The sequence below is a fragment of the Nocardia sp. NPDC023733 genome (assembly GCF_040639775.1).
GTDB lineage: Bacteria > Actinomycetota > Actinomycetes > Mycobacteriales > Mycobacteriaceae > Nocardia > Nocardia rosealba.
The window spans coordinates 57229-283223 of sequence record NZ_JBFAAN010000006.1 but is presented as its reverse complement, the minus strand read 5'-3'; the positions used below and the strand labels follow the sequence as shown (position 1 = coordinate 283223).

Here is a 225995-nt window from a genome sequence, read left to right as displayed (position 1 = left end):
GTGCCGCTGCCCGAGGCCGTCGTCAAGGCCGAGGTCGACGCGGTGCTGCACGACGCCGTGCACGGCTTCGACCACGACGAGGCCAAGCTGGCCGAGGCGCTCGAGGCGCAGGGCTCCTCCCGCGAGGAGTTCGACAAGGACACCAAGGAAGCCGCCGAGAAGTCGGTGAAGACCCAGCTGCTGCTGGATGCCATCGCCGAGGCCGAGGGCACCCAGGTGGGCCAGCAGGAGCTCACCGAGCGCATCCTGTTCCAGGCCCAGCGCTACGGCATGTCGCCGGAGCAGTTCATCCAGCAGGTGCAGCAGGCCGGTCAGCTGGGCGCGGTGTTCGCCGACGTGCGCCGCGGCAAGGCGCTGGCCGGAGTTGTCGGTCAGGTGAAGGTCACCGACACCGACGGCAACGAGGTCGACACCACCGAAATGTTCGGTGACCCTGCGGAATCCGCCGAGACCGAGCAGGGCGAAGCCGCTGCTGAGTAAGTTCGCGCCGCGTGATTTGATTGCGCTGTGAGCGAAGAAGGGCGGTACCGGGAGTTCGGTGCCGCCCTGTTTCGTTAGTGTTTGAGACGACGACGAACCGTAGGCCGTTTGCAATCGGTGAGAAGAGAAGGCAGGTATCCGTGACAATCAACCAGGCAGGGGTCATGACAGCCGCTACTGCTGGTCTCAACCTCAGTGATTCCGTGTACGAACGGCTGCTGCGCGAGCGCATCATCTTCCTGGGCACCCAGGTCGACGACGAGATCGCCAACAAGATCTGCGCGCAGATCCTGCTGCTCTCGGCCGAGGACGCGACCAAGGACATCTCCCTCTACATCAACTCCCCGGGTGGTTCGGTCACCGCGGGCATGGCGATCTACGACACCATGCAGTTCGCCGAGTGCGACATCAGGACCGTCGCGATGGGTCTGGCCGCGTCGATGGGTCAGTTCCTGCTCACCGCAGGAACCAAGGGCAAGCGTTTCGCGCTGCCGCACACCCGGATCATGATGCACCAGCCGTCGGCGGGCATCGGTGGTTCGGCCGCCGACATCGCGATCATGGCCGAGCAGTTCGCGCACACCAAGCGCGAGCTCAACGAGCTGCAGGCGCTGCACACCGGCAAATCGGTCGAGCAGGTGACCGAGGACGCGGACCGCGACCGCTGGTTCACGGCGAAGGAAGCCCTCGAATACGGCTTCATCGACCACGTGGTCAGCCACGCGAACCAGACGAAGTAACCGCCGCCGCGCCCCGACACACTCGACTCGAGCTTGGAGACAACCATGGCCAATCTGATCGACCCGCGCGCAGGCTTGGGTGGCGCTGCCGCCGCCAACCCGCAGTCGCGCTACATCCTGCCGCAGTTCACCGAGCAGACTTCGTTCGGCGTCAAGACCTCCGACCCGTACAACAAGCTGTTCGAGGAGCGCATCATCTTCCTGGGCAACCAGGTCGACGATGTCTCGGCCAACGACATCATGGCGCAGCTGCTCGTGCTGGAGTCGCAGGATCCCGATCGCGACATCACCATGTACATCAACTCGCCCGGTGGCTCGTTCACCGCGCTGATGGCGATCTACGACACCATGCAGTACGTGCGCCCCGACGTGGTGACGGTGTGCCTCGGCCAGGCGGCCTCGGCCGCCGCCGTGCTGCTGGCCGCCGGTGCCCCCGGCAAGCGGGCCGCGCTGCCCAACGCGCGCATCCTGATCCACCAGCCGTCCTCGGGCGGCGTGCAGGGCCAGGTGTCCGACCTCGAGATCGCCGCCGCCGAGATCGAGCGGATGCGGCGTCTCATGGAGGTCACGATTTCGCGGCACACCGGCAAGTCCGAGGAGCAGGTCCGCAAGGACACCGACCGTGACAAGATCCTGACCGCCGAGGAAGCCAAGGAATACGGCATCGTCGACCAGGTCTTCGACTACCGCAAGCTCAGCGGACAGAAGTGACACGCCCGGGTCCGTCGCCTGCTACCCGGCGGCGGACCCGGTTTTCTGCTACAACCCAACACATCGAACATGCGCGAGTTGTCGACCTGGCTCGCGCACAGCAGGTACGGTCGACTCAGGGACCATTGCTCTGATTGTCGGCACCGAAACGTATTCCGGCCCAATCGGAGGACGAGGGTCGCACTCGGACATAGGAAGTAGGGACCTACGAGATGGCGCGCATCGGAGACGGCGGCGATCTGCTCAAGTGCTCGTTCTGCGGAAAGAGCCAGAAGCAGGTCAAGAAGCTCATTGCGGGCCCTGGGGTCTATATCTGCGACGAGTGCATCGATCTCTGCAACGAGATCATCGAGGAAGAGCTGGCCGAGTCGAGCGAGGTCAAGCTCGACGAGCTGCCCAAGCCCTCGGAGATCCGTGATTTCCTCGAGAACTACGTGATCGGCCAGGACACCGCCAAGCGGACCCTCGCCGTCGCGGTCTACAACCATTACAAGCGCATCCAGGCGGGCGACAAGGGTCGCGACAGCCGGGGTGAGGCCGTCGAGCTGATGAAGTCGAACATCCTGATGCTCGGCCCCACCGGTTGCGGCAAGACCTACCTCGCGCAGACGCTGGCCAAGATGCTGAACGTGCCGTTCGCCATCGCCGACGCCACCGCGCTCACCGAAGCCGGTTATGTCGGTGAGGACGTCGAGAACATCCTGCTCAAGCTCATCCAGGCCGCCGACTACGACGTGAAGCGCGCCGAGACCGGCATCATCTACATCGACGAGGTCGACAAGATCGCCCGTAAGAGCGAGAACCCGTCGATCACCCGCGATGTCTCCGGTGAGGGTGTGCAGCAGGCGCTGCTGAAGATCCTGGAAGGCACGCAGGCGAGTGTGCCGCCCCAGGGCGGACGCAAGCACCCGCACCAGGAGTTCATCCAGATCGACACCACCAACGTGCTGTTCATCGTGGCGGGCGCGTTCGCGGGCCTGGAGAAGATCATCTCCGACCGCACCGGTCACCGGGGTATCGGTTTCGGCGCCGAGGTGCGCTCCAAGGCCGAGGTCGACACCGACGACCACTTCGCCGACGTGATGCCCGAGGACCTGATCAAGTTCGGTCTGATCCCCGAGTTCATCGGCCGTCTGCCGATCGTCGCCTCGGTGACGAACTTGGACAAGGAATCGCTGGTCAAGATCCTCTCGGAGCCGAAGAACGCGCTGGTCAAGCAGTACGTTCGCCTGTTCGAGATGGACGGTGTGGACCTCGAGTTCACCCCCGACGCCCTCGAAGCGGTCGCCGATCAGGCAATCCTGCGCGGCACCGGTGCGCGTGGTCTGCGGGCGATCATGGAGGAAGTCCTGCTGCCGGTGATGTACGACATCCCGGGCCGCGACGACGTCGCCAAGGTGGTCGTGAACGCCGACACCGTCACCGAGAACGTCCTGCCGACCATCGTGCCGCGCAAGGCCCAGCGCACGGAGCGTCGCGACAAGTCGGCCTAGGCCGTCCCCGAACACCACAGCGCCCGCCGGATCCGATCCGGCGGGCGCTGTGCTGTTGGGGAGTTGTCGCGGTCGCTCAGTTGTCGCGGAAGGAAGGCGCCGCCGACACGATGTCCTCGTCGTCCTCGGCGGGGATCTCGGCCGAGGCACGGGCGATGGCGGTGCTGTAGCGCGCGCTGGCGGCATTGTGGATGAGCAGGGCCACACCGATCATCACGGGTGCCACCGCGTGCACGGCGGCGTCGTACCAGTTGCCCGCGCTCAGATGCGGGTAGGTGTTGAGGGCGATGGTGAGTGCGAGCAGGAAACCCTCGGCGACGAACACCTGGGTGCGGTTGCCCATCACGCCCCACTCCGAGACCCGGGTGGTGCCGATCATGATGATGACCAGGCAGACGCTGATCATCGCCTCCAGGCCGAAACTCGCCCAGAACAGCGGGTCGCTCGGGCCGCCGGGGGCGATGTTGTGCTGCACGTTCACCGCCGACCACAGCATGCCCGCGATCACCACGCCCGCCAGCGCGCGCAACGACCAGGTCCGGTGCTGGTAGAGGGAGGCCAGCCGGGCGCGCGGGTTGGATTCGCGGCGCTGCGCGGCGATGGCCTTGCGGGCGAGCATGAGGTCGGCCATCTCGGCTCGTTCGAGCTCGGCGGTCGTCTCGCGCAGGCGGTCGGCGTGCGTCGAAGCGGCTTTGATCTGCTTCCAGCGCTGATCGCGCTCGTAGGTGCGGATCTTCTCGGCCAGCTCGCGTTCGGCGCGCAGTTCGTCTTCCGAGAGCGCGTCGGTCAGCGCCGGGTCGGATTGATACGTGATGCGTTGCCGGGCACGTTCCACCCGGACGGGCAACGCGAGGACTTCGTCATCGAGCGGGTGTTCCTCGCGCATCGCAACTCCAGTGTGCAAAAGGGTTCGCCTGGTCGCGTCATTGTTGCGCATCGAGGCGCCCGAGGCACATCCGAGGTCCGGGTCGATCGAACATGCGGATGCCGGAAACTTCTGGCGCACAACTGTGTAGGTGTTTTCAGAGGCCTTCGTGGACACGGTGACGAACGATTCGCATCGTTCGCGCCCGGTTGCCGAGGAGCTTCTTTGATCCTCCGTGGTTCGCCGTTGAACCTTTGTCCCGTTCAGTGCTTCTGTTGATGATGTCGCTACCGGTCACCAGCGTGTTACCTGGTGTTCGGAAACCTTCATTTCGTCCGTTTCGTCCGCCTTGCAGGGCGTTCACCCATTAAGACGGGCTCACCTCGCAAAACTCATCGGCGTATCCTCGCGGTGTGTCGGACTGATGCTGCTGATTTCGTGCTGTTTACTCGGTCCGTCAATCAGATGTTCGAGTGACGAGTGGAAGCGGAGGAGACATGGCACTGCCTACGATGACCGCCGAACAGCGCACCGAGGCGTTGGCCAAAGCGGCTGCCGTGCGCAAGGCGCGCTCGGAACTGATCGGCAAGGTGAAGGAGGGCAAGGTCACCGTCGCCGATCTGCTCAAGAAGGCCGACAGCGACGACCTGGTCAAGAAGACCAAGGTCGCGGCCGTGATCAAGGCGCTGCCGGGCGTTGGCCCGGTGAAGGCGGCCAAGCTGATGGATCAGGCCGAGATCCCCGAGGATCGTCGTATCGGTGGTCTCGGTGCACGCCAGCGCGCGGCACTGCTCGACGCCCTCGAGGCCTGAGCCGGATCGTGATCCGGCGCCCGTGGTGCACCACGCACGGGCGTCGGGATGGTCTCGGGCTCGCCGGAGCTCAGACGCAGTAGGTCAGCAGGAAATCATTGATACGCAGGCGCCAGCCCGGCTGCAGCTCGATCGGGAGGGTGCCCACCCGCGACCACCGGTCGCTGTCGGGGGCGGCGAAATAGGTGCCGGAGGTGGCGGGCGCTTCGCGGACGAACACCTTGCCCCGGTCGGGATCGACGAAGGCATGAACCCGCGAGACCAGCCGATCGCGTTCGATCAGGATCGGCGTGGCCGCGGACTGGCGAACGGAATTGTCGCCAGAGGGGTTGCGGCCAAGCACATATGGTCGGTCGAGGGGATAGCTCATTCCGTCCTCGGTGACCAAGGCGCCCCGCGGACTGGTCGAATTGCCCAGGTGCTCTTGGCTTTTGCGCAGCCCCACCGGCTCGGCGCGCTTGGCGGCATCGATCGCCTGTGACCACGCCAGCGGTGCGTGCGCGGCGGGGGAATTGCGCGGACCGGTGCTCACGGTGGCGCCCTCACCGGAATCGGGCCGACCACCCACGCTCACGGTCTCACCCTCCGGAATGCTCGTCACCGGCTCGTCGGCCACGGCGAAACCACTGGTCGACGGCTGTGCCGCGACGGGTTCGGCCTCGCTGCGCGGGCGCACCGCCTGGAAACCGGTGGCCTCGGTGGGTGGCGGTTCGTCGATCGCCTCCACCCGGCGCGGTGCGGGCCCGCGACGACGGCCCAGGTTGAGCACGAAACCGTTGCCGTTCACGATGCCCGCGCGCAGATCCGTTCGCGGGTTGGCGCTGGTCGGGTCGGCCATCTCGGCGCCGATGGCGATGCGGCGCACCGGTTCGCGAATGATCTCGTCGACCCAGGTGAAGGCGCGATCCCCGGCCAGGCGGCGGTTGCCCTCGGCGCCGGAGACCTCCGCGATCACGGTGCCGCGCAACAAGATCAGGATCCCGTCGGCGGTGGGGGCGAGAACACCGAACGGTGGTGGCGCCGACGCGCCACCGAACACCACCCCGGCCAGCCGCTGGGCGAGTGCCGCACCGGGTGCCGAGGCCGTGGTGTTGAGCGCGACGGTCTCGACCGCACCGAGTAACCGGTCGGTCGACGGTGTCTCGCCGGCCAGATAGACCACGACATCGCCGAACCGAGCGACGATTCCGGTACCGGGCACGATTGCCACGGTGGACGAATGCGCGCGCATCAACGCCTCCTTGTCGGACGGGGTCACTGCCAGCATAGAGGGACACGGCGGGCTCGGAAGCGGGTTGTCGCAGGCTTCGCAAACTGACCGGACGGTCTCGCGAACATTGTTCGTCGCAAACGACGTTCGGGTGGCGAGTAGGATTACCTGCCATGAATGCCGCACCCGTCAGTCGCCGGGCCAGACCGGCGAAAGCTCCACTGAGTCGTGACCTCGTCATCGAGACCGGATTGCGCATCCTCGACTCCGAGGGATCGGCCGCGCTCACCATGCGCCGGGTGGCGCAGGAACTCGATACCGGTGCCGCCTCGCTCTACGTCTACGTCGCCAATCGCGACGACCTGATGACGGGCATGCTCGACCACGTCCTCGCCGCCGTACCGACACCAACCCACGGCGACTGGCGCGAGCGCCTGGAAACCCTCGTCACCTCGGCCGTCGACGCGCTCGGCCGCCACGAAGGTCTCGCGCTCGTCGCGTTCGCCCGGTCCACCGGTCGCGCGCTCGGACTGATCGAGCAGTTGCTCGGCCTGCTGCGCGAGGGCGGGCTCGACCCGGCCAGGGCCGCCTGGGCCGTCGACCTGCTGTACCCGCACATCACCGCCGCGGCCGCCGAGCGGGCCGTCTACGACGACACGACAGTCTCGCGCCGCCTCGCCGACCTGCCCGCCCGGCGCTACCCGAACATCACCGCCGTCCGCGAGCATCTGGCGGGCGACGCCGCCGCGCGCACCCGGTGGGCACTGAACGCGTTGCTCAACGGCATCCTCACCACCCCCGTGGAGGTGCGATGACCGGCCTGGAGCACGTACCCGCGCTGGTTACCCGGACCGGCTACGCCATCGAACCGGGCGACCCCGTTCGGCGCCGCGAACCGATCCGGGTCGGTGAACTCGTCCGGCCGGGTGGGCCGATCCGGCTAGCTCGCGAGCGCGATATCGCCGCGCTGCAGGAGATCGAACGTCGCGCCGGTGCGCCGTTCGCCGAGATCGGCATGGTCGCCGTCGCCGAGGACGAGCCGCCGTCGGCGGAACTACTGCGCGAATTCCTCGTCGGCGAACGCGCCTGGGTGTGGCCGGATGCGCAGGACGAACCGATCGGCTACCTGCTGCTCGGCATCGTCGACGGGCAACCGCACATCGACCAGGTGTCGGTCGACCCCGCCTACGCCGGTCTGCGGATCGGCAAGAGCCTGATCGACCACGTCGTCAGCTGGGCGAAATCCCGCGGCCTGCGCGAACTCACCCTCACCACCTTCACCGAGGTCCCCTGGAACGGGCCCTACTACGAGCGGCTCGGCTTCACCTACATCCCCGTCGACGACGAACCACCTGGCCTGCGCGCTGTGCGCGCCGAGGAATCCGCCAACGGCCTCGACGAATGGCCGCGCGCGTGCATGCGCGTCGATCTGACGAGCTGGGTGTACGACTGAACCGACGTTGAGGGTCCGAGTCGGTGGTGCCCGCCCGGATCACCAGTCGCCACCCGTCCGCCGCCGCTGCGTCTAGGCGGCGGGTGTGCGACTGTCCTGCGCCCTATTCGCAATGCGTGGCCTTGCGCCGGCCCTGGCTCCTCGAGTCGGTGTAGCGGTCGCTTCCGGAGTCGGGCGGCTTACGAGCGACGTCCGATGATCGCGGCGTTGCGGGCGAGGGCGGCTTCGGCGGCCGGGGTCGCGGCGGCGCGGTCGGTGGGGACCAGGCCGATGCGGGTGCGGCGGTCGAGGAGATCGTCGACGGTTTCGGCGCCCTCGTGGGTGATGGCGAAGTCGAATTCGGCGGCGGTGACGTCGATTCCGGGGGCGACGGGTTCGGCGAGGGTCGGGTCGGCCAGCCAGGCCGAGACGATGGCACCCGCTTCATGCCCGTAACGCTCGATCAGCACCGGTGGGGCGTCGATGCGGTCGCGGGCGGCGCCGGACACCGCGCCGACCAGCGGGAGCCGGGTGGTACGGCACGGTGCGGCCGACAGGCCCGCCTGCGCGATCGCGGCATCGACCGCGTCCTGCGCCATGCGCCGGTAGGTGGTGAGCTTGCCGCCGACGACGGTGATGAGCCCGTCGGGTGCGGTGAGCACGGCGTGCTCGCGGGAGATGTCGGCGGTGCTGTCGTCGGCGGTCTTCAGCAGGGGCCGTAGTCCGGCGAAGCGGCCACGGATGTCCTTGCGCGTCAGCGGTTCCCGCAGGGCGGTGTTGATGGTGTCGAGCAGGAAGTCGACCTCGGCTTCGGTGGGCTGGGGCTCGTCGGGGATCGGGCCGGGGGCGTCCTCGTCGGTGAGGCCGAGGTAGACGCGGCCGTGCGCGGCGGGCAGGGCGAACACGAAGCGGCTGATGCTGCCGGGCACGGGCACCGTGAGCGCCGCGCTGAGCCCACCGAAGGCGGCGGCGTCGAACACCAGGTGGGTGCCGCGGCTCGGGCGCAGTTCGATGCTGCTGTCGACCTCGCCCGCCCACACACCGGTCGCGTTGACGACGGCGCGGGCGCGCACGTCGAGCGTCTCACCGGTGCGCGTATCGCGCAGCCGCACCGAATTGCCGTCGGCAGCAAGGGCTTCCATGCGGGTGAGCACGGTCGCGCCCTGTCCGGCCGCCGTGCGCGCCAGGGCGACGACGAGGCGGGCGTCGTCGACGAGCTGCCCGTCCCACGCCTGCAATCCGCCGCGCAGGCCGTCACGGCGCACGGTAGGCGCCAGCCGCAATGCCTCCGCGGCGGCGACCTTTCGCGATCGCGGCAGGATCGCCGCCCGGGTGCGTGCGGCCATCCGCAGCGCATCACCGGCGGCGAAACCCGCACGGATCAGCGAACTCTGAGCCGCACCCATACCGGGCAGCAGCGGAACGAGCTGGGGGAGGGGGCGAACCAGATGAGGTGCCGTGGTGCGCAACAGGATGCCGCGTTCGACCGCGCTCTCGTGGGCGATGCCGACACGCCCGCTCGCCAGGTAGCGCAACCCGCCGTGCACCAGCTTGGAACTCCAGCGGCTCGTGCCGAACGCGAAGTCGTTGCGTTCCACCAGCAGGGTGCGCAGGCCGCGCGCGGCGGCGTCGAGCGCGGCACCGGCACCGGTGACGCCCGCGCCGATCACCACCACATCCACCTCCGGGTGGTCGCCGAGCGCGGCGAGGTCGGCGGTGCGGCGAGCCGCGTCGAGCGCGGTGGGTGAATCAGCAGTCATCACAATCCTTGTCGAGGTTCAGGGAAGCAGGTAACCCTCGATCGCCCTCGCCAGCTCGGTGTCGAACTGCGCGCCCTCGAGCAGCGGCGCCATCGTGCCCGCCGACTGCACCGCCGACTGGGCGATGAGCAGCAGCATGGCGGCCAGCTGCTCGGGCTCGCCCGCCCGGATCGACCCGTCTTCCTGGCCGATCCGGATCGCGGTGGCGAACAGTTCGATGAGCGTGCGCTGATTGCGCCCGAGCCTGCCGAACACGTAGGTGAGCATGAGGTCGGTGTCGGTGCGGAAGATCTTGGCGAACACCGCGTTCGCCCGCACTGCCGCCGCGCCCGCCACGATGCCGCGCACCAGCCGGTCGAGGCCGAGGCCCGTGTCGGGCATGGTCTCGGCGACGATGGTGCGCAACTCGCGCACCAGCAGTTCCGCGATCAGCGAGCCGGTGTCCGGCCACCGCCGGTACACCGTCGGCCTGCTGACACCGGCGCGGCGTGCCACTTCGGTGAGCGTGGTGCGGCGCACCCCGAAATCGACGACGCAGGCCCGCGCGGCATCGAGAATCGCCATATCGGTAGGCGAAAGCCGCTGGTCAGCTCGAGCCGCGAGGTCGATCATGCTGTACACCCCCATGGTGTTCGACGGCGCCGTGGTGGGGCGCCGTGGTCTGGCCGGAACGCCCAAGGGTATCGAGCGCGCCGGTGGGTTCGTCGCCACGAATTCGCGGCAGTGACATCCGACAACTGGGTAGAGGTCGACTCGAGGAGAACTCGTGTAGTTACTGCTTGACACTATATGTCAGGATGTAACGCATGGTCGAGTTGAACAGCGAAATGTCCGGATCGACGGCCGAACGGCCGAGTATGGTGTGGGACGCCTGGGGTGTGCCCGCCGGACATCAACCCCTGTCGGCGCAGATCCGCGGCCTGCTCACCCAGGTCTTCGGGATCTCGGGTGAGCCGGCGGCACGACGCGACGAGGGCGACGTGCCGCTGGTCGAGAGCACGCTCACCGCCGCCACCCGCGCGGACCTCGCCGCCCTGGTCGGCGCCGAGCACGTCAGCACCGACGACATCGACCGGCTGCGGCACGCGGGCGGCAAGAGCACCCTCGACCTGCTGCGCCGCCGTGACACCCGCCCTCAGGACGCGCCCGACGCGATCGTCGCGCCCGCCGACCACGACGCGGTGCTTGCGGTGCTGCGGTACTGCTCCTCGCGCGGCGTCGCCGTGGTGCCCTTCGGTGGCGGCACCAGTGTGGTCGGTGGCGTCGACCCGGTGCGCGGTCGGTTCCCCACCGTGATCGCGCTCGACCTGCGCAGGCTCGACACCCTCACCGATGTGGACGCGGTGAGTGGCACCGCCACCCTCGGTGCCGGGCTCACCGGTCCGCAGGCGGAGAAACTGCTTGCCGCACACGGTCTTTCGCTCGGGCATTTCCCGCAGAGTTTCGAATTCGCCACCATCGGCGGGTTCGCCGCGACCAGGTCGTCGGGACAGGCCTCGGCGGGCTACGGCCGCTTCGACGACATGGTCCAGCGCCTGGTGGTCGCCACCCCGCAGGGCACTCTCGATCTCGGCCGCGCGCCCGCCTCGGCGGCCGGGCCCGACCTGCGCGAACTGTTCGTCGGGTCCGAGGGGACGCTCGGCGTGATCACCTCGGTCACCGTGCGGGTGCACCCGATCCCCGAAACCACCGCGTACCAGGCCTGGTCCTTCCCCGACTTCGCCACCGGCGCGGCCGCCCTGTGCACCGTCGTGCAAACCAGTGCGGCGCCGACGGTGCTTCGCCTGTCCGACGAGGCCGAGACCGGTCTGAACCTGGCCCGCTCGAGCGATATCGGCGGCGCCCCCGTGTCGGGCTGCCTCGCGGTGACGACCTTCGAGGGCACCGCCGCCCACGTCGCGGCCCGCAGCGCCGAAGCGAGCGAATTGCTCGCCGCCGCAGGCGGAACCGCGCTCGGGACGGCCCCGGCCGAACAGTGGGAACACGGCCGTTTCGCCGCGCCCTACCTGCGTGACGCCCTGCTCGATGTCGGGGTGCTGTGCGAGACGCTGGAAACCGCGACCAGCTGGTCGAACCTGACGAACCTGAAGGCGAAAGTGACTGCCGCGCTGTCGGATTCGCTCACCGCGCAGGGCACGCCCGCACTGGTGATGTGTCACATCTCGCACACCTACCCGACCGGTGCGTCGCTGTACTTCACCGTCGTCGCCAAGCAGCTCGAGGATCCGATCGCGCAGTGGCGCGTCGCCAAGACCGCCGCGGGCGATGCCATCATGGCGGCCGGTGCCACCATCACCCACCATCACGCCGTCGGCGCCGACCACCGTCCGTGGATGGGCGCCGAGGTCGGTGACCTGGGCGTACAGGTGCTGCGGGCGGTGAAACACGAACTCGATCCCGCAGGCGTGCTGAATCCTGGAAAGCTGGTGCCGTGAAACAGCATTCGGTACAGCGATTATTGCTCGTCACCAACCCGCACTCCGGTGCCGGTCGCGGCGACGGTGTCGCCGAGGCGGTCCTGGCGGTAGCCCTGGCCGGTGGCGTCGAGGTCGCACAGGTGCGGGCGCCGAGCGCGGCGGAATCGGTGGAGCAGGTGGCCGCCGCGATCGCCGACCCGGCCAGGCGGCCCGACGCGGTCGTCTGCGTGGGTGGTGACGGTCTGATGAACGTGCTGCTCGCCGCCGTCGCCCACACCGGCGTGCCGCTCGGGCTGGTCCCCGCGGGCACGGGCAACGACCTCGCCCGCGAACTCGGCATCCCCACCGGCGACCCGCGCGCCGCCGCCGAGATCGTGCTGCGCGGCCGCACGAGGACCATCGACCTGGGCCGTATCGAATCCGTCGGCGCCACGCCCACCTGGTTCGCCACCATCGTCGGCGCGGGGTTCGACGCGCGAGTCACCTTGCGCGCCAACGCGATGCGCCGCCCGCGCGGCCCGCTGCGCTACACCTTCGCCGCCGCCGCCGAACTCATGCGCGGTTACACGCTGCCGTTCCAGATCGAGATGTCGGGTCTGGCGCCCGGCGCGCTCGACAACCCCGACGACGCGCACGCGGTGATCTACACCGACGCCGTGATGACGCCCATCGGCAACACCCGCACCTACGGCGGCGGCATGCTGGTGTGCCCCGAAGCCCTGCCCGACGACGGATACCTCGACATCACCGTGGTCGGCGCGGTCTCGCGATTGGAGATGGCGCGCCTGCTGCCCGCCCTGTCGGCGGGCAAGCGCATCGATCACCCCTCGACCAAGCGATACCGCGCCCGCCGCATCACCGTAACGGCGTCGGGTGGGTATGCCACCGCCGACGGTGAACCGGCGGGCACCCTTCCCGTCACCGTCCAGGCGATGCCGGGTGCGTTGACGGTGCTGGTGCCCTGACCTGCAGCTATGAGTGCGGGCGTTCTCCGAAGCTCGCGACCCGGCGATCAGGCGGCAGGGGTGAAGGCGATTCCCGAGATCGCGGTGAGGGTCGGGCGGTCGACGATCACCACCGATGTGGCGGGCAGTGGAGTGCGTGGTTCGGTGCCGCGGGCGCCGAGGTCGCGCATCAGGCTCTCCCAGCGGCGGCAGTGCGCGCCGAAGGCGACCGTGTTCACCCGCCTGCCGCGGGTGACCTGACCACGCCTTGCCTGGGTGGCGGGCACATCGATCAACACCATGTGCACCTCGCGCTCACCCGAGCGCGCCCACCGCGCGATCAGGCGACGGCTCCAGGCGAAAGTCGCGCAGTCGTGGATGGCGACCGGCCCGTCGGCGACCAGCAGCGCCGCGCGGATCGCCCGGTAGTGCGCCAGGTGCACCAGCGGACGCCACAGGGGATAGGGGACCCGGCCGAGCCGGTGCCGCAATCGGTTGCGGGCGTGGTTCGAATCGAGCACCAGCGCACCCGCTGCCGTCCGCACCGGCAGCTCCGCGTTCGGGTCGGCGCCGAAAAGGCGGTGCAGCGCAGTGGATTTCCCCGCACCGGGCACGCCGGCGAAAATCAGCACCGCCGTGGCGGGGTAGCGCAATTCGTCGACGTGGTCCGCGCGTAAGTCCAGCAGTGAGACGGGAATGACGGTCCGGGAAGGCACGGATCGATCGGTGGAAGGGGAGCTGGCATCGAGCGGGGGCGTCACCCTCTCCAGAATCCGGGAAAACAGACAATTCGGCAATCGGTGAACACCCTGAGTTCGCGTCGACCGGCCTGTCGGACAACAGTTTCCGCGTGTCGATGGAGACACTCACAAACCTCGCCGACCACCGCTTGGAAGAATCTGAGAATTGGCTATGTATTCGAGGGGCGGCCGAAAAACGCCGGTAGAGTCGACTGCGAGAGGCGAAGTCTTCGGTGTCCCTCATCCACCGAAGACCTCGCCTCTGTTTAGTTGGAGCGCTGGCGCGCTCGAGGTTCGCGGCGGACCCTCCTCGAGGTCGGGTCGTACGTGGCTGGGACTGCGGGGTGAGGCGGGGGAAACCCGGTTGTCCGTTCCCCTTAGGATTGGGGCGTGACCAGCGCAGCCCCAGACAACTCGCGTAATCGTGCCGATGCCCTGCCCAAGAGCTGGAATCCCAGCGAGGTAGAGGCCGACCTGTACGAGGGCTGGGTAAACGCCGGGTACTTCACCGCCGACGCCACCTCGGCCAAGCCGGCGTACTCCATCGTGCTGCCGCCGCCGAACGTCACCGGCACCCTGCACATGGGTCATGCGCTCGACCACACCCTCATGGACCTGCTCACCCGCCGCAAGCGGATGCAGGGGTACGAGGTGCTGTGGCTGCCGGGTATGGATCACGCGGGCATCGCGACCCAGACCGTGGTGGAGAAGCAGCTCGCCGTGGACGGCAAGAACAAAGAGGACTTCGGTCGCGAGCTGTTCATCGACAAGGTGTGGGACTGGAAGCGTGAGTCCGGCGGTCAGATCCAGGGGCAGATGCGTCGCCTCGGTGACGGTGTCGACTGGAGCCGCGACCGGTTCACCATGGACGACGGGCTCTCGCGCGCCGTGCAGACCATCTTCAAGCGGCTCTACGACGCGGGGCTGATCTACCGCGCCGAGCGCCTGGTGAACTGGTCGCCGGTGCTGCAGACCGGCATCTCCGACCTCGAGGTCGACCACAAGGAGGTCGACGGCGAGCTCGTGAGCATGCGCTTCGGCTCCCTGAACGACGACGAACCGCACGTCATCGTGGCCACCACCCGGGTGGAGACGATGCTCGGCGACACCGCCGTGGCCGTCCACCCGGACGACGAGCGCTACAAGGCGCTCATCGGCACCACGCTGTACCACCCGATCACCGGCCGCCAGATCCCGATCGTCGCCGACGACTACGTCGACCCGGAGTTCGGTTCCGGCGCGGTGAAGATCACCCCCGCCCACGACCCCAACGACTTCGAACTCGGTCTGCGCCACGGCCTGCCGATGCCGACGATCATGGACAAGGCGGGCCGGATCGCCGACACCGGAACCGAATTCGACGGCATGGACCGTTTCGAGGCGCGGGTGAAGATCCGCGAACGCCTCGAGGCCGAGGGCCGCATCGTCGGGCGCAAGTACCCCTACAAACATCAGGTGGGTCACTCGGAGCGCTCCGGCGAGCCGATCGAGCCGCGCCTGTCGATGCAGTGGTGGGTCAAGGTCGACACCCTCGCCAAGGCCGCGGGCGATGCGGTGCGCGACGGTGACGTGAAGATCCATCCGGCCAGCCAGGAACCGCGCTGGTTCGACTGGGTCGACAACATGCACGACTGGTGCATCTCGCGTCAGTTGTGGTGGGGCCACCGCATCCCGATCTGGTACGGGCCCGAAGGCGAGATCGTCTGCCTCGGCCCGGACGAGCAGGCCCCCGAAGGCTGGGTGCAGGACCCCGACGTGCTCGACACCTGGTTCTCCTCGGGTCTGTGGCCGTTCTCCACGATGGGCTGGCCCGACGCGACCCCCGAGCTGGCGAAGTTCTATCCGACCAGCGTGCTCGTCACCGGTTACGACATCCTGTTCTTCTGGGTGGCCCGGATGATGATGTTCGGCATGTACGTCAGCGACGATCCGGTGCTGACGGCAGGCAAGGGCGGACAGAAGCAGGTCCCGTTCGAAGACGTGTTCCTGCACGGCCTCATCCGCGACCAGCACGGCAAGAAGATGTCGAAGTCGCGGGGCAACGGCATCGACCCGCTGGACTGGATCAACTCCTACGGCGCCGACGCGCTGCGCTTCACCCTGGCCCGCGGCGCCCAGCCCGGCGGCGACCTCTCGGTCGGTGACGCGCACGCGCTCGCCTCGCGCAGCTTCGTCACCAAGCTGTTCAACGCCACCAAGTTCGCGCTGATGAACGGTGCCCGCACCGGCGACCTGCCCGCGCGCGAGACCCTCACCGACGCCGACCGGTGGATCGTCGACCGGCTCGACCAGGTCCGCGCCGATGTCGACGCCGCGTTCGATTCCTACGAATTCGGCAAGGCCTGCGAGGCGCTGTACCACTTCGCCTGGGATGAACTGTGCGACTGGTACCTGGAACTGTCGAAGGTGCAGTTCGCCGAGTCCGACGCGCGCGCCGAGAGCACCTCGGTGGTCCTCGGCAACGTGCTCGACGCGGTGCTGCGCCTGCTGCATCCGGTGATCCCGTTCGTCACCGAGACCCTCTGGAAGGCGCTCACCGGCGGTGAGTCGGTGGTCGTCGCGCCGTGGCCGCAGGCCAGTGGCGTCGCCGCCGACGAGCGGGCCGCCCAGCGGGTCGCCGACGCACAGCGGCTCATCACCGAGATCCGCCGCTTCCGTGGCGATCAGGGCTTGGCCGACAAGCAGAAGGTGAAGGCCACGCTGGTCGGCATCGAGGAAGCCGGACTCGCCGGCTTCGCGGCGTCGGTGGCGAACCTGGCCCGCCTCACCGAACCCGGTGACGACTTCGCGACCACCGCCGAGGTGGAGGTCCGCCTGTCCGCGGGCACGGTGACCGTCCAGCTCGACACCTCCGGCGCCATCGACCTCGACGCCGAACGGCGCAGGCTGGAAAAGGATCTCGCGGTCGCGCAGAAGGACCTCGACCAGACCACCGCCAAACTGGCCAACGAGGCGTTCCTGGCCAAGGCGCCGCAGCAGGTGGTCGACAAGATCACCGCCCGCCGCGAGGTGGCCACCGCCGAGGTCGCCCGGATCAGTGCGCGCCTGGCGGAGCTGAGCGCCAAGTGAGCGACATCGGCCCCGACGACGGCGATCTCGGCCCCGAGAACGCGGGCTTCGGCGGCGACGACTACCGCCCGGCCCAGCTCGGCACCGGTCCGTCGCCGGTCGAGCTGGCCGAAATGGCGCTCGTCGAAGCCGAACTCGACAAACGCTGGCCCGAAACCAAGATCGAGCCGTCGCTCACGCGCATCAGCACGCTGATGGATCTGCTCGGCAACCCGCAGCACAACTACCCGGCCATCCACATCGCTGGCACCAACGGCAAGACCTCGGTGACCAGGATGATCGACGCGCTGCTCACCGCCCTGCACCGGCGCACCGGCCGGATCACCAGCCCACACCTGCAGCTGGCGACCGAGCGGATCAGTATCGACAACGCACCGATCAGCCCCGCCAGGTACGTGGAGACCTACCACGAGCTCGCGCCCTACATCGACATGATCGACCGGCGTTCGGCCGAGTCGGGCGGGCCCGCGATGAGCAAGTTCGAGGTGCTCACCGGCATGGCCTACGCCGCGTTCGCCGAGGCACCCGTCGACGTGGCCGTCGTCGAGACCGGCATGGGCGGTACCTGGGACGCCACCAACGTGATCGACGGCCAGGTCGCCGTCATCACCCCCATCGGCCTCGACCACACCGAGTACCTCGGCCCCGACCTCGAGTCGATCGCCAAGGAAAAAGCGGGAATCATCAAGCGCGCCAAGGAAGCACTTGTTCCGGTCGACACCGTCGCGGTGATCGCCGAACAGGCCCCCGAGGTGATGGACGTGCTGCTGCGCCGGGCCGTGGAGGCCGACGCGGCGGTCGCGCGCGAAGGCGCGGAATTCCGGCTGCTGGAACGGGCCGTCGCCATCGGCGGCCAGCTGCTGACCCTGCAGGGGCTCGGCGGCGTCTACGACGAGATCTTCCTGCCGCTGCACGGCGAGCACCAGGCCCGCAACGCCGCGCTCGCGCTGGCCGCCGTCGAGGCGTTCTTCGGGGCGGGCGCCGAGCGTCAGCTCGACATCGAGGCCGTGCGCGCCGGATTCGCGGCCGTCACCAGCCCCGGCCGGATGGAACGGATGCGCAACGCGCCGACCATCTTCGTCGACGCCGCCCACAACCCGGCGGGCGCGCAGGCGCTGGCCAACACCCTCACCGGCGAATTCGACTTCCGCAAGCTGGTCGGTGTGGTCGCCGTACTCGGCGACAAGGACGCGGCGGGCATCCTCGACGCCCTGGAACCGGTGTTCGACGAGATCGTCGTCACCAGCAACGGGTCGCCGCGCGCCATGGACGTCGACACCCTCGCCGACCTGGCCGTCCAGCGTTTCGGCGACGAGCGCGTGATCACCGCCGACACCCTGCCCGACGCCCTGGAATCGGCGATCGCCCTGGCCGAACAGGCCGGCGACGACGGCGACGTGATCTCCGGAGCGGGCGTGGTCGTCACCGGTTCGGTGGTCACCGCCGGCGCCGCACGCGCCCTGTTCGGAAAGGGGCCCTCATGAGTGCGGTTCCACCCCCCGCCACCGACCCCTGGAAGGGGTTTCGCGGGGTGATGGCCGGAACGCTGATCCTCGAGGCGATCGTGGTGTTGCTGGCGCTGCCGGTCGTCGGTTCGGTCGGCGGCGGGGTGACCTGGTTCTCGGGCACCTACCTGGTGGTCCTCGCACTGCTGATGATCCTCGGCGCCGGATTGCAGCGGAAGCCGTGGGCCATCCCGTTCAACCTCGGGCTGCAGGTCCTGGTGCTGGCGGGGACGTTCATCCACCTGTCGATCGGGATCATCGGGCTGGTGTTCGCGGCCGTGTGGGCATTCATCCTGATGCTGCGCTACGACGTGCAGCGACGCATGGACGCCGGGCTGTTGCCGAGCCAGCGGATGCGGCGGACCCAGTCCTGAACGGGGTCGTTCGGCGTAGACGCCGACCCGACGCTAGGGTTAGCGCGTGACTGAGCAGACGTTGGTACTCATCAAGCCGGACGGTGTCTCCCGTGGCCTCGTCGGCGAGGTCCTGGCGCGCATCGAGCGCAAGGGCCTCACCATCAAGGCGCTGGAGCTGAAGAACGTGTCCGCCGAACTGGCGGGCGAGCACTACGCCGAACACGCCGAGCGGCCGTTCTTCGGTTCGCTGATCGAATTCATCACCTCCGGCCCGGTCGTCGCGGCCGTGCTCGAGGGCCCGCGCGCGATCGCGGCGTTCCGTCAGCTCGCCGGTGGCACCGACCCGGTCGAGAAGGCCGTCCCCGGAACCATCCGCGGCGACTTCGGTCTCGAGACCCAGTACAACCTCGTTCACGGCTCCGACTCGCCCGAGTCCGCCAAGCGCGAGATCGCGCTCTGGTTCCCCGAATTCCCCGCCTGACGGTGCTGTTCTCGCTCGTCGCGTCCGGTGCGGACGCGACGGGCTCGAGTGACGGTTCCGCGCGCGAGTTGCGCCGATGGCGATCACCGCGCGAACCATATGGGATACTGAAGACGGATGTGTTCGATACCGATGTCATCGCAGCCCCACCAGGGCGGTCGGTGACAGCCTGACGCGCAGGTACGCGGCAGCGGCGACGGACATGACCGGATGACACCGCAGTTGGATGCCGATCATCGCTGCCATGGACAACCCTGTTGCTGGGGTTGCCGGGCACGCTGGATGAGCGCCTCAGCGCGCGGCGTCACGCCGTACAGCCAGGCGCCGCGTGACCGGTTGGCCCGCCAGATGATCGATTCCAGGCGCGACCGGATACGCGGGGCGAGACCAGATGACCCTCGTACCATCGGGTACGAGGTGCACGGACGATGCCCCCGCGCCGGCCGCGTCACTCCCGTACCGGGGATGGACGCGCCCGGGGGCCCGAGGAGACTTCGTGGCCGAACAAGAGCCGCTGGACACAACACAACAGGATGCCGATCAATTGCCGGAGCGAATTCGAGTTCATGCACTGGCCAAACGACTGGGAGTGACCAGCAAGCGCATCCTGGCCAAATTGGCGGAGCTGGGCGCCGAGGCGCGCAGCGTGCAATCCAATGTCGACCGAGCGGTCGCCGAGACCGTACGCGACGCGATCGCCGCCGCCGACGCCGAAACCGGCGAACCCCCGGCACCCGCCCCGACCACCAGGGGTAGGAAGAAAGCCACCGCACCCGTCGCCGAGCAGCCGGCCGACCCGACCACCACCTTGTTCTCCGCGCCCGAGGTCGCACGCCCCGACGAGGTGTTCGCCCCGATGGCCGACGACGCCCACACCGGGCTGTTCACGCACCGGGCGACCGAGGAACCGGCCCCCGAACCGGTGGCCTTCGAGGCGCCCTCCGTCGGTATGCCGCTGTTCCTGCCGCCCGACGCGAGCGCCGCCGAAGAGGCGCGCAAGCGCCGTCGCGCCGAACGCGCGCCCAAGAAGCTGGAAGAGCCCGTCGAGGAGCCCGAGGCGCTCGACGAGACCGAGGCCACCGACCAGTCCGGTGACACCGACACCGATACCGACTCCGACAGTGACAACGACGCCGACGGGCAGCCGCGCCGCCGTCGTCGTGGGCGCCGTGGTCGCGGTCGCGGCCGTGGCGAGCAGTCCGCCGACGGCGAGGACAACGACAGCGACGAGCACGACACCGAGGACGAGCCCGCCGCCGAGCAGCCCGCACCGGCCGAGGCCGAGCAGTCCGACGACTCCGACGAAGACGACGACAACCAGCCCGAGGGCGCGAGCCGTCGCCGTCGGCGCCGTCGTCGTCGCAAGGTCGGCGGGGACTCCGCCGACACCGACGCCGCCGCCGAGGACGACCCGCCGAACACGGTCGTGCACGAGCGCGAGCCGCGCAACAAGAGCCGCAGCCGGGCCGGTGCCTCCGACGAGGTGCAGGGCATCTCCGGTTCCACCCGCCTGGAAGCCAAGCGTCAGCGCCGCCGCGACGGCCGCGACGCGGGCCGCCGTCGTCCGCCGATCCTCACCGAGTCGGAGTTCCTCGCCCGTCGCGAGGCCGTCGACCGGGTGATGGTCGTGCGCGAGAAGGCGTTCGATCCGGCCGAACACGCACCGGGTCACCAGACCACCACGCAGGTCGCGGTGCTCGAGGACAACATCCTCGTCGAGCACTTCGTGACCAGCTCCGGTCAGGCGTCGATGGTCGGCAACGTGTACCTGGGCAAGGTGCAGAACGTGCTGCCGAGCATGGAGGCCGCGTTCATCGACATCGGCCGCGGCCGCAACGGTGTGCTCTACGCCGGAGAGGTGAACTGGGAGGCCGCCGGTCTCGGCGGCAAGGAACGCAAGATCGAGCAGGCGCTCAAGCCGGGCGACACCGTGCTGGTCCAGGTCTCCAAGGACCCGGTCGGCCACAAAGGTGCGCGTCTGACCACCCAGATCTCCCTCGCCGGTCGCTTCCTGGTGTACGTGCCGGGTGGCACCTCCACCGGGATCAGCCGCAAGCTGCCCGACACCGAGCGCAAGCGGCTCAAGGAGATCCTGCGCGAGATCGTGCCCGCCGACGCGGGCGTCATCATCCGCACCGCCTCCGAAGGTGTGAGCGAGCCCGAGCTGGCGCGCGACGTGGAACGGCTGCAGGCCACCTGGCGCACCATCGAAGAGGCCTCGAAGAACGCGGCCAAGGACGCGCCCAAGGCTCTCTACGAAGAGCCGGACATGCTGGTGAAGGTCATCCGCGACCTGTTCAACGAGGACTTCGCCAAGCTGGTCATCGAGGGTGAGCGCGCGTGGAGCACCGTCGAGAACTATGTGCGAACCGTCGCCCCCGACCTGTTGCCGCGGGTGAACCGGCACGAGAACAACGGTGTCGACGTGTTCGACGCCTACCGCATCGACGAGCAGCTGGCCAAGGCGCTCGACCGCAAGGTGTGGCTGCCCTCGGGCGGCACCCTGGTGATCGACCGCACCGAGGCGATGACCGTCGTCGACGTCAATACCGGCAAGTTCACCGGTTCCGGCTCTTCGAACCTCGAGGAGACCGTCACCAAGAACAACCTGGAGGCGGCCGAGGAGATCGTGCGCCAGATGCGGCTGCGCGACATCGGCGGCATGATCGTCGTCGACTTCATCGACATGGTGCTCGAGTCCAACCGCGATTTGGTGCTGCGCCGCCTCACCGAGGCCCTCGGCCGCGACCGCACCCGCCACCAGGTGTCGGAAGTCACCTCGCTGGGTCTGGTCCAGATGACGCGCAAGAAGCTGGGCACCGGCCTGGTCGAGGCGTTCTCCACCACCTGTGAGCACTGCCACGGTCGCGGCATCCTCGTGCACTCCTACCCGGTCGATTCCGGGTCGGGCATCGAGGAACCGCGCGGCAAGGAGAGCGGTTCGCGGCGTCGTCGCGGCAAGGACAAGGACCGCGACGCCAAGCCCGCCCAGACGGCCGCACCGGCCACCAACGGCACCGCGCCGGTCGCCGAGGCCGACGAGGAGGACATCGCCGTCAAGCGCGCCCACCCGGTCGCGCTGGCGATGGCCGCCCACCACGGCGACGAGGACGGCGAGACAGTGTCGGCCGAGGTCGAGACCGAGCAGCCGGCTCCCGAGCCGACCCGCTCGCGCTCCAGGTCTCGGTCGCGGCGGTCCAACCGCGCCGCGCAGGCCGAGACCGCGATCGACAGCCCCGCGCTGACCGGGGTCGTCCCGGCCGAGGACGAGGTGGTCGAGGAAGTCGTCGTCACGCCTGCCCCGGCCGACGAGGCGCCGACGGTCGAGCCCGTCGAATCGTCCTCGCTCGCCCGGGAACCCGTCGAGGAGCCCGCCGCTCCCGTCGCCGAGGAACCCGCACCGGTGGCCGAGGAACCGGCCGCCCGGGCGCCGCGCAGGCGTCGTGTAGCCCGTTCGACGGCGGCTCCGGCCGCCGACAGCGCGGGCGCGGTGTTCGTCGTCTCGGCGAACGAGCAGCCGCCCGCGGCAGCCGTCGTGGACTTCGACGCCGAACCCGTCGTCGTCCCGCAGCGCAAGCCGCGCAGGCGTGCGGTGGCACGTCCGGCGGGCGCGCCTGCGCCGGAATCGAACTGAGGTGACGTCCCCTGATTCGGCCCTGACCGGCCGAATTGGGGGACGGCATACCGTTCTGGTAACCTAGGTCGGTCGCTGCCCAGCGATTGGGCATCTGGCCGGACGGCCGGGTGATACCGCAGGCAGGCAGCTAACGTTCTTCCCCCGCACGTGCGGGGATGAGCCCAGGAATACGCGTCGCAGCTGCGGCGTGGACATGTGCAGGACCAACGTGAGTGGAGGAAGCCGACCGATGGCAGCGTACGCAATCGTCAAGACCGGCGGAAAGCAGTACAAGGTCGCGGTCGGTGACCTGGTGAAGGTCGAGAAGATCGAGGGCAAGCCCGGCGACGCCGTGGCCCTGACCCCGGTTCTCGTCGTCGACGGCGCCGATCTGACCACCGATGCCGACAAGCTGGCCAAGATCTCCGTGGCCGCCGAGGTCGTCGATCAGACCAAGGGTCCGAAGATCCGGATTCACAAGTTCAAGAACAAGACCGGCTACCACAAGCGCCAGGGTCACCGTCAGCCGCTGACGGTCATCAAGGTCACCGGCATCAAGTAAGAATTCCCGAGGAGACGAAGCAATGGCACATAAGAAGGGTGCATCCAGCTCCCGGAACGGTCGTGATTCGAACGCCCAGCGCCTCGGCGTGAAGCGCTTCGGCGGCCAGAAGGTCAGCGCGGGCGAGATCCTCGTCCGTCAGCGCGGAACCCACTTCCACCCCGGCGTCAACGTCGGCCGTGGTGGCGACGACACCCTGTTCGCCCTCGCGGCGGGCGCGGTCGAGTTCGGCACCAAGCGTGGCCGCAAGACCGTCAACATCGTTGTCCCGGAGCCGGTCCAGGCCTGACCGCCTGGAGCGTCAGCTCCCCACGGACACCAGAGCGGGTCAGGGTTTCCCTGACCCGCTCTGTCGTGTTCTTCCACCCTTACCGCAAACGACAAGTCAGAAGGAGGAGGATCAACCCATGTCCAAATTCATCGACCGCGTCGTGCTGCATGTTCGTGCCGGTAGAGGTGGACACGGTTGTGCCTCGGTGCACCGTGAGAAGTTCAAGCCGCTCGGCGGTCCCGACGGGGGCAACGGCGGCAACGGTGGCGATGTGATCCTCGAGGTCGACGCCAACGTGCACACCCTGCTCGATTTCCACTTCCATCCCCACGCCAAGGCGGGCAACGGCAAGCCGGGCGAGGGTGGCAACCGCGACGGCAAGCAGGGCACCGACCTGGTGCTGCAGGTGCCCGACGGCACCGTCGTCGTGGACAGCGACGGCAAGGTCGTGGTCGACCTCGTCGGCGTCGGCAACCGGTTCATCATCGCCCGTGGTGGTCGTGGTGGGCTCGGCAACGCCTCGCTGGCGTCCAAGGCGCGCAAGGCGCCCGGTTTCGCGCTGCTCGGTGAGGAGGGCGAGGAGATCGATCTCGTCCTCGAGCTGAAGTCGGTTGCCGACGTCGGTCTGGTCGGGTTCCCGTCGGCCGGTAAGTCGTCGCTGGTCTCGGTGCTCTCGGCCGCGAAGCCGAAGATCGCCGACTACCCGTTCACGACGCTCGTGCCGAACCTCGGCGTGGTGCAGTCCGGTGACACCACCTTCACCGTCGCCGACGTACCCGGCCTGATCCCCGGCGCGAGCCAGGGTCGCGGCCTCGGGCTCGACTTCCTGCGCCACCTGGAACGGTGCGCGGTACTCGCCCACGTCGTGGACTGCGCGACCCTCGAACCCGGCCGCGACCCCGTCTCCGATGTCGACGCGCTCGAGGCCGAGCTCGCCGCGTACAAGCCCGCGCTCTCCGGTGACGAGAGCCTGGGTGACCTGGCCGATCGCCCGCGCGTGGTCATCCTGAACAAGACCGACGTCCCCGACGGCAAAGAGCTCGCCGAGATGGTGACGCCCGAGTTCACCGCCCGCGGCTGGCCGGTCTTCGAGATCTCGGCCGTGAGCCGCGCCGGTCTGCGCCCGCTGACCTTCGCACTGGCCGACATGGTCCGCCAGTACCGCGAAGACCACCCCAAGGCGGCACCCAAGCGTCCGATCATCCGCCCGATCGCGACCGACGAGTCCGGTTTCAGCGTGATCGCCGATCCGCAGGAACCCGGCGGTTTCATCGTGCGCGGTACCCGGCCGGAACGCTGGATCCGCCAGACCGATTTCAACAACGACGAGGCCGTCGGCTACCTGGCCGACCGGTTGGCTCGTCTCGGTGTCGAAGCGGAGCTGGTCAAGCAGGGTGCCGAACCCGGCTGCCCGGTGACCATCGGCGAGGTGACCTTCGAGTGGGAGCCGCAGATCTCGGCTGGTGTCGACATGCAGCCGACCGGGCGTGGCACCGACCTGCGCCTCGAGAACAACGATCGCATCGGCGCGGCCGAGCGCAAGCTCGCCTCGCAGGCGCGGCGTGGTCTGCTCGACGAGAACGGTGAACGGAAGAGTTGACGGTGGTGTCGCGCCCGGCGAAATTCGCTGTCGGGCGCGACGAGTCGGTCGGCATACTGCGGTTGGGCTCCTGCGAGCCCGTCGACGACGATTCGTGCAGGGAGTTGGGCGATGCAGGTGGGTTCGGAGCTGAGTCAGGGGCGGGCCGCGATCGTGTCGGCGCGCACCGTGGTGGTCAAGATCGGGTCTTCGGCTCTGACCAGCCTCGAAGGCGGTCTCGACACCGGTCGGCTCGATCTGCTCGCCGATGCCGTCGAAGCGCGGATGCGCGCCGGATCCGATGTGGTCGTCGTGTCCTCCGGTGCCATCGGCGCCGGGCTCGCACCGCTCGGCCTGTCGAAGCGGCCCAAGGATCTGGCCACCAAACAGGCCGCGGCCAGTGTCGGCCAGCTGGCCCTGGCGCACGCCTGGGGAACCTCGTTCGCCCGCTACGGCCGTACCGTCGGCCAGATACTGCTCTCCGCCGACGATTTCGCCCGCCGGGAGCACCATCGCAACGCGCAGCGCACCCTCGACCGGTTGCGCTCGCTCGGGGCGGTCGCGGTGGTCAACGAGAACGACACCGTCGCCACCGAGGAGATCCGTTTCGGTGACAACGACCGCCTCGCCGCCCTCGTCGCCCACCTCGTCGGCGCCGACGCCCTGATCCTGCTCTCCGATGTGGCCGGGCTCTACGACGGCGACCCGCGCAAGGGGCCAGCCAATTTCATTCCCGAGGTGCGCGGCAGCGCCGACCTCGACGGTGTCATCGCGGGCAGCGGTGGTGCGCTCGGTACCGGCGGCATGGCCTCCAAACTGTCGGCCGCCCGCCTCGCCGCCGACGCGGGCATCCCCGTCCTGCTCGCCTCGGCCGCCGAAGCCGCGACCGCCCTCTCCGCGGGCACGGTCGGCACCGCCTTCGCCGCCCGCCCCGTGCGCCTGTCGGGCCGCAAGTTCTGGGTCCGCCACGCCGCCGACACCCGCGGCGCCGTCCTGCTCGACGACGGCGCCGTCGCCGCCGTCGCCGAACGCCGCTCCCTGCTCGCCGCCGGCATCACCGGCCTGCGCGGCCGCTTCTTCGGCGGCGACGTGGTCGACCTCGTCAGCCCCACCGACGAGGTCGTCGCCCGAGGCGTCGTCGAATACGACAGCACCGAACTGTCCACCATGCTCGGCCGCTCCACCACCGACCTCCCCGAAACCATGCAGCGCCCGGTCATCCACGCCGACGACCTCGTCAAGGTGTGAGCGTCCCGTCCTCGACCGACAAGCAGCCGGAGCCGAGCCGCGACGTTGTGGTCCTCTCGGTGAATCGCGCTTTGTGGCAAGAGGTTTCGGCCGCTGTCAGGGCGGTGTTCTGCAAGGTGGAAGACGGGGTGATCTCCATCAGGATCGTCGTCGAGGGAGCGATCACCGACGACGATCGCGATTCGACCAGCTGTGTAGCCGCCGAAGTGATCGCGGACTTTCCGGATCACCGGGTGGACGAGCGCATCGAACGCTTGGATCCGCCGACGAGGGTCACCATGCCTCCCGGATGGCATCTCGTTTTTCATCGGCGTGAAGGCTGATCGACTGCAGCATGCACACCGACGGCCCGGCGCCCGAGGAGAACGTGCCGTCGACGACGGTCGGAAATCGGACCTGACGGTGGGCGGCAAGTTCCGGAGCGGCATCGGACGGCTCGCGCTGACCGGCGTCACCTCGCTGACCGCGCCGCGTAGACCAGTCTGGCTGCGCCGCGTAGACCAGTCTGGCTGCGCCGCGTAGACCAGTCTGGCTGCGCCGACCGTGACGCCTAGAGTGCAGCGCCGGTACCAGCCCCGGCAGCTCGTCCCGCTGAGTTCGGTCCGCCCGTGATCGTCTTGGGCCTGTCCCGAGCTGTACGGGCTGTCCTGCAGCCGTCGACCTATCGAGTCGATGCCTGAAGTTGCCGGCGGGATGACATCCGGTTGGTCCACGTCGGCCGCGGGACGCGACCGGGGCGAGCGTTCCCGGCGCCGAATGCGTCGGCTTTTATCGCTGCGGCGGGATGACGCCCGGCTGGTCCAGGCCGCCTGGGGGTTGGGGTGGTGTGGGTCGGGGCGGTTCGGCGCCGGGGACGGGGCCGGTGACGCCGGGTTGGCCGCCGGGGTCGGACATGTCGGGGGCATTCTGGGGTGCGGGTGGTACGACCGGCGGAGTATTGGTGTCCGGGGCGGTCGGGTTGGAGTCCTGCTGGGTGGGCGGCGCCGGGGGCTGGCTCGGCGGTGCAGGGTTCTGGCTCGGTGGCGCGGGAGGGTCGCTCGGCGGTGCCGGGCTTTCCGCCGGTGGCGGAGCAGGATTCGCAGTCGGCGGTGCCGGTGGCTCGCTGGGCGGGACGGGATTCTCGCTGGGCGGCGCCGGGAGCTCGGTTGTCGGGCTGGGGGTTTCGCTGGGCGGTGCCGGGAGCTCGCTCGTCGGGGCGGGGCTCTGGCTGGGCGGTGCCGGGAGCTCGCTCGTCGGGGCGGGGCTCTGGCTGGGCGGTGCCGGGAGCTCGTTGGTGGGGGAGGGGCTTTCGCTCGGCGGGGCTGGTGGCTCGCTGGACGGGGCCGGAATCTCGCTCGACGGGGCCGGGAGTTCGGTGGTGGGGGCGGGGGTTTCGCTCGGCGGGGCAGGTGGCTCGCTCGTCGGCGAGGGGCTTTCGCTGGGGGGTGCCGGAAGTTCAGTGGTCGGGGCCGGGCTTTCGCTGGGGGTAGCGGGGTTGGGGCTCGGCTGTCCGGGTGGCGCCGGGTTTTCGGTCGGCGCAGGTGCTTCGGTCGACGGTGCTGGGGGCGCGGGGGTTTCGGTGGTGGGGGCGGAGTTGTTCGGGTTGGCGGGTGCCGGGGTTTCGGGGGTGACCTCGGCAGGGGGAGCGCCGTTGGTTCGGGGCGGGTTGTCCAGTGGGACAGGGGAATCCGCAGCCGGCACGGGAAGGGCGGGGACGCCGGTTCCGGCCAGGGTGTAGGCGGGCTTGTAGATCATGTTCATGGCCAGGAGTGCTTCCTGGCGCAACGCTTCGGCCGCCATCTGCGCGTCGATGACATCCGCGGCTGCCAGCAGACGGGCGATGGTGCCGATCGGGCCGGAGTCGCCGGGGGCGACCACCGCCAGTTTCACCGCTTCGGCGGCGGCCGCCACCCCACCGAGGCGGGTGCCGACTTCCGCCATCACCGCGGCCAATTCGTCGATGGCGGCGGCGAAGCTGCGGGTGCTCGCGGCGGCGGCTTCGGCGGCCTCACCTTCCCATCCCGCCTCCTCCATCACCTGATCGGCGTTGGACTTGGCGACAGGGAGGGTGACGAGGGCAGCGGCGGTTTCCAGCCAGGCCATCGAGGCGCCGAGGATCTCACCCGCGTCGATCTGCTGGGTGCGGGCATAGATCTGCTCGTGCGGCATGGATTCGAAATGCTCCATCGCACTGATGTAGGTGGGATCAGTACTCATCAGTGCACCCGCGTATCGATGGCCCGCAGCGCGGCGGAGGCGGCGGCGTCGGCTTCCTCGTAGAGGCCCGCGCTGAGCAGGAACGCCTCACGCATCCGGTAGGCCGCTTCGATGTAGCGGTCGAGCAGATCGGCGGCATCGCGCGCCTTGTGGGCGAAGCCGGCCTGTAATTGCTGTGCGGAGACGAAACCACCGAATCCGCCTGCCTCGGCGGCATTTTCGAGATCGTGGCGTAACTCGGCGAGCCGGTCGGCCTGCTGTGCGTAGAGATCGGCACACCGGCGCGCGGCCTCGGGATCGAATTTCACCGTCCCCGCCGCGGCGGCGCTGCGGAACCGGGAGATCTCGGCTCGGCTGCTCTCGATCGTCATCGCGTCTCCCCTCCAGATCAAGCGTCGGTGTCCAGGCTAGCCGGACCTACGATTGTGCGAACTGTGCGCCGGTGCCACCCGGCGCTGCAGTTGCGCGGCGAGCTGACCGGTCGAAGCGGGAACCACGTGCACCGTTTCCCCCACGCGCAGCAGGTAGCGCCCGTCGTTCGCGACGTCGATCCAGCTGTAATGCAGCGGTGGGGAAGGGGTTTCGCGGTCGAGTCCGGTTTCGATGCGGATATGCCCCTCGGCGGTGTGCGGGCGGCGCAGCAAACGCTGGATCCGGGGAACCGCGGGATGGGCCGCGATCACGGTCTCCTCGTCGCGCACCGCGTCGGCCGCCGCCTCACGAGCGGGTTCACGTCCGGGTGGTGTGTCGGGCAGGCAGGCGGTGACGCGCGCGCCGATTCCGGCGCTGTGCCCGATCGAAACCCGCACCTGCCCACCGTAATCGGGACGGGTGCCGGGTTCCTGCACCAGGAGAACCGCGTGATCGTAGACAGCGCAGGCCAGTAACCGGATCTCGCTGCCCGGCGTGTGCCCGCCGCCGACGAGCACGATCCTGGCGTGCGGTTCGGCGACGATCCGCAGGCACGCGGTGAGGTCGGGATCGGTGCCGGGCGTCAGACGCTGATCGAGCGTCGAACGTAATCGGCGCGCTTCGTCCTCGGTGCGCGGCGTTTCGAGCAACCGCAGCGGAAACGGCACCCGGTCGCGACCGGTCTCCCGCCAGACGTGCGCGAACTCGTCCGCGGTGAAGGTCCATCCCATTGCCGATCCCATCCTTACCGAACCAGGACGAGCTCAGCCTAACCGCAGTGTCCGAATCCGGCGCACCGTTCATCCGCCCGAATGGAAACTCCGGCGCAATGAGTACCCGGATGAGTATTTCGGCGGACGTCTGTTGCCGCTGTGACTCCTACCGTCAGGACAGATCCGTTGACTGGAGGAGCTATGACCTACGTTCGAGGCGGCCGTCCGACTCGCGGAACCAGGGTGAGGACCACGCGTACTCGCGGCATCACCACGGCACTGGCCGCCGTTCTCGTGCTCGCCTTCGGTGCGGCCTGCGGTGACGACAGCGACGCGACGACTTACTACGGCGACGAACTCGCCCTCGGCAACGGGCAGATCCGCACCTACGTGACCACCGATGACTCGGGCAAGCCGACCGAGGTCGGCCTGCGAATCCAGGAGGCGGCACTGGAGGGGCTGCCCATGCCCGCCGGTGCGCCGGAGGGCCCACCGCCCGCCGGTAGACCGTTGGCGCTGCCGAAGGAAGCCGCGGGCGCGGTGGTCGACCACCTCACCTTCGATTGGGTGCCGCACGGCCATCCACCGGCAGGCATGTTCGACAAGCCGCACTTCGACGCCCACTTCTATTTCATCGACGCCGCGGCGGTGACGGCGATCAGCCCGCAGGATCCGCAGTTCCTGGCGAAGGCGGCCGTGAACCCGGACGCGAAATACATGCCGGCCGGCTACGTGACGGCGCCCGAGCCGATCGAGATGCAGGCGGTCCCCGCGATGGGCGTGCACTGGCTCGACATGAGCAATCCGGTCGCACCGGGCCAATTCACGCAAACCCTGATCAACGGCTCCTGGGACGGCCAGTACATCTTCACCGAGCCGATGTTCACCCTGGAATGGCTGCTCACCAAGCCGTCGTTCACCGGTGACATCCCGCAGCCGCAGGCCTACCAGCACACCGCGCGGTACCCGACCACCTATTCGATCAGCTTCGACGATGCGTCCGACGAGTATGTGGTGAAGGTCGGTGGGCTCACCGATCGCACCGCTTCCTGACCCTTCTGCAAGCCCCTCACCTGCGAGTAGGCTCGTCTACTCGGAGGTGAGGTGTGATCACCGAGCTGATCGGGCGCGAGTGGGAGCTGGCGGACCTGCTGGCCCGGCTCGACGATGCGGTCCACGCGGTTCCACAGCAGGTGATCTGTACCGGCGAGGCCGGGGTCGGCAAGACCAGGCTGGTCGCCGAGCTGGCGGCGCGCGCACGTGAGCGAGGGGTGCGCACGCTCTGGGCGCGGGCGCTCGAGCTGCCCGATCCGCCGCCGTTCTGGTTGTGGCGCCAGGCGCTTGGCCCGGGGATCGCCGCGCCCGACGGCGACCGGGTCGCGCTGTTCGAAACGTTCGCGGCCAGCTTGGACGACGGCGCGGCGACCGGCACGCTGCTGGTGATCGACGATATCCACTGGGCCGACGAGCCCTCGCTGCAGGCCCTGCTCTATGTCGTGCGCGGGCTGCGGGATCGCCGGGTCATGGTGTGCGCCACCGAGCGCACCGGTGCCGAGGACGGTGGCTGGACCGCGATCAAGCCCGAACTCCTTCGTGAACCGGTGACCGCCTCGCTGCCCGTGCGTGGGCTCTCGCCTGCGGACTCGGCGCGCTGCCTGCAGCTCGAAGCGGGCCGCGCGCTACCCGCCGAACTGGCGGACCGTGCCTTCGACATGACTGGTGGAAACCCCTTCTACCTGCGTGAACTCGGTCGGTCGATGCGCGGTAGCACCGACGACGCGCTGCACCTGCCGACCAGTCTGCGCGAGGTGGTGCGCGCGCGGATGGTGCCGCGGTCGGCCCGGGCCGTGGAACTGTTGCGGGCGGCCTCGATTCTGGGTGAGCGGTTCTCGATCGCGGTCGCCGCACGGCTGGTCGAGCGCTCGGCGGCGGACTGTCTGGCTGCGGTGGACGAAGCGGTCGACGCGGGTCTGCTGGCGACCGACGACGATCCGGGCACCGTGCGGTTCGCGCACGCGCTGGTGCGGGCCGCCCTGCTCGACGATCTGTCGCTGCACCAGCGCGTGGTGCTGCATCAGCGGGCGGCCCTGGCCATCGAAGCGTTGTATCCCGATGCGGTGGAGGCGAATTCGGCCGCCTTGGCCTGGCACTGGGCGAATGCCGCGGTGACCGGAGCGCACGAGCCCGCCGTGCGCTGGGCGCGCCGCGCCGCGCAGGTGGCGTTGCGGGAGCTGGCTTTCGAGGACGCCGTGCGGTTCTACGGGCTGGCGGTGACCCATGCCGCCGAGCTGGAACCGCTCGAGCGGGGCAGGTTGCTGCTGGAGCGGGCCGCCGCACAGGTCAGGGCGGGTCACCTTGTCGCCGCCCGCGCCGATTGCGCCGCTGCCGAGGCACTGGCCCGCAAGGCAGGGGAACCGGTCCTGCAGGCCGAAGCGGCCTTGGTACTCGAACCGATCGGGGAGCGCGGCTGGGACCGCGATATCGCCGACGCGTGCGCCGAAGCGCTCGCCGCCGACGGCCTGCCTATTGCACTGCGAGCCCGGTTGCTGGCCCGGTCCACCGAAACCGCGATCTACCTGGGCCGCTCACAGGGTGTCGACGCGTCGAGCCGGGTCGCGCTCGCGGTGGCCGAGCGCAGTGCCGACCCGGCCGTCCTCGCCGCCGCGTTACGGGCCCGTCAGCTCGCCTGCAGCGGGCCCGACCATCGCGAGGAACATCGCGAACTCGCCACGAGAATGATCGCCGCGGGCGAGCACGCGCGCGACCCGGCCATGGAGATGTGGGGCAGGTTGTGGCGCATCGATGCGCTGTGGGAGCAGGGTGATCTGGGCGCGATCACCGGCGAGTTGTCGTGCCTGTCCTGGTGTACCGAACACACCGGCGGCCCGATGGCGCGGTGGCACCGGCTGGTCGCGGAAGCCGCGCTGGCGCAGGCGCGCGCCGAGTTCGACGACGCTCTCGACCGGGCCCGGCGGGCGCACGAGCTGGCTACCGCGCTCGGCCATCCCGCCGCGTTCGGCGCCTACCGGTCATTGCTGGTCGTGGTCGGGCACCATCGCGGCCATCCGCCGGAGACACTGACATTGCCGCAGGCACCGTTGCGCGGCGAGGTGCGCAATCTGCTGTTCGCCGCGCTCGGCACCGCGTTCCCGATGGTGGACAGCGGCATGACCGCAGCGGCCGAGTCCCTCTACCGTGGCCTCGGCCGCCCCGGAACCTGGGTGTTCCCACCGTATTTCGCGCTCAATGTGCTCACCGTCGGTGGTGCGGTCGCGGCTGGACTCGGCATCATCGAGGACGTGGCCTACTTCCGTGAGCGGCTGACCCGTTACCGCCACGGCCACGTCACCGGTGGCGGTGGCACCGCGCACTATCTGGGGCCGGTCAGGTTGTGGCTCGGGAAATTCGCTGCCGTACTGGACGATCCGGATACCGCCGAAAAGGATCTGCGCGCGGCGGCGCGGACCGCCCGCACGATCGGTGCCCCCGGGTTCGCCGTCGAGGCCGACTGCGAACTGGCCGAACTCCTGCTCGCCCGGGGCGCCACCGCCGATGCCGTCGCTGTAGCCGGGGGTGCGTTGCCGGTGGCCGAATCGGCCGGGATGACCCCGTGGATCGAGCGGTTACGGATGGTCGCGGTGCACCGAAACGGCGACACGACACTGACTCCGCGGGAACGCGAGGTCGCCCGCCTCGTGGCACGTGGCCTCACCAACCGGGAGATCGCTGCCGCGCTCGTCCTGTCCGAACGCACCGCGCAGAACCATGTGCAGCACATTCTCACCAAACTCGGCTTCACCAGCCGCAGCCGGATCGCATCCTGGGTGGGCAGCGGCCGGATCGGTCAGTAACCGCGCTGCGGATCCACGATCGCCCGCAAGGGTTCGCCCGCCACGAACCGGGCGACGTTGGCGCCCACATGATCGGCGAAGGCGGCCAGGCGCAGTTGCGGCGGATTGGAGTCGTGCGGGGTGATGATCGCGTTCGGCAGGTCCCACAGCGGATGCCCGTCGGGCAGCGGTTCCGGGTCGGTGACATCGAGTCCGGCACCGCCGATGATCCCGCGCCTCAGTGCGTCGACCAGCGCGTCGGTGTCGATCAGGCTGCCACGCGCCACATTCACCACCCACGACGACGGCTTGAGCCTGGCCAGCTCGTCGGCACCGATCAGATGACGGGTCTGCGCGGTCGCCGGGGCCGCGACGACCACATGGTCGGTGTGCGACCAGACCCGTCCGAGCTGATCGGCGGGCACCGTCTCCACGTCGGCGCCGATTCCGGGTCCGGTGACGCGGTTGCCCGACCGGTTCACCGCGATCACGTGCGCACCGAGCGGGGCGAGCATCGGAATCAGCGCGCGGCCGATACCGCCCGCGCCGACGATCGTCACGGTCTTGCCGCGCAACGACCCCACGTGGGGGAAGAATTCGCGCTGCCGCCACGAGGTCGCGCGCAACTGCTCGGGCAGATACCGCACGCCGGCCAGCAACAGCATCAGCGCGTGCTCGGCGACGCTGTGCGCGAAGGCGCCCGCCGCGGAGGTGAACGTCGGGCCCGGGTGGGCGGCGAACACGCCTGCGTCGAAGAAGTCCTCGATCCCCGCGGCGGGCAACTGCACCCAGCGCACCGACGCAGGCAGTTCGGCCGGGAAATCAGCGGGCATCCCCGTCCAGATCAGGGCGTCGGCGTCGGCGAGCGGACCGACCCGGGCGCCCGCGCCGACAACCGCCTTCTCGAGCAGTCGCGGAGCGTTCGGGTCCGGACCGATCGCGACGGTGATCGCGGATTCCTGCACAAAGTCCTCCTGATTGGTGCCGGGGCGGGCAGAGTTCCGATTCTCCCGGACCGCCGGGACCGCGTCGAGCCAGGACCTCACGATTCGTCGAGATCGACGGGTTCGTCCACGCCGTGGCGGTCGGCGAGTTCCAGCAGTGGGGTGATGTCGAAGACGGCGTCGTCCATGTCGGCCTGGATGTCACCGAGTTCGGCGTAGCGGGCGGGGACGGTCCGGATCGTGAAATCACGAGGATGGATGGAGTCGATCTCGTCCCAGCGCACCGGTGTCGACACGGTGGCCTCGGGGACACCACGCACCGAATAGGCGGCGGCGATGGTGTGGTCGCGCGCGTTCTGGTTGTAGTCGACGAACAGGGCACCGGGGTCGCGATCGCGGCGCCACCAGGCGGTCGTCACGTCGTCGGGCGCGCGTCGCTCGACTTCCTGTGCGAAGGCCAGCGCCGCTCGGCGCACCTGCTGGAAGCCGTGCTCGGGCGCGATCCGCACGTAGACGTGCAGACCGTGACCGCCGGAGGTCTTCGGCCAGCCGACGGCACCGAACTCGTCGAGGACCTCGTGCACCACCCCGGCGACGCGCTGCACGCGCGACCACGGGCAATCCGGCATGGGGTCCAGATCGATGCGCCACTCGTCGGGCGACTCGGTGTCGGTCGAGCGGGAATTCCAGGGATGGAACTCCACGGTGGACATCTGCACCGCCCACGCGACGTCGGCGAGCTTCTCCACACAGAGTTCGTCGGCGTGCCTGCCGTACCGGGGGAAGTACACCCGCACGGTCGGAATCCAGTCGGGCGCACCGGCGGGCAACCGCTTCTGATGGACCTTGTCACCGGCCAGCCCCTTGGGGAAGCGGTGCAGCATGCACGGCCGGTCGCGCAGCGCGTTGACGATGCCGTCCCCGACGCCGAGGTAGTAGTTCACCAGGTCGAGCTTGGTCACGCCGAGCTCGGGAAAGTACACCCGGTCGGGATTGCTGACCCGTACCGTGTGCTCACCCACCGGCAGTTCGACCGCCGGAGCCGCAGACTTGGCCACACGCGCAACGATAGACGAGCGGGCCCGCCCCGTGTCCGGGTAGCGGACCCGCGTGGCGCCGCGACTACAGCTCGTACACCCCGAAGGCACGGTGCTGGATGCACATCGGCATCACATGTACCTGCTCGGTCCATTCGAATTTGGCTGCCGCCTCGACGGTTTCACGTTCGGCGACACACACGGTGTTGGTGCCGGGCATCGTCAACGGGTTGAGCACCGCCAGCGGGATGCCCGCGTGGATGCCGCTGTAGAGACCGCCGCTGAAGCACAGCGGGGTGATGGCGATGCCGCGCCGTGCGCTTTCGCGGTCGGCGGCGGCCTGGGCGCCCGGCACGCCGGAGCAGTCGAGGGGGTTCTCGTTCGTCGCCTGGGCAGGGGCGGTGAAAAGGGTGAAGCCGGCCGCACAGCCCGTGGCGACGGCCATCAGGGTTCGAGCAAATGTGGTCCTGGTCATAGCCGCATTGAAACACTGCTCACCGGCGGTACACACAATCGGCGACGGCGTGTCGGGCCCGATCAGCGCGCGACGGCCTCGAGTACGCAGACCGGCGCGACGGTTTCCACCGTGCGCGTCAGGGTGAAACCGCCGCGGTCGAGCAGGGCACGGAACTGGGCTTCGGTGCGTTCGTGGCCGCCCTCGGTATTGACGAGCATCTCCAGATCGACGAATTTGCCCGGGTGCGGCCGATGATGCTCGGGCAACACCAGCTCGATCACCAGCAGCGTCGCGGTCGGGCCCATGGCGGCGCGGACGGTGCGCAGGATGCGTTCGGCGTGCTCGTCGGACCAGTCGTGGACGATGTTCTTGAGCAGATAGGCGTCGGCGCCCGTGGGCACGGCCTCGAAGAACGAGCCCGCTTGCACCGTGCAGCGCCGCCCGAGTCCGGCAGCCGCGAGATCGGTGCTCAGATCCTCGACCACGCCGGGCAGATCGAACACCACCCCGCTGGTCGAGGGATGCCGGCGGAGAATCTCGACGAGCAGGCTGCCACGTCCGCCGCCGACGTCGACGACGGTGTGGAACCGGCCGAAGTCGTAGGCGGCGAGCAGCGGTTCGATCGACAGCGTGCCGATGCTGGTCATCGCACGGTCGAACAGGTCGCCCACCGCACGATTGCGCGCGGCGTACTCGAAGAAGCTCGCACCCTCCAGCGCCTGGCCCACCGCCTCGCCGGTGCGGACGGCATCGCCCAGATGGGTCCAGTGGTTGCGGTGGTAGGACGAACCGAAGAACCTGGCCACCTCACGCATGGTCACCGCCGCGTCGCCCCGCAACGCCTCGCCGATGCGGGTCAGGGCGTACCTGCCGTCGCGGCGCTGGGCGAACACCTCGTAGCTCACGAGCAGCCGCAGGAGCCTGCGCAGTCCGTCCTCGTCCACCTCGAGCGCGCCAGCCAGTTGCGCCGAGGTGCGCGGGCCGTCGGCGAGCTGGTCGGCGATGCCGAGCTCGGCGGCGGTGCTGATGGCCTGGGAGAGGAACCCCGCGAACTGCAGTTCCAGCAGCGCGATATGGCCGGGGACGAGCCGCCGATGGAGCCTGGCCAGCGCGTCGCGCACCCGGTCGAACGCGTGGACCACGGGAATCGGGGGCAGCTTCTTCGTCGTCATCGCGACTCCATCGTCGGCCGTTCGACCTGCGCGTACGTGCTGAGGGTACGGGATTCGCGACGCGCCGGGCCGGAGTGGATCAGGTCGGCGTGGCCAGCGCGAACGGCAGCACCGCGTCCGCGCCGCTCGCCCGGAGGGCATGGGCGGCGACGGTCATGGTCCAGCCGGTGTCGGTGAGGGTGTCGACCAGCAGGATCGGTCCGTCCACCTGCGACAGGTCGGGTACCTCCCAGTAGTCGAACAATCCCGCGACGCGGTGGGCCGAGTTCGCCGCCGAGACCGGGGGGCGGTCGGGGCGCGCGTGCAGCGTGCCCAGATCGGTGAGGCGGCCGATCTGGGCGAGTCGCTGCGCGAGGCTGGTGGTGAGCTGGGGATAGCGCGGCGATTCCAAGGCGAGGACCGAGGTGGGGCGGGCCGCCCAGTCCCAGTCGCGCAGTACGGCGATGCAGGCGTCGAACACCGCGTCGGGTACCGGGGCGTCGGGCCCGTCGAGTAGGGCGCGCAGGCGCTGGCCCCAGCCCAGATCGGTGAGCCGGCCGAGCACACGGCCGGTCTCGGCGCCGCCGGTGATCTTGCCCGACAACGGAATTCCGAGTTTTGCCATGCCGGTCGGCCACTGTTTGCGCGGGGCGAGGTCGAGGCCCGGGCGGTCGAGCCGGGCCCGGGTGGCGGCGATCGCGGCGTCGTCGATGCTGGTGTCGGGGCGGGTACCGGTGCAGTTGTCGCAGCGGCCGCAGTCGAGCTCGGCGGTGGCCAGGCCGTCGAGGCCTGGGTCGTCGAGCTGGCGACGCAGGAACGTCATCCGGCAGGTCGTGGTCGACTGGTAGTCGATCATCGCCTGCTGCTCGGCGTCGCGGGCGGCGGCGAGACGTTCGTAGCGCTCGGTGTCGTAGGTCCAGTTCTGTCCGGTGGACAGCCAGCCGCCGCGCACCCGGCGAACCGCGCCGTCGACGTCGAGCACTTTCAGCACCATCTCGAGCCGCGAACGGTTCAGCTCCACGAGCGGTTCGAGCGCCGCCGTCGACATCGCCCGGTCCGTGTCCAGGGCGGCGAGCACCGAGCGCACGATGTGTTCGCGAGGAAACGCCACGGAGGCGAAATAGCTCCAGATGCGCGCGTCCTCCGGGCCGGGCAGCAGCACCACCTCGGCGCGGTCGGTGCCGCGCCCGGCGCGGCCGACCTGCTGGTAGTAGGCGATCGGCGAGGACGGCGCGCCGACGTGCACCACGAACCCGAGATCGGGCTTGTCGAAACCCATCCCGAGTGCCGAGGTCGCGATCAAGGCCTTGACCTCGTTGTTCAGCAGGGCCGCCTCGAGCGCTTCGCGTTCGGCCGGATCCGTTTGGCCGGTGTAGGCGGCGACGGTGTGGCCGTGGGTGGCGAGCACGTCGGCCAGGTCGTTCGCCGCGGCGACGGTGAGGCAGTAGATGATGCCGGAACCGGGCATCCGATCGAGGTGGGCGCCGAGCCACGCCGTGCGCTGCACCGCGTCGTCGAACCGGACCACCGACAAGTGCAGCGACTCACGATCCAGGGTGCCGCGCAACACCAGTGTGTCGGTGCCGATCTGTCCGGCCACATCGGTGACGACCCGGTCGTTGGCGGTCGCGGTGGTGGCCAGCACCGGCACGTCGGTGCCGAGGTCGGCGATGAGGGTGCGGATGCGGCGGTAGTCGGGACGGAAATCGTGACCCCAGTCCGACACACAGTGCGCCTCATCGATCACGACCAGCCCCGCATCGGCCGCGAGTTTCGGCAGTACCTGGTCGCGGAAGTCGGGGTTGTTCAGGCGTTCCGGACTCACCAACAGCACATCGACCGCACCGTCGGCGACCCGCTGATGGATCTCGTCCCACTCGGTGACATTGCCCGAGTTGATGGTGGCCGCCACCACCCCCGCCCGTTCGGCGGCGGCCACCTGGTTGCGCATGAGGGCGAGCAGCGGCGACACGATCACCGTCGGCCCCCGACCCGCCCAGCGCAGCAGTTTGGCCGCGATGAAATACACCGCGGACTTACCCCAGCCGGTGCGCTGGACGACCAGTGCCCGGCTGCGCCGCACGACGAGCGCCTCGATCGCCGTCCACTGGTCCTCGCGTAGCCGGGCCTGCGGCCCGGCAAGGTCGCGGAGCAGCTCCTCGGCGCGTTCGCGCAGGTCGGGAGCCATCAGGTCGAGCACGTCGTTACCTGCCGCTGTGGTCATGGGCCCTATGCTGCCCCACCCCACCGACAGGTTTGATCGGCGATACAGACCTTCCGCCGGGTCACCCCTTCACGCACAGGACCTGACGCAAGGTCGCGACCACGTCGACCAGATCGGCCTGGGCCGCGATCACCTCGTCGATGTCCTTGTACGCGGCCGGGATCTCGTCGACCACGCCCGCGTCCTTACGCGACTCCACGCCCTCGGTCTGGGCGATCAGGTCCGCGACGGTGTACTGCCGCTTGGCCGCGCTGCGACTCATCCGTCGTCCGGCGCCGTGCGAGGCCGACTGGAACGACAGCGGGTTTCCCTTGCCGCGCACCACATAGGACCGCGTGCCCATCGAGCCCGGGATAAGCGCCAGTTCACCGGCACCCGCCCGCACCGCACCCTTACGGGTCACCAGCATCGGCACGTCGTCGATGATCTCCTCGGCCACATAGTTGTGATGGCAGCTGATCGGCTCCTCGAAACGTACCGGCCGCTCGCCGAATTCGTCCTGCACCGCCCGGCACACCAGCGACAACATCACCGCGCGATTGCGCGCCGCGTACTCCTGGGCCCAGGTGAGGTCCCGGCGGTAGGCGTCCATCTCCGGTGTCCCGGAAAGGAAAACGGCCAGGTCGCGATCGGGCAGCGACTGGTTGTGCGACAGCGTCCGTGCGATCGCCATGTGCCGCTCCGCCAGCTCCTTGCCGATATTGCGCGAGCCGGAGTGCAGCAGGATCCACACGGCGTCGTCCTGGTCGAGACAGATCTCGATGAAGTGATTGCCGCCGCCGAGCGATCCGATCTGCTTGTGCGCCTTGGACTCCAACGACGACACACCCGGGTGCAGCTGCCCGAACGCGCGCCAGAACCGGTCCCAGCTGTTGGCACGCAATGCCGCCTGGCCGTGCGAGTTCGCGAATCCGGCATCGAGTTTCGTGACGTTCACGGCTTCCTTGTGCGCCTGGAACCGGACCGGCACCGCCTGCTCGATCCGCGCACGCAACGAACGCAAGTCGTCTGGCAGATCGGAGGCCGTGAGCCCGGTCTTCACGCTTTCCATCCCGCACCCGATGTCGACTCCCACCGCCGCGGGCGCCACCGCGTCCCGCATGGCGATGACCGAACCGACTGTCGCGCCTTTGCCCAGGTGCACATCCGGCATCACGCGCAGTCCGTGCACCCAGGGCAGTTCGGCGATATTGCGGAGCTGCTTCAGTGCGGCCTGCTCGATCTGGTGCTCGTCTGCCCACATGAGCGTCTGCGCTCGGGTACCGCGCAGCTCGACGGGAAACATGGTCGGTCCTTTCCTTGGTGTATCACCAACGGTAGGGGCCTTGTCGTGGGCGGCGCACCCCATTTACCACGCGGTCGCGGGTGGGTGGAACGTTGCCTGTGTCCCATTCGCTCCTAGCGCTCTGGCGCGGTCGGTGCCGAACTCGCCACCGCGGATCAGCGATTCTCGGCGAGCGCGGCCGCGATCTGTTCCCGTCCGGGGATGGACGCGCTGGCGCCGAGCTGGGTAGTCGCCAGGGCGCCGGCTGTGTTTGCCCAGTTCAGAGCGGCGGCTGCGCCCTGCGACCACGTCGCGACGAGGGCGCCGGTGAAGGCATCGCCCGCGCCGGTCGTGTCGACCACGTCTACACGGCGCCCATCGGCGGTCAGTTCCGTGCCGTCGCCACGGTAGATCGCACCGTCGGCGCCCAGGGTTCGCACCACGTGCGCAACCGACTCCAACGTCGACGAGAAGTGTTCGTACTCCAGCGAATTCACAATCGCCAGGTCCACATCGGCCCACAGTCGGGCGGGCATCGGCTGGACGGGGGAGGGGTTCAGGGCTACGAGTGTGCCTGCGGAGCCGGCGTGGTGTGCGGCCGCTGTGACTGTTTCGAGGGGGATCTCGAGCTGGCACAGCAGGATGTCGGCGGCCTCGATCGCCGCGAGCTCCGCTTCGGTCAAGTGGGTCATCCTGCCGTTCGCCCCGGCCACGACGATGATGCTGTTCTCGCCCGCACCGTCGACCACGATCGTCGCTACCCCGCTCGGGCCGGGGACCGTGCGCAGCAGGCTGGTGTCGATGCCCGCGTCGTCGAGGGTCGCGCGCAGGGTGGCGCCGAAGGCGTCGTCGCCGACCGCGCCGAGGAAACGCACGTCGGCACCGGAGCGGGCGGCCGCAATCGCCTGGTTGGCGCCCTTACCGCCCGGAACCGTGGCGAAGCCGGAGCCGAGCACTGTTTCTCCGGGGGCCGGCCGATGCGCGGTGGTGGTGACCAGGTCCATATTGACGCTGCCCAACACCACAACGGTCGGTGCGGCGGAGTGGTTCATAAACGTCGAATTTAGCGGCGACGGCGTTGCGCGGTGCCCGCTTGCGACGCGATGTCAGTGGTCGAGTCGCGGGGCGCCTGCCCGCGAGACCCTGTGGATAACTCGGTCCCGCTGCCGGTCGGAGCCACATTCCGGGTCCCGGGTGGCGTCGAGCGGGACGGGCACAATGCGTAGGCTGATACCCATGACGGTAGAAGTGACCCCCGAGCTCGACATCCGCGCAGCGGTGCACGACGCCGCCCGCAGGGCTCGCGTCGCGTCCCGTGCGCTCGCTCAGCTCACCACGGCGCAGAAGAACGACGCACTGCACGCCGCGGCCGACGCGCTGCTCGCGGCGGCCGACCGCGTGCTCGCGGCCAACGACGCCGATATCGAGACCGCCCGCGCGGCAGGCACCGAGGAGAACCTGCTCGACCGGCTGCGGCTCACCAAGGCCCGCATCGACGGCATCGCCTCGGGCCTGCGTCAGGTCGCCGGCCTGCCCGATCCGGTCGGTGTCGTCGTACGCGGCAGCACCCTGCCCAACGGGCTCGAGATCCGGCAGACCAGGGTGCCCCTCGGCGTGGTCGGCATGGTGTACGAGGCCCGGCCCAATGTCACCGTCGACGCCTTCGGCCTGGCGCTGAAGTCGGGCAATGCGGCGCTGCTGCGCGGCTCGTCCTCGGCGGCGAACTCCAATGCCGCGCTCGTAGAGATCCTGCGCGAAGCGCTCACCGCCCAGGGCATTCCGGCCGACTCGGTGCAGCTGCTGCCGAGCAACGACCGGTCCAGCGTCACCCACCTGATCCAGGCGCGCGGCCTGGTCGATGTGGTCATCCCGCGCGGCGGCGCGGGCCTCATCAACGCCGTCGTCCGCGACGCCCAGGTGCCGACCATCGAGACCGGCACCGGCAACTGCCACGTCTACGTGCACAGCGCCGCCGATCTCGACATGGCCGAGGCGATCGTACTCAATGCCAAGACCCGCCGTCCCAGCGTGTGCAACGCCGCCGAGACGGTCCTCATCGATGCCGCCGTCGCCGAGACCGCGCTGCCGCGGCTGAGCAAGGCACTCGAGGACGCGGGCGTCACCATTCACGGTGACCTGCCCGGTCAGGTGCCCGCCACCGATGCCGACTGGGGCGAGGAGTACCTGACCATGGATATCGCCGTGAAGGTCGTCGACGACCTCGACGCCGCGGTCGAGCACATCAACACCTGGGGCACCGGCCACACTGAGGCCATCGTCACCGCCGACCTGGCCGCCGCACGCGAGTTCACCGCCCGCGTCGACGCCGCCGCCGTGATGGTCAACGCCTCCACCGCGTTCACCGACGGCGAGCAGTTCGGCTTCGGCGCCGAGATCGGCATCTCCACCCAGAAGCTGCACGCCCGCGGCCCGATGGCACTGCCCGAACTCACCTCCACCAAGTGGATCGTGTGGGGCGACGGCCAGACTCGGCCGGTGTGACCGTGACTCTGGTACAGGAACCGATCTTCACCTCGGTCGACGACGTCATCACCCGGCTGGCCACCACCGGATACCTGGCCGACAAGGCCACGGCCACTTCGGTGTTCCTCGCCGACCGGCTGGGCAAACCGCTGCTCATCGAGGGCCCGGCGGGCGTCGGCAAGACCGAACTCTCGCGCGCGGTCGCCCAGGTCGCCGACGCCGAACTGGTGCGTTTGCAGTGTTACGAGGGTGTCGACGAGGCCCGCGCCCTCTACGAGTGGAACCACGCCAAGCAGATCCTGCGGATCCAGGCGTCGAGCGAAAACGATTGGGCCGAAACCAAAGCCGACGTCTTCACCGAGGAGTTCCTGCTCTCGCGTCCGCTGCTCACCGCGATCCGGCGCACCGATCCCACGGTGCTGCTGATCGACGAGACCGACAAGGCCGACGTCGAGATCGAGGGCCTGCTGCTCGAGGTGCTCAGCGATTTCGCGGTCACCGTTCCGGAGCTCGGCACGATCACCGCCACCCGTAAGCCGTTCGTGGTGCTCACCTCCAACGCCACCCGCGAACTGTCCGAGGCGCTCAAGCGTCGCTGCCTGTACCTGCACCTGGACTTCCCCGACGAAGACCTCGAGCGCCGCATCCTGGCCAGCCGGGTACCCGAGCTGTCAGCGGTGGTGTCCGAGCAGTTGGTGCGCATCGTGCATGTGCTGCGCGGAATGCAACTCAAGAAGCTGCCGTCGGTGGCCGAAACCATCGACTGGGGCAACACCCTGCTCGCACTGGGTTCCCAGGACCTCGACGACGCCACGGTGCGGGCCACGCTCGGCGTGGTGCTCAAGCACCGCAGCGACCACCAGCGCGCCCTGTCCGAGCTGAAACTGGGCTGAGGAATGACCGCGCCCGCGCCCCACGGCATCAGTAGTCACGTCGCGGGTTTCGTCGCGGCGTTGCGCTCGCGCGGGGTGCCGGTCGGTCCGTCGGAAACCGTCGACGCGGGCCAGGTACTCACGGTGCTCGACCTGCTCGACCGGGAAGCGGTGCGGGAGGGCCTGGCCTGTGCGCTGCTGCGCCGGCCCACCCACCGTGCCACCTTCGACAGCCTCTTCGATCTGTGGTTCCCGGTCGCCGTCGGGCAGCGCAGTGCCGAGGCACCCGAACTGCCCCGCACACCCGACGGACGCGTCAATTTGCCCGCCCTGCGCGAACAACTCGCCGAATTGCTCGCCACGCCCGACAGCGGCAACCAGCTCGAGTTGCTCGCCGCCCAGGTGGTGGAGCAGCTCGGGCGGTACCAATCGGCACGTGGGCCGTCGTTCTCCGCGTATCAGGCGCTCAAAGACCTTGCGCCGCAGACCTTGCTGGCGCGTGCGCTGGCCGGTCTCGCCCTCCCGCCCGACGCGAGCGAACGCGACGCCGAGATCGCGCAGCGCCTGCTGCGGATGCGCATCGCCGGGTTCCGGGCCACCGTGGAGGAGGAGACGAACCGCCGCGTCGCCGAGCAGATCGGGCGGGAACGGGTCGCCACCTACGGGGTCGCCCGGCAGGCCGAGGACGCCGATTTCCTGCGCGCCTCCGAACGTGAACTGGCCGATCTGCGGCGGGGAACCCACCGGTTGGCGCGGATCCTCGCCTCACGGTTGGCGGTGCGGCGCAAGCGTTCCCGTCGCGGCGAGATCGACCTACGCAAAACCCTGCGGGCATCGATGTCCACCGGGGGCGTGCCGATCGACCTGGTGCAGCGCAAACCGCGCCCCGGGCGCCCTGATCTGGTTCTGCTGTGCGATATCTCGGGCTCGGTGGCCGGCTTCAGCGGCTTCACCCTGCTGCTGGTGAGCGCCCTGCGCGAACAGTTCTCCCGGGTGCGGATCTTCGCGTTCGTCGACCGCACCGACGAGGTCACCGACTACTTCGGCCCGCAAACCGGTCTCGACGACGTGCTCACCAGAATCTTCACCGAGTCCACCGTCATCGACTCCGACGGCCACTCCGACTACGGCCAGGCCTTCACCAGTTTCGCCGACAATTTCGGTGACGCCGTCACCAGCCGTACCTCGCTGCTCGTCCTCGGCGACGGTCGAACCAACTACCGCAACCCGAAGGTGGACACGCTGCGCGGGCTGGTCGAGACCGCCAAACACGCGCACTGGCTCAACCCCGAGCCGCACAACCTCTGGGGCACAGGCGATTCGGCAGCACCCGACTACGGCGCGGTGATCGAGATGCACGAATGCCGGTCGGCCCGCCAGCTCACCGACGTCGTGTCGAAACTGCTGCCGGTCTGAGGAGCCGCGAGATGGATGTACTGGCGTACTGCCTGGCCAAACCCGGTGCGTGGGAAGACGAACCGTGGGAGGGCGACACCGTGGCCAAGGTGAGCGACAAGGTGTTCGCGTTTCTTGGCGCAGGCACATCGATCGGTCTCAAATGCGGGCGCGACCGCGCCGAAGCCGACGAACTCGTCACCATCTACCCCGACGATGTCACCGCCTCGGCCTACATCGGCCGCTACGGCTGGAACAGCATTCGCGTCGGCGGCGCCGTTCCCGACGACGAATTACGCGAACTCATCGACGCGTCCTACGACGCCGTCGTCGCCAAACTCCCGAAGTCGAAAAGGCCGCTGCGCTGAGACGTTGAGCGGACGTTAAGCCACTCGTAGGGGCGAACCACCACGATCACCGCCATGCTGGCAGGGGCGTCGCGCGACGACGGGCGAACTGAACATCGGGGGACAGATCGAAGAATCGGGACCGTCGCCCGCTTCTGTGTCGTGCGGATGTGGTTCGCCCGGTGAGCGATCGGTTCGCCGCCGAGAACGATGACGCTCGAGCCGAATTCGCCGCCCCAGCCGAACCCGCTGCCCAAGCCGCTCTCGTGGGGCCGGCCGACCACGCCGCGCGAGTCGCAGGGGCGATCGACGAGGGCGCTGTCCACGATGCGCAGCTCCGGGTCGGTGCTCCCGCAGGCCAGGTAGATGACTCCGGTTCGGCTGCCGCCGAGGCAGCCCGCCTGCTCGAGCCCGGCTCGCTGGCCCGCGCCGCGCGAAAGCTCGCGACGATCGCGGCGGCGCGCCTGCTCGACGCACCGGGCGCGGCGGAGGAGCAGTTGCGGCGCGCCCTCGTCGTCGGCGCGGCGGAGCTGGGGGGACGGGAGCGGGCGGAGCTGCGGACCCGGCTGGTCACCGCGATCGCCGCCCAACCCGGTCGCGCTCGCGATGTCGCCCGCGCGGCTGCCGCGGCCGCCGCCGATTGGGCGCCGATCTCGGCGGCCGACTCGGCACATCTGTGGATCGTCGCGGGCCGCTCGTGGCATCGAGCACGAGCACATGCCGAGGCGGCGCGGGCGTTCGACCACGCGCTGCTCGACGGGGCAGCAGTCGGCTACCCACCCGGCGAGCTCGCGCGGGTCCGTGCGGTCTTCGCCGAATCGCTCAATCACCTCGGCCGATACCGCGAGGCGGCCTGGCAGTTCACCGAGGCCGCCCGCCTGATCGCCGGCTCGCCCACCGAGCGGCACCGCCACGCCGATCTGCTGTGGTCGGCTGCGGTGGCCAGGGAATGTTGTGGGCAGGAATCGGAGGCGCTCGGCGGCTATCTGCGCGCGGCCGGGCTCTGGGGCGAACAGGACAAGATCGTGCCCCGCGCGCGCTGCCTGCGCGCGGCGGCTTGGCTGCAACTGCGCGGCCCCGGCGGGACGCTGCGCGGCCCGTGGTGGGTGACCCTGGACGTGCTGCTCACCGAACTGAACCGCCTCGTCGCCACCGACCCGGCCGCCCACCACGTCGAGGAGTTGCGTCGCACCCGCAGTCAGTTCGCTCAGATGTGCGCCCAGGCCTCGGGCACGGTCGAGCACCGACCGGCCGAAGCGGGCCCGCGAGCACCGCGAGCCGATCGGCCCCGATTCCCGGAGCCCTCCGATCCGTACGAATGGTGGCGGTCCTATTAAGCTCGGACCTCATGCACGAGACAGCCCGGCCGCGCCGCAAGCTCGGTGTGATGGGTGGCACGTTCGATCCCGTTCACCACGGTCACCTCGTCGCCGCCAGCGAGGTCGCGCACCTGTTCGACCTGGACGAGGTGATCTTCGTCCCCACCGGTCAGCCCTGGCAGAAGGCGGGCAAACAGGTCAGTCCCGCCGAGGACCGCTACCTGATGACGGTGATCGCCACCGCGTCCAATCCGAGGTTCTCGGTGAGCCGGGCCGACATCGAACGCAACAAAGTCACCTACACCGTCGACACCCTGCGCGAGATGCAGAGCGCCCATCCCGACGCCGAGCTGTACTTCATCACCGGTGCGGACGCGCTGGCCAACATCCTGACATGGCAGGATTGGGCCGAACTGTTCGAACTGGCGAAGTTCGTCGGGGTGAGCCGTCCGGGGTACGAGCTGAACACCGACCATCTCGAGGAACATCTGCGGGACCTTCCCGCCGATGCCGTGACGATGATCGAGATCCCCGCGCTGGCCATCTCGTCGAGCGAATGCCGGCGCCGCGCCGCCCAGGGTCGGCCGGTCTGGTACCTCGTCCCCGATGGCGTGGTGCAGTACATATCGAAGCGGCACCTCTATGTGCCCGCAGGAACGGAAGGTAAGGCATGAGCGCCACCGCCGAAGCGGTCGAGATGGCCAGAGTCGCCGCACTCGCGGCCGACGACAAGCTCGCCACCGATGTCGTTGTCCTCGACGTCTCCGAACAGCTGGTGATCACCGACTGCTTCGTGATCGCGTCGGCGCCCAACGAGCGTCAGGTCAACGCGATCGTCGACAACGTCGAGGAGAAGCTGCGCGAGGCCGGGCACAAGCCCGTTCGTCGCGAAGGCACCCGCGAGGGACGCTGGGCGCTGCTCGACTACGTCGACGTGGTCGTGCACATCCAGCACAACGACGAGCGCAACTTCTACGCCCTCGAACGCCTGTGGCGTGACTGCCCGACGGTTCCCGTCGACGGTATCGCCGCACCCAAGGCCCCGGCCGCCGACGACGACGCGCAGGCAGAGGCAGACAGCGAGTGAGCAAGTACGCCCATGTGCGCACGTTGATCCTGCTGCGGCACGGGCAGACCGAATGGAACGCCGCCGACCGGATGCAGGGCCAGATCGACACCGATCTCACCGAGCTCGGTCGTCAGCAGGCCAAAGAGGCTGCCCGAGAACTGGTTTCACGCAACGCCATCGCCATCCACGCCTCCGATCTGCGTCGGGCCAAGGAAACCGCCCAGGCTCTCGGTGACCTCAGCGATCTGCCGGTGATCACCGATACCCGCTTGCGCGAGACCAACCTGGGTGACTGGGAAGGCCTGACCCACCTCGAGGTGGACGCCGACTACCCCGGTGCGCGGGTGCAGTGGCGGCTCGACGCCACCTACCGTCCGCCCGGCGGCGAGAGCAAACTCGAGGTCGGCGCCCGGTCGCTGCCCGTGGTGCGCGAACTGTACAACGAGCGGCAGGATTGGCCCGGTCGGACTATCATCCTGGTTGCGCACGGCGGGCTGATCGCTGCCCTGACGGCCGCGTTGCTGGATCTGCCACCGGAGAACTGGCCTGCCCTCGGTGGGCTGGCCAATACGAGCTGGGTGCAGCTGTCCAGTCACGGCCCGGATGTCGACCGACCCGGCTGGCGCCTCGATGTTTGGAACGCAGCGGCGAAGGTAGCTCCCGATGTCCTCTGAAGAGCCCGTCCGATCGGTACCGGACGAATTGTTCCAGCAGGTGACGGCCAAGCCCGGACGGCAATTGCCGGACGCGCTGTTCGGCCCGCCACCGGCGCGGCCCGCACGCCCCGAGCGTGAGGAGCCGATCCGTTCGGTACCCGACGAACTCTTCAAGCAGGTCACCGCTCGCAGTACCCGGTCGCTGCCCGACGCGCTTTTCGGGCCGCCGCCTTCCCCGGTCGCCGAACCCGAGACCGATTCGTCGGCCGAGGGCGAGTCCGGTTCGGGTGCACACGATTCCGGTGAGGAGTCGTCCGACGACGAGGGTTCCGTAGCGGCGAAGGTTGTCGACGATGTCGGTAATGCTGTCGGCGCGGGTTCGGCGGATGGCACCGACGCGCTGACAGAGGGCTCGGATTCCTCTGCGGCCCAGGTTGATACCGGCACTCCGGTGGCTTCGGCCTCGGGCGCCGACTCCGTGTCGCACGCGCAGAACGACTCGAACACCACGGTCGACACGCAGACTGTGGACCAGGCCGACTCGACTCTGCCTCGGGCAGGTGAATCGGTTGCTGCCGAAGCGGAATCCCGTCCTGCGCAGACGGAAACGGCTCAGCCGCAGGCGGGTCCTTCGACTGTTGCTCAGGTCGAAGCTACTCCCGCGCAGGACGGCGCTTCCGGTATCGCTCACGCGGAATCGGTTTCGGCGCGCGCTGATGCGGCCGCCGAAGCGCTGCTCGGAGCTGAGACGGCAGCATCCGGCTCCACGGCCGAAGGGGAGCCCGGTGTGCAGTCGCAGGCCTTGCTCGCGCCTTCCCCGGTCCAGCCTGCCGACGGTGTGAGCGCGATGCCGAGTGTTCTCGCGGAACCTTCTGTCCCGCAGAATCAGTCGATCAGCACCGTCGATGCGGAGGCGCCCGCGGTTCGGCAGGAGGTATCGACCGAGGTGGTCGAGCAGGCCTCGCCTCGGCCGGTGCTGTTGGTGATCGCCGATTCGCTCGCCTATTTCGGGCCCAAGGGTGGGTTGCCGGCCGATGATCCGAGGATCTGGCCGAATCTCGTGGCGGCCGAACTGGATTGGGATGTCGAGCTGGTCGCCCGGATCGGGTGGACCTGTCGTGACGCCTACTGGGCACTGATCGGTGATCCCCGGGTGTGGGCCGCCGTGCCGCGCGCGGGGGCTGTCGTGTTCGCTGTCGGCGGCATGGACACCCTGCCGTCTCCGCTGCCCACCGCCCTGCGGGAGACGATCCGCTACATCCGTCCGCCCCGGCTGCGTCGCGGGGTGCGGGCCACCTACAACTGGCTGCAGCCGAAGCTGTCGAAACTCGGTCGCCCCGTTGCTCTTCCACCGAGGGTGAGCGTGGACTATCTGGAGCAGTCGCGTGAGGCGCTGACCCAGTTGCGTCCGGAGCTGCCGGTGGTCGCGGTGTTGCCGTCGGTGCATCGCTGCGATGCCTACGGTCGCGTGCACCGTGGTCGGCCGCGCGCGGTGAAGGCGTTGCGGGCGTGGTCGGCGCGCACCTCGGTGCCGCTGGTCGACCTCGGCGAAGCCGTGCGCGACGACATCGAATCGGGATCGGCCAACCCCGACGGTATCCACTGGGGCTGGGCCGGGCATCAGGCTGTTGCCACCGCCATGACCAAGGCGCTGCAGGAGGTTCGGTAGTCCGTGGCCGTTGTGGTGGTCACCGATTCGGCGGCCGGGTTGTCCGCCGACCTCGTCGCCGATCTCGGTATCGAAGTGGTGCCTCTGCACGTGCTGGTCGGTGATCGGCAGCTGCGCGAGGGCGTCGAGCCGGTCGAGATCGACTACAGCGCCGACTCGGTCACCACGTCGGCGGCCTCGCCGGGTGAACTGCGCGAGGCCTACGAACGCGCCATGGACCACAGCGGCGGCGACGGAGTGGTCGCCGTGCATCTGTCGCGCATGCTGTCGGCGACCTGGGAGGCCGGGCGACAAGCAGTGCGCGAGATGGGCGCCGACGGCCGTGTGCGCCTGGTGGATTCGCTCGGCGCTGGCTTGGCCACGGGGTTGCCTGTACTCGGCGCCGCCCGCCGCGCCCGGGCCGGTGACACCCTCGACGCGGTCTACGAGTGTGCGGCGGCCGCCGCCACCCGTGCCCGCACCTTCATCCTGGTGAACCGCACCGAACAGTTGCGCAAGGGCGGCAGGCTCAGCAGCGCGGCTGCCTTCTTCGGCAGCGAGCTCGTCACCAAACCACTGTTGCAGTTGGTCGAGGGCAAACTGGAGCTGCGGGAAAAAGTGCGTACACGGTCGCGCGCCGTCACCAAGCTCGTCGCCGCCGCGACGTCCGCCGCGGGCACCGACGGCGTAGCCCTCGGTATCCAGCACCTGGGTGCCGCCGAGGCTGCCGAGTCCCTGGCCGGCCAATTGCGCGAACAGAATCCCACCCTCACCGAACTCCACATCGCGGAATTCGGCCCCACTCTCGGTGTTCACCTGGGTGTGGGCGCCCTCGGTGTCGCGGTGCTGCCCGGCGGATGCACCTAGGTAGAGAATCTCGGTGACGACAACCGGCGCGCCCGGATCGGTCGCCTGCTTACGGTAGAGAACATGACCGCCTCCACCACGCGACCGACCCCGCCTGCCGTCGAAGTGCTGACCGTCGACTGGGAGCATCCGGACGCGGACGTGCTGCGCGCGGAGATGTCGGCAGAGGTCGGCCCGCGCTACGCCTATATCGAATTCGTCGGGCCGCCGCCGACACTCGTCGACCCGCGCACCGTCCACAAGACCTTCGTGGCCTACGCGGGCCGGACGCCCGCGGGTCATGCCGCAGTGCGCTGGAACGCCGGGGATCTGGAGCTCAAGCGGATGTTCGTCCGACCGGCCTTTCGTGGCACGGGCACGGCGACGGCTTTGCTCGCGGCCGCCGAAGCGGCGGCGCGGGAGGCGGGACAACCGCGGCTCATCCTGCAGACCGGGCATCTGCAACCCGATGCGGTGCGGTTCTACGAACGCAGCGGATATCACCGGATCCCGCTGTTCGCGCCGTATCACGAGCTGCCGCTGTCGAACTGCTTCGCCAAGAACCTGGCCTGAAAGGGTGCGGTGGCCGGGCTCTACGATGCCAGCGTGACCGCATTCGACGAGTTCGACTTTCCCGATACCTCGAACATGCCGCCGCGCAGGCAACACATCCTCGCGGTGATCCGGGATTCGGTGCTCGCGCACGGTTATCCGCCGAGTGCGCGTGAGATCGCCGACGCGGTGGGGCTGCGATCCACCTCGACGGTCTCCAAACATCTGAAGGCGCTGGAGGAGGACGGTTTTCTGCGCCGCAGTGCGGCGATGACCCGGCCCATCGACGTGCGCCTGTTCCTGCGTGGCGCACCCGGCGCGGGCTCCGATTCCGCCGTCAGCGTGCCGGTTGTCGGTGACATCGCGGCGGGCACGCCGATCACCGCCGAACAGCACGCCGACGATGTCTTGACGCTGCCACGTGAGCTGGTCGGACGCGGTGAGGTCTTCGGCCTGCGCGTGCGCGGCGACTCGATGATCGGCGCCGCCATCTGCGACGGCGATCTCGTCGTCGTCCGCAGCCAGCGTGAGGCCAACTCCGGCGACATCGTGGCGGCCATGATCGGTGAGGAGGCGACCGTGAAGGTGTATCGCCGCCGTAACGGCCACATCCACCTCGAACCGTGCAACCCCGCCTATTCGACGATCGACGGCGACGACGCCGTCATCCTCGGCAAAGTCGTCTCGGTGATGCGCCGCCTCTGATCCCGCTACGCCGGACCGAACCAGTCCAGCGACCGGCCGTGCGGGTCGGCGAAGGCCGACGCGACCTCGTCCAGCGCGAGCACCATGCGTGCCTTGTCGGACGCTCGTGGGGGGAGCTGGCCGGAAAGCCAGGGAAGCACGCCTGTGCCTTCCTGGGAAATCCAGTGGCAGGGCAGTGATCGCACTGCCGTGCGGAACTGTTCCCTGGCTTCCGGCGGCAGGTAGGTGAGGACGGCGCTGTCGAAGACCACCACGGTGCTGTCGGGCGGTGCGGCGCGCACGAGTTCGGCGATCTGCTCGTTCAGGTCGCCCGTGACGAGGATCGGTGGGTCGGCCGCGACGATCTCGCAGGCCGCGCGCAATCGGGTCTTCCGGTCCTCCTGGCCGGGCCAGACGAGTGCCTCCAACCATTCGCGACTGTGCCGGTCGGTGACGTCGAGAGGGTTCAGATCGACGCCCGCCCGGTAGACGACCTCCGGCAGGTCGGTCGGCACGGGGACCGGGCCGGTCACGGTGCAGGGCAACACCACCGGTGACTCGCCGTCCGGCGGGTTCAGCACTGTTGTGCCGTATCGGTAGCTGAAACGGTCCGGGTAGAGACACAAACCCGCGGAGGCACCGACATCGACGAGTGCGAGTGGGCCCGGCAGCCCGGCCAGCATCGGAAGCAGTGTCGCCGACCGGCCGACCTCGTTGGTCTGTGTGCGGCGGGACAACGTCGTTGTCTGGATCGCGTCCCACCGTTCGATCAGCTGCGTGCGGAATTCGCTGTAGGCCACCGCGTTCACACCGTTCACCGTCGCGGCGGCGAGCACGAGGTTGGGTTGCTGTTTCTCGACGGGCAGCCGCGCGAGCAAGGCCAGGACCGCCGGGTCCTCGGCGATGTCGAGGGCACGGCGGTAGTACAGCGGGGAGTTGGTGTGGACTTCCCGCACCGCGAAGTCGCGGAAGCGTTGTGCCAGGTCCATGTGTACCTGCGTACTGCGAATCGGCCATGAGCGCACGGTATTCGGTGAGCACCGCCGGGGACCGGCGGAAAAGCGCCGTTGACCGAGAGTTGTCCACAGGGTGCGAGTTATCCACAGGCCCGTCGAAAGCGCAGGTGGGCAGCGGGTTTCGAGGAGAGCCGATGGCTAGCGTCGCCGCCATGCCACGACACGAAGAGCACGAGCGAGTTCGGCAGCGGTTGGGCGGGCTCGCGGTGCAAGACAAACCACGACCGCACACGACGGCTCGGTGGGAGGCGGACGACGAGCCGCTCGATTACCGGCGAGGCGGGGCCGCCGACCCGCCACGGGCCGGCCACTGGGACGACGACGAACTGACTCCTGCGGACGGTCCGCCGGGCGAGGTGGGGACGCCCGGCTGGCTGGACGAGGAAGGTCGGCGCGGACGGAACAAACTGGTGCCGGAACGTTTTCGTCAGGCTCGTATGGATCCGGGACGGCGCGGTGCGCTGGCCCTCGGGATCATCGGCCTGGTCGCGGTGGTGCTGACCGGAGTGATGGTGATGCGCGATCGCCCGGTATCGCAGGCGGTGCCACCGGTACCGGCACTGCGCGCCGAGCACATCACTCCACGCGCTGAACAGACCGCTGTGGTCGCGGCCGCGAGCGCTGCCGCGACCGCTGATCCTGGAGCCGGAATCGCGGGCGGGAGTGGGGAACTCGTTGTCAGCGTCGTTGGGTTGGTGCACCGTGCCGGATTGCATCGTCTGCCCGGCGGGGCACGGGTCGCCGACGCGATCGAGATGGCAGGTGGCGCCCGCGAGGGTGCCGACCTCGCGGGGCTGAACCTTGCCCAGCGGCTGACCGATGGCGATCAGGTGGTTGTCGGTGCCGCAGGGCCGCTGGCGGGCCAACCCGTGCAGGGCAGCGCGATGATCAGTGCCGCCGGTGGGCCACCGGGTTCGAGCTCGGCGGGGGCCGTCGCGGGCCCCGGTCCCGGTGCGGCCGGGAGCAATTCGCGAGTCGACCTCAACTCGGCGACCGAGGCCGAACTCGATGCGCTGCCCGGCGTCGGACCGGTCACCGCGAAGGCGATCATCACGTGGCGGACGACCAATGGCCCGTTCACCGATGTGGCGCAACTCGGTGAGGTGAACGGTATCGGTCCGGCCCGACTGGCTCGCCTGCGCGATCTGGTCACGACATGACCCGTGTGCGGGGCGCGGTCGGCACCGGCCGGCGTGATCAGGCTGTGCAGACCGCCGGTGCGGCGGGATGAGGGTCGGGGCGGATAGGGCGAGAGCGAAAACGCTGAGTGGGGCTGTCGATCGGCCGTTGGCGACCGGTTCCGCGTCGGTCGGCAGGTTGTTCACATCGCCGGGGTCGAGCCGTCGTCCATCGGTGAGGCCGGAGAACACGGCGGCCGACGAGGATCAGGAGGAGCCCGAGGTCCTCGATATGCGGCTGGTACCCGCGGCGCTCGGGTGCTGGGCGGCAACGCTCATCGCCCTGACCCTCGGGTGGCGAGCGGGCGTGGTGCTGGCCGTCTTGGCGGTACTGGGAGCGATCGGCGCGTGGGTCGGGTTGTTGTGGGCGATAGCGCATCGGCGGGAACGGTGGCGGGTCGTCGCTGTGGCGGCGACAGCGACGATGCTGCTCGGCGCCGGGTTCGGGGCGGCGGCCGCGTGGCGCGAACATCACGTGCAGGCGCATCCGTTGCGGGAATCGGTCGGGCGAACCGTGACCGTGGTAGCGGAGATCTCCGACGACGCCAAACAGATTCGGGCAGGCTCGTTCGGCGGTGAACGGCGATGGATCATCCGGGCAGGCCTGCGCGAGTTCGGCAATGGTGCGCACCGCACACATGCCGGTGGCGCGCTGGTGGTTCTCGCTGCCGGGGAGGAGTGGGCGAAACTCGCGCCGGGACAGGTGGTTCGGTTCCGGGGAACGGTGAGCGAACCGTTGCGGACCGACCTCACCGTTGCCACGTTGCGGGCGACCGCCGAACCGGAGCGCATCGGTGTTCCGCCCTGGTGGCAACGACTCGCGACAGGTGTACGCGCCGACCTGGCCGACGCGGCCGCGCGGGCCCTCCCGCCCGACGCGGCGGGTCTGCTACCCGCACTGGTCGTCGGCGACACCGCCGCGCTGTCGAACGAGGTCAGGGATGCCTTCGAAATCGCCGGCTTGCAACACCTGTGCGTCGTCAGCGGCGCCAATTTCACAATCTTGTTGACCGCGCTGCTCGGCTTGACCCGTAGCCTCACCGCCGGACCACGAATCAGGGCAGCGACCGCCGCGGGGGCGGTGGTGGTGTTCGTGATCCTCGCCCGGCCGGACCCCAGTGTGTTGCGCGCCGCCGCAATGGGTTCGGTGACGGTGCTTGCCCTGCTGACAGGCCGACGCAAACAGGCACTACCCGCACTGTGTGGTGCGGTGATCGGATTGCTCGCCGTCGCACCGGAGTTGGCGGTGAGTGCCGGATTCGCGCTGTCGGTGCTCGCCACGGCCGGGCTGATCCTGCTCGCACCGAGCTGGGCGGACTGGTTGCGCGAGCGCGGGTGGTGGCGTGTACCCGCCGAGATTCTCGCGGTGTCGGCGGCGGCCTTCGTCGTGACACTGCCACTGATGGTCGCCCTGTCCGGGCGGGTGAGCCTGGTAGCCGTCGCCGCCAATGCCCTCGTCGCACCCGTGGTCGGAGTGATCACGGTGATCGGAGCGGTCGGTGCCGTAGTCGCGTGCCTGTGGGTGGACGCGGCCGTGTGGGTGCTGTGGTGTGCGCGCCCGCCACTGTGGTGGTTGCTCGGCGTCGCCGAACACGCCGCCGCCCTCCCCGGTGCCGCCGTCACGGTGCAGTCGGGCACTGCTGCGGGCCTTGTGGCGGCCGCTCTGATGATCGTCCTGGTAGCGGCCCTGCGCTGGTCGCGGGCGCGTCGGCTCCTTGCCGTCGTCTGCCTAGGTATCGCCGTCGTCCTGGTCCCTGTCCGGCTCTGGCACCCCGGGTGGCCACCCGCGGGCTGGGTCCTGGCCATGTGTGATGTCGGCCAGGGAGACGCCCTCGCCGTCGCTGTCGCCCCCGGTGCCGCCATAGTCGTCGACGTCGGCCCCGACCCCCGCCCCATCCGCCGCTGCCTCGACCGCCTCCGGGTCACCCGGGTCCCCCTCCTCATCCTCACCCACCCGCACGCCGACCACATCGACGGTCTCGCGGGCGCCCTTCACGGCCGCGCAGTAGACGCCATCGCCACCGCTCCCGGCGAAACCCGCCCACCCACCTGCCCCACGCCAACCCTTGGATCACAGTCGGGGCCTGCGGCGGCGCTGCTGAGAGTTACCTCGGGACTGCCGACAGCCTGTGCTCGGTCTGCGTCGAGTGAGACGACCGCAACGGAGAGCGTTGGCGCTCATGACCATTCAGGCGACGGAGTGCGCAGGGTCGTGGAGCTTGCGGAGGGCGCGGGGATCCCGCTGATCGAGCTGCATCAGGGACATGTGTTGCGGTTCGGGGCGACAGAGCTCGACGTTCTCGCGCCGGGGGAGCGGGCGCCCGGTTCGCTGGAACTCGATGAGGCCAATGATCGGTCGCTGGTGGTGCGGGCGCGCACGGCACTCGGGACGGTTCTGCTGACGGGGGACATCGAGAGCGAGGCTCAGCGGAAGATGATGCGCGACAACGACATCAGGGCCGACGTGCTCAAAGTTCCGCACCACGGTTCGCGGACGACGACAGCGGAATTCCTGCGCGCGGTCCGGCCGCGCCTGGCATTGATCAGCTCCGGCACCGACAACACCTTCGGTCATCCACATCCGGATGTGATCGGGGTGCTCACCGCCCTGGGCGCGACAATCGCCCGAACCGACCTCGACGGCGATGTCATCGTGCTCGGGACGGCGACAGAACAACGGATGGTCAAGTCTCCCCGACTACCGCCGCGGACACCTCGTTCACGTCGAGCACTTCGGTGCCGAGGACGGAGCGATCCCATCCGTGAGGCGCTACAGGGAGGAGCCGGCACAACGCGATCGCTCGCGCGACAGGACCCGTGCGCGGCGGACGAGCAGCGGTATCGCGACCCTCGCCGATCCCGTCGGTCCCCCTACGTAGGATCGCCTCGTGAGCGAACTCCCTGCGGTGCATCTGGTTCTCGGTGACGAGGAACTGCTGGTCGAGCGCGCTGTCGCGCGGGTGATGAGCGAGGTACGGGCGGGGGCACCCGACCCGGACTCGGTGCCGGTGGACCGGATGCGCGCCGGTGACGCCAGCACCGCCGAACTGGCCGAACTTCTCAGCCCCTCACTGTTCGCCGAAGACCGCGTGATCGTGCTCGAATCGGCGGCCGAGGCGGGCAAGGACGCGGTGGCGGTGATCACCGACGCGGCCGCCGACCCGCCGCCCGGCGTTGTCCTGATGGTGCTGCACTCCGGTGGCGGCCGCGCCAAGGCGCTGGTCCCGGCGCTGCAGAAGCAGGGCGCCGTGGTGCACGAGTGCGCCAAGCTCACCAAACCGGCGGAGCGGGTGGAATTCGTGCGCGGCGAGTTCCGGGCCGCGGGCGTGAAGGTCGGTGCCGAAGCGGTGCAGGTGCTGATCGAATGCGTCGGGTTCGAGCTGCGTGAACTGGCCGCGGCCTGTTCGCAGCTGGTGTCCGACACCGGCGGCAAGATCGATGTGAACGCCGTGCGCCGGTACTACTCGGGCCGCGCCGAGGTGACCGGTTTCGATGTCGCCGAACTCGCTGTGGCAGGCGACCGGTCGGCCGCGATGGAGGCGCTGCGCTGGGCGACCGACCGGGGCGTCCCACACGTGCTGCTGGCCGACGCGCTGGCCGACTCGGTCCACACCATCGCCAAGGTGGGATCGGCCGGTCGCGGCGACCCGTTCAAGCTGGCTCAGCAGCTCGGTATGCCGCCGTGGAAGGTGAAGAAGGCCCAAGCGCAGGCGCGTGGCTGGAACCCGGCCTCGATCGGCACCGCCCTGCAGGTGGTGGCCGTCCTCAACGCCGACGTCAAGGGCGGCGCCGCCGATGCCACCTTCGCCGTGGAGCAGGCGCTCGCGCGCATCCTCGACCTGCGTGCCACCGGCTGAGAGTCAGTCGCCGATGACGGCGAGGGCCTCCTCGTCTTCCTCGAGGTCCTCGTACCGGCCCTCCCACTCCTCGTAGAGCGGGATCTCGTCCTCACGGGTGACGACCCAGGCGACGCTGTAGCCGCCGTCCTCGTCGGGCACCATCACGTTCTCGATCTTGAGACCGAGCCCGAGGATCTCCGCCGCGCGGATCACCTCGGCCAGGTCGTCGCCTCGTACCACCGTCTGATTCGCGTACACCGTCAACATGCGCGGAATGGTAGCCGACGACAAAAGCCGCCGTGGTCATCGAGGCCACGGCGGCTGCGTCTTGCGAACCGGGTACAGCGACCCGGGCAGATCAGATCTTGTTCAGAGCCAGCGCGAGCGCGGACTTCTTGTTGGCGGCCTGGTTGGCGTGGATGACGCCCTTGGAGGCAGCCTTGTCGAGCTTGCGGCTCGCGAACTGCAGCTGCTCGGCAGCCTTTTCCTTGTCACCGCTGGCAGCAGCTTCGCGGAAGTTGCGGATCGCGGTGCGCAGCGCGGACTTGACCGACTGGTTGCGCTTGCGCGCTTCCTCGTTGGTACGGATCCGCTTCATCTGGGACTTGATGTTGGCCACGCCTGTATCCTCTGGTTTCCTGTCGCTGGGTGGTATGTCTTGAAAGCTCGTCGGGCGCGCGCCCACGATGCAGCAGATGGTGCTGAACTACGGGTAACACCGCGCCGAAGATCGAGGTTACCAGCTCCGCACCGCCCGGCGAAATCGGCCCTGCCCGTCCGCGCCGGTGTGGGCGGCGAGTTCACCCGTTTCAGGTGATGCGAGAAATTTACGTGTGGCTCACACGACGTTGTCGCCGGGTAGTGGACAGTTTTCTCCCATGACCTCCACCACAACGCCGGGTACGGCACGATCCGCCTCACCGGCGTTGGTGAGCACGAACGGTCATCCGGCGGTCGCACATACCGGTTTGTTCCACGGCTACGGGCCCGGCCGCTTCGCCGACGCCTTCGACGAGATGTTCGACGAGAACAGCAAGGTTCGCGCGCCCTACCGGGGCATTCACGCGGCGATGGCCGCCAACGACCTCCACGATCTGGCCAAACGCTCCGCTGCCCTGGATCGCGCGTTCATCGATCAGGGCATCACCTTCTCCCTGTCGGGCCAAGAGCGGCCGTTCCCCCTCGATCTGGTGCCGAGAGTGATCGCGGCCGCCGAGTGGGCGCATCTCGAGCGTGGCATCACCCAGCGGGTCCGCGCGCTCGAGCTGTTCCTGGCCGACGTGTACGGCGAGCAGAACATCCTGCGCGACGGGGTGATCCCGAAGCGCCTGGTCACCTCCTGCGCGCACTTCCACCGCGAGGCCGCGGGCATCGTCCCGCCCAACGGTGTGCGGATCCATGTGTCGGGCATCGACCTGGTGCGTGACGAGCACGGCGATTTCCGGGTGCTCGAGGACAACCTGCGCTCGCCGTCGGGGGTCTCCTATGTGATGGAGAACCGGCGGACGATGGCGCGCGTCTTCCCCGACCTGTTCTCCTCGCACCTGGTCCGCGCGGTCGGCGACTATCCGGCGCACCTGTTGCGGGCATTGCGTGCCTCGGCGGCACCCAACGAGGCCGATCCGACGGTGGTCGTCCTCACGCCCGGCGTGCACAACGCGGCGTATTTCGAGCATTCGCTGCTGGCCAGGCAGATGGGGGTGGAGCTGGTCGAGGGTCGTGACCTGTTCTGCCGCGACAATGTCGTCTACCTGCGGACCACCGAGGGGGAACGGCAGGTCGACGTGATCTACCGCCGCATCGACGACATCTACCTCGACCCGATGCACTTCCGCCCGGACTCGGTGCTCGGCGTCGCCGGTGTGCTCAACGCCGCCCGCGCGGGCAATGTAGTGATCTCCAGCGCCGTCGGCAACGGCGTGGGCGACGACAAACTGATCTACACCTATGTGCCGGCGATCATCGAGTACTACCTGGGCGAGAAACCGATCCTGCCCAACGTCGACACCTTCCGGTGCTGGCTCGACGACGAACGCGCGGAGGTGCTCGACCGGATCGACGAGCTGGTGGTCAAACCGGTGGAGGGGTCGGGCGGCTACGGCATCGTGATCGGCCCCGACGCCGACCGTGCCGAACTCGATGCCGTCCGCCGCAAGGTGTGCGCCGATCCGAGAGGCTGGATCGCGCAACCGGTGGTGCAGCTCTCGACGGTGCCGACCAAGATCGGTGACGACCTGGTCCCGCGGCACGTGGATCTGCGCCCGTTCGCGGTGAACGACGGCGACAGCATCTGGGTGCTGCCCGGCGGCCTCACCCGCGTCGCGCTGCCCGAAGGGTCGCTGGTGGTGAACTCGAGCCAGGGCGGTGGCAGCAAGGACACCTGGGTGCTGGCCGGCCGCTCCGACGACAGCGAGCTGGCCGGCCCGCAGCTGGTGAGTGATCCACTCCGCGCCGATCCGTTCGAGCAGGGCCGCGACCTCACCACCTCCCAGGCTCATCAGCAACAGCAGCAGCAACAACAGACCCAGCGGCTGATCGGGGATTGACCACATGCTCGCCCGCAATGCCGAATCCCTGTACTGGATCGGCCGCTACGTCGAGCGCGCCGACGACACCGCCCGCATCCTCGATGTGGCCGTCCACCAGCTGCTCGAGGACGCCACCGTCGATGCCGACCGCACCTCACGGGTCCTGCTGGAGGTGCTCGGCATCGAACCGCCCGACGGGTTGCGCCTGGACGTCTGGTCGGTCACCGATCTGGTCGCGTTCAGCCACGAGCACGGTGTGTCCATCAGCGAGTCCATCGCGAAGGCGCGTGAAAATGCCCGTGGTGCACGGGAAGTCACCTCCAGCGAGATGTGGGAGTGCCTCAACACCACCTACAACGGGCTGGCGGCCGCCGAGCAGGCCGCACGTGGGCTCGGTCCGCACGAATTCTTCGCCTACGTCAAGGATCGCGCGGCGATGTTCACGGGCCTGACCGACTCGACGCTGAGCCGCGACGACGGGTACCGCTTCCTGCTCCTCGGCCGTTCCATCGAACGCATCGACATGATGGTCCGCTTGCTGCTGTCGCGCGCCGGTGACCGCACCTCCTCACCCGCCTGGGTGACGGTGCTGCGCTCGGCGGGCGCCCACGACACCTACCTGCGCACCCACCGTGGCGCGCTCGACGCGGCACGGGTCGCCGAATTCATCCTGCTCGACCGCCTTTTCCCGCGTTCGGTGTTCCACGCGTTGCTGGTCGCCGAGGCCTGCCTGACCGAGCTGGATCAGCGGCCGGGCAGCCGCGTCGGTGCCCGCCACGAAGCGCAACGGGTGCTCGGCCGGGCCCGCAGCGAACTGGAATTCCTGCCGCCCGGCGTGCTGCTGGAAAACCTGCAGACCCGGTTGCTCGCCTTGCAGAAGGCGTGCCGCGATGTCGGGGAAGCGGTGTCGCGGCAGTACTTCCACGCCGCACCGTGGGTGGCCTGGACCGATGTGCGGCGCGGCACCGACGCCACCGTGACCGTGGAGGGGGAGCTGTGAGCTGGCGAATGCGGGTGGTGCACACCACCGGATACATCTACGACGCGCCGGTGACGCGCTCGTTCAACGAGGCAAGGCTCACCCCGAGGGCCGACAGCAGGCAGAACGTGATCCTCAACCGCGTCGAAACCGTGCCCGCCACCCGGTCCTACCGCTACACCGACTACTGGGGAACGGCGGTCACCGCGTTCGATCTGCACGCCCCACACACCGAACTGGAGGTGAGCGGGTCCTCGGTGGTGGAAACCGAACCCTTCACCGAACCGGCGACGGAACTGACCTGGGACGAGTTGCGTGGCGAACGCACCGTCGACCGGTTCGACGAAATGCTCGGTCCCACCTCCTACGTTCCCCGCGACGAGTCCCTGGACGCCGTGGCCGGGCAGTTGGCGCACGGCGTCTCGCCCGCCCGAGCGGTGGTCCGGGCGGCCGAATGGGTGCACCGGGAAATGGACTACAGCGCGGGCACCACCTCGGTGCACACCTCGGCCACGCAGGCCTTCGCCGAACGGCGTGGTGTCTGCCAGGACTACGCGCACCTGACCCTGGTGTTGTTGCGCGCCATGGGAATTCCCAGTCGTTATGTGTCGGGATATCTGCATCCGAACCCGGCCGCGCCGATCGGGGAGGCGGTCGCGGGGGAGTCGCACGCCTGGGTCGAGGCGTGGACGGGACAGTGGTGGGGTTACGACCCGACCAACAATCTGGCGGTCAACGAGCAGCACGTGTCGGTGGGTGTCGGGCGGGACTACGCGGACGTACCGCCGTTGAAAGGGGTGTTCTCCGGCGGCGGCTCGACGGACCTCGCGGTCGTTGTAGAGGTCACTCGCCTGGCGTAATGTCCGAAACGCTCGTGCGGACCCCGCTCGTCGCGGGGATCATTCTCCCGGAGAGGTGGTCGCGATGTCGCTCACAGCACAAGAACTCAGTGAACCCGAAGTCATCCCCGAGCCCAAGAAATGGGCCGCGGAAGCGCTCGGCACCTTCCTTCTCGTCATGGGCGGTGTCGGCACCGCGGTCATCGCCGGTGATCGGGTGGGTGCGCTCGGTGTGGCGCTGGCCTTCGGTCTCACACTGCTGTTCCTCGTGTACTCCATCGGGCCGATCTCGGGCTGCCATGTGAACCCCGCGGTCACCCTCGGCCAGTTGTTGCTCGGGCGGGTCACGGTCGTCTCGGCGGTCGGGTACTGGGTCGCCCAGCTCATCGGTGGCCTCCTGGCCGGGCTGGTGCTGTTCGCGGTGGCCAAGAACCTGCCGAGCTACGACCGGCCGGTCGACGGTCTCGGTGCCAACGGCTGGGGCAAGCACAGCCCGTCGGCGGCCACCGGCCCGCTCGGCGAGGTCGTGGTGCAGAACGGGTACGGCATGGCGGCCATGATCATCATCGAGGTGATGCTCACCGCGGTGCTGGTCTTCGTCGTGCTCGCTTCGACCGACCGCCTCTCGGATGTGCCGCTGGCCGGTATGTCGATCGGATTCACGCTCGCCGTGATCCACCTGATCTCGATCCCGGTCGACAACACCTCGGTCAATCCGGCGCGCAGCCTCGCGGTCGCCCCGTACCAGGACGGCGCGATGGGTCAGGTGTGGGCGTTCTTCGTGTTCCCGCTGATCGGCGGCGTGCTCGGGGCATTGGTGTACGGCATGATCTTCGGCCGTTCCCGGGATGTACTGAGCTGAACCGGGCTGTCACGACCCCCGATCCGGTGCGTCCGGGTCGGGGGTCGTCGCGTCAGCTCCAGCTGTATTCGGCCACCAGCCGATGCGCGACCAGGTCGAAGGTCTTGCGTTCGACGATCGCGCCTTCGCGCCGGATGCCGTCCTCGGGCACATCGAGCACCCGGTCCAGCCGCACCCAGCTCGCCCGGCCCGCGTGGTCCCAGGGGCCCGAGCCGATGCCCACCCAGTTGCGGTCGTGCGCGCGTTCGGGTTTCGACGACAGCATCAGCCCGAGCAGCGTTTTACGGTCGCGGCCGACCACCAGCACCGGCCGGTCCTTGCCGTTGGTCGGATCCTCCTCGAACGGCACCCAGGTCCACACGACCTCACCCGGGTCGGCGCGCCCGTCCAATTGCGGGCAGTACACGATCTGGCGGGCCCGATGCGCGGTCGGCACCGGTGTCGAGGCGGTCGGGCGCACCGGCACGACGGGGCCGGGCTTGGCGCCGCCCAAGGCACCCGCCAGCTTCTCGAGCAGCCGAGGTCCCTGCTTGCGCACGATCTTCGGCCCCTGCTCCTTGGCGATCACGCCGAGCTGCTTGCCGAGAGTGTTCCAACTGCTGGCCATGCTTGGAAATATAACGACTGACCCGGCTCCGGTGCACCGGTGACAGAGCCGCGCGTGTGGTCATGGGACGATGGACCCAGTTCGCCGATACCCCTCGAGGAGTGGAGTGGCTTCCAGCTTTGCCGATACGACGTTCACCGATCCGTCGCGGATCAGGAACTTCTGCATCATCGCCCACATCGACCACGGCAAGTCGACCCTGGCCGATCGGATGTTGCAGCTGACCGGTGTGGTCGAGGAGCGGGCGATGCGCGCCCAGTACCTGGACCGGATGGACATCGAGCGCGAGCGCGGGATCACCATCAAGGCGCAGAACGTCCGGCTGCCGTGGCAGGTCGACGGCACCGACTACGTGCTGCACCTGATCGACACCCCGGGCCACGTCGACTTCACCTACGAGGTGTCGCGCGCGCTGGAGGCGTGTGAGGGTGCGATCCTGCTGGTCGACGCCGCGCAGGGGATCGAGGCACAGACCCTCGCCAATCTCTACCTGGCGATGGACAAGGACCTCACGATCATCCCGGTCCTGAACAAGATCGACCTGCCCGCCGCCGACCCGGACCGCTACGCCGCCGAGATCGCCCACATCGTCGGGTGTGAACCCGACGACGTGCTCCGGGTCTCCGGCAAGACCGGCGTCGGTGTGCCCGCGCTGCTCGACGAGGCGGTCCGGTTGGTCCCGCCGCCGGTCGGCGACGCCGACGCGCCCGCCCGCGCCATGATCTTCGACTCCGTCTACGACACCTACCGCGGTGTGGTCACCTACATCCGCGTGGTCGACGGCAAGCTGACCCCGCGCCAGAAGATCAAGATGATGTCGACCGGCGCGACCCACGAACTGCTCGAGATCGGCATCGTCTCGCCCGAACCCAAGCCCACCCAGGGTCTGGGCGTCGGCGAGGTGGGCTACCTCATCACCGGCGTGAAGGACGTTCGCCAGTCCAAGGTCGGTGACACCATCACCAGCGCCCGCGACGGCGCGACGCAGGCCCTCACCGGGTACCGCGAACCCCAGCCGATGGTCTACTCCGGCCTCTACCCGGTGGACGGTTCGGACTACCCGAACCTGCGCGACGCCCTGGACAAGCTCCAGCTCAACGACGCCGCGCTCACCTACGTGCCGGAAACCTCGGTCGCGCTCGGTTTCGGCTTCCGCTGCGGCTTCCTCGGTCTGCTGCACATGGAGATCACCCGCGAACGCCTCGAGCGCGAGTTCGGTCTCGACCTCATCTCCACCGCGCCCAACGTGATCTACCGCGTGGTCATGGAAGACGGTAAAGAACACATCGTCACCAACCCCTCGTTCTGGCCGGAGGGCAAGGTGCGCCAGGCTTTCGAGCCGGTCACCAAGTGCACCGTGATCGCACCGAGCGAGTTCATCGGTTCCATCATGGAGCTGTGCCAGTCCCGGCGCGGCGAGCTGCTCGGCATGGACTACCTGTCCGAGACCCGCGTCGAGATGCGGTACACGCTGCCGATGGCCGAGATCATCTTCGACTTCTTCGATTCGCTGAAGTCGCGCACGCGCGGCTACGCCAGCCTCGATTACGAAGAGGCGGGCGAGCAGGAAGCCGCGCTGGTGAAGGTCGACATCCTGTTGCAGGGTGAGGCCGTCGACGCGTTCAGCGCCATCGTGCACAAGGACGCGGCCCAGCCCTACGGCAACAAGATGACGACCAAGCTGCGCGAACTCATCCCGCGTCAGCAGTTCGAGGTGCCCATCCAGGCGGCGATCGGCTCGAAGATCATCGCGCGCGAGAACATCCGCGCCATCCGCAAGGATGTGCTCGCCAAGTGCTACGGCGGTGACATCAGCCGTAAGCGCAAGCTGCTCGAGAAGCAGAAGGAAGGCAAGAAGCGCATGAAGACCATCGGCCGGGTCGACGTGCCGCAGGAGGCCTTCGTGGCCGCGCTGTCCTCGGACGCGTCCTCGGACAAGCCGAAGGGCAAGTAGCTCAGCCGGGTTCGGTGGGCACACGCACGGTGAGGCGTGTGCCGCCGAGCGGGCCGCGGCTCAATTCGGCTGTACCGCCGTGTAATTCGGCCTGTTGACGAACCAGCGCCAGACCGAGTCCCGATCCGGGTGAACCGGGACGTTTGACGAAGCGGTCGAAAGCGTTGGCGCCCAGGTGCTCCGGGATGCCGGTGCCGTTGTCGTCGATGGTGATCGAGCCCGGCTCCGCCCGGACCTGCACCACGCTCGCCCGGCCGTGGTGTACCGCGTTGGCGACGGCGTTCGTCACGATCAGCATGATGCCGCCGGGCAGCCCTGTCATCGGGACCGGATCGCAGGCGGTGAGTGTGATCTCGGTGCCGGGGTGGGTGCGGCGCGCGTTCTGTACGGCGCGGTCGAGGGTTTCGCACAGTTCGAACGGTTCGAATGCGGCGCGGTCGGTGAGTTCGCCGACGGCCAGGCGCTCGAGATCGGTGAGGGTGTGCTCGATCTGGCGTTCGGCCTCCAGCACGTCGGCCAGGACAATGCCGCGCTGCTCGGCGGGCAGTTCGGTACCGGCGAGCACCTGCAGATCGGTGCGCATGGCGGTGAGCGGGGTGCGCAGTTCGTGCGCGCAGACGGCGGCGAAATCGCGGGCGCTCGCCAGGGCCTGATTGGTCTGTCCGTGCGCGGTTTCCAGGCGTTCGAGCATGCGGTTGATGGCGTCGGACAGTTCCTCGGCCTCCCTGACTCCGCGTCCCGGCAACGGCGGCAGGCGGTCGAGGGTATCGATCTCGTGTGTGGCCGAGGCGAGCCTGCGCAGCGGCCGGGCCGCGAAACCGGCGAGCACCCAACCCAATCCGGCCGCGACGAGCACTCCGCCCACGCCGATGCCGAGCCCGATCAGCTGGCTGCGGGTGATGGCGGCATCGATCAGATCGCGGTCGGGGTTCAGCCGCACGACCATGCCCGGCGCGCCCTGCACGAGCGCCAGCCCGACATCCGGCGGCGCGGGGCGAGTGAGCGGTCGACCGTCGGGTAGCGGACCGGCCGAGCCGTCCGGTGCGACCTCGTCCGGTGCGGGCGCAGTTGACGTTTCGAAGGGAGTCGCAGGCTCGGGCGGAACCGGTGGTGCGGAAGGGATTCGATGGGCGGGATGGGCGACGATCACCCGCATCGTCGACACGGTCTCGTCGAGCTGACGATCACCCGCCGCTTTCAACAGTGCCGCGTAGGTGAGCCCGAGTGTCACCGCGACGACCGCAGCGACCACCGCCGACACCACCGCCACCCGGGTACGCAACGACCAGGAGCGCGTTCTCACGGCTGCTCCCGCATGACGAACCCGACCCCGCGCACGGTGTGCACCACTCGCTCCACCCCGTCGGCCTCCAGTTTCCGGCGCAGATACGACACGAACACATCCACCACATTCGTGTCGGTGCTGAAGTCGTAGCCCCACACGGTGGACAGGATCTGTTCGCGACCCAGCACGATGCCCTCGTTGCGGGCCAGCATCGCCAGCAGTTCGAACTCGCGTTTGGTCAGGTCGACGGGGCGCCCGGCCGCGCGCACCCGGTGCCCGGCCAGATCGATCGCCACCTCACCGACTCGGATCGTCTCGCCATTGGACGCGCCGGTGACTGGTCTGCGCCGCAGCAACGCACGCAAGCGGGCCACGAGTTCGCCGAGGTCGAAGGGCTTGGTGAGATAGTCGTCGGCACCCTTTTCCAGGGCGGCGATCCGGTCGGTCACCGCACTGCGGGCGCTGAGCACGCAGATGGGAATGTCGTTGCCCAACGCCCGCAACGCCGTGACCACGCCCACGCCGTCGAGCTCGGGCATGTTCACATCGAGCACCATGGCGTCTGGGGTGGCCGAGCGCACCAGGGTGAGGGCAGCGGCGCCGTCGCTCGCGGTGAGCACCTCGAACCCCGACAGTTCCAGCCCGCGCCGCAGCGACGCGAGCACGCGGACCTCGTCGTCGACGACCAAGATCTGCTGTCCGGTCATCTGCTCACCCTAGTGCGATCGATCGTCACAGCAGGTCAGCGCGGGAGAGCCGGACGCGCGGGGCGCGCGCCGTCGGGCAGCTCGATGACGGTCCGCTCCCCGCCCGGCGCGATCCGCACACACTCGACGCCCTCGGGCAGCTCGCCGGGCGCGCCCGGGCCGATGTGGATCGTGTGGTCGTGGCCGGGATGTGCGGGGAAACGCTCGAGGTCGATGCGCGGTTCGTGCGGGGGTTCGGGCGGTACGGGCAGGTCGCCACCGGGAGCGGTGCAGACGATCCGGACGTGTTCGCCGTGGTCGGGTGCGCCGGGCTGGGCGAGCGCGGCGCCGCTGAGGGTGGCGGTGAGCAGCGCCACGCCGCCGACGGTCGCGGTGACGACGCCGATGCGGCGGCGCAGGGGGGAAGTGGTCATGATCGGTCTCCTGGCTGTGCGGTCGCCGACTCGTCTCGGTCGGCGAAACCGACGCTAGGCAGGCGATCTTCACGCTTCGTTGAGCGATCGTTAGAGTTCTCTTGGGATCTGCGCCCCCCTGGTTCCGACGGCTCGCCGAAAGGCGTTGCTCGCCATAAGGTGGGACCGGCCGTCCTGGTGGAAATGACAGTACGAATCCGGGCAATTAGTGTTGGATGATCTTCACTTCGCCTCGTTCGTGGGTGGGGAGAGTCAGCGATGCGAGTGGTGGAGCAAGAATGACGCGGGAACTGCCTTTCGACGACGATGACGCGCGCGCCGACGGCACCGACACGGCCTATCTGGTGGCCAACGGTGTGGCTCGGGTGGCGCGGGCCGGCGCGTACGTCACCGGTGGCGCGCTGGTCGCCGCCAACGGGACGAGCCCGGAACAGGGCAGCAGCAACGCCGACAGCCGCTACGCCGGCTGGTCGTCGCAGGTGCCGACCGATCCGGAACCCGACGCGCCGAGCCCGGTCCTCACGTTCCCCGACCTGCCCGCGGAACCGGCTCCGAACCCGTTGCCCTACAGCCCCTTCGGCACGCAGCGTCCCATGGACGGCGATGTCACGCTGACCTCGCAGCCACGCGAAAGCGGTTGGCGCCCCGAGATTCCGGGTTCCGACGGCGACCAGGGCATGCGGATTCCCGGCACCGACGACGACGATTCGTCGAACGGCATCGGCATCCCGTCCTACGGGCCGAAACCGGGCTACGGCGACAGCGGTTTCGGCATCCCGGGCACCGACAAGCCGAGTGCCGGCCAGCCCGGCACCGGCCAGCCGGGCGCCGGATTCCCTGAACTCGACGGCATTCCCGGCATCGGGATCCCGGGATACGACGGACTCCCGGGCGGTATTCCCGGTTACGACGGCATCCCCGGCGGCGGCATCGGCATCCCCGGCTACGACGGTCTGCCCGGTGCGGGGATCCCCGGCTACGACGGTGGCGCCCCCGGTTTCGGCGGCGGCATCCCCGGCTACGACCACGGCCTGCCCGGTTTCGGTGGGCTGCCCGGCTCCGACGGGGCACACCAGGTTGCGAACCCCGGCGGCGCCTTCGACGGGATCGGTGACCTGTTCGACGGCTTCGGTGCGATGGTGACCTCCGACTGGCAGGTCGACATGCACGCCGGGCTCGACGGTGTGTGGTTCACCTCCCAGATGAAGGTCGACGTGCAGGTCGGCAATGTCGGCGACGCACTCGACGACTACAGCCAGTGGCTCGGCGACGGAATTCGCATCCCCGGCGAGCCGGCACCGCTCGACGGTGCGGGGAGTGGGGTACCCGGTGCCTCGACCGGCCCGGCGCTGCCCGGTTCGGCACTGCCTGGCTCGGACGTACCCGGTGGATCGACGGGTCTGGCGCTGCCCGGCTCCGAGGCCCCTGCGGCGAGCCCTGGTCTCCCAGGATCCGCGGCCGGCGCCGACCTGCCCGCAGCGACTGTTCCCGGCTCGACCGGTGGGCCCCTCGCACCCGGACAGAGCGCACCCGGTCAGCCTGCGCCCGGCGCGCCCGGTCAGACCGATTCCGTCACACCTGGCCCCGGCGGATCGGCCGTGCCCGGCGCCACCGCGCCCGGTCACACCGGACCGGGTCAGACCGCACCGACTCAAGGCACGGTCGTGCCGGGTCAGTCCGCGCCGACCCCCGGCCATGCGGCCCCGGGCGGCGTAGCACCGGTGACCGGTGTGCCCGCGCCCACCGCCATGGCGCCCGTCGCCCCCGCACCGGTGGCCCCGGCGCCGATCGCTCCGGCCCCCGCCGCCATCGCACCCGCACCGATCGCCGCGGCGCCCGCTCCAGCACCCGTCGCCCCGGTCCCGGCTCCGGTTCCGGTCGTCGCCGCGCCGATCGCACCGAGCCCGGTCGTCAGCACGCCCCTGCAGACCACCATCCAGCCCGACGCGGCGACCACCCCCATCGCCAATGTGCTCGGCGGCCCGGCGGGCGCGTCCCCGCTCACCGCGCCCGCCGCGGCTGTGCCGGGCCTGCTCGCTCCGGCGCCGGTCACCAAACCCGTTGTGGTTCCCGAGCCTTCGACCAGCACACCGACGACCCTGCCGACGGTCACCCCGCCCTCGTCGCCGACCACCGTCGACCTCAGCACGCCCTCGACGGTGAAGCTGCCCGACGTGCCGACCGTGACCGTCCCCACCACGCGCCCCGACGTGACGGTGCCGACGGTCACCGTGCCGACCACCGGTGTCACCGTCCCGGTGACGCCCACCTACCCCGACGACGACCTCACCACCGGCCCCGGCACCGGCGCGACCACACCGAGCACCCCCAGCGTCGATACGCCCGCCGACCCCACCGACCCCACCGGCCCGACCGCATCGGTGCCGACGGCGACCGTACCCACGCAGCAGCCGACCGCGCCGACCAAGCAGCCGACCGTCGACGTCGACCCGCCCGCGGTGGTCACCCCGCCTGCCACGGTGGCGCCGACCGTCGCACCGGTGAAACCGCCGGTCATCGAGACCAAGCCCATCGCCGCCGAGTTCGATCAGCACGACGGCGGCTACTATGGCGCCTCGGCCGGTCTGTTCGAGCCGGGCGTCGGTGCCGCCGACTTGTCGTCGGCGTTTCCCACCGCGCACGCTGGGTACGACTTCGTCTAGTCCCAGAACGAGGACCGGGCCCATGCAACGAGAGTGAGGAACAGGTTGTCTGCCGCGACCGGACTGCAGACCGCGACGGTGAAGCACCCGGACGCGATGGCACCGGTGGTCTCGCTCGTCGACGAACTGCGGGACCTGGTCCGCTCCGGCGGGCGCGACGACCTCGATGCCCGCCTCGGCATGGTGCGGGCAAGGCTCACCGATCCCCGGGTGCGCATGGTCGTCGTCGGCGAACCGGGTGCCGGGATGAGCACCCTGGTCAACAGCATGGTCGGCACCCCGGTCAGCGCCACCGACGGCAAGCCGAGCGTGCCGGTGATCGTCGAATACGGCCGGACACCGACCGCGACGCTGGTGAAGTCGGACCCGCGCGGCCGGATGGAGCGCGTGCCGGTGGACCCGCTCGACCCCGGCCCGGCGCTGATCTCGCTCGGCGTCGTGCGCGCCGAATTCGCCGAACCGAGCCCCCTGCTCGCCGACGGTCTCGTGGTGATGGACGCACCGGGCTCGACCACCCACGACAAGGCGGCCTGGTCGATGATCGCCGCCGCCGACGTGGTCCTCTACGCCACCGATTCGGCCGCCGAACTCACCCCGGCCCAGCTGGACTATCTACGTCGCGTCGAACGGGTCTGCCCGTCGGTGGTGTGTGTGCTCACCAAGATCGATCGCAACCCGCACTGGTCGCTCACCCAGCGCCGCAACCGGGCCCTGCTCGACGAGGCGGGCCTGAACTTCGCCGTCGCCCCCGTGTCGGCGGTGCTGCACCGCCAAGCGGGCGAGACCCGTGACCAGCAGCGCGATATCGAATCCGGCGTGCCCCAGCTCATCGATCACCTGCGCGAATTCGTGGTCGCCCGCGCCGATTCGGTCGCGGTGACGGCGGCGGTGCGCGATATCGCGCTGGTCACCGATCAGCTCACCGTCACCCTGCGCGCCGAGGCCGACACCCTGCGCGACCCGCGCCGCCGCGCCGAGATCACGCAGCGCTTGGCCGCCGCCCGCACCGAAGCCGATCAGCTGCGGCAGCGCACCGCCACCTGGCAGGTCACCCTGGTCGACGGCAGCGCCGAACTCGGCGCCGATATCGAACACGACCTGCGTCATCGCCTGCGCAGCCTGGTCCGGGAGGCCGAGGCCGAGATCTCGCGGATCGACCCGGCTCGCAAGTGGGCCGATTTCGCCACCGAGCTCGACGCGCGGATCTGTGAGGCGGTCGAGGAGAACTTCGTGATGGCGCACTACCGTGCCGTCGAGCTGTCCGAGCAGGTGGCCGCGAAATTCCCGCCCGACAACCGCACCCCGCCGCTGCCGGAACTGCGGCTCACCAATCCGGGCGAGGTGCTCGAACCGGTGCAACCGCTGGAACCGTTGGAGAGCGCCAAAGCCGGTGTGGGACAGCAGTTCCTGTCCGCCCTGCGTGGCTCCTACGGCGGCATCCTGATGGTGGGTCTCGCCACCAGCCTGCTCGGTATGTCGCTGGTGAACTGGTACTCGGCGGGCGCGGGTGTACTGCTCGGTGTGAACGCGCTGTGGGACGACCGGCGAAACCGCAAGCAGCGCAGGCAGGCCGAGGCCAAGGTGGCCGTCGCCCGGCTCGCCGACGACGTGATCTTCCAGGTGGGCAAGGAGTCCCGCAACCGGCTGCGCACGCTGCAGCGGGTGCTGCGCGACCACTACACCGAGATCGCCGCCGAGGTGTCGCGCACCGCCGAGGAGGCATTGCGCGCCGCCGAGGAGACCGGGCTGCGCTACGGCGACCACCGCGAGCTGCGCCTCACCGAGATCGACGCGGGACTGCGCACGGTGGCCGCCCTGCGGGCACGCGCCGAGAAACTCGCCTACTGACTCGCCTGGTGATGCGCCGGGCTGTGCGCGGGCTGGAACTGTCCGGCCTGGCGTGAGTCCTCGGCCCGGATCACGTGGGTCACCGCGTTGATGAGCGCCAGGTGGGTGAACGCCTGTGGGTAGTTGCCCAGGTGCCTGCCCGTGCGCGGGTCGATCTCCTCGGCGTAGAGCCGGAGCGGACTGGCCAAGCCGAGCAGCCGTTCGCACAGGTGAGTGGCGCGTTCGAGCTCACCGATCTCCACCAGCGCCGACACCAGCCAGAACGAGCAGATCGTGAAGGTGCCCTCCTCGCCGGACAAGCCGTCGTCGGTGGTGTCGGTGTCATAGCGCAGGACCAGCCCGGACACGGTGAGCCGGTCGGCGATGGCAAGCACCGTTGCCCGCACGCGCGGGTCCTCGGCGGGCAGGAACCGGGTGAGCACGATCAGCAGCAGGGAGGCGTCGAGGGTGGTGCCGCCGTAGGTCTGCGTGAACACCCCGTCGGCATCGACGCCGTGGGCCAGGACGTCCTCGCGGATCTCCTCGGCGATCTCGAACCAGCGCGTCGCATGGGTGTGCTTGCCGTGCAGCTGCGCCAGCCGGGCGCCACGGTCGAGCGCCACCCAGCACATCACTTTCGACGCGGTGAAATGCTGCGGTTCGCCGCGCACCTCCCAGATGCCGCGATCGGGTTCACGCCAGTGGTTGATCGCCGCGTTCACCGTGCGTTCGAGCATGGGCCACAACGAGTCCGGCACCTGCTGGCGCGATTTCATGTGCAGGTACACCGCGTCGAGCATGGTGCCCCAGATGTCGTGCTGGTCCTGGTCGTAGGCGGCGTTGCCGATACGGACCGGCTGGGAGTAGTCGTAACCCGACAGCTCGGGCAACGTTTCCTCGGTGAGGTGGCGTTCGCCGCCGATACCGTAGAGCACCTGCAGCGGGACGGCGTCGCCGTTGTCGCCGGTGGTCACGTCGTTGAGGAAGTTGAAGAAGTCGTCGGCCTCGTGGTCGAGACCGAGGGTGTACAAGCCCCACAGCGCGAAACTCGAGTCACGCACCCAGGTGTAGCGGTAGTCCCAATTGCGTTCGCCACCAGGTGTTTCCGGCAGCGACGTGGTCGGCGCGGCGAGCAGGGCGCCGGTGGGGGCGTAGGTGAGGCCCTTGAGGGTCAGTGCGCTGCGCTGCAGATAGTTGCGCCACGGGTGGTCGGGGAAATCGCCGAGGGTGATCCAGCGGCGCCAGCATTCGGCCGTGGTCCACATCTTGTCGGCCGCCTCGTCGAAGGTGGCGGGCGCGGGCAGTTCCGACCAGGTGAGCGCGACGAATCTGTTGTCGCCCTCGCTGAGCCTGGTCCGCGCCCGCGCCTCGCGACCCTCCAACCCGAGCCGCAGATCGGTGGTGAGTGTCAGACTCGGGCAGGTGTCGTCGGCGGCGCACGACGCGGTGGCCTGCTCGTACACCTTGCCGGTGTACTCCCAGCGCGCACCGTCGCGGTGGTAGTCGAACGACGGCTCGCAGCTCATCTCCAGTTCCACCGTGCCGCTCACACACTTCACCGTCCGCAGCAGGATGTGCTCGGCGTCCCAGTCCATCGGGGTGCGGCGGAAGCTGCGCGAACGCGAGGTGGTGTTGTGCCAGGGGCCGAGGACCAGCGCGTCGCGCACGATCATCCAGCCGGTCTCGGTCTGCCAGGTCGTCTCCAGGATCATCCCGCCCGGCAGATAACGCCGCGCGGCGGGCACGTGCACGCCGTACGGACCGATCCGGAAATGGCCGGCGGCACGATCGAGAACCGCGCCGAACACGCTCGGCGAGTCCGGCCGCGGCACACACATCCACTCCACCGAGCCGCTGCTGGCGATCAGGCAGTTGGTCTCACAGTCGGACAGAAAGGCGTAGTCGTCGATCGGTGGGAAGGCGCCTCGTCGACCACTCGAGAGCACCGGCGTCAGAATCGGCAGGCTGTCTTCGTGAGAAGAGGGCATACCCCATGATCTGTGCGATGTCGGCCCGCGTCCACCGCACCGGATAAACCGCCCGGTCGTGAGGGGTGTTCACGACGACCGACTAGGGTGGTCGTCGTGCAACGGATCGCAGGATGGTGGGACGGCTTCGAACTGTGGGTGGCCGGGCTGCCGTTCATTCCCCAATTCCTCGTCGTGCTGGTCGGCATGGTCCCGATCAGCTTCGCCATCGCCTACGGCCTCGACCGCGCCCTGCGTGCGATCTTCCGTGCGCTCGGCCGCGACGACCGTCCCGAGCTCGCGCCTGTCCCGGCGCCCGCTCCGGCGCGCCCGACGGTCGGCAGCGGGGCCCGCTGATGCCACGTTCGCGCGTTCAGCTCGCCCTCGTCGCCCTGCTCGTCCTGGTCGTCATCGCCTGGTTCTTCACCAGGTGACCGGCGCGCGCGAATAGCGCACACCGGTCGTCCGGATCAGTTCTTTCGCCAGTCGTCGAAACGTTTGCCCAGGTCGGCGACGGTGCGGCCGACTTCCTGGCCGACGGTGTTCACCGCCGATCCCACATCGCGCCCCAGATCGCGCACGGTGCGCACCAGCATGTCCTCGGACTGGTCGAACGACTCGCGATAGTGGCGGGCCGCCTCCTTCACCTCGTCGCTGATGCGCGCGTTGCGATCCTGCTCGCGTCGGGGATAAGTGCCCGAGAGCACCCGGTCGTATTCGCCGGACTGGATCCAGCGGCGCAGTTCGGCCGCGCGCAGCACCGAGAACGGATGCGACTGCAACTCCAGGTTGAGCAGCTTGAGCACCCCGTCGCGCAGGTCACCCGAACGCAGGTAGTCGTCGGCCTGGTCGAGGAAGGCGCCGTGGTTCATCTCCTTCAGCCAGGCGCCGCCCGCCGTCTTCATGTGCACACGCACCGAGGCGTCCACGTCCTGACAGCACAGCAGCCCCGCGCGGTCGCCGGACAGTTCGGACTTGCGGCTCCACTCCATCAGCGCCGCGACGATCGCGCGCAGCGCCCAGCCACCCACCGGCATCCAGCCCACCGAGGCCGACAACCGCATCAAATGCATCAGCATCGTGCGGTACACGGCGTGCCCGGACAGCGCGTGCCCGAGTTCGTGCCCGATGACGAACCGCAGCTCCTCGGTGTCCATCAGCTCGAGCAGGCCGGTGGTGAGCACGATGAAGGGCTTGTCCATCCCGATGGTGAAGGCGTTCACCGACGGGTCCTGCAGCACGAACATCTCCGGGGTGACCTGCGCGTCGAGCACGCCCACGCAGTCGGCGCGCAACTGGTGCAGGGTGCGGAACTGGCGATCGTCGACCCGTACCGCGGTGGCCAGGTAGAGCAACCGGTGCTGACGTTCCCGCAGCAGACTCGACAGCGCGCGCAGCACGGTGTCGAACCCGCTCAGCGACCGCAGGGTCACCAGTGCGGTGCGGTCGGCCGGGTGCTCCCAGGTGCGCGTGCTGATCTCCGGAAAACTGGTCCGTACCCGGTCAGGAGCCATGGTCATGGCTGAAATCCCCCCTCGTTGTTGAACTCTCGTCGATTCGAACCATCATGCACAAATCTGCTACAGTTCGCCTGTGTCATCGAGTGTCGCTCCGCAGATCCGCCATGAACTGGCGTTGATCGCTGTCGGCAACCTCGCTGTCGCCGATATCCTCTGTCGTTGATCGGCCACCGGACACTCCTGCGCGTTTCCTCCCAGTAGACTGGCGCGCGCTTTCCTTTCGCAGGTGTCGTCCGTCACCCCGGGGGCCTGGAGCCCGAGTCGCGCCAACTGCCCGGCACTGTTCGCCCGGTAGGTCTACCGATCGACAAGCATCAACCCGCGCCAACGAAAACCGTTGTCCGGCCGGCTTTTTCCGAAAGGTTCACCCCGATGTCTCGCATCACCCGATTCGGCTCGCGCCGTCGCGTCGCCGCTGTCGCCCTCACCGCTGTGGCTGCCCTCACCCTGTCGGCCTGCGGCGGTGGCGCCAGCGACTCCACCGGCGGCGACTCGGCCGCCGACGGCAGCGCGGGCACCATCAACCTCTACGCCTACGCCGTGCCCAAGCCGGGCTTCGACAAGGTCGTGCCCGAGTTCAACAAGACCGAGGCGGGCAAGGGCGTCCAGGTCCAGGCCTCCTACGGCGCCTCGGGTGACCAGTCGCGCAAGGTCAAAGACGGCGCCGAGGCCGACATCGTGAACTTCTCGGTCGAGCCCGACATCACCCGCCTGGTCGACGCGGGTCTGGTCGAATCGAACTGGAACGCCGACGCGAGCAAGGGCATCCCGTTCGGCTCGGTGGTGACCCTGGTGGTGCGCAAGGGCAACCCCAAGGGCATCAAGGACTGGGACGACCTGGTGAAGCCGGGCGTCGAGGTGGTCACCCCCAACCCGTTCAGCTCCGGTTCGGCCAAGTGGAACCTGCTCGCGCCCTACGCGGCCAAGAGCGACGGCGGCAAGAACCCGCAGGCGGGCCTGGACTACCTGACGCAGCTGATCTCGCCCGAACACGTGAAGGTGCAGCCCAAGTCGGGCCGCGAAGCCACCGAGACCTTCCTGCAGGGCACCGGTGACGTGCTGCTGAGCTACGAGAACGAGGCCATCTTCTCCGAGCGCAACGGCGACCCGGTGGAGCACGTCAACCCGCCGGCCACCTTCAAGATCGAGAACCCGGTCGCGGTGCTCAAGAACGCCAAGAACCAGGCCAAGGCGCTGGCTTTCCGTGACTTCCTGTTCACCCCGGCCGGTCAGAAGGCCTGGGCCGAGGCAGGCTTCCGCCCGGTCGACCCGAAGGTCGCCGCCGAGTTCGCCGACGACTTCCCGCAGCCGACCAAGCTCTGGACCATCGACGACCTCGGCGGCTGGAAGACGGTCGACAAGGAGCTGTTCGCCCAGGGCACCGGCAAGGTCGCGGTCATCTACGACCAGGCCACCAAGTAGGCCGTGACCCAGCGCACACGCGATACTGGACAACTGTGACTGACAGCAGTGGGCACGCCGGGACCGGGGCAACCCCCGATCCTGGCGGTGCCACGAAACCCGAAATACGCCCGGCAGGCCGTCGCTTGCCGTGGCTGCGCGTGACCGGCTCGGTCGGCCCGGTCGGCATCGGTGTGGCTGTGCTGTGGCTCAGCGTCATCGTGCTGCTGCCGCTCGCGGCGCTCACGGTCAGCTCGTTCGAGGACGGCTGGGGCGGATTCTGGGACGCGGTCACCGCGCCCGCCGCGCTCGACTCGCTGAAGGTGACCATCGGCGTCTCGGTGATCGTCGCCGTCATCAACGTGCTGATGGGCACCCTCATCGCCTGGGTGCTCGTACGCGACGAATTCCCCGGCAAGGGGATCGTCAACGCGCTGATCGATCTGCCGTTCGCGCTGCCCACGATCGTCGCCTCGATCGTGCTGCTCTCGCTCTACGGCCCGAACAGCCCGATCGACATCCATCTCAACGCCTCCCAGCCGGGCCTCGTGGTCGCGCTCGCCTTCGTGACGCTGCCGTTCGTGGTGCGTTCGGTGCAGCCGGTGCTCATCGAGGTCGACAAGGAGGTCGAGCAGGCGGCGCTGTCGCTCGGCGCGAGCAACTGGATCACCTTCCGGCGGATCGTGCTGCCCACCCTCGCACCCGCGATCATCTCCGGTGGCGGCCTCGCCTTCGCCAGGGCGATCGGCGAGTACGGGTCGGTGGTGCTGATCGGTGGCAACATCCCGCGCGAGACCCAGATGACCTCGCAGTACATCCAGCAGCAGATCGAAGTCGACCGGCCGATCAACGCGGCCGCGGTGTCGGTGGCGCTGCTGGTGATCTCGTTCGTCAGCCTGCTCGTGCTGCGGCTGCTGGCCGAACGGTCCGCGCGCAAGGAAGAGGCGGCCCGATGAGACTGTCCGCGTTCACCCGGCTGTCGTTGCGTACCGTCGCGCTCGGCTACCTGGCCGTGCTGCTGGTGCTGCCGCTGGTCATCATCCTGTGGCGCACGTTCGAGCGGGGGATCGGGGCGTTCCTCGAGTCGATCACCACGCCCGCCGCGCAGTCGGCGTTCCAGCTGTCGATGGTCATCGTCGCCATCGTCGTTCCGCTGAACGTGGTGTTCGGTGTGGTCACCGCGCTGGCGCTGGTGCGCAGCAAGTTCCCCGGGCGCAGCCTGGTGCAGGGCATCGTCGACCTGCCGTTCGCGGTGTCGCCGGTGGTCGTCGGTGTTTCGCTGATCCTGCTCTGGGGTGCCGGTGGCTGGTTCGGCGGGCTGGAGACGCTCGGTTTCAAGGTCATCTTCAGCCTGCCCGGCATGGTCATCGCCACCATCTTCGTGACGCTGCCGTTCGTGGTGCGTGAGGTGGAGCCGGTGCTGCACGAGATCGGCGACGATCAAGAACAGGCGGCCGCCACGCTCGGCGCGTCGCGCTGGCAGACGTTCTGGCGCATCACACTGCCCGCCATCCGCTGGGGCCTGACCTACGGTGTCGTGCTCACCGTCGCCCGCGCGCTCGGTGAGTTCGGTGCGGTCATCATGGTCTCCACCGCGCTGCCCGGCGAATCCCAGACGCTGACCCTGCTGGTGCACGGCCGCTACATCAACGACCACAACACCTTCGGCGCCTACAGCGCGGCCACCCTCCTGATGGGCATGGCGCTGGTCGTACTCCTCCTGATGACTCTTCTCGAACGCAAGCGGGGCACCGAATGATCACCGTGACCAACGCGCGCAAGAACTACGGTTCCTTCGCCGCTCTCGACGACGTCAGCATCGACATCCCCTCCGGCGAGCTGACCGCCCTGCTCGGCCCGTCCGGTTCGGGCAAGTCCACCCTGCTGCGTTCGATCGCCGGCCTGGAGAATCTGGATTCGGGCGTCGTGGTGATCGCGGGCAACGACGTCACCCACGTGCCGCCGCAGAAGCGCGACATCGGCTTCGTGTTCCAGCACTACGCCGCGTTCAAGCACATGACCGTGCGCGACAACGTCGCCTTCGGGCTGACCATCCGCAAGCGGCCCAAGAAGGAGATCGACAAGCGCGTCGACGAGCTGCTCGGCATCGTCGGCCTCGACGGTTTCCAGCACCGGTATCCGGCGCAGCTCTCGGGTGGTCAGCGTCAGCGCATGGCACTGGCCCGCGCGCTGGCCGTCGACCCGCAGGTGCTGTTGCTCGACGAGCCGTTCGGCGCGCTCGATGCCAAGGTGCGCACCGATCTGCGTCAGTGGCTGCGCAGGCTGCACGACGAGGTCCACGTGACCACCGTGCTGGTCACCCACGACCAGGAGGAAGCCCTGGACGTGGCCGACCGGATCGCGGTGATGAACAAGGGCCGCATCGAGCAGGTCGGTTCGCCCGAGGAGGTCTACGACCGGCCGGCCAACGAGTTCGTGATGTCGTTCCTCGGCGCGGTCGCCCGGCTCAACGGTCACCTGGTCCGCCCGCACGACATCCGCATCGGGCGCGATCCGAGCATGGCGCTGGCCGAGCACGAGGGCACCGCCGAGTCGGCCGGGGTCACCCGGGCCACCGTGGAACGCATCGTCCGGCTGGGTTTCGAGGTTCGTCTCGAATTGCGCAATGCCGCGACCGGCGATCAGTTCGCCGCGCAGGTGACGCGCGGTGACGCGGCCGCCCTCCGGCTCAACGAGGGCGAGACCGTCTACGCCCGCGCCACCCGGATTCCGGACCTGCCGCACTCCTGAATCACCGAGGCGAAGGCCCCGCGACAGTTGTCGCGGGGCCTTTGTTCTTGCGTGGATCGCCGCAGGTAGTCGGTACCGCCGGTCCCGCGACACGCCCCTCCGCGAAGAATTTTCCCGATCTCACCGTGTGGGCTCACGGACTGTGCATGACACGGTGTCACAGGTAGGGGCGTTTTTACTGGTGAGTAGCTTGTCCAGCCGCCGCGTCGACGCGCGCGCCGGCCGGATTCCAGGGGTTCGCGGAGTTGACGTGACCACTCGTAGGTGTAACTATTGGAAACAGTAAACGTCCCTTGAGGAGAGGCAGTGACGACGATGTCTGCGCCCACCAACCCTGACGTCGATCCTGTAGTCGCGGAGGCTCAGGCGTACGCCGAGAAGTTGCTGATGCTGTCCGAGGCTTCGGTGAATCGCCACTTCGACCCGTTCGAGGACATCGACTGGGACAACCCCGAATTCGATCCGGACTACAAGCCGGAGCGCTGGGTGCTTGTCACCTCCGCCGACCCGATCGGTCGCCACCCCTGGTACCAGGCTCTGCCGCTGGACGAGAAGATCGCCATCGGCAAGGTTCGCCAGGCCAATGTCGCCAAGGTCGGCCTGCAGTTCGAGGCCATCCTGATCATCGGCATGATGCAGCACATCTTCAATCTGAAGAACAACGATCCGGAATTCCGGTACTGCTCGCACGAGATGATCGAAGAGCACAACCACACCCTGATGTTCCAGGAGATGGTGAACCGCGTCGCCGACGTGCCGGGCATGAACCCGCTCGTGCGTCAGCTGCGCCACCTGGCCGCCCCGGCCGGTGCGCTGTTCCCGAACTTCTTCTTCATGGCCGTGCTCGCCGGCGAAGAGCCGATCGACCACATCCAGAAGGACATCCTGCGCTCGGGTGACGACATCCACCCGATCATGCGCGGCGTGATGGCGATCCACGTGGCCGAGGAAGCTCGCCACATCTCCTTCGCCCACGAGTTCCTGAAGAAGAACGTGCCCGCGCAGCCCGCGGTCAACAAGTTCGTGCTGTCGATCGCCATGCCGATCGTCATGTTCGTGCTGGGCCGTGCCATCGCGACCCCGCCGAAGACCTTCTTCAAGCAGTTCGAGATGCCCAAGGCGGTCCGCAAGGAACTGTTCTACGGCTCCAAGGAGGCCAAGCAGGTCTTCGCGGACTACTTCATCGACGTGCGCGCCCTGGCCGAGGAGATCGGTCTGATGAACCCGGTCGCCAAGAAGGTCTGGAAGCTGCTCGGCATCGATGGTCCGTCGAGCCGCTACCGTTCCGAGCCCAAGCGCTCCGCGAAGCACGCCGCCTGAGACGATAAATAGATGCCCTACGTTGTAACCCAGTCGTGCTGTAGCGACGCCTCGTGCGTCTACGCATGCCCGGTGAACTGCATTCATCCGACTCCGGATGAGCCGGACTTCCGTACGGCGGAGATGCTCTACGTCGACCCGGCCGCGTGTGTGGACTGCGGCGCCTGTGCCACCGCGTGCCCGGTCGACGCGATCACCTCCTCGAAGAAACTCACCGAAGAGCAGAAGCCCTTCATCGAGATCAACGCCGACTTCTACCGGGTACAGCGCTCGCGTCCCACGCTGGCCGCCCCGGTGATGCCGCCCGCCATCGACACCGAGCGCTCGCCGCTGCGGGTGGCCATCGTCGGGTCGGGACCGTCGGCGATGTACGCCGCCGACGAGCTGCTGACCCAGCCCCGGGTGGCGGTGACCATGTTCGACCGGTTGCCGCAGGCCTACGGCTTGGCCCGCCTCGGCGTCGCGCCCGACCACAAGCGCACCCGCAAGGTGGCCGACCTGTTCGACGTGATGTCGAAGCAGGACGATTTCGGCACCTACCTCGATGTCGAGATCGGCACGCACATCAGCCACGCCGAACTGCTCGAGCACTTCCACGCGGTGATCTACGCGGTCGGCGCGTCGGCGGATCGCAAGCTGAACATCCCCGGTGAGGGGCTGCCCGGCAACGTGTCGGCCACCGACTTCGTCGCCTGGTACAACGGTCACCCCGACCATGCCGAGGATCAGTTCGATCTGAACCAGAAGCGCGTCGTGATCGTGGGCAACGGCAACGTCGCCCTCGACGTGGCCCGCATCCTGACCGTCGACCCGGCCACCCTCGCCGATACCGACATCGCGCCCTACGCCTTGAAGGCGTTGCGCGAGAGCAAGATCGAAGAGGTGGTCGTGCTCGGCCGCCGTGGTCCGGCCGAGTCGGCGTTCACGGTGCCCGAGTTCGTGGGCCTGCTGGCCGCCGACATCGACATCGCGATCGAGGGCGAGCTGCCCCCGGTGACCCCGGATCTGCCCTACAAGGTGGAGCAGAAACTGCGTCTGCTGCACAGCGTGGCGCAGCGCCCGTTCGGTGACCGCAAGCGCATCGTGTTCCGGTACCTGTCCTCGCCCGTGGAGATCCTCGGCGCCGAGACGGTGACCGGCGTGCGGGTCGAGCGCAACGAGCTGGTCACCGATGCCGAAGGTCGCACCAGCGCGGTGCCGACCGGCGACACCGAACTCCTGGAAGCCGGCGTCGTGCTCACCTCGGTGGGTTATCGAGGCGTGCCGACCAAGGACCTGCCGTTCGACGACGCGCGCGGCGTGATCCCGAACGAGGCGGGCCGGGTGCTCGACGCTCCCGGTGGCGATGTCTTGCCGGGGACGTATGTGACCGGCTGGATCAAGCGTGGTCCCACCGGGTTCATCGGCACCAACAAGTCCTGTGCACAGGAAACCGTGCAGCAGCTCGCCGACGACTTCAACCGGGGCGCGCTGCGTGACCCGGCACGTGATGCGGGCGAGTTCGACAAGCTGGTGCGTTCGCGTCGTCCGCAGGCGGTGGCCGGTGGGGCCGCCGCACCGCGCGCGGCGAGTGGCGGCATCAAGCGCCTGCTCGCTCGCGGCTGAGCGAACAGCCGAAGGCCCGCTACACCGACTGCGCGGTGTAGCGGGCCTTCGTCGTTCTCACCGAGTGGTGCTCACTGCGCGGTGAAGCCACCGTCGACGGTCACCGCGGCGCCCGTGACGAACGATGCCTCGGCGCTGAGCAGGAACGCGCACAGCGCCGCGATCTCGGCGGGCTGCGCGATCCGCCCGATCGGGTGCAGCGCCGCGATCGCCGCCTCTCCCTCGGGAGTGGCGCCCATCGACGCGCGGAACGCCGGGGTGTCGACCGCGCCGGAGACCAGCGCGTTCACCCGCACACCGGCAGCCGCGGTTTCCAGCGCCACCGACTTGGTCAGCCCGACCACGCCGTGCTTGGCCGCCACATAGGGCGCCACCGAGGCCATCCCCACCACGCCGAGGTTGGAGGCGTTGTTCAGGATGGCGCCTCCGCCGGAGGCGATGATCGCGGGGACCTGATGCCGCAGCCCGTAGAACACGCCGGTGAGGTTCAGCTCCAGGTCGGCGCGCCAGGCGTCGTCGCCGATCTCGGCGACCGGCCCGAAGGCGTTCACCGCGCCCGCGTTGTTGAAGGCGGCGTCGAGCCTGCCGTACTCGGTGAGCGCGGCCTGGGTGAGCCGCTCGACATCGGCGTCGACGGTGACGTCGGTCGGCACGAACAGTGCGCGCCCGCCCTCGGCCCGGATCTGCTCGGCGACCTGCTCGCCCTGGTCCTTGCCGCGGGCGCCGAGTACGACGGCCGCACCCTCGGCCGCGACCCGCAGCGCCACCGCCTTGCCGACGCCGGAGCTGGCGCCGGTGACGAGGACGACCTGGTCGGCGAAACGAGTGGACATGCGTAGTACCTTCTCTCCCTTGATGTTTCGGAGTCCGTGTGGATCGGCCTCCCGGACTTCGAGTCAACCGTCGGACAGCGGTGCGTGCTGGCGGGTTTCGGCCGTTGCGTTGACATGTCACGCTTTCCGGGGGTTATACAAATCGAGCCTTTGGTTTTTCCGGCACGTGTATGCGAACTCGCAGTAAATGAATTGATTACCGGTCGGTAATTACTGTCGTAGCCGTGATAACAAACCGAAAGAATGTATTTTCGATCGACTCCGGGCGATTACTCTCGGGTAGCTGCTTCTCGGAGTCTGTAAGCGCTCGCGCGGACGTTCAGGGGACTGGACGGTCGACCTCATGGTGTCCTACCTGCGAATATGCGCCCTCTTGCATCCGAGTTGGAGTGTCGGGTATCAATCTCACAGCAATTCGGCCATGTTGCCGTTAATCTAGGCGAGCTGTTTGGAAGACGACCGCGGCCACATGAGTGCGCTCGCGTGCTGGACGTGGTCACGGTGCGTTGACGGGATAGCAAAACAATGACCAGAGGTCTGGGTTTGAGCATCGGCACGGTCAATGCGATTTCGGCGGTTGTCGCCGAGGATCCGGCCAAGCCGACGGTACGCACACGCCGTACCGCCCTCACATTCGACGAAGCGGGCCGCCCCCGCATCGGCGCGATCAACGAATTCGCCTCGGCGATCACGGATTTCGCGGACCTGAGCCGCGAACCGGAGCCGATGGTGATCGCGGGACGTTTCTACTCCGCCACCAACCTGATCGCCGCCGTCGCCACGGGGCTCATCGAACTGGCCGAGCCGGCCGCCGGGGTGGTGCTCACCTACCCGGCCACCTACACCGAGAAGCAGGTCGCCCTGCTCGGTCAGGCATTACACCTGGCGGGTGCCGGTCAGGTGCTACTCGTGCCCGAACCGGTGGCCGCCGCCGAATGGCTCGAGGTCGAACACGGCCCGCTCGCACCGGGTTTCGTACTCGTCTACGACCTGGGCGCCAACAGCCTCGACCTGACCGTGCTGCGCGTCGGTCCCGACTGGCCGCACCACCCGATGGTCGGCACACCCGCGCGGTCGACCGACTTCGGCGGAAAGCCACTGGGCGAGATGGTCGCCCGGTATGCCGTCGAGTCACGCAACGGCCGCGCCACGGCGACACTCACCTCGATGGTGAACACCGACAGCCTGCGTGCCGAACACATTCGCGACACCTTCCCGCTGGTCAGCAAAACCGTTGCCGCCGCGGGCCTGCGGCTGGCCGACATCTCGCGCATCCTGCTCGTGGGCGGGGCCACGCGGCCGCCGGAGGTGGCGCGCACCCTCGCCGAGCTCGGCGTCCCGCTGGTGACCGTGGCCGATCCGGGTCAGGTCGTCGCGGCAGGCGCGGCCGCCCTGGCCGCCCGCACCTTCGCACCGGCCCAGCAGAGCGGCAACTCGGCGCCGCACGTGGCCGTCTTCTCCAGCGCCGCCGTGGTTTCCGCGCTCGCGATGTCGGCGATGACGGTGTTCGGCAGCCCGTTCGATCCGGGCCTGACACCCGTCCTCGAACGGTTCCCCGCCCTCGGCGCTCCCGCCGACGCCCTGCTCTACGACATGAGCGCCGACCTGCTCGCCGCCCAGACCACGGGATTGGTCAACACGATCGACCCGGTCACCGGCAAGGTGCGCGTCGTCAGCGCGGCCGCGCGCACCGCGTACGAGATGATCGTCGGTGCGGCGTCGGGTGCACCCGAGCGTGGGGCATCGCAGGCGGATTCCGATGGTGGCGAACGGTTCCGGCCCGGCGGTGGCGACTGCCGTTCCCCGGTCCCGGCCCGCACGTCCTACGGGGACCCCGCCCACTTCGTCAACCCGCTGCCGTTCGACAAGCCTTCCGCCGAGCTGCCGAAGGACCCCGGCCCCATCACCAACCCTGGTCCGGGCCCCATCGCCGACCCCGATCCGATCGCCGGTGTCCCCTCGGCGGGATCGCCGAATTCCGGAATTCCCTCCGCCGGAGGCCCGAGCGTTCCCGGTGACACCTCCCTCCCGGCGCCCGGCACCGGTGTTCCCGACATCTCACCGCCCGCCACGGGTGGCATCGATATCGGCGTGTCCGATGAAATCGGCAGCGGTGCGGGGACTTCCGACAACCCGTACAACCCCGGTGGTACCGGTGGTATCCCATCCGGCGGCACGTCCGGCGGTTATCCGGGTGGTACCGGCGGCACAGATTCGGGTGCGTCGACCGGCGGCACGTCGGGCGGGGTCTCCGGCGGGACATCCGGTGGCGCGTCGGGTGGAACTACCGGCGGAACATCAGGCGGGACTTCCGGCGGTTCGGACGCCGGCGGCTCCACGGGCGGCGTCTCGGGTGGTGACTCCAGCGGCGCCGGCTCCGAAGGCACGTCCGGCGACAGCAGCTCCGGCGGGTCCACCTCGGGCGGAACGTCCGGTGGCTCCCCATCCGGTGGCTCGACCTCGGGTGGTACCTCAGGCGGGTCGACCTCGGGTGGTACCTCGGGCGGCTCGACTTCGGGTGGCACCTCCGGCGGCAGCGACTCCGGTGGCTCGTCCGGCGGCGACGGCGGTGGAGACGGCGGTGGTTCGCGCCGCTGAGGTCGAAGACAGTACGTCGGGCGGCGGCAGACAACACGTCGAACGGCGGCAAATGCTCAGCGGCGATACGCATTTCGTCGGTCGGGGGCAAGCCTTTCGTCGGGCGGTGGCAGACGCTCAGCGGCGGTGGTCCTTTCGTTGGGCGGCGGCAGATGCCGAGCGGCGGAGCGCATTTTGTCGGGTGGCGGCAGATGCCGAGCGGCGGCGGAGCTTTTCGTCGGGTGGCGGCAGATGCCGAGCGGCGGAGCGCATTTTATTGGGTGGCGGCAGACGCGGAGCGGTGGCGCGGTTTTTCGTCGGGCGCCGGCAGATGCTGAGCGGCGGTGGTCTTTTCGTCGGGCGGCGGTAGTTGCCGAGCGGCGGAGCGCATTTTGTCGGGCGGCGGCGGACGCCAAGGGGCGGCAGGCATTTCGTCGAGCGGTGGCAGACCTCGAGCGGCGGCAGGCATTACGTCGGGCGGCGGCAGGCATCGAGCGGCGGCGGAGCATCCTCGGTCTGGGTGACCACCGATTGAAAGTCCTTGGGCTGCAAAGTGGTGCGCTCGGAGGCCATTCGCATCCTCCCCGCACACCGACACCTGCGGCCCTATCGGAAATCTGCTGGACCGAGCATCCAGGTGATCCGACACTGCACGGATCCGCGTCCGGGTTCCGCTAGGTGCTGCCGGATCTCCCGTTGGTCGCGCACCCCGGACCGCTGAGAGGCCATGGGGTAGAGAAGATTCGGCTGCGCGGGCTGGGGCAAGGGGGCGTCAAGGGCTGTGAATTCCAGGGCGGATCGGGGTGGCGGCGGGCAGAATGGGTGGATGGCTGCACTCGGGGGAGCGCCGAAACTGATCGCGCTCGATATCGACGGGACTTTGTTGGAGTCCGGTTGCCCCATCAGCGGGCGGGTGGTCGCGGCAGTGCGGGCGGCAGTGGCCGCGGGATCGCATGTGGTGGTGACGACCGGGCGGACCGTGCTCACCACCCGGCCGGTGTTGCGCGAACTCGGTCTCATCGAAGGACACGCGCTGTGTTCGAACGGTGCGGTGCAGATCGACGTGGCACGTGGTGAACCCGTCGCGGTGGAACTGTTCGACCCGGCACCCGCCGTCGGCGCGTTGCGAGCGCTGTTCCCCGAGATGATCTTCGCCGCCGAGCGGGTCGGCGTCGGCATCTGGGCAACGGGTCACAGCCCGGGGGAGTACTCGATCGGCGATTTCCAGCTCGTCGACCACCACGTGCTCAGCAGCGAACCCACACCCCGTCTCAACGGATGGTGGCCCGGTGGCGACGTCGCGGAGATGGTGCGTCAGCTCGACAGTCTCGTGGTGCCCGAAACATCGTGGGTCCACGGTGAATTCGGGCCGTGGCTCACTGTCTCACGCCGTGGCGTGTCGAAAGGCTGGGCGCTGGAACGCCTCCGGTGCGCTCTCGGCGTCGACGCATCGGCGACTCTCGCCATCGGCGACGGCTTCAACGATCGCGAAATGCTGCGCTGGGCGGCGCATTCGGTGGCCATGACGGGCTCACCCGACGACGTGCTCGCCATGGCCGACGAGGTCACCGGCCACGTCACCGAGGACGGTGTCGCCACCGTCCTCGAGCGCTGGTTCTGAGCTCAGGAGTTCAGCGCCGCCTCCCGTGCGGCCGTCATCGCCACGAAGTGCGGGTTGTACATGATGCCGAGGACATTGCCGAAGGGATCGAGGACCGACGCCGTGACGAAACCCGCTCCGTCGCCGTGTTCGGTGACGGGTTCGTACTCGGTGGCGCCGAGTTCGAGCAGCCGAGTGCGGGTGGCGGCGAGATCGTCGACGTGCCAGTACACGATTCCGCCGCCACCGGGCGCATTACGGGCACCGGCCGGGGCGTAGGCCCGGTTGATGATGCCGAGCTCGTCCTGCCCCGGGCCGAGCCGGAACTCGTAGTAGCCGCCCGGCACCTCGTAATACGGCGCCAGGCCGAGGAACTCGGTGTACCAGTCCTTGGCGGCGGTGAGGTCGTCGGCGTAGTAGGTGGTGGTGGCCATTCCGCGCAACATGTCTGCTCCTGGGTCGGTGTGCTGGTGTTTCCCTGAACTCTGCCAGCCAAAGTGCTCACCGAATGAGCACTTTCTTCGGCAGAATCGTGAGTATGCGAGCGGACCGATTGGTAGCGACCCTGTTGTTCATGCAGGCGCGAGGCCGGGTGACGGCGGCCGAGGTCGCCACCGAACTCGAGGTGTCGGTGGCGACGGCTCGCCGCGACCTGGAGGCTCTCTCGGCGGCGGGCATTCCGGTGTATCCGCAAGCCGGACGCGGGGGTGGGTGGTCGCTGATCGGTGGCGCGCGCACCGACCTGTCCGGACTCACGGCCGGGGAGACCAGGGCGCTGTTCCTGCTCGCGGGCCCGGCGGCCGCTGCGGCTCCCGAGGTGAAATCCGCCTTGCGCAAACTGGTCCGGGCCTTGCCGCAGACCTTCCGTGCCGACGCCGCGGCGGCCGCCGACGCGGTGGTCGTCGACCCGGCGCGCTGGGGAAGGCCCGACCCGCAACCACCCGCCGTGCTCGACACGTTGCAGCGTGCCGTGGTCGATCGACGACGTGTCCGCATCGAATACACGCGGGCGGGGCAGCGCTCGATGCGCACCGTCGATCCGTGGGGCCTGGTCGAGAAGGAGACGATCTGGTACCTCCTCGCGGGCACCGAGCGAGGGCAGCGCACCTTCCGTCTCGACCGCATCGGCGCGGTGACCCTTCTCGACGAACCCGCAGAGCGACCAGCCGACTTCGACCTGCACACCGAGTGGTCCCAGGTGGTCAACCGAATGGAGCAACGCCGCTCGGCCGTCGCCGCCCGCGTTGCGGTGTCGGAGCGACTGGCTCCCATTCTCGCCGATCAGCAGGGCCGCAACTGCGCCCTGGTCGGCAGCACCGACGACGGCCGGGTGCTGGCCGAGATCACCGCCGACACCCCCAAGATGGTCGCCCGCCAGCTCGCGGGCTGGGCGGGCGATGTGGAGGTGCTCGGCCCCACCGAGGTGAAAGCCGAACTGGCGGCTATCGGTGCGGAACTGGTGCGCGCCAACAGTTCACAACCTGGTGAACCCGGTCAATAGCGGTCGCACGGTCACTGCTCCGACCGGGCCCGACCGCAATCCCTCGAGCACCGCGTCCGACATCTCCCCGAAGGTCTCGAACGACTCGATGGTGCAGTGCGCCATCACATCCTGGATGTACGGGTCCGACATCTGCCAGTGCGCAAGAACCGCTTCGGAGTCCGGATAGAGCTGGAAGCTGTGCGCCAGCCCGGCCTCGGCATCGAGAAAGACCTGCACCATCAGCTGCGGTCCGTGCTCTCGGACGAAGGACACCGCCCGCCGAACCGCCTCGCTGAATTCCTCGGTGTGCCCTTCGGTGATCCGCATGGTGTTGTGAAACAGGATGCTCATGAGGTCATCGTGAAACCTCGAGCGCGGTTGATGTCAAGGTGGTCATCCGCTGCTTCGGCGAACGGCTTTCTGGTCTGCCACCAGCTCGCTGTCCGCCGCCGTTGCTGCCGTCTCTTGTGCGGTGGTGGTCCGGTGCAAGATCGGCTCCTAGTTCTGTGCGTTCGACGGCACGAGGAGGAGTAGCGCGACGGCCAGGCCGATCGCCGCGCCGATGGCGAAGACCGTATGAAAGGCGCGCACCGCGTCATCGGGGACGGCGGTGAAGACCGCGGCGAGTACGGCGACACCGACCGCGCCACCCACCTGACGAGCGGTCACGTTCATGCCGATGCCTGCCGCGAACTGTTGTGGTGGAACCGAACTCGCCGCAGCGGTACCGAGCACGGTGACAACGATGCCGATGCCGCCGCCGCCGAGCAGCCCGGCGGGCACCCACGCCGACCACAGTGCGGTGTCCGGGCCGAAGGCGTCGGTGCTCATCCAGGCGAGCGCGGCCGTGTACATCAGCGCACCGAGCACTGCGGCCCACCGCTGCGCCGTTGCCGTGGTTATCCGGCCGACGAGCACCGAGGTGACCATGGAGGCGCTCGCGCCGACGGTGAGCGCAGCCGCAGATTCGAGGACCGAGTACCCCCACATCGCGTCGAGGAACAAGGGTCCCGCGAGTAGCCAAGCGAACATCGTCGCGCCGAACAGCAGCGATCCGGCGTTGGCGAGAGCGAATCGGCGATTCCGCCAGAGGCTGACGGCCACCGCGGGCGCGGGGTGGCGCAGCGAGCGAACCAGCGCGAATCCCACGAGTGCGGCGCCGCCGATCAGCGCGACGAGAGTGCCCGGTGCGGTCCAGCCCCAGGTTTGCCCCTCGGTGATCGCGGCGACGACCGCGCCGAGGCCGAGTGCGATCGCGACAATGCCGAGCGGGTCGGGCAGGGCCGTGTCGGCGCGCGGCTCGTCGATGGGCAGGCGCAGGGCAGGCACGATCAATGCCACCGCGACCGGCACGTTGACCAGGAAGACCGCGCGCCAGCCGAGGGTCTCCACCAGCGCGCCGCCGATCGCCGGACCGATCACCGCGGCGAACCCGCCTGCGGCCGTCCAGGCGGCGATGGCGGCGCCGACCTTCTCCCTCGGGGTGGCGACCAGGACGAGCGCGAGCGCCGAGGGAACCATGAATGCCGCTGTCAAGCCCTGCAGCAGGCGTCCGGCGATGAGCCAGCCCGCACCCGGCGCGAGCCCGCACAGCACGGAGGTGACGGCGAAACCCGCCAGTGACAACGCGAACATCCGCCGCCGTCCGAGGTGGTCGGCGAGTCGCCCCGCAGGGGTCAGCAGGGCGGCGAAGGCGATCGCATAGCCGCTGACAATCCAGGTCAGCGTGCCGGCCGGGGTGTCGGGGTAACTGGATGCGATGGTCGGGAAGGCGATGTTCACCACGGACAGATCTATGAAGGCGATGAACGCCGCGCCTACGGCAACGGCCAGGGTGCGCGTCGCGGCGCGGGTATCGGAGGTGGTCCGCGGATGCTCGGGCCGAGTGGAGACGTCGGTCATGAGAGGGCCCCTTCGGGGAGAGAAATAAGAACGTACGATCGTTCGTAAATAAAGTACGACCGATCGTTCGTGCGAGCAAGTGCGGGTGGGACAATGGCAGCTATGACCCAGATCGAGCCCGGCGATCAGCGACTGGCGAAGGGGGCCCGTGCGCGTGCCACGATCGCACGCCGCGCGGCCGAATTGGCCTCTGTCGAGGGTCTCGACGGCCTGAGTATCGGCAAGCTCGCCGCAGATCTCGGTATCAGCAAGAGCGGTATCGCCACGCTGTTCGGTACCAAGGAGGCGCTCCAGCTCGCGGCCGTGCAAGCCGCCCGCGACGTGTTCATCGAGCGGGTGATCGCGCCGAGCCTGCGGGAGCCGCGCGGCATCGACCGAGTCAGGGCGCTGATCGATCGCTGGTTCGACCACATCGCTGATCCACCGTTCCCTGGTGGCTGTTTCCGGGTCGCGACATTGACCGAGTTCAGTAGCAAGCAGGGCGCCGTGCACGATGCGATCGTGGCCGATCGAGAGGAGTGGCTTGGCCTGTTGACGACCGAGGTTCGCGAGGCTCAGGAACGCGGCGATCTGGCGGTAACCGATCCCGATCAGCTGGTTTTCGAGCTCGACGCGCTGGTCAGCGCCGCTAATATCGCCCGCCAGCTTGGTGATTCGACCCGTTTGGGCGCCGCGCGGACCATTACCGCCCGCCTGTTGGCGCATCGGTGAGGAAATGCCGATGGCGCCACCACCGTGGGGTGGAGGCGCCGCTCGCGGGGTCGGCTATTCGGCGGTGAGGGTGAAAGCCGCGGTGCGGACCACGTCGCCGTGCTGGAAGTCCAGGAACAAGCGGTAGGTGCCCGGTCCGGGAACGGCTGTGTGGAAAGAGATTTCGGGTCCGGAAGGTGTGATACCGTCGCCTGGTTCGCCGTTGGGGTGCACGTGGACGTAGGCGAGGTCGCCCGCCCGCAGGATCACCAGGTGACCGAAAGCCGCCAGGTAGGGCTGCAGATCGGTGACCGGCGCACCATCCTTGCGTACCGTGAGGGTGAGCAGATCGCCCTCGGCGCGCAATTCACCGTCGACGGTCACGGTGTACCCGTCGACCTCCGTGCTGCGATTAACCGCCGGAACCTGTTGCGGCGCATAGTGACCGGCGATGGCGAGGTCGGCTCCGAGGGTGATGGTGCGGCCGAGAGCGCGCGGCGCGATATCGGTGAACACCCGGTAGGCGCCCGCCTCCGGCAGTTCCAGCTGGATCGTCCAGGTGCCGTCGGCCTCCCGGCGCGGATGCACATGCCAGAACCCGGTCAGCTCGCGCCGCGCCACGATCAGGTGCAGTTCGCGATCGTGGATGGGATCGAACTCGGTCACCGCGGTCCCGTCGGGACCGAGAATCCGGAACCGGAAGTCGATCACGCCCGGCTGGGCCACGGTGGTCTCCAGGTCGAGGGTGTAGCCGTCCTGGGTGATCTGCAACCCGCCGGGAAGCCCGGCAGCGTGCGCGCCGTGGTCGCCGTGACCGGCATGATTCCCCTGCTGTGCTGCGACTGCGTCGCCGGTGCCATGACCCACATGGCCGGAATGCGCTCCGTGATCCTCGTGCGCGGCCTGGCTGTCGCGGCCGCCGTGTGCTGCATGGTCGAGGTGATCCGCATGGGCTGCCTGCGCTGCATGTGCGCTGTGCCCGTGTCCTGCGTGCGATTCCTGCTGCGCCTGAGTGCCGTGTTCGGCATGGCCGTGGGCGCTGTGGGCGGCGTGTTCGCCGTGTGGACCATGGTGTGAGGTGTGTTGTGCCGCAGCGCTTTCGGGAGTGGTGTCGAAAGCGTTCGTGTTGTGGGCGGTGTGGGAGTTGATGGTCATTGTCTTGCCTCTCTGATCCCTAGTGCGTTGACACGAATGTATACCCCTGGGGGGTATACGGTAAAGGGGTGTGAGTGTGATCTGGCGCACTAGCGCGGCCGGCTTCAGGGAGCGTTTCGGGGAGAGGTAGACGAGGCGTTAAGGGCGCGAGGTATGCGCAGGCGAGAGGGGCCCGGATGCGTCTGCGGATGCTGAGTGCCGAAGATCGGCGCGGAATCGGGCGCGACCACCTCCGCGGCGGTGCGCTGGCGGGATCCGTCAGGCGGAGAGTTCGAGGTCCGTCGCGACCGCCGCGTCGTAGCGGGACCAGATCACCTCGGTGAGAGCGGGGTGCGGGCCGATGACATCGGCGTGCACGAGGCGCGGTGCGTGGTGGAGCAGGCGGTCGGTGAGCAGCCCCGGTGCGAGGAACCACGGCGCGACGACGACCTGTTCGACTCCGCGCGCATGTAACCGGTCGACCGCCACATTGATGCTGGGTTCGACTGTCGCAAAGCAGATTTCAGTGCGAAGACCGGTCGTCACCGCAAGTCGTCGAGCCACGGCGGCGGTACGGCGATTCGCCGACTCGTCACGAGATCCGACGGCGGCGACCGCGACTCCCACGGTGGCACGGCGGCTTTCGAGCGGAGCTGCCGGTGTTGTCCGGAGACGCATCGAAACAGGCTCGGGTACAGGGAAACCCACCGACGCACCGGCGACCCGGTCGGCTAGCGCCGTGATCAAGCGCGAATCCGCGCCGAGCACCTCGGTCTGGGTCAGCCGCACCAGCGGATGCCTGTTCGCCGACTCCGCCAGGAGGGCGGGCAGATCGACTCGCGCGTGAAAAGCGTTGCCCAGCAACAACGGAACAACGATCACATCGCGATGCCCGAGGGCGGCGAGCTCGTCGACCACCTGGTCGAGCGAGGGCGCGCTGAGGTCGAGAAAAGCCAACCGGACCGTCAGATCCGGCCGGGCAGCGGCGACGGAGGCGACCACCGCCGCCATCGTCGTCGCCGAACGCGGATCACGGCTGCCGTGGGCCACCGCGATCAGCGCGGGCCCGCCTCCGCCGCGCGGCACCGGAACGGTACCGCGCGGCGGGACGAGCGAGCGTGTCATCAGACCGTGGTACCGACCTCGACCGAGGTCAGCACATCACCGACCAGGCCGGCCGCGAGGGTGTTGCCACCGGCGGGATCGATCAGCAGGAACGAACCGGTGTGCCGGTTGGTGCGGTAGTCGTCGGCCGGGATCGGCTCGGCCAGCCGCAGCGACACCCGTCCGATGTCGTTGAGCTCCAACGTCTCCGGACTCGGCTGCGCGGTGAGCGTCTGCTCGTCGAAGCGTTCCACCAGCGCGCCGACGATCGCCTGCGTGGTCTTGGCGCCGTGCTTGAGCAGCAGCCGCGCGCCGGGACGCAGCGGCTTGTCGCCCAGCCAGCAGACGGTGGCGTCGAAGGTGTCGATCGGTTCCGGCGCGTCGCCCACCGAGGCGATGATGTCGCCGCGCGAGATGTCGACCTCGTCGGCCAAGATCAGCGTCACGCTGCGCCCCACCTGGGCGACGGCCAGCTCACCGTCGGGGGTATCGATGCGCTCGACGGTGGTGCGAATACCCGAGGGCAACACCACGATCTCGTCGCCGGGCGACACCGAACCGGCGGCGATCTGACCGGCGTACCCACGGTAATCGGGGTACTCGGCGGTGCGCGGACGGATCACGTACTGCACCGGGAACCGCAGCCCCAGCGCGTGCGTGCCCGTCGAATCCGCATCCACCGGAACCGATTCCAGGTGCTCGATCAGCGAGGGGCCGTCGTAGTACGGGGTGTTCTCGGAGCGGCTGGCGATATTGTCGCCGTGCAGCGCCGACACCGGGATCTCGAGGACGTCCTCGTCGGCCCAGCCCAGCTTCGAGGTCAGCGAGTTGAACTCCGCGGAGATCTCGGCGAACACCTCGGCCGGATTGTCGACCAGGTCGATCTTGTTCACCGCGAGCACCAGCTTCGGCACGCCGAGCAGCGCCAGCACCGCGGCGTGGCGACGGGTCTGCTCGATGACGCCCTTGCGCGCGTCGGTCAGCAGGATCACCAGCTGCGCGGTGGACGCGCCCGACACGGTGTTGCGGGTGTACTGCACGTGGCCGGGAGTATCGGCGAGCACGAACGAGCGCTTGGGCGTGGCGAAGTAGCGGTAGGCCACGTCGATGGTGATGCCCTGCTCACGCTCGGCGCGCAGACCGTCGACCAGCAGCGACAGGTCGGGGGTCGACAGACCCTTGTCCACCGAGGCGCGAGTCACGGCATCGATCTGATCGGCCAGCACGGACTTCGTGTCATAGAGCAGCCGTCCGACCAGAGTGGACTTACCGTCGTCGACAGAACCGGCGGTGGCCAGCCTCAATAGGTCGGACATATCAGAAATAACCCTCTCGCTTGCGGTCTTCCATGGCGGCTTCGGAGACGCGGTCGTCGCCGCGGGTGGCACCACGCTCGGTCAGCCGGGACGCCGCGACCTCGGCCAGGATGGCCTCGTTGTCGGCGGCGTCGGAGATGATGGCGCCGGTGGTCGAACCGTCACCGACGGTGCGGTAGCGCACGGAGCGGGTCTCGAGGACCTCGTTCTCGTTCGGGCCGCCCCACACGCCGGGGGTCATCCACATGCCGTCGCGCTGGTACACCGGGCGCTCGTGGGCGTAGTAGATCGAGGCCAGGTCGATGTCCTCACGGGCGATGTAGCGCCAGATGTCGAGCTCGGTCCAGTTGCTCAGCGGGAACACGCGCACGTGTTCACCCGGCGCGTGCTTGCCGTTGTAGAGGTTCCACAGCTCGGGACGCTGACGCTTCGGGTCCCACTGGCCGAAGGCGTTGCGCAGCGAGAAGATCCGCTCCTTGGCACGCGAACGCTCCTCGTCGCGACGGCCACCGCCGAACACCGCGTCGAAGCGGTGTTCGGTGATGGCGTCGAGCAGCGGAACGGTCTGCAGCGGGTTGCGGATGCCGTCGGGGCGCTCGGTGAGGCGACCGTCGGCCAGGTACTCCTCGACCGAGGCCACGTGCAGGCGCAGCCCGTACTTGTCCACCACCTTGTCGCGGAACTCGAGCACCTCGTCGAGGTTGTGCCCGGTGTCGACGTGCAGCAGCGCGAACGGCAGCGGCGCGGGCCAGAAGGCCTTGAGCGCCAGGTGCAGCAGCACCGTGGAGTCCTTGCCGCCGGAGAACAGGATCACCGGCCGCTCGAACTCGCCCGCGACCTCACGGAAAATGTGGATCGCCTCGGATTCCAGCGCCGCGAGGGTGTCGAACTCGGTCAGGCCGAGGTCGCGTTCGGTGGTGTTGGTGCTCACAGGCTCACTCCCGGTGGTGGTGATGGTCATGATTGGTGCAATCCGCATTCGGTCTTGGCCAGGCCTGCCCAGCGGCCGCTGCGCGGATCGGACCCCGGCTCGGGTTTGCGCGTGCACGGTGCGCAGCCGATGGACGGGTAACCCTCCTCCACCAGGGGATTGACGAGGATGCCGTTGGCCTCGATGTAGGCCTGCATCTCGTCGTCGGACCACGGTGCGATCGGGTTGATCTTCACCAGGCCGAAGGCTTCGTCGAAGGAGATCAGCGGTGCGTTGGCGCGGGTGGGTGCCTCCACGCGGCGGATGCCGGTGACCCACGCGTTGTAGCCCGCGAGGGACTTCTTCAGCGGCACGACCTTGCGCAACCGGCAGCATTCCGCGGCGTCGCGGGCGAACAGGTCCTTGCCGAGCAGCTCGTCCTGTTCGGCGACGCTGTGCTCGGGGCGCACGTTGATCACGTTCACCCCGTACACGGCCTCGACCGCGTCACGGGTGCCGATGGTCTCGGCGAAGTGGTAACCGGTGTCGAGGAACAGCACGTCGACGCCGGGGCGGGTCTGCGCGGCCAAATGCACCAGCACGCCGTCCTGCATGTTGGAGGCGACGATGTAGTTGTTGCCGAAAGTGCGGTCGGTCCAGGCGATCAGGTCGGCGGCCGAGGCGTCGGGGCCCAGTTCGGCCGCGCCCTGCTCGGCGAGCGCGCGCAGTTCGTCTTCGGACAGCTTGGCGGCGAGATTCGTTGTCACAGTTGAGATCTCCTCATCCACTAACGGAGGTCGGCCTCGTCGGCGCGAACCGCCCACACCGCGAAACGTTCACCGTCTTCGCGGTTCTTGACGAAGTTGCGCACGACTCGCTCGATGTAGTCGCCGAGCTCGACACTGGTCACCTTGTGCTGACGCAGCTTGCGGCCGAACCCGCTGTCCAGGCCGAGGCTGCCACCCAGGTGAACCTGGAAGCCCTCGACCTGATTCCCGTTGCCGTCGTCGACGAGCTGGCCCTTGAAGCCGATATCGGCGATCTGGGACCGGCCGCAGGAGTTCGGGCAGCCGTTGATGTTGATGGTGATCGGCACGTCGAGCTGCGCGTTGATGTCGGCCAGGCGCTGCTCGAGCTCGGGGGCGAGCACCTGCGAGCGCTTGCGGGTCTCGACGAACGACAGCTTGCAGAACTCGATGCCGCTGCACGCGAGCAGGTTTCGCCGCCAGATCGACGGACGTGCCTGCAGGCCCAGCGGTTCCAGCTCGTCGATCAGCGCGTCGACCTGGTCGTCGGCGATGTCGAGGACGATCAGCTTCTGGTACGGGGTGAACCGGATGCGGTCCGAGCCGTACTTCTCGGCGGCGTCGGCGACCTGGCTCAGGATGGTGCCCGAGACGCGACCGGCGATGGGGGAGAAGCCGACGGCATTGAGGCCGTTGCGCAGCTTCTGCACGCCCACGTGGTCGATCGGCTTGGCGGGCTGCTCCGGGGCGGGACCGTCGATCAGCTTGCGCTTCAGGTACTCGTCCTCGAGGACCTGGCGGAACTTCTCGATGCCCCAGTCCTTGATGAGGAACTTCAGGCGCGCCTTGGTGCGCAGGCGGCGGTAGCCGTAGTCGCGGAACAGCGACACCACGGCTTCCCAGACGTCGGGAACCTCGTCGAGCGGCACCCACGCGCCGACGCGCTTGGCCAGCATCGGGTTGGTCGACAGACCGCCGCCGACCCACAGGTCGAGGCCGGGCCCGTGCTCGGGGTGGTTCACGCCGACGAACGCGACGTCGTTGATCTCGTGCACCACGTCCTGCTGGCCCGAGATCGCGGTCTTGAACTTGCGGGGAAGGTTGGAGTACTCCTTCTTCCCGATGTAGCGCTTGACGATCTCGTCGATCGCGGGCGTCGGGTCGATGATCTCGTCGAGCGACTCACCGGCCAGCGGCGAACCGAGGATCACGCGCGGGCAGTCGCCGCACGCCTCGGTGGTGTGCAGACCGACCGACTCCAGCCGCCGCCAGATCTCCGGGACGTTCTCGACCTCGATCCAGTGGTACTGGACGTTCTCGCGGTCCGACAGGTCGGCGGTGTCGCGACCGAACTCGGTGGAGATCTGGCCGATGGTGCGCAGCTGGGCGGCATTGAGCGCGCCACCGTCGCAGCGCACGCGCATCATGAAGTACTTGGCTTCGAGCAGATCGATGTTGTCGTCGTCGGTCCAGGTGCCGTCGTAGCCCTCTTCACGCTGGGTGTACAGACCCCACCAGCGGAAACGGCCACGCAGGTCGGCTTTGTCGATCGAATCGAAGCCGCCCTTGGCGTAGATGTTCTCGATCCTGGCCCGCACATTGAGCGGGTTGTCGTCCTTCTTGGACTGTTCGTTCGGGTTGAGCGGCTCGCGGTAACCGAGGGCCCACTGGCCTTCGGAGCGGCGGCGGACCGGCTTGCCGGTGCGCTCGCGCGGCGCGACCGCGCCTTCGGGGCGCGGGCGGTCGGGCCGGACGCGGCGCTCGGTGACCGGGCGCTCGGGACGGGCCTGCGCCGTCGACTGTTCGGTCGAACCGGCGTCGGTGCTCGACGTCATGTGGGGTCGCTCCTGCGGGGGTGGGTGAACATCCGTGCTGAAGGCGCGAGGGGCTGGCTCGCGTCAGGTGGTCAGCGGGCCGATGAAAGTCGAAGGCACCGGGAGATTCCCGGGCGGACGCCGCTGCGCTACCGGTGGAAACCGGGCCGACAACAGGCGCTGCAGACACGCTGGAAGTCGACGTGGCGACGGGCCACGAGTCGTACTCCAGTTGCGTGCATGCGCCTATTGTGCCATGTCAGGGGGGTCGTTCCGACCGCAAGGAGATATTTCCCGCACTTTTGAGGGAAATCCCCTGGACGACCGTACCGTTCTGTGACAGGGGTCATATTTCCGGCCCGCGAAGTTATCGGCGATTCGTCGGCGGCACGCGTGTGTCAGGTGTCACATCGGTTGACCTCAACCGCCGTTGAGGGCCCACAGTGATCGCATGAGCAACAACGTCACCGTAGCGGGCCGGACCCCGGCCGATCTCGACACCGAACTCGCGGCCATCCGCGCCGTCGTCGAGACCATCGCGCACGCGCAGGACAACGAACTGATCGACGAGTTCACCTCGGTCTTCCGCGAGGACGCGATCTGGACCACGGGCCATGGCAAGCGGCTGTTCGGCCGTCCCGCCATCGCCGAGTTCACCGCCGAGGTGCTGCCCGGCGCGACCACCCACGGCAAGGCAACCTACGAGATCGAGCACGTGCTGTTCCTGCGGCCCGACGTGGCCGCGGTGAAGATCCGGCAGAGCTACTTCACGCTGGACGGCGAGCTGTCGGGGCAGGGCACGCCCATGTACGTGATGACCAAGGAGGACGGCGCCTGGGTGCTCACGGCCAATCAGAACACCCCCGTGGTGGACTGACCGCCCCGCCATCGTGCACTGCCCGTCGCCGGCGTCCGGGCGGGGTTCGGACTTTCCGGCGACAGGCGCATAGCTGGGCCATGGGTCGCTCGCCCGGTCGGTCGAGCGGCCCGCGCGGTGCCGAGTCCGGCTGGGTCCCGCGTGGCGAAGCGCGGGCGCAACGACCGGTTCCGGGGCCGGACGCGGCAGTTCGCCGAGGCCCGGCAGACTGTAGGGGTGACTACCAGCGCGACTCCCGTGGCTCCCGGGGCGACACCGGCCGACGCCGAGCGCCCGGTGCTGCGCGATTTCGGGGGCGGTGCGTTCGGGGTGTATGTGCACGTCCCCTTTTGTGCCACACGCTGCGGGTACTGCGACTTCAACACCTACACGGCGGGGGAGCTCGGCACCTCGGCGTCGCCGCAATCGTGGCTCGAGGCGTTGCGTGGCGAGCTCGCCACGGCGGCGACCGAGTTCGACGCGCTGCCGAGCGCCACCCCGAAGGTTTCGACGATCTTCGTCGGCGGCGGAACACCGTCGCTGCTCGGCGGCGACGGGCTCGCCTCGGTGCTCGACGCGGTGCGCGCGAACTTCACCCTCGCCACCGATGCCGAAGTGACGACCGAATCCAACCCGGAATCGACCTCGCCGGAGTTCTTCGACCGCCTCCGCGCGGCGGGGTACACCCGGATTTCGCTCGGCATGCAGTCGGCCGCAGCGCACGTTCTGAAGGTGCTCGACCGTACCCACACGCCGGGCCGGGCGGTGGCCGCGGCGAAGGAAGCGCGCGCCGCCGGATTCGAGCACGTGAACCTCGACCTCATCTACGGCACGCCCGGTGAGACCGACGCCGATCTGGACGCGAGCCTGGACGCGGTGCTGGCCGCCGGTGTGGATCATGTGTCCGCCTACTCCCTGATCGTGGAAGACGGAACCGCGCTGGCGCGCAAGGTCCGCCGTGGTGAACTGCCCGCACCCGACGACGATGTGCTCGCCGCCCGCTACGAGCGCATCGACGCCCGCCTGGCCGAGGCCGGGCTCGGCTGGTACGAGGTATCCAATTGGGCCGCAAACGATTCCGCGCGCTGCCGACACAACCTCGGCTATTGGGCCGGCGGTGACTGGCTCGGTGCCGGCCCCGGCGCACACAGTCACGTGGGTGGTGTGCGCTGGTGGAACGTGAAGCACCCCGCCCGCTACGCCGACCGCGTCGCCCTCGGCGGTCTGCCCGCCGCGGGCTGGGAAGCCCTCACCGACGACGAGCGCTACACCGAACACCTCATGCTCACCGTTCGACTGCGCACCGGCCTTCCCCTCGCCGACCTCGCCGCCTCCTCGCGCCCAGCTCTCGACCGTGTTCTCGCCGACGGCTTGGCCCACGTCGTCGACGACCACCTCGTCCTCACCGATCGTGGGCGGCTGCTGGCCGACGGCATCGTCCGCGATCTCCTCGGCTGAGCGCCACCGACGCTCTTTCACCAACAGCTACTCGTCGTAGCGCCTTGCGCTGCGTGGTCTCGTCGGACTGCCCCGTGCCGGCCCTGGAATTCGTTCGCTCGTTCGCGGGGGCCGTGGCACGATCCGGCTCGTGTCCACATCACGAAGTGAGCTGCTGCGGTGGCAGTTCGATCTCGTCTGGTCGTTGTTCGAGTACCACCTCGAGCGGTTGCACGAGGAGGACTTCCTGTGGGAGCCGAGCGCCCTGTGCTGGACGATGCGCGAAGATCCCGCAGGCGGGTGGGTCGCGGACTGGGCGAATACCGAACCCGATCCGATTCCGGTACCGACGATCGGCTGGCTCACCTGGCACATCGGGTGGTGGTGGAGCGTGGCCATCGATCATCTGCGGCAGCGAGCACCACGTGAGCGGACGGATATCGCCTGGCCGGGACCCGGCGACAGCACCATCGAGTGGCTCCGCCGCCTACGGCAGGAGTGGCTCGACACGCTGAGCGAACTCGACGACGCCGACTTCGACCTCCCCTCCCGTTATCCATGGCCTGCCGACGCCGGCCTGACCGTCGCGCATCTGGTCGGCTGGGTCGATGCCGAACTGATGAAAAACGTGGCCGAGATCGGACAGCTGCGGTTGCAACGCGCGGTACGCGATGCCGTTTCGTGACGTCTTTTTCGTGGCATGGTCGCGCTCACCGCAGCTTCGGTTATCCCCCGGTCATCGGGATGATGTGGCGTGATGCACACCCTTCGGCGAGGGTCGGCCACCGGGGTATCCGAACCGATTCTTCGGTGGGTTCGGGGCCGAAGATAACGATTGGGGGCGTAGGCTTCGGGTCGAAACCTAGGGAGCTATATGTCCACCGAACGGCACATCACCCTCGTCCACGAGCAGAGCGAGTTCGCTGAAGCGCGCTCTGCTGAGAAGGCGGAGAACGCTCGTCAGTGCGCGGTCGCCGCACGGACGGTCGCTTCGCATTCCAACGATGCCGAAGATTGCGTGTCACTGTTGGCCATGCTCGGCCTGGATGCCCTCGCGGGCAAAGAAGTGGGCGCCGCCCACTCACCCGCCCGCGTCGGCGCCGCCCGCCGCATCTGATCGGCTCACGGTCGCCCACCCCGGGCGACCGTGACCCGACTCCTCCACCCGCGGACATCAATACCTCCGCTCCGTGGACCCGTGCCCGTCACCCCGCACCCCACCGATCACCCCATCGGTAATGGTCGGCGCCGGTCGACCGAGCAACACCTCGGTATTGGCCGAGGTGATCAAATACTCCGGCACCCCACGGGCGTGCTCCTCCTGCTCTGCGTCAAGCACACCCGGCGCAACGTAGTGGAACCACCGCGCGGCCACCTGCCCCTGCCCCGCGCCGGACGCCTTCGTCTCGACTCCCGCATCGCCTGCCGTCGGCGCATTTCCTGCCAGGGCCTTATCCGCCGCTAGTACGTTGCCTGTGGGGGCGTTGTTTGCGGCGACTGCGTCGCCAGCCAGAGCGTCGTTTGCAGTCAACGCCATATTTGCGAGTGCGGTGCGGTCTGCGAATGTGTTGCGTGCCGCCGCACCGGGTCTGTCAGTCTCTGTGTTCGCCTGGCCTGCCCCGCGTTGCCCGCTGCTCGAGTTCGGGCCACCGCCGGCATACGGCCCTGGGCATTCACCGACGCGCTTCACATCGACCTTCGCCGCGCCGACGTCCAGTGCGCCGACTGTTCCTTCGCCACCGGCTCCGATGCGGATACCCGTCGCAGCTCCGCTCGCGCCGTCGAGGTTCGCGTCGAATCGCCTTGTGTCAGTACCCGTCAGGTCAGCGAGGGAACTGGGCACCGTGCCGGAAACGGCAGACCGATCCACATCGTGGCCCGAAGACGCTGCGGGCCCGCATGATTCGTCGCATGTTCTCTGCACATTCGCGTCCATGGCGGGATCGGTCCCGATGGGTCGGTAATGCTCGGCGCCCGGGATTACGTCGGTCGGAAGGGGCGCGGGCAGGTCGTTGCCGAGAGGGCCGCCGTTTCCAGCAGTCGCGTAGGGAGGAATTGGCCGCGGTATCAAAGGAATTCGGCTGAAGATCTCGCCGAAAGGCCGGATGTAGCGATCACGCATGGCAGCTCTCGCCTCTTCTTCCCGGATGCCGGCCTCCCGCATGCCACCCGAATCGGTGGACCACACCGGCGCAGCGGATTCCTCGACGATTTCGGGAATCGCGTACTTGGTCGCGACTACCGCGTCGGCCGCCGCCTGCACCAGGACGGAGATGGCATGGACCGCGGCGACGAGTTCCCGTGCCTGATCGAGATATCGCCGGATGGAAGACATCGCGACCTCCGCACCGACACCCGACCAGGCCGCCGGCAGCCCCACGCTGATCGCGTGATCGAAGGCATCCAGCCCTTCTTCCCAGCACCGCGCCACCTGCTGGAACGTGTCCGCTTGTGCAACAGCATCGGTGACATCGAGGGATGAGAACACCTCGGTGATTTCTCGATGCCGCCAGTGGTGGACGTTCTCACCACCGCCCGGCATCATCGGGCACCGACCGCGAACAGATCACGCGTTCCCAGCGCGGCTTCCGCGTCGGTCAGACGCATGGCACACTCTTCGTCGACCGCCACCAGCCGGTCCCGCGCGATCCGATACACCTCGCGGAGGTCGCCGACGATCCGACGGTGCGCCTCCATCGCGGCACCCACCGCTTCCGCCGTCTCCCGGAACCGGCCGACCAGCGCGGGCCCGGAGATCAGCCGCCCGTCACCTTCCCCGAGACCCCAGTGCGTCTGCGAACGGATCTGCCCGGCAAGCAGCGACACCCTCTCGACTACCTCGAGAAACGTCACACACGCCCGGTCTATCCCGGCGAATTCCGCCGGACACACCACGACCGCAGAGTCACCCCGGCACCACTCGTCACCGAATCGCATCGCAACCCCCTCCCGCCCCGGAAAAGCGCTGGTAAAGCGCCTGATTCACGACCGAACGTACGCTGGGCGCAATACCGCGACAAGCCCCGATCCTCACCCTGTGGATAACTCCGCCCTGTGGAGAACTCACCGGAGAACGAGACAATTTAGACTGGACTGCAAGACGCCCCGAGCGCCCGCGTGCGAGTCTGTGCCCAGCACTACAAACAACGCGGGCCGACGACGTACCCGGCACGAGCGAGGAGGTGGGGTCGATGGCTTCGAGCACCGAAGATCGGCGATTCGAGGTCCTGCGAGCGATTGTCGCGGACTACGTCGCCACCAAGGAACCGATCGGCTCGAAGTCGCTGGTCGAACGGCACAATCTCGGAGTGTCCAGCGCCACCGTCCGTAACGACATGGCGGTCCTGGAAGCGGAGGGGTACATCACCCAGCCGCACACGAGTTCCGGGCGCGTGCCGACCGACAAGGGCTACCGCGAATTCGTCGACCGGATCGCCGAGGTGAAGCCGCTCTCGGGCGCCGAACGCCGCGCGATCATGGAATTCCTCGAATCCGGCGTGGATCTCGACGACGTGTTGCGCCGAGGAGTGCGACTGCTGGCTCAGCTCACCCGCCAGGTCGCCGTCGTGCAGTACCCGACGGTGTCGGCGTCGACCGTGCGCCACATCGAGGTCGTCGCGCTCAATCCCGCCCGCCTGTTACTGGTCGTCATCACCGACACCGGTCGCGTCGATCAGCGCATCGTCGACCTCGGCGCGGTGATCTCCGAGGACGACCTCGCCGCCGTGCGCGGCCTGCTCGGCGGCGCGATGGACGGCAAACTGCTCTCGGTGGCCAGCGCGTCGGTGGCCGGACTGCCCGAACGCGCGCCGGCCAAGATCCGCGATGTGCTGATCCGGGTGTCGACCGTGCTGGTGGAAACCCTGGTCGAGCACCCGGAGGAGCGTTTGGTGCTCGGCGGCACCGCCAACCTCACTCGCAATGTTGCCGACTTCGGTTTCCCCGGCTCGCTGCGCACCGTGCTCGAGGCGCTCGAGGAACAGGTCATCGTGCTGAAGCTGCTGGCGGCCGCCCAGCAGCCGGGTCAGGTGACCGTGCAGATCGGCGAGGAGACCCAGGTCGAGCAGATGCGCGGCACCTCCGTGGTGTCCACCGGATACGGCGCGGCGGGCGCGGTGCTGGGCGGTATGGGCGTGCTCGGCCCGACCCGGATGGACTATCCCGGCACCATGGCGTCGGTGGCGACCGTTGCCCGCTATATCGGCGAGGTCCTGGCCGAAAGGTGACCGCCGGGTCGGCGGCGACCGTGCGGGCACTGTTATGGTCGGTACTTCGACCGGGGTAAAGTTGAGTCGAACAGACTAAAGGATGCGCCCGGCGTTCGGCTGGACCACAGCGACCAAGGACTAGAGAACTCAAGTGGCACGGGATTACTACGGACTGCTCGGCGTCGGCAAGAATGCCACCGACCAGGAGCTCAAGCGCGCGTACCGCAAACTCGCCCGCGAACTGCACCCCGACGTGAACCCGGACGAGGCCGCGCAGGCCAAGTTCAAGGAAGTGTCCACCGCCTACGAGGTGCTGACCGACCCGGAGAAGCGCCGGATCGTCGACCTCGGCGGTGACCCGCTCGAAAACGGCGGCGGCGGTGCGGGATTCAGCGGTGCCGGGTTCGGCGGTCTCGGTGATGTGTTCGAGGCGTTCTTCGGCGGGATGAGCGGCCAGGGCGGCGGTGCGCGCAAGCCGCGCGGCCGCGTGCAGCCCGGCGCCGACTCGCTGATCCGCACCAGGCTGAGCCTGGCCGAGTGCGCGGTGGGCGTCACCAAGCACCTCACCGTCGATACCGCCATCCTCTGCGACCTCTGCCACGGCGCGGGCACCAACGGCAACTCCAAGCCGGTGCGCTGCGAAACCTGTGGCGGCGCGGGCGAAGTGCAGTCGGTACAGCGCTCGTTCCTCGGCCAGGTGCTCACCTCACGTCCCTGCCCGACCTGTCGCGGCGCGGGCGAGGTCATCCCCGACCCCTGCACCAAGTGTGGTGGCGACGGCCGCGTGCGTGCGCGCCGCGAGATCGCCGCGCCGATCCCGGCCGGTGTCGCCAACGGCATGCGGGTGCGCTTGGCCGCCCAGGGTGAGGTCGGCCCCGGTGGTGGCCACGCGGGCGACCTTTATGTCGAGGTCGTCGAGCAGCCGCACGACACGTTCGTCCGCGACGGCGACGACCTGCACTGCACCGTTCGGGTCCCGATGGTCGACGCGATCCTCGGCACCACCGTGGTCGTCGACACCATCCTCGACGGGCCGACCGAACTCACTATCGGCCCGGGCACCCAGCCGGGTGAGGTCATCCACCTGCGCGGACACGGCATGCCCCGGTTGCGTTCGGGCGCGCGCGGCGACCTGCTGGCCCACCTCGACATCGTGGTGCCGACCAAGCTCGACGGCAAGCAGACCGAGCTGCTGCGCAAGTTCAAGGGCATGCGTGACAAGGATCGCGCCGAGGTGATGTCGTCGCAGTCTGAGCACAACAGCGGCCTGTTCGCCCGGTTGCGCGCCTCGTTCAGCGGTCGCTGAGGCCCGATGGCCGCCACGGTCTTCTACCTCGACGACATTCCCGAGCCGGGCGCTGTCGCGGTGCTCGACGGCCCGGAGGGCAGGCACGCCGCGACGGTGCGCCGGACCCGGGTGGGCGAGCTCATCACCCTGTCCGACGGACACGGTGTGCTCGCCGATTCCGAGGTGATCGCGGCGGCCAAGGACCGCCTCGAGCTCACGGTGCGCAACCGCAGGCTGGCCGAACCGGTCATTCCACAGGTCACCGTGGTGCAGGCATTGCCGAAATCGGATCGTTCCGAGCTGGCCGTCGAGTTGATGACCGAGGCGGGCGCCGACCTGATCGTGCCCTGGCAGGCCGCGCGCTGCGTCGCCAACTGGGAGGCCAAGGCCGCCAAGGGCATCGAGAAGTGGCGGGCAGCGGCGAAATCCGCGGCTCGGCAGTCGCGCCGCGCCTACATTCCCGAGGTCGCCGGCCTGCACCGCACCCGTGACCTGCTCGAACTGGTGCGGGCGGCGAAGGCCGACGGCGCGGTGGTTGCCGCTCTGCACGAGTCGGGCACCGGCAAGTTCACCGAGCTTCCGCTCGCACAGAGCAGGGAAGTGGTTCTCATCGTCGGCCCGGAAGGCGGCTTGGACGACGCCGAACTGGCCGCTCTAGCCGACGCGGGCGCCGAGATCGTGCTGCTCGGTCCGACCGTCCTGCGCACATCCACCGCCGCCGCGGTCGCGCTCGGCGCCCTCGGAGCGTTGACCGAGCGCTGGTGAGACACGCGAAATCGCGCCGTGGGGGTACCCCGGCCGGGTAGGGACGGGTCCTCTACCACGTCCTGATTTTTAACCGCTGTGCGGTGTCGGTGGGCGGCGGTAAACTGGTCTCATCGAACACCAGGTCGAGACCGGAAGCAGGCTATAGCCACTTTTGAAGAACACAGGCGAGATCGGCGATCCCACCCTCCCCGTCCCAGGCGTCGGCACCGACGGCAACGGAGCATCCCCGGCGGCGCGAACCGTGCGTTCCAGCATCGAACTCGCCCCCGAATCCGTTTTCCCCTTCCTCGGCTCGGCCGACCAGAACCTCCGTCAGCTCGAGCAGTTGCTTCCGGCCGACATCCACGTGCGCGGTAGCACCGTCACCATCACCGGCAAGGCCGCCGATGTGGCCCTGGCCGAACGCGTCGTCGAGCAGCTGGTCGCGCTGACCGGCCGCAACCGGGTGATCACACCCGAGGCGGTCCGGCACACCGTGTCCATGCTCACCGACGCGGGCGTGTCCGAATCGCCCGCCGAGGTGCTGAGCCTGGACATCCTGTCGCGGCGTGGCAAGACCATCCGGCCCAAGACGCTGAACCAGAAGCGCTACGTCGACGCGATCGACGTGAACACCATCGTGTTCGGCATCGGCCCGGCCGGTACCGGCAAGACGTATCTGGCGATGGCCAAGGCGGTGCAGGCCCTGCAGACCAAGCAGGTCACCCGCATCATCCTGACCAGGCCCGCGGTCGAGGCCGGTGAGCGTCTCGGCTTCCTGCCCGGCACGCTCAACGACAAGATCGACCCGTATCTGCGTCCGCTCTACGACGCCCTGCACGACATGATGGATCCGGAAGCCATCCCGAAGCTGCTGGCCTCCGGTGTCATCGAGGTCGCGCCGCTGGCGTACATGCGTGGTCGCAGCCTCAACGATTCGTTCATCATTCTCGACGAGGCACAGAACACCACGGCCGAGCAGATGAAGATGTTCCTCACCCGTCTTGGCTTCGGCTCGAAGATGGTGGTCACCGGCGACATCTCGCAGGTCGACCTGCCCAACGGGCAACGTTCGGGTCTGCGGGCGGCCTCGGAGATCCTCACCGATATCGACGACATCCACTTCTCGGAACTCACCAGCTCCGATGTGGTGCGTCACCGGCTGGTCTCCGACATCGTCGACGCCTACGACCGCTTCGAATCCGAGACCCGCGCGGTTCCCGCCCCGCACTACCCGGGCAACCGGGCCCAGCGCCGGGCAGCGGGCCGGGCGGATCGCCGGTAGTCACCAGCCACACGCTGCGACGATGCCCATCGATACGACGCGGCGTACTCGGTACGTCGCGTCGTAGGGCGGTGCACAGGACTCGGTCCATCGGCCCGTACCCTGAACACGTGAGCATCGAGATCGCCAACGAATCGGGTATGGACATCCCCGAAGAAGACCTGGTCAGCGTCGCCCGTTTCGTGATCGGACGGATGGACGTGCATCCGGCCGCCGAACTGTCGATGGTGCTCGTGGATCTCGATACCATGGCCGACCTGCACGTGCGCTGGATGGACCTGCCCGGCCCCACCGATGTGATGTCGTTCCCGATGGACGAACTCGAGCCAGGCGGTCGCCCCGACAGCCCCGAGCCCGGCCCGTCCATGCTCGGCGACATCGTGCTGTGCCCGGAATTCGCCATGGGCCAGGCGCAGAAGGCCGGTCATTCACTCGACCACGAGCTGGCCCTGCTCACCGTGCACGGCGTGCTCCACCTGCTCGGCTACGACCATGCCGAGCCGGAGGAGGAGAAGGAGATGTTCGCGCTGCAGGCCCAGCTGCTCGAGGAGTGGTACCAGAGCCTGCGCGAAGAACAGCTGCGCGCCGAACTGGCCGAACGTGACGCCCGCCTGCTCGGTAAGGCAGGGTTCACCGCACCGGGTGACGCACTGGGCCCCGCGTGACCTCGATGGTGCAGATCCTGCTCGCCATCGGGCTGATCGGCCTGGGTGGTGTGTTCGCAGGAGTCGACTCGGCCCTCAATACCGTCTCGCGCGCACGGCTAGACGACATGGTCCGCGAGGAACGGCCCGGCGCCGCGCGCTTGCGCACGATCGTCGACGATCGTCCGCGCTACGTGAATCTGATGGTGCTGCTGCGCATTCTGTGCGAGATCAGTGCCACCGTGCTCTTGGCCGCCGCGATGCTGGAACTGTGGAGCCCGACGACGGCGCTGCTGGTCGCCGCCGCCTCGATGGTCGTCGTCTCGTATGTCGTTATCGGGGTCGGCCCCCGCACCCTCGGACGCCAGCACGCCTACTCGATCGCGCTGGCCGCGGCAGTCCCGATGCAGATCATCGGTGCCGTGCTGAGCCCGGTGAGCCGGCTGCTCATCCTGCTCGGTAACGCCATCACTCCTGGTAAAGGGTTCCGCAACGGTCCGTTCGCGTCGGAGATCGAGCTGCGCGAGGTGGTCGACATGGCCCGCGAGCGCGGCGTGGTCGCCGACGACGAACGCCGCATGATCCAGTCGGTCTTCGAACTCGGCGACACCGCCGCCCGCGCGGTGATGGTGCCGCGCACCGAGATGGTGTGGATCGAAAACGACAAGACCGCCGCCCAGGCGATGTCGCTCGCGGTGCGCTCCGGGCATTCGCGAATCCCGGTGATCGGCGAGAACGTCGACGACGTGCTCGGTGTGGTCTACCTGAAAGACCTTGTGCCCTATGCCGATCGCGCCCGCAAGGTGACGGTGCGCGAGGTGATGCGCCCGGCGGTGTTCATCCCTGATTCCAAACCGCTCGACGCGCTGCTCGACGAGATGCAGCGCCGCCGCAACCACATGGCCCTGCTGGTCGACGAATACGGCGGCATCGCCGGGCTGGTCACCATCGAGGACGTGCTCGAGGAGATCGTCGGTGAGATCGCCGACGAGTACGACACCGACGAGACCCCACCGGTGGAGGACCTCGGCGAGGGCCGCTACCGCGTGTCGGCCCGCTTGTCGGTGGAGGACCTCGGCGAGCTGTACGGCCTCGACATCGAGGACGAGGACGTGGACACCGTCGGTGGCCTGCTCGCCCACGAACTGGGCCGCGTCCCGCTGCCGGGTTCCAAGGTGACCGTGCACGGCCTGGTGCTGCGCGGCGAGGGTGGCGCCGACGCGCGCGGGCGGATGCGGGTGAACACCGTGCTGGTGCGCCGCGCGGCCGACAAAGAGAAGAAGACAGACAAGGCCCGCAAGGGCAAGCCCGACGAGGCGCAGGCCGAGACCGATCCGGTGACAGTGCCCGCAGACAATGGAGAGACCGATGAGTGAACTCGACGCAGAGGACAACAAACTGCTGGTACTGGCGCGCGGCGCGCTCGGCCGTACCGGTGGCGTGAGTGGCGCGGCGGTGCGTGACACCGACGGCCGCACCTACGCCGCGGGCGAGGTGAACCTCGCGGCACTCCGCCTTACCGCGTTGCAGGCCGCGGTGGCCGCCGCGATCTCCAGTGGCGCCGAGGGTTTCGAGGCGGCTGTGGTGGTCGGCGCGAGCGGGGCGGACGCGGGCATCGCGGCAGTGCACGAGGTGTCGCCCGGTGCGACGGTGATCCACACCGACCGTTCGGGTGCCGTGCTGAGCGAGGTGCGCGGTGGCTGACACCGAATTCCGTTCCGGCTTCGTCTGTTTCGTCGGCCGCCCCAACACCGGCAAGTCGACGCTGACCAATGCCATGGTCGGGTCGAAGATCGCGATCACCTCTTCGCGTCCGCAGACCACCCGGCACACCATTCGCGGCATCGTGCATCGCGAGCACGCCCAGCTGATCCTGGTCGACACCCCCGGTCTGCACCGTCCGCGCACCCTGCTCGGTCAGCGTCTCAACGATCTGGTGCGCGACACCTACTCCGAGGTCGACGTGATCGCGCTGTGCATCCCGGCCGACGAGAAGATCGGTCCCGGCGACCGCTGGATCGTCGAGCAGATCAAGCAGATGGCGCCCAAGACCACCGTGATCGGGGTGGTCACCAAGATCGACAAGGTGGGTCGCGACGAGATCGCCCACCAGCTGATGGCGCTGTCGAAGCTGCTCGGCCCCGAGAGCGAGGTCGTTCCGGTCTCGGCGGTGAAGGGCGAACAGGTCGAGGTGCTCATCGACGTGATCGCCTCGAAGATGCCCGAGGGACCGGCGTTCTACCCTGACGGCGAGATCACCGACGAGCCCGAGGAAACCCTCATGGCCGAGCTGATCCGCGAGGCCGCGCTCGAGGGTGTGCGCGACGAACTGCCGCATTCGCTGGCCGTGGTGATCGAGGAGATCGAGCCCTACGAGGCCAACGAGGACATGCTCGAGGTGCATGCCCTGCTGTATGTGGAACGGCCGAGCCAGAAGGCGATCGTCATCGGCAAGAACGGTTCTCGCCTCAAGGAGGTGGGTACCAATGCCCGCAAGCAGATCGAGCACATCCTCGGTACACGCATCTACCTGAATCTGCACGTGAAGGTGGCCAAGGACTGGCAGCGCGACCCCAAACAGCTGGGGAAGCTGGGTTTTTGACCGTTTGCGTGTCGGCGGTTCGGGGTATCGTTCGGCGAACACGTCGATTGTGATCGGCGTTGTTCGCTGATCACCCCGGGGAGGCTTGGACGTGCCCGATGCCAACGATGTCGGCAAGCTGCTGGAGCTGCTGCGGGCACTGGAGATCCCCGACACGCGCCCCCGCGTGTGGCGCACGTTGGTGCACGGCAGGCGCACCCTGCCGCGCCCGATCGTGGAGATGGTCGGGTTGCAGGGCCACTCCGCGCTGGTCGCCGATCTCTACGGCTGGCTTGGGGAGTCGGGCGGTCGGCGGGCCGCTCCGCGCGCCAAGATCGACCTGCACGCCGCCGATCTGCCGCCCACCCGGCTGAGCCCGGATGTCAACGCGTTCAACGCCGGTCCGCACGCCGACGACCAGGAGATCCCGGACCACTGTCTGCCGATCATCCAGCACCTGATCGCCGGTTTCGCCACCGACGACACCGCGATGGGTGCCATCAAGTTCCCGCGCTACCGCACCGCGGACTGGCTGACCAGGCAGCGCGTCACCGCCGACGAATCCGAGGCGCCCGACGAACTGCGCAGGCGTCTGCCGAGACTGCTCCGTAGTGGTTCGTCCGCCAACCGTGCCGACGCCACCGAAGGCGCAGCGGGCGGCATGATTTCGAGCGTGGTCTTCGCTGTGCTGGCCCTGTGGCCGGTGCTGCGCCTGTGGTTGTGGGTGTCGGGCCGCATTCCCGGCATGTCGAAGGTGACCCGCTGGTTCCTGCATCAGCGCTATCTCGCACCCGAATTGTCGGGCAGTTTCCTTGGTTTCGCCGCCCGGCTCACCGCCTCGCACCGGGTGGACGAGAACGAGGAACAGGTCGCCAAACTCCTGATCCACGCCTTCCTGGAGGACCTGCGCGACGCGTATCGCCGCCGCATCTGGCGGCCGTCGAGCTGGCGGCGCACCGCCTACCCGGTTGCCCTGCTGGGTGGTCTCAGCGAGGGCGGTGACGGTGCGCGCATCCTCACTTGGATCAACGAGATCCGCAACGAGACCGGCCTTTTCGATCCCCTGGTGGTTGTCGCCTTCCGTGACGAAGGGCCGACGCGTGAGGTGGGGGAGCTGTCCAACATCAGCGATCTGCGCACCCTGCGCACGCTGGAAAGTCTCGCCGATCAGCCGACCGCGCAGCCACCCGACCCGCTGCAGACCTGGATCAGGGAGATCGACAGCAGGCGCACACACCGCCAGGCCGACGCCTGGTTCCTGCCGCTGCGCGCGCTGATACCGCCGGATTCCACACCGCGCGTGGGTGATCCGCGTTTCCGTGGGCAGTCGTTACCGCCCGCCCCGCCGATGGCCTCGCGCAGCTGGTTCGTCGGTTTGTGTGTGCTGATCCCGATCGTGCTCGCGGTGGCCGCCGCGCTCGTGTACTTCCCGCCACTGCGCGGCGCCTCGTGCTCGCACTGGCCGTGGACGGGCGGGGTGAGTGTCAGCATGGTCGACGGCGAATGCGTCGGCTACAGCGACAACGTCGCCCAGACCTTCGCCGACGATCCGGAACTGTCGGCCATGCAGCGCGAGGTGTTCCGCCTGAACGAGGCGGCCGTCAGTGCGCGCGAGAGCAACCCGAATCGGCCGCTGATCTCGCTGGTGTACTTCGCCGGGCTGAGTTATGTCGACACGAATGTGCGCTACCCGCACGCGCAGGTGGAGGAGCTGGCGGGGCTCGCGGTGCAGCAGCGCCGTGCCTTGCTCGCCTCCGACGAGTCGGAGCCGTTGCTGCGGATCATCATCGCCAACGGTGGTTCGGATATGCGCCATGCCCGGTGGGTGGTCGAGAACCGGCTGCGCCCGCTCGTCACCGACGACCCGAGCGTGCTCGGCGTGGTCGGCATCGACCGCAGCACCGACGAAACCCGCAAGGCCATCACGCGATTGGGTGAGCTGGGTGTGCCCGCGGTGGCGACCACCCTGTCGGCCGACGGTCTGGAGCAGGCATCACCGCTGTATTTCCAAGCGGCGCCGAGCAATTCGGTCCAGGCCCGGTTGGTCGCCGACTACATGCAGGGCGCGCGCGCCGCCGACGGCACCCCGCGCTACGACAAAGTCACCATCTACCACCCCGAGGCACCCGACGACCTGTACGTGACGACCCTGGTCGAGGATCTGCAGAAGGAGCTCACCGAACGTGGTGTGACGCACCGGAGTACGAGCTGGCGCGCGCAGCAGGAGCTCTACGGTCTGCCCGCACCGTGCGAGGCGGAGTCCTTCGATCGGCGCGAACTGCTCTTCTTCGCGGGCCGCAACGACGACTTCCCGACCTTCGCCAAGGCCCTCAGTCGCGGTTGTATCAGCGGTGACGGACCGGCGCTGCTCGGCAACGACGCGGTGACGAGGCTGATCACCGATCCGCGTGCGACCATCGCCCTTCCGGCCAACCTGACGGTGCGCTACGTGGCCAAGGCGGCGCCGGTGATGCTCGGCGGTGCCGACTGCGTGAAGGGCGTCGGCAAACTCGGTGACCGGCCGGTGCCGTTCGAACACGAACAGTTGTGCGCCGAGCTCGCCGGTCTCATCGAGGACCTGCGCGCCTATCCGGACATGGCCGAATACCAGCCGACCTGGGCGGGGGACAGGACCGGGCTCGCCTTCGATGTGAGCGGGCTGTTCCTGCAGGCGGTACGCGCCAGCCGTGGCGTGCTCGGCGACCAGCCGCCGAACCGCACGGCGATCGCGGTGCAGTTGCGTGAGGCCGACTATCGCGGTGTCACCGGCACATTGGGCTTCTCCACCAAGCGGGTCGCCGACGGGTCGTCGATCGCGGTGCTCGTCACCACCGCGGTGGGCGGGGGTGGGCCGCAGCGCTGCCTGATGATGTTCCCCCGCCAACCCGGCCAAGACGGGTGCCCGTCCGGAACCAAGAGCGATCTCGAAAGCTGGCGCGAACCGGGCCGGTAGCCCGTTCGCACCCGGAATTGCTGGACCGCGCAGCCTGATCCGTGCTGTTATAGTCGCTCGGGCATGGTCGGGAACCGTCGATTTCCGGGGGCTGACCTGGTGCGGGCCGACCATTGCGGTCCTCGCGCCTGTTCTCTGCCGGAAGGGTCCCGGCAGTGTGGTGAACGTGGGAGACCAGGCGGGTGAGTATTGCCGAGGGCGCGGAGTTCGCCGGCTATCTGATCGAGCGGAAGCTTGGCTCCGGTGGCATGGGCACCGTGTATTTGGCGCGGCACCCGCGTCTGCCCCGCCACGACGCGATCAAGATCCTCGCCGACGACCACGCCGAGGACGCGGAGTACCGGGCGCGGTTCCTGCGCGAAGCCGAATTCGCCGCCGGGCTGCAGCATCCGAATCTGGTCGCGGTGCGCGATCGCGGCGAAACCGACGGCAAGCTCTGGATCGCCACCCAGTACGTCGCGGGTTCCGACGCCGCCGACCTGATCCGGCGCGCTCCCGGCGGGCTCGACCCGGCGCGCGCGGTGCACATCATCGGTGAAACGGCCCGCGGCCTCGACGAGGTGCATCGTGCGGGACTGCTGCACCGCGACGTGAAACCGGCCAATATCCTCGTTGCCGAAGAGGCGGGCCTGCCCGACCGGGTGCTGATCACCGACTTCGGTATCGCCCGGCACGCCGAGGACACCGCGACGCTGTCGGCCGGTGGCGGCTTCACCGCGACGCTGTCTTATGTCGCGCCCGAACAATTGGGCGGTGACCACGTCGATCGCCGTGCCGACGTCTACGCCCTCGGCTGCTCGCTGTTCCAATTGCTCACCGGCACAGTTCCGTTCCCCCGGCAGACGCCCGCCGCGGTGATGTATGCCCACCTGCACGAACCGCCGCCGCGGCCGTCCGCGTTGCGCCGCGAGCTTCCGGCGGGCTTCGACGCGGTGATCGCGCGGGCGCTGGCCAAAGACCCGGCGCAGCGGTTCGATTCATGTGGTGCGCTGGCCGCCGCGGCGCGCGAGGCGATGAACGGGTCCGTGCCCGCACAGTCGGCACCACAGGTGCTCAGCCCTGCGGCACCCGCCTCCGCCGCTGTCCCGAACTCGGTGCATCCGTCCACCCCGTCTCCGCAGTACATGGCGGGAGTCGCTGCGGCAGTGCCGGATCCACGAGCGCGCTTCGTCCACGAAGACCCGTTCACAGCGGTGCTGCTACCACGGCGCACCCCGTTCGCCCGGCTCGTCCGCCGCCGTGGTTTCCTCATCGCGGCAGCGGCGGTGCTCATGATCGGCGTCGTTACCGCCGCGATGCTCGGGACCGGTGGCGGCACCGAGTCGCCGAGCGCGCAGGCGACTACCTCGCCGCCGCCCCTACCCCCGGCGACCGCGTGGGGCGCCTACAGCTTCATCGCCGACCTGTTTCCCGACCTGCTGCCCGCCTTTCAGCTCGGCGTCGGATACCAGGAGTTGACGGCCTGCTACATGATCAACGACAACGGCGACCATGTTCCGACCGACACACTCGCGCCTTTCGCGCGTATGCGCTGTGAAGGCAACCGCGACCCGGCGGTGTCGGTCACCATCGAATGCAAGACCGACCGCTCGCTGATGTCACCGCCGCCGAGCACGGACACGGTGGAGGGCAGCGAACAGTGGCGGCGTGCGTCCGGGACCGGAAATCTGCACTGGGGCAGGAACACCGATGTGGACGGGAATCTCCTCGGCAACCTGTCGATCTACTTCGATGATCCCGCCCGGTCGTTCTGCCGGATCAGGGTCGTCGGCGGCGCCAACGGCGCCGAACTGCGCGAAAGGTGGTGGGCCGATGCGCCGCTGTGATTCCCGCGCCGCCCGCGGTCTGCTCGGTGCCGTCCTGTTGACCGCCGCGGTGACCGGCTGCCGGGTAACCGGGACGGCAGAGCCGGTCCGGGTCGACCTCGCCACCTTGGATTATGGGCACTACCAGCATGTTCCGCTGCAGGCGCCGCCGGGAACCGAATACTCGGGCCGGGTGATCGAGTCGCTGCGGATCGGCGAGGTCATGGTCAATCCGGCCGAAGCCGATTCCGCGCTGTCGGTCCCGCCCTCCAGATGGGATGCTGTTCCGCTGCCGACTCCGGCGAAGGTGTCGGGTGTGCTGTCCGACCAGGCACGTGCCGTGCTCGCCGAGCACGGCATGCTCGCCGGTTTCGTCGTCGGCGGGACCGACACGGCCCGCACCCGGCAGCTGACCGTGCTGGCCCTTCGCATGCCGAACGCGGCTGCGGCGACCGCGGCGGCGGCCGACCTCGATGCAGGCGACGCAGCGGTCAGCGCCGACAACGTCGCGGTGCCGATCCCGAAATATCCTGCGGCCAAGGCGCATTGGCGACCGACCGTGGCGAGCATGGCGGCCACCATCGCACACGGCGCGTTCGTGGTGAGCGTGTACGCCGTGCACACCACCCCCGATGCCGCGGCGCTGACCACTCTGATCGGCGCGGCGTTCGACGCGCAATTGCCCGAACTCGACCGCTTCGTGCCGACGCAGCCCGAGCGGTTCGCCGACCTGCCGATCGACGGTGAGGGCATGCTGGCCCGGATGGTGCCGGAGAAGGTGGGGCGTTGGTCGGCGCCCGCGGTGTTGCTGGTCGACGCGGACAACATCGCCGGCGGGAAGGGCATGCTGCACGCCAGGGGTGTGGTGTACGGCCCCAACGCGACCTTTCTGATGAGTTCACGCCAGCATCGGAGCGCCGCGAATGCCCTGGCGTTGATGGGCTTCGACGGACTCAAACGCTACTTCGACGCCACCGAGGCGCGCCAGGCCTACGAGCGCGGCGCCACGGATTGGGCGGCGGACCTGCGACCGCTGCCCGGTCCCGCGGGTATCGAGGACATCCGGTGCGGCGACTCCGGCGCGTCCGATAGCGAGCCGGAGGTTCGCTATGTGTGCGCACTGCTGCACGGCCGCTATATCGCCACTGTCTTCGCGCCGACCGAGCAGCAGATCCGGCAGAAGTCGGCTGCCCAGTACAGCCTGCTAGAGCTGGCCGAATGACCGCGCAGTTGCGCCCGGGTTCGATCTTCGCCGGGTATGTGATCGAGCGAGTGCTCGGCAGTGGTGGCATGGGCACCGTCTACGCCGCGCGTCATCCGCGACTCCCACGCTGGGATGCGCTCAAAGTGCTCGGTGACGCCCACAGCACCTCCGCCGAATTCCGGGCCCGGTTCGTCCGGGAGGCCGAACTGGCGGCCCGGATCGACCATCCGAATGTGGTTGCGGTCCACGATCGCGGGGTGGACCAGGGCGTGCTGTGGATCGCGATGCAGTATGTGGCAGGCACTGATGCCGCTTCCGTACTGCGCAATGGCCTGCCCGATCCGCGGCTGGCATTGCACATCGTCACCTACGCCGCCGCCGGTCTGGACGCGGCCCACCGCGCCGGACTGCTGCACCGCGACGTCAAGCCCGCCAACTTGATGCTGGAATCGCGTGCGGGCGAGCCGGACCGGGTGCTGGTCGCCGATTTCGGCATCGCCAAATCCGGCGCCGACGGCACCGCACTGACCGAGTCCGGCGCTTTCCTGGCCACCCTCGCCTACGCCGCGCCGGAACTGATCCGGCTCGACTCCGTCGATCACCGCGCCGACCAGTACTCGCTGGGCTGCACGCTGTATGAGCTGCTCACCGGCCGCAAGCCGTTCCCCCGGGACACGCCCGCCGCCGTCATCAACGCCCACCTGACCGCGCCGCCGCCCCGGCCCACCGAGCTGAATCCGCATCTACCACCCGCCGTCGACGCGGTGATCGCCCGCGCGCTGGCCAAGAACCCCGACGACCGCTACGCAAGCTGTGGCGCCCTCGCCGCGGCCGCGTCCGCGGCATTCGGCACGCCGGTGCCTCCGGCGGCGCGCGCCGGGCAGCCCGAGGCGTTGCTGCCGCGGAATCCACCGGTCGGACAGCTCGGCGCGTCACCGGGCGTCGGCGTGTCCAGTGGTGCGCCAGGAGTTTCGCGCGGCGTGCCGGCAATGCCGGGCGGATCGCCGGGTACACAGGGCGCTTCGCACGGCGCACGCAGCGTGCAGGGGCGTGCGCCGGAGACTCCGGGAGGAGTACACACACAGGCTATTTCGCACGGTGCACAGCAGGGGTGGGTTTCCGGCGGCGGCTTGACCGTCGACCGACCGCGCAGGCGGCGGTCGCTGGTGGCCGGAGCGGCCGTCGTGGTCACCGTCGCCGCGCTCGCCGTGGGGATCGTCGCGCTGAACCGGGACGACGCGAGGACCCCCGAGATCGCTGCGACATCGGCGGCCCCGACGACGGCCGCCGAATCACCATGGAAGGCCCATGAATACATCGTGCGCGCGTTTCCCGAGCTGCTCCCGAAGACTCCGTTCACCAGTGGGTATCAGGGCACCCGGTGCGCCGCGATCGACAAGAACTACGACCCCGTACCGCTGGACCAACTCGGTGACATGGGCACCCTCAGCTGCAACGGCGATCGCGCTCCGGTCGAGCGGATGACGGTGGCCTGCAAAGGCAATCGCGCACCGGGCACCGCCGGTAAGTTCGACGACGCCTTCGCGACCAGGGAAGAGTTGTGGGAGCGGCCGCCGGGCCGGGGGCGGATCGTCATCCAGGACATCCCCGGCCGCGTTCCCGGTACCGTCGCCGGCGCGCTGAGCATCCAATTCGACGACACCGCCCGCAACTTCTGCCTGATCGTCGTTCTCGGCGGGACGGACGGCACCGACCTCTACAACCGCTGGTGGGTGAACGCCCCGCTCTGACTCACCACCACGGTGCCGGCCGGTGGCGCTCCCAGTGCAGGACCGATTCGAGCTGCGCCGCGACAGAGATGAGCAGGGGCTCGGTGTTCGCGGTGCCCATCAGTTGCGCGCCGATCGGTAGCCCGGTCTCGGTGAAGCCCGCCGGCACGTTCACACTCGGCCAGCCGAGGACGTTCCACGGCCACGTATACGGGCAGGCGCCGGTGATGAGCGCATTGGTCGAGCTCACGCCGATGCCGTCGATGTCCTCGGCGCGAGGTGCGGGAGTAGCGGTGGTGGGCGCGAGCACCAGGTCGTAGTCGTGGAAGAAGCCGCCGATCCGCTTGTGCAGCAATGGTTCCAGGCGGCGGGCGGCGAACAGTGCCGGACCGTCGAGCAGTCGTCCGATGCGTGCGTTGACGGTGGTTCGTGGGTCGACGACGGCGCCGGGCATCGCACGATGCACTCGGCTGATCCCGGCCATCGAGCGCGGCAGGAACGACGCGCCGACCAGCAGACCGTAGTGCAGATCGGCAACGGTCACCGTGTGCCCGAGCCCGCGCAGGGTATCCGCCATCGCGTGCACGGCGGCCGCGATCTCGGGATCGAGTGCGGTCTTGGTCGCGGTGAACGGAATGTTCAGCGACACAGCGATTCTCAGCTTGCCAGGGTCGCGGCCGACGGCGGCGCGCGCGTCGATCGGGGCGGGGGTGTGCAGGTCGCCGTCGTGCGCACCGGCGGCCACGTCGAGCAGCAGGGCCGCGTCGGCCACTGTGCGCGCCAGCGGTCCGTTGACGGTGAGCCCGTGGAACGCCTCCGGCAGCGGCCAGGTGGAGATCCGGCCGCGTTGCGGTTTGATGCCGACCAGATTTGTCCACGCCGCCGGGATCCGCACCGAACCAGCGCCGTCGGAACCCAATGCGGCAGGGACCATTCCGGCCGCGACCGCTGCCGCCGAGCCGCCCGAGGAGCCACCCGGCGTACGGGTGCGGTCCCACGGATTGCGGGTGTGCCCGAAGGCCGCGCCGCTGGTGAACGGCAGCTGGCCGAGTTCGCACGTGTTGGCCTTGCCGACGATCACCGCACCCGCCGCACGCAACCGGCGCACCGATTCGGCGTCCTCGGTGGCGGTAGGGAACTCGCCGCCGCATCCGAAGGCGGTGGGCTCACCGGCCACATCGGTGTCGTCCTTGACCGCGACCGGTACCCCCAGCAGCGGTAACCGGACACCGGCGGCCAGCCGCGCGTCGGCCTCGGCGGCCTCGCGCAGGGCAGCCGCCCGACGCACCACCCGGAAGGCATTGAGCGTCGGCTGCGACGCCTCGATGCGGTCGAGTGCGTCGGTGACGGTGGCGACCGAACTGGTCGTGCCGCCGGTCAGGGCCGAGGCGAGTTCGGCGAGGCCGAGGTCGGCCGGTGGCGGCGCGATGCGGTCGGGCGCGGACATGTGAACTCCGTCTCTGCAGGTAGTCGACTCGACGCTATCCCTCAACTGGTCACTCGTCCACATACCCTAGGTGGATATTCCAGCCTAGACATACATACGGTATGTATGTGATAGTGGTGAGGCCAAGCTTTCGATCGGGGAGGACCCCATGGGAATCAGCTCAGCACTCGGCCCGGCGCACGACCTCACGCTGTCGTCGGGCCGCATCCGCTATCACGACACCGGAACAGGATCGCCGGTCGTCTTCGTCCACGGCCTGCTCGTCAACGCCGATCTGTGGCGCGGTGTCGTTCCCGGCCTCGTCGCGGCCGGACATCGCTGCCTCACACCCGACTGGCCGCTCGGCTCGCATTCGATTCCGATGCCCGACGCCGACCTCACACCCGTCGGCCTGGCCGACCTGATCGCGGAGTTCCTCGACGCGCTCGACCTCACCGACGTCACGATCGTCGCCAACGACACCGGCGGCGCGCTCACCCAGATCCTGATGACCCGCCACCCGGAGCGGATCGGCCGCGTCGTCCTCGCCGCCGTCGACTGCTACGAGGTCTTCCCGCCGCAGCCCTTCACGACCCTGGTCCGCCTGACGAAGATCCCCGGCGCCATCGCCGCGTTGCTCGCCCCGTTGCGCTGGCGGCCCGCACAGCGACTGCCGCTCGCCTTCGGCTGGGTGACCAAACACGCACTGCCTCAACCGATCGCGGAGTCTTACCTCGGTCCAGCCCGGCGCGACGCAGCGATCAGAGCGGACCTGCGTCGCTTTGCCGCTGGCGTGGACGCCCGGCACACCATGGCCGCCGCCCAACGATTCGCCGAGGTCGACCTGCCGGTCCTCGTCGTCTGGTCCACCGAGGACAAGCTGTTCCCGATGTCGCTGGCCCATCGGCTGGTCGCCGACCTGCCGCAGGCGAGCCTGCGTACCGTCGGCGATTCCTACACCTTCCTGCCCGAGGACCAGCCGGAGTTGCTCGCCGAACTGATCGTGGAGTTCACTCGGCTGCATGCAGCGCCGTAGTCAGGAGGACCGCTCCCGCACCACCCGCGCCGCGCTCGAGCGGGCAGGCCGTGACCTGTTCGCCGAACGCGGCTTCGCCGGTACCTCCGCCGAGCAACTGGTGGCGGCCGCCGGCGTCACCCGCGGTGCCCTGCACCACCACTACGGCGACAAGCGCGGGCTGTTCCTCGCGGTGCTCGAACAGATCGAGACCGAGGCCACGGCAGAGATCGCGAGCGCGATCGACGCGGTCGACCCCGGTGACGTCGTCGCGGGCATGACGGCCGGTCTGGCCTGTTTCCTCGATATCTGCGGTCGCCCGGAGATGGTGCGCATCGTCCTGATGGACGCCCCTACGGTCCTGGGCTGGCCCGACTTTCGTGAGTTCGAGTCCCGGCACGGGCTCGGCCTGATCACCGCCGAACTCCAGCGCGCCGTCGATTCCGGCATCGTCCCCGCTGTCCCGGTCCCGGTGCTCGCGCAGCTGCTGCTCAGCGCGATCACCGAAGCCTCGCTCATCGTCGCGCACGCCGAGGACCCCGACCGCGCCCGCGCCGAAACCCAGCAGTCGCTGCTGTTGCTCATCACCGGTCTGCTCAGGCCGAGCTGACCGCAGGGCGAGGAGTCCGCCGTGTCCGTGGACGCGGTGTCGGGGCGACGTGGAAGACTGGGCGCGTGCGGTTGTATCGGGACGAGGCGGTGGTGGTCCGTCAGCACAAGCTGGGCGAGGCCGATCGCATCGTCACGCTGCTGACCAGGCAACACGGGCTGGTGCGCGCCGTCGCCAAGGGTGTGCGGCGGACCAAGTCGAAGTTCGGTGCCCGGCTCGAGCCGTTCGCCTACATCGACGTGCAGTTGCACCCGGGCCGCACCCTCGACATCGTCACCCAGGTCACCACCGTCGAAGCGTTCGCCGCCGACATCATCGACGACTACGGCCGCTACACCACCGCCTGCGCGATCCTCGAGACCGCCGAGCGTCTCGCCGGTGAGGAACGCGCTCCCGCCCCGAAACTGCACGCGCTCACCGCGAGCGCTTTGCGTGCCATCGCCGCGAAACAGCGGCCCCACGAGCTGATCCTCGACGCATACCTGTTGCGCGCCATGGGTTTCGCCGGTTGGGCACCCGCGCTCGACGAATGCGCCCGCTGCGCCACCCCCGGCCCGCACCGCGCCTTCCACGTCGCCGCCGGTGGCGCGGTGTGCGTGCACTGCCGCCCACCCGGCGCGAGCACACCCGCCGCAGGCGTGCTCGACCTGCTCGTCGCACTGCTGAAGGGGGAGTGGGCCTACATCGCGGAGGTTCCCGACAATGTGCGCCGCCAGGCCAGCGGTCTGGTCGCCGCCCATCTGCAGTGGCATCTCGAACGCCAGCTGCGCACCCTGCCGCTGATCGAGCGCAGTCGTGTCGAACCCGGCGCCGCGACGGCCGGTCGCGCGGGCTGAGAGTCGGAGCGCGTGCGGGGCTCGGTGAGGGATCGGGCATCGACGGGGGAGCCCGTGTTGTCGTGCGGTCCGGCCGCGATGTCGGAGCCCGTGCGGAGTGCAGCGGGGGATCAGGCAGGATGGAGGCCGTGATCCTCCGTCGTGATCCCGCCGCTGGGAGCAGCTCGACCCGCACCGTCCGTCCGCCGTCGCAGCACCCCTCCGGTGCCCGCCCGCCGGCCATTCCGCCGGAGCTGGTGCCCAACCACGTCGCGCTGGTGATGGACGGCAACGGACGCTGGGCTCAAGAGCGTGGTCTGCCGCGCACCGCGGGCCACGAACGCGGCGAGGCCGTGCTCATGGATGCGGTCGAGGGTTCCATCGAGATCGGCGTGAAGTGGCTGTCTGCCTACGCCTTCTCCACCGAGAACTGGCGCCGCAGCCCCGACGAGGTCCGCTTCCTCATGGGCTTCAACCGCGACGTGATCCGCCGCCGCCGCGACGAGATGCACGAGATGGGTGTGCGGGTCCGCTGGGCCGGGCGCCGACCGCGCCTGTGGCGCAGCGTCATCAAGGAACTCGAGGTGGCCGAGGAACTCACCAAGGACAACGACGTGATGACGCTGACCATGTGCGTCAACTACGGCGGTCGCGCCGAAATCGCCGACGCCGCACGCGAAATCGCGCGCCGGGTGGCGGCGGGCGAGATCGACCCCGAGAAGGTCGACGAGTCGACCGTCGCCCGCTACCTCGACGAGCCGGACATGCCCGATGTGGACCTGTTCCTTCGCCCGTCGGGTGAGTTCCGCAGCTCCAACTTCCTCATCTGGCAGGCCGCATACGCCGAATTCGTTTACCAGGACACGCTTTTCCCCGACTTCGACCGGCGTAACCTGTGGGCCGCGTGCCTGGAATACGCCAAGCGCGACCGCCGTTTCGGTGGAACCAAATGAGCGACGGAGCCGACATGGACGCCACGGTCACCCCCGAACTGGACCTGCAGGCGCGCACCGGCGCCTGCCTGCAGATGCAGGACATCGACGTGCGCGTGGACGCCGACGGTTCGCTCGGTTTCGAGTACGACGGCGCGCTGTCGTCGATCCGCGCTGTCACCCTGGCGCCCGGCCTCACGGTCCTGTCGATGACGTGTGTGCTGGCCTGGGACCGACCGCTCAAGCCGCAACTGCACAAGCGGGTTGCCGAACGCAATGCCGAGATCCAGTTCGGTTCGGTCACCCTGATCTCGCGCGGCAAGCTGGCCGACATCATCCTGCGCTACACGTTCCCGGCCGAGGGCCTCGACGATCAGGCCCTCACCACCATGCTGCTGCTCACGCTGTCCGGCGCGAGCAAGGCCAGGCAGGGTCTGCTCGCGCCGTAGTCGCTAGCTGCTCGGCTTCCAGGTGATCTTGCCGCCCTGGAAGTCCTGGGCCTTGCCGCCCTGGTAGTCGTATTCGTCGCTGGTCGGGTAGCCGTAGCGGCCGTTCTCGCCGCCCGCGCGGATCCAGTCGGCCTGGATGCTGCCCCATACCGCGTGCGCGCCGGTGGTCGAGGACCAGTAGATGGCGCCGGTGGGGAACATGGTGAACTGGCCGTCGGCCTTGCCCGCCTTGGCCACATCGGTGAGCGGGAAGCCGAGCGGGCTGGACTCCCAGCCCAGGGCCGCCCACTTGTCCTTGATCGGGCCGCTGATCTGGTGCGCGCCGGTGCCGACGGACCAGTAGATCGAGCCGCGTTGGAAGTGGTTGAACCGGCCGTTGCCCGCCGGGGTGGACAGTTCGCGGGTCACCGGGTAGCCGAGTGTCCCCGACTCGTTGCCGAGGGCCGCGTACTTGTCGCGGATCTGCCCCGCGACGGTGTTGGCGTTGGTGTCGGGGTGCCAGTAGATCGCCGCGTTGTTGGCGAAGGTCTGGTACTTGCCGCCCGCCGCCGCGTCGGCCTCCGGGCCGGTGGGGTCGCCGAGCGCGGCACCGCCCACCTGGTCGTATTCGGTTTCGATCGCACCGCCCACCTCGAATGCGCCGATCGTCCTCGCCTGTGCCGTCCCGGCGGCGGCAGCGGCTGCCACGGTGACGGCGGCCAGGACGGTCAGGCCGCGTGTGCGAAGCGTTCGTCGGTGTAGTGCCACAGGAAACTCCCTGGTCGGATCGATATCGGCGATGTCCGGCGCACGGGACCCCCTCCGGTGCCGCCCCCGAACCTACCCCGAACGCGCCGGTCTCAACAGTGAGGTTCCTGACAACAGCTACGGTCGCGGCCCGGGAAGCATCACGTCGACGCCGCGCGCGAAGTCCTCTGGCGTCACGTCGTCGAGCAGCAGATGCTGGAGGATGAAACCCGGTAGGAGGCCGATCAGTGTCTTGGCGAGGGCGTCGACATCGGTGTCGGCAGGGACCCAGCCGAGCTCACGCATCCTGGTCGCGTACTCGACCCACAAATCCCGCATCCCCGCGATCGACTCGCGCACCGGGATCGCGGCGGCGTCGGGCTGGACCATCGCCAGCGCCCACACCTGCGGTGCGAGCCGCAATGGTCCGTCCGGACCGCTGCGCGCGACGATCTCGCCGGTGAGCATGCGGACCACCTCGGCCGGGGTCGGCGGTTTCTCTGCCCTGATCTTGTTGGCGAGCAGCTCGCGCAGGGGTCCGAGCGTGCGGGCGACGAGCGCCCAGATGATCTGGTCCTTGCTCGCGAAATACCGGTAGACAGCGCCCGCCGACATCCCCGATTCGGTGAAGACGTCCTGCATGGACGTCTCGTGGAAGCCCTTGCGGGCGAAGCACAGTTGCGCGGCATCGAGGATCTGCTGCCTGCGGCGTTCCAGGTGTTCTTCGCTGACTCGGGGCATGCCTAAAAGTAAAACGAATACTCGTTCTTGACAAGCGCGCGAGGGCGGTGTCATCGTTGAACCAACAAAAAGAACGAACATTCGCTTTTAGGGAGAAATGCCATGACGATCACCCGCCGAGCGGTCGGTCTCGGGCTAGCGGCCACCCTGCTGCAGGCTTTGATGCTGATTGCATTCGCCTGGCCCGCTGTCAATCTCGCCCCCCGCGACCTCCCGATCGCCGTCGCAGGCCCGCAGGCCGCGCAGGTCGGCCAGCAGCTGCAGCAGCGCAGCCCCGGCGCTTTCGAGGTCACCACCCTCGCCGACGCGGACGCCGCCCGCACCGCCCTCGCCGACCGCGAGGTCTACGGCGCGATCGTCACCGGTGGCGGCGCACCCCAGGTGCTCGTCGCCTCCGCCGCGTCACCGGCCGTCGCCCAGCAGCTCACCGCGCTGGCCCAGCAGTTCGGCGGCGCCACTTCCGTCCCGGTCCAAGACGTGATCGCCTCGGATCCCGACGACCCGCGCGGCGCGGGCTTCGGCGCGATGGTGCTCCCGCTGGTCATGTCCGGCATCGCCGCGGGCGTCCTGCTGACCCTGGTGGTCCCCACCCTCGGTGCCCGCCTGGCGGGTCTTGCCACCTTCGGCATCGTCGGCGGCCTCCTCAGCGCCCTGATCTTCCACACCTGGCTCTCGATCGTCCCCGGCTCCTACCCGACCTTCGCCGCCATCGCCGCCCTTGCCTCCTTCGCCGTAGCCGCGACCATCGTCGGCCTCGCCGCCACCATCGGCCGCGCAGGCATCGGCCTCGGCGCCCTCCTCATGCTCCTCATCGGCAACCCCTTCTCCGCCGCCACCTCCGCCCCCGAACTCCTCCCGCAGCCCTGGGGCACCCTCGGCCAGCTCCTCCCGCCCGGCGCCGCCGCCACCCTGATGCGCTCGATCGCCTACTTCGACGGCGCGGGAGCCACCTTCCCCCTCGTCATCCTCCTCACCTGGGCCATCGCCGGAATCGCCCTCCTCGGTCTGGGCGCCCTCCGCACCCGCCAGCCCCACCTCACCGAATCCCACCAGCCCGTTCCCGCCTGACCCCGAACCAAAGATGCTCCGCGCGAACACTTTCGCGTGGAGCATCTTTTGTGCAGGCGTGTGGAGTGCCCTGGCAATCTGCCGCCGGTCCGGCTATGAGAGTTCGTATGAGGTGCTTCGGCCGCTCGACGGGGAGCGATGCAGGATTCCGTAGTCGATCAGTTCGTTGATGTCGCGGAGGGCGGAGGCTTGGGAAGTTTTGGTGATGATCGCCCATTTACGAGAGGTGAGTTTCCCGTCGAAACCGTCGAGTATGCGGTTGAGCATGGCGATCTGGCGGACGTTCAGGGGGGTGCTGTGCCATGTGCGCCAGAAGGTGGCCTTCGCGAGCGCGGCGTCGATTGTTTTGTCCGCCTGGATGATCGACTGATGGAGGGCGTCGAGAAACCACGAGAGCCAGCCGGTCACGTCGAGGCTTCCGCGCTGGGTCTTTTCGAGGACGGAGTAGTAGTTCTCGCGGTCGCGTTGGATCTGGGCCGAGAGGCTGTAGAAGCGGCGGGGGCTGGATTCGGACCTGGCGAGGGCGAGGTCGCCTATGGCACGGGCGATTCGGCCGTTTCCATCATCGAACGGGTGGATGGTGACGAACCACAGGTGCGCGAGTCCGGCTTTCAGGATCGCGGGTTCGGCCGTGTCCGCATCGAGCCATTCCAGGAATCGGCGCATATCGGTATCGATGCGGGTTGCCGGTGGCGCTTCGAAGTGGACGCGCTGTTTGCCGTACGGTCCGGAGATCACCTCCATCGGGCCGGTTTCGTCGGTGCGCCAGTCGCCGACGCGGATCCGTGAAATGCCCGAATATCCGGTGGGGAAGAGCCCCGCGTGCCAGCCGAACAGTCGCTCGGCGGTCACGGGTTGTTCGTAGTAGCGAGTGGCATCGAGGATCATGTCGACGACACCGTCGACCTTGCGGTCCGACTGAGCGGCGGCACCGATGTCCACACCGAGTCTGCGTGCGATGGACGACCGAACCGACACCGCATCGAGTAACTCGCCCTCGATGGCGCTCGACTTCACCACGTCGGCGGTGAGGGCCTCGAGCCCAGCACGTTCCTGTGTCAGGTCGTCGGTCTCCGCGAGGCGACCGTGCAGGCGACCTTGAGCGAGCGCGACGACCGCTGTCGGCTTGGCCAGCAGTGCAACGTCGTACGTGAGGCGGGGCCAATCCGCCGCCTCCCAGATGTACGTACTGCCTGCCATGCAGCGATTCTACGCCTATTCGCTGCAAAATATGAAGCGAATAGGCTGTGTAATCGCTGCACGACAAGTCGACCTCCGGCCCTCCGCAACCGGGTACGTTTCTCGCGGAGCGCGAGGTGGCGACGCCGGGTCGCCAGTCAGTACACGTTTCGGCTCGCCTGACATACAGGCGACTCTCTTCATGGAGGCCTCATGGACGGCTCGGCGGACTTTCTCGGCACCCAGGGCAACTATTCGTTGATCAGGTCGGCCGGCCGTCGGTTTCCGGGGTTGCTGATCCAAGGGGACACTTTGAGCGTATTGGTCTCAGACCTTCGAGAGGTCGGGGAACTTCTGGAGACGGGAGATATCGAGGAGGCCCGTTCTGCGGCAAACGAACTGCTCACCGAGTTCTCGGCGATGCAGGCATCCTACGAAGTGATGATGAAGGAGGCCGGTATCAAGCTTCCTTACGCGAAGAACCCGTAGGCGCTGTTCGGAAACCGTTCGTACCCGAGTATCTCGAAGGAAGTCTGGGTGAACGACTTTCAGGCACTGAGGGTGTCCCGCTCGGGTGTGAGAGGATGCGGGCATGTTCGAAGCATTGGGTAGTTTGTTTGCGTTCGTGCTGGTTTTCGGGGGGATCATTCTCGCGATCGTGAAGATGTCGTCCGGGTCTCGGCGGCCGCCTGTCCGTGGTGGGGTGCCGCCGTATTACCCCGGGCAGGTTCCGCCGATGGGGCAGCAGTTTCCGCAGCAGGGGGCGTACCCGCAGCAGGGGATGTATCAGCCGCAGCCCGGGTATCAGCAGTACCCGGGGAATCCGAATGCTGTGCAGCAGGGTTACCCGCAGCAGCCGGGATATCCGCCGCAGGGGATGCCGCCTCAGCGGTAGAGAATTCAGGGGTTGGGGCCGAATTCCTGGTGGTAGCGCTGGGCTCGGGTGAGCATGCGGTGGATGCCGGCGATCATTCGTGAGGTGGGGAGGGGTTCGGCGATGATGGGGTCGCCGGTTTTGACGTAGTAGCGGCCGTCGGGGTAGTCCATCCACCAGAAGCTGCGGGCGGGGGTGGGGCGCGAGTCGAGGGCGGGGCCCGCGAGGGCGGAGATTTCGCCGACAGCGTGGCGGGGGCGGCTGAAGATCCGGTTGAGCTGTTCCAGGGAACTCAGGCGTCCCGCCCGGTATTCGAAGTGTTCCTCTTCCTCGGCGAGACGTTCGCGACGCACCTCGACGGGCGGTTTGGTGCCGGGCTTGGTACGGGGGAGGGCCGCGACGGTCAGGGCGGCGACCTGGTCCGCGGTGCAACAGGTGAGAACGACATCGCTGCCGGTGTCCTCGGCGGTCCCCGGTGCCTGGGCGAGAGTGGCGCCGGCCCGGCCCCGAATAGCGCCGTGGAAGCGGATGACGTTCGAGACATCTTGGCCGACATAACCTTTGGACTCGACCCTGGCATCGGGTACGAGCAGCACGTCGATGGCCTGTTCGATCGCCGGATCGTATTTGGCGAGCAGCTTTTCCACGGCTGCTTCTCGGTGGCGTTTCAGTTCGTCGAAATCGGCGATGTCGGTGCGGTACTGGAGTGGGTAGGGGAGGCGGTCGCGGCCGTAACCGGACCAGAGGATCTCGAATTCGATGCCGGTGAACTCAACTCGGTGCACTGTCGTGGTCTCCGCCGATCACTGGGGGCACGGTTTTGATTCCGTCGGTTCCGATCAGCAGGTCGCCGTTGTCCTGGGTGATCAGGTAATCGGGAATGCCTTTGGTCCGGTCCTCGTCCGAGCCGGCGCCCCTGGCACCGGGCGCGCCCATGGCGCCCATCCCGGGTGCGCCGCGACCACCACCGGCCGCCGCGCCTGCCCGTGAACCGGCGGCGGCAGCTGCGGCAGGGGAGTGGTTGCCGGGGCTCGATTTGCCCGGCGCTGCGGGACCGCCGGCTGCCGAGCCACCGCCACGGCCCGCGCTGCCGCCTCCACCTCGAGCACCGTTGCTCCCGCCGCCGGGCCCGCTCGCTCCGGGAGCGGTCACGCCGGGGCCGGTCGCCGTGGGGGAACCGGCGGAGGGGGCCGAGGCGGACGGCGTGCTGGATTGCGGTGTCGCCGTGGAACTCTGCGAGGTGGTCGAGCTCGGGTCGGTGGATTGCGGTGTGGTGGCCGCAGGGTCGGAATTCGGGTTCTCGGTGGTCGTCGGGTCGTCGCCCGCGCCGGTGTCTTCAGGGCTGCTGCCGGCCGAGTCTCCGGGAGCGTCACCGGTATTCGAACCACCACCGCCCGCGCCGGGACCACCGGGACCGCCGCCGTCGCCTGCGATGACCGGTGCGGTCGGCAGGAAGGGCACCCCGACATCGGCCTGTCCCGCCACCTGGCTGTAGACGGTGCGCAGAATCCTGCGCGCCTCCTGCGTGGCTTCTTCGCGATTGTGATCGTCGACCTTCATCACCCCCTCGGTCGGCAACGTCTTACCGGTGACATTCTCGCGCTCGGTGAGCCCCGGCATCAATGCCTGCGTCTGCTCGATGCCGGTGCGCATCTCGGTGAGCTTCCAGCTGATCGCGGTCGCCGCCTGCGACAGCGGGATCGACCGTTCCGAGTAGTTGTTCACCGCCGCGACCGCCGCCGACGCCGCCGCACCGGTCCATCCGCCGCGCCCGTTGGCGCCGGTGACGGTGCGGGAGAACTCCTGATTGAACTTCAGGAAGGTGCCCATCAGATTCATGCCGATATTCGCCCAGGCCGTCACGGCGTCGTCGACCAGCCGGGGTTTCATCGCGGCGACCGCGGCCTGCATCTGTTCGAGCGACATGCTGTCGTAATTGTCGGGGGTGGTGATGTGCGGCGGTTGCAGGTCGCCGTCGAAAATGGTGGCGTAGTTGCCGTCGGCATAGCTGGCGTAGATCTTCGACCGTTCGATGTTCCACTGTTCCTGCGCGGCGATCACTCTGCTCTTGTAATCCTCGTAGGTCACAGGTGTTCTCCCGTCGCGGAGATCTGGTCGCTTGCCGCCTGGTCCTGGGCGACGAAATTCGCGATCGCCTTGGCGACAACCTCTTTCGCGGTTTGGACAACTTCGATGTGCTTCTTGAGTACTTCGTCGAGTGGGCGGTCGCCGCCGGACGCGGTCAGCGAAAACTTGCGCTCCAAGGTCTGGCTGGAGTTGAACGAGCCGAAACCGGTGATGTTGCGTACCTGGTCGACCTGGGCATAGATCTCCTCGAGCCGGTCCAGGTGGTAGTCGCACGCCTGGTCGAGGCCTTTGCCGATGTCGGGGTCCAGCGACAGCTGACCGGACTCGGCCTGAACCAGCAGTTGATTCCATTCGTTGGGGTCGATGCTCAGCGGCATTGTGGCTCCCGGTCAGTTCGCCGGAATGTACTGAACCAAGGAGTCGGCCAGCCGCCCCACCTCCGGGCACGGAGACGGCGGCGCCGACGCGCTCACGCGGTTGAGCACCCGGAACATCACGGAGCCGTCGGGAACTTCCACGACGATGCTGCAACCGCTGTCATGCGTGGACCCGGTGGTCCGGAGCTGCAGAGCGTTGTGGGAGCCGACGGTCATCGGAACGAAGTCGGTGAAGTCGGTTCTCGCCCGCGAATCTGCGATCGGGTGCTCCGACGACATCACGGAGAACGTGTACTGCTTGGCAGAATCGCTCCAACTGCACACCTTCCACCCCGAAAAGTCCACCCCCGCAACATCCTTCTTCTTACTCCCCACGTTCAACCCCACCCCACCGACCGCCGAATCCGGCAGCGAGCACGGATCCCACACCTTCGCTTCGGCATCCACCGAGGTAGGACTGGCCGCCACACTCACCTGGCTCGGCTGCGGAGTAGCCGCCCCCTGCTCACTCCCGCACCCGGCGACGGCAAACCCCACTGCCGCCACAACCCCCACCATGCCCGTACCCCGTCGAACTGCCATGTCTGTCATCCCTCCCGCAGAACCGGTACCGTGCACGACGTTCCCGCGATCGTAGCCACTGTTGTCTCCCACTGCGACACCCCGAAGTCTCACTCGGCCGCGCACGGTGAGGTGGACGCCATGGTGAAGCGCACCTCCTGCTTGTCGGGCCCCACCCGGCTGCGCGACGACGACACCGAGAACCCGCGCGCGTCCCGGTAATACCTGCTCACCGGGTCCGCATCGGGGTTCTGACTCGGCACGAGGGTGAACCCGCGAGCGGTCATCGCCTCGAGCTTGGCCATCGCCCGGTCGATGAACTCCTGCGACGGGTCGACCTGCTCCCGCTGATATCGGGGCCGCCAGGGTGGGCCGTCCATGCTGATCGAGTCCATCCTGCTGCGGCAGCCGGTGCTCGTGTCGACCGTCGCCGGGTCGACGGACAGCTCCTCCGGCCAGATCAGCTCGAAGTTGTCGGCCACAACCGGCTTGCTCTCGGCAACGGTCAGCCCCGACCGCCGCATGATGTCCTCATTGGTCGGACCGTGTTCCTCGACCAGCGAGCACCCCGTGAGCACCAGCGAAACCGCCAGCACGGCAATGATTCTCATGGGATCTCGATCCGGGCGCCGAGTTGCGGATTGTCGGTCACGCGCGGGTCGGCGTACGGGTTCTCGATTTCGAGGACGGCCTGCGCGGTTGCGGCGCGACCGGCGTCGAACGCTTCCTTGCCGCCGTTGCCGTTGTCGCCGAGACCCACATCCACCCAGGGGGTTTCTATGCCGCGCTCCACGTAGGCGGTCGCGTCCGTCCCCGCGATGACGCCGACGATATTGCCGAAGGCGGTCGATTCGGGATCGTCCCAGTACTTGCCGTGGCCGTCGGTGCCGAACACGACCTCACCCGCACGCGACGAGTTGTCGCCGTAGTAGCCGGTGTCGAGCCGGATCACGCCGGGAACCTCGTCGGGGTCGCCGCCGAGGACGTCGGAGGCGTGCGGGTTGCCGGGCAGGCGCAGGCCGGGGACGCTGAGCCCGGCATCCGGGTAGGACTGGACAACGCCGATGAGGTCACCGGGCGCGGTCATCGAATAGCGCTGCACATCGGGATTCGGGTTGTTCCACCCACCTTCGAACACACCGGTTCCCGCCGACGAAGCGTGCAGGATCCGGTCGGCCCGCAGCCCGAGTTGCTCGGCGGAACCAACCACCGACCCGCCGTAGGAGTGCCCGACGTACGTCACGGGCGTGCCCGGCGCGTGGCTGCTCACCTCCCGATCCACTTCCCGACCGAACTCGACCAGTTTCGGCGCCATCTCCGCGGCGAACGACGGGCTCGGCGCACCATCGGACAGGCTGGTGAGACTCTGCGGAAAGTCGCCCTCCATGTAGAGGAAGATCGGTCCGCCGGTCCGGTCGGCCAGGTTCCAGGCGGCGACGTGGTTCGAACCGGACGCATTGAGATTGGTGCTGGTGCCCGGCACGTAGACACCGACACCGGGCACCCCCGATCGGATGCTGCCGAGCATCTCGATCATCCGCCCGTTGCCCTCCGTGCTGAACATGACGAACTTGCGGTCCACCATGCCCAGCGCCGCGGCCGAGACGGTGCCCTCCGGATCCGGGATCGGCGACAGCATGGCTTCCAGCTGTCCCACCCGGGCCGTATCCGGCACCGGCTTGGCTTTCTCCCTGGTGAGCGCGTTGCGGATGTTGATCTCGTTCGCCTCGACCCGCATCGCGAACGGCACCCCGTTGAGGTTGCCGAGAGTCTCCGGCGCGGCGATCACCAGCTGACGTTGGGCTTCCGGACTCAATCCGGCCAGGAAGGCGGCCCGCTCATCGGGCGACAGCGCCGCCAACCGTGTCACCACCGCGTCGGGGTCGTGCATCGAGCCATCGGCGAGCGCAATGCTGGGCTGACCATCGCGAATGGCGGCCAGATCACCCACCGCCTCGCGCAATCGACCACCGAACAGGGTGTCGAGCCGTTCGATCTCGTCCAGTCCGCTGCGCAGGTTCAGCTGGAAAACCCCTGCGGCGCCTTCCTTCTCGGGCTCCGGATGACTCACGGCACCGTCGGCCGAAACAGTGAACCCCTGCGACATCGCGAGGTTCTTCTGTTCCAGCACATACGTTTTCGCGTGCTTCAGCCCTTGACACACATCGGCGGTGTCGTCGGCGATGCGTAGCAGCACCGCACGCACTTCGTACCCGTGATCGACTTCCTCATCGATGCGCTGCGTGGCCGCGTCTTTCGTCCGGCCGTGCCAGCTTCCCGCCGCCGACAGTGCGCGCGAACAATCGTCCACCGAGGTGGACAGCAGGTCGGCGTTCGCGCGGGCAGCTTCGGCGGCCCGGTGCACGGCGTCGAGATTCCAGGTGTCGAGCTGGGGGATCGTCGGCCGCATCAGCGCGGCTCCAGCTTCGTGATCTCGGCGGCGGCCGCGCCGTCGGCGGCCTGGATGTCGGCCGAGAACTTATCGAGCAGATCGGCCAGCGCCGAATACCTGGTCGCGATCGAGGCCATCGCCTGGCTCGCCGGATCGGGGACGCCCCGCAGCACAGCGAGCACGTCACTTCCCTCGCCGGTCGCCTCGTTCATCACCGCCCAGCTCAGCGCCTCCACGGCCCCGGCCTCCGCACGCCAGGTGGTCGCCATCGCCGTCAGCTGCCCGGGTTCGACCCCCAAGACTCCACTCACGAAATCCCCTCCTCCGCTACCGCGCCTCGTCGTTGTGATGGTTGGACGGGGCACGCGGAGTAAGGGTTCCATCGTGTGACGTGAGTCACACGGAGGCCGACTCGCTGTTCTCGGCGGCGGCGCGCACGCAGTCGCGGCAGGTGCCGAAGATCTCCAATGTGTGGCTCACCTGGGTGAAACCGTGCTCGCCCGCGATCGCCTCGGCCCACGCCTCCACGGTCGGGCCCTCCACCTCGACGGTGCTGCCGCACTGCCTGCACACCAGGTGGTGATGGTGACCGCTCGAGCACTGGCGGTACACGGACTCGCCGGAGTCGGTGCGCAATACGTCGACCATGCCGGCGTCGGCCAGTGATTGCAGGGTGCGATACACGGTGGTCAGGCCGATGCCCTCGCCGCGTTTGCGTAGTTCGTCGTGCAACTCCTGCGCCGAGCGGAACTCGTCGATATCGCCGAGCAGCGCCGAGATGGCACTGCGCTGGCGGGTGCTGCGAACGCCGACCTGCTTGCCGGAGTGGTTGTCTGTCAACGGTTTCACCCTTCCTCGGCATGGGCGACGGCATCGACGACGATGTGCGCTAGATGGTCGTCGACGAGTTCGTAGAGCACCTCGCGACCCGAGCGTTCCCCGTGTACGACGCCCGCCGATTTGAGAATGCGCAGATGCTGGCTGACCAGCGGCTGGGTGACCCCGAGCGCGTCGACCAGCTCGTGCACGCAGCGCGGTGACTCGCGCAATTGCAGCACGATCGCGATCCGCACCGGGGCGGCCAGGGCGCGCAGTAGCTCACCCGCGTCCTCGAGCACCGTGCGCGCGGGCACCGGCGCGGGCGGCAGGGACTGATACGGGCTGTGCTGGTGCGCAGGCGCGGCATCGGTGGTCATCAACCAACTCCTTAATGGAAACCGATACCATTTTGACATGCAAAAGTGCGCATGTCGAATGTGACGCGGCGTGGCATCGGTCGGCTGCTGATATCTCCCTGGACCCGGCCCGATACGCTGGACCAAATGCGTTCGGAAAACCGTGCAGGCTGGTTACCGAACAACCGACTCGCAGTGGATGGAGAAATCTCGCGTGGCACCCAAGTCGAAGGTGGACACCGTTGCCAACCTCGCCAAGCGCCGGGGTCTGGTCTACCCGTGCGGTGAGATCTACGGAGGCACCAAGTCGGCGTGGGACTACGGTCCGCTGGGCGTGGAGCTGAAGGAGAACATCAAGCGGCAGTGGTGGCGGACCATGGTCACCAGCCGCGAAGACGTTGTCGGCCTGGACTCCTCGGTGATCCTGCCCCGCCAGGTCTGGGAGGCCTCGGGCCACGTCGCCACGTTCTCCGACCCGCTGGTCGAGTCGCTGCACACCCACAAGCGCTACCGCGCCGACCACCTCCTGGAAGCCTACGAGGAGAAGCACGGCCGCCCGCCTGCCAACGGCCTGGCCGACATCAACGACCCCGAGACCGGCCAGCCCGGCAAGTGGACCGAGCCGAAGAACTTCTCCGGCCTGCTCAAGACCTTCCTCGGCCCGGTCGACGACGAAGAGGGCCTGCACTATCTGCGCCCCGAGACCGCGCAGGGCATCTTCGTCAACTACAAGAACGTCGAGACCACCGCGCGCAAGAAGCCGCCGTTCGGCATCGCCCAGATCGGCAAGAGCTTCCGCAACGAGATCACCCCCGGCAACTTCATCTTCCGCACCCGCGAGTTCGAGCAGATGGAGATGGAGTTCTTCGTCAAGCCCGGTGAAGACGCCGAGTGGCACAAGTACTGGATCGACACCCGCCTGGCCTGGTACACCGACCTCGGCATCGACCCGGACAACCTGCGCCTGTTCGAGCACCCGAAGGAAAAGCTGTCGCACTACTCGGCCGGTACCACCGACATCGAGTACCGCTTCCGCTTCCAGGGCAGCGAGTGGGGCGAGCTCGAGGGCATCGCCAACCGCACCGATTACGACCTCAAGACGCACTCGGAGCACTCCGGCACCGACCTGAGCTTCTTCGATCAGGCCTCCGGTGAGCGCTACATCCCGTACGTCATCGAGCCTGCGGCCGGTCTGACTCGTTCGCTGATGGCGTTCCTGGTCGACGCCTACGCCGAGGACGAGGCGCCCAACGCCAAGGGCGGTGTCGACGTACGCACGGTGCTGCGTCTGGATCGTCGCCTGGCGCCGGTCAAGGCCGCGGTGCTGCCGCTCTCACGCAACGCCGACCTCACCCCGAAGGCCAAGGACCTCGCCGCCCAGCTGCGCCGCAACTGGAACATCGACTTCGACGACGCGGGTGCCATCGGCCGCCGCTACCGCCGTCAGGACGAGATCGGTACCCCGTTCTGCATCACGGTCGACTTCGACACCCTCGACGACCAGGCCGTGACGGTGCGCGAGCGCGACTCGATGGCCCAGGAACGCATCGCCCTCGACCAGGTCGAGTCCTACCTCGCCGCGCGCCTCATCGGCGCCTGACCCGTCGAAAGCCCGCGCTCGTCGCGGGCTTTCGCATGTCTGGACACGTGATCATGGTCGAGCCGCGTTGATCACACTGTGTAGCTGACGGTTTGCGTCGGCTGGGTGGGTAGTTCACGATTTCGGTGTGCTGTGGGAACCGGAAGACGTGGTGCGGGTGCTCGACCCGTCGGAACAACGATTCGTTCGGCACGGCACGTTCACCGGGCGCTCGGTGACGGTGCACGGGGAACTCGACGCCGCCGCGCTCGGGGCGGCGTTCGCGGCATTGCAGCGGGCGTTCCCGATCCTGGTGTGCCGGATCGTCGAGGACTCCGACGGACACGGAATCCTGTTGCGGCCGGGAGATTTCGAGGCCGTCGGTGCGTGGGTGAGTTTCGGTGATCCCGACGAGGTGCGGGTGCCCGCCGAGACCATGGACCCCGCCGATCAGCTCGGGTACCTGGATGTCGTTCTCGCCGAGGAGGATCGGGCCAGGGTCACGTTGTTCGTGCACCACGGAGTCGCCGACGCCGGGCATTGCGTCGAGCTGTTCGCGCGGCTGTGGGGGTACTACACCGATCATGTGGAGACCGGGAAGATCACCGCGGGTGCGCGGGCGCTGCCGGTGTCGCTGGAGATGATGCTGGCGCAGCGGGGGGTCGGGCGCGGTCCGAGGTCGGGGCTGGAAGCGGTGACGCGGCCGCTGGTCGTGGCCGAGACCGGTGGGTCGCAGCGCGCCGAGCCCGCCGCCCTCGCCAGACCTGCTCGCGTGCAGCTGGATCCGGCCGAGACCGCGCGCGTGCTCGAGCTGGCTCGCGCGCATGCGGTGAGCGTCAACGGGTTGGTCACCGCCGCCGTGCTGCGGGCATACCGCGGGTTGCACGGTGGGGAGCGGGTCGGCTGCGTCTACCCGGTTGATCTGCGCAGGCGTCTCGACCCGCCGGTGGCGGCGGAAGCGGGGACGAACGTGTCCGGGCTCGCGGCGTTCGCGACCGACGACACCGACGATGTCGTCGACCTGGCCCGCCGCATCGGCACCAGCCTGCACAACGACCTGGCCGACGGCGTCGTCGAACAGTCGGTGCTGCATTTCCCGGACTACTACGGCCCCGACCGGATCCACTCGACCGCGGGCCACATCGCCGTCACCAACACCGGAACGGTGCCGCTGTTCCGCGCACCGGCCGGCCTCATCCTCGACGACTACGAGATCGTCTACCTCTCCGCCCACCCCCGCCCGTCCACCGGTGCGGCCGCGGCGGTCACCTTCCTCGTCTACACCTACCTCGGCAGGCTGACGATCGGCCGCCTCGGCGGCGGTGCACGCGCAGCCGAATTGCTGACAGCCGTTGTCGCAGAACTCACCTGGGCCTGCTCACGCGAAATCGCAGCGTCCGCCTGAAGTCACCCGGCGCATCGGGGACGGGCGACCGCCCACGCGGCACCGGAGCCAAGGCGGCTGGTCGACTCGACCACGCGGCCGACCGGAAGTCGTGCCGCGCGCCCGCCGCATGGAGGGTCCACCCGCAGCGGCGGGCCGATTCGACTACCTCGCGGCCAGTGGTTCCTGCAACTCGGTGACCCATCCATTCGGATCCGGTGTCCATTCGAGCGTCACCTCACGCACCGCAGCGGCCGTGCGGTACCCGTTGTCCTCCACCCAGCGACCCAGTTCCTGCCACGCGGCACCGATCCCGCTGACATTCCCGTGGTAGACCGTTGTAGCCACCCGATCGTGGGCAGGCAGGTCGACGATCGAAATATCCCGCACCGCGTCGGGTTCGGCATTCACCGGCACACAGGCGTGCACCCGGACAGTGCCGTCGTCGGCGGGCTCGTAGTACGCGATGGCCGGACCGGCGATCGCGATGCCCGCCTGCGCGAGCCGATCGCTGAGCCCCTCGAACAACGGCTGGATCACCGGGCTGACGTGGGCGGGTTCGAAACCCGCCGCCACCCCGCTCGATCTGGCCACCCGCACCGCGGGCACGGACTTGATCACAACATCCTGCTCGGGCATGACGCCCTCCTTCTCGATGATGCGGAGTCTCGCCTCGACCTCGGTCAGCCGCGCGCGGTCGGCCGCCAACCGCTGTTCCAGTTCCGCCCGGCGCAACGTGAGCATGCCGCGGAGCTCCCGGGGTTGGGGCCCCGGCTCGAGCATCCGGCCCACCTGCTCGAGACTGAACCCGAGCCCCTTGAGCGCGACGATCCGGTTGAGCCTGGCCAGCTGCGCGGCCGAATAGAACCGGTAGCCGGTGGCCGGATCGACCCGGGCGGGTCGCAACAACCCGACAGCGTCGTAGTGGCGCAGCATGCGCACCGACACCTGACCGTGTCTGGCGAAATCTCCGATACTGAACATGACGCCCTCCGGTGTACGGCCTCACACAGTGTGAGAGTCAACGATCAGAATCTGCCGCCTCGGCTGACCCGGCGCGACCCCGAGGATCCGCCGAACGATCCGGGCCGGTACCCGCCCCCGCGTGAGCCGTACCCGCCCCCACGCGAGCCGCTGATCGCCCCGCGCAGCAGACCGTCGAGCAGGATCCCGCCGAGCACCGCACCGGTCTGCCCACTTCCGGACATGGGTTGTCTTGTCTCCCAGGCCCGTACGCTCGCCTCCGCCTGTTGCAGGGCCCGCCCACCCAATTCGGCGGCGGCCTGTGCGCTCCGCAACGCCAGTTCGGGATCGGAACCTGCCTGCTGCCGCGCCTGTCCGAGATGACGTTGTGCCTCCGCCAGCCGGGTGCGCGCCTCGGCGTCGACACCGCCGCGCCGCGTGGTGATGAACGACGAGGCGGCATCGATACGGCTGGTCGCGTCGAGCAGTGTGCGGTCGAGCCGGCGGCGCAGGTCCTCGACGGCGAGCTTGCGGTCCGAGGCGGCGGCGATGGCTCGGTCGAGGTCGGCGTCGGCAGTGACCACCTCGTGGAAGGCGCCGAGCGGATCGGCGTCGTCCACCGTGTTCAGGGTGGTGGTGGCGGTGGCCATCGCGCCGCTGAGCTGGGTGCCACCGAATTCGGTCAGGGTGGACGCGGCGGCGAGATCGGCGCGCAGTTCGTCCAGAGCGGCGGGCAATCCGTCGCGGGCCTGCTGGATGTCGGCCGCGGCGTGCTCGACGGTGTCGAGCAGCGTGCGAGCCTGGCCGAGAGCGGCCTCGGCCGCGCGGATCGCCGCCACCGCACCGCCCTGCTGCCCGGCCGGTTTCGTGAGTACATCGCGGGCGGCGTCGATATTGGTCTGGGCGAAGGCGATTCGCTCCCGCGCCATGCGCACGTTGTCGCGCACGGAGGTCAGCATCGTCGGGGGATAGGTCGCGTCGAGCCGGGTCAGTTCGGTGTCGGCGGCGGGCAGGCGCGCGGTGAGCTCGACGACGGTGCGGGTGAGAGCGTCGAGGCGGGCGGGCGCGTCGATGAGCAGATCGCGCATAGCGTCGAAGTCGGCCACCTGGGCGTCGAGTTCACGGTCGGCCGTGCCGGTGGTCGACAGCAGGTCCAGCAGCAGGACGCGCTGCTGATCGGGCGTTTCGGGAACGGCGTCGTCGAGTTGCTGACGGAGGGCGAACGCCTTCGCGGTCGCCGCACGGGCCGCGTCGAGGGCGTTCCGGAACGGGGTCACCGCCGTCTCGCCGAATTCGCCGGTCGCCAGCGCCAATTCCTCCTCGCTCGTCCGCACCGCGTCGTCGATCTCGACCAGGCGCTCCTTCGACAACGCGTGCAGCGTCGGCAGCGAAAGACGCGACAGCGCAGCCGAATCGGTGGGGTCCATGCCGCGTGCTGTCGCGAGTTCCGCCCGGTCCTTGGTCTGGCGACGCCTGCGCATGACCAGAGCGAGCAGACCGGCCGCCACCACCACGGCCAGTGCTATCAACACCAGCACACCCCACGATGCGCCACCACCGCGCGCCGCCGCCCCGAGCCCCTCGGCGGTGTCGATCCCCGCCTGTGCCCATTTCTGTTCGCGCAGATCGGGTTCCACTGTGTCGGCCAGCAGCGACTCCACCTCGGCGTCGGTGATGCTCGCGGGTGGGGTGCCGTCGAACCAGTAGCCGCGATCGTCGACGGCCACCGCGAGCAGCAGGTCGCGGTCGCCGAAGTCGGAGAGCTCGGCCGTGCGCGCGGCCCAGTCGCGGGCGGACATGGACCCGAAGTCGTGGACGTAGACGAGCCAGAGTTTCACCTGGTGATCGCGGTAGAGGGTATCGATGGCGCCGAGCACCTGTTGTTCGTCTGCCGGGCCGAGCACCTCGGCAGAGTCGACCAGTTGCGGACCCATCCGTGTCGGTGGCTCCGCACCGGCCGCCGGGGCACACAGCAGAAGCAGCAATGCGCCGAGCAGATTCGCGACGAAGCGCTTCCCCGTGTCCGCGCCCCAGAGTTGCCCCGCCGCTGATCGATCGGACGTGCGGGCTCGTTCGACGTACCTCACCGATCGGATATGCGGACTCTTCCTCGGCAGCGGCATGCGTCGAATCTAACGGCCCGGGCCGAGTGAGACGGGTACGACAGGGCGGCGCGTGCCTCATTACCATCGGGGCATGGTCACTGTCGATGCTCGCTACACCGGTCAGGTCGCCCCCGGCGGCGACGCCCACCAGCGCGAAGTACCCGGCGCCCGCATCGTGAAAATGGCCGTCGGCGCCATGAACAACAACACCTACCTGGTGCGATGCGCCGCCACCGGATCAACCCTGCTGATCGACGCCGCCAACGAGGCGAGCCGCATCCTCGAACTGGTGAACCAGGACGCCGAGGGGCAGGTCGAACTCATCGTCACCACCCACCAGCACCCCGACCACTGGTGGGCGCTGGCGGATGTGGCAGGCGCTCTCGCCGTCCCGTCGGCCGCCCACCACCTCGACGCCGAACCGCTGCCGGTCACCCCCGACCGCCTCCTCGCCGACGGCGAGACCATCGACCTGGGCGAACTCACCCTCACCGTCATCCACCTGCGCGGCCACACACCGGGCTCGATCGCGCTGGCCCTGACCGACGGCGCGGGCCGCACTCACCTGTTCACCGGTGACTCCCTGTTCCCCGGCGGCGTGGGCAAAACGCACAACGCCGAGGATTTCGACTCCCTGCTCACCGATGTGACCACCAAACTGTTCGACCGCTACCCGGACGACACCGTCGTCTACCCCGGTCACGGCGACGACACCACCCTCGGCACGGAGCGACCCCAGCTGCCCGAGTGGCGGGCCCGCGGCTGGTAGTCCGAGGCCGACCGGGCACGGCGCGTCGTTCACCGGACCGGAATTCAGTAGTGACCGCTGAGCCGACGGCCGGTCGGTGCCACCTGGCAGACTGAGCAAGGTGAAATCGGGTTCTTCGCGCACGACCGTGCCCGCTCCGGATGCCCGGCACCGGCGCGGCCTGCTCTCGACGGTCTCGATCTGGATCACCAGGCTGGTCGCCGGCGCGATCGTGATGGGCTTGGTGCTGGTCGGCGGGACGGCCTTCCGCGTGTGGCAGGTCGCGCGGATCGACGACCACACCCCGGCCGACGCGATCGTGGTGCTCGGCGCCGCCCAGTACTCGGGGACGCCGTCGTCGGTCTTCGAGGCCAGGCTGTACCAGGCGTGGCGGCTCTACGAGACGGGTGTGGCGCCCCTGGTGATCACCGTCGGTGGCAAGCAGGAGGGCGACCTCTACACCGAAGCCGCCTCGGGCAAGCAATATCTCGAGGACAAGGGTGTGCCGAGCGCCGACATCCTCGCCGTCGAAACGGGTTCCGACACGCTGCGCAGCATCGAAGCCGTCGCCGCCGCCATGCACGAGAACGGCTTGTCATCGGCCGTACTCGTGAGCGACCCGTGGCATTCACTGCGAACCAGGACGATGGCGCGAGACGCCGGTCTGCACGCCTGGACCGCACCAACCCGCACCGGGCCGGCCGTCTACACGAGGGAGTCGCAATTCCACGGCATCGCCCGCGAGACCGGTGCGCTGCTGTGGTACCAGCTCACTCATTTCTCGGCAGATTTCCCTTACGAGGCGGGACAGTGAGATGACCGATACCTACACCCCGCACGACCGCGAACGCATGGTCACCGAACCGGGCAAAACCGCCTGGCCGGGTGCGGCGGGCAAGGGCCACCGCAGCGAATTCTCCCGGGACAGGGCGCGTGTGCTGCACTCGGCCGCGCTGCGTCGCCTGGCCGACAAAACCCAGGTCATGGGCCCGCGCGAAGGCGACACCCCGCGCACCCGGCTCACCCATTCGCTAGAGGTCGCCCAGATCGGACGCAGCATCGCCGACGGCATCGGCGCCGACCCCGACCTCGCCGACCTGGCCGGCCTCGCCCACGACATCGGCCACCCGCCCTACGGCCACAACGGCGAACGCGCCCTCGACGAATTCGCCGACGCCTACGGCGGTTTCGAAGGCAACGCCCAGAACCTGCGCATCCTCACCCGCCTCGAGCCCAAGGTCCTCGACGCCGACGGCGAGAGCGCCGGACTCAACCTCACCCGCGCCGCCCTCGACGCCACCCTCAAATACCCGTGGGGCAGAAGCGGTTCCGGCACCAAGTTCGGCGCCTACGTCGACGACCTGGAGCGCTTGGCGTGGGTGCGTAAGGACGCTCCCGAGCGCAAGCAGAGCCTGGAATGCCAGATCATGGACTGGTCCGACGACGTGGCGTACTCCGTGCACGATGTGGAAGACGGCGTGATCGTCGGCCGCATCGATCTGCGCGCCCTCGCCGACCCCGCCGAACAGGCGGCCCTGGCCGAACAGGGCCACGGCGAACACCCCGACCAGTCGATCGACGCCCTGGCCGCCGCCGCGCAACGGCTGTCCGAACTCGACGTGGTCGCCGAGGCGGCGGGCTACGACGGCACCTTCGCCGCGTCGGTCGCCCTGAAACGGCTCACCAGTGAACTGGTCGGGCGCTTCGCCACCGCCGCCATCGTCGCCACCCAGGAGCACGCCGGGCCGGGCCCGCTGATGCGCTACGAGGCCGATCTGATCGTGCCGCCGGTGGTCGCGGCCGAGGTGGCCGTGCTCAAGACGGTCGCGCTGCGGTACGTACGTTCCGATCGTGGGCACCTGGCCAGGCAGCAGACCCAGCGCGAACGCGTCCAGGCCGTCGCGGACCGCCTGCTCACCACCGCTCCGGCCCACCTCGACGACCAGATGCTGCCCTGGTGGAACGCCGCCACCGACGACACCGCCCGGGTGCGTGTGGTGATCGACCAGATCGCCTCCTACACCGAAAGCCGCTTCGAGCGGGTCGCGACCGCGCTGGACTGCCGCTGACCTGGACCCACTAGACTTGCCGCGTGGCCGGACGAATCCCAGATCGCGATATCGCGGCGATCCGTGAACGTGTCCGGATCGAAGACGTTGTCGGAGAGTACGTGGCGCTCAAACGCGCCGGTGCCGACTCGATCAAAGGCCTGTGCCCGTTCCACGACGAGAAGTCCCCGTCGTTCCATGTGCGGCCCAATCACGGCCTGTTCCACTGCTTCGGCTGTGGCGAGGGCGGTGACGTCTACAAGTTCCTGCAGCAGATCGAGCACATCGGTTTCGTCGAGGCCGTCGAGCAGATGGCCGACCGCATCGGCTACCAGATCAACTACGAGGGCGGCGGCACCTCGGTGCAGCGCGACCGGGGCACCCGCTCCCGGCTGGTCGCCGCCAACGCCGCCGCGCAGGAGTTCTACGCCGCGCGGCTGTACGAACCCGAGGCCGAGGCCGCCCGCAAGTACCTGACCGACCGAAACTTCGATCAGGCCGTCTGGCAGCAGTTCGGCTGCGGTTACGCGCCCGCGGGCTGGGACACCCTCACCAAACACCTGCAGCGCCTGGGTTTCGAGTTCAAGGAACTGGAAGCGGCCGGACTGTCCAAGCAGGGCAAACGCGGCCCGATCGACCGTTTCCATCGCAGGCTGCTGTGGCCTATCCGCAACCTCGGTGGTGAGGTGATCGGGTTCGGCGCCCGCAAGATCTTCGACGACGACACCATGCCCGGCAAGTACGTGAATACGCCGGAAACGTTGCTGTACAAGAAGTCTCAGGTCCTGTTCGGCCTCGACCACGCCAAGCGTGAGATCGCCAAGGGGCATCAGGCCGTCGTCGTCGAGGGATACACCGACGTGATGGCGATGCACCTGGCCGGGGTGAAGACCGCCGTCGCCTCCTGCGGAACGGCCTTCGGCGAAGAACACCTGCAGGTGCTGCGCAGGCTGCTCATGGACGACAACTTCTGGCGCGGCGAGATCATCTACACCTTCGACGGCGACGCGGCGGGCCAGGCGGCCGCGCTGAAGGCCTTCAGCGGCGACCAGCGGCTGGCCGGGCAGACCTACATCGCGGTGGCGCCCGACGGGCAGGATCCGTGCGAGCTGCGTCAGCGCTCCGGCGACTCCGCCGTGCGCGACCTCGTCGCCCGCCGAACCCCGCTCTACGAGTTCGTGATTCGCGGCGTGCTCGCCGAATACAACCTCGACACGGTCGAAGGACAGGTCGAGGCGCGTCGGCGCGCGGTTCCGGTGGTCGCCCAGATCAAGGACAACGCGACCCGCAAGGGTTATGCGACGAAGCTGGCCGGCTGGCTCGGCGTGGACGACATCCAGTCCCTGGTGCGCCAGGTCGGTGACGAAGCCCGCAAGCACTTCCGCGGCGGCGCGGCGCCCGCCGACGACAAGGGTGGCCGCCGCGGCGCCGTCGCGCCACGGCCCGTCGCGCCCGCCCGCGGCAACGGCGACTCGGCCCGCCCCGACCCCCGCGAACCGACGTTGCTCGCCCAGCGCCAAAGCCTGTGCGCCGCTCTGCAATACCCGGGGATCGCGGGCCCGGCCTTCGACGACGTCGAGGCCGACGCGTTCATCCACCCCGCCTACGTGATGGTCCGGTTGATGATCGCGAAAGCCGGCGGCACCGCATCGGGTCTCACCGGCGCTGAGTGGGTCGCCGCAGTGGCCGATCAGAGCGAGGACCTGCTCATCCGGGCCCTCGTCTCGGAGCTGGCCAACGAACAGCTGCCCGTCCGCACGCAGGAGGACGTGCCGCGGCTCATCTCCGGGGTGCTCGCCCGCGTGCAGGAGATCTGGGTGGGCCGCCAGATCGCCGAGCTGAAGTCGCGCCTGCAGCGCATGTCGGCGTCCGATCAGCCCGACGGTTACATGGAGCTGTTCGGCGACCTGGTGGCCCTCGAGGCATACCGCAAGGACCTCGGTCAGCGAGCGATGGGCAACGACCCCAACGTCACCGGCGTCTAACGCCCCCGGCGCAGCTGGTTGTGCGGCACCATCACCGTGGTCCGCTCGTCGAGCGGCTCCATCGGCTCCAGCTTCGGCTGAGTGCTCAGCTTGTCCGACAGCTTCTGTCTGCCCACCGACACCAGCTTCTTCGTCACGGGGCTACCCGTCACCGCCCGTGTCGCCGCACTGATCTGCTCATAGCGCGCCCGCCCGGCCTTCGTGCCGAGCACATACCCGGCCGCTACGCCGATGATCAACCGCAGCATCTCCTGGAGCTCCTCCCACGTCTGTGTGCGCGCCCCATCCTGCCCGACACACCCCACCCCTGTCGATCCGCCCCACCCCCCAACCGCCCCACATGTCCGCAGGTAGCAGCCCGATTTGGGAACCCACGACCCCATACGCTAAAGTTTCATCTCGTTCAGCCAGCCAAGCTGACCCGAGCCCAACAGCTCAGGATATTCCCCTATAGCTCAATTGGCAGAGCAGCCGACTGTTAATCGGCAGGTTTCTGGTTCGAGTCCAGATGGGGGAGCAGTAAAGCCCTCTACCGCAGTGGTAGGGGGCTTTTTTGTTGCAGCACAATGCGTATCGTGCCGAAAACCTGTACGGTACAGGTATCCCGTACAAGGATTGGGAATCTCATGACAGATACCGTCTCTGCGAGCGAAGCACGGAACAAGCTGTTCCCGCTCATCGAAGAGGTCAACAACGACCGCACCGCCATTCACATCACCAGCAAAAAGGGCAACGCCGTCCTGCTGAGTGAAGAGGAATTCAACTCGATGCAGGAAACTCTGTACCTGCTGCGTTCGCCTGCCAACGCGGCGAGGTTGGCGCAGGGCATCGCACAGGCGGAGTCCGGTGATGTGGTCGAGTTCCAGCCTGAAGGAGACCGGTGAAAGTCGTCTTCGTCAAGGTCGCTTGGGAAGACTACACACATTGGGTCAGCACTGACCGCAAGATCGCCATCCGGATCAACCGCCTGATCGATGACATCGCACGCGACCCGTTCGAGGGCCTCGGCAAGCCGGAGCCGCTTCGCGGTGACAAGTCGGGTTACTGGTCTCGCCGCATCGATAGCGAGCATCGGCTGGTCTACTCGGTCTCGGGAGATACCGTCACGGTCGTTCAGGCCAGGTACCACTACTGATCAGTCCTGTGCTGTCCGAAGGACTTCGACGCTCAGCGGCGACGATCGAGCGTACAGAGCCTCAGCCGGACGGGTGCCTGCCCGAGTCGAGAACTTCGGGGTGTTGCAGGGCGCGTCTGATGTCCTCCGCGGAATCGTCGGTTTCTGGGATTTGAAAGTGGCCGACGAGGAGTATGCGGGTTCCGATGGCTCGGAGGTGGAGGGGGATGGTTCGGGTGGGGATGTCGCGGGCGATGCCGGACTCGCCGGTGACGCCCTCCAGCACGACCTTGGTGAAGCCACCGTTCAGGTGCATGGCTACTCGGGCGGGTTGGCGAAAAGGTCGTCCGTCCTTCATGAGTCGGCCTTCCGCGGGTGAGTTCTATCGCTGCCCGTGAGTTCGGTCATTGCTTGGTGAAGGCGATGTGCATCCAGGGGTGCCAGGTGGTGCCGTCTTCGGAGCGTTCCCACAGGGCGGTCATCGATGTGCCGTCGGGGGCGACGGTGAGGGTGGAGCGGACGGCGGCGGTTTCGGTGTCGGTGGGGGCGGCGGGGGTGGCTGTCTGGGGGCCGCCGGTGAAGTGGAAGGTGTTGGTGTCGACGATTTCCACGCGCATCAGTTCGGTGCTGCCGGTGTTGTCGTAGGAGCGGGCGAGGAAGGCAGGGCCGTCGGGGGCGGGTTCGCCGATGATCTCGATACCGCGGACCGGTTGGTCGCCGACGGTGACGTCGATGTGGTGGATCAGGAAGTGTCCGCCGGGGAAGACGTCGTAGGTGTCGAAACCGAGGACGGGGATGGGTGGGTCGGCCAGGACGTGGCCGTTGGTGGCCCACCGGCCCGCGAGGCGGTGCAACCGGGAGGCGTCACGTGGATCGTCCGGCGTGGACATGTTCCATGCCTACCACGGGCCTCGCGACCCGCCAATGCCTCGCGAACAACCCGGTAAGAAATCGGCGTCGCGCGACACCAAGAGATCATGACTGTTCAACTCACACAGGCCGCGTTGTCCGCGGCCGACACCGTGCCGGGGGAGGTGCGGGAATGGCGCAGCCGGTGGTTGGTGGCGTCGGGGTTTCCGCCGTGGTTGGCTGAGACGGTGACGTCCGATCCCGAGGTCGATGTTCATGCGTTGTCGCAGCTCGTCGACCAGGGATGTGCGCCGGAGCTGGCGGTGCGGATCCTGGCGCCGTTGCCGGGGAAACCGCGATGAGCACGCTGCCGCCGACCACGTCGGGGGTCGCGCGGCCGGACGCCGATCGGGAATGGCTCACCGACCTGGTGGACGACGGACCCGCGGGTCGGCACGCGGTGCGGCGGTTGCGCGAGGTGTTGCTACGCGCCACCCGGCATCAGATCTGGCGGTTGCGTGACCTGCTGCCCGGCGCAGGCGCCACCGAGCTGGAAGACCTGGCTCAGCAGTGCGCCGACGATGCTGTCGTAGCTGTCCTGCAACGACTTTCGACCTTCGAAGGGCGTAGCAGGTTCACCACCTGGGCGTACAAATTCGGGGTCAACATCGCGGGTGTGGCCGTGCGCAGGCAGGCGTGGCGGCACCGCGAGATCCTGCTGCCCGACGCACTCGCCTGGCACATCGACCCCGCACCCACCCCGGACGCCCTCGCCGGCGCCGCCGATCTCGCCCGCGCGCTCGAAGCGGCCATTTCCCGCGAACTCACGCCGCACCAACGCCGCATTCTGCTGTCGCTGGTGGTGGAGCAGGTGCCGATCGACGTGCTGGCCGAGCGGCTGGGCAGCACCCGCAACGCCCTCTACAAAACACTCCACGATGCCCGCCGGAAGCTGCGCGCCGCCCTGATCGCGAGCGGGCACCTCGACAACCGTCCCGAGCGGAGCACCCCATGACCGATCCGACTCCCACGGTGATCGACGCCCTGCTGACCGACACCAGCCCCTACCTGTCGTGCGACGAGTGCTTCGACCGCATCGACGTCTATGTCGAGCGCCGTCTCGCCGATCCCGGCTACGACGACCCGGCTATGCGCATCCATCTGGCCGGTTGTGGCGCGTGCGCCGAGGAGGAGCAGACCCTGCGCGAGCTGCTCGCCCAGGACCTGAACAGGTCCTGATCGGTAAGACACGGCGCGCCCGCCGCAACAAACACTGCGAACCACATTCCGCGCGGCCCGACGCTCGGCCGTGCCCACTTCGAGGAGAACACCATGACCGCCACCGATCGCGCTGTGTCCGTCAAAGACCCCGGCTACCAAGCTTTCTGGGCTCTGCGGCTGGGATTCGGGATCCTCCCGATCCTGTTCGGCATCGACAAATTCACCACCCTCCTCACCGCCGATTGGACCCGCTATCTCGCCGACACGTTCGACACCCTCGCCCCCGGTGATGCGAACACCGCCATGCAGATCGTCGGCGTGATCGAAATCGTCGCGGGCATCGCGGTCCTGGTGCTGCCTCGGCTCGGTGCCCCGCTCGTCGCGGTCTGGCTGGGCGCGATCATCGTCGACCTGCTGATGGTGGGCGGCTACGGCGATATCGCCCTGCGCGACTTCGGCCTCATGGCGGCGGCCCTGGTGCTCACCCGGCTGGCCTGGGCCTATCCGAACGGACTGCCCGCCCGATCCTGAGCCCCCGCGACCTGGGGTTTCTGCCGAAAGTTGGGATCGGTAGGCGGCAAGGGACACCGTCTACTGAACCCATGACATCTTCTCAGCTCCCCCCGAACCAGTCCCCGTCCACCGGCTTGGACAAGAAGACCAGTGCGATCCTGTCGTACGCGCTGGGCTGGCTGACCGGAATCATCTTCCTCTTCGTGGGAAAGAACGATCCGGACGTGAAATTCCATGCCGCACAGTCCATTGTCTTCTTCGGCGCCGTCTCGGTACTCAACATCGTCCTGAGCATCGCCGGCTCGCTCCTCGGGGCCTTGGGGATCATCTTCAGCCTCGCCGGGCTCGCGCTCGGGGTCTTCGCGCTCGTCGTCTGGATCATGGCCATGGTCGGTGCGAACAACAAGGGCGGTGTCCGTGCCGAACTTCCCATCGTCGGAAAGTTCACGGCACCCTACGCCGATCAGCTGGCCGGCTCGATCAAGTAGCCGCGTATCCGAAGTAACCACGACACCGAGAAGCCGACGGCCCGAGTCCATCTCGGGCCGTCGGCATCGGTGCCGTCCGGCAGGAGCTCGGGGAGCCCGGTCCTGCATGCCCCCGACTCTCGCCCGTCTCGGCTCCGAAGCCGACTGCGAATTATGTGACTGTCTGTTTCTGGCAGCGGTGGGCGTCATCAGCCTTGTGGGTAGCGACCGTATACGTTGCACAAGGCCGTCGTCGCTAACGACCCTGGTGTCGAAAATATGGCTAGAACAGGTTGCAATCGGAGAAGTTACGGCCGAATAGCCCGCTGAGTTCTGGGATCGAGCGCTGCCGACCATCCTCGGCAAAACGCCTGCATAGCCGCGATCGTCGCTGTTAAGTTAATACTCATTCCGCGCGTGCTCGGGCTACCAGAATCGGTCGTTCCCTGCGGTCGCGGTGTGCTTGTACTCGACGAGGAGTGACGCAATGGATGGACTCAACAGGCGTGATGCGCTGAAAGCTGGTGGCGTCCTGGGGGCGCTGGGGGCGTTGGGGTTGGCGACGACGGCGCGGGCGGAGCCGTGGAGTTGGTCGCCGGAGGAATCAGTCGCCGGGTCGGGGTCGGGGGCCGACCCGTTGACGGTGTGGGATCCCGAGGCCGACCCGGTGGTGGCACGGCTGATCGACAGCGGCCAGGTGCCGCGGGTCAACGAACTGCTGCGCACTTGGACGCGCAACGGTCAGCCGCTGCCCGACGGATTGCCCTCGGAACTACGGGATTTCATGGAATACGCGCGGCGGATGCCGCAGTGGACCGACTACGGGAAACTGAACACCGCGATCGAATTCAACAAGAAGCGCGGGCTGTATCTCGGGGTGCTGTACGGGTTCGCCAGCGGGATGATGAGCACCGTCATCCCGAAGGAGGCACGGTCGGTCTACTACTCCAAGGGCGGCCACGACCTCGAAGACCGCATCTCCAAGACCGCGAAACTCGGCTACGACATCGGTAGTGCCAACGCCTACGCACCCGATGGCGAAATGGTCGTCACCTGTGTGAAGACCCGCCTCGTGCACGCGGCGGTGCGCCACCTGCTGCCACAGTCGCCGCACTGGGTGCACGTGGCCGAAGAGGACGTGCCGATCAGCCAGAACGACATCATGGTCACCTGGCACAGCTTGCCGACCACGGTCATGAAGCATCTGAACAACTGGAAAGTGCCCATCCCGCAGCACGAATCGGAAGCGTTCCTGCATTCCTGGCAGGTGGCCGCGCACATGCTCGGCGTGCGCGACGAGTACATCCCGAAATCCTGGCCCGCCGCCAATTCTCAAGCGGCACAAGTGCTCGACCCGATCATCGCCGCCACCCCGGAGGGCGCGAAACTCGCCGACCGGTTGCTGAGCCTCGGCGCCAATATCGACCTGGCTGTGTTGACCAAGCCCGTGCTCGGCTCGTTCACCCGCTTCCTGCTCGGCGACAAGATCGCCGACGGTCTCGGCATCCCGCGCGAACCGGTCTGGGATCCGTTGCTGCGCTTCAGCTGGGGCCCGTTCATCGCCGTGCGCGAGGGCGTGCTCGGTGCCGTCCCGCCGGTGGCCGACGCGTACTGGCTGCTCGACGAGTTCCTGCGCAAGGCGGCGCTGACCTACCTGGCCGAATTGCGCCTGCCGATCAGTATCGAGATCCCGACCATGAACCGCGACATGAGCGTTCCCCCACGCTGATTCACCCGTACCGACCGAGGAGCATTATGCGTACCACCCTCCGCCTCACCGCCGCCGCGATCGTCGCGACCGGCGTACTCACCGCGACGGCCACCGCCGCCGCACAACCGGCACCGATCGCCACCGAATCCGAAACCGGTTCGTCCGCAGCCGACGCCGGGTCGGCGGCAGCACAGTCGGCCGGCTACCTCGCCCAGAACGGCGACCTGATAGGCCTCATCGTTCTGCTCGGCATCACACCCTTCCAGATGCTGACCAGCGGAATCTGCGACCTCGCCACCATGTCGTCGCTCTACAGCCCTTGTTCGCCGGGGCGCGCCCACTACACGGTGGCGAACTCGGAACCCCTGCCACACAGCTGAATCGGCTTTGCCGCCGCCGGAGGGCTCACCTCGAACCGGCGGCGGCCAGTGAGCTCCGTCTCCTGACCAGGCACTGTCATTCGTTCTGAGGGGCCTGGAAGAACTTCCCCTCACGTCGAGCCACCGCAGCATTGCTGTGGTGGCTGACTGTTGCCGAGGTCTGCTGCGTGCGTCACCGGTCGGGTTCAGCGGCCGCGGGGACTGACCAGGCCCGATTCGTAGGCGAAGACAACGAGTTGGGCTCGGTCCCGGGCGTGGAGTTTGGTCATGGCCCGGTTGAGGTGGGTTTTGGCGGTGTGGGGACTGATGAACATCTGGTTGGCGATGTCGTCGTTGGACAGCCCTCGTGCCGCCAAGGCGACGGCCTCGCGTTCACGAGTGGTGAGTTCTTCCAGGCCGGAACTGACTGGGGGAGAAGGTGGTTCGGTGACATAGCGGGCGATGAGGCGGCGCGTGATGGACGGGGCGAGTAGGGCATCGCCGCGGGCGGCCACCCGGATGGCGTGCAGGAAATCTTCGGGCTCGATGTCTTTGACGAGGAAACCGGCCGCGCCCGCGCGGAGCGCCTCGAACACGTAGTCGTCGAGGCCGTAGTTGGTGAGGATGACCACGTGCACGTCGGCAAGGGCGGGGTCGGCGGCGATTCTGCGGGTCGCCTCGATGCCGTCGACGTGTGGCATCTGGATGTCGACGAGCGCGATATCGGGCAGGTGCGTACGGGCCAGTTCGACACCTTCGCCACCGTCACCGGCCTCGGCGACCACCTCGATATCGTCCTCGATATCGAGGAGGGCGCGGAACCCACTGCGGATCAGGGGCTGGTCGTCGACCAGTAGAACGCGAATCACGATCGCTCCAAAGGTAATTCGGCGTGCACGGCGAAACCGCCGGTCGGTAGTGGCCCGGTATACAGGCGTCCACCCAGTGCGGTGACCCGCTCACGCATGCCGAGAAGCCCGACCCCGCCCGTGCCGGCGGGTGCGGCGCGGCCGTTGTCCTCGACGTCGATGACGAGACCGTCCGCTCGATAGTCCACGCGGACCGTCGCGGTCGTCGCGTCGGCGTGGCGGGCGGTATTGGTGAGTGCTTCCTGCACGATGCGGTACACGGTTCGGTCGACGGCCACCGGCACGTCCGTGCGGTCGCCCTCGACGGTCAACGAGGTGGCCACACCGGCTGCGCAGGCACGTTCCAGCAGGTCGTCGAGGTGGGCGAGGCCGGGACGTGGTGCCTCGTCGTCGCGCAGGGCGGTCAAGGTCGCCCGCAGGTCGCGGGCAGCTTCCCGGCCTGCGTCCCGGATGGCGAGGAGGGCGGCGGGCACGTCCTCGCCGCGCTTGCGTGCCACGTGTACGGCGGCTTCGGACTGCACCTTGATCACCGAGATCTGGTGGGTGAGCGAGTCGTGCAGCTCGCGGGCGATGTGCAGGCGTTCCTCGTCGGCTCGGCGGCGCGCGGTCTCCTCGCGCGTGCGTTCGGCTTCGTCGGCGCGGCGCTCGGCCTGCCGCAGGGCCTCACCGGCCGCGCCCGCCGCGATCAACCAGGCGAGTTCGAGTGCGTCGCGACCGCGAGCGAGGGCCGCGGCGGTGTCGTGCAGGGTGATCATGGCGGCCAGCGGCAATGCGGCGATCAGGGCGACGGCCGCGATCACTGTCACGACATGGTGCCCGGCGCGGACCGCGAAATACACCGCGAACAGGAACGCCACAACGGGTACGTCGAAGCCGAGCGCCTGATAACCCACCGCGCACAACCCGGTCACCACCAGCACGGCCACCGGTGCACGCCGACGCCCGGCCAAGGCCAGACCGCTCGCGGCGAGCAGCGCGTAGCCGAGCCACTCGGGGCTGCCGTGCGCCCGGCTCACCCCGGTGACCAGCAGTGCCACCGCCACACCGACGGCGACCACCCAGTCGACCACCCGTGCCCTACTCATCCGTGCACCCTAGCCCGGACCCACTATCGACCGCGTCGTCCGGCTGGGTGACTCGTCGACTACCACGAACGCGGTACTCCGAGCGAAGAACGGCTCCGCCCCGCTCCGTCGGTACCGCATCCGCAGCATCACGAATTGTCCACTGCGGCATGACGACCGGACCCTGCGCTTCAGCCATTCTTGAGCTGATCGCCGACGACCTCCGGCACGAAGCCGGTGGCGACGGCGGCACATCGGCGCGGTGAACGATATCGCTCGCCCGTCGGCGCACTCCAAAAACCGATCGCCACCACCCGCGGCGGTGGGACGCTCCTCGACATCCGGGGAGGTCGATGGTGGCACATCGGCTTGTGGGCTGCGCCGCTCGTGCGAGGCGTACTCCGAAGCAGGTCGATCGTCGCCACGCGGTGATTCCGCCTCCGGTTCGCAGTCGGCGATCGGCCGGTGCCGGTGCCGGTGCCGCGTCCGCATCGATTTCGGCGCGTGCAACGACCGCCCGGTCGTGCATCTCACTGACACGTCCACACGAAGGAGAACATCATGCCCACTCCGAGTCGCACCCTGACCGCACTCGCTGTCACCGCCCCGCTTGCCGTCGGCACAGCCGCACCCGCTTCGGCGGCGACTGCGCTCGCCGCGTCCTACGGCATGACTTCCGGTCGACTCGTCGCGTCTTCGGCCGCGGTCATCGGCTTGCTCGGTGTACTCGCGGGTGGCTGGGCGCTGGCCCGACCCGCCGCGACCAGAGCGGTATTCGCTCTGGTCGAGGGACTGATCGCCATCGTCGGTGGCGCCTGGGTGGTCACCACGGCCGAGGGAGGACTCGGCACCGGGAACGGTCTCGGCGGGGGCGTCGTGGCGATTGCCTTCGGGCTGGCGAGCGTGGTCGTCGGCGGGCTTTCGCTCGCCCGCGCCCGTCGTGTCGGCTGACGCGACGGGCCGTGCTCACCGGGGGCTCAGTGACCTCGCGCGATCCACTCCGCGAGCGACGGTTTCTCCGCCCCGATCGTCGTGCTGTCACCGTGACCGGTGTTGACCGTCGTGTCCTCCGGGAGGGTGAGCAACCGGTCCCGGATCGAATCGATGATCGTGTCGAAATCGGAGAAGGATCGCCCGGTCGCTCCCGGCCCACCGGAGAACAGGGTGTCGCCGGTGAAGAGGGCCGCGAGGTCGGGGGCGTACAGGGAGACCGAACCGGGGGAGTGGCCCGGGGTGTGCAGGATGTCGATGTCGGTGCCCGCCACTGTAATTCGGTCGGTGCCGTCGAGGGAGCGGTAGCCGACGGCCGGGTGGGTCATGCGCCACAGCGGTTCGTCGCCGGGGTGGAGCAGGATGGGGGCGTCCAGGCGGGTGGCCAGGTCGGGGGCGACGGTGACGTGATCGTTGTGACCGTGCGTGCACAGGATCGCGGTGACGTTCCGGTTGCCGACGGCGGCGGCGATGGCGTCGGCGTCGTGCGCGGCGTCGATCACCAGCACCTCGTCGTCGTCACCGATCAGCCACACATTGTTGTCGACGTCCCAGGTGCCGCCGTCGAGGCTGAAAGTGCCGGAGGTGACGACCTTTTCGATGCGGGCGCTCACCAGACCACCACCGAGCGCAGCACGCGACCCTCGCCCATGGCGGCGAAGGAAGCCTCGACGTCGTCGATGCCGATGCGTTCGGTGACGAACCGGTCCAGTGGCAGTCGGCCCTGCCGGTACAGGTCGATGAGCATGGGGAAGTCGCGCTCGGGCAGGCAGTCGCCGTACCACGACGATTTCAGCGAACCGCCGTGCGAGAACAGGTCGATCAGGGGCATGTCGAGGCTCATGTCCGGGGTCGGGACGCCGACGAGCACCACGGTGCCCGCGAGGTCGCGGCCGTAGAACGCCTGCTTCCAGGTCTCCGGCCTGCCGACCGCGTCGATCACCACGTCGGCACCGAAACCGTCGGTCAGGTCTTTGATCTGTTCCACCACGTCGCCGCTGGTGGCATCGATCGTGTGGGTGGCGCCGAAGTCCTTGGCCCACTCCAGCTTCCGCGCGTCACGGTCGATCGCGATGATGGTGCCCGCGCCCGCGAGGTTCGCACCGGCGATCGCGGCGTCGCCCACCCCGCCGCACCCGATCACGGCGACGCTGTCACCGTGCGAGACCGAACCGGTGTTCATGGCGGCGCCGATTCCGGCCATCACACCGCAGCCGAGCAGGCCTGCGACAGCCGGATCGGTGCCGGGATCGACTCGGGTGCACTGCTTTTCGTGCACCAGCGTCTTGTCGGCGAAGGCGCCGATACCCAGCGCGGGGGTGAGCGGGGTGCCGTCGGCAAGCGTCATCGGGACGCTCGCGTTGTGGGTGTCGAAGCAGTACCACGGGCGGCCACGCCGACACGCACGGCACTCACCGCAGACCGCGCGCCAGTTCAGGACGACGAAATCGCCCTCTGCCACGTGGGTTACCGCCTCGCCGACCGATTCGACGACACCGGCCGCCTCGTGCCCGAGCAAGAACGGGAACTCGTCGTTGATCCCGCCCTCGCGGTAGTGCAGATCGGTGTGGCACACCCCGCACGCCTGCACCCGGACCACCACATCGTGCGGTCCCGGGTCGGGAATCACGATGTCGACGGTTTCCACGGGCGCGTTCTTCGTGAGAGCGACGACACCGCGCACTGATTCAGGCATGCGGACCTCCTAATGGTTTGCGTGGTGGCCTCCACGCTAGCCGGGCCCGCGCCGGATTCAATCCGGGATCGGCGGAATGTCCCCGGTCGGCGTGCCGAGCTCGTCCTTCACGTGGTGCTCGACCAGCAGGGGGACGAAGTCGCGCACCTGCGCCGATCCGAAATGCTGGTAGGTCTCGCGCACGATGTCGGTGATCTCGTCGGGTGGGATGTTCGGGTACCGGATGGTCAACCGTTCGATGACCTCGTCGAGTTGCTGCTGCTCGTGAGTAGTCATGCCCGTGGAGTACCCCGAACGGGCCGGGTCAACAGGCTAGGGGCTCAGTCGTTCCAGCACCGCGCCGACCACCAGGCACGCGCTGTCGACCACGTCACCGATCGGCTGACGGTAGTCCGACAGCACCCACTGCTGGGCGATGATGACGATCGCCCCGACCAGCCCGAGCAGCACCGTGCGCACGCTCACCGCCGGGTGGGCGTCGTGGTCGACGTGCGGGGTGAGCAGGGCGAGGCAGATGTCGACCAGTGCGTCGAGCACGTCGCGGTAAGCCCGGTCGACGGCGGGACTCACGCCGAGGATCTCGAAGAAGGCGATGCGCGGCACGCGCGGGTCGTCGTGGATGAGCTGGAAGTAGGCGGCCAGCGCCACGCGGACCTGAGTCGTCACATCGGTGTCGGCCGTGCTGATGCCCGCGTGGATCGACTCGATCATCCGCGCTGCGATCTCGCGGTACACCTCGAGCAGCAAATCCTCACTGTCGCTGAAGGATTCGTAGAAGTACCGCTTGCCGACGCCGGCGGCCGCGCAGATCGTGGTCACCGTGGTGTTGCGGTATCCCTCGGTGCCGAATGCTTCGGTGGCGGCTTCGATGAGCCGGGCACGGCGTTCCTGCTGGCGTTGTCCGGGAGCGGCGCCCCGGTACCGGCGACCGTCGGCGTCGAATCCGGGCGCAGTCACAGGGGTGATTGTGTCAGGCGGAGGTGATGACGCTGGTCGGCGGGCGGCGGAGAGCACATCGTTGCGATCGCGTGTGACACAGGCTACGTTACTTTCCGGTACGGGAACGACACGGTTCCCGATAGCGGGAGGGCTGACGTCGAGGTATGGGCAAATATCGTGGGCGACTGGCGGCGCTGATGGCGTCGGTCGTCGTATTGGCAGGTGCGGTGGCATCCGCGCCGATGGGCTCGGCCGCACCGGCCGCCGAAGGACTCGACGCCCAGTTCGTGGCAACCCATACCGGCCCCCAGCAGTACCCCAACGTTTTCATCGAGTGGGACGTCCCCATCACGATGAGCGACGGCACGGTATTGAAAGCCAACGTCTATCACCCGGCCGGTGCCGACGGTCAGCCCATCGCCGAGCCCACGCCGACGATCGTCAATATGACGCCCTACACCAAGCTGGTGTCCAACATCGCGGACTCGGCGCTCGCGGTGCCCGGCCTGTCGGATCTGCTGATGCCGGTTCTGCAGAACCTCGACTTCTCGCCGTTCGGTTTCAGCAGCCTCAGCGACATGATGAAGGCTCTGTCCGGCGGCGCCGCGCGCACCTTCGGTGTCGACCGCAATCTGATCCGCGGTGGATACACCCAGGTGGTCGTCGACGTGCGTGGCACCGGGTTCTCGCAGGGCACCTGGCAGGTGTTCGGTGAACGCGAGCAGCTCGACGGCGTCGAGGTGGTGGACTGGGCGGCGAAACAGCGCTGGTCGGACGGCAAGATCGGGATGAGCGGCATCTCCTATTCGGGGATCAACCAGCTGCACACCGCTCAGCGTCAGCCCGAGGCGTTGAAGGCGATCTTCCCGGTGGTGCCCGGTAGCGACCTGATCCGCGATGTCGCCGCGCCCGGTGGCGCACTCGGCGTCGGCTTCATCCCGGCCTGGCTGCTCGCGGTCGACGGCGCCAAACTGCTGCCCGACATGGTGTCGATCCTGGCGGGCAAGTTCGACTGGGTATGGCTGGCCGACCGGGTGCGCGACCCGCTCACCTTCTTCAATGTGCTCATCGCCGCCCTGACCACTCCGACCGTCGAGCAGATCCCGCCGGAGATGTCGGCGATCCTCGACGACGATTCAGCCCTGCGCACCGCATGGGTCGGGCAGCCGGAGAAGGTTCAGGTGCCCGCGTTCCTCTACGGCGGCTGGCACGACATCTTCACCTACTCGACCCCGCGCATCTACAACGCGCTCGATGTGCCGGCCGAGCAGAAGAAGCTCGTCATGGGCAACGTGTACCACGTGACCGTGAGCTCGGGACTCGGTCAGCCGGGTGCGCCCGCGCCGCTCGAGGCATTGCAGCGCGCGTGGTTCGACAAGTGGCTCAAGGGCATCGACAACGGCATCGACCGGTACGACCCGGTGACGCTGTGGCAGCAGGGCAGCGAGCAGTGGACCACCGATGTGTCGTTCCCGCGTCCCGGCATGGAGTACCGCCGGATGTATCTGGACGCCGCGTCGTCGGGGACCGCGCCCGGTGCGCGTCACGACGGCAGTCTTGTCACCGCTCCCGGTGGGGCACAGCGTCTTTCGGTGGATCCGAGTTTGTCGACGATCTGTTCGCGTGATGCCGCACAGGGCACCGCCGGACTCGTTCCGCTGCCCGATGTGTGTGTCAAGGATGCCCGCATCAGCGAGGGTGCCGCGCTCACCTTCACCACCGCGCCGGTCGACAAGCCGACACGGATCTCCGGGGCGATCGCCGCGCACCTGAACACGGTGCTCGACACCACCGACGGCTACTGGACCGTCACCGTCAACGATGTCGCGCCGGACGGACGTTCGACGGTCTGGTCGCAGGGTCAGCTGATGGCGTCGCTGCGGGCGATCGACGAGGCCAAGTCCACCCGTTCGCCCAACGGCGACTACACCGACCCGTACCCCATCCTCACGCTGGACACCCGTCAGCCGACGGTGCCGGGTGAGCCGACGACCATCGAGATCGGCATCCGCGCCACCGACGGTGTGCTGCTGCCGGGGCACCGCCTGCGTGTCGACGTGTTCGCGGGCAACTTCCCCAGCGCGATCCCGCTGCGGCCGCTGCTGAACGAGAGCGGCCTGCGGACCCAGCACCTCGAGCTCGACCCGTCGCGGCCGAGCTGGATCAATGTGCCGATGGATGTCGATCCCGGCTGGTGATCAGGCCCGCTCGAACAGGTGGGTCAGGTCGTCGACGAACTCGGCGTAGGCCTGGGTACGGTCGGTCGCCCGCAGCACCGAGGACGGATGCACCGTCGCGCCGACCCGGAAATGTTCGAGTTCGACCGTGCGGCCACGCAATTCGGTGACCTTGGCCTTCGGGCCGAGCACCGATTGCGTGGCGATGGCACCCAGGCAGATCACGAGTTCCGGTGCGATGACGTCCAATTCGCGGGTGAGCCAGGGTGCGCAGGCGACGATCTCGGTGCGCCGGGGCTGCTGATGGATGCGACGTTTGCCGCGCTGCTCGAAGCGGAAATGCTTCACCGCGTTCGTGAGGTAGAGCGTTTTCCGGTCGACGCCGATGTCGTCGAGCGCGCGGTCGAGCAGTCGTCCGGCCGGTCCGACGAACGGGTGCCCCTCGAGGTCTTCCTCGTTGCCGGGTTGTTCACCGATCAGGACGGTGCTCGCGTGCGGTGCGCCCTCGCCGAACACCGTCTGGGTGGCGTCGCGATAGAGGTCGCAGCCGTGACAGGCGTCGGCGGCGGCCGCGAGGGTGGCCAGGTCGTCGGTGCTCGGCACGTACTCGGCCGCGCCGGGGTATTTGGTCGTGGTCATGAGGCGGCTCGCTGGGTGGACAGGTCCGGCACGCGGGTCACCTCGGCGCCCGCGCCCTCGGCCAGGTGGGCGAAGGTGACGGCGTCGCGCACGGCCGCCCCGCCGGGGTCGTTGTTGAAGTAGACGTAGCAGTCGGCGTCGGCCGGGAAGGTGTCGAGCAGACGGTGCACCCAGCCGTTCAAGGCCTGCCTGCCGTAGTGCGGCGGCGGGTTGGCGCGACCGGCGTGCAGGCGGAGATACGCCCAGTCGGTGGTGCGCCACAGTGGGGTCACCGGCCGGGAATCACGATCCGCCCAGGACAGCGCGGCTCCGCGTGTACACAGGACATCGCGGATTTCGTCGGTCCACCACGACTCGTGCCTCGGTTCCACCGCCACCCGCACCGAGGACGGAAAACAGCGCAGACAGTCGTCGAGCAGGCCCGCGTCGGCGCGCAGGGTGGGTGGCAGCTGCAACAGGATCGGGCCGAGCCGGTCGCCGAGGCCCTCGGCCCGATCGAGCAGGCGCTGCACCGGTTCTTCCGGCTCCCGCAGTCGTTTGATGTGGGTGAGGAACCGGCTGGCCTTCACCGCGACAACGAAATCCGCGGGCGTGCGCTCGCGCCAGGCGGCGAAGGTTTCCCGGCTCGGTAGCCGGTAGAAGGCGTTGTTGGATTCCACCGTCGCGAAAGCCTGCGCGAAGTGCTCGAGCCAGCTCCGCATCGGCAGCCCCTCCGGATACAGCACACCGCGCCAATCACGGTATTGCCAGCCGGAGGTACCTATCCGCAGGGGCATCGCCGATTCAGCCCTCCGCGCGCAACAGCGGTTGGAGTTCGCTGCTGTAGAAATCGAGGAACGCGTCGACATCCGGGCCCGCGTTCATCAGCACCACCCGGTCGAAGCCGGCGTCGGTGGCCTTGCGGACAGCCTCGACATAGCGCTTGGGGTCGTTGCCGCAGACCATCGCCTCGAGCATGTCGTCTACTCGCACGGTGGTCGACGCGGCGGCGAAGTTCACCGGATTCGGCAACTCGCTCATCACTTTCCAGCCGCCGGTCATCCACCGATTCGTCGACAGCGCGGCCTCCGCGGCCCTGCGCTCGTCGGGATCGAAAGCGACACCGACCTCTACGTAGCGTGGCCCCATGCCGCCGGAGTCCCGGTAGGTGCGCACCAGGTCGGGGTCGGGTTCGGTGGCGAACAGGCCGTCGCCGAGTTCGGCGGCGATCTCGGCCGCACGCGGACCACCCGCCGCGACAGCGATCTTCGGTGGTGTTTCCGGCAGATCGAAGACCCGCGCGTCCGACAGCGACAGGTATCGACCGTCGTAATTGCGGTATCCGCCCCGCCACAGCAGGCGGATGATCTCGAGCGCCTCGCGCAACATCCGCTGACGAACGAGCACCGGCGGGAATTCCTGGCCGACCACGTGCTCGTTGAGCCGCTCACCGGACCCGATCCCGAGGGTGAAGCGGCCGTCGGAGAGCAGCGCCGTGGTGGCGGCGGCCTGGGCGATGATCGCGGGGTGGTAGCGGATGATCGGGCAGGTCACGCCGGTCGCGAGCTCGAGGCGATCGGTGCGCGCGGCGATCGCACCGAGCACCGACCAGGCGAACGGTGAATGGCCCTGATTGTCCAGCCACGGATGGAAATGGTCGCTGATCTCGACGAAATCGAAGCCGACGGACTCGGCCCGAACGGCCTGGCGGACCAGCTCGTTCGGGTCGAAGGCCTCGGCCACCAACTTGAATCCGATCTGCATGGCGAACCTCCGGGGTCAGTGGCGTCCGAGGGCGTTGGCCAGTTCCTGCTTGTTCATCTTGGAGCGGCCGTCGATATTGCGGCGGCGAGCCTCTTCGTACAGTTCGTCGCGCGTCTTGCCGCTGCCCTTGGCCTGCTGGCCGCCGCGACGGGAGGTGCCACTGGACTTGCCGCCGGATTTCCCGCCGGAGGATGACCCACCCGACTTGGTCTCGCCGTGCTGGGCGCGGGTCTTGTTCACGGTGCGGGCGGCGATCTCCTCCGCGCGGTCCTCGCTCCGGCCCCGCTCACGCTCGGATTTCTTGATGTCCTTGTACTGACGTTCGCGTTTGTCGCTCCACGCTTGCTGCGGCATGAGTCTGCACCTCCTGGGTGGTGGGCGTTCTGGTTGCCGCCTACCCGGTGGGTGGCGAGAGAAACACAGTGCGAAACAGATACGGGTGACGGCGCCGCAGTGGCGCCGTCACCCGTCTGGGTCTGCGATCAGACAAAGAGTTTGACGATCGCTTCGAAGAAATCTACGAAGAAGTCCCACAGCATGACACTCACCTCCTTCCTTCCGCATCCGGATAGCTAACCGGTAGGCGGTCACGGTGTTTGTGCAGCTCGTCCACCACAATCCCCTGGTAGATGGGCTTCTAACCGCATATATCGAGGATACCCAGATAGCTGTTAGCAATAACTCAGCGATCGATTTTAATCTCGTATCGATACACGAATGAAGGATTTTGGTGTTACGCGGAGTACGAGATAGTTGTACGATCAGGACCAACCCGCGAGGCGCACCGTCGCGCTCCGGGCGCACAACGATCGTGCGGTGATCGAGGAGTACCGATGAAGTTACTTCGCTGGAGTGCCACCCGACCGGACGTCGATCCGGGAGCGGTCGCGCTGCACGCGCGCAATGTCACCTTCGACTGGTCCGGCGTCCCCTTGCAATGGATGCCCGCCGAACCCGTTGCGGGACATCTGATCTGCGCTTTGAACATGCTGCTTCCCGAGGGTGAGCGCATGTTCATCGCGACCTACCGCGAGGCGCTGGCCTACGTCGAGGACGAGAAGCTGCGCGAGGACATGCTCGGCTTCATCGGCCAGGAGTCCATGCACGCGGAAACCCACGCCAAGGTGCTCGTCGACATGCTCGCCGCCAACGGCGTCGACACCGCACCGTACGAGCGGCAGATGGAATACCTGTTCCGGGTGACGCTCGGCAAGCGCGGCGAGGGTCGCGCGGGCAAGCAGATGCTGGTGGAACGGCTGGCGTTCATCGCCTGTCTCGAGCACTTCTTCGCCTGGCTCGGCAACTGGGTGCTCAATGCCGACCTGGAGAAGTTCGGCGCCGATCCACGCATGGCCGATCTGTTCCGCTGGCACGGCGCCGAGGAGGTCGAGCACCGCAGCGTCGCCCATGATGTCGCCGAGTACTTCGGTGTCGGCTACCTGCGCCGCGGCGCGACGATGACGCTGGTGTTCCCCATCTTCCTCGCGCTGCTCCTACGCGGCACGCGTTTCCTCGTGCATCAGGATCCGCAGCTGCCCGACCACGGGTATCCGAAGCTGCTCGCCGGTGTGTTCGGCGCGATGTGGCGTGGCGCGATCCCCGGTGTGCCGTCGCTGCTGGTGAGCGCGCTGTCGACCTTCCAGCCGGGGTACAACCCGGAAAATGTCGGGTCGACCGCCCAGGCGCTGGCCTACCTCGCCGCCTCGCCCGGCGCCCGCGCGGCCGCGTCATGACCGTCCGCGAGCTCCCCGGTGATCTGTACGGCAAGCATCGGCACGACCCGGGAATGCGGGTGATCGACACGATCGCGACCTTCCGGCTTCGGTGGAGCGCGCTGGTGAACCGCCGCGATCCGCGCTCGCGCGTCGCCGACCACCGGCTGCCGGTGGTCGTCACCGAACGCCGGATCGAGGCGCACGACCAGGACGTGGTGAGTCTGCGCCTCGAGTCGCCCGAAGGGCGGGTGCTGCCGCGCTGGCGTCCCGGCGCACATCTGGATCTCGAGCTGCCCTCTGGCCGCCTGCGGCAGTACTCGCTGTGCGGTGATCCCGCCGACGCGCACGCCTACCGGATCGCGGTGCGCCGGATTCCCGACGGCGGGGGCGGCTCGGTGGAGGTGCACGACGAACTGCCGGTGGGCAGCACGCTGATGGTGCGTGGACCGCGCAATGCTTTCCCCTTCGTGGTGCCCGGCCACGGTTCGCCCGCGCGGCGTCTGCATTTCGTGGCAGGCGGTATCGGTATCACCCCGATCCTGCCGATGGCCCGGCTCGCCCACCGTCTCGGCGTGGAGTGGACCATGGTCTACAGCGGGCGCAGCCGGGCGACGATCCCGTTCCTCGACGAGCTCGAGGCCTTCGGCCCGCACGTGATCGTGCGCACCGACGACGAACACGGCCTGCCGGGCGCCACCGATCTGCTGCCCGGCGTCGGACCGGGCACTGCGATCTACGCGTGCGGCCCCACCCCGATGACCTCGGCCGTCGTCGGCGCGGTGCGCGAGATGCCGGAGGTGGAACTGCATTACGAACGGTTCTCGCCGCCGCCCATCGTCGACGGCGAACCGTTCGAGATCGAACTCGCCTCCACCGGTGAAGTCCTCACCGTCCCCGCCGATCGCACGGTGCTCGACACCATCCTGACCGTCCGCCCCGACCAGCCGTACTCGTGCAGGCAGGGCTTCTGCCGCACCTGCGTGGTCCGCGTGCGTGGCGGCGAACCCGACCATCGAGAGAGCGTGCTCTCCGAGACCGACCATGCCGCGGGCGACATGCTCGCTTGCGTATCCCGTTCCCGCGGTGAGCGTTTGGTGCTCGACCTGTGAGCCCGGTTGCGCGACCTACCCACACGAGGAGTCCGAAAGTATGACGATCGACCCGGCCAACGAGCGCATCGTGCGCAATGGTGCCTTCGATATCGCGGTGTTCGAATACGGTGATCCCGCCGGCGAGACGGTGGTGCTCGTGCACGGCTGGCCCGACACCCATCACCTGTGGGAGCGGGTGATCCCGCTGCTCGCCGACCGCTTCCACGTGGTCGCCTACGACACGCGAGGCCACGGCGCCTCCACGCGCACACAGCGCACCGCCGATTTCCGGCTCGACGAACTCGCCGGTGACTTCTACGCGGTGATCGACGCGGTGAGCCCCGACCGTCCCGTGCATGTGCTCGCGCACGACTGGGGTTCGATCCAGCTCTGGGAGGCGGTGTGCGAACCACAGGCCGCCGAGCGGGTCGCCTCGTTCACCTCGGTGTCGGGCCCCAACCTCGACCACATCGCGGCCTGGATACGCAACCGGCTCTCGCGGCCCACACCGCGCAATGTGTGGCAGCCGCTGACTCAGCTGGCGTCCTCGGCTTACACGTTCTTCTTCATGACGCCGGGCCTGCCGCGCGCCACGTTCAACGCCATCGGCACCGAAAAGTTCTGGCAGCGTGCGGTTTCCCTCATGAACGACACGCCCGCCGCGAATGTGAAGCTCGGTCCGACCTTCCGTCGCGACATGGTCGACGGGCTGCTCATCTACCGCGCCAATATCGTGCAGCGCCTGCTCGCCCCGCGCGAGCGTCGCACCACCGTGCCGGTCCAACTCATCGTCGCGGGCCGCGATGTCGCCCTGCGCCCGGCCGGTTACGACGACTCGCACAAGTGGACCGACCGGCTGTGGCGGCGCGACGTGCCCGCCGGGCATTGGGTGCCGTTCTCCCATCCCGAATTGCTGGCCACCGCCACCACCGAACTCATCGATGCTCTCTCCGGTGCCGGTATCTCGCGTGGGCTGGCGCGGGCCGAAGTCGGCCGCACGCGGAGGGAATTCGACGATCACCTCGTGGTCGTCACCGGTGCGGGCAGTGGCATCGGCCGTGAGACCGCGCTCGCCTTCGCCCGCCTCGGCGCCGAGGTGGTGCTGTCCGACATCGACGAGCTCGCCGCGAAACGTACCGCCGAACTGGTCGCCGCCGAAGGCGGTGTCGCCCATGCCTATCCGCTGGACGTATCCGATGAAGACGCAGTGCGGGCGCATGCCGACACGGTGATCGCGGCGCACGGTGTGCCCGACGTTCTCGTCAACAACGCCGGTGTCGGACAGGCGGGCGGGTTCCTCGACACCCCCACCGAGGAGTTCGACCGGGTGCTGCGGATCAACCTCGGCGGCGTGGTGAACGGCTGCCGCGCCTTCGGATCGGCCATGGCCGAACGTGGACTCGGCGGGTACATCGTGAACCTGTCGAGCATGGCCGCCTACAGCCCGCAACGCGATATGAGTGCCTACGCGACGAGCAAGTCGGCGGTGTTCATGTTCTCCGACTGCCTGCGTGCGGAACTGGCCGATCACGGAATCTCCGTGTCCACTGTCTGCCCCGGCATCGTGCACACCAATATCGTTGCCACCACTCGCATCTCGGGTGTCTCGGCCGATGTGGAAGCCGCGACTCAGCGCAAGTTCGACAAGCTCTACGAACGGCGCGGCTACACCCCGGACAAGGTGGCCGACCAGATCGTGCGTGCCGTGCGCGAACGCCGCGACATCGTGCCAGTGACCCCGGAATCGTGGCTGCAGTACCGGGTGAACCGGATCGCCCCCGGCGCGGTGCGTTTCGCGGCGCGCCGGATGAAACTGGTCAAGTAGGGGCTCACGCCCGGTGCAGTTGCCGCTCCACTGCGGCGACGTGCCGGGCGTCCACACCCCACGGGTTCTCCACACCGACCTGGCGGTCCAGATCCCACAGCACGCACGGCTCACCCGGTGCCGCGACCATCGACCACGCCACCACCGTTCGCCCGAGCTGTTCGAGCATCGGTCCCGCGTCGGTCGGTGTGTCCGCGGCGACGCCGTCGGGGAAGTGGTGCAGGAACCGGCCGTAGGCCCGATCGCAGAACCGGGCGTAGAGCTGGGTGCACAGGATGAAACCGTGCCAGGCCTCGTCGACCGCGTGCGAGGGCATACCGATCACCTGATCGTCGCGCAGCGCGGCACCACAGCACCGCAACCATTGGCGCAGACCGGTTTCCACCAGATCGCGCGGCTGCCAAGGACAGGTCTTGAAGATCGCGTCGGGGAAATCGAGGTCGGCGACGGTGCGATCGACCGTCGCCAGATCGACCGGTCGCCGACGAAGTCCGGGGATCGTGATGGCCATGCTTCACTGTAAGGCCCCTGGGCGTAGGGCTGCCGGGAACATTCCGGCGGGTTAGCCTGCACGTATGACCGTCCTGATCGTCCTGTTCTTCCTCGCCGCCGGCATCGGGCTGGTGGTGACGACGGTGGTCGTGCTGGTGCGGAAGCTGAGTCCGCCCCGGATCGACCCCCACGACCCGCGCTGGGTCGCCGGCGCGGCCGGTGCGACGGGGTTCTTCGACGGGACGCCTGGTCAGACGTGGACGAACAGCGGGTCGGGGTGTTCGGCCGGCTGGCCCGGGGATGTGGGTTCCGGGGGTAGCGGCTGCGGCGGTGGCAGCAGCAGCGGATGCAGTGGGGGAAGTAGCAGTGGCGGAAGCAGTAGCAGCTGCGGTGGCGGTAGTAGTAGCAGTTGTGGCGGTGGGAGCAGCAGTAGTTGTGGCGGCGGAAGTTAGTGTCGGGCGGTGCGCAGGACTCCGCGGGGTCGAGCGCCAGCTGTCGTCCGGTGTGGGTCGACAGTGCGATATGTGACAGCGGTCTCAGCACCTTGACCTGAACTCCGCTTCAGGTTCGAAGCTTGTGGTGTCCCGGTGAACACCACAAGGAGTCACGATGCGTGCAGTGCAGGTCAAGGAATTCGGCGGAGTCGACGTGCTCGAGGTGTGCGAATTGCCCGCGCCGCAGTCCGGTCCGGGTGAGGTGCTCATTGATGTCGACGTGGCCGACGTGATGTTCCTCGATACCCGGCTGCGGGCGGGCTGGGGACAGGACTTCTTCCCGTTGAGCCTGCCGTACATCCCCGGCGGCGCGATCGGCGGTGTGGTGCGTGCGGCCGGCGCGGAGGTCGATCCCGCGTGGGTCGGCAAGCGCGTCGTCACTCAGACGGCGGCCAGCGGGATCGGTGGCGGCCTGCCCATCGGCGGGTACGCCGAGCAAGCGCTCGCACGGTCGGCCACGCTGGTGGAGATCGTCGACGGGCTCAGCACCGTGCAGGCGGTCGCGCTGGCCCACGACGGCCGTACCTCGCTGGCAGTCTTCGATCATGCAGGGGTGCAACCGGATTCGTGGGTGCTCATCACCGCGGCGGCCGGGGGCCTCGGCACACTGCTCACCCAGTTGTCCGTCGCGGCCGGTGCGAAGGTCGTCGCGGCCGCCCGTGGAACCGAAAAGCTGACTCTCGCACAGCGGTTGGGTGCCACGGCCGTTGTCGACTATTCCTCCGACGGCTGGGAGGAGCGGGTTCGCGAGATCACCGACGGGGGAGCGGCGGTGGTCTTCGACGGTGCGGGCGGTGATATCGGTGGTCGCGCGCTGACCGCGACCGTCGACGGCGGCTTGTTCCTCGGATACGGCTCGGCCGCAGGCGAGTTCGCCAACGGCGATACCGAGGCGGCGAGTGTGCGTCACGTCACGATTCGTGGCCTGTTCGACATCGTCGGGGGCGAAATCGACTGGCAGTCCATCGCCCGCCGCGCACAGTCGGCAGTGGCCTCCGGTGAGCTGGAAGTGGTGGTTGGCCAGGCATTTCCACTCGAGGAGGTGCGCCGGGCGCACGCCGTCATCGAGGACCGTTCCGCCCTCGGACGTACCGTATTGACGATCGGCGCGACAGTGTAACTTACCCTGCGGCACAACGGAATACACGTTAAGTTCAATATGTGCAGGGAATAATTGTCGCCGGGGTGACAGTCGCGGTCTTGTTGTTGGTAATCGGAGTCATCAAACTCGCCAGCAGTCCAGGGGGAAGTGTCAAGCAGCGCGACCGTTCGGACCGCGCACGCAGCGAACGGGAGAAGGCGAACCGGTCCTGACCGGTCCGGTCCGCCACCCCCCGCACGAGTGGTCAATCTCGCAACCCACCGGGTACCATGCGACTCGCCCGCGGAGACCGCGGTCAGGGGCGGTAGCTCAGTCGGTTAGAGCCGCGGACTCATAATCCGCTGGTCGTGGGTTCGAGCCCCACCCGCCCCACATTTGGCCTCTGGTCGGCATATGTCGTGTGAGCGATCAGCCGGATTGGGCCAGTGCAGCGCATGTACACCAAGAGATTATTGACCTACGACCGCGAACTGGCGTGGGCGCCTTGGCGTCGAGCAGTGGTGCCCGTCCGTGGCCTTGACACTGCGGGTGAGGTCATTATCAGCGGACAGTTGGCTCGCTGCGGCACCGCTGACGGCTGATTGCCGTCGAACCTGAGTATGGGAAGAGACTCTGTCGACCGCGAAGCGCTCATCGACGCCAGCCTCGATCCGGACGACCCGCAGGTGTGGGCTGATCAGCAACGGGTTAGAAAGTTCCTGAGCGTTTAACACCGTTCTGAACTGTGGAAATATAGTATCCCTAGATACTCGATTTGATGGTTGGATGGCGCCCTCTGCGGCTGATCACCCGCGCCGCGCAAACCGGGGTGGCCTGGGTCAGTCCTCGGGCTCGGGTTGGTCCGCGACTGGGTCTGCAGCGCTTATGTCTTCTATCGCCAGAACCGGCAGTGTCATCGGCTTCAGCCCGAACAGTTGTGTGTCATGTGCCAGGGCGGCGTTCACAAAACCCAAGGTGTAGCTGGCCCCGTGCTGACGCATGAAATCGACTGCTTCCTCGGAAGCTGGCGGCTCGGTGTCCGCCTCAAAAAAGAACCTGCATGTAAACACGTACCTGAGCTCCACGTCTTTCCCGCTCAGCTGCAAGTCGACGGTGGCGTCTAGGTAGGGGGCGCCCTTCTTCTCACTGATGCCACCACTGGCGTTCACCTCGATGACTACCGGTGTTGAATCTGGCAGGTCGAGTTGCTCGTTGTCCGGCTGGCGCTTGATAGACCGTTCTGTCCAGCGGAGGCTGCATCCGGTGGCGCGTTCCGCCAACCTTGTCACCATGTCCTCACCTGACGCTTAACCCGTCCGACGACAGCGGACTTGCCACTGGCCGTGAGCTGCTCGGCAACAGGTGTGGGGACAGTGGCTGCAGCTGGCAATGTATGAGTCGTAACGAACAAGGTAACTTCGGACCGACTGATGGGTGGGGACGGCGCATCCTCCAGCATCCGAACTTCGATATCAACAGCCGCCCCGACTGCGTGGGCATAGCGGAGCACTACGTCCATAGTTGGGTTGCTGGTCGCGATGTCAGCCTCGAAGCGGCAGATGCCGGATCGGTTGATGCCGATCGCCTCGGCGACTTGCGCTTGGCTGTAGCCGCGTCGCTTGCGGATGCCGATCAGGTCAAGGAGCAGCCGTCGACGTGCCTGCGTGAGGTTCATCGCGTTGCGGGTGTGACGTGGGCTACCCAGGTCTATCGGAGGTTCTTTGCTTTGCCTGTGCCACATCGTTGCACTGTAACGCAACAACGTAGAGTTACGGCACGGAGTTGGCCAACATGTTAGGTGCATTGGGCTTACGAATCAGGAAACGGGGCCCACGCATAGCCGTTCTGCTTGAAGTAGGACTTCAGGTAGGCCATGGCTTTCCTGATGTGCAAGCGTTGCCGTTCCTGGGCCTTAAAGGTGCTCATGAGGCCTGTCTTGCTATCCCTCAGATGGATACCAACCACGTGATCTTGGTGGTTCGTCGGCTCCCCGAAGTACAGTCGCCACTCGACCCTGCCCTTAATCTGCAGGGCCTTCAACTCGCCCAGCCAGGGCGGATCAACTACGCCTCGTGGCGCGAACGCCAGCGGGCACCGGTAGTTTCCGGGCTCGGAATACCGACTGCTGGCCCCTAGACCAGCATGCTCGGACTCCTCGATCTGCCCGATGATATCGCCGTGAGTAAACGGGTCGCGGCCGTGAAGCTCCGCTAAGGCGCGCTCGCTGTCTGGGGTGTGCTCCCAGTGACATTTGCCTCGCACAATCCGATCCCCCGTGGGGAAACGTCCTGCCCACCCTCACCGTCCTCAGAGAGCTCCTGATGTTGGGTACAGCGTACGTATCTCGCTGGCGATAAGCGGCAAGGTTGAGCAGGACTGCCCTCGTCTGCTTGGATTGTGGACACGGATGTGATGGGCGTTCGGACATGTCCGGGAAACATCCGGGGTTCGTGCGGGATTCGTCCGGGGCGCAGAAGGTCCGGGACGAATCCCGGCCAGTTGGTGCAAACATCGCCGTTGAGCTGCGGCGCTTCGCGCCTCCTCCCTCCCCACCCTGGCAGACACTCTCTACCGTCGAGATCGGTACCTCCGAGTCGAATCTCGCGGTGCGGCGAATCTGCGACAAGATCGGCGCGATGGAAAAGGACCGGCGAGCACAACGGTTGCCGAACGGATCGCTCGTCCCGTCGATCTGGTACGAGCACCGTCAGGTGGTAACAGACGAACCGTCTGTGTCACCCGCCGGATGACACACCCTCGCCCGTGACGGGATCGACGCCGTCGACAGCGCGCGTCAGACGTTGCGCCGCCTCACCGGGATCGTGCACCGCCAACGCCTGGTTGACGATCAGCCAGTCCGCGATGTCCTCACCCGAGACGTATTTGCGGAAGCAGTTGTAGATGGCGTAGTAGGCGAACTCGACCGGATCGGGAAAGGTCAGATCGTCGTCTTGCAGTGCGGTTATGGGCTCGAGATAGCGGCTGCTGATATTCGCGAAGTCCACGCCGGCCCGAGCAGCCCCAAGGGCATCGATCGGAAGCTCGACGTCTACGTGGTGGCGCATCCCGACCACCGAGTCGCGGTAGCGAAGCGCGGAAGGCTTGCCCCGAACATAATCGGTCCACGTCGGAAGGACATCGGCACACAGCGACAGATGAACCTGCCGCCGGTGATCGGCTCCCAGCCGGAGGAAGCGCTCATTCGGTGTCATGATTCAGCCCGCGCTGTCGCCAGCAGGTCCCGCCACCCGCACCATCAGCAGTTCGGTGTAGTGATCCGCCGCGATCCGGACCGGCGTATTGCAGGTACGCGATGGTGAAATCCACCCTGCGCCTCCCGATCTCGAGGTCGAGTACTCATGCTACGTGCGTCGGCGGACCTCGTCCGTGGCTGACGGGTTTGGCCTAGGGTGTGGGGCATCGGGTGCGAGATGAGGGGCGTGCGATGGCTGCTGTGCTGGTGAAGGGGCAGAACCTGGGGCTGGCGGCGGGGGAGGTGAGGCTGTCGGTGCGTGGTGGTGTGGCGGCGGATCTGTCGGCGCTGCTGGTCACCGAGGTGGGCAAGGTTCGAACGGATGCCGACTTCGTGTTCTTCAATCAACCCCAGGCCCAGGGGGTCCGTCTGGACGGTGCGACACTCCACGTCAGGCTGGCCCAGGTGGCGGGTGACATCGCGCAGATCCGCGCGGTGATCACCGCCGACGGGCAGACCTTCGGGAGCGGATCGGCACCGGTCGCGGTTGTCGCCGATGCCGCCGGAAATACTTTGTGCGAGTACGTGATCGAGGGCCTGGATCGAGAAACGGTGGTGATCGCGCTCGAACTGTATCGCCGGGGTGAGCAGTGGAAGGTGCGCGCGGTCGGGCAAGGGTATGCCGGCGGATTCGCCGATCTGGTCACCGATCACGGGGTGAGTGTCGACGACGAACCGGAAGTCGTCGCGGCGCCGAGGACGGTGCCCGGCGAGCACGCGCTGTCGTTCGAGAAACGGCAGAAGCTGGATATGCGTAAGCAGGAAGTCGCCAAGATCCTCATCGACAAGAGCGCGTTCGGAACGCGGGCGCGGGTTGTGCTGGTGATCGACAAGACCGGCAGCATGCAGAAGATGTATCGCGCCGGAACCGTGCACCGGGTGGTGGAGCGAATGATTCCGGTCGCCACCCAGCTCGACGACGACGGCACCCTCGAGGCCTACCTCTACGCCCTGTCCTACGCGAAACTCCCGGACATCACCGTGGCCGATGCCGAGCGCTGGACGCAGACCTATCTGCACCTGAACGGCACCCACGACGGTATCGACTACGGCAGCCTCGGCGGACGCAACGACGAACTGCCGATCATGCGCGCGGTGATCGACACCCTGCACGGCAGCACCCGGCCCACACTCGTCCTGTTCTTCACCGACGGCGGCTTCGCCAAGAAACGCGAGATCGCCGCGCTCATGCGCGAGGCCGCCCACCTGCCCGCGTTCTGGCAGTTCATCGGACTCGGCCCCGCCAACTTCGGTGTGCTGCGCACCCTGGACGAACTCGACGGCCGGGTGGTCGACAACGCGGGCTTCTTCGCCGTCCCCGACATCGACCAGCTCGACGACGCCGAACTCTACCGACACCTGCTCAGCGAGTTCCCGGACTGGCTGCGCGCCGCCCGAGCGGTCGGAATCGTCCGGTAACGATGACTATTCCGCCGCGACGGGAATGTCCTCCGAGGCTCGGGCGATGACGTCGTCGAGGACGTCCCTGGAGCGGATCAGGTCGGCGATCGTGCGGTCGATCCGGGCTCGTTCGGTGCAGAGTTCATCGATCAGTTCGGGAGTGGCGTTCTCGTTGGCGCGGCCGTCGGCGTCGCGGATGCAGCACAGGATCTGACCGATCTTCTTGCTGGTCAGCCCGGCCGCATAGAGCTCCTGGATGTGGATCACCCGGTCCACGGCGAGATCGGGATAGTCACGGTGGCCGCCCGGGGTTCGGTCAGAGGCAAGCAAACCCTGCTCCTCGTAGTAGCGAAGTGACCGTTCGCTGACGCCGGTCCGCGCCGCGAGCTCCCCGATTCGCATGCGCCACCAGGCCTTTCACACATCGACTTGAACTTCACACCAATGTCAAGTTTTACCGTATCCGCATGACGAAGAACGCAGTACCCAGCCTTTTCGACGCGGCCGTTCTCGGTGCTCTCGAACTCCCCAACCGGCTCGTGATGGCGCCGATGACGCGCAACCGGGCGGCCGAGGACGGTAGCCCGACCGAACTGATGGCGACCTACTACGCCCAGCGGGCCGACGCGGGTCTGATCATCGCCGAGGCGGCCAGCCCCAACCAGGTGGGCATCACGTTCGCGGGCATCCCCGGCATCTACACCGATGCCCACGTCGCCGGCTGGCGCGGGATCACCGAGGCGATCCACGCGGCGGGTGGGCGGACCTTTTTGCAAGTGCAGCACGGTGGTCGCGTCGGGCATCCGGACAACAGCGGTGCCGTCCCGGTCGCCCCTTCACCGGTGCGGCTGTCGACGCCGATCCGCACCGCGGCAGGCTCGAAGGACGCGGTGATTCCCCGGGAGCTGAGCATCGACGACATCCACGGCACCGTTCAGGATTTCGCACAGGCGGCCCGCAATGCGATCGCGGCCGGGTTCGACGGCGTGGAGGTGCACAGCGCCAACGGCATGCTGCTGCATCAGTTCCTGTCCGACAACACCAACCAGCGCACCGACGAATACGGCGGCACCGTCGACAACCGCATCCGGTTCACCGTGGAGGTGGTCGAGGCCGTGGCCGCGGCGATCGGACCGGAGCGAGTGGGGGTGCGCGTCGCACCCGGCGTCGGCGCCAACGACATCGTCGAATCCGACACCGAGGAGCTGTACACCGCGCTGGTCGCCGCACTCGGCGGTCGCGGCCTGGCCTACTTGCACGTGGTGTTCGCCGACCCGCGGACCCCGGTGTTCGAGCAGATCCGGACGGGCTGGGACGGTGTGCTGATCGCCAACCCGGTGCTCGGCTGGGGTTCGCCGTTGCCCGCCGACGGCGGCAGGTCCGCAGCCGAGGAACTGCTCGCCGCGGGCGCCGACCTGGTCTCGCTCGGCCGGTCGTTCCTGGCCAATCCCGACCTCGTCGCCAGGTTGCGCGACGGCGCGCCGATCAACCAGTTCCGTGAGGACTACTTCTACGGTGGCGATGCGACCGGCTACACCGATTACCCGGTCCTCGAATCCGTGGCGTGACCGGGCGGATGCCCCGGCGGCCGGATCGCCGCCGGGGCACGGAGGCCGTGTGAGCTGGAGAAACTCGGTTGTCAGCAGGTCGGCAACTCGTTAGCGTGGCTACGTTTTGTGTTCGACTACCGAGAGGAATGCGATGGAACCCATCACCGAACGCGAGATCAGAGCGTCGTTCGTCAACTGTTCGAAAGGTGACGCCAAACGTCTCAATGTCCCCCGTGACCTGGCCGAACGTCCGTGGGAAGATCTCGACTTCCTCGGCTGGACCGACCCCTCCTACGCGGGGCGCTGCTACATCGCCGTGCCGCGTGACGGCAAGCTGGTGAGTATCGCGCTGCGCCACGAGACGGGTGGTTCGAGCAAGACACAGATGTGTGCGCTGTGCCTCACCAGCCACACCGGCGGCGGGGTCTCGCTGATGACGGCGAACAAGGCCGGGGAATCGGGGCGGCGCGGGAACACGATCGGCAGCTACATGTGCACCGATCTCGCGTGCTCGCTGTACGCCCGCAACAAGAAGAAGCCCTCGATGGGCAGCCGGTACCGCGAGGATCTGACCGTGGAGCAGAAGGCCGAGCGCGTGGTGGAGAACCTCTACGCGTTCGTCGACAAGCTCTACACCTAGCCGCCCCGCCCGGCTGACAGAAAGGAGGTTGCTGCCATGTGCCGACACAGTAGAGCCCAGCTGAAGCGACCCGGGTCCTGTTGAACCACAACAGAACCCGGGTCGGGAATCCTTGCCGGTCGAGGCGGCCCGGTTCATCCGGACCGGCCCGAGCGGACAGGAATCAGATCATGGCGTTCATGATGGTGCCGCCGCTGGTGGCGACCACGCCGCCGATCATCGCGCCCGCGACCATCCGCGGCGACTGCATCGCACCGCCGGTCCACTTCTCCCAGGCGAACTTGCCACCCGCGTAGGTGATGGCGATGATGCCCGAAAGCAGCACGAACCAGGTGAAGTAACGCACCATCTGCAAGAGCTTCTCCGACAGCGGCGGCGCCTCGGGTGTCGGATTGCCGATCTGGGCCAAGGTATCGGTGAAGACCAAGGTATCGGCGACAGCGGCCAGAATCATGTTTGCTCACTCGGTAACTCGGGGGAACGGCGATGAACTGCTGTGGCCGATGGTATCCCGTCCGGCGCGGCGTCGCAGCCACCCCCTCGACAGAACCGATCGGTTTTGTTGGTGCGCTGGGGGTTCGCGGCCGTATCCTGGAACTCGTCCGAATACGGCAGCGCTGGAACGTAGTTCGCTATACGCGGAAAAGGGGAGCAGGCTATGAGCATCATTCTGACGTCGATGGCCGACACCGTCACGACGTTTGCGCAGGTCGGCAACCCTACGCCGGAGGCACCGCCGCTCTCGGACAAGATCATGCAGATGGTCCAGTACCTCACCTGGTTCATGATTCTTTCGGGCATTCTGGCCATCACCGTCGCGGGCGGAAAGTTTGCCTGGGAGAAGTGGAACGGCAGCTCCATGGAGTCGCCCAAGATGATCGCCGGTGCCATGATCGGCGGTGTGGTCGCCACCAGCGGCGGCACCATCATGAACGCGGTTCTCGGCAGCTAGATCCGCGCGCCCTTGGCCCGGTTGCAGGCCCGGCACAGGATCTGCAGGTTCGACGCGCTCGTCGCGCCGCCCCGGCTGAGCGGGATGATGTGGTCGAACTCCAGGTAGTGCCGGTCGCCGCATTCCACGCAGGCGCCACCGTCGCGCTGCCACACCAGGGCCTTCACGTCCTGGGGAATGCTGCGGCTGTCGCGCTGCCCGGGCGTGAGGACCAGGCGTTTGGCCACGCGCAGCGCGCCTTCGAGCGCGGCCGCCACATAGTCCGGGTCGGCCACGCCGAAGGTCGCGCCGCCGCGCGCGGAGGTCGCGGCCACCACGACGGTGCCGTGTTCGGGGTGCACCGAAACCACCCGGGACCAGGGCAGTTCGACGCCGGTGCCGTCGCCGACGAAGCGCAGCTTCTTGGAGCTGCCGATCAGCCTGCCCTCGGAGTGGCGTGGACCGCGCGCGAGCATCCGGATGTGCACGGCGGGCAGGTCCAGGTGGACGCGCTCGTCCGGGTCCAGGTGCAGGCCCGGTGTGTCGACGGCAGGCAGCTCGCCTGCACGCAGCCGTGACAGGGTGCGGCCCCGGTGCATTCGCCTGCGCAGATCGTCGACGATGGGGCCGCCCAGGTCGAGCTCACCGACGACGTGCTCGAACGCGTCCAGTTCATCGGCGAACACCTCACCGTCGGCGAACGCGAACGCGACCATCCGCTCCACCTGGGTGAGGCCGTCCTCGCGCAGAAACGCTCTGCCCTGTTCCTCATCGATGCGCTGGAACCGCAGTGACGCCCACACCTGTGTCCACTCCGGTGATCGGGTGCCGGGGCCGGTGAGGACCCGCACGGCTCGGTTGCGCCAGTGGGTGAGGAACTCGTCGATCTCGGCGGCACACGTCTTGCACGGAGCGTGACCGCCGAACAGCTTGCGGCGCAAGGTATTACCGCAGCGTGCGCAGTGGCCCCGGGTCGGCGGGAGATATGGGCGCACGCTCGATGTCCATTCGTCGCCGTCCCACCAGCGCAGGCGGTCGGGTGCGTCCGGGTCGGGATGCCAGTCGGCCAGGTCGGGGTCCGCCGGTGGCGGTGGCGGGGTATCGATGACACGGCGGGTCAGGGCGGGCGCGCCGGACAACTCGGCACCGGTCCGGCCGGTGCGGCCTTCGTCGGCTCTGCCCACGGAGGCCGGTTCGTCGACCGTGACGCCGAATTCGACGGCCAGCCCTCGCAGCCCGCCTGCCCAGCCCTGGCCGATCGCACGGAAACGCCAGCCACCGTCGCGCCGGTAGAACTCCCCGAACATCATCGCCTGGACGTCCTCGATGCTGTCGACGGCGAAGCGGGCGACCGGACCGTCGGCGGCGTGCACGGTGAGAGTGAGGTCGTCGAGGCGATCGAAGGTGGTGTCGTCCACTGATGCCGTGACGACGATGCGGGCGATATCGGCTTCGGTGCGGGGCAGGGAGATGCTCAGCCGAGCCGTACCCGGTTCGGGTTCCTGGTCGAGGGTGACCGCCTGCGAGGCGTGGCGAGGGGCGTTGAAGAAGACGAAATCGCGGTCGGTGCGGACCAGACCGGATTCGGTGACCAGGAGTGCGTGGGCGTCGACAGCCTGCGCTCCCCGCCATGAAACAACCACGGCGAGAAGCGATGTCGGTACCGGCGAATTCGCGCCCTTGCGTAGTTCCATGGTCCTCGCATGATGCCACGGAGGTCCGACACGGTTTGCCGGAGCGCCGCCCCGGCCACCTCGGTGAGTGTGAGCCATCTCGCAGGACCGGGCCTGGTTTCACCCATCCTCAGAGGTTTAGCGTTGGGGTCCGCTCGATAACGAAATCCGTTGTGATATAGGGATATTCGGTGCAAAGCGGACATTTTGGGGGCCGCCGCGTTCGGTGCCGACGGCCGAGCTGACGAGGAGCTGGTCGGTATGTCGAATGGTCACTTACTCACCCGACGGGGAGCACTTGCCGCGCTCGCGCTGCTCGCGGTGGCGGGATGCGGTGGGTCGGGGCAGGCAGCGCACACTGACGTGCACTGGGATTACGACGCGGAAGGGCCCGACCACTGGGCCGATCTGGACAGCCGGTTCGTGACCTGCCGCAGCGGGCACGCGCAGTCGCCGATCGATCTGCCCGCCCATACGGAACTGCATCCCGACGAACACATCGACATCGAGTACCGGCCGATGTCCTCGGTGCAGGTGGTGAACAACGGGCACACGATTCAGGCGAACGTGGCGTCCGGCTCGGGTAACCGCATCGTCGTCGACGGGAGCGCGTTCGAGTTGACCCAGTTCCATTTCCACCTGCCGAGCGAGCACACCGTCGACGGGGCGGAAGCGGCGATGGAGCTGCACTTCGTGCACGCGGACCGGGCAGGCAGGCTCGCGGTACTCGCGGTGCTGTTGCGCGCGCAGCCGGACTCGGCGCCGCTGGGGACGGTACTCGCGGCGGCACCGGATCGGGTGGGTGCCACCAGGACGGTGACGAGCATCGATCCGCGCGCGTATCTGCCGACCGGGTTCGCCCAGTTCCGCTACGAGGGTTCGCTCACCACGCCGCCCTGCACCGAAGGGGTGCGCTGGATCGTGCTGCGCGAACCCGCGCCGGTCGCGATCGCCGATGTGGAGCACTATCGCGCGCTGTTCCCGCACACCAACCGCCCGGTGCAACCGCGATTCGGCCGACCGGTCGTGCTGGCCGGACAGAACTGACGGACACGGCGGCTCCTCCCTGCGCACGCGGCCGCCGTGGGGCACAGTGGAGACATGACGAACCCGAAGAAGCGGGGGCGCACGCCGCAACCACCACCGGTGCCGCCGCAGGCGCGCAGGGTGCCGGGCGCCGAGCTGCTGTCGGCGGCGCAGGCGGCGGTCGGCGCGGCACAGTCGGCGGCGGGGCAGGCCATCGACGCGGCGCAGCAGACGGCGGGTTACGCCTTCGACGCGGCGGTACGGCTGCCACCGGCCTCGGCGCAACTCGCCGCGCAGCTGCCGGATCTGGTGGAGAACCTGTCGATCGCGGTCGACCGGCTCAACAGCACGATCGACCGCCTCGATCGCACGCTCGCCCTCGCCGACCCGGTGTTCGCCACCTACGACCGGTTGCTGCCCCGCCTCGAGGCGATGATCTCGCTGGGTGAGGACCTGTTCGGCGCCCTCGCGAAACTGCCGGGTGTGGGTCTGATCGGCCGCTTCACCGGGCGCGGCGGCGAGGAACCACCACCGGAACCGGAGAAGCGCCGACGTCGCTAGAGTGCGCGGAAGGTCGCCGCGGCCTTGAGGACCATCTCGGCGTACTCGTCCTCGGCGTCGGAATCGAGCACGATCGCCCCGCCGGCGCCGATGGTCCACTCGTCGTCGTGGCGCACCGCGGTGCGGATGACGATATTGAGGTCGGCGGTTCCGCCGAGCCCGAGGAAGCCGATGGTGCCCGAATAGATCCCGCGCGCCCGGGTTTCCAGCTCGTCGAGGATTTCCATGGTGCGCAGTTTCGGCGCCCCGGTCATCGACCCACCCGGGAAACAGGCCCGCACGCAGTCGACCACACCCGCCCCCGGGCGCAGGGTGCCGCGGACGGTCGATACCAATTGGTGCAGGGTGGAATAGGTTTCGGTGACCATGAGCGCGGGCACGTGCACCGAACCGACCTCGCACACGCGCCCGAGATCGTTGCGCAACAGGTCGACGATCATCAGGTTCTCGGCGCGCGTCTTCGGGTCGGCGGCCAGCGCGTCACGCAACCGCGCGTCCTCGGCGGGTGTCCGGCCGCGCGGTGCGGTGCCCTTGATCGGCTTGCTCTCCACCATCCGGTCCCGGTCGACCTTGAGGAATCGCTCCGGCGACGAGCACGCCACCTCGAGACCGTCGAACCGCAGGTAGGCGGCGTACGGCGCGGGATTGCAGCGGCGCAGGCGGCGGTAGAAGGCCAGGCCGTCGTCCTCGCCCGCCGCGACCGCCACCGCATCGGTCAGGCAGATCTCGTACGACTCACCCGCGTGCAGCCGCTCCTGGCACACGGCGATATCGGCCAGATAGCGGTCGCGGCCGCGCACGAGATGCGCCTGGACCGCGTCGGGGTCGGCGCGCACACGCAGGTCGACGGGATTCTTCCAGGTCGGCAGGTCGGCGAGGGCGGACTCGGTGGTACCGAGCCAATCCGCACCCGCCGCTTCGCTACCCGGATCGGTGAGAGCGAGTAGATGGGTGCGGCCCGCCACGTGGTCGACCACGACCAACCGATCGGCGAAAATCCACTGTGCGTCCGGGGTAGGGGAGCGGTGCACGGCCCGCGCCCCGCAATCGGCCTTCACCTCGTAGCCGAGATAGCCGACATAACCGCCCGCGAAATCGAAAGGCAGCAACGGTGTTTCGCAGTGCCTGGCGCGCAGTTCGCGGTCCAGGTAGTCGAGTACGGTGCCCGCGACGGTTCGGGTGCCCGCGCCATCCGTCACCGTGACGGCGCCGTCGCCTACCCGGTATCCGACGATCTCGGCGTGCGGTCCTGCCGCGTCCCCGAGGAAGGAGAACCGGTCCAGGCCCGGTTCGACGTGCTCGCTGTCGAGCCAGAACGCGGTCGCCGAGTCGCCGTAGCAACGCAGGAAGGTCGCCTCGGTATCGATCGCCCGTTCGATCACCTTGTGCCGCAACACGAACCGTCTCGTCGGCGGATCCGACGGTACCTCGGGCCCACGCACGACGACCGGCGCGGCCGCCGGGGTCCGAGCCTTGGTGAGATCGGCGAAATTGCGCAACAGCGCGGCCCCGAACTCGCTGGACACCGACTCCGGATGGAACTGCACACCCCACTGCGACCGCTCGCGGTGCCGCACACCCATCACCACACCGTCGCCCGTCGTCGCCGTCACCTCCAGCACGTCGGGCAGCGGGCGCAGCGCGGCCAGCGAGTGGTATCGCACCACCGTGAAGTCCTGCGGCAACCCGGCGAACAGGTCCCGGTCGTCGTGGGCGACCCGATCGAGGTAACCGTGGCGCGCCTCGGGGGCGCGACCGACCTGTCCACCCGCCCCGATCACGATGCCCTGATGCCCGAGGCACACCCCGAGCAGTGGCAACTCGGCCTGCTCGAGCACCGCCGTCGAAATCCCCATGTCCCTGGGCCGATCGGGACGGCCCGGCCCCGGCGAGATCACGACATTGTCGAATCGGTCGAGGCCCAGTTCGCCCACGCTGCCCACCTCGTCGTTGCGCACGACGACTGGCTCGCTCCCGTTGACCTCACTGATGAGCTGGTAGAGGTTGTAGGTGAACGAGTCGTAGTTATCGATCAACAGCGTGCGCATCGTGGCCAAAACCCTACGCCGGACGCGGTTCGGGGCAGAATGTGCGCCATGGCTGTTTCGCAACCGGATCTCGCGGCGCTCGGACATTGGATGGACGAGCAGGGCTTACCTGGCGACACGATCGGGGAGGTCAGCCCGATCGGCGGCGGCACCCAGAACATCATGATCCGCTTCACCCGGGGCGGCCGCGAATACGTCCTGCGTCGTGGACCCGAACACCTGCGGGCCAAGAGCAACGAGGTGATCGCCCGCGAATCCCGTCTGCTCACCGCGCTGGACGGCACCGAGATCCGCGCCCCACGGGTGATCGCCGCCTGCACCGACCCCTCGGTGCTCGGGGCGGTCTTCTACCTGATGGAACCCATCCGCGGCTTCAATCCGCAGACCGAACTACCCGAGCTGCACGCGAACGACCCGGAGATCCGCAGGCGGATGGGGCTGTCGGCGATCGAGGCCATCGCGCGCCTCGGCACCGTCGACTACCTGGCGCTCGGCCTGGCCGACTACGGCCGGCCCGAAGGCTTCCTCGAACGTCAGGTGCCGCGCTGGCTGCGCGAACTCGACACCTACGCCGCCAACGAGGGCTACCCGGGCCCGCAGATCCCCGACGTGGAGCGGGTCGGTGACTGGCTCGACCGCAACCGTCCCGCCGACCCGCCACCGGGCATCATGCACGGCGACTGCCACCTGGCCAACATGATGTTCGACTACGACGGCCCCGAGGTGGCGGCCATGGTCGACTGGGAGATGTCGACCATCGGCGACCCCCTGCTCGACCTCGGCTGGCAACTGGCGACCCGCCCCGAACCCGGCACCGTCGGCGCCGGGCTGATGGGCACTCTCGGCACCGTCGGCGGCCTGCCGACGCCCGAGGAGATGATCCGGCACTACGCCGAATTCTCCGATCGCGACCTGCGCGCCGTCACCTGGTACGAGGTGCTGGCCTGCTTCAAGCTCGGCATCGTGCTCGAAGGCACCCACGCCCGGGCCTTCGCCGGCAAGGCGCCCAAGCAGGTGGGCGACTTCCTGCACGCGGTGACCCTCGAACTGTTCGAGAAGGCGCGCAAGCTGATCGACTGATGCCCGGATCTCGACGATCATTGGCTGAATATCAATGGACGTCAAGATTGCGACGCCATAGCCTTGGCGACATGATCGTGCCTGATACCAAGGACTGGACCTGGGTCCTCGAAAAGCCCTGCGCCGAATGCGGATACGACGCCGCATCGATCGCGTTCGAGCAGGTGCCCGACCGGACGCGGGCCGCTGCCGCCCACATCGCCTCGGCGCTGGATCGCGACGACGTGCGCGTGCGGCCCGACGCGCAGACCTGGTCGGTCCTCGAATATGCCGCCCACGTGCGCGATGTCTGCCGCATTTTCGACAACCGGCTCGCGCTGATGCTGGACGGCGACGGCGCGACGACGCCGCGATTCGAGAACTGGGATCAAGACGCCACCGCCGTCGCCGACCGCTACAACGAGCAGGACCCGGCGGCGGTCGCGCAAGAGCTGTCCGCCGATGCCGAGCAGGTGGCCGCGGCCTTCGCTGCCGTGCCCGCGGATCGGCTCGACTGGCGCGGTGCCCGCAGCGACGGATCGCTGTTCACCGTGGCCTCGCTGGGCCGATACTTCCTGCACGACCTCGAGCACCACGTCCACGACGTGCGCGGATAGAGAAATCTTCACCAGATTTCTAGAACGTGTTCCAGAATCGGCCGAAAGTTCGTAGGGTGGGAGCAGTCACAACGAGGCACTGCTTGGCGAGAGGTCGATCGTAATGAAGACGAAGGGCGCGATCCTGTGGGGCGTCGACCAGGAATGGTCGGTCGAGGAGATCGAGGTCGGCGACCCCGTGTCGGGGGAGGTGCAGATCCGCATGGAAACAGCGGGCATGTGCCACTCCGATCACCACATCGTCACCGGTGCCACGCCGATGCCCGGCTACCCGGTGATGGGTGGCCACGAGGGCGCGGGTGTGATCACCAAGCTCGGGCCGAACTGCCCGAGCGATCTGGCCGTGGGCGACCACGTCATCCTTTCGTTCATCCCGGCCTGCGGACGCTGTCCGTCATGTGTGTCCGGGAATATGGCGCTGTGTGACCTGGGTGCGGGATTGCTGATGGGACAGGCGATTTCGGACGGCACGTACCGCATCCAGGCGCGCGGCGAGAACGTCATCCCGATGTGCCTGCTCGGCACCTTCGCCCCCTACATGACGGTGCACCACACCTCGGTGGTCAAGATCGACCCGACCATTCCGTTCGAGGTGGCCTGCCTGGTCGGGTGCGGCGTGCCCACCGGCTTCGGCTCGTCCACCCATGTGGCCCAGGTCCAGCCGGGCGAGACCGTGGTGATCGCGGGCATCGGCGGCGTGGGGATGAGCGCGCTGCAGGGCGCGGTGCTCAGTGGTGCGTCGAAAGTCGTTGCCATCGACCCGAATCCGTGGAAGCGCGAGCAGGCGCAGAAGTTCGGCGCCACCCACACCTACGAGAGCATGGCCGCCGCGATCATGCCGCTGATGGATGCCACCGAGGGTCGGATGGCCGAGAAGGTCATCCTCACCATGGGTGAGATGCACGGCGACTACGTCGAGGAAGGTCTGATCCTCACCGGCAAGGCGGGCACGCTCGTCGTCACCTCCATGGGCCGCATGGACGCGGGCGAGGTGAAGATGAACAGCTTCCTGCTCTCGATGCTGCAGAAGACGGTGAAGGGCTGCATCTTCGGCGGCGGCAACGCCCGCCAAGACGCGCCGCGGCTGCTGTCGCTGTACAAGGCCGGCCAGCTCAATCTCGACGACATGGTCACCCGCAGCTACTCCCTCGAGGAGATCAACCAGGGCTACCGGGACATGCTGGACGGCAAGAACATTCGCGGCATCATCCGCTACACCGAAGCCGACTGGTAGCCGAAGGTCCCCAGTACCTCGCCGGGCGGACCCCCGGCGAGGATTCTGCCGTCGCGCAACTGCAGGCAATGATCGGCGCGTGCGGCTTCGGCCGGGTCGTGGGTCGCCTGCACCACGGTGACCCCACCGGCCGCGATCTCGGTGAGCGCACCCGAGATCTCGGCGCGCGCGGCGTCGTCCAGTCCGGTCGCCGGCTCGTCGAGCAGGACCAGATCGGACTCTTGCGCCAACGCCTGGGCCAGGAGTGTGCGCTGACGCTGACCGCCCGAGAGCGTGTCCAGGCGCCGTGTCGCCAGGGCCGTGAGGTCCATCCGCTCCAGGCAGGCCTGCGCGATCTCGCGGTCGGCCCGCGTGAGCCGCCGCCACAATCCCCGATGCGCCCAGCGCCCCATCGCCACCGCCTCGCGCACCGTCATCGGCAGCGCCGCGGGAATCGCGGTGTGCTGCACTACGAAGGCGGGTCGCCGGGTCGTCTCGCGGTGCACCGTGCCCGACCGGACGGGCACCGTTCCCGCCAGGACGCCGAGCAGCGTCGATTTCCCCGAACCGTTGGGTCCGACGATCGCGGTCACCTGTCCGCGCGGGATCGCCGCCGTCACCTGTGACAGCACGGGCATGCGGCCGTAGCCGGCGGTGACGTCCTCGATGCGGATCGCCGGGTCTGCTGTGTGTTGCATCTCACCTCGTTTGAAACGATAATCGTTTTCAGTATATCGTCCGTTGCCATGGAGTGGCTGATCGCCCCGTTCGAGGTGGCATTCGTGCAGCGGGCGCTGTGGGGCGGGCTGCTGGTGTCCTGCGTGTGCGCCCTGGCCGGAACGTGGGTGGTGGTGCGCGGCATGGCTTTTCTCGGTGACGCGATGGCGCACGGCATGCTGCCCGGTGTCGCGGTGGCGGCGCTGCTCGGCGGCAATCTGATCGTGGGTGCCGCGATCAGTTGCACCGCGATGGCTTTCGGCGTCTCGGTGCTCTCGCGGAGTAAGCGGTTCGCGGCCGATACCGCGATCGGGCTGTTGTTCGTCGGGATGCTCGCGGCCGGTGTGATCATCGTGTCGCGTTCGCAGTCGTTCGCCGTGGACCTCACGGGGTTCCTGTTCGGTGATGTGCTCGCGGTGCGCACTGTCGACCTGTGGTACCTCGTGGCCGCCGTCGGGCTCGCGCTGGTTGTCGCCGTGCTCGGGCATCGGGCTTTCGTCGCGCTGACCTTCGATCCGCGCAAGGCGCACACACTCGGGCTGCATCCGAAGGCTGCGCACGTCGCGCTCGTCGGTCTGGTGACCCTGGCCATCGTCGCCTCCTTCCACGTGGTCGGCACGCTGCTGGTGTTCGGGCTGCTCATCGCGCCGCCCGCCGCCGCCGTGTACTGGTCGGACCGGATTCCGGTGGTGATGGTGCTCGCCGCGCTGATCGGTGGGTTCTCCACCGCTGCCGGGCTTGTCGTCTCCTGGCACGCGGGTACGGCGGCCGGGGCGACGATCGCCGCCGTCGCGGTCGGGTCGTTCTTCGTGTCGGCGGTCGTCTCGGCGCTGCGGGAGCGGTTCGGGAAGGTCGGTGTCGCCGCGTTGGCCGCGGTGTCGGTGGCCGGGTGTGCCGCGACCGAACCGGTGATCGTCGAGGAGCCGCCGCACGGGTATGTCGCCGGGGCCGAGGAGATGAGCGAGGCGCAGACCCGGCTGGTCGTGAGCGATCCGGCCACCGGTGACATCCGGGTGATCGATCTGCTGACCGAGCAGGTCACCACACTCGCCGGACGCGAAAATACCGCTGCACCAGAGGGCTCGGCCCTGGTCGGCGACGGTCGGTTCGGATTCCTGAGTGCCGGTGGGTCGGTGCGTGTGGTCGACAGCGGAGGATGGACCGTCGACCACGCCGATCACCGCCACTACTACAGCGCCCCGGTGCGTGAAGTCGGCAGCATCGCGGCGCCGGGTGCAGTTGTCGCCGCATATGGCGATCCGGCGGTGTCGACGGTGGTGCTCGATTCCGGTGCCACGCTGGTGTTCGATCGGGTGGCGCTCGGTGACGGGCAGGTCCGTGAGCCGCACCGGATCGACGGCATCGCGCTGCCGTACGGCGAGAAGCTGGTCGTCGCCGACGGGGCGGGACGAGTGGAGGTGCGCGGGCGCGACGGTGTGTCCGGTGAGCCACTGCCCGGCTCGTGCCCGCAGCCACGTGGTCAGGCCGTCACCCGGCGTGGAGTCGTATTCGGTTGTGCCGACGGAGCTTTGATCGTCGCCCAGCGCGACGGTGCGTTCGTCGCCGAGAAGGTCGGCTATCCAGAGCCTGGCGCCGATCGGGCGACCGCGTTCACCCATCGACCCGGCAGCACGACGCTGACCGCGCTCGCCGGACGCACCGGTGTGTGGACCCTCGACGTACGCAAGAAGACCTGGAAGCACATCCCGATCGCCGACGCGGTCGCGGTGAACACGGCCGGTGAGGGGTCCGCGGTGCTCGTCCTCAGCCGGGACGGTGTGCTGCACGGGCTCGACCCCGAAACCGGTTCGGAGACCGCACGTGTCGCACTGACCGGCCCGGTCGAGGGCGAGCCGGTGCTCCAGGTGGATCCGAACCGCGCCTATGTCAACGACATTCGTGGCCGAACCGTCCACGAGGTCGCCTACAACGACAACCTCCGTATCGCGCGCACCTTCCCGGTGGACATCGCGCCCGCACTGCTGGTGGAGACAGGTCTGTGAGTTACGAAGCAAGGGTTCGCGTCCACGCTGTGCCGGACGGTGCCGCCGGATCTCACCTTTCGGAGACCGTGCTCGCCGGGGCCGAACCCATGCCCACTCGGTCGCACGCCACGTCGGGCAGTGGCGCCCGAAGGGCCGCTGCACGCGAATCCCGTTCGGTGCTCGGTCGCCGCGGCGCATCTCCGCGGTCACGGGTGTCGCCGGGGGCTGGATTCCGGGGCGCTCCACGCATCGCAGGCCTGGCCCTTGTCGTCATCGCGCTGCTCGCGTCGATCACCGCGTGCGGCACCGGCGGCGACCGCAGCGGAATCATGGTGACCACCAACATCCTCGGTGACCTGACCAAGGCCGTCGTCGGCGACACCGCCGAGGTGACGGTGCTGATGCAAGCGGGGACCGATCCGCATTCGTTCGGCATCTCCGCACGTCAGGCCGCCGATATCGAACGATCCGCACTGGTCGTGCACAACGGCCTCGGGCTCGAGGAAGGCGTGGCCCGGCACGTGCAGGCGGCCGCGTCGGCAGGTGTGCCGACGCTGGCGGTCGCCGAGCGGGCCGACCCGATCACCTACACCTCCGACGAATCCGCCGGTCAGCCCGACCCGCATTTCTGGACCGACCCGGCGCGGGTGCGCAAAGCCGTCGAGGCGATCAGCGCCGAAGTCATCGCGCGGGTCGACGGCATCGACGCCGAGACCGTGCGCGCCAACACCGCCCGCTACGTCGGCGAACTCGACCAGCTGGACCGGTGGATGACCGACCGGTTCGCGGCGATCCCGCCCGAACGCAGGCAGTTGGTCACCGACCACCACGTCTTCGGCTATCTCGCACAGCGATTCGGGTTCACCGTGATCGGCGCCGTCATTCCCAGCGGCACTACCCTCGCGTCGCCGAGCGCCTCGGACCTCGACGACCTCGCCACCGCCATCCGCACCGCCGGGGTGCACACGATCTTCGCCGATTCGGCCGCGCCCGACCGCCTTTCGCGTGTCCTGGCCGAGCATGCGGGCCTGCAGGTGCAGGTGGCCGCTCTGCACACCGAATCGCTCACCGAACCCGGCGGCGGCGCCGCGACCTATCTCGAGATGGCGCGCGCCAACACCGAGGCCATCGCCCGCGGCTTATCCGGGCCGACAACGTAATTCAACAAGAGATGGAGCACGACATGCACAGTCGGTCACGGGCCACCACGATGGTGGCCATGTCCGGGGCGCTCGCCTCGGTGGTAGCGCTCAGCGGTTGCGGCAGCGACGACGTCGAAACCCACGACCACGCCCCGGGCGCCGAACCGATCGCCCTCACCTACGACGGCGGCATCTACGTCCTCGACGGCCTGACGCTCGCCCAGGAAGGCGAGGTGAAGCTCGACGGCTTCAACCGGCTCAACCCCGCGGGCGACGACGACCACCTGATGGTGACCGTCAAGGACAGCTTCCGGGTGTTCGACGCCCACAAGGCGGAATTCACCGGCACCGAGTACGCCGCGAGCAAGCCCGGCCACGTCGTGCGGCACGCGGGCAAGACCGTGCTGTTCGCCGACGGAACCGGTGAGGTGACCGTCGTCGACACCGACAAGATCGACAGCGGCAAGCCCACCGAGGTGTACAAGGCGGCCGCCGCCCACCACGGTGTCGCCGTCGAACTGAGCAACGGGAACCTGCTGGTCACCCTCGGGACCGAGGATGCGCGCGTGGGCCTGGTCGCCCTCGACAAGGACCGCAAGGAGATCGCCCGCAACGAGGACTGCCCCGGTGTCCACGGTGAGGCCACCGCCCAGAACGAGACCGTGGTGGTCGGCTGCCAGACCGGTGCCGTGGTCTACCGCGACGGCAAGATCACCAAGGTGACCAGCCCGACTCCCTACGGCCGCATCGGCAATATGTCGGGCAGCGACGTCTCCCCGATCGTGCTCGGTGACTACAAGCAGGACAAGGAGGCCGAGCTCGAACGGCCGACCAAGATCTCGCTGGTGAACACGGCCGACGGCAGCCTGCGCCTGGTCGACATCGGCACCAGCTATTCCTTCCGTTCGCTGGGCCGCGGCCCGCAGGGTGAGGCGCTCGTGCTCGGTACCGACGGCAAGCTCTACGTCATCGACCCGGTCGCGGGCGCGGTCACCCGCACGATCCCGGTGACCGGTGCCTGGCAGGAACCGCTCGAATGGCAGGACGCGCGCCCGACGCTCTACGTCCGTGACGGCATCGCCTACGTCACCGAACCGGCAACCAAGCAGGTCCACCGCGTCGACCTCGCCGAGGGCAAGATCACCCAGTCGGCCACCCTCCCCGCCGCGCCCAACGAGATCAACGGGGTCTCCGCCCACTAGAGGCTGCCCGCGCTCGAGATCACCACGCTCTGCCGGCGTTCGGCTTTCGACCGATGCCGCCACCAGAGCGTGGTGATCGTCTGTCCAGGTTCAGCGTGTGGCGCAGTCGAGGACGGCGGTGCGGAGGTTGCGGCTGCGGACGTCGTCGAGGATGGCCATGCCGAGGCGGTTCATGGTGTAGCCGAAGCCGAGACCTGTTGTGGGGTCGGCGAATCCGAACGAGCCACCGAGACCGGTTGTGCCGTAGGCGCGTTTGTCCGAGCCGAAGCGGAAACTCCCGCGCGATTTGCGGAAGCCCAGGTGGTAGCGGCTCTTGGTGTGCAGGACAAGGTCGGCGGCGGGGACTGAGTCGGTGGCCGGGGCGGCGAGCAGGTCGAGGACGTCGTCGCTGAGGGGGAGTGCGCCGGTGCGCCCGGCCGCCGCGCCATAGACGCGGGCCAGCGCGCGGGCGTTGCCGACGCCGTTCATACCGGGCCATTCGATGCCGAGGAATTCGCGACGAGCGGCACGGGCGGGCGCGCCGGGGCGCGGATTGGTCAGCGCCGCATAGGAATGCCCGCGTTTGGCGTACACCTCAGCGCCGATACGCAGCGGGATGTCGGCGAGTTCGTAGCGCAGGATGTCGAGGCCCTTGGTCGCCGACAGCTGGGCGACGCGGTCGAGGGACTCGTCTTCGGGCAGCCCGATGAACAGGTCGGCGCCCACCGGTGCCGCGATCTCCTCGGCGAAGAAGCGACCGAGACTGCGGGCCGCCGGATCCACGCGGCGCAGCAATTCGCTCTGGTACAGGCCGAGGGTGAGCGCGTGATAGCCGTGCCGGGTGCCCGGTTCCCACGTCGGCTTCTGCGCGGCGAGCAGGTCGGCCAGACTCTCGCGGTCACCGAGTTCGCTCAGCTTCACGATCCGGTCCAGGCCCGACAGACCGGCCTGATGGTCGATCAGCTGGCGCACGGTGATCCGGTCCTTGCCGTGCGCGGCGAACTCCGGCCAGTACTGCGCGACCGGGGCGTCGTAGTCGAGCAGTCCACGCGAGACGGCGGTGGCGATGGTGAACGCCGACATGCCCTTCGACGACGAGAACACCGGGACGATCGTGTCGCGCTCCCAGGGAACCGCACGGGCGCGGTCGCGATGGCCCGCCCACAGGTCGACCAGCGGTTCGCTGCCCGCGTAGACGGCGACGGCGGCGCCGATCTCGCCGTGCGAGGTGAAATTGCGGCGGAAAGCGTCGGCGACAGGGCCGAAACCGGCCGCCACGTCGCCGTGAACTGATGGTGCGGGACTCATGGTGTCGTCGATCGTAGCTACGCTGCCGGATATGCGTTCGTTGGAGCAGGTTCAGCAGTGGCCGGTGGCGCACGCCGCGGCTGCCGTGGTCACCGTCGACGGGGTCCACACCACGGGTGAACTCGACCGGGTGTTCCGGCTGGCTTCGGTCACCAAGCCCCTCGTCGCCTACGCGGCCCTGGTCGCCGTCGAGGAGGGTGCGATCGAACTGGATCAGCCCGCGGGCCCGCCCGGATCGACCGTGCGTCATCTGCTGGCCCACACTTCCGGTGTGGCCTTCGCCACACCGGAGGTGATCGCGAAACCGGGTGCCCGCCGCATCTACTCGAGTGCCGGATTCGAACTGCTCGCCGATTTCCTCACCGAAAGCACGGGCATCCACTTTCCGGACTATCTGCACGAGGCGGTATTCGAACCACTCGGCATGCGCGACGCGGTTCTGGAAGGGTCGGCGGGGCATGCGGGACGCGCGAGCCTTCGTGACCTGACACTATTCGCCACCGAGTTGCTGACACCCGAATTGATATCTCGGCAAACACTCGACGATGCCACCTCCGTGCAATTCCCCGACCGCGACGGAGTGCTGCCCGGATACGGCTCCCAGCGGCCCAACGACTGGGGTCTCGGCTTCGAAATACGTGACGGGAAAACCCCGCACTGGACCGGTCATTCCAATTCGCCGCGCACCTACGGGCACTTCGGTCAGTCCGGGACGTTCCTGTGGGTCGACCCCGAAATAGGGGTAGCCACGATCGGTTTGAGCGACGAGAATTTCGGCGACTGGGCAAGAACCGCGTGGCCGAAATTTAGTGATTCCGTGATCGCAGAGACACATAACACGCAGTGAGGTAACACCCGCAACATCGCTCACTTCGCCTACACTCGCACCACACCAGTCCGACGGACCGTTGGGGAAGACGCTCCTTGTCGAGGCTGGAGGTGTTGGTAGTGCGCGCATCGAGTCAGTTCGCTGACGCGACGGCAGGTGTGGTCTACATCCACTCCTCGCCCGCCGCGTTGTGCCCGCACATCGAATGGGCACTGTCCACCGCGCTGTCCACGCCGGCGAAACTGCGCTGGACCGCGCAGCCCGCCGACGGACAGCTGCGCGCCAGCGGTGACTGGATCGGCCCCGTCGGAACCGCCGCCCGGATAGCCCAATCATTGCGTGCCTGGCCGGTTCTGCGGTTCGAAGTCACCGAGGACCCCAGCGAAGGCGTGGACGGCGAACGCTACAGTTTCGTCCCCGCCCTCGGCCTCTGGCACGGCTCCACCGGCGCCAACGGCGACGTGATGCTCGGCGAAATGCGATTACGCGCCCTCCTCCAAGCCGCCACCGAACTGAGCACCTTCGACCTCGGCGCCGAAATCGATCGCGCCCTCGGCACCGCCTGGGACGAGGACCTCGAAGCCTTCCGCCAGGGCACCGACTGCACCGGCGCCGAAGTCACCTGGCTGCGCCGTCACGTCGGCTGAGCACCACTTCTTTTCGGCATTTCGGCGCCTGTGCGGGGACCGCCGCGCTCCTTGCCCCACAGCGTCTTCCATCAGAACTCGGTCGGACAGTAGACGCGGCAGCGTGCGCCGGGACCGTGGGTGAGGCCGGGATAGTTGTTCACTCGGTGCCAAGCGGCTGTGTCGGGGGTGTTCTCGATGAAGGCCTGATGCGCTTCCGGGGCGGTCCAGTCGGAGCAGTTGAGGACCGAATCGCCGTGTGTCGAGAGGTGCTGGGAGAGGAGGCCTTCGACGGGGTGGGATCGGAGTGCTTCGGCGAGGAGATCGGTCCAGGTGGTGGCATCACGCTCGGTCGGGAAGGTGAAGGTGGTGACGACCGTGCAGGCGGAGGCGCCATCGGGGTGGAAGATCAGGCTGTGGCGGGGGCGGAACGCGGTGGTGGCGGCGGGCTGGATCGTCCAGAGTTCCTGGGTGATTACGGCGGTGCCGCGCAGGTCGAGGAGAACGGTGACGGCAGCCAGTCCGGGTGGCAGGTCGCGTACGGCGAGTCGTGCCGCCACGGATTGCTGGTGTTCGAGGTCGTCGACCTGGTGGCGGGTGAGGACGATACCGGCGAGATCGGGGTGGGAGAGGTTCATCGTTGCTCCATATCGGTGAGGTCGTCGCGGAGGAAGCAGGCGAGGACGAAGGCCAGGGCAGCGCACAGACCCGCTGCCAGGAAGGCATCGGTGACGCCCGCGGTGACCGGGGCGCGCAGAGCGTGCCGGACCGGTTCGGGCAGAGTCGTGAGATCGGTGTGCTCGAGCTCGGGCAGCCCGGTCAGATGTCGTGCGTAGAGTGCGCCGAGCAGGGAAATGCCGAGGGAATTACCGAGATTGCGGGCCAGCATGGCGGTGGCACCGGCCGCGCCGATGTCGTCGAGGCCGACACTGTTCTGCGCGATGACAACGGTGAGCTGCATGAAACACCCCATGCCCGCACCCGTCGCCAGCATTCCGGCGACCACCGGCAACCATCCACTGTCGACGTCCAGTGACGCCAGGACAGCCATGCCGAGGGTCATCGCCACCGCGCCGACGACCGGATACACGCGGAACCGCCCGCTCCTCGATACCGCCGCCCCGACCACGGGAGCCACGACCAGCATCCCGCCGAGCAGCGGCAGCATCAGCAGCCCGGATCCGGTGGCCGAACGGCCCTGCGCGATCTGCTGATAGAGCGGCAGGAATGTCACCGCGCCGAACATCACCAGGCCGCTGAGGAATCCGAGCGCCACGGCGATCGTGAAATTACGTCGGCCGAACAGCTGCGGCGGAACAACAGGATCGCTCGCCCGCCGCTCCCAGCGCAGAAAGAACACCGCACCGACAGCCGTTGCCAGCGACAGCAGCAGCACCGGAAGTGAGGCCAACGCCCACGTGCGACCGGCTGCCGAGGCGAGCACGGTGACGCCGACGAAGCACACGCTGAGCGCCACCATCCCGACCACGTCCACGCGCACGGAATCCCGGGTGCTCGGCGGCAACCGCAGCTGCATCACCAGCAGGATCAAGGCCACCGCGCCGAGCGGAAGGTTCAGGTAGAACGCCCACCGCCACCCAATGCTGTCGGCGCACCACCCACCGATCAGCGGTCCGCTCACGATTGCGAGCGGCATGATGATCGCCATCAGCCCCTGCACCTTCGCCCGCTGTCGCGGCGGGAACAGCACGCCGACGATCGCTATCCCGCCGACGAGCAACCCACCCGCACCCAGCCCCTGGAGCGCGCGAAACCCGATGAGCTGCGGCATGTTCCGGGCCGCCCCGCACAACGCCGACCCGATCATGAAGATCGTGAACGCGGCGATGAAGACATTCTTGCGGTCGTAGAGGTCGCCGAGTTTGCCCCAGATCGGCGTGGTCACCGCCGTGGTGAGCGCGAACGAAGTGACCACCAGCGACAGATCCGCGAGCCCGCCGAGCTCACCGGCGATGGCGGGCAGTGCGGTGCCGACGATGGTGAAGTCGAGATTGGCGACGAGGAAGGCGATGACAAGCCCGCTCATCGCGGCGAATATCCGGGCGGGCGGACCCTTCTCCAGGGCGGTGGCGGGTTCGATCGACATGCCCAACTCCTGTGTACGCCGTAGACTGTGTGTACAACGTAGACTCAAGATTGCGGTGTACACAAGGCTGTTAGGGTGAGCCGGACCGTGACCACGAAGGAGTGAGCCTTGGCGAAAGCGGATGGGACCATCTGGGAGCGACTCGGTCGCTCGCCCGCCGAGCAACGCGCTCCGCTGAGCCATGACCGCCTCGCGTCCGCCGCCATCGAAATGGCCGACCTGCACGGTCTCGATGCGCTGTCCATGCGCAAACTCGCCGAGCACCTAGGCGTCACCGCCATGGCGCCCTACCGCTACATCTCCGGCAAAGACGACCTCTTCGAACTGATGGTGGACACAGTCCACGCCGACATCGCCCTGCCCGCCAGGGCGGGCGACTGGCGGGAAACGTTGGGGGCCTATGCCGAGCAGGTCCGCGAGATCACTTTGCGTCACCCTTGGCTCGCGCAGATCTTCGCGCGCCTGCCCGGCGTGCTCACCCCGCGCATGGCCGATATCGCCGAGCAGGTCCTCGCCTCCATGGACGCTGTCGATGCCGATGTCGACGCGAAAATGGCGATGCTCGCGGGCGTCACCGCTTTCACTCACGGTGCGGCCGCCGCGGAGGTGGCCCAACATCAGTTGATGGCGCGCCGCGGCTGGACCAGCGACGACGACGTCCGCAGCGCCTACCACCCCTACATGGCCGAACTCACCGCCACCGGCCGCCACCCCCACCTGGTCGACTATCTCGTCGGCGGGTCCAACCAGGACACCGCCGAGTGGCAGTTCCGTTTCGGGCTGGAGTGCTTGCTCGAGGGCATCGCCACGAAACTGCCTCGCTGAGATGTCGTCGGCGGCGGTGAGGGGTCATCGCGCCTCGACACGTATCGCGCGTCGACGCGGTGGGTCCTCAGGCACCACCTCGTCGGCCGAGTCGGGTAGTCGCAGGCGTGGCCAATCCGCCAGGTCGGCGAGCATCTGACGGTCGTGAGTGGCAACCACGACGGTGATGGGGGTGGTCGTGAGGGCGGTGGTCAGGTCGTCGACCAAGGCCGTCGAGAGGTGGTTCGTCGGTTCGTCGCAGAGCAGGACCGTGGGGTCGGCGGCCAATTCGATGGCCAGGTGGAGGCGGCGTTGCTGGCCCTGTGAGAGTCGACCGAGGGGCGTGCGGTGCGCTTGTTTCTCCAGCAGTCCGAAGCTGGTCAGGGAGCGGGCACCGTCCGGGGTGTGGCGGGCGTAGATATCGCCGGCTGTCGTGGTGTGGTCCCATTCGGGTACTTCCTGTCCGAGAAGCGCGACGCGCGCCGTGCTGTGGAGGTGGACAGCACCTGTGACCGGGGCAAGCGTTCCGGCCAGCGCCGCGAGCAGGGTGGATTTGCCCGCGCCGTTGGGGCCGGTGATCAGGAGGCGGTCGCCTGCTTCGAGGATCAGGTCGATCGGTGCGTTCAGGCGGCCGGGGACGGTGATGCCTTCGCACCGTAGCGCCGGTGTTCCACGGCGGACCCAGAGCTCTGGAAAGCGCAGGCGCAGTGGGGGTTCCGGCACGGTGATGGTGTGGGCGTCGAGGTCCGACTGACGGCGTTTCAGCATCTGGACCAGGCCGGGGGCTCGGGACTGACGCTGATGCTTGCCGTGGCCCTTGTCCGGACGCCACCCGGTGCTGAGCCGGTCGCGGGCACCGTCCACCGCCTCCCGCAGTCGTGCGCGTTCGGCGAGCTGCTCTTCGTAGTCGTGTTCCCAGCGGTCCCGAGCACGGCGTCTGCCCTCCTGCCAACCGGCATAGCCACCGGCGAAAAGCTGAGGGCGACCGTCGGGGCTCGGGTCGAGATCGAGGAACTCCTCGGCGACCGCGCGCAACAGGGCGCGGTCGTGGCTGACGACGACCAGGCCGCCGGGGTGGGCGCGCAGGCGGTCGGTGAGGAAGTCGAGTCCCGCGCGGTCGAGGTGGTTCGTCGGTTCGTCCAGGAGCAGGATGTCGTGGGTCGCGCCGAGCAGGCAGGCCAGACGGACCCGATAGCGTTGTCCCACAGACAATGTCGACAGCGGGCGGGGTCGGTCGGTGCAGGCGTTCAAGGCGGCCAGGGCTATGTCGACGCGTCGTTCGGTGTCCCAGGCGTCGAGTCTCGTCGCGGCATCCAGGGCTGCGGCGTAGGCGTCGCCGGCGCCCGGCGCGTCCTCGGTGAGCAGCAGGGTGGCGGCGTCCAGATCGCGCAGGGCACGCTGGGCCGGTTCGATGGTTTCGGCGACCAGATCGCCGACCGTCTCGCCCGCGCGAACAGTGATGTTCTGCTCGGCGACTCCGACGGTGCCGACCCGGCTGACCGAACCGCTGTCAGGGTTCAGGAGACCGGCGAGAACATGCAGCAAGGTGGTCTTGCCACGCCCGTTCTCGCCGACGATCGCCAACCGCGAACGTGCGGAGACGGCGACGGAGACGTCGGTCAGCACCGGGCGTGAACCGAGTGTGACGTGGATGGATGCGGCCCGGATATGGGCATGCGCACCAGCGGGCAGGGAAGGAGAAGTAGGCACAGAGAACTCCGCGGCTCGAGAAAGGAGCCGGGCAGCACGAAGAAACCGCCCGGCGGATGACCCGGGACGGCGGCGTCAGAAGGGAGATGGGATGCCGGTCGCCGCCGTCAGCGGAGCGACCAGGGCTTCATCATCGCGGTGCCTGTATACACGTCGGCGACGATACCGATCCGCGCCCGCGCTGCCAACGGGATTTCCGGCACGGCCGCCTTCCGGATCGGCCGTTCATAGAGTGCGGCGGGCCGGAAGGGGGACGCGATCGAGGTCGTGGGCGAGGACGGCACCGGGAAAGTCGGCCTGCTCCAGGAACGTTCGATCGTCGGCGGCGGTGTAGCGCTCCGAGAAGTGGGTGAGCACAAGTGTTCTCACCCCACACGCACGGGCGACCTCGCCCGCCTGACGGGCGGTGAGATGCCCGCGTTCGTGCGCCTGCTCGGTTTCCGAATCCAGGAAGGTGGATTCGATGATGAGCATGTCCACATCGGCCGCCAACTCGAAGACGTTGTCGCACAGGCGGGTATCCATCACGAAGGCGACCTTCTGGCCCGGCCTCGGCGCCGAACACTCCTCGAGCAATGGCCCCGACAGTTCCCGCACGGCGGCACCGGAGATGCCGTGTTCGCGCAATTTCTCCGGCAGGAATGTGCGTCCGTCCGGTTCGGCCAGGCGGTAACCATAGGTGGGGATGCTGTGCGACAGAGGTAGCGCGGTCAGGCTGAACCCGTTGCCCTGCAATGTTTCTCCCGCACCGCTCACCGGGTGTTCGACGAGGGTGGGCGAGCCGTAATAGCTCGTCGCGAACTTCAGCCGCTCCCAGTACTCGATGCCTTCGGCCGGAAACACGGCGTGCACATCGTGGGGAACACCGTCGCGCCCCAGCCGCTGCACGATCCCCGGCACGCCGAGCGAATGATCCCCATGGAAATGGGTCACACACAACCAGTGCAATTCGGTAGCCGAAGCCCCCGCATGCGCCATCTGCCGCTGCGTCCCCTCGCCCGGGTCGAACAACACGCCCCGCCCGTCCCACCGCAACAGATACCCGTTGTGATTGCGGCGACGAGTCGGCACCGCCCCCGCCGTCCCGAGGACGATCAACTCCCGTGTCGACATCGCCCCATCCTCGCCGCTCCCGCCACCACTGTCACGTCGATTCCCCGACGACCTCACCCAGCTTCGTCAACACCTGCCGCCACCCTCGTTCGAGATTGTTCCGCTGCATGTGCTGCCCGGCATCAGTCACCGCTCGATGAGCGCCGGTTCGGTGAGCGTCCGCCACACCTGGTCGAGGGCTTGTGGATAGAACCTGCCCAACTCCACCTGGGACGGGTCGAGTTCGTTGTCGGTGCTCATCGAATGCCCCCTGTGCGTTTCGGCCTTAGCCCATATGGTGGCCAGCGTACGCACGTGGGCGGTGGTGAGATGGGATGGTCGGCCGGAAGACGCGCGGCTCGGCAGCCGAGGGAGGTCGGGATGGAACTGTTCGATTACGACGCTGAGTTGCGGTTGCACAATGTGCATCTGCGGGCGGCGGCGGGGGTGCGGGCGCGGGATTGGGTGCTCGATATCGGTTGTGGCGCCGGCGGAACCACGCGGGAGGCGGCGCGGGACGCTGTGCAGGGGGAGGCGCTCGGTGTCGACGTGTCGGCGGTGATGGTCGAACGGGCGCGGCGGATCAGCGTGGAGGAAGGGCTGGGCAATGTCGGGTTCGAGGTTGCCGATGCTGAGGTCCACCCCTTCGCGGCGGGGGCTTTCGATCTGTGTATCAGCCGGTTCGGGGCGATGTTCTTCGCCGATCCGGTGGCGGCGTTCCGCAATATCGGGCGTGCGTTGCGGCCTGGTGGGCGGCTGGTGATGATGGTGTGGCAGGGCGGTGAGCGCAACGAGTGGGTGACGGTGTTCCGCCGTGATCTCGTCGCGTCGATGACCCGTCCCGGGCCGGGACCGTTCTCGCTGGCCGACCCTTCGGTCACCGAATCCGTCCTGACCGCAGCCGGTTTCGTCGATATCGGCTTCAGTGAGGTGCACGAGCCGGTGTACCTGGGTGCCGACGGTGCGGCCGCCTACAGCAACCTGCACCTGCTCACCGGATTCCGTGCCCATCTCGAAAGCCTCGAACAGGCCGAAGGCGAGCGAACCCGCGCACGGCTGCGGGAGGTGCTCGCCGCGCACGAGACCGATCAGGGCGTGCTGTTCGATTCGCGAGCGTGGATTATCACCGCGAAACGGCCGTGAATCCTTTTTCGCGTCTCGCACCTCTTATAGGTGTCCGCGCACCGTGCGGGGACGAAACGGAGGTTGTTGTGATCGTCGGAACCGGAATCGTCGTCGGCCTGGTGTTGATGTGCACGTGCGTGTACGCCCTGCGCCGCAAACGGGCCGGGCGTGACTGACTCGCGCTGGCCGGCCGAGGAACTGATCGTCTCCGCCCGCGACGGGGACGTGGATTCGATCGCCGCGCTGGTGTCGGGTTCCTACCCGAACATCCAGCGCTTCGCCCGAACCCTCTGTGCCACACCGGAAGACGCGGAGGATGCCGCTCAGGAAGCCCTCATCATCCTGTATCGCAAGATCGGGATGCTGCGGGCGTCGGGGGCGCTGGCGTCGTGGATGTTTCGGATCGTGCGCAACGAATGCCTGCGGCGGGCGCGGATCAGGCCGCAGCATCCGCCGGCGGAAGTCACCGTGACAGCTTCCGCCGAGGACGAAGTGCTGCGTCGCCTGGAAGCGGCGAGGGTGGCGGCTGCCGTCGCCACCCTGCCCGACGACCAGCGCCAAGTCCTGATCATGCGCGATATCCAGGGCCTCAGCGGTCGCATCGTCGCGGACGCGCTAGGCCTCAGCACCACCGCGATGAAATCGCGCCTGCACCGTGCCCGCGCTTCGGTGCGCCAAGCACTCCAGGCCCCGCCTGATCCACCTCCCGGAGGGAAGAATGTCTGACCAACCCGACTTCGCCAGCGCGTCACTGCCCCGCCACCTGACGCGTGGGGCGGTCGGCTTCGGCGCACTGATCGGCTCGATCGCCCTGCTGCCTATCATCGGTGTGATCAGCCTGCTGTTGCTACCCGTCGGCCTCATCGCGCTGCGTGGCTGCCCGATGTGCTGGGCCATCGGCCTCGCTCAAACCGTCTCGCGGGGACGACTTCGCCGCTCCTGCGACAACGGGCAGTGCACGCTCACGGTCGCGAAGACGGCTGTGTAGTACCTGCCGACCATGCGAAGGGCTGCGCCGAGATCAGACGAGGATCTCGGTGAGCCGGTCGGTGACCTGTACGACCCAATCCGGCTCACCGTGCTGTCGACCCCACAGCGCGGCTCGCACCGCTCGCACCTGCGCCCATCGGCGTGCCCGATCACGATCGATCCGGGCTGCCTCGCAATACATGTCGAGGCCGCGACGGAGGCCACGCGCCGGGTCGGCACTGAACAGCAGGGGAGCGAAACGGTAGCTGCGGATCACGGTGATCGTGTCGTAGGCACGGTCACCGACGTAACCCTTGGGGTCGATCGCCAGCCAGGGCTCGCGGTCGCCGCGCAGGACATTCGCGTCGTGGAGGTCGCCGTGGACGAGCGTTTCGGGTTGGTTCGGGCCGAGTTCTCGCAGAGTGGCGAGGGCGGCACTCATGACGCGGCCAGGCAGCGGATTGCCTACTTCTTGTGCGGCAGCCGCTATTTCGTCGGGCCATTCGGCGACCAAGCGGCTCAGGCGTGGCAGAGCCGGCGGGGCTTCGACGGCCAGACGCCACGACAATTCACCCAGTGCGGTCACGGCTTCGTCGAAGTCGGCTACCTCCGACAGCGATCCGCCCGGGGCACGCTCCAGCAACATCGCATAGTGCGCGGTGTCGCGTTCGAACAGCCGCACCGCGCCCGCGCCGTTCCAGGTGTCGAAGGCGGCGGCCTCGAAGTCGTTGCCGGGGTGGGGAAAGGACACCTTGATGACCGCAGGCGGGTGGTCTGCGTGGACGACGGGCAGCACGACCCCGACATTTCCGTGCATCAGTGGCCCGTCCGGTCCGCAGGACCAGCGTTGCAGCAGATCCTCGAGCAATTGGGGGAGCGCGGCGATCCAGGCGCGGCCCGGCTCACCTTCGCGTCCGATGGTCTCGTGCGCGAAAGCCTCGGGGATTTCGATCATCTCGGTGCCGCCACGGGTTCACCGTAGGCCGGTACGGTCGGGTGTGGGGCTTCGGTACGCCCCCGTCGCTTGTGGGGGGTTTCAGATGGGCCAGGTCGATGACCTCCGAACCTCGAATGTCGCCGATTCCGCGGTGCGGCGAGCGATGTGGGCTGCGGGTGCGGCCGGGTGTGTGCTCGCAGCGGTGCTGCTTGCTTGTTCGTTGCGGGTGATCGTGTCCGGTCTCGACTCGCCGTATCTGCTGATGATCTGCGTGGTGGGTGCCGTTCCCGGGCTGGCCGGCCTCGGCCTGCTGTTCGCCTTCCAGCAGGTATTGCGTGGGAAGATCGCGGGGATCGGCGGGGCGGCTGTAATGCTGTTCGCCGTCGGCGTCCTAGTGACGCTCGGTTGTGTGGCAGCGATCAACTATGGGCCTTGGATCGCGAGAATCGTCATGGCCGGGCTGGCGGGCGCGACGATCGCGACAGCCTTCCTCCTCCGTGTCGCCCATCGTGCCCTGCCGGCCGGTCGATAACGGGATTCGGCCTGGTAGGACGCGCCGAGGATCTGCCGCGTGAGCGGAGCCGCACTACGCCGGGAATAGGCTGATCATGTGGGGTTCACGGTCCCGGCACCGATGCTGGCCAAACCCGGACGGCCACCGCAGCCGCCAGGCGGCTGGTGCGCGGAAATGAAATGGGACGGCGTGCGCGCGATCGCCCATTGCACCCCGGCGGGGATCAGCTTGTGGAGCCGGAACCTGCGCGACATCACCGGCTCCTACCCTGAGGTCGTCACCGCGCTCACCGAGATCACCGATGGACGCACCCTGCTGCTCGACGGCGAACTCGTCGCGCCGGACGATCGCGGCGCACCTTCGTTCTCCCGGTTGCAACAGCGCATGCACGTCCAGCGGCCGACGCCCGCGCTGATCGAGCAGGTCCGCGTCGACTATCTCGTCTTCGATGTGCTCGGTGTCGACGAGGAGGTGCTGTTCGAGGACTCCTACCGCACCCGCCGCGCCGAACTGGCCGACCTGACACTCGACGACGGTGTGCGCGTGCGGGTTCCACCGATGTGGTCGCTGACCGACACCAGCGCCGAGGAGTTGTTGCGCGTGGCGACGGACTCCGGGCTGGAAGGAATCGTCTGCAAACACGGCGATTCGATCTACGAACCGGGCCGCCGCTCCTCGGCCTGGACGAAAGTCGTCCTCCGACTCACAACAGAAGCCGTGATCGTCGGCGCGGTCCCCGGCAACGGCGCCAATGCCGCGACCTTCGGCGGCCTTGTCCTGGCCGGCCACACTCCGGAGGGTCGGCTGCGCTGTATGGGTGGAGTCGGAACGGGCTTCACCGCCGCGTCCCGCCGCAGCATCCGCGCCGCCCTGGACCAGGTGCGCCGCGACACGACACCGCTCGACGATCCACCACCGGCACCGGTCGCCCGGACGGCCTGGTGGGTCGAACCGGTTTTCGTCGCCGATATCGAATATCGCGAGATCAGCGGCGACGGACTGCTCCGGCATCCGAGCTTCCGCGGGATCCGCACCGACAAAACACCCGAGGAGATCGGGCTGCCCACCTGACCGTGGTGGTGTGCGACAGGATGTGGGCGCAGAGGGGATCGAACCCCCGACCGCTGGTGTGTAAAACCAGTGCTCTACCGCTGAGCTATACGCCCCTGCATCGCCGGTGGGACCGGCGGTGTCGGGTTATGAATCTAGCGCGGCCAGCGCTTTCTCCCAAGCCGCCTGGTCACGGGCCTCTCCGGGGCCGTTCATCTCCGCGAAAGTGATGTATCCGGACTTGTCGATCACGAAGGTGCCGCGGTTCGGGTAGCCGGATTTCTCGTTGAAGACGTCGTAGGCCTGGGCGACCGCGCCGTGCGGCCAGAAATCGGACAGCAGGGGGAACAGGTAGCCCTGTTCGGCTGCCCAGATCTTGTGGGTGGGTGGTGGGCCGACGGAGATCGCGAGGATCTCGGCGTCGTCGTTCTGGAATTTGGGCAGCTCGTCACGCACCTTGCACAGCTCACCCTGGCAGATGCCGGTGAAGGCGAGCGGATAGAACACCAGCAGGACATTCTTCTTGCCCCGGTAGTCCGACAGGGTGACGGACTGGTTGTTCTGGTCTTTGAGCGTGAAATCCGGCGCGAGAGTGCCAACCTCTAGCGGCATAGGGGAGTTCCTGTCGTCGTGTCGGGTCTCAGCCGAGCGTTCTCGTCCGGCTGAGACCTTAGCGAACGGCGGTTTCAGCGCTGTTTGGACGGTGCCTTCGGCTGAACCAGGCGCGAGCCCGTCCAGCTGCCGAGGCTGATGGTTGATGTCTGGGTCAGGCCGGCCGTGGGTGCGGCTTCGGCGATCTCGCTCGGATCGACATGGCCCGGTTGACCGGTTTTGGGGGTGAGGACCCAGATGAACCCTTCGTCGGCCAGCGGGCTGATGGCATCCATCAGCTCGTCGGCCAGATCGCCGTCACCTTCTCGCCACCACAGCAGGACGGCGTCGACGACCTCGTCGGAGTCTTCGTCGACCATCTCGCCGCCCGTGATCTCCTCGATCTCGGCGCGCAATGCGTCGTCGGTGTCCTCGTCCCAGCCCAATTCCTGAACAACCAAGCCGTGAGAAATGCCAAGCTTCTGAGCGTAGTTCTGCGCGTCCGCCGCGGCGACCACGGTGGTGTCCTCCCTAAACTGCCGACAGTAAGATACGTGCAAGCGAACATGGTTATCGGCCGCAGCGCAAGCCGATCGGATGAATCGGTACCGTACGCCGCGTGTCGGCGACGTGAATTCAGCGCCGTGGGCAGGCCTGTTGTACCTCGGTACGCGCCTGATTGATTTTACGGCTCGCATCGTTGAGACCGCCCACCGGAGAGCTGTATGTCATCTTGCGTGTCTCGGCGGACAGCTCGCGCGCGGCGACGACATAGGCGGTGAACTTGTCGGCCAGCTCGGTCGGCAGGGCGCCCGCGGCGGCGGCGACACCGGACTCGACGGCCGTCGCGGCGGTGTCGAGCGCGCCTGCCGCGGCCTCGCGTTTGGCGGCGTAGTCGGGGGCGTTCTCGTCGTGGGCCTTCACGAAGTCGTTGTAGGCGGTGACGCCTGCACCGGTGGTGGTGGGGAACTGCCCGCAGTTGTCCTCGATGGCCTTGGTCCGGGCGGCCGCCGCGCGTGAGGACGCGGCCGCCGAGGACGACGCGGCCGCCGCGGTCTTGTAGGCGGCGACTTCGGCGGGATCGGTGGTCGGGTTACCGGTGACCTGCTGGGCGCACCCGGCGATCACCGAACCGGCGATCACCGCGACCGATGCACAGATCAGCCCGAGTCTGCGCGCGTGCGGCACCCTCATCGTCGAACCCGTTCCCTCTCACTTCACTGACCGGTAGGTCCATCGCGAATCTAGTGGATTTCCTGCTGAGATGATGACCTGGGCGACCCTTTCGGCAAGGATGGGGGTCGCCCGAACCTTTCGAGACGGGTGCTCCGCACACCAAGCGGGCAAGCCCGGGGACCGCGACGCCGACAAGCAGTTCAGCCCCCAGTACGAGGAGCAGATTTGACCGACCTGATCCACTCTGCAGCTTCTTCCGATTCGCCGAACGACCCCGCGCCCGGTGCCAAACCCACCGGGGAACGCGTGCGGGTGATCCGCGAAGGCGTGGCATCGTATCTACCCGATATCGATCCGGAGGAAACCAGCGAATGGCTGGAATCCTTCGACGAGATGCTCGACCGGGAAGGCCCGGGCCGCGCGCGTTATCTCATGTTGCGGCTGCTCGAACGCGCCGGTGAGCGTCGCGTGTCGATCCCCGCGCTCACCTCGACCGACTACGTCAACACGATCCCCACCGAGAACGAGCCGTGGTTTCCCGGCGACGAGGAGGTGGAGCGTCGCTACCGCGCCTGGATCCGCTGGAACGCCGCGATCATGGTGCATCGCGCGCAGCGTCCCGGAATCGGTGTGGGCGGGCATATTTCGACGTATGCCTCGTCGGCGGCGCTCTACGAGGTGGGTTTCAACCACTTCTTCCGTGGCAAGGATCATCCCGGCGGCGGCGACCACATCTATATCCAGGGGCACGCCTCGCCCGGAATCTACGCGCGCGCGTTCCTCGAGGGCCGCCTGAGCACCGACCGGCTCGACGGGTTCCGGCAGGAATACAGCCACGGCGGCCTCGGCAAGGGTCTGCCGTCGTACCCGCATCCGCGCCTGATGACCGATTTCTGGGAGTTCCCGACGGTCTCGATGGGCCTTGGCCCGATGAACGCGATCTACCAGGCCAGGTTCAACCACTACCTGCACGATCGCGGCATCAAGGACACCTCCGACCAGCACGTGTGGGCGTTCCTCGGCGACGGCGAGATGGACGAACCCGAGTCGCGTGGCCTGATCCAGGTGGCCGCCAACGAGGCGCTCGACAACCTGACGTTCGTGATCAACTGCAACCTGCAGCGTCTCGACGGACCGGTGCGCGGTAACGGCAAGATCATCCAGGAACTCGAGTCGTTCTTCCGCGGCGCGGGCTGGAACGTCATCAAGGTGGTCTGGGGCCGGGAATGGGACGCGCTGCTCGGCGCCGACCGCGACGGCGCCCTGGTGAACCTGATGAACACCACCCCCGACGGCGATTTCCAGACCTACAAGGCCAATGACGGCGCCTACGTGCGCGATCACTTCTTCGGCCGCGACCCGCGCACCAAGGCGCTGGTCCAGAACATGTCCGACAACGAGATCTGGAACCTCAAGCGCGGCGGCCACGACTACCGCAAGGTCTACGCGGCGTACGCGGCGGCGATGACGCACAAGGGCCAGCCGACGGTGATCCTGGCCAAGACCATCAAGGGCTACACCCTCGGCAAGCACTTCGAGGGCCGCAACGCCACCCACCAGATGAAGAAGCTGACGCTGCAGGACCTCAAGGACTTCCGCGATCTGCAGCGCATCCCGATCTCGGACGCGGAACTGGAGAAGGACCCGTACCTGCCCCCGTACTACCACCCCGGCCAGGACGCGCCGGAGATCCAGTACATGCAGGCCAGGCGCAAGGCGCTCGGCGGGTACCTGCCCGAACGGCGAAGTGCGGCAAAGCCGTTGACGCTGCCGGGCGACGAGGCCTACCGCTCGGTGCGCAAGGGGTCGGGCAAGCAGAACGTGGCGACCACGATGGCGCTGGTCCGGTTGATGAAGGAACTGTTGCGCGACAAGGAGATCGGCAAGCGCATCGTGCCGATCATCCCGGACGAGGCGCGCACCTTCGGCATGGACTCCTGGTTCCCGTCGCTGAAGATCTACAACCGCAACGGCCAGCTCTACACCTCCGTCGACGCGGAACTGATGCTCGCCTACAAGGAGAGCAACGTCGGCCAGATCCTGCACGAGGGGATCAACGAGGCCGGGTCGACGGCCTCGTTCACGGCGGCGGGCACTTCGTACGCCACGCACGGCGAGCCGATGATCCCGCTCTACATCTTCTATTCGATGTTCGGTTTCCAGCGCACCGGCGACGGCCTGTGGGCCGCGGCCGACCAGCTGGCCCGCGGCTTCGTCCTCGGGGCGACGGCCGGGCGCACCACGCTCACCGGTGAGGGCCTGCAGCACAACGACGGGCATTCGCTGCTGCTCGCCTCGACCAACCCGGCCGTGGTCACTTACGATCCGGCGTTCTCGTTCGAGATCGCCCACATCGTGCGCGACGGGCTGCGCCGCATGTACGGCGGCGGCAACCCGGATCCGGGCACGCTGCCGGGCACCCATCCGCAGGAGACCGGGACCTTCGGCGGAGAGAACATTTTCTACTACATCACCCTCTACAACGAGCCCTACCAGCAGCCGGCCGAGCCCGACGACCTCGATGTGGCCGGCTTGCTCAAGGGCCTGTATCTGTACCAGCGCGGTGAGGAGGGTGAGGTGCGCGCCCAGATCCTGGTCTCCGGTGTGACCGTGCCCGCCGGTCTGCGCGCCCAGCAGATCCTGGCGCAGGAGTGGGATGTGGCGGCCGACGTGTGGTCGGTGACCTCGTTCGGCGAGTTGCGCAAGGAAGCCGTCGAGAAGGAGATCCACGCGCTCAAGCACCCCGATGCCGACCCCGGCGTCGCCTACGTCACCGAGGCGCTCGCCTCGGCGCGTGGACCGGTGGTGGCCGCCACCGACTGGATGCGCGCGGTTCCCGATCAGATCCGGCAGTGGGTGCCCGGCGACTACATCACCCTCGGCACCGACGGGTTCGGCTTCTCCGACACCCGTCCCGCCGCCCGCCGGGTGTTCAATGTCGACGCGGAGTCGATCGTCGTCGCGGTGCTCGAAGGCCTGGTGAAGGACGGCACCTTCGACAAGGCCAAGGCGGTGGAAGCGGCCGCGAAATACCGCATCGACGATGTGTCCGCCGCGCCGAAGCCGAGTGCGGACGCACCGGAGGAACTGGCGTAGCGGACTATTGGACTGTGGAGCGCAAACCGCCGCGGCCCCGTCGGATCACCGAGGGCACAAGCACGCACGAGGTCTACCTGCCGACCGGGGCGCTGTCCCCGAACCGGCAGACCCGTGACCCGCTGCCCGACACGCTGCTGCGACGGGTCAAGCAGTTCTCGGGCCGGCTGTCGACCGAGGCGGTCGGCGCGATGCAGGACCGGCTGCCGTTCTTCGCCGATCTGGACGCCGCCCAGCGGGCAGGCGTCCAGATGCTGGTGCAGACCGCGGTGGTGAACTTCCTGGAGTGGTTGCAGGATCCCGAATCCGACATCCGCTTCAGCCTGGACGCCTTCCAGGTGATTCCGCAGGATCTGGCGCGGCGGCTCACGCTGCGCCAGACCGTGGACATGGTCCGGGTGGCCATGGACTTCTTCGAACAGTGGCTGCCCGCCCTGGCCCGCAACGACCGCCAGCTGGTCGCGCTCACCGAGGCGGTGCTGCGATACGGGCGTGAGCTCGGTTTCGCGGCCGCCTCGGTGTACGCCAGCGCGGCCGAATCGCGCGGCGCCTGGGACACCCGCCTCGAGGCGCTGGTGGTCGACGCGGTGGTCCGCGGGGACACGGGCCCGGACATGCTCTCCCGGGCCGCCACGTTGAACTGGGACGCCACCGCACCGGCAACGGTGCTCGTCGGCACCCCGCCGCAGGACCAGGGTGTGTCGACGGTCGGTGCGGTGCACACCATCGCGACGAGGCACGGTCGCGCCGCGCTCGCGGTGGTGCAGGGCGCGCGGCTGGTGATGGTGGTCAGCGGGCACCTGGGCGACGCGGGGATCGGTTCGCCGTTCCTGTCGGATCTGCTCGCCGAGGTGTTCTCCGACGGTCCGGTGGTGATCGGCCCGACCATGCGCACCCTCGGCGCCGCGCACGCCTCCGCCATCGAGGCACTGGCCGGAATGGAGGCCGTTGTCGGGTGGCGGGGCGCGCCAAGGCCCGTTCACGCCTCGGAGTTGTTACCGGAACGGGCCCTGCTGGGCGATAGAGCTGCGATAGAAGCGCTGAACGAGTATGTTGTCGTCCCGTTGGCGTCGGCCGGATCTTCGTTGTCCGACACATTGGACGCCTACCTGGATTGTGGCGGAGCAGTAGAAACGTGCGCGCGTCAGCTGTACGTCCATCCAAATACTGTCCGGTATCGCCTCAAGCGAATCGGCGAAGTGACCGGACGTGATCCGCTCAATCCGCGCGACGCGTATGTGCTCCGGATCGCGGCCACAGTGGGCCGTTTGACACGAACGCATAACGAATCATCAACTTCTGTCACGGAAACCCCGTCAACCCCAATGGCGCAGGACCCCCTGTAACGGGATTCGTGAATCGGTCGATCCGGACGCCCCACCTCGGATTTTGTGGGACCCCTACAAAACGCGTTCCAAACCTTCATTCGCGCCGACATCTCGTGCGGCGGGGGTCACAGTGTTTTCTTAGGGGGTGATCGCGTTGTTCACCCCTGGACAGGGGTCCCAGACACCCGGCATGCTCACGCCCTGGCTCGCACTCCCCGGTGCGGCTGATCGCCTCGAGCTGTGGTCGAAGGCCGCCGGCCTCGACCTGGTCCGTCTCGGCACCACCGCGACGGCGGAGGAGATCGTCGACACCTCGGTGACGCAGCCGCTCGTGGTCGCGGCCGCACTGCTGGCCTTCGCCGAAATCGCCCCCGAAACCCTTCCTGCGGATACGATCGTCGCCGGGCATTCGGTCGGCGAATTCGCCGCGGCCGCTGTCGCGGGCGTCATCACCCCGGACGAGGCCGTCGGCCTGGCCGCCATCCGCGGCCGGGAGATGGCCAAGGCGTGTGCGCAGGAACCGACCGGCATGTCCGCGGTGCTCGGTGGCGACGAAGCCACCGTGCTCGCACGGCTCGCCGAACTCGATCTCGTCCCGGCCAACCGCAACGCGGTCGGCCAGATCGTCGCGGCGGGCCGCCTGGAAGCTCTGGCGGAGCTCGCCGCGAACCCGCCGGAGAAGGCACGGGTCCGCGCATTGCCCGTCGCCGGTGCGTTCCACACCGCTTTCATGGCCCCGGCACAGGCAGCTGTCGCCGATGCCATCGCCCAGATCTCGCCGAGCGACCCGATCCGGACCCTGCTGTCGAACTTCGACGGACAACCGGTCACCTCGGGCGCCGACGCGATCGACAAGCTCGCCGCGCAGGTCACCCGACCCGTGCGCTGGGACCTGTGCACCGAGACCGTCCGTGCGGCGGGCGTCTCGGCGGTGGCCGAACTGCCACCGGCGGGCACCCTGGTCGGCATCGCCAAGCGGGAACTGAAGGGCACCCCCAACCTCGCCCTCAAGACTCCCGAAGACCTCCCCGCGTTGGCCGGACTCACCTCCGCGGGCTAGCTTTCCCCCCGGCGGTCGCGCACGACGAAGTGCGTCGGCTGTTCAAGACCCTACAAATGAGAAACAAGAAGGGAGCCACCAAAGTGGCCGCTCTGACCCAGGAACAGATCGTCGAAGAACTCGGCAAGATCATCGAAGAGGTTACGGGTATCGAACCCTCCGAGGTGACCATCGAGAAGTCCTTCGTCGACGACCTGGACATCGACTCGCTGTCCATGGTCGAGATCGCTGTGCAGACCGAGGACAAGTACGGCGTCAAGATCCCCGACGAGGATCTCGCCAGCCTGAAGACCGTGGGTGACGCTGTCTCCTACATCCAGAAGCTCGAGGCGGAGAACTCCGACGCCGCCGCGGAGCTCAAGGCCAAGTTCGACGCCGAGTAGAGGCTGAACCAGTGACCACTCCTTCCACCTTGAACGGGAATTTCCCCAACGTCGTCGTCACCAGCATGGCGGCGACCACGTCGATCGCGGGTGATGTCGATGCGACGTGGAAGGGACTCCTCAACGGTGAGAGCGGAATCGACGTTCTCGAGGATTCCTTCATCGAGGAATACGACCTGCCGGTGCGTATCGGCGGTCACCTGAAAGTCAGCCCCGACACCCTCCTGAGCCGGGTCGAGATCCGCCGTATGGCGTATGTCGAGCGCCTGGCGACCGTGCTCGGTCGCGAGGTGTGGAAGAACGCGGGCAGCCCGGAGGTCGACCACGACCGCCTGGGTGTCGCGATCGGTACCGGTCTCGGTGGCGGCGACGCGTTGATCGACTCGGTCGACAAGCTGAAGAACGGCGGCTATCGCAAGATCTCGCCGCTGGCTGTTCAGATGGTCATGCCGAACGGTCCGTCGGCGGTCGTCGGTCTAGAGCTGAAGGCCAGGGCGGGAGTGGTCACTCCGGTCTCGGCGTGCTCGTCGGGTTCGGAGGCCATCGCCAACGCGTGGCGGATGATCGTGATGGGTGACGCCGACATGGTCGTCACCGGTGGCGTCGAGGGCTTCATCGACTCGGTGCCGATCGCGGCGTTCTCCATGATGCGGGCGATGAGCACGCGCAACGACGACCCCAAGGGTGCTTCGCGTCCGTTCGACAAGGATCGTGACGGTTTCGTCTTCGGCGAGGCAGGCGCGCTCATGACGATCGAGACCGAGGAGCACGCGAAGGCTCGCGGTGCGACCATCCACGCGCGTCTGCTGGGTGCGGGCATCACCTCCGACGGTTTCCACCTGGTCGCCCCCGATCCCGAGGGCACCGGTGCGGCCAGGGCGATGACTCGCGCGATGCAGACCGCCGGTCTGACCAAGCGCGACATCACCCACATCAACGCCCACGCGACCGCGACTCCCATCGGCGACACCGCCGAGGCGAACGCGATCAACTTGGCGGTGGGTAACCACGCTTCGGTGTACGCGCCGAAGTCGGCACTCGGTCACTCGATCGGTGCCGTCGGCGCCCTCGAGTCGGTGCTCACTGTGCTCGCGATTCGGGACGGCATCGTTCCGCCGACGCTGAACCTGGACAACCAGGATCCGGAGATCGATCTCGATGTGGTGCACGGGGAAGCCCGTCGCCAGGAAATCGAGTACGCGATCAACAACTCCTTCGGCTTCGGTGGGCACAACGTCGCGCTCGCCTTCGGTCGGGCCTGACGCACGGATTTCCCGGTGGGGGGTCGGCCAACTGAATGGTTCGACCCTCCGCCGTGATCCGGCGGAGGCCGAGAGATTTTCGACAACGAAGGTAGGAGTGGACGCGATGACCATCATTGCTCCCGCGTTTCAGGATTCGGTCACCGACCCGCGTGACCCGCTCGGCCGGCTCCAGCGCTTCTTCGACCCCGGCACGATCCTGCCGCTGCATCCCCGCGACCGCTCCGGTGTGCTCGCCGCGATCGGCGAGGTCGACGGTGTTCGCACCGTCGCGTACTGCTCCGACGCCACCGTCATGGGTGGCGCGATGGGCGTGGAGGGTTGCAAGCACATCGTCGACGCGATCGACACAGCCATCGAATCCGGCATCCCCGTCGTCGGCCTGTGGCACTCCGGAGGCGCACGCCTGGCCGAGGGTGTCGAGGCGCTGCACGCGGTCGGGCTGGTCTTCGAGGCGATGGTCCGTGCGTCCGGGCTCGTTCCCCAGATTTCGGTGGTGCTCGGCTTCGCCGCCGGCGGCGCCGCCTACGGCCCCGCGCTGACCGATGTGGTCATCATGGCGCCCGAGGGCCGCGTGTTCGTCACCGGTCCCGACGTGGTCCGCTCGGTGACGGGCGAGAACGTCGACATGGAGACCCTCGGTGGTCCCACCACACACTTCAAGAAGTCCGGCGTCTGCCATATCGCCGCCGACGACGAGGCCGACGCGCTGCACCGGGCCCGCAGGCTGGTGTCGATGTTCGCCGAGCAGGGCGAGTTCGACCTGGTCGCGGCCGCGCACGGCGATGTCGACCTCAAGGCGATGATGCCGGAATCGGCCAAGCGCGCCTACGACGTGAAGCCGATCATCCACGAGCTGCTCGACAATGTGGAGTCGCCCGACGGCGCGACCGAGTCGTCGTTCGAGGAGCTGCAGGGCGGTTACGCGCGCAGCATGGTGACCGGTCTCGGCCGTCTCGGTGGGCGCACCGTCGGTGTGCTCGCCAACAACCCGCTGCGTCTCGGTGGCTGCCTGAACTCCGAAAGCGCCGAGAAGGCCGCGCGTTTCGTGCGGTTGTGCGATGCGTTCGGTATTCCGCTGATCGTGGTCACCGACGTTCCCGGTTACCTCCCGGGTGTCGGTCAGGAACTCGAGGGTGTGGTGCGCCGCGGCGCCAAGCTGCTGCACGCCTTCGCCGAGGCTCGCGTTCCGCGCGTCACCCTGGTGACCCGCAAGATCTACGGCGGCGCCTACATCGCCATGAACGCGCGGGCCCTCGGTGCCACCGCCGTGTTCGCCTGGCCCGGTTCGGAAGTCGCCGTGATGGGCGCCAAGGCCGCGGTCGGCATCCTGCACAAGAAGGCGCTGGCCGCCGCACCGGAAGAGGAGCGTGAGGCGCTGCACGAGCGGCTCACCGCCGAGCACGAGCGGATCGCGGGCGGAGTGGAACGCGCGGTCGCGATCGGCGTGGTCGACGAGGTGATCGACCCGGCCAAGACCCGCAGCACCCTCGCCGCGGCGCTGGCCTCGGCTCCTGCCCGCAAGAGTCACCACAAGAACATCCCGCTGTGAGCTGACCGGAAACGGCCGCCTCGTCGTCGAGGCGGCCGTTTTCCTGTCCGCGCAGCGCCGCGGCGCATAATGGCAGGGTGCGTTATGAGGAGCTTGCCGATGCCCCGTGTTCCATCACGCGGCCCCTGGTGATCCTCGGTGACCGCTGGACCCTGCTGATCCTGAAGTACTGCTTCGCGGGTGTCCGCCGGTTCAATGCCTTCCAGAGCGCGCTCGGCATCTCCCGCAGCCGCCTGCACGACCGACTCGATCGCCTCGTCGAGCACGAGATCCTCGTCAAACGCCCCGTCGACGACGGCGCCTACGAGGAATACCGCCTCACCGAAAAAGGCCACGCCATCTACCCGATCCTGATGGCCATCCGCGACTGGGGCGACACCTACATGGCCCCCGAAGGCCCACCGGTCGAATACCGCCACCACGACTGCACCGGCGAAGCCCACGTCCACCTCACCTGCGACGCGTGCCACGCCGAGGTCACCGCCCGCGATATCGATCCGCAGGCGGGCCCCGGCATCACCGGCGTCGCTTGACTGGTCGACCGATCACCACGCGCTGGTGGCGTTGCCTCTCGCGCGATGCCGCCACCGGAGCGTGGTGATCTCGAATTCAGGAGGTGTGCCAGGTGACCTGGTCGTCGAGGGGTGCTCGGGCGGTGCGGAAGCCGTTGATCGGGTGGTCGACGTCGGGGTAGCCGAAGGAGACGCCGAAGACGACCTTGCGGGTGTCGGGGATGTCGAAGTACTCGTGGATGAAAGGGGAGTAGGAGGCGAGGGCCGCCTGCGGCGCGGCGCCGAGGCCGAGCGCCTGGGCGCCGAGCAGGAAGTTCTCCAGCCACAGCCCGCAGTCGATGGCGCCGTACACGCCGAGGTCGGCCTCGGAGGTGACGATCGCGACGTGCGGTGCGTCGAAGAGTTCGAAATTGCGGACCATCTGGCGCATGGTCTTCTCGTGGTCGCCCTTGACGATGCCGACGCTGTCGTAGAGCTGGAAACCGCAGGCGCGGCGCCGCTCACGGTAGACGCCTTCGTAGGCGGCCGGGAATTCGAAATCCGGTGTGTTGGCGGCGGTCTGGATTTGGGCCAGCAGTTCCTTGCGGAAGCGGTCGGTGCCGTCGCCCGCGGTCACGACGATCTGCCAGGGCTGGGTGTTGCACCACGACGGGGTGCGCTGTCCGAGGGCGAGGAGTTGTTCGATCGTGGCGCGGTCGACCTGATCGGGTTTGAACTGGCGGCAGGTCCAGCGTTCGTCGGCCAGGCGCCGTAGAGCGGCGAAATCGGGGTGATCGGTCGGCGCCATCGCGCGGCTCCCTCGGTAGGTCGTGAGAACTAGTCTCATTTTGAGACCAATTTAGCAGTCGGGGCGGAAACGCGGAACCCGCCCGCGCCATCACGAGGATTCGGGCGGGGGCGGGTTCTGATAGGCGAGTCCGTCGGCGGCCGACGGTCATGGCCGCCGACCCGGCGCGGCGGGGGCGCGAGATGGGATCCGGGAGGGATCAGGCTCGGCGGCGCACGACCACGACCACGACGACGCCGATACCGAGGAGCAACGCAATGCCCGCGCCCACCAGGGCGTACCGAGGCCACGGGCGGGTGGTGGCCGTTGATCCGTCCACTGTCACCGGCTGGTCGTGGCTCTGCTCGCCGAGCACGTCACCGCCGCCGCGATAGGCCGGGCCGGGTTCGGCAGTGCCCGAGACGCTGACGTCGAGTTGCACCGGCGTCGGCGGCATCGCATCCGCGCCCGAGGGCTGGCCGACCTTCACCGCGAGATAGTGCCAGCCCGCGATCGCCTGCTGTTTCACCGCGGAGTCGGACTGCTCGCGATTGGCGTAGCGGACCGGAACCGACTCCACCGACAGCTCGGCACTGGATCTGCCGGTGTAGGCGTTGGTGTCGGTGGCGATCTCACGGCCGAGCGGCGAGTACAGCACGGTCTCCACATTCGCCGCCGAGGTGTTGTTCGCGCCGCCGGTCTCGGCGAACTGCACGCGATAGGCCAGCCCCTGCCCCCAGTCCAGGCGGACCCGGTAGAAGACGAACTCACCGGATTGCAGTGTGTCACCGAACTTTCCGCTGCCGGGCAAGGTCGCCGCGACAGTGAAGGAGCCACCGCCGGTCACCGGCTGGACCGGCCCGCCGGGGTCGGTGAAGGTGACGGGCGTCGGGGTTGCCGCAGGCCCGGGATCGGTGACGCCTGGTTCGATGCCGATCAGGATCTCCATCGGCAGGCGAGCGGGCGCACCCGCCGAGGCCAGGTCCCAGTTCACCTCGAAGTAGTAGCGACCGCCACCACTACAGGTGCCGCTCGACTCGGCGGCGCCGTCGAACGTGGTGGCGACGGTGAGGGCGACACCGTCGCTGGAGCGGGTTTCGAGCTCGCGTTCGCGCTTCCCGCAATCGGTGCCCTCGCGATCGCGCACCCGCAGTTCGAGGGCGTTCATGTCCTCGGTGGTCGAGACGTCCTTCGCGCGGGGGAACGACACGATGCCGGTGAAGTGGGCGGTTGCGCCCTCGGGCACATCGACGGCGTAGTACCGCTTCTCGTGCTGACCGATCGTGTCGAGGTACTGGCACGCCTTCGCCACCGGCGCCGAACCGTACTCGGTGGAACCGGTGACGGGTGTTCCGGTGGCCTGGTAGCTACGCAGGGCGGTGGAACTCACGCGAGGCAGGACGCGTTCGAGGGCGGCGCCGTCGGCGGCGTCGGTGTACGTGCCGCTGGTCGCCTGAGCCATGCAGGTGAGCTGAGCGCGGGCCTTGTCGTCGACGGCGAAACCGATCGCGTGCACGACGAGATCGACGCCCGCGCGCTTCAGTTCGGCGGCGACTTCGCACGGGTCGGGCGGTGCGCACGTGTCGTCACCGTCGGAGACCAGCACGATGGAGCGCGGCCCCGAATCGGGCAGCGCGTCGGCGGCCTGGCGCAGCGCGGTGCCCATCGGCGTCCAACCGCGCGCCTGGATGCCGTCGACGGCGGTGGTGAGCGCGGCCTTGTCCAGGGTGTTCGGCTGGTGCAGCACCTGCACATCGCGACAGCCCTGAGTCTTCTCCGCCTCGGTGTTGCCGGTGCCGGTGCCGTAGGTGGTGAGGCCGACCGAGGCCTGTGCGGGCGCCGAATCCACGAAGCTACGCACCGCCTGTTTGGCCGCGTCCATCATGGTCCCGCCGCGATCCGGGCGTTCCATCGAGCCCGAGGCGTCGAGGATGATCATGGTCGGCGCGTATTCGGCGGGATCCGCCTGCGCCGGTACGGGCAATAAAACGAGAGCCGCCGCAGCGATCGCGGCGGTGCGGAATTTCAACATAGCGAGCCGACCCTACCGCGAGTCGCCGCCCCGGTCCTGACCCGATTCCCACGGGCGCGGCCGGGTCACACCATGCACGAAGAGCCATCGATGACGCGCAGTCGGGCCGAGTGCGGTTCACGCCGGTGGCAACCCACGCAGGTTCCCCGCAACGCGGTGAGGAGGCGTCGACGCTGCGCCGGTTCGGGGCGGCCGACTGTGGCCGGGGGCGATGGCAGCCCGCGCCTGACGCGCAATCGGGGCGTGGCGGGGCACAATCGGACTCATGGCGTTGCAGTCCCGCGATGCGCAGGAGCGCAAACGGCACGGCAGGCACTACACCCCGCCGGAGCTGGCGCGGTTTCTGGCGCGCCGGGCGCTGCTGTACGCCCCGTGCGGCGCCGAGTTGCGGGTGCTCGACCCGGCCTGTGGGGACGGGGAGCTGCTGCTCGCGGTGCATCGGGAGATGGTGTCGTGCGCACCGGGTGTCGCGGTCCGGCTCACCGGGTACGACCTGGACCGTGCCGCCGTCGGTGAAACGGTGGCGCGGGCCGCGGCCGAGGGGGTCGAGATCCACTGCCGGGCAGGGGATTTCCTGGCGAAGGCGCCGCGTCTGGCGAAGGGCTCCTTCGATCTGATCATCAGCAACCCGCCGTATGTGCGCACGCAGCAGCTCGGCGGGGCCACCGCGCAACTGCTCAGCCGAAAATTCGGGCTCCGTGGGCGTATCGATCTCACGCACCCCTTCGTTGCCTTGGCGCCGCGTCTCCTCGCGCCGGGTGGCGTGCTCGGATTGCTCTGTGCCAACAGGTTTCTCACCACCCGAGCGGGTGCCAATCTGCGCCGCATCCTGACCGCCGACCTGACCCCGGTCGAGCTCTACGACCTCGGCGACACCAAACTCTTCTCCGCTGCCGTCCTCCCCGCGATCACCATCGCCACCAGATCAGCCGCGAGCGTCGCGCATGCCCGCGTGTTTCCCGGCGAAGACACGATCCCAGCCGGTGACGGTGCGAGCGGTGTAGGCGCCGACAACGCGCATCAGAACCGCGGAACGCGCGCATATGCCGCAGCTTCCACCTCGGCGTCCAGCACTGCGACGGGGGGCACTGCGGCAGGCGGTGCTGCGGCGTCCGGCACTGCGGCGGGCGGTGCTGCGGCGGGCGGTGCTGCGGCGCCCGCGATCGTGCCCAGAGATTCCCTGTCCGCCGGCGGATTCGCGAAGCGAAGCGATCCGGCGAACGTTGCCGAGAGCTCGGCCGGTTGCCGGTACGTCTCCGTCTATGAGCGGACTGGCGACGAAACAGGCTGCGGTACAGAGCTGTTCGACGCGCTAGCCGGGGAGACCGACTGCCTGGTCGGTGCTGGGGGACGCGTATTCGCGGTTGAAGTGGGGACGTTGGCATCGCAGGGGCGGGAAGCGGCGAACGGGCCGTCGGCCGGCCAGGTGATCAGTGATCACGAACGTCCGCACGGGGAGACGGTCTGGCGGATGTCGCGCCCGGCCGTCGACCGTTGGCTCGACAAGATCGCCGACCGAACCTGGCACACCTTCGGCGAGACGGCGCGAATCCGGGTGGGTATCAAGACGACCGCCGATCGGGTGTTCATCTCCGACCACTGGGACGACCTCGACCCGACGCCCGAACGAGAACTGCTGCAGCCCTTGATCACTCACCACGACCTCGAACGGTGGCAGATCAAGAAGGATCGTGGCACCAGAGTGCTTTACCCCTACGACCTGCGGCAAACACGGCGCACCCCGGTCGATCTGGCCGAATTTCCCTGCGCAGCAGAGTATCTGCGCACCCATGAGGAGGCGCTGTCCGGTCGACGCTATGTTCTCGACGGCGGCCGCAAGTGGTACGAGATCTGGGTACCGCAACGACCACACCTGTGGGGCGCGCCGAAACTCGTCTTCCCCGATATCAGCGAACGGCCCCGCTTCGCCCTCGATCGTTCCGGTGCCGTGGTGAACGGCGACTGCTACTGGATCTCGCTCACCGACCTCGACGCAGGCAAGTCCGCGACCGACTTGGCGTATCTCCTGATGGGCGTGGCGAATTCGGCGCTGGGCCTGCGGTTCTACGACGCGGTCTGCGGCAATCGTCTGTATTCGGGCAGGCGACGCTGGATCACCCAGTACGTCGCCCGGCTGCCCTTGCCCGATCCTGGCAGCCCGGCCGCCGTCGAGATCGTGCGTCGCGTGCGCGAGCTCATGGAGGACGGTGTGCCGGTATCCGATGCCGCCGTCGACGAAGCAGTCGCCGAGGCGTTCGGGGTGCCCGCTCAGTAGGTGGGACGGATGCCGACCATCGGCAGCAAGGTGCGGCGGGCGAATTCACGTCCGGCTTCGGCGTCGTCCAGCGGGATCAGCCCGTCGGGTGTCAGTGCCAGCGACAAGGCGAGGCGAGCCATGATCTCGGCGACCAGGTCGGGGTCGAAGTCGGGGGAGCCCGCCTGCACCTCACGCAGCTTGTCGGCGAGGTATTCGCGCCCGACCGCCAGGATGGGACCGGCGTCGGTGGTGAGTTTGGGCAGGATCATCTCCGGCTCGGTGCCGAGCAACCGCCGCAGCAGTTCGTTGCCCGCGATGGTCGTGACGAAGGCGACGAAGATCTCGACCAGTCGGTCTTCGGGTTCGGTGACCGCGCGGACCCGCTCATCGATCTCGCCGACATAGCGCTGCGCCTCACGCACGCCCACCGCTTCGACCAGGTCGTTCTTGGACTCGAAGCGTCGGTACAGGGTGGCCGGGCTGATGCCGGCGCGGCGCGCTATCTCGCCCATGCTTGTCCGTTTGATCCCGAAATCCAGAAACGCCGACAGCGCGCTGTCGAGCAGTTTCTCCCCGTCGGTGACGGGTTTTTCCAGGATCCGCGCGAGGATGGTCGAGACAGTGGGCATCAGCCCATTATCCCCGTGGTGGGAGATCCAGCGCGACCATCTCTTGCTCGATCGCGTTCGCCGCGAAATGCACACCCCGGGAACGTAATTCGTGAACACGGCACTGAAGTGCCTCGATACCGCCTGGTTGTGCCGCGATATCGGCCACGCTGAGCCTGCCCCCGGATCGGTGCACACCTACCTGCGCGTATGCCACCGTGATACCTCCTGCCCCGCGTACCGGTGCCGGCCCTGAAGACTCGGTGGACCGGTCGCGATACGCAGGGCAAATGTTATCAGGTTTCCCTACTGGTCATTTGCTCAGTGTGATGCGTCACAACACTTCGGCGTCCCGATGTGTGGCGAGATTGTGTAGGTACACAGCGGCGTTGAGCTTGATGCCGTCCTGCTGTGCCTCGGTGAGCTCGCGACGCACCTTGCCCGGCACCCCGGCGACCAGCGACCCGGGCGGAATCTGGGCGCCCTCGGGGATGAGCGCGTTGGCCGCGATCAGGGTGCCCGCCCCGATCACCGCGCCGTTGAGCACGGTGGCGCCCATGCCGACGAGCACGTCGTCGCCGATGGTGCACCCGTGCAGAATCGCGTTGTGCCCCACCGACACACCGGAACCGACGGTGAGCGGGAAGCCGGGATCGGCGTGCAGCACGCACCCGTCCTGGATGTTGGTGCGGGCGCCGACGGTGATCTGTTCGAGGTCCCCGCGCAGTACCGCCGAATACCAGACGCCGACCTCGGCGCCCAGGCGCACCCGTCCGATCACGGTCGCGTTCGGCGCGATCCATGCTGATTCGTCGATCTCGGGCGCGAACCCGCTCACCTTGATGATCATGCGGCAATTATCGCGCTGCGCGTCGGCACCGGGCGCGGCGGGCAGCGCGGCACCGACTCTCGGGCGCTGTGGCCCGGGGTCGGCGCGTTGACGCTCGATTCCCCGCTGTAACGCGAAAACCGTTAGCGACCATAAGAATTCGAGTCGCCGCGACAGTCGTGGGACTTCGTCCGGAGGAGAACGCAGTGTTGCTGCACAGATGGACGGGTATCCGGTTGCGTGCGATGTCGCGCCTGCTGTTGGCGCTCGTCGTCCCGGTGCTCGTGGTGAGTGGATGCTCCTCGGAAGGCGGCGGCGCCGACGGGACCCCGGTACCGAGCACGTCGCTGACCGCGACGACGTCGGCACCGACGAGTACGCCGGCGACATCGACGAGCGCACCCGCTGCCGCGACCGACCCGGGCGTACCGGGCCAGGATGCCGGTGGTCCTGCCGCCCCGGCGCCGCAAGCGCCCGGGCAACCAGCGGCAGCGCCGCCCGCGCAGGCCGAGATCCCGCCCGGGCACACCTGTGTGCCCGGTCCGGAATGCGGTACCGACAGCTGCGGGCCGGGCGAGTGTGGCGAGACAGGGCCGGGGTGCCCGCCGGGCGAGCGGTTCTGCGGAACCGACCAGTGCGGACACGGCAACGAATGCGGGCAGACCGACCTGCCGACCACGACCGCCGCACCCGTCACCACGACGCCGCCACCGGCGACCACGACTGAACAGCCGCCGTCGACATCCGCGACGGCCGGCGCGTCGGAGACCACGTCGAGCCCGGTGGTCGCGGCGCCTGCCGGGTAGGGATCCGGACACGCCTCGGATTCGACTGCGGCCCGTCGAAACAGGATCTAGTCTGGGTGAATGACGGCAACGGGCGTAACTTCCGGTGTTCCGGCCGAGGTCAAACCGCAAGAATTCCGGGTCGCACTGACTCCGGCCGGCGCCGCGGAGCTCGCCGCCCACGGGCACGAGGTGCTCGTGCAGGCGGGTGCGGGCGTCGGCTCGGGCTTCGCCGACGACGACTACCGGGCCGCCGGTGCGCGGATCGCGGTCGACGCCGACCAGGTGTGGGCCGAAGCCGACCTGGTGTTGAAGGTGAAAGAACCCATCGCGCAGGAGTATTCGCTGATGCGGCGCGAGCAGGTGCTGTTCACGTATCTGCATCTGGCCGCGTCGAAGGACTGTACCGACGCGATCCTGTCGTCGGGGATCACCGCCATCGCCTACGAGACGGTCCGGGCGGCCGACGGTTCGTTGCCGCTGCTCGCGCCGATGAGCGAGGTGGCGGGCAAGCTCAGCGCCCAGGTCGGTGCCTATCACCTGATGGCGCCGATGGGTGGGGAAGGCGTGCTGCTCGGCGGCGTGCCCGGGGTTCGGCCCGCCGACGTAGTGGTGCTCGGCGGTGGCGTGGCGGGCACCAACGCGGCGAGCGTCGCGGTGGGGATGGGTGCGCGGGTGAGCGTGCTCGATACGAATCTGGCCCGGTTGCGTGAACTCGACGCCCGGTTCGCCGGGCGGGTCGGCACCCTGGCTTCGCACGCCCTCGAGATCGAAAAGGCCGTGCTCGCCGCCGATCTGGTGATCGGGTCGGTGCTAGTGCCAGGGGCCAAGGCGCCGAAGCTGGTGTCCGACGAGCTGGTCGCGCGGATGCGTCCGGGTTCGGTACTCGTCGACATCGCCGTCGACCAGGGCGGTTGCTTCGAGTCGACCCGCCCGACGACGCACGCGAATCCCACCTTCCCCGTGGAGAATTCGCTCTTCTACTGTGTCGCGAACATGCCCGGCGCTGTCCCGCACACCTCCACCGTCGCGCTCACGAACGCCACCCTGCCCTACGCGCTGGCCATCGCCGACAACGGCTGGCGTGGGGCGTGCACCGCTGATCCCGGGTTGTCGGCCGGGCTCACCGCGGTCGACGGGAAGTTGCTGTCGGCGGAAGTGGCCGCCGCGCACGGGTATTCGCTCGGGGTCTAGGCCTCCGCGAAGGTTCCCTCGGCGATGACGGAGTCCGCCAGGAGCGGGCGGGTGATCGACCAGCGCTCCGTGAAATGACTGCGTGACATCTTCCAGCGGCCGTCCTCGATCACGTAGTCGTCGTCGTAGTCGCCCGTCGAGACGAACTCGGTGTTGTCGATCAGATTGACCTGGCGGAATCGCAGGGTCCACCGGCCTGTCGCGGTGCGTTCCCCGGTGACGGTGATGTCGGGGTGGATGCCGTGATGCATGTCGAGGACGACGTGTTTGCCGTCGACCTTGTGCAACGCGATGCGGGTGAAGATTTCGACCAGCGGCCCTGCGTCGTGGAAGGTGCCGATTCGGCCGTAGTCCAGGTCGGCGCCGGACCGGATAAAGCAGTCCCGCATCGTCTTCGGGTCCTTGTTGTCACAGGCTCGCCAGTACCGGTGCTTGAGTTGTTTGATCGCTTCGATCTGTTCGAGGGTGTCGATGCGTCGTGCGAGATCCATCGGTTGCCTGCCCGGGGTGGAGGTGATGAGCGAATGGTCGGGTTTGCGAGATCAGTCGACGACCGCGTCGGAGAACACCGGAGGGTTACCGAGGAATGGCCGGTGCGAAGGCGGCTGCTGGCCCCGGGTGTCCTCGACGCCGAGTTCCTGCGCGATCTCGGCGCCGATGAGCACCCGGCCGGTGCGGTTCATCAACTCCGGATCACGCGCGAGGGCATCGATGACACGACCGGTGAATTCCGGCGATTCGGCTGTCGCGGCAAGACCGTCGTAGGCGCCTGGATTCGCGGCGAACGCGGCGAGCGTGCGCTCGGTCGCGAGCAGACCCATCCAGATCGAGACGACCGCCACGTTCCACGGACGGAAGTCGACGGCCATATCGTGCGCCATCTTGTCCACCGCCGCCTTGCCCGCACCGTATGCGGGCCCGTGCATGTAGCAGGTGCCGCCGAACGACGACGTGTTCACGACCAACCCCGCGCCATTGGCCACCAGCAGCGGTGCGGCGTAGTAGGTGGCGACGTAGCTCGAGCGCATACCTACATCCAGCAGGTCGAGCAAGGTCAGCGGCTTTTCCCAGAACGGCCCCTTCTCGGTCAGGCCGTCGGGTACCGCGAGAGCGTTGTTGACCAGGATGTCGAGCCGTCCGTGCTCGTCGCGAAGACCCGCGAAGAAGGACTCGACCTGGGCATCGTCGGAATGGTCGAGCACTACGGGCACGCCGTGGCCGCCGCGGCGGGTGATCTCCTCGGCGGTCGCGAACACTGTGCCCGGCAGTGGGGAATCGCCTTCGTTCCGCGTTCGCCCGGTGACATAGACCGTTGCCCCGGTTTCCCCCAGCGCGAGCGCGATGCCTTTGCCCGCGCCGCGACTGGCGCCGGTCACCACCACGATTCGTTCCGAACCCACCATCGACTCCCTACACTGCCCGACCGGCCACTCCGTGCGACACCTTCCACTACTGAACCGGACGGGCCGGAAGTACCACAGGGATCTTCCCGGTAGCCGGGAAAGGTGACGGCCCGGCGACCGGAAAGCCCTGTGTGTGCAAGCCATCCGCTCAGCGAAGTGGAGCGACGACTTCGCAGGTGACGTCGCGCAGGTGTGCGCCTAGTCCTCGGCGCGACCCATGTACCAGTCGGGTGCGCCCGCGGTCGGCAGGTCGCGCAGCTTGTCGGGGTTGCGGACCACATTGATGGCGACGATGCGGCCGTCGTC

Annotated in this window: 220 protein-coding genes and 3 tRNA genes (2 of these 223 only partly in view); 133 read left to right on the top strand and 90 right to left on the bottom strand. The window is 68.2% G+C overall.

Annotated elements, in window-relative coordinates:
- From tig to clpX, 4 genes are all read left to right on the top strand, one after another.
- Positions 1-480, top strand: partial view of a trigger factor gene (tig, locus tag AB0F86_RS23480; protein WP_181700579.1) — the 3' end only. The gene continues 885 nt to the left of window position 1, outside the view; 480 of the gene's 1365 nt are visible here — the last part of the coding sequence; the start codon falls outside the window, past its left edge; it ends in the stop codon at positions 478-480.
- A 164-nt stretch (positions 481-644) separates the two neighbouring features.
- The gene (locus AB0F86_RS23475; protein WP_220139703.1) at positions 645-1220 is read left to right on the top strand and encodes an ATP-dependent Clp protease proteolytic subunit; all 576 of its coding nucleotides are present in this window, start codon (positions 645-647) and stop codon (positions 1218-1220) included.
- A gap of 45 nt (positions 1221-1265) precedes the next feature.
- Positions 1266-1931 (top strand): ATP-dependent Clp protease proteolytic subunit, encoded by a 666-nt coding sequence (locus AB0F86_RS23470; protein ID WP_067486212.1) that lies wholly within the window; start codon positions 1266-1268, stop codon positions 1929-1931.
- 212 nt (positions 1932-2143) lie between these two features.
- Positions 2144-3424 carry an ATP-dependent Clp protease ATP-binding subunit ClpX gene (clpX, locus tag AB0F86_RS23465; protein ID WP_067486214.1) on the top strand — a complete coding sequence of 427 codons (1281 nt, stop codon included), beginning with the start codon at positions 2144-2146 and terminating at the stop codon, positions 3422-3424.
- Between the two features lie 76 nt (positions 3425-3500).
- Here the strand turns inward: clpX and AB0F86_RS23460 are convergent, their stop codons facing one another.
- Positions 3501-4310, bottom strand: coding sequence for a hypothetical protein (locus AB0F86_RS23460; protein ID WP_067486980.1), 810 nt, complete (start codon positions 4308-4310; stop codon positions 3501-3503).
- 476 nt (positions 4311-4786) lie between these two features.
- Here AB0F86_RS23460 and mihF point away from each other — a divergent pair, with 476 nt between their 5' ends.
- Complete coding sequence (gene mihF, locus AB0F86_RS23455) at positions 4787-5101, top strand: integration host factor, actinobacterial type (RefSeq protein WP_019045768.1); 315 nt, start codon at positions 4787-4789, stop codon at positions 5099-5101.
- 70 nt (positions 5102-5171) lie between these two features.
- Here the strand turns inward: mihF and AB0F86_RS23450 are convergent, their stop codons facing one another.
- A complete protein-coding gene (locus AB0F86_RS23450; protein WP_357171716.1) occupies positions 5172-6332 on the bottom strand; it encodes an FHA domain-containing protein in 1161 nt (386 codons plus the stop codon).
- 152 nt (positions 6333-6484) lie between these two features.
- Between AB0F86_RS23450 and AB0F86_RS23445 the strand changes: the two genes are divergently transcribed.
- Complete coding sequence (locus tag AB0F86_RS23445) at positions 6485-7126, top strand: TetR/AcrR family transcriptional regulator C-terminal domain-containing protein (protein ID WP_181700575.1); 642 nt, start codon at positions 6485-6487, stop codon at positions 7124-7126.
- Positions 7123-7764 (top strand): GNAT family N-acetyltransferase, encoded by a 642-nt coding sequence (locus AB0F86_RS23440; RefSeq protein ID WP_356985167.1) that lies wholly within the window; start codon positions 7123-7125, stop codon positions 7762-7764. Before AB0F86_RS23445 ends, AB0F86_RS23440 begins: the two co-directional genes overlap by 4 nt.
- A gap of 179 nt (positions 7765-7943) precedes the next feature.
- Here AB0F86_RS23440 and AB0F86_RS23435 read toward each other — a convergent pair whose 3' ends face one another.
- Together AB0F86_RS23435 and AB0F86_RS23430 are read right to left on the bottom strand one after the other, a co-directional pair.
- A complete protein-coding gene (locus AB0F86_RS23435) occupies positions 7944-9503 on the bottom strand; it encodes a glycerol-3-phosphate dehydrogenase/oxidase (protein ID WP_356985166.1) in 1560 nt (519 codons plus the stop codon).
- 18 nt (positions 9504-9521) lie between these two features.
- Positions 9522-10067, bottom strand: coding sequence for a helix-turn-helix domain-containing protein (locus AB0F86_RS23430; protein WP_308017143.1), 546 nt, complete (start codon positions 10065-10067; stop codon positions 9522-9524).
- Between the two features lie 242 nt (positions 10068-10309).
- Here AB0F86_RS23430 and AB0F86_RS23425 point away from each other — a divergent pair, with 242 nt between their 5' ends.
- Together AB0F86_RS23425 and AB0F86_RS23420 are read left to right on the top strand one after the other, a co-directional pair.
- Positions 10310-11938: an FAD-binding oxidoreductase gene (locus tag AB0F86_RS23425; RefSeq protein WP_356985165.1), complete on the top strand. Its 1629-nt coding sequence runs from the start codon at positions 10310-10312 to the stop codon at positions 11936-11938.
- Positions 11935-12885 carry a diacylglycerol kinase family protein gene (locus tag AB0F86_RS23420; protein ID WP_225281011.1) on the top strand — a complete coding sequence of 317 codons (951 nt, stop codon included), beginning with the start codon at positions 11935-11937 and terminating at the stop codon, positions 12883-12885. The genes AB0F86_RS23425 and AB0F86_RS23420 overlap by 4 nt, the downstream gene beginning before the upstream one ends.
- Positions 12886-12932: 47 nt before the next feature.
- Here the strand turns inward: AB0F86_RS23420 and AB0F86_RS23415 are convergent, their stop codons facing one another.
- The gene (locus AB0F86_RS23415) at positions 12933-13580 is read right to left on the bottom strand and encodes an AAA family ATPase (protein WP_225281012.1); all 648 of its coding nucleotides are present in this window, start codon (positions 13578-13580) and stop codon (positions 12933-12935) included.
- 414 nt (positions 13581-13994) lie between these two features.
- Between AB0F86_RS23415 and AB0F86_RS23410 the strand changes: the two genes are divergently transcribed.
- The 10 genes from AB0F86_RS23410 to AB0F86_RS23365 all read left to right on the top strand — a co-directional run bounded on the left by AB0F86_RS23410 (position 13995) and on the right by AB0F86_RS23365 (position 26614).
- A complete protein-coding gene (locus AB0F86_RS23410) occupies positions 13995-16673 on the top strand; it encodes a valine--tRNA ligase (RefSeq protein WP_356985164.1) in 2679 nt (892 codons plus the stop codon).
- Between the two features lie 113 nt (positions 16674-16786).
- Positions 16787-18157, top strand: a complete 1371-nt coding sequence (locus AB0F86_RS23405) for a folylpolyglutamate synthase/dihydrofolate synthase family protein (RefSeq protein ID WP_181700591.1) — start codon at positions 16787-16789, stop codon at positions 18155-18157.
- On the top strand, positions 18154-18552 hold the full coding sequence (locus AB0F86_RS23400; RefSeq protein ID WP_181700563.1) for a DUF4233 domain-containing protein: 399 nt from the start codon (positions 18154-18156) through the stop codon (positions 18550-18552). The genes AB0F86_RS23405 and AB0F86_RS23400 overlap by 4 nt, the downstream gene beginning before the upstream one ends.
- Positions 18553-18598: 46 nt before the next feature.
- Positions 18599-19015 carry a nucleoside-diphosphate kinase gene (gene ndk / locus AB0F86_RS23395; RefSeq protein ID WP_067486226.1) on the top strand — a complete coding sequence of 139 codons (417 nt, stop codon included), beginning with the start codon at positions 18599-18601 and terminating at the stop codon, positions 19013-19015.
- A gap of 496 nt (positions 19016-19511) precedes the next feature.
- Positions 19512-22649, top strand: coding sequence for a translation initiation factor IF-2 N-terminal domain-containing protein (locus AB0F86_RS23390; RefSeq protein WP_356985163.1), 3138 nt, complete (start codon positions 19512-19514; stop codon positions 22647-22649).
- A gap of 232 nt (positions 22650-22881) precedes the next feature.
- Positions 22882-23193 carry a 50S ribosomal protein L21 gene (gene rplU, locus AB0F86_RS23385; RefSeq protein ID WP_067486230.1) on the top strand — a complete coding sequence of 104 codons (312 nt, stop codon included), beginning with the start codon at positions 22882-22884 and terminating at the stop codon, positions 23191-23193.
- Positions 23194-23215: 22 nt separating this feature from the next.
- Complete coding sequence (gene rpmA, locus AB0F86_RS23380; RefSeq protein ID WP_067486232.1) at positions 23216-23482, top strand: 50S ribosomal protein L27; 267 nt, start codon at positions 23216-23218, stop codon at positions 23480-23482.
- A gap of 118 nt (positions 23483-23600) precedes the next feature.
- Positions 23601-25064, top strand: coding sequence for a GTPase ObgE (gene obgE, locus AB0F86_RS23375; RefSeq protein ID WP_181700559.1), 1464 nt, complete (start codon positions 23601-23603; stop codon positions 25062-25064).
- Between the two features lie 111 nt (positions 25065-25175).
- Entirely contained in the window at positions 25176-26291 is a 1116-nt protein-coding gene (gene proB / locus AB0F86_RS23370) for a glutamate 5-kinase (RefSeq protein WP_225281016.1), read from the top strand.
- Between the two features lie 47 nt (positions 26292-26338).
- A complete protein-coding gene (locus tag AB0F86_RS23365; RefSeq protein ID WP_356985162.1) occupies positions 26339-26614 on the top strand; it encodes a hypothetical protein in 276 nt (91 codons plus the stop codon).
- Positions 26615-27059: 445 nt separating this feature from the next.
- On the opposite strand, the gene AB0F86_RS23360 is transcribed toward AB0F86_RS23365, so the two are convergent.
- Genes AB0F86_RS23360 through AB0F86_RS23350 form a run of 3 tightly spaced genes read right to left on the bottom strand, consistent with a single transcriptional unit; the run spans position 27060 to position 29629 of the window.
- Complete coding sequence (locus AB0F86_RS23360) at positions 27060-28487, bottom strand: hypothetical protein (RefSeq protein WP_356985161.1); 1428 nt, start codon at positions 28485-28487, stop codon at positions 27060-27062.
- The gene (locus AB0F86_RS23355) at positions 28487-28858 is read right to left on the bottom strand and encodes a hypothetical protein (protein WP_181698332.1); all 372 of its coding nucleotides are present in this window, start codon (positions 28856-28858) and stop codon (positions 28487-28489) included. The genes AB0F86_RS23360 and AB0F86_RS23355 overlap by 1 nt, the downstream gene beginning before the upstream one ends.
- Positions 28859-28894: 36 nt before the next feature.
- Complete coding sequence (locus AB0F86_RS23350; RefSeq protein WP_181698333.1) at positions 28895-29629, bottom strand: ESX secretion-associated protein EspG; 735 nt, start codon at positions 29627-29629, stop codon at positions 28895-28897.
- 225 nt (positions 29630-29854) lie between these two features.
- On the opposite strand from AB0F86_RS23350, the gene AB0F86_RS23345 reads away from it, so the two are divergent.
- Together AB0F86_RS23345 and AB0F86_RS23340 are read left to right on the top strand one after the other, a co-directional pair.
- Positions 29855-30664 (top strand): DUF5602 domain-containing protein, encoded by an 810-nt coding sequence (locus AB0F86_RS23345; protein ID WP_356985160.1) that lies wholly within the window; start codon positions 29855-29857, stop codon positions 30662-30664.
- Positions 30665-30717: 53 nt separating this feature from the next.
- On the top strand, positions 30718-33462 hold the full coding sequence (locus tag AB0F86_RS23340; protein ID WP_225281019.1) for a LuxR family transcriptional regulator: 2745 nt from the start codon (positions 30718-30720) through the stop codon (positions 33460-33462).
- Here AB0F86_RS23340 and AB0F86_RS23335 read toward each other — a convergent pair.
- The 7 genes from AB0F86_RS23335 to AB0F86_RS23305 form a co-directional block, all read right to left on the bottom strand.
- Complete coding sequence (locus AB0F86_RS23335; RefSeq protein ID WP_356985159.1) at positions 33456-34406, bottom strand: D-isomer specific 2-hydroxyacid dehydrogenase family protein; 951 nt, start codon at positions 34404-34406, stop codon at positions 33456-33458. The genes AB0F86_RS23340 and AB0F86_RS23335 overlap by 7 nt on opposite strands.
- Before the next feature lie 77 nt (positions 34407-34483).
- Entirely contained in the window at positions 34484-35443 is a 960-nt protein-coding gene (gene ligD, locus AB0F86_RS23330) for a non-homologous end-joining DNA ligase (protein WP_225281021.1), read from the bottom strand.
- A gap of 64 nt (positions 35444-35507) precedes the next feature.
- Positions 35508-35897, bottom strand: a complete 390-nt coding sequence (locus AB0F86_RS23325) for a hypothetical protein (RefSeq protein ID WP_225281022.1) — start codon at positions 35895-35897, stop codon at positions 35508-35510.
- 62 nt (positions 35898-35959) lie between these two features.
- A complete protein-coding gene (locus AB0F86_RS23320; protein ID WP_356985158.1) occupies positions 35960-37051 on the bottom strand; it encodes a methyltransferase in 1092 nt (363 codons plus the stop codon).
- A 79-nt stretch (positions 37052-37130) separates the two neighbouring features.
- On the bottom strand, positions 37131-39254 hold the full coding sequence (locus tag AB0F86_RS23315; RefSeq protein WP_356985157.1) for an ATP-dependent DNA helicase RecQ: 2124 nt from the start codon (positions 39252-39254) through the stop codon (positions 37131-37133).
- 61 nt (positions 39255-39315) lie between these two features.
- Complete coding sequence (locus AB0F86_RS23310) at positions 39316-40539, bottom strand: RtcB family protein (protein ID WP_356985156.1); 1224 nt, start codon at positions 40537-40539, stop codon at positions 39316-39318.
- A gap of 155 nt (positions 40540-40694) precedes the next feature.
- Positions 40695-41570 carry a ribokinase gene (locus AB0F86_RS23305; protein WP_356985155.1) on the bottom strand — a complete coding sequence of 292 codons (876 nt, stop codon included), beginning with the start codon at positions 41568-41570 and terminating at the stop codon, positions 40695-40697.
- A gap of 184 nt (positions 41571-41754) precedes the next feature.
- On the opposite strand from AB0F86_RS23305, the gene AB0F86_RS23300 reads away from it, so the two are divergent.
- The 12 genes from AB0F86_RS23300 to lexA all read left to right on the top strand — a co-directional run bounded on the left by AB0F86_RS23300 (position 41755) and on the right by lexA (position 52411).
- Entirely contained in the window at positions 41755-43020 is a 1266-nt protein-coding gene (locus tag AB0F86_RS23300; RefSeq protein WP_356985154.1) for a glutamate-5-semialdehyde dehydrogenase, read from the top strand.
- The gene (locus AB0F86_RS23295) at positions 43017-43895 is read left to right on the top strand and encodes a MoxR family ATPase (protein ID WP_356985153.1); all 879 of its coding nucleotides are present in this window, start codon (positions 43017-43019) and stop codon (positions 43893-43895) included. Before AB0F86_RS23300 ends, AB0F86_RS23295 begins: the two co-directional genes overlap by 4 nt.
- 3 nt (positions 43896-43898) lie before the next feature.
- Entirely contained in the window at positions 43899-45290 is a 1392-nt protein-coding gene (locus AB0F86_RS23290; protein WP_356985152.1) for a VWA domain-containing protein, read from the top strand.
- Between the two features lie 11 nt (positions 45291-45301).
- On the top strand, positions 45302-45637 hold the full coding sequence (locus AB0F86_RS23285) for an MmcQ/YjbR family DNA-binding protein (RefSeq protein ID WP_356985151.1): 336 nt from the start codon (positions 45302-45304) through the stop codon (positions 45635-45637).
- Between the two features lie 161 nt (positions 45638-45798).
- Positions 45799-46953 carry a hypothetical protein gene (locus tag AB0F86_RS23280; RefSeq protein WP_356985150.1) on the top strand — a complete coding sequence of 385 codons (1155 nt, stop codon included), beginning with the start codon at positions 45799-45801 and terminating at the stop codon, positions 46951-46953.
- Positions 46954-46964: 11 nt separating this feature from the next.
- Positions 46965-47609: a nicotinate-nucleotide adenylyltransferase gene (gene nadD, locus AB0F86_RS23275; protein ID WP_067486262.1), complete on the top strand. Its 645-nt coding sequence runs from the start codon at positions 46965-46967 to the stop codon at positions 47607-47609.
- Complete coding sequence (gene rsfS, locus AB0F86_RS23270; RefSeq protein WP_067486264.1) at positions 47606-48022, top strand: ribosome silencing factor; 417 nt, start codon at positions 47606-47608, stop codon at positions 48020-48022. Before nadD ends, rsfS begins: the two co-directional genes overlap by 4 nt.
- Positions 48019-48678, top strand: a complete 660-nt coding sequence (locus tag AB0F86_RS23265; RefSeq protein WP_067486266.1) for a histidine phosphatase family protein — start codon at positions 48019-48021, stop codon at positions 48676-48678. Before rsfS ends, AB0F86_RS23265 begins: the two co-directional genes overlap by 4 nt.
- The gene (gene octT, locus AB0F86_RS23260) at positions 48668-50329 is read left to right on the top strand and encodes a diglucosylglycerate octanoyltransferase (RefSeq protein WP_356985149.1); all 1662 of its coding nucleotides are present in this window, start codon (positions 48668-48670) and stop codon (positions 50327-50329) included. Before AB0F86_RS23265 ends, octT begins: the two co-directional genes overlap by 11 nt.
- A 3-nt stretch (positions 50330-50332) precedes the next feature.
- Positions 50333-51175 (top strand): DegV family protein, encoded by an 843-nt coding sequence (locus AB0F86_RS23255; RefSeq protein ID WP_181698346.1) that lies wholly within the window; start codon positions 50333-50335, stop codon positions 51173-51175.
- 63 nt (positions 51176-51238) lie between these two features.
- A complete protein-coding gene (locus AB0F86_RS23250) occupies positions 51239-51727 on the top strand; it encodes a GNAT family N-acetyltransferase (protein WP_225281031.1) in 489 nt (162 codons plus the stop codon).
- A 33-nt stretch (positions 51728-51760) separates the two neighbouring features.
- Complete coding sequence (lexA, locus tag AB0F86_RS23245; RefSeq protein WP_356985148.1) at positions 51761-52411, top strand: transcriptional repressor LexA; 651 nt, start codon at positions 51761-51763, stop codon at positions 52409-52411.
- Between the two features lie 5 nt (positions 52412-52416).
- On the opposite strand, the gene AB0F86_RS23240 is transcribed toward lexA, so the two are convergent.
- Entirely contained in the window at positions 52417-53379 is a 963-nt protein-coding gene (locus AB0F86_RS23240; protein WP_356985147.1) for a DUF2332 domain-containing protein, read from the bottom strand.
- 161 nt (positions 53380-53540) lie between these two features.
- Between AB0F86_RS23240 and AB0F86_RS23235 the strand changes: the two genes are divergently transcribed.
- The 3 genes from AB0F86_RS23235 to holA all read left to right on the top strand — a co-directional run bounded on the left by AB0F86_RS23235 (position 53541) and on the right by holA (position 58441).
- Positions 53541-54566 carry a ComEA family DNA-binding protein gene (locus AB0F86_RS23235; protein WP_356985146.1) on the top strand — a complete coding sequence of 342 codons (1026 nt, stop codon included), beginning with the start codon at positions 53541-53543 and terminating at the stop codon, positions 54564-54566.
- 193 nt (positions 54567-54759) lie between these two features.
- Positions 54760-57510 (top strand): ComEC/Rec2 family competence protein, encoded by a 2751-nt coding sequence (locus AB0F86_RS23230; protein ID WP_356985145.1) that lies wholly within the window; start codon positions 54760-54762, stop codon positions 57508-57510.
- On the top strand, positions 57473-58441 hold the full coding sequence (holA, locus tag AB0F86_RS23225; protein ID WP_356985144.1) for a DNA polymerase III subunit delta: 969 nt from the start codon (positions 57473-57475) through the stop codon (positions 58439-58441). The genes AB0F86_RS23230 and holA overlap by 38 nt, the downstream gene beginning before the upstream one ends.
- A gap of 3 nt (positions 58442-58444) precedes the next feature.
- Here the strand turns inward: holA and AB0F86_RS23220 are convergent, their stop codons facing one another.
- The gene (locus AB0F86_RS23220; protein ID WP_067486280.1) at positions 58445-58690 is read right to left on the bottom strand and encodes a hypothetical protein; all 246 of its coding nucleotides are present in this window, start codon (positions 58688-58690) and stop codon (positions 58445-58447) included.
- A 91-nt stretch (positions 58691-58781) separates the two neighbouring features.
- Positions 58782-59042, bottom strand: a complete 261-nt coding sequence (gene rpsT / locus AB0F86_RS23215; protein ID WP_067486282.1) for a 30S ribosomal protein S20 — start codon at positions 59040-59042, stop codon at positions 58782-58784.
- 397 nt (positions 59043-59439) lie between these two features.
- On the opposite strand from rpsT, the gene AB0F86_RS23210 reads away from it, so the two are divergent.
- From AB0F86_RS23210 to AB0F86_RS23195, 4 genes are all read left to right on the top strand, one after another.
- Positions 59440-60969, top strand: a complete 1530-nt coding sequence (locus AB0F86_RS23210) for a circularly permuted type 2 ATP-grasp protein (RefSeq protein WP_356985214.1) — start codon at positions 59440-59442, stop codon at positions 60967-60969.
- A 4-nt stretch (positions 60970-60973) separates the two neighbouring features.
- The gene (locus tag AB0F86_RS23205; protein ID WP_181698352.1) at positions 60974-61951 is read left to right on the top strand and encodes an alpha-E domain-containing protein; all 978 of its coding nucleotides are present in this window, start codon (positions 60974-60976) and stop codon (positions 61949-61951) included.
- An 8-nt stretch (positions 61952-61959) separates the two neighbouring features.
- Positions 61960-62790: a transglutaminase family protein gene (locus AB0F86_RS23200; protein WP_181698398.1), complete on the top strand. Its 831-nt coding sequence runs from the start codon at positions 61960-61962 to the stop codon at positions 62788-62790.
- A 64-nt stretch (positions 62791-62854) separates the two neighbouring features.
- A complete protein-coding gene (locus tag AB0F86_RS23195) occupies positions 62855-63631 on the top strand; it encodes an aquaporin (protein WP_181698353.1) in 777 nt (258 codons plus the stop codon).
- A gap of 52 nt (positions 63632-63683) precedes the next feature.
- Here the strand turns inward: AB0F86_RS23195 and AB0F86_RS23190 are convergent, their stop codons facing one another.
- The gene (locus tag AB0F86_RS23190) at positions 63684-64238 is read right to left on the bottom strand and encodes a type II toxin-antitoxin system PemK/MazF family toxin (RefSeq protein WP_067642340.1); all 555 of its coding nucleotides are present in this window, start codon (positions 64236-64238) and stop codon (positions 63684-63686) included.
- Between the two features lie 70 nt (positions 64239-64308).
- On the opposite strand from AB0F86_RS23190, the gene lepA reads away from it, so the two are divergent.
- Positions 64309-66192, top strand: coding sequence for a translation elongation factor 4 (gene lepA / locus AB0F86_RS23185; RefSeq protein ID WP_220139415.1), 1884 nt, complete (start codon positions 64309-64311; stop codon positions 66190-66192).
- Position 66193: 1 nt separating this feature from the next.
- Here the strand turns inward: lepA and AB0F86_RS23180 are convergent, their stop codons facing one another.
- The 3 genes from AB0F86_RS23180 to AB0F86_RS23170 are packed head-to-tail and all read right to left on the bottom strand — an operon-like array spanning position 66194 to position 68597.
- Positions 66194-67495 (bottom strand): HAMP domain-containing sensor histidine kinase, encoded by a 1302-nt coding sequence (locus AB0F86_RS23180; protein WP_356985143.1) that lies wholly within the window; start codon positions 67493-67495, stop codon positions 66194-66196.
- A complete protein-coding gene (locus AB0F86_RS23175; protein WP_225281037.1) occupies positions 67492-68184 on the bottom strand; it encodes a response regulator transcription factor in 693 nt (230 codons plus the stop codon). Before AB0F86_RS23175 ends, AB0F86_RS23180 begins: the two co-directional genes overlap by 4 nt.
- A gap of 35 nt (positions 68185-68219) precedes the next feature.
- Positions 68220-68597 carry a hypothetical protein gene (locus AB0F86_RS23170; RefSeq protein WP_356985142.1) on the bottom strand — a complete coding sequence of 126 codons (378 nt, stop codon included), beginning with the start codon at positions 68595-68597 and terminating at the stop codon, positions 68220-68222.
- Between the two features lie 278 nt (positions 68598-68875).
- Between AB0F86_RS23170 and AB0F86_RS23165 the strand changes: the two genes are divergently transcribed.
- Entirely contained in the window at positions 68876-71260 is a 2385-nt protein-coding gene (locus AB0F86_RS23165; protein WP_356985141.1) for a hypothetical protein, read from the top strand.
- 45 nt (positions 71261-71305) lie between these two features.
- Positions 71306-73108, top strand: coding sequence for a GTPase (locus AB0F86_RS23160; protein WP_181698359.1), 1803 nt, complete (start codon positions 71306-71308; stop codon positions 73106-73108).
- On the opposite strand, the gene AB0F86_RS23155 is transcribed toward AB0F86_RS23160, so the two are convergent.
- Positions 73102-75075 (bottom strand): glycoside hydrolase family 15 protein, encoded by a 1974-nt coding sequence (locus AB0F86_RS23155; protein ID WP_181698360.1) that lies wholly within the window; start codon positions 75073-75075, stop codon positions 73102-73104. The genes AB0F86_RS23160 and AB0F86_RS23155 overlap by 7 nt on opposite strands.
- 96 nt (positions 75076-75171) lie before the next feature.
- On the opposite strand from AB0F86_RS23155, the gene AB0F86_RS23150 reads away from it, so the two are divergent.
- The gene (locus AB0F86_RS23150; RefSeq protein WP_067642389.1) at positions 75172-75411 is read left to right on the top strand and encodes a hypothetical protein; all 240 of its coding nucleotides are present in this window, start codon (positions 75172-75174) and stop codon (positions 75409-75411) included.
- Positions 75412-75524: 113 nt separating this feature from the next.
- Here AB0F86_RS23150 and AB0F86_RS23145 read toward each other — a convergent pair whose 3' ends face one another.
- Complete coding sequence (locus AB0F86_RS23145) at positions 75525-76574, bottom strand: M48 family metallopeptidase (RefSeq protein WP_181698362.1); 1050 nt, start codon at positions 76572-76574, stop codon at positions 75525-75527.
- Between the two features lie 73 nt (positions 76575-76647).
- On the opposite strand from AB0F86_RS23145, the gene AB0F86_RS23140 reads away from it, so the two are divergent.
- The 7 genes from AB0F86_RS23140 to AB0F86_RS23110 all read left to right on the top strand — a co-directional run bounded on the left by AB0F86_RS23140 (position 76648) and on the right by AB0F86_RS23110 (position 83651).
- On the top strand, positions 76648-76737 hold the full coding sequence (locus tag AB0F86_RS23140; protein ID WP_019045829.1) for an Ms4533A family Cys-rich leader peptide: 90 nt from the start codon (positions 76648-76650) through the stop codon (positions 76735-76737).
- Positions 76738-76946: 209 nt separating this feature from the next.
- Positions 76947-77996, top strand: coding sequence for a sulfate ABC transporter substrate-binding protein (locus AB0F86_RS23135; protein WP_356985140.1), 1050 nt, complete (start codon positions 76947-76949; stop codon positions 77994-77996).
- Positions 77997-78121: 125 nt separating this feature from the next.
- Positions 78122-78931 (top strand): sulfate ABC transporter permease subunit CysT, encoded by an 810-nt coding sequence (cysT, locus tag AB0F86_RS23130; protein WP_181698399.1) that lies wholly within the window; start codon positions 78122-78124, stop codon positions 78929-78931.
- Entirely contained in the window at positions 78928-79734 is an 807-nt protein-coding gene (gene cysW / locus AB0F86_RS23125) for a sulfate ABC transporter permease subunit CysW (protein WP_356985139.1), read from the top strand. The genes cysT and cysW overlap by 4 nt, the downstream gene beginning before the upstream one ends.
- Positions 79731-80726 carry a sulfate ABC transporter ATP-binding protein gene (locus AB0F86_RS23120; protein WP_181698364.1) on the top strand — a complete coding sequence of 332 codons (996 nt, stop codon included), beginning with the start codon at positions 79731-79733 and terminating at the stop codon, positions 80724-80726. Before cysW ends, AB0F86_RS23120 begins: the two co-directional genes overlap by 4 nt.
- Positions 80727-81041: 315 nt before the next feature.
- Positions 81042-82046 carry a diiron oxygenase gene (locus AB0F86_RS23115; RefSeq protein WP_067486652.1) on the top strand — a complete coding sequence of 335 codons (1005 nt, stop codon included), beginning with the start codon at positions 81042-81044 and terminating at the stop codon, positions 82044-82046.
- Between the two features lie 12 nt (positions 82047-82058).
- The gene (locus tag AB0F86_RS23110) at positions 82059-83651 is read left to right on the top strand and encodes an FAD-dependent oxidoreductase (protein WP_356985138.1); all 1593 of its coding nucleotides are present in this window, start codon (positions 82059-82061) and stop codon (positions 83649-83651) included.
- Positions 83652-83722: 71 nt separating this feature from the next.
- Here the strand turns inward: AB0F86_RS23110 and AB0F86_RS23105 are convergent, their stop codons facing one another.
- Entirely contained in the window at positions 83723-84484 is a 762-nt protein-coding gene (locus tag AB0F86_RS23105; protein ID WP_181698366.1) for a glucose 1-dehydrogenase, read from the bottom strand.
- Between the two features lie 525 nt (positions 84485-85009).
- Here AB0F86_RS23105 and AB0F86_RS23100 point away from each other — a divergent pair.
- Positions 85010-87082, top strand: a complete 2073-nt coding sequence (locus AB0F86_RS23100; RefSeq protein WP_356985137.1) for an Hsp70 family protein — start codon at positions 85010-85012, stop codon at positions 87080-87082.
- A gap of 805 nt (positions 87083-87887) precedes the next feature.
- Positions 87888-88682 carry an HAD family hydrolase gene (locus tag AB0F86_RS23095; protein WP_181698368.1) on the top strand — a complete coding sequence of 265 codons (795 nt, stop codon included), beginning with the start codon at positions 87888-87890 and terminating at the stop codon, positions 88680-88682.
- A 2-nt stretch (positions 88683-88684) separates the two neighbouring features.
- Here AB0F86_RS23095 and AB0F86_RS23090 read toward each other — a convergent pair whose 3' ends face one another.
- Positions 88685-89107, bottom strand: coding sequence for a VOC family protein (locus tag AB0F86_RS23090; protein WP_356985136.1), 423 nt, complete (start codon positions 89105-89107; stop codon positions 88685-88687).
- A 92-nt stretch (positions 89108-89199) separates the two neighbouring features.
- On the opposite strand from AB0F86_RS23090, the gene AB0F86_RS23085 reads away from it, so the two are divergent.
- Positions 89200-90162 (top strand): WYL domain-containing protein, encoded by a 963-nt coding sequence (locus tag AB0F86_RS23085; RefSeq protein ID WP_356985135.1) that lies wholly within the window; start codon positions 89200-89202, stop codon positions 90160-90162.
- Here the strand turns inward: AB0F86_RS23085 and AB0F86_RS23080 are convergent.
- Both AB0F86_RS23080 and AB0F86_RS23075 read right to left on the bottom strand, forming a co-directional pair.
- Complete coding sequence (locus tag AB0F86_RS23080; RefSeq protein ID WP_181698371.1) at positions 90136-90495, bottom strand: hypothetical protein; 360 nt, start codon at positions 90493-90495, stop codon at positions 90136-90138. The two genes, AB0F86_RS23085 and AB0F86_RS23080, sit on opposite strands and share 27 nt — an antisense overlap.
- A 147-nt stretch (positions 90496-90642) precedes the next feature.
- Complete coding sequence (locus AB0F86_RS23075; protein WP_356985134.1) at positions 90643-92046, bottom strand: MFS transporter; 1404 nt, start codon at positions 92044-92046, stop codon at positions 90643-90645.
- A gap of 102 nt (positions 92047-92148) precedes the next feature.
- Here AB0F86_RS23075 and AB0F86_RS23070 point away from each other — a divergent pair, with 102 nt between their 5' ends.
- A complete protein-coding gene (locus tag AB0F86_RS23070) occupies positions 92149-92757 on the top strand; it encodes a TetR/AcrR family transcriptional regulator (protein ID WP_356985133.1) in 609 nt (202 codons plus the stop codon).
- A gap of 54 nt (positions 92758-92811) precedes the next feature.
- Here the strand turns inward: AB0F86_RS23070 and AB0F86_RS23065 are convergent, their stop codons facing one another.
- Complete coding sequence (locus AB0F86_RS23065; RefSeq protein WP_356985132.1) at positions 92812-93507, bottom strand: hypothetical protein; 696 nt, start codon at positions 93505-93507, stop codon at positions 92812-92814.
- 30 nt (positions 93508-93537) lie between these two features.
- Here AB0F86_RS23065 and AB0F86_RS23060 point away from each other — a divergent pair, with 30 nt between their 5' ends.
- Entirely contained in the window at positions 93538-93813 is a 276-nt protein-coding gene (locus AB0F86_RS23060; protein ID WP_356985131.1) for a hypothetical protein, read from the top strand.
- Between the two features lie 336 nt (positions 93814-94149).
- Here the strand turns inward: AB0F86_RS23060 and AB0F86_RS23055 are convergent, their stop codons facing one another.
- The 5 genes from AB0F86_RS23055 to AB0F86_RS23035 are packed head-to-tail and all read right to left on the bottom strand — an operon-like array spanning position 94150 to position 99781.
- Positions 94150-94995: a sirohydrochlorin chelatase gene (locus tag AB0F86_RS23055; RefSeq protein WP_356985130.1), complete on the bottom strand. Its 846-nt coding sequence runs from the start codon at positions 94993-94995 to the stop codon at positions 94150-94152.
- The gene (locus AB0F86_RS23050; protein WP_356985129.1) at positions 94995-96290 is read right to left on the bottom strand and encodes a GTP-binding protein; all 1296 of its coding nucleotides are present in this window, start codon (positions 96288-96290) and stop codon (positions 94995-94997) included. The genes AB0F86_RS23055 and AB0F86_RS23050 overlap by 1 nt, the downstream gene beginning before the upstream one ends.
- Position 96291: 1 nt before the next feature.
- The gene (cysD, locus tag AB0F86_RS23045) at positions 96292-97251 is read right to left on the bottom strand and encodes a sulfate adenylyltransferase subunit CysD (RefSeq protein WP_255495317.1); all 960 of its coding nucleotides are present in this window, start codon (positions 97249-97251) and stop codon (positions 96292-96294) included.
- Complete coding sequence (locus AB0F86_RS23040) at positions 97248-97967, bottom strand: phosphoadenylyl-sulfate reductase (protein ID WP_067642387.1); 720 nt, start codon at positions 97965-97967, stop codon at positions 97248-97250. Before AB0F86_RS23040 ends, cysD begins: the two co-directional genes overlap by 4 nt.
- Positions 97968-97987: 20 nt before the next feature.
- Complete coding sequence (locus tag AB0F86_RS23035; protein ID WP_181698375.1) at positions 97988-99781, bottom strand: nitrite/sulfite reductase; 1794 nt, start codon at positions 99779-99781, stop codon at positions 97988-97990.
- Positions 99782-100211: 430 nt separating this feature from the next.
- On the opposite strand from AB0F86_RS23035, the gene AB0F86_RS23030 reads away from it, so the two are divergent.
- The 4 genes from AB0F86_RS23030 (at position 100212) to AB0F86_RS23015 (ending at position 103170) form a co-directional block, all read left to right on the top strand.
- Positions 100212-100637: an SgcJ/EcaC family oxidoreductase gene (locus AB0F86_RS23030; RefSeq protein WP_356985128.1), complete on the top strand. Its 426-nt coding sequence runs from the start codon at positions 100212-100214 to the stop codon at positions 100635-100637.
- Positions 100638-100913: 276 nt separating this feature from the next.
- The gene (gene hemW / locus AB0F86_RS23025) at positions 100914-102074 is read left to right on the top strand and encodes a radical SAM family heme chaperone HemW (RefSeq protein ID WP_356985213.1); all 1161 of its coding nucleotides are present in this window, start codon (positions 100914-100916) and stop codon (positions 102072-102074) included.
- Positions 102075-102204: 130 nt separating this feature from the next.
- Positions 102205-102738 carry a DinB family protein gene (locus AB0F86_RS23020; RefSeq protein WP_356985127.1) on the top strand — a complete coding sequence of 178 codons (534 nt, stop codon included), beginning with the start codon at positions 102205-102207 and terminating at the stop codon, positions 102736-102738.
- A 189-nt stretch (positions 102739-102927) separates the two neighbouring features.
- A complete protein-coding gene (locus AB0F86_RS23015) occupies positions 102928-103170 on the top strand; it encodes a hypothetical protein (protein ID WP_067486687.1) in 243 nt (80 codons plus the stop codon).
- 57 nt (positions 103171-103227) lie between these two features.
- On the opposite strand, the gene AB0F86_RS23010 is transcribed toward AB0F86_RS23015, so the two are convergent.
- Entirely contained in the window at positions 103228-104598 is a 1371-nt protein-coding gene (locus tag AB0F86_RS23010; RefSeq protein ID WP_356985126.1) for a hypothetical protein, read from the bottom strand.
- Positions 104595-104948 carry a hypothetical protein gene (locus AB0F86_RS23005; RefSeq protein WP_357171713.1) on the bottom strand — a complete coding sequence of 118 codons (354 nt, stop codon included), beginning with the start codon at positions 104946-104948 and terminating at the stop codon, positions 104595-104597. Before AB0F86_RS23005 ends, AB0F86_RS23010 begins: the two co-directional genes overlap by 4 nt.
- A 296-nt stretch (positions 104949-105244) precedes the next feature.
- On the opposite strand from AB0F86_RS23005, the gene hrcA reads away from it, so the two are divergent.
- The 12 genes from hrcA (at position 105245) to AB0F86_RS22945 (ending at position 120519) form a co-directional block, all read left to right on the top strand.
- Positions 105245-106279, top strand: coding sequence for a heat-inducible transcriptional repressor HrcA (gene hrcA, locus AB0F86_RS23000; protein ID WP_181698380.1), 1035 nt, complete (start codon positions 105245-105247; stop codon positions 106277-106279).
- 133 nt (positions 106280-106412) lie between these two features.
- Positions 106413-107567 (top strand): molecular chaperone DnaJ, encoded by a 1155-nt coding sequence (gene dnaJ, locus AB0F86_RS22995; protein WP_067642316.1) that lies wholly within the window; start codon positions 106413-106415, stop codon positions 107565-107567.
- A gap of 6 nt (positions 107568-107573) precedes the next feature.
- Positions 107574-108314 carry a 16S rRNA (uracil(1498)-N(3))-methyltransferase gene (locus tag AB0F86_RS22990; RefSeq protein ID WP_181698381.1) on the top strand — a complete coding sequence of 247 codons (741 nt, stop codon included), beginning with the start codon at positions 107574-107576 and terminating at the stop codon, positions 108312-108314.
- A gap of 172 nt (positions 108315-108486) precedes the next feature.
- A complete protein-coding gene (locus AB0F86_RS22985; protein ID WP_067487115.1) occupies positions 108487-109581 on the top strand; it encodes a PhoH family protein in 1095 nt (364 codons plus the stop codon).
- Between the two features lie 110 nt (positions 109582-109691).
- The gene (gene ybeY / locus AB0F86_RS22980; protein WP_067486705.1) at positions 109692-110246 is read left to right on the top strand and encodes an rRNA maturation RNase YbeY; all 555 of its coding nucleotides are present in this window, start codon (positions 109692-109694) and stop codon (positions 110244-110246) included.
- Positions 110247-110251: 5 nt separating this feature from the next.
- Entirely contained in the window at positions 110252-111601 is a 1350-nt protein-coding gene (locus AB0F86_RS22975; RefSeq protein ID WP_356985212.1) for a hemolysin family protein, read from the top strand.
- Positions 111594-111929: a cytidine deaminase gene (locus tag AB0F86_RS22970; protein ID WP_356985124.1), complete on the top strand. Its 336-nt coding sequence runs from the start codon at positions 111594-111596 to the stop codon at positions 111927-111929. The genes AB0F86_RS22975 and AB0F86_RS22970 overlap by 8 nt, the downstream gene beginning before the upstream one ends.
- The gene (era, locus tag AB0F86_RS22965) at positions 111922-112827 is read left to right on the top strand and encodes a GTPase Era (protein WP_181698384.1); all 906 of its coding nucleotides are present in this window, start codon (positions 111922-111924) and stop codon (positions 112825-112827) included. Before AB0F86_RS22970 ends, era begins: the two co-directional genes overlap by 8 nt.
- Before the next feature lie 91 nt (positions 112828-112918).
- The gene (locus AB0F86_RS22960) at positions 112919-115759 is read left to right on the top strand and encodes an ABC transporter substrate-binding protein (RefSeq protein WP_181698385.1); all 2841 of its coding nucleotides are present in this window, start codon (positions 112919-112921) and stop codon (positions 115757-115759) included.
- A gap of 182 nt (positions 115760-115941) precedes the next feature.
- A complete protein-coding gene (locus AB0F86_RS22955; protein ID WP_356985123.1) occupies positions 115942-117585 on the top strand; it encodes a serine/threonine-protein kinase in 1644 nt (547 codons plus the stop codon).
- Positions 117572-118786: a hypothetical protein gene (locus AB0F86_RS22950; protein WP_356985122.1), complete on the top strand. Its 1215-nt coding sequence runs from the start codon at positions 117572-117574 to the stop codon at positions 118784-118786. The genes AB0F86_RS22955 and AB0F86_RS22950 overlap by 14 nt, the downstream gene beginning before the upstream one ends.
- Positions 118783-120519: a serine/threonine-protein kinase gene (locus AB0F86_RS22945; RefSeq protein WP_356985121.1), complete on the top strand. Its 1737-nt coding sequence runs from the start codon at positions 118783-118785 to the stop codon at positions 120517-120519. Before AB0F86_RS22950 ends, AB0F86_RS22945 begins: the two co-directional genes overlap by 4 nt.
- A 1-nt stretch (position 120520) precedes the next feature.
- Here the strand turns inward: AB0F86_RS22945 and AB0F86_RS22940 are convergent, their stop codons facing one another.
- Positions 120521-121945 carry an amidase gene (locus AB0F86_RS22940; RefSeq protein WP_356985120.1) on the bottom strand — a complete coding sequence of 475 codons (1425 nt, stop codon included), beginning with the start codon at positions 121943-121945 and terminating at the stop codon, positions 120521-120523.
- 148 nt (positions 121946-122093) lie between these two features.
- Between AB0F86_RS22940 and AB0F86_RS22935 the strand changes: the two genes are divergently transcribed.
- The 5 genes from AB0F86_RS22935 (at position 122094) to AB0F86_RS22915 (ending at position 125745) form a co-directional block, all read left to right on the top strand.
- The gene (locus AB0F86_RS22935) at positions 122094-122960 is read left to right on the top strand and encodes an alpha/beta hydrolase (protein ID WP_356985119.1); all 867 of its coding nucleotides are present in this window, start codon (positions 122094-122096) and stop codon (positions 122958-122960) included.
- The gene (locus tag AB0F86_RS22930; protein ID WP_225281067.1) at positions 122947-123549 is read left to right on the top strand and encodes a TetR/AcrR family transcriptional regulator; all 603 of its coding nucleotides are present in this window, start codon (positions 122947-122949) and stop codon (positions 123547-123549) included. The genes AB0F86_RS22935 and AB0F86_RS22930 overlap by 14 nt, the downstream gene beginning before the upstream one ends.
- Before the next feature lie 65 nt (positions 123550-123614).
- A complete protein-coding gene (gene recO, locus AB0F86_RS22925) occupies positions 123615-124385 on the top strand; it encodes a DNA repair protein RecO (protein ID WP_067486735.1) in 771 nt (256 codons plus the stop codon).
- Between the two features lie 119 nt (positions 124386-124504).
- Positions 124505-125317 carry an isoprenyl transferase gene (locus AB0F86_RS22920; RefSeq protein ID WP_067486738.1) on the top strand — a complete coding sequence of 271 codons (813 nt, stop codon included), beginning with the start codon at positions 124505-124507 and terminating at the stop codon, positions 125315-125317.
- 74 nt (positions 125318-125391) lie between these two features.
- A complete protein-coding gene (locus AB0F86_RS22915) occupies positions 125392-125745 on the top strand; it encodes a hypothetical protein (protein ID WP_243749936.1) in 354 nt (117 codons plus the stop codon).
- 3 nt (positions 125746-125748) lie between these two features.
- Here the strand turns inward: AB0F86_RS22915 and AB0F86_RS22910 are convergent, their stop codons facing one another.
- Together AB0F86_RS22910 and AB0F86_RS22905 are read right to left on the bottom strand one after the other, a co-directional pair.
- Positions 125749-126492, bottom strand: coding sequence for a hypothetical protein (locus AB0F86_RS22910; protein ID WP_225281068.1), 744 nt, complete (start codon positions 126490-126492; stop codon positions 125749-125751).
- A gap of 117 nt (positions 126493-126609) precedes the next feature.
- Entirely contained in the window at positions 126610-127212 is a 603-nt protein-coding gene (locus tag AB0F86_RS22905; RefSeq protein ID WP_181698393.1) for a TetR/AcrR family transcriptional regulator, read from the bottom strand.
- Positions 127213-127314: 102 nt separating this feature from the next.
- On the opposite strand from AB0F86_RS22905, the gene AB0F86_RS22900 reads away from it, so the two are divergent.
- Entirely contained in the window at positions 127315-128280 is a 966-nt protein-coding gene (locus AB0F86_RS22900; protein ID WP_356985118.1) for a hypothetical protein, read from the top strand.
- A 93-nt stretch (positions 128281-128373) separates the two neighbouring features.
- Here AB0F86_RS22900 and AB0F86_RS22895 read toward each other — a convergent pair whose 3' ends face one another.
- Positions 128374-129480 carry a Fic family protein gene (locus AB0F86_RS22895; protein WP_356985117.1) on the bottom strand — a complete coding sequence of 369 codons (1107 nt, stop codon included), beginning with the start codon at positions 129478-129480 and terminating at the stop codon, positions 128374-128376.
- Positions 129481-129672: 192 nt separating this feature from the next.
- On the opposite strand from AB0F86_RS22895, the gene AB0F86_RS22890 reads away from it, so the two are divergent.
- Together AB0F86_RS22890 and AB0F86_RS22885 are read left to right on the top strand one after the other, a co-directional pair.
- Entirely contained in the window at positions 129673-129948 is a 276-nt protein-coding gene (locus AB0F86_RS22890) for a hypothetical protein (protein ID WP_356985116.1), read from the top strand.
- Positions 129949-130051: 103 nt separating this feature from the next.
- Entirely contained in the window at positions 130052-130354 is a 303-nt protein-coding gene (locus AB0F86_RS22885) for a hypothetical protein (RefSeq protein WP_356985115.1), read from the top strand.
- Positions 130355-130359: 5 nt separating this feature from the next.
- On the opposite strand, the gene AB0F86_RS22880 is transcribed toward AB0F86_RS22885, so the two are convergent.
- From AB0F86_RS22880 to AB0F86_RS22840, 9 genes are all read right to left on the bottom strand, one after another.
- Complete coding sequence (locus tag AB0F86_RS22880) at positions 130360-131118, bottom strand: ESX secretion-associated protein EspG (protein ID WP_356985114.1); 759 nt, start codon at positions 131116-131118, stop codon at positions 130360-130362.
- Positions 131105-132421: a hypothetical protein gene (locus AB0F86_RS22875; protein ID WP_356985113.1), complete on the bottom strand. Its 1317-nt coding sequence runs from the start codon at positions 132419-132421 to the stop codon at positions 131105-131107. The genes AB0F86_RS22880 and AB0F86_RS22875 overlap by 14 nt, the downstream gene beginning before the upstream one ends.
- Positions 132418-132798, bottom strand: coding sequence for a hypothetical protein (locus AB0F86_RS22870; protein WP_225281074.1), 381 nt, complete (start codon positions 132796-132798; stop codon positions 132418-132420). Before AB0F86_RS22870 ends, AB0F86_RS22875 begins: the two co-directional genes overlap by 4 nt.
- A 12-nt stretch (positions 132799-132810) precedes the next feature.
- Positions 132811-133356, bottom strand: a complete 546-nt coding sequence (locus AB0F86_RS22865) for a DUF3558 domain-containing protein (protein WP_181701339.1) — start codon at positions 133354-133356, stop codon at positions 132811-132813.
- A 113-nt stretch (positions 133357-133469) separates the two neighbouring features.
- On the bottom strand, positions 133470-133970 hold the full coding sequence (locus tag AB0F86_RS22860; RefSeq protein WP_356985112.1) for a hypothetical protein: 501 nt from the start codon (positions 133968-133970) through the stop codon (positions 133470-133472).
- Positions 133967-135769: an alpha/beta hydrolase gene (locus tag AB0F86_RS22855; protein WP_356985111.1), complete on the bottom strand. Its 1803-nt coding sequence runs from the start codon at positions 135767-135769 to the stop codon at positions 133967-133969. The genes AB0F86_RS22860 and AB0F86_RS22855 overlap by 4 nt, the downstream gene beginning before the upstream one ends.
- A complete protein-coding gene (locus AB0F86_RS22850; protein ID WP_356985110.1) occupies positions 135769-136062 on the bottom strand; it encodes a hypothetical protein in 294 nt (97 codons plus the stop codon). Before AB0F86_RS22850 ends, AB0F86_RS22855 begins: the two co-directional genes overlap by 1 nt.
- 85 nt (positions 136063-136147) lie before the next feature.
- Positions 136148-136591 (bottom strand): Fur family transcriptional regulator, encoded by a 444-nt coding sequence (locus AB0F86_RS22845; RefSeq protein ID WP_225281078.1) that lies wholly within the window; start codon positions 136589-136591, stop codon positions 136148-136150.
- Positions 136592-136596: 5 nt separating this feature from the next.
- Entirely contained in the window at positions 136597-136947 is a 351-nt protein-coding gene (locus tag AB0F86_RS22840; protein WP_067486782.1) for a metalloregulator ArsR/SmtB family transcription factor, read from the bottom strand.
- Positions 136948-137140: 193 nt separating this feature from the next.
- Here AB0F86_RS22840 and AB0F86_RS22835 point away from each other — a divergent pair, with 193 nt between their 5' ends.
- Entirely contained in the window at positions 137141-138526 is a 1386-nt protein-coding gene (locus tag AB0F86_RS22835; protein WP_067642297.1) for a glycine--tRNA ligase, read from the top strand.
- Between the two features lie 127 nt (positions 138527-138653).
- Positions 138654-139910 (top strand): acyltransferase, encoded by a 1257-nt coding sequence (locus tag AB0F86_RS22830; protein ID WP_356985109.1) that lies wholly within the window; start codon positions 138654-138656, stop codon positions 139908-139910.
- A gap of 144 nt (positions 139911-140054) precedes the next feature.
- On the opposite strand, the gene AB0F86_RS22825 is transcribed toward AB0F86_RS22830, so the two are convergent.
- Both AB0F86_RS22825 and AB0F86_RS22820 read right to left on the bottom strand, forming a co-directional pair.
- Positions 140055-140873: a MerR family transcriptional regulator gene (locus tag AB0F86_RS22825; protein ID WP_356985108.1), complete on the bottom strand. Its 819-nt coding sequence runs from the start codon at positions 140871-140873 to the stop codon at positions 140055-140057.
- Positions 140874-140917: 44 nt separating this feature from the next.
- The gene (locus AB0F86_RS22820; protein WP_356985107.1) at positions 140918-142939 is read right to left on the bottom strand and encodes a TPM domain-containing protein; all 2022 of its coding nucleotides are present in this window, start codon (positions 142937-142939) and stop codon (positions 140918-140920) included.
- A gap of 109 nt (positions 142940-143048) precedes the next feature.
- On the opposite strand from AB0F86_RS22820, the gene AB0F86_RS22815 reads away from it, so the two are divergent.
- The 4 genes from AB0F86_RS22815 to dnaG all read left to right on the top strand — a co-directional run bounded on the left by AB0F86_RS22815 (position 143049) and on the right by dnaG (position 147738).
- A complete protein-coding gene (locus tag AB0F86_RS22815) occupies positions 143049-143726 on the top strand; it encodes an MBL fold metallo-hydrolase (RefSeq protein WP_356985106.1) in 678 nt (225 codons plus the stop codon).
- A gap of 214 nt (positions 143727-143940) precedes the next feature.
- A complete protein-coding gene (locus AB0F86_RS22810; RefSeq protein ID WP_181701335.1) occupies positions 143941-144519 on the top strand; it encodes a YdcF family protein in 579 nt (192 codons plus the stop codon).
- A gap of 1 nt (position 144520) precedes the next feature.
- Positions 144521-145774, top strand: a complete 1254-nt coding sequence (locus AB0F86_RS22805; RefSeq protein WP_356985105.1) for a deoxyguanosinetriphosphate triphosphohydrolase — start codon at positions 144521-144523, stop codon at positions 145772-145774.
- Positions 145775-145797: 23 nt separating this feature from the next.
- Positions 145798-147738, top strand: coding sequence for a DNA primase (dnaG, locus tag AB0F86_RS22800; protein ID WP_067642292.1), 1941 nt, complete (start codon positions 145798-145800; stop codon positions 147736-147738).
- On the opposite strand, the gene AB0F86_RS22795 is transcribed toward dnaG, so the two are convergent.
- On the bottom strand, positions 147735-147986 hold the full coding sequence (locus tag AB0F86_RS22795; RefSeq protein ID WP_067486858.1) for a hypothetical protein: 252 nt from the start codon (positions 147984-147986) through the stop codon (positions 147735-147737). The two genes, dnaG and AB0F86_RS22795, sit on opposite strands and share 4 nt — an antisense overlap.
- 196 nt (positions 147987-148182) lie before the next feature.
- Here AB0F86_RS22795 and AB0F86_RS22790 point away from each other — a divergent pair.
- The 3 genes from AB0F86_RS22790 to AB0F86_RS22780 all read left to right on the top strand — a co-directional run bounded on the left by AB0F86_RS22790 (position 148183) and on the right by AB0F86_RS22780 (position 148873).
- A tRNA-Asn gene (locus AB0F86_RS22790) sits at positions 148183-148255 on the top strand.
- A 109-nt stretch (positions 148256-148364) separates the two neighbouring features.
- Positions 148365-148622, top strand: a complete 258-nt coding sequence (locus AB0F86_RS22785; RefSeq protein WP_067486861.1) for a type II toxin-antitoxin system Phd/YefM family antitoxin — start codon at positions 148365-148367, stop codon at positions 148620-148622.
- Positions 148619-148873: a Txe/YoeB family addiction module toxin gene (locus tag AB0F86_RS22780; protein ID WP_356985104.1), complete on the top strand. Its 255-nt coding sequence runs from the start codon at positions 148619-148621 to the stop codon at positions 148871-148873. The genes AB0F86_RS22785 and AB0F86_RS22780 overlap by 4 nt, the downstream gene beginning before the upstream one ends.
- 61 nt (positions 148874-148934) lie before the next feature.
- Here AB0F86_RS22780 and AB0F86_RS22775 read toward each other — a convergent pair whose 3' ends face one another.
- On the bottom strand, positions 148935-149168 hold the full coding sequence (locus AB0F86_RS22775; protein WP_356985103.1) for a hypothetical protein: 234 nt from the start codon (positions 149166-149168) through the stop codon (positions 148935-148937).
- Between the two features lie 88 nt (positions 149169-149256).
- On the bottom strand, positions 149257-149742 hold the full coding sequence (locus AB0F86_RS22770; RefSeq protein ID WP_356985102.1) for a hypothetical protein: 486 nt from the start codon (positions 149740-149742) through the stop codon (positions 149257-149259).
- 87 nt (positions 149743-149829) lie between these two features.
- Here AB0F86_RS22770 and AB0F86_RS22765 point away from each other — a divergent pair, with 87 nt between their 5' ends.
- The 7 genes from AB0F86_RS22765 to AB0F86_RS22735 all read left to right on the top strand — a co-directional run bounded on the left by AB0F86_RS22765 (position 149830) and on the right by AB0F86_RS22735 (position 153993).
- Positions 149830-150063, top strand: coding sequence for a hypothetical protein (locus tag AB0F86_RS22765; protein ID WP_356985101.1), 234 nt, complete (start codon positions 149830-149832; stop codon positions 150061-150063).
- Complete coding sequence (locus AB0F86_RS22760) at positions 150060-150716, top strand: sigma-70 family RNA polymerase sigma factor (protein WP_356985100.1); 657 nt, start codon at positions 150060-150062, stop codon at positions 150714-150716. The genes AB0F86_RS22765 and AB0F86_RS22760 overlap by 4 nt, the downstream gene beginning before the upstream one ends.
- The gene (locus AB0F86_RS22755) at positions 150713-150940 is read left to right on the top strand and encodes a hypothetical protein (protein WP_181698038.1); all 228 of its coding nucleotides are present in this window, start codon (positions 150713-150715) and stop codon (positions 150938-150940) included. Before AB0F86_RS22760 ends, AB0F86_RS22755 begins: the two co-directional genes overlap by 4 nt.
- A 93-nt stretch (positions 150941-151033) precedes the next feature.
- Positions 151034-151453 (top strand): hypothetical protein, encoded by a 420-nt coding sequence (locus AB0F86_RS22750; protein WP_356985099.1) that lies wholly within the window; start codon positions 151034-151036, stop codon positions 151451-151453.
- Positions 151454-151524: 71 nt separating this feature from the next.
- Entirely contained in the window at positions 151525-151923 is a 399-nt protein-coding gene (locus tag AB0F86_RS22745; RefSeq protein ID WP_225281089.1) for a DUF4870 domain-containing protein, read from the top strand.
- 466 nt (positions 151924-152389) lie between these two features.
- Positions 152390-153631, top strand: a complete 1242-nt coding sequence (locus tag AB0F86_RS22740; RefSeq protein ID WP_356985098.1) for an oxygenase MpaB family protein — start codon at positions 152390-152392, stop codon at positions 153629-153631.
- 26 nt (positions 153632-153657) lie between these two features.
- The gene (locus AB0F86_RS22735; protein WP_181698034.1) at positions 153658-153993 is read left to right on the top strand and encodes a hypothetical protein; all 336 of its coding nucleotides are present in this window, start codon (positions 153658-153660) and stop codon (positions 153991-153993) included.
- Positions 153994-154178: 185 nt separating this feature from the next.
- Here AB0F86_RS22735 and AB0F86_RS22730 read toward each other — a convergent pair whose 3' ends face one another.
- Complete coding sequence (locus AB0F86_RS22730) at positions 154179-154841, bottom strand: response regulator transcription factor (RefSeq protein WP_181698033.1); 663 nt, start codon at positions 154839-154841, stop codon at positions 154179-154181.
- The gene (locus AB0F86_RS22725) at positions 154838-155926 is read right to left on the bottom strand and encodes a sensor histidine kinase (RefSeq protein WP_356985097.1); all 1089 of its coding nucleotides are present in this window, start codon (positions 155924-155926) and stop codon (positions 154838-154840) included. The genes AB0F86_RS22730 and AB0F86_RS22725 overlap by 4 nt, the downstream gene beginning before the upstream one ends.
- A gap of 540 nt (positions 155927-156466) precedes the next feature.
- On the opposite strand from AB0F86_RS22725, the gene AB0F86_RS22720 reads away from it, so the two are divergent.
- Positions 156467-156856 carry a DUF6223 family protein gene (locus AB0F86_RS22720; RefSeq protein ID WP_356985096.1) on the top strand — a complete coding sequence of 130 codons (390 nt, stop codon included), beginning with the start codon at positions 156467-156469 and terminating at the stop codon, positions 156854-156856.
- A gap of 26 nt (positions 156857-156882) precedes the next feature.
- On the opposite strand, the gene AB0F86_RS22715 is transcribed toward AB0F86_RS22720, so the two are convergent.
- From AB0F86_RS22715 to AB0F86_RS22700, 4 genes are read right to left on the bottom strand one after another with little or no spacing between them, the layout of a single operon-like run.
- Positions 156883-157509, bottom strand: a complete 627-nt coding sequence (locus AB0F86_RS22715) for an MBL fold metallo-hydrolase (RefSeq protein WP_356985095.1) — start codon at positions 157507-157509, stop codon at positions 156883-156885.
- Positions 157506-158591, bottom strand: coding sequence for an S-(hydroxymethyl)mycothiol dehydrogenase (locus AB0F86_RS22710; protein ID WP_356985094.1), 1086 nt, complete (start codon positions 158589-158591; stop codon positions 157506-157508). Before AB0F86_RS22710 ends, AB0F86_RS22715 begins: the two co-directional genes overlap by 4 nt.
- 57 nt (positions 158592-158648) lie before the next feature.
- Positions 158649-158867, bottom strand: coding sequence for a three-helix bundle dimerization domain-containing protein (locus AB0F86_RS22705; RefSeq protein ID WP_356985093.1), 219 nt, complete (start codon positions 158865-158867; stop codon positions 158649-158651).
- A 36-nt stretch (positions 158868-158903) separates the two neighbouring features.
- Positions 158904-159548 carry a TetR/AcrR family transcriptional regulator gene (locus AB0F86_RS22700; protein ID WP_067486909.1) on the bottom strand — a complete coding sequence of 215 codons (645 nt, stop codon included), beginning with the start codon at positions 159546-159548 and terminating at the stop codon, positions 158904-158906.
- Positions 159549-159694: 146 nt separating this feature from the next.
- Between AB0F86_RS22700 and AB0F86_RS22695 the strand changes: the two genes are divergently transcribed.
- Positions 159695-161728: a CocE/NonD family hydrolase gene (locus AB0F86_RS22695; protein ID WP_356985092.1), complete on the top strand. Its 2034-nt coding sequence runs from the start codon at positions 159695-159697 to the stop codon at positions 161726-161728.
- On the opposite strand, the gene AB0F86_RS22690 is transcribed toward AB0F86_RS22695, so the two are convergent.
- The 4 genes from AB0F86_RS22690 to AB0F86_RS22675 are packed head-to-tail and all read right to left on the bottom strand — an operon-like array spanning position 161729 to position 164443.
- On the bottom strand, positions 161729-162346 hold the full coding sequence (locus tag AB0F86_RS22690) for a UdgX family uracil-DNA binding protein (RefSeq protein WP_356985091.1): 618 nt from the start codon (positions 162344-162346) through the stop codon (positions 161729-161731).
- On the bottom strand, positions 162343-163122 hold the full coding sequence (locus tag AB0F86_RS22685) for a DUF72 domain-containing protein (RefSeq protein WP_356985090.1): 780 nt from the start codon (positions 163120-163122) through the stop codon (positions 162343-162345). Before AB0F86_RS22685 ends, AB0F86_RS22690 begins: the two co-directional genes overlap by 4 nt.
- A 7-nt stretch (positions 163123-163129) precedes the next feature.
- Complete coding sequence (locus AB0F86_RS22680; protein ID WP_356985089.1) at positions 163130-164089, bottom strand: TIGR03557 family F420-dependent LLM class oxidoreductase; 960 nt, start codon at positions 164087-164089, stop codon at positions 163130-163132.
- A gap of 15 nt (positions 164090-164104) precedes the next feature.
- Positions 164105-164443 carry a plasmid stabilization protein gene (locus AB0F86_RS22675; protein ID WP_067642258.1) on the bottom strand — a complete coding sequence of 113 codons (339 nt, stop codon included), beginning with the start codon at positions 164441-164443 and terminating at the stop codon, positions 164105-164107.
- A gap of 479 nt (positions 164444-164922) precedes the next feature.
- On the opposite strand from AB0F86_RS22675, the gene AB0F86_RS22670 reads away from it, so the two are divergent.
- The 3 genes from AB0F86_RS22670 to AB0F86_RS22660 are packed head-to-tail and all read left to right on the top strand — an operon-like array spanning position 164923 to position 168720.
- Positions 164923-165822, top strand: coding sequence for a metal-dependent hydrolase (locus AB0F86_RS22670; protein WP_225281101.1), 900 nt, complete (start codon positions 164923-164925; stop codon positions 165820-165822).
- Positions 165819-166913 (top strand): PDR/VanB family oxidoreductase, encoded by a 1095-nt coding sequence (locus tag AB0F86_RS22665; protein ID WP_356985088.1) that lies wholly within the window; start codon positions 165819-165821, stop codon positions 166911-166913. The genes AB0F86_RS22670 and AB0F86_RS22665 overlap by 4 nt, the downstream gene beginning before the upstream one ends.
- A gap of 40 nt (positions 166914-166953) precedes the next feature.
- Positions 166954-168720: an SDR family oxidoreductase gene (locus AB0F86_RS22660; RefSeq protein WP_356985087.1), complete on the top strand. Its 1767-nt coding sequence runs from the start codon at positions 166954-166956 to the stop codon at positions 168718-168720.
- Between the two features lie 4 nt (positions 168721-168724).
- Here the strand turns inward: AB0F86_RS22660 and AB0F86_RS22655 are convergent, their stop codons facing one another.
- Positions 168725-169231, bottom strand: coding sequence for a hypothetical protein (locus tag AB0F86_RS22655; RefSeq protein ID WP_067487148.1), 507 nt, complete (start codon positions 169229-169231; stop codon positions 168725-168727).
- Positions 169232-169821: 590 nt separating this feature from the next.
- On the opposite strand from AB0F86_RS22655, the gene AB0F86_RS22650 reads away from it, so the two are divergent.
- Positions 169822-170826, top strand: coding sequence for a zinc-binding dehydrogenase (locus AB0F86_RS22650; RefSeq protein ID WP_356985086.1), 1005 nt, complete (start codon positions 169822-169824; stop codon positions 170824-170826).
- 280 nt (positions 170827-171106) lie between these two features.
- Positions 171107-171180 (top strand) — tRNA-Ile (locus tag AB0F86_RS22645).
- Positions 171181-171626: 446 nt separating this feature from the next.
- Here AB0F86_RS22645 and AB0F86_RS22640 read toward each other — a convergent pair.
- From AB0F86_RS22640 to AB0F86_RS22630, 3 genes are all read right to left on the bottom strand, one after another.
- The gene (locus AB0F86_RS22640; RefSeq protein ID WP_356985085.1) at positions 171627-172079 is read right to left on the bottom strand and encodes a hypothetical protein; all 453 of its coding nucleotides are present in this window, start codon (positions 172077-172079) and stop codon (positions 171627-171629) included.
- On the bottom strand, positions 172073-172462 hold the full coding sequence (locus tag AB0F86_RS22635; protein WP_356985084.1) for a helix-turn-helix transcriptional regulator: 390 nt from the start codon (positions 172460-172462) through the stop codon (positions 172073-172075). The genes AB0F86_RS22640 and AB0F86_RS22635 overlap by 7 nt, the downstream gene beginning before the upstream one ends.
- 1060 nt (positions 172463-173522) lie before the next feature.
- Positions 173523-173999, bottom strand: coding sequence for a hypothetical protein (locus AB0F86_RS22630; RefSeq protein ID WP_356985083.1), 477 nt, complete (start codon positions 173997-173999; stop codon positions 173523-173525).
- A 233-nt stretch (positions 174000-174232) separates the two neighbouring features.
- On the opposite strand from AB0F86_RS22630, the gene AB0F86_RS22625 reads away from it, so the two are divergent.
- Positions 174233-175459: a VWA domain-containing protein gene (locus AB0F86_RS22625; protein ID WP_356985082.1), complete on the top strand. Its 1227-nt coding sequence runs from the start codon at positions 174233-174235 to the stop codon at positions 175457-175459.
- Positions 175460-175465: 6 nt separating this feature from the next.
- On the opposite strand, the gene AB0F86_RS22620 is transcribed toward AB0F86_RS22625, so the two are convergent.
- Positions 175466-175843, bottom strand: coding sequence for a MerR family transcriptional regulator (locus tag AB0F86_RS22620; RefSeq protein ID WP_181698013.1), 378 nt, complete (start codon positions 175841-175843; stop codon positions 175466-175468).
- Between the two features lie 65 nt (positions 175844-175908).
- On the opposite strand from AB0F86_RS22620, the gene AB0F86_RS22615 reads away from it, so the two are divergent.
- Together AB0F86_RS22615 and AB0F86_RS22610 are read left to right on the top strand one after the other, a co-directional pair.
- Positions 175909-177009: an alkene reductase gene (locus tag AB0F86_RS22615; protein ID WP_356985081.1), complete on the top strand. Its 1101-nt coding sequence runs from the start codon at positions 175909-175911 to the stop codon at positions 177007-177009.
- A gap of 133 nt (positions 177010-177142) precedes the next feature.
- The gene (locus tag AB0F86_RS22610) at positions 177143-177631 is read left to right on the top strand and encodes an FBP domain-containing protein (RefSeq protein WP_356985080.1); all 489 of its coding nucleotides are present in this window, start codon (positions 177143-177145) and stop codon (positions 177629-177631) included.
- A gap of 163 nt (positions 177632-177794) precedes the next feature.
- Here the strand turns inward: AB0F86_RS22610 and AB0F86_RS22605 are convergent, their stop codons facing one another.
- Positions 177795-178085: a hypothetical protein gene (locus AB0F86_RS22605; RefSeq protein WP_067487175.1), complete on the bottom strand. Its 291-nt coding sequence runs from the start codon at positions 178083-178085 to the stop codon at positions 177795-177797.
- Between the two features lie 204 nt (positions 178086-178289).
- Here AB0F86_RS22605 and AB0F86_RS22600 point away from each other — a divergent pair, with 204 nt between their 5' ends.
- On the top strand, positions 178290-178583 hold the full coding sequence (locus tag AB0F86_RS22600; protein WP_067487178.1) for a hypothetical protein: 294 nt from the start codon (positions 178290-178292) through the stop codon (positions 178581-178583).
- Here AB0F86_RS22600 and AB0F86_RS22595 read toward each other — a convergent pair.
- Positions 178580-180256 carry a TerD family protein gene (locus AB0F86_RS22595; RefSeq protein WP_356985079.1) on the bottom strand — a complete coding sequence of 559 codons (1677 nt, stop codon included), beginning with the start codon at positions 180254-180256 and terminating at the stop codon, positions 178580-178582. The two genes, AB0F86_RS22600 and AB0F86_RS22595, sit on opposite strands and share 4 nt — an antisense overlap.
- A 240-nt stretch (positions 180257-180496) precedes the next feature.
- Here AB0F86_RS22595 and AB0F86_RS22590 point away from each other — a divergent pair, with 240 nt between their 5' ends.
- Entirely contained in the window at positions 180497-181282 is a 786-nt protein-coding gene (locus AB0F86_RS22590; RefSeq protein ID WP_356985078.1) for a carbonic anhydrase family protein, read from the top strand.
- A 54-nt stretch (positions 181283-181336) separates the two neighbouring features.
- Positions 181337-181822, top strand: coding sequence for a hypothetical protein (locus AB0F86_RS22585; protein WP_174550357.1), 486 nt, complete (start codon positions 181337-181339; stop codon positions 181820-181822).
- Here the strand turns inward: AB0F86_RS22585 and pabB are convergent.
- The gene (gene pabB / locus AB0F86_RS22580) at positions 181819-183870 is read right to left on the bottom strand and encodes an aminodeoxychorismate synthase component I (protein WP_356985077.1); all 2052 of its coding nucleotides are present in this window, start codon (positions 183868-183870) and stop codon (positions 181819-181821) included. The two genes, AB0F86_RS22585 and pabB, sit on opposite strands and share 4 nt — an antisense overlap.
- Positions 183871-183909: 39 nt before the next feature.
- Here pabB and AB0F86_RS22575 point away from each other — a divergent pair, with 39 nt between their 5' ends.
- The 3 genes from AB0F86_RS22575 (at position 183910) to AB0F86_RS22565 (ending at position 186780) form a co-directional block, all read left to right on the top strand.
- Positions 183910-184950, top strand: coding sequence for a phosphotransferase family protein (locus tag AB0F86_RS22575; RefSeq protein WP_356985076.1), 1041 nt, complete (start codon positions 183910-183912; stop codon positions 184948-184950).
- Positions 184951-185021: 71 nt separating this feature from the next.
- The gene (locus AB0F86_RS22570) at positions 185022-185546 is read left to right on the top strand and encodes a DinB family protein (protein WP_356985075.1); all 525 of its coding nucleotides are present in this window, start codon (positions 185022-185024) and stop codon (positions 185544-185546) included.
- A gap of 103 nt (positions 185547-185649) precedes the next feature.
- A complete protein-coding gene (locus AB0F86_RS22565) occupies positions 185650-186780 on the top strand; it encodes an NDMA-dependent alcohol dehydrogenase (protein ID WP_356985074.1) in 1131 nt (376 codons plus the stop codon).
- Here the strand turns inward: AB0F86_RS22565 and aztA are convergent.
- Entirely contained in the window at positions 186759-187457 is a 699-nt protein-coding gene (aztA, locus tag AB0F86_RS22560; protein WP_356985073.1) for a zinc ABC transporter ATP-binding protein AztA, read from the bottom strand. The two genes, AB0F86_RS22565 and aztA, sit on opposite strands and share 22 nt — an antisense overlap.
- A 48-nt stretch (positions 187458-187505) precedes the next feature.
- Between aztA and aztB the strand changes: the two genes are divergently transcribed.
- The 3 genes from aztB (at position 187506) to aztD (ending at position 191805) form a co-directional block, all read left to right on the top strand.
- On the top strand, positions 187506-189479 hold the full coding sequence (aztB, locus tag AB0F86_RS22555; protein WP_356985072.1) for a zinc ABC transporter permease AztB: 1974 nt from the start codon (positions 187506-187508) through the stop codon (positions 189477-189479).
- A 194-nt stretch (positions 189480-189673) separates the two neighbouring features.
- On the top strand, positions 189674-190621 hold the full coding sequence (aztC, locus tag AB0F86_RS22550) for a zinc ABC transporter substrate-binding protein AztC (protein ID WP_356985071.1): 948 nt from the start codon (positions 189674-189676) through the stop codon (positions 190619-190621).
- Positions 190622-190644: 23 nt separating this feature from the next.
- Entirely contained in the window at positions 190645-191805 is a 1161-nt protein-coding gene (gene aztD / locus AB0F86_RS22545) for a zinc metallochaperone AztD (protein ID WP_225281118.1), read from the top strand.
- Between the two features lie 90 nt (positions 191806-191895).
- Here aztD and AB0F86_RS22540 read toward each other — a convergent pair whose 3' ends face one another.
- Positions 191896-193092 (bottom strand): serine hydrolase domain-containing protein, encoded by a 1197-nt coding sequence (locus AB0F86_RS22540; protein ID WP_356985070.1) that lies wholly within the window; start codon positions 193090-193092, stop codon positions 191896-191898.
- Between the two features lie 31 nt (positions 193093-193123).
- On the opposite strand from AB0F86_RS22540, the gene AB0F86_RS22535 reads away from it, so the two are divergent.
- Together AB0F86_RS22535 and AB0F86_RS22530 are read left to right on the top strand one after the other, a co-directional pair.
- The gene (locus AB0F86_RS22535) at positions 193124-193939 is read left to right on the top strand and encodes a serine hydrolase domain-containing protein (protein WP_181697999.1); all 816 of its coding nucleotides are present in this window, start codon (positions 193124-193126) and stop codon (positions 193937-193939) included.
- Positions 193940-194040: 101 nt separating this feature from the next.
- Positions 194041-194568: a DUF3145 domain-containing protein gene (locus tag AB0F86_RS22530; protein WP_067487208.1), complete on the top strand. Its 528-nt coding sequence runs from the start codon at positions 194041-194043 to the stop codon at positions 194566-194568.
- A gap of 71 nt (positions 194569-194639) precedes the next feature.
- Here the strand turns inward: AB0F86_RS22530 and AB0F86_RS22525 are convergent, their stop codons facing one another.
- Both AB0F86_RS22525 and AB0F86_RS22520 read right to left on the bottom strand, forming a co-directional pair.
- Entirely contained in the window at positions 194640-195185 is a 546-nt protein-coding gene (locus AB0F86_RS22525) for a hypothetical protein (protein ID WP_356985069.1), read from the bottom strand.
- Positions 195182-196654: a DHA2 family efflux MFS transporter permease subunit gene (locus AB0F86_RS22520; protein ID WP_356985068.1), complete on the bottom strand. Its 1473-nt coding sequence runs from the start codon at positions 196652-196654 to the stop codon at positions 195182-195184. Before AB0F86_RS22520 ends, AB0F86_RS22525 begins: the two co-directional genes overlap by 4 nt.
- Positions 196655-196762: 108 nt before the next feature.
- On the opposite strand from AB0F86_RS22520, the gene AB0F86_RS22515 reads away from it, so the two are divergent.
- Positions 196763-197479, top strand: a complete 717-nt coding sequence (locus tag AB0F86_RS22515) for a TetR/AcrR family transcriptional regulator (protein WP_356985067.1) — start codon at positions 196763-196765, stop codon at positions 197477-197479.
- A gap of 24 nt (positions 197480-197503) precedes the next feature.
- On the opposite strand, the gene AB0F86_RS22510 is transcribed toward AB0F86_RS22515, so the two are convergent.
- A complete protein-coding gene (locus AB0F86_RS22510) occupies positions 197504-199168 on the bottom strand; it encodes an ATP-binding cassette domain-containing protein (protein ID WP_356985066.1) in 1665 nt (554 codons plus the stop codon).
- A 225-nt stretch (positions 199169-199393) separates the two neighbouring features.
- Entirely contained in the window at positions 199394-200281 is an 888-nt protein-coding gene (locus tag AB0F86_RS22505) for a ribonuclease Z (RefSeq protein ID WP_356985065.1), read from the bottom strand.
- 360 nt (positions 200282-200641) lie between these two features.
- Between AB0F86_RS22505 and AB0F86_RS22500 the strand changes: the two genes are divergently transcribed.
- The 3 genes from AB0F86_RS22500 to AB0F86_RS22490 all read left to right on the top strand — a co-directional run bounded on the left by AB0F86_RS22500 (position 200642) and on the right by AB0F86_RS22490 (position 202373).
- A complete protein-coding gene (locus AB0F86_RS22500) occupies positions 200642-201403 on the top strand; it encodes a methyltransferase domain-containing protein (protein WP_356985064.1) in 762 nt (253 codons plus the stop codon).
- Between the two features lie 150 nt (positions 201404-201553).
- A complete protein-coding gene (locus tag AB0F86_RS22495) occupies positions 201554-202111 on the top strand; it encodes an RNA polymerase sigma factor (protein WP_181697990.1) in 558 nt (185 codons plus the stop codon).
- On the top strand, positions 202104-202373 hold the full coding sequence (locus AB0F86_RS22490) for a hypothetical protein (RefSeq protein ID WP_356985063.1): 270 nt from the start codon (positions 202104-202106) through the stop codon (positions 202371-202373). The genes AB0F86_RS22495 and AB0F86_RS22490 overlap by 8 nt, the downstream gene beginning before the upstream one ends.
- Positions 202374-202406: 33 nt before the next feature.
- Here AB0F86_RS22490 and AB0F86_RS22485 read toward each other — a convergent pair whose 3' ends face one another.
- Positions 202407-203309 (bottom strand): aminoglycoside phosphotransferase family protein, encoded by a 903-nt coding sequence (locus AB0F86_RS22485; protein WP_356985062.1) that lies wholly within the window; start codon positions 203307-203309, stop codon positions 202407-202409.
- 85 nt (positions 203310-203394) lie between these two features.
- Here AB0F86_RS22485 and AB0F86_RS22480 point away from each other — a divergent pair, with 85 nt between their 5' ends.
- Together AB0F86_RS22480 and ligD (AB0F86_RS22475) are read left to right on the top strand one after the other, a co-directional pair.
- Entirely contained in the window at positions 203395-203823 is a 429-nt protein-coding gene (locus tag AB0F86_RS22480) for a hypothetical protein (RefSeq protein ID WP_356985061.1), read from the top strand.
- A 78-nt stretch (positions 203824-203901) separates the two neighbouring features.
- A complete protein-coding gene (gene ligD, locus AB0F86_RS22475) occupies positions 203902-204876 on the top strand; it encodes a non-homologous end-joining DNA ligase (RefSeq protein WP_356985060.1) in 975 nt (324 codons plus the stop codon).
- 23 nt (positions 204877-204899) lie between these two features.
- On the opposite strand, the gene AB0F86_RS22470 is transcribed toward ligD (AB0F86_RS22475), so the two are convergent.
- The 4 genes from AB0F86_RS22470 to AB0F86_RS22455 all read right to left on the bottom strand — a co-directional run bounded on the left by AB0F86_RS22470 (position 204900) and on the right by AB0F86_RS22455 (position 206640).
- A tRNA-Val gene (locus tag AB0F86_RS22470) sits at positions 204900-204971 on the bottom strand.
- Positions 204972-205002: 31 nt separating this feature from the next.
- Positions 205003-205467, bottom strand: a complete 465-nt coding sequence (locus AB0F86_RS22465; protein WP_356985059.1) for a peroxiredoxin — start codon at positions 205465-205467, stop codon at positions 205003-205005.
- A 74-nt stretch (positions 205468-205541) separates the two neighbouring features.
- Positions 205542-205964, bottom strand: coding sequence for a DUF3052 domain-containing protein (locus tag AB0F86_RS22460; protein ID WP_067487242.1), 423 nt, complete (start codon positions 205962-205964; stop codon positions 205542-205544).
- A gap of 118 nt (positions 205965-206082) precedes the next feature.
- Positions 206083-206640 carry a hypothetical protein gene (locus AB0F86_RS22455; protein WP_181697985.1) on the bottom strand — a complete coding sequence of 186 codons (558 nt, stop codon included), beginning with the start codon at positions 206638-206640 and terminating at the stop codon, positions 206083-206085.
- Positions 206641-206934: 294 nt separating this feature from the next.
- Between AB0F86_RS22455 and aceE the strand changes: the two genes are divergently transcribed.
- From aceE to AB0F86_RS22420, 7 genes are all read left to right on the top strand, one after another.
- Positions 206935-209718: a pyruvate dehydrogenase (acetyl-transferring), homodimeric type gene (gene aceE, locus AB0F86_RS22450; protein ID WP_308017147.1), complete on the top strand. Its 2784-nt coding sequence runs from the start codon at positions 206935-206937 to the stop codon at positions 209716-209718.
- Positions 209719-209762: 44 nt separating this feature from the next.
- Positions 209763-211064: a helix-turn-helix domain-containing protein gene (locus tag AB0F86_RS22445; RefSeq protein ID WP_181698045.1), complete on the top strand. Its 1302-nt coding sequence runs from the start codon at positions 209763-209765 to the stop codon at positions 211062-211064.
- Positions 211065-211191: 127 nt separating this feature from the next.
- Entirely contained in the window at positions 211192-212106 is a 915-nt protein-coding gene (locus AB0F86_RS22440; protein ID WP_067487246.1) for an ACP S-malonyltransferase, read from the top strand.
- 83 nt (positions 212107-212189) lie between these two features.
- Positions 212190-212489 (top strand): meromycolate extension acyl carrier protein AcpM, encoded by a 300-nt coding sequence (gene acpM / locus AB0F86_RS22435; RefSeq protein ID WP_019046010.1) that lies wholly within the window; start codon positions 212190-212192, stop codon positions 212487-212489.
- 11 nt (positions 212490-212500) lie between these two features.
- Complete coding sequence (locus tag AB0F86_RS22430; RefSeq protein WP_067487248.1) at positions 212501-213751, top strand: KasA/KasB family beta-ketoacyl-ACP synthase; 1251 nt, start codon at positions 212501-212503, stop codon at positions 213749-213751.
- A gap of 106 nt (positions 213752-213857) precedes the next feature.
- The gene (locus AB0F86_RS22425) at positions 213858-215303 is read left to right on the top strand and encodes a carboxyl transferase domain-containing protein (RefSeq protein ID WP_067487425.1); all 1446 of its coding nucleotides are present in this window, start codon (positions 213858-213860) and stop codon (positions 215301-215303) included.
- Between the two features lie 77 nt (positions 215304-215380).
- The gene (locus tag AB0F86_RS22420) at positions 215381-215836 is read left to right on the top strand and encodes a helix-turn-helix domain-containing protein (protein WP_356985058.1); all 456 of its coding nucleotides are present in this window, start codon (positions 215381-215383) and stop codon (positions 215834-215836) included.
- A 76-nt stretch (positions 215837-215912) separates the two neighbouring features.
- Here AB0F86_RS22420 and AB0F86_RS22415 read toward each other — a convergent pair whose 3' ends face one another.
- Complete coding sequence (locus AB0F86_RS22415) at positions 215913-216602, bottom strand: nitroreductase (protein WP_356985057.1); 690 nt, start codon at positions 216600-216602, stop codon at positions 215913-215915.
- A 199-nt stretch (positions 216603-216801) separates the two neighbouring features.
- Positions 216802-218613 carry a VWA domain-containing protein gene (locus AB0F86_RS22410; protein WP_356985056.1) on the bottom strand — a complete coding sequence of 604 codons (1812 nt, stop codon included), beginning with the start codon at positions 218611-218613 and terminating at the stop codon, positions 216802-216804.
- A gap of 265 nt (positions 218614-218878) precedes the next feature.
- Between AB0F86_RS22410 and AB0F86_RS22405 the strand changes: the two genes are divergently transcribed.
- Positions 218879-220888, top strand: a complete 2010-nt coding sequence (locus AB0F86_RS22405; RefSeq protein WP_356985055.1) for an N-6 DNA methylase — start codon at positions 218879-218881, stop codon at positions 220886-220888.
- Here the strand turns inward: AB0F86_RS22405 and AB0F86_RS22400 are convergent.
- Positions 220882-221499 (bottom strand): TetR/AcrR family transcriptional regulator, encoded by a 618-nt coding sequence (locus AB0F86_RS22400; RefSeq protein ID WP_225281135.1) that lies wholly within the window; start codon positions 221497-221499, stop codon positions 220882-220884. The genes AB0F86_RS22405 and AB0F86_RS22400 overlap by 7 nt on opposite strands.
- Before the next feature lie 313 nt (positions 221500-221812).
- Positions 221813-222328: a gamma carbonic anhydrase family protein gene (locus AB0F86_RS22395; protein ID WP_067487266.1), complete on the bottom strand. Its 516-nt coding sequence runs from the start codon at positions 222326-222328 to the stop codon at positions 221813-221815.
- A gap of 185 nt (positions 222329-222513) precedes the next feature.
- On the opposite strand from AB0F86_RS22395, the gene AB0F86_RS22390 reads away from it, so the two are divergent.
- On the top strand, positions 222514-223113 hold the full coding sequence (locus AB0F86_RS22390) for a hypothetical protein (protein ID WP_356985054.1): 600 nt from the start codon (positions 222514-222516) through the stop codon (positions 223111-223113).
- Positions 223114-223173: 60 nt separating this feature from the next.
- Positions 223174-224286 (top strand): alanine dehydrogenase, encoded by a 1113-nt coding sequence (gene ald, locus AB0F86_RS22385; RefSeq protein ID WP_356985053.1) that lies wholly within the window; start codon positions 223174-223176, stop codon positions 224284-224286.
- On the opposite strand, the gene AB0F86_RS22380 is transcribed toward ald, so the two are convergent.
- The 3 genes from AB0F86_RS22380 to sigJ all read right to left on the bottom strand — a co-directional run.
- The gene (locus AB0F86_RS22380) at positions 224283-224777 is read right to left on the bottom strand and encodes a nuclear transport factor 2 family protein (RefSeq protein WP_356985052.1); all 495 of its coding nucleotides are present in this window, start codon (positions 224775-224777) and stop codon (positions 224283-224285) included. The two genes, ald and AB0F86_RS22380, sit on opposite strands and share 4 nt — an antisense overlap.
- 51 nt (positions 224778-224828) lie before the next feature.
- Complete coding sequence (locus tag AB0F86_RS22375; protein ID WP_356985051.1) at positions 224829-225689, bottom strand: SDR family NAD(P)-dependent oxidoreductase; 861 nt, start codon at positions 225687-225689, stop codon at positions 224829-224831.
- Between the two features lie 198 nt (positions 225690-225887).
- Positions 225888-225995: the 3' portion of an RNA polymerase sigma factor SigJ gene (gene sigJ, locus AB0F86_RS22370; protein ID WP_356985050.1), read on the bottom strand. The gene runs 831 nt beyond the window's last position; 108 of the gene's 939 nt are visible here — the last part of the coding sequence; its start codon lies beyond the right edge, outside the window; the stop codon is at positions 225888-225890.

Bases quoted from the DNA above. Each gene is read 5' to 3' on its own strand.
- AB0F86_RS22615 (WP_356985081.1), top strand. From the start codon at position 175,909: ATGACGAAGAACGCAGTACCCAGCCTTTTCGACGCGGCCGTTCTCGGT.
- AB0F86_RS23430 (WP_308017143.1), bottom strand. From the start codon at position 10,067: ATGGCGATTCTCGATGCCGCGCGGGCCTGCGTCGTCGATTTCGGGGTG.
- rplU (WP_067486230.1), top strand. From the start codon at position 22,882: ATGGCAGCGTACGCAATCGTCAAGACCGGCGGAAAGCAGTACAAGGTC.
- AB0F86_RS23240 (WP_356985147.1), bottom strand. From the start codon at position 53,379: ATGGACCTGGCACAACGCTTCCGCGACTTCGCGGTGCGGGAAGTCCAC.
- mihF (WP_019045768.1), top strand. From the start codon at position 4,787: ATGGCACTGCCTACGATGACCGCCGAACAGCGCACCGAGGCGTTGGCC.
- AB0F86_RS23035 (WP_181698375.1), bottom strand. From the start codon at position 99,781: ATGACGTCGAGCACCGACGCCGGTTCGACCGAACAGTCGACGGCGCAG.
- AB0F86_RS22760 (WP_356985100.1), top strand. From the start codon at position 150,060: ATGAGCACGCTGCCGCCGACCACGTCGGGGGTCGCGCGGCCGGACGCC.
- AB0F86_RS23055 (WP_356985130.1), bottom strand. From the start codon at position 94,995: ATGACACGCTCGCTCGTCCCGCCGCGCGGTACCGTTCCGGTGCCGCGC.
- AB0F86_RS23290 (WP_356985152.1), top strand. From the start codon at position 43,899: ATGACCGCGCCCGCGCCCCACGGCATCAGTAGTCACGTCGCGGGTTTC.
- nadD (WP_067486262.1), top strand. From the start codon at position 46,965: ATGCACGAGACAGCCCGGCCGCGCCGCAAGCTCGGTGTGATGGGTGGC.
- AB0F86_RS22710 (WP_356985094.1), bottom strand. From the start codon at position 158,591: ATGCCTGAATCAGTGCGCGGTGTCGTCGCTCTCACGAAGAACGCGCCC.
- AB0F86_RS22670 (WP_225281101.1), top strand. From the start codon at position 164,923: ATGAAGTTACTTCGCTGGAGTGCCACCCGACCGGACGTCGATCCGGGA.
- clpX (WP_067486214.1), top strand. From the start codon at position 2,144: ATGGCGCGCATCGGAGACGGCGGCGATCTGCTCAAGTGCTCGTTCTGC.
- ald (WP_356985053.1), top strand. From the start codon at position 223,174: ATGACGGCAACGGGCGTAACTTCCGGTGTTCCGGCCGAGGTCAAACCG.
- AB0F86_RS22480 (WP_356985061.1), top strand. From the start codon at position 203,395: ATGGGCCAGGTCGATGACCTCCGAACCTCGAATGTCGCCGATTCCGCG.
- AB0F86_RS23165 (WP_356985141.1), top strand. From the start codon at position 68,876: ATGACGCGGGAACTGCCTTTCGACGACGATGACGCGCGCGCCGACGGC.
- AB0F86_RS22575 (WP_356985076.1), top strand. From the start codon at position 183,910: ATGTGCGCCATGGCTGTTTCGCAACCGGATCTCGCGGCGCTCGGACAT.
- aztA (WP_356985073.1), bottom strand. From the start codon at position 187,457: ATGCAACACACAGCAGACCCGGCGATCCGCATCGAGGACGTCACCGCC.
- AB0F86_RS23050 (WP_356985129.1), bottom strand. From the start codon at position 96,290: ATGTCCGACCTATTGAGGCTGGCCACCGCCGGTTCTGTCGACGACGGT.
- AB0F86_RS22945 (WP_356985121.1), top strand. From the start codon at position 118,783: ATGACCGCGCAGTTGCGCCCGGGTTCGATCTTCGCCGGGTATGTGATC.
- AB0F86_RS23315 (WP_356985157.1), bottom strand. From the start codon at position 39,254: ATGACCACAGCGGCAGGTAACGACGTGCTCGACCTGATGGCTCCCGAC.
- AB0F86_RS22485 (WP_356985062.1), bottom strand. From the start codon at position 203,309: ATGATCGAAATCCCCGAGGCTTTCGCGCACGAGACCATCGGACGCGAA.
- AB0F86_RS22740 (WP_356985098.1), top strand. From the start codon at position 152,390: ATGGATGGACTCAACAGGCGTGATGCGCTGAAAGCTGGTGGCGTCCTG.
- AB0F86_RS22675 (WP_067642258.1), bottom strand. From the start codon at position 164,443: ATGCCGCAGCAAGCGTGGAGCGACAAACGCGAACGTCAGTACAAGGAC.
- AB0F86_RS22970 (WP_356985124.1), top strand. From the start codon at position 111,594: ATGAGTGAACTCGACGCAGAGGACAACAAACTGCTGGTACTGGCGCGC.
- AB0F86_RS22720 (WP_356985096.1), top strand. From the start codon at position 156,467: ATGCCCACTCCGAGTCGCACCCTGACCGCACTCGCTGTCACCGCCCCG.
- AB0F86_RS23235 (WP_356985146.1), top strand. From the start codon at position 53,541: ATGGCTAGCGTCGCCGCCATGCCACGACACGAAGAGCACGAGCGAGTT.
- pabB (WP_356985077.1), bottom strand. From the start codon at position 183,870: ATGCGCACGCTGTTGATCGATAACTACGACTCGTTCACCTACAACCTC.
- aztD (WP_225281118.1), top strand. From the start codon at position 190,645: ATGCACAGTCGGTCACGGGCCACCACGATGGTGGCCATGTCCGGGGCG.
- AB0F86_RS23190 (WP_067642340.1), bottom strand. From the start codon at position 64,238: ATGGCCAGCAGTTGGAACACTCTCGGCAAGCAGCTCGGCGTGATCGCC.
- AB0F86_RS23285 (WP_356985151.1), top strand. From the start codon at position 45,302: ATGGATGTACTGGCGTACTGCCTGGCCAAACCCGGTGCGTGGGAAGAC.
- AB0F86_RS22695 (WP_356985092.1), top strand. From the start codon at position 159,695: ATGGGCAAATATCGTGGGCGACTGGCGGCGCTGATGGCGTCGGTCGTC.
- AB0F86_RS22650 (WP_356985086.1), top strand. From the start codon at position 169,822: ATGCGTGCAGTGCAGGTCAAGGAATTCGGCGGAGTCGACGTGCTCGAG.
- proB (WP_225281016.1), top strand. From the start codon at position 25,176: ATGCAGGTGGGTTCGGAGCTGAGTCAGGGGCGGGCCGCGATCGTGTCG.
- AB0F86_RS22815 (WP_356985106.1), top strand. From the start codon at position 143,049: ATGGTCACTGTCGATGCTCGCTACACCGGTCAGGTCGCCCCCGGCGGC.
- AB0F86_RS23015 (WP_067486687.1), top strand. From the start codon at position 102,928: ATGTCCACCGAACGGCACATCACCCTCGTCCACGAGCAGAGCGAGTTC.
- AB0F86_RS22765 (WP_356985101.1), top strand. From the start codon at position 149,830: ATGACTGTTCAACTCACACAGGCCGCGTTGTCCGCGGCCGACACCGTG.
- AB0F86_RS23070 (WP_356985133.1), top strand. From the start codon at position 92,149: ATGACCCAGATCGAGCCCGGCGATCAGCGACTGGCGAAGGGGGCCCGT.
- AB0F86_RS22905 (WP_181698393.1), bottom strand. From the start codon at position 127,212: ATGCCCCGAGTCAGCGAAGAACACCTGGAACGCCGCAGGCAGCAGATC.
- AB0F86_RS22400 (WP_225281135.1), bottom strand. From the start codon at position 221,499: ATGCCCACTGTCTCGACCATCCTCGCGCGGATCCTGGAAAAACCCGTC.
- AB0F86_RS22595 (WP_356985079.1), bottom strand. From the start codon at position 180,256: ATGGAACTACGCAAGGGCGCGAATTCGCCGGTACCGACATCGCTTCTC.
- AB0F86_RS22935 (WP_356985119.1), top strand. From the start codon at position 122,094: ATGGGAATCAGCTCAGCACTCGGCCCGGCGCACGACCTCACGCTGTCG.
- AB0F86_RS23210 (WP_356985214.1), top strand. From the start codon at position 59,440: ATGTTCGACGAGAACAGCAAGGTTCGCGCGCCCTACCGGGGCATTCAC.
- AB0F86_RS23355 (WP_181698332.1), bottom strand. From the start codon at position 28,858: ATGACGATCGAGAGCAGCCGAGCCGAGATCTCCCGGTTCCGCAGCGCC.
- AB0F86_RS23095 (WP_181698368.1), top strand. From the start codon at position 87,888: ATGGCTGCACTCGGGGGAGCGCCGAAACTGATCGCGCTCGATATCGAC.
- obgE (WP_181700559.1), top strand. From the start codon at position 23,601: ATGTCCAAATTCATCGACCGCGTCGTGCTGCATGTTCGTGCCGGTAGA.
- AB0F86_RS22630 (WP_356985083.1), bottom strand. From the start codon at position 173,999: ATGACACCGAATGAGCGCTTCCTCCGGCTGGGAGCCGATCACCGGCGG.
- AB0F86_RS22525 (WP_356985069.1), bottom strand. From the start codon at position 195,185: ATGAACCTCTCCCACCCCGATCTCGCCGGTATCGTCCTCACCCGCCAC.
- AB0F86_RS22895 (WP_356985117.1), bottom strand. From the start codon at position 129,480: ATGGCAGGCAGTACGTACATCTGGGAGGCGGCGGATTGGCCCCGCCTC.
- AB0F86_RS22660 (WP_356985087.1), top strand. From the start codon at position 166,954: ATGACGATCGACCCGGCCAACGAGCGCATCGTGCGCAATGGTGCCTTC.
- AB0F86_RS22635 (WP_356985084.1), bottom strand. From the start codon at position 172,462: ATGAACCTCACGCAGGCACGTCGACGGCTGCTCCTTGACCTGATCGGC.
- rpmA (WP_067486232.1), top strand. From the start codon at position 23,216: ATGGCACATAAGAAGGGTGCATCCAGCTCCCGGAACGGTCGTGATTCG.
- AB0F86_RS23405 (WP_181700591.1), top strand. From the start codon at position 16,787: ATGGCGCTCGTCGAAGCCGAACTCGACAAACGCTGGCCCGAAACCAAG.
- AB0F86_RS23145 (WP_181698362.1), bottom strand. From the start codon at position 76,574: ATGACCATGGCTCCTGACCGGGTACGGACCAGTTTTCCGGAGATCAGC.
- AB0F86_RS22490 (WP_356985063.1), top strand. From the start codon at position 202,104: ATGTCTGACCAACCCGACTTCGCCAGCGCGTCACTGCCCCGCCACCTG.
- AB0F86_RS23080 (WP_181698371.1), bottom strand. From the start codon at position 90,495: ATGAGCATCCTGTTTCACAACACCATGCGGATCACCGAAGGGCACACC.
- AB0F86_RS22415 (WP_356985057.1), bottom strand. From the start codon at position 216,602: ATGGCGCCGACCGATCACCCCGATTTCGCCGCTCTACGGCGCCTGGCC.
- AB0F86_RS22900 (WP_356985118.1), top strand. From the start codon at position 127,315: ATGACGATCACCCGCCGAGCGGTCGGTCTCGGGCTAGCGGCCACCCTG.
- AB0F86_RS22605 (WP_067487175.1), bottom strand. From the start codon at position 178,085: ATGATTCTGGCCGCTGTCGCCGATACCTTGGTCTTCACCGATACCTTG.
- AB0F86_RS22665 (WP_356985088.1), top strand. From the start codon at position 165,819: ATGACCGTCCGCGAGCTCCCCGGTGATCTGTACGGCAAGCATCGGCAC.
- cysW (WP_356985139.1), top strand. From the start codon at position 78,928: ATGAGACTGTCCGCGTTCACCCGGCTGTCGTTGCGTACCGTCGCGCTC.
- AB0F86_RS22930 (WP_225281067.1), top strand. From the start codon at position 122,947: ATGCAGCGCCGTAGTCAGGAGGACCGCTCCCGCACCACCCGCGCCGCG.
- AB0F86_RS22805 (WP_356985105.1), top strand. From the start codon at position 144,521: ATGACCGATACCTACACCCCGCACGACCGCGAACGCATGGTCACCGAA.
- AB0F86_RS23075 (WP_356985134.1), bottom strand. From the start codon at position 92,046: ATGACCGACGTCTCCACTCGGCCCGAGCATCCGCGGACCACCTCCGAT.
- octT (WP_356985149.1), top strand. From the start codon at position 48,668: ATGTCCTCTGAAGAGCCCGTCCGATCGGTACCGGACGAATTGTTCCAG.
- AB0F86_RS22680 (WP_356985089.1), bottom strand. From the start codon at position 164,089: ATGCAGATCGGATTCAAGTTGGTGGCCGAGGCCTTCGACCCGAACGAG.
- AB0F86_RS23450 (WP_357171716.1), bottom strand. From the start codon at position 6,332: ATGCGCGCGCATTCGTCCACCGTGGCAATCGTGCCCGGTACCGGAATC.
- AB0F86_RS23105 (WP_181698366.1), bottom strand. From the start codon at position 84,484: ATGTCCACTCGTTTCGCCGACCAGGTCGTCCTCGTCACCGGCGCCAGC.
- AB0F86_RS22505 (WP_356985065.1), bottom strand. From the start codon at position 200,281: ATGTCGACACGGGAGTTGATCGTCCTCGGGACGGCGGGGGCGGTGCCG.
- AB0F86_RS23435 (WP_356985166.1), bottom strand. From the start codon at position 9,503: ATGACTGCTGATTCACCCACCGCGCTCGACGCGGCTCGCCGCACCGCC.
- AB0F86_RS22920 (WP_067486738.1), top strand. From the start codon at position 124,505: ATGGAGGCCGTGATCCTCCGTCGTGATCCCGCCGCTGGGAGCAGCTCG.
- AB0F86_RS23220 (WP_067486280.1), bottom strand. From the start codon at position 58,690: ATGTTGACGGTGTACGCGAATCAGACGGTGGTACGAGGCGACGACCTG.
- AB0F86_RS22770 (WP_356985102.1), bottom strand. From the start codon at position 149,742: ATGTCCACGCCGGACGATCCACGTGACGCCTCCCGGTTGCACCGCCTC.
- AB0F86_RS22380 (WP_356985052.1), bottom strand. From the start codon at position 224,777: ATGGATCTCGCACGACGCATCGACACCCTCGAACAGATCGAAGCGATC.
- AB0F86_RS23305 (WP_356985155.1), bottom strand. From the start codon at position 41,570: ATGAACCACTCCGCCGCACCGACCGTTGTGGTGTTGGGCAGCGTCAAT.
- AB0F86_RS23350 (WP_181698333.1), bottom strand. From the start codon at position 29,629: ATGGGATGGACCTTCACCGCGGACGAGTTCGCGCACGTCTGGCGGGAG.
- AB0F86_RS23400 (WP_181700563.1), top strand. From the start codon at position 18,154: ATGAGTGCGGTTCCACCCCCCGCCACCGACCCCTGGAAGGGGTTTCGC.
- AB0F86_RS22570 (WP_356985075.1), top strand. From the start codon at position 185,022: ATGATCGTGCCTGATACCAAGGACTGGACCTGGGTCCTCGAAAAGCCC.
- AB0F86_RS22685 (WP_356985090.1), bottom strand. From the start codon at position 163,122: ATGCCCCTGCGGATAGGTACCTCCGGCTGGCAATACCGTGATTGGCGC.
- AB0F86_RS23460 (WP_067486980.1), bottom strand. From the start codon at position 4,310: ATGCGCGAGGAACACCCGCTCGATGACGAAGTCCTCGCGTTGCCCGTC.
- AB0F86_RS22590 (WP_356985078.1), top strand. From the start codon at position 180,497: ATGTCGAATGGTCACTTACTCACCCGACGGGGAGCACTTGCCGCGCTC.
- cysD (WP_255495317.1), bottom strand. From the start codon at position 97,251: ATGACCATCACCACCACCGGGAGTGAGCCTGTGAGCACCAACACCACC.
- AB0F86_RS22410 (WP_356985056.1), bottom strand. From the start codon at position 218,613: ATGTTGAAATTCCGCACCGCCGCGATCGCTGCGGCGGCTCTCGTTTTA.
- lepA (WP_220139415.1), top strand. From the start codon at position 64,309: ATGGACCCAGTTCGCCGATACCCCTCGAGGAGTGGAGTGGCTTCCAGC.
- AB0F86_RS23425 (WP_356985165.1), top strand. From the start codon at position 10,310: ATGGTCGAGTTGAACAGCGAAATGTCCGGATCGACGGCCGAACGGCCG.
- AB0F86_RS23300 (WP_356985154.1), top strand. From the start codon at position 41,755: ATGACGGTAGAAGTGACCCCCGAGCTCGACATCCGCGCAGCGGTGCAC.
- AB0F86_RS23010 (WP_356985126.1), bottom strand. From the start codon at position 104,598: ATGATGCCGGGCGGTGGTGAGAACGTCCACCACTGGCGGCATCGAGAA.
- hrcA (WP_181698380.1), top strand. From the start codon at position 105,245: ATGGCTTCGAGCACCGAAGATCGGCGATTCGAGGTCCTGCGAGCGATT.
- AB0F86_RS22870 (WP_225281074.1), bottom strand. From the start codon at position 132,798: ATGCCGCTGAGCATCGACCCCAACGAATGGAATCAACTGCTGGTTCAG.
- AB0F86_RS22395 (WP_067487266.1), bottom strand. From the start codon at position 222,328: ATGATCATCAAGGTGAGCGGGTTCGCGCCCGAGATCGACGAATCAGCA.
- AB0F86_RS22865 (WP_181701339.1), bottom strand. From the start codon at position 133,356: ATGGTGGGGGTTGTGGCGGCAGTGGGGTTTGCCGTCGCCGGGTGCGGG.
- AB0F86_RS22885 (WP_356985115.1), top strand. From the start codon at position 130,052: ATGTTCGAAGCATTGGGTAGTTTGTTTGCGTTCGTGCTGGTTTTCGGG.
- AB0F86_RS23200 (WP_181698398.1), top strand. From the start codon at position 61,960: ATGCGGGTGGTGCACACCACCGGATACATCTACGACGCGCCGGTGACG.
- AB0F86_RS22735 (WP_181698034.1), top strand. From the start codon at position 153,658: ATGCGTACCACCCTCCGCCTCACCGCCGCCGCGATCGTCGCGACCGGC.
- AB0F86_RS23250 (WP_225281031.1), top strand. From the start codon at position 51,239: ATGACCGCCTCCACCACGCGACCGACCCCGCCTGCCGTCGAAGTGCTG.
- AB0F86_RS22840 (WP_067486782.1), bottom strand. From the start codon at position 136,947: ATGACCACCGATGCCGCGCCTGCGCACCAGCACAGCCCGTATCAGTCC.
- AB0F86_RS23155 (WP_181698360.1), bottom strand. From the start codon at position 75,075: ATGCCCTCTTCTCACGAAGACAGCCTGCCGATTCTGACGCCGGTGCTC.
- AB0F86_RS22625 (WP_356985082.1), top strand. From the start codon at position 174,233: ATGGCTGCTGTGCTGGTGAAGGGGCAGAACCTGGGGCTGGCGGCGGGG.
- AB0F86_RS23195 (WP_181698353.1), top strand. From the start codon at position 62,855: ATGTCGCTCACAGCACAAGAACTCAGTGAACCCGAAGTCATCCCCGAG.
- AB0F86_RS22745 (WP_225281089.1), top strand. From the start codon at position 151,525: ATGACATCTTCTCAGCTCCCCCCGAACCAGTCCCCGTCCACCGGCTTG.
- AB0F86_RS23135 (WP_356985140.1), top strand. From the start codon at position 76,947: ATGTCTCGCATCACCCGATTCGGCTCGCGCCGTCGCGTCGCCGCTGTC.
- AB0F86_RS22585 (WP_174550357.1), top strand. From the start codon at position 181,337: ATGACGAACCCGAAGAAGCGGGGGCGCACGCCGCAACCACCACCGGTG.
- AB0F86_RS23325 (WP_225281022.1), bottom strand. From the start codon at position 35,897: ATGACCAGGACCACATTTGCTCGAACCCTGATGGCCGTCGCCACGGGC.
- AB0F86_RS23440 (WP_356985167.1), top strand. From the start codon at position 7,123: ATGACCGGCCTGGAGCACGTACCCGCGCTGGTTACCCGGACCGGCTAC.
- AB0F86_RS22915 (WP_243749936.1), top strand. From the start codon at position 125,392: ATGCAGGACATCGACGTGCGCGTGGACGCCGACGGTTCGCTCGGTTTC.
- AB0F86_RS22565 (WP_356985074.1), top strand. From the start codon at position 185,650: ATGAAGACGAAGGGCGCGATCCTGTGGGGCGTCGACCAGGAATGGTCG.
- AB0F86_RS22785 (WP_067486861.1), top strand. From the start codon at position 148,365: ATGACAGATACCGTCTCTGCGAGCGAAGCACGGAACAAGCTGTTCCCG.
- AB0F86_RS22535 (WP_181697999.1), top strand. From the start codon at position 193,124: ATGCGTTCGTTGGAGCAGGTTCAGCAGTGGCCGGTGGCGCACGCCGCG.
- AB0F86_RS22610 (WP_356985080.1), top strand. From the start codon at position 177,143: ATGGAACCCATCACCGAACGCGAGATCAGAGCGTCGTTCGTCAACTGT.
- AB0F86_RS22990 (WP_181698381.1), top strand. From the start codon at position 107,574: ATGGCCGCCACGGTCTTCTACCTCGACGACATTCCCGAGCCGGGCGCT.
- AB0F86_RS23360 (WP_356985161.1), bottom strand. From the start codon at position 28,487: ATGAGTACTGATCCCACCTACATCAGTGCGATGGAGCATTTCGAATCC.
- AB0F86_RS23100 (WP_356985137.1), top strand. From the start codon at position 85,010: ATGACCAGAGGTCTGGGTTTGAGCATCGGCACGGTCAATGCGATTTCG.
- AB0F86_RS22775 (WP_356985103.1), bottom strand. From the start codon at position 149,168: ATGCACCTGAACGGTGGCTTCACCAAGGTCGTGCTGGAGGGCGTCACC.
- AB0F86_RS22825 (WP_356985108.1), bottom strand. From the start codon at position 140,873: ATGTTCAGTATCGGAGATTTCGCCAGACACGGTCAGGTGTCGGTGCGC.
- AB0F86_RS22725 (WP_356985097.1), bottom strand. From the start codon at position 155,926: ATGAGTAGGGCACGGGTGGTCGACTGGGTGGTCGCCGTCGGTGTGGCG.
- AB0F86_RS22425 (WP_067487425.1), top strand. From the start codon at position 213,858: ATGACCATCATTGCTCCCGCGTTTCAGGATTCGGTCACCGACCCGCGT.
- AB0F86_RS22455 (WP_181697985.1), bottom strand. From the start codon at position 206,640: ATGAGGGTGCCGCACGCGCGCAGACTCGGGCTGATCTGTGCATCGGTC.
- AB0F86_RS22655 (WP_067487148.1), bottom strand. From the start codon at position 169,231: ATGGCCATCACGATCCCCGGACTTCGTCGGCGACCGGTCGATCTGGCG.
- AB0F86_RS22750 (WP_356985099.1), top strand. From the start codon at position 151,034: ATGACCGCCACCGATCGCGCTGTGTCCGTCAAAGACCCCGGCTACCAA.
- AB0F86_RS22705 (WP_356985093.1), bottom strand. From the start codon at position 158,867: ATGACTACTCACGAGCAGCAGCAACTCGACGAGGTCATCGAACGGTTG.
- AB0F86_RS22795 (WP_067486858.1), bottom strand. From the start codon at position 147,986: ATGCTGCGGTTGATCATCGGCGTAGCGGCCGGGTATGTGCTCGGCACG.
- AB0F86_RS22940 (WP_356985120.1), bottom strand. From the start codon at position 121,945: ATGTCCGCGCCCGACCGCATCGCGCCGCCACCGGCCGACCTCGGCCTC.
- AB0F86_RS22620 (WP_181698013.1), bottom strand. From the start codon at position 175,843: ATGCGAATCGGGGAGCTCGCGGCGCGGACCGGCGTCAGCGAACGGTCA.
- AB0F86_RS23445 (WP_181700575.1), top strand. From the start codon at position 6,485: ATGAATGCCGCACCCGTCAGTCGCCGGGCCAGACCGGCGAAAGCTCCA.
- AB0F86_RS22950 (WP_356985122.1), top strand. From the start codon at position 117,572: ATGCGCCGCTGTGATTCCCGCGCCGCCCGCGGTCTGCTCGGTGCCGTC.
- AB0F86_RS22640 (WP_356985085.1), bottom strand. From the start codon at position 172,079: ATGGTGACAAGGTTGGCGGAACGCGCCACCGGATGCAGCCTCCGCTGG.
- AB0F86_RS22375 (WP_356985051.1), bottom strand. From the start codon at position 225,689: ATGGTGGGTTCGGAACGAATCGTGGTGGTGACCGGCGCCAGTCGCGGC.
- AB0F86_RS23470 (WP_067486212.1), top strand. From the start codon at position 1,266: ATGGCCAATCTGATCGACCCGCGCGCAGGCTTGGGTGGCGCTGCCGCC.
- AB0F86_RS22855 (WP_356985111.1), bottom strand. From the start codon at position 135,769: ATGCGGCCGACGATCCCCCAGCTCGACACCTGGAATCTCGACGCCGTG.
- AB0F86_RS23110 (WP_356985138.1), top strand. From the start codon at position 82,059: ATGCCCTACGTTGTAACCCAGTCGTGCTGTAGCGACGCCTCGTGCGTC.
- aztB (WP_356985072.1), top strand. From the start codon at position 187,506: ATGGAGTGGCTGATCGCCCCGTTCGAGGTGGCATTCGTGCAGCGGGCG.
- AB0F86_RS23205 (WP_181698352.1), top strand. From the start codon at position 60,974: ATGCTCGCCCGCAATGCCGAATCCCTGTACTGGATCGGCCGCTACGTC.
- AB0F86_RS23175 (WP_225281037.1), bottom strand. From the start codon at position 68,184: ATGACCGGACAGCAGATCTTGGTCGTCGACGACGAGGTCCGCGTGCTC.
- AB0F86_RS22755 (WP_181698038.1), top strand. From the start codon at position 150,713: ATGACCGATCCGACTCCCACGGTGATCGACGCCCTGCTGACCGACACC.
- AB0F86_RS22520 (WP_356985068.1), bottom strand. From the start codon at position 196,654: ATGTCGATCGAACCCGCCACCGCCCTGGAGAAGGGTCCGCCCGCCCGG.
- rsfS (WP_067486264.1), top strand. From the start codon at position 47,606: ATGAGCGCCACCGCCGAAGCGGTCGAGATGGCCAGAGTCGCCGCACTC.
- AB0F86_RS22690 (WP_356985091.1), bottom strand. From the start codon at position 162,346: ATGACCACGACCAAATACCCCGGCGCGGCCGAGTACGTGCCGAGCACC.
- AB0F86_RS23085 (WP_356985135.1), top strand. From the start codon at position 89,200: ATGCGAGCGGACCGATTGGTAGCGACCCTGTTGTTCATGCAGGCGCGA.
- AB0F86_RS22890 (WP_356985116.1), top strand. From the start codon at position 129,673: ATGGACGGCTCGGCGGACTTTCTCGGCACCCAGGGCAACTATTCGTTG.
- AB0F86_RS22860 (WP_356985112.1), bottom strand. From the start codon at position 133,970: ATGAGAATCATTGCCGTGCTGGCGGTTTCGCTGGTGCTCACGGGGTGC.
- AB0F86_RS22600 (WP_067487178.1), top strand. From the start codon at position 178,290: ATGAGCATCATTCTGACGTCGATGGCCGACACCGTCACGACGTTTGCG.
- AB0F86_RS23090 (WP_356985136.1), bottom strand. From the start codon at position 89,107: ATGTTGCGCGGAATGGCCACCACCACCTACTACGCCGACGACCTCACC.
- AB0F86_RS23120 (WP_181698364.1), top strand. From the start codon at position 79,731: ATGATCACCGTGACCAACGCGCGCAAGAACTACGGTTCCTTCGCCGCT.
- AB0F86_RS22975 (WP_356985212.1), top strand. From the start codon at position 110,252: ATGGTGCAGATCCTGCTCGCCATCGGGCTGATCGGCCTGGGTGGTGTG.
- AB0F86_RS22540 (WP_356985070.1), bottom strand. From the start codon at position 193,092: ATGAGTCCCGCACCATCAGTTCACGGCGACGTGGCGGCCGGTTTCGGC.
- AB0F86_RS23475 (WP_220139703.1), top strand. From the start codon at position 645: ATGACAGCCGCTACTGCTGGTCTCAACCTCAGTGATTCCGTGTACGAA.
- AB0F86_RS23030 (WP_356985128.1), top strand. From the start codon at position 100,212: ATGAGCAACAACGTCACCGTAGCGGGCCGGACCCCGGCCGATCTCGAC.
- AB0F86_RS22465 (WP_356985059.1), bottom strand. From the start codon at position 205,467: ATGCCGCTAGAGGTTGGCACTCTCGCGCCGGATTTCACGCTCAAAGAC.
- AB0F86_RS23310 (WP_356985156.1), bottom strand. From the start codon at position 40,539: ATGTTTCCCGTCGAGCTGCGCGGTACCCGAGCGCAGACGCTCATGTGG.
- AB0F86_RS23320 (WP_356985158.1), bottom strand. From the start codon at position 37,051: ATGACGACGAAGAAGCTGCCCCCGATTCCCGTGGTCCACGCGTTCGAC.
- AB0F86_RS22810 (WP_181701335.1), top strand. From the start codon at position 143,941: ATGGGCTTGGTGCTGGTCGGCGGGACGGCCTTCCGCGTGTGGCAGGTC.
- AB0F86_RS22405 (WP_356985055.1), top strand. From the start codon at position 218,879: ATGGCGTTGCAGTCCCGCGATGCGCAGGAGCGCAAACGGCACGGCAGG.
- AB0F86_RS22500 (WP_356985064.1), top strand. From the start codon at position 200,642: ATGGAACTGTTCGATTACGACGCTGAGTTGCGGTTGCACAATGTGCAT.
- AB0F86_RS23115 (WP_067486652.1), top strand. From the start codon at position 81,042: ATGTCTGCGCCCACCAACCCTGACGTCGATCCTGTAGTCGCGGAGGCT.
- AB0F86_RS23170 (WP_356985142.1), bottom strand. From the start codon at position 68,597: ATGACCACTTCCCCCCTGCGCCGCCGCATCGGCGTCGTCACCGCGACC.